This is a genomic window from Citrobacter amalonaticus (assembly GCF_018252635.1).
Lineage (GTDB): Bacteria > Pseudomonadota > Gammaproteobacteria > Enterobacterales > Enterobacteriaceae > Citrobacter_A > Citrobacter_A amalonaticus_E.
Window position 1 is genome coordinate 115,343 of sequence record NZ_JAGTXM010000006.1, and the last position, 230,127, is coordinate 345,469.

General features: G+C 54.4%; 218 protein-coding genes, 6 tRNA genes, 1 other RNA gene and 1 pseudogene (2 of these 226 only partly in view). 142 read left to right on the forward strand and 84 right to left on the reverse strand.

Annotated features, from left to right (window positions below):
- Window positions 1–299, forward strand: partial view of an AI-2E family transporter gene (locus KE671_RS18155; protein ID WP_206164431.1) — the 3' end only. The gene continues 766 nt to the left of window position 1, outside the view; the window shows 299 of its 1,065 coding nt (coding positions 767–1,065); its start codon lies off the left edge, out of view; its stop codon occupies window positions 297–299.
- A 181-nt stretch (window positions 300–480) separates the two neighbouring features.
- Here KE671_RS18155 and bcp read toward each other — a convergent pair whose 3' ends face one another.
- A complete protein-coding gene (gene bcp / locus KE671_RS18160) occupies window positions 481–951 on the reverse strand; it encodes a thioredoxin-dependent thiol peroxidase (protein ID WP_206164430.1) in 471 nt (156 codons plus the stop codon).
- A complete protein-coding gene (locus KE671_RS18165) occupies window positions 951–1,523 on the reverse strand; it encodes a glycine cleavage system transcriptional repressor (RefSeq protein ID WP_206164503.1) in 573 nt (190 codons plus the stop codon). The genes bcp and KE671_RS18165 overlap by 1 nt, the downstream gene beginning before the upstream one ends.
- A gap of 145 nt (window positions 1,524–1,668) precedes the next feature.
- Between KE671_RS18165 and dapA the strand changes: the two genes are divergently transcribed.
- The 6 genes from dapA to ypfH all read left to right on the forward strand — a co-directional run bounded on the left by dapA (window position 1,669) and on the right by ypfH (window position 8,210).
- Window positions 1,669–2,547: a 4-hydroxy-tetrahydrodipicolinate synthase gene (gene dapA / locus KE671_RS18170; RefSeq protein ID WP_042999861.1), complete on the forward strand. Its 879-nt coding sequence runs from the start codon at window positions 1,669–1,671 to the stop codon at window positions 2,545–2,547.
- Window positions 2,548–2,563: 16 nt separating this feature from the next.
- Entirely contained in the window at window positions 2,564–3,598 is a 1,035-nt protein-coding gene (gene bamC / locus KE671_RS18175; protein WP_042999862.1) for an outer membrane protein assembly factor BamC, read from the forward strand.
- Window positions 3,599–3,710: 112 nt separating this feature from the next.
- Window positions 3,711–4,424 (forward strand): phosphoribosylaminoimidazolesuccinocarboxamide synthase, encoded by a 714-nt coding sequence (purC, locus tag KE671_RS18180; protein ID WP_042290911.1) that lies wholly within the window; start codon window positions 3,711–3,713, stop codon window positions 4,422–4,424.
- Between the two features lie 124 nt (window positions 4,425–4,548).
- Window positions 4,549–5,421 (forward strand): KPN_02809 family neutral zinc metallopeptidase, encoded by an 873-nt coding sequence (gene ypfJ, locus KE671_RS18185; protein WP_206164429.1) that lies wholly within the window; start codon window positions 4,549–4,551, stop codon window positions 5,419–5,421.
- Between the two features lie 7 nt (window positions 5,422–5,428).
- Window positions 5,429–7,438, forward strand: coding sequence for a tRNA(Met) cytidine acetyltransferase TmcA (locus tag KE671_RS18190; RefSeq protein ID WP_206164428.1), 2,010 nt, complete (start codon window positions 5,429–5,431; stop codon window positions 7,436–7,438).
- A 73-nt stretch (window positions 7,439–7,511) separates the two neighbouring features.
- Complete coding sequence (gene ypfH, locus KE671_RS18195; protein ID WP_206164427.1) at window positions 7,512–8,210, forward strand: esterase; 699 nt, start codon at window positions 7,512–7,514, stop codon at window positions 8,208–8,210.
- 39 nt (window positions 8,211–8,249) lie between these two features.
- Here ypfH and KE671_RS18200 read toward each other — a convergent pair whose 3' ends face one another.
- Genes KE671_RS18200 through KE671_RS18210 form a run of 3 tightly spaced genes read right to left on the reverse strand, consistent with a single transcriptional unit; the run spans window position 8,250 to window position 9,964 of the window.
- Window positions 8,250–8,450: a YpfN family protein gene (locus KE671_RS18200; protein ID WP_012906607.1), complete on the reverse strand. Its 201-nt coding sequence runs from the start codon at window positions 8,448–8,450 to the stop codon at window positions 8,250–8,252.
- Between the two features lie 26 nt (window positions 8,451–8,476).
- Window positions 8,477–9,604: a succinyl-diaminopimelate desuccinylase gene (gene dapE / locus KE671_RS18205; RefSeq protein ID WP_206164426.1), complete on the reverse strand. Its 1,128-nt coding sequence runs from the start codon at window positions 9,602–9,604 to the stop codon at window positions 8,477–8,479.
- Window positions 9,605–9,607: 3 nt separating this feature from the next.
- Window positions 9,608–9,964, reverse strand: coding sequence for an ArsC family reductase (locus tag KE671_RS18210; RefSeq protein ID WP_206164425.1), 357 nt, complete (start codon window positions 9,962–9,964; stop codon window positions 9,608–9,610).
- A gap of 389 nt (window positions 9,965–10,353) precedes the next feature.
- Between KE671_RS18210 and ypfM the strand changes: the two genes are divergently transcribed.
- Window positions 10,354–10,413, forward strand: coding sequence for a protein YpfM (ypfM, locus tag KE671_RS18215; protein WP_001386977.1), 60 nt, complete (start codon window positions 10,354–10,356; stop codon window positions 10,411–10,413).
- Between the two features lie 93 nt (window positions 10,414–10,506).
- Here the strand turns inward: ypfM and acrD are convergent, their stop codons facing one another.
- Both acrD and narQ read right to left on the reverse strand, forming a co-directional pair.
- Window positions 10,507–13,620, reverse strand: a complete 3,114-nt coding sequence (gene acrD, locus KE671_RS18220) for a multidrug efflux RND transporter permease AcrD (RefSeq protein WP_206164424.1) — start codon at window positions 13,618–13,620, stop codon at window positions 10,507–10,509.
- Window positions 13,621–13,788: 168 nt separating this feature from the next.
- Window positions 13,789–15,495 carry a nitrate/nitrite two-component system sensor histidine kinase NarQ gene (gene narQ / locus KE671_RS18225; protein ID WP_206164423.1) on the reverse strand — a complete coding sequence of 569 codons (1,707 nt, stop codon included), beginning with the start codon at window positions 15,493–15,495 and terminating at the stop codon, window positions 13,789–13,791.
- 212 nt (window positions 15,496–15,707) lie between these two features.
- On the opposite strand from narQ, the gene aegA reads away from it, so the two are divergent.
- The 3 genes from aegA to KE671_RS18240 all read left to right on the forward strand — a co-directional run bounded on the left by aegA (window position 15,708) and on the right by KE671_RS18240 (window position 19,484).
- Window positions 15,708–17,687, forward strand: a complete 1,980-nt coding sequence (aegA, locus tag KE671_RS18230) for a formate-dependent uric acid utilization protein AegA (RefSeq protein ID WP_206164422.1) — start codon at window positions 15,708–15,710, stop codon at window positions 17,685–17,687.
- A 55-nt stretch (window positions 17,688–17,742) separates the two neighbouring features.
- On the forward strand, window positions 17,743–18,318 hold the full coding sequence (gene nudK, locus KE671_RS18235) for a GDP-mannose pyrophosphatase NudK (protein WP_206164421.1): 576 nt from the start codon (window positions 17,743–17,745) through the stop codon (window positions 18,316–18,318).
- Between the two features lie 125 nt (window positions 18,319–18,443).
- On the forward strand, window positions 18,444–19,484 hold the full coding sequence (locus tag KE671_RS18240; protein ID WP_206164420.1) for a DUF1176 domain-containing protein: 1,041 nt from the start codon (window positions 18,444–18,446) through the stop codon (window positions 19,482–19,484).
- Window positions 19,485–19,581: 97 nt separating this feature from the next.
- On the opposite strand, the gene tkt is transcribed toward KE671_RS18240, so the two are convergent.
- Window positions 19,582–21,576, reverse strand: coding sequence for a transketolase (gene tkt, locus KE671_RS18245; RefSeq protein ID WP_206164419.1), 1,995 nt, complete (start codon window positions 21,574–21,576; stop codon window positions 19,582–19,584).
- 20 nt (window positions 21,577–21,596) lie between these two features.
- A complete protein-coding gene (tal, locus tag KE671_RS18250; protein WP_206164418.1) occupies window positions 21,597–22,547 on the reverse strand; it encodes a transaldolase in 951 nt (316 codons plus the stop codon).
- A gap of 274 nt (window positions 22,548–22,821) precedes the next feature.
- Here tal and maeB point away from each other — a divergent pair, with 274 nt between their 5' ends.
- The 18 genes from maeB (at window position 22,822) to eutR (ending at window position 40,048) form a co-directional block, all read left to right on the forward strand.
- Window positions 22,822–25,101 (forward strand): NADP-dependent malic enzyme, encoded by a 2,280-nt coding sequence (gene maeB / locus KE671_RS18255; protein ID WP_206164417.1) that lies wholly within the window; start codon window positions 22,822–22,824, stop codon window positions 25,099–25,101.
- A gap of 159 nt (window positions 25,102–25,260) precedes the next feature.
- Window positions 25,261–25,596 (forward strand): ethanolamine utilization microcompartment protein EutS, encoded by a 336-nt coding sequence (gene eutS / locus KE671_RS18260; RefSeq protein WP_042999878.1) that lies wholly within the window; start codon window positions 25,261–25,263, stop codon window positions 25,594–25,596.
- Between the two features lie 12 nt (window positions 25,597–25,608).
- Window positions 25,609–26,088 carry an ethanolamine utilization acetate kinase EutP gene (gene eutP, locus KE671_RS18265; protein WP_206164416.1) on the forward strand — a complete coding sequence of 160 codons (480 nt, stop codon included), beginning with the start codon at window positions 25,609–25,611 and terminating at the stop codon, window positions 26,086–26,088.
- A complete protein-coding gene (gene eutQ, locus KE671_RS18270; RefSeq protein WP_206164415.1) occupies window positions 26,066–26,758 on the forward strand; it encodes an ethanolamine utilization acetate kinase EutQ in 693 nt (230 codons plus the stop codon). Before eutP ends, eutQ begins: the two co-directional genes overlap by 23 nt.
- Window positions 26,755–27,558, forward strand: a complete 804-nt coding sequence (eutT, locus tag KE671_RS18275; protein ID WP_206164414.1) for an ethanolamine utilization cob(I)yrinic acid a,c-diamide adenosyltransferase EutT — start codon at window positions 26,755–26,757, stop codon at window positions 27,556–27,558. Before eutQ ends, eutT begins: the two co-directional genes overlap by 4 nt.
- The gene (gene pta, locus KE671_RS18280; RefSeq protein ID WP_206164413.1) at window positions 27,555–28,571 is read left to right on the forward strand and encodes a phosphate acetyltransferase; all 1,017 of its coding nucleotides are present in this window, start codon (window positions 27,555–27,557) and stop codon (window positions 28,569–28,571) included. The genes eutT and pta (KE671_RS18280) overlap by 4 nt, the downstream gene beginning before the upstream one ends.
- Window positions 28,572–28,607: 36 nt before the next feature.
- The gene (gene eutM, locus KE671_RS18285; protein ID WP_000387720.1) at window positions 28,608–28,898 is read left to right on the forward strand and encodes an ethanolamine utilization microcompartment protein EutM; all 291 of its coding nucleotides are present in this window, start codon (window positions 28,608–28,610) and stop codon (window positions 28,896–28,898) included.
- 77 nt (window positions 28,899–28,975) lie between these two features.
- Window positions 28,976–29,263 carry an ethanolamine utilization microcompartment protein EutN gene (gene eutN / locus KE671_RS18290; protein ID WP_206164412.1) on the forward strand — a complete coding sequence of 96 codons (288 nt, stop codon included), beginning with the start codon at window positions 28,976–28,978 and terminating at the stop codon, window positions 29,261–29,263.
- A gap of 11 nt (window positions 29,264–29,274) precedes the next feature.
- The gene (locus KE671_RS18295) at window positions 29,275–30,678 is read left to right on the forward strand and encodes an aldehyde dehydrogenase family protein (protein ID WP_206164411.1); all 1,404 of its coding nucleotides are present in this window, start codon (window positions 29,275–29,277) and stop codon (window positions 30,676–30,678) included.
- 25 nt (window positions 30,679–30,703) lie between these two features.
- A complete protein-coding gene (eutJ, locus tag KE671_RS18300) occupies window positions 30,704–31,543 on the forward strand; it encodes an ethanolamine utilization protein EutJ (protein WP_206164410.1) in 840 nt (279 codons plus the stop codon).
- The gene (eutG, locus tag KE671_RS18305; protein ID WP_206164409.1) at window positions 31,533–32,720 is read left to right on the forward strand and encodes an ethanolamine utilization ethanol dehydrogenase EutG; all 1,188 of its coding nucleotides are present in this window, start codon (window positions 31,533–31,535) and stop codon (window positions 32,718–32,720) included. Before eutJ ends, eutG begins: the two co-directional genes overlap by 11 nt.
- 123 nt (window positions 32,721–32,843) lie before the next feature.
- A complete protein-coding gene (eutH, locus tag KE671_RS18310; RefSeq protein ID WP_206164408.1) occupies window positions 32,844–34,070 on the forward strand; it encodes an ethanolamine utilization protein EutH in 1,227 nt (408 codons plus the stop codon).
- Entirely contained in the window at window positions 34,067–35,470 is a 1,404-nt protein-coding gene (gene eutA, locus KE671_RS18315; protein WP_206164407.1) for an ethanolamine ammonia-lyase reactivating factor EutA, read from the forward strand. Before eutH ends, eutA begins: the two co-directional genes overlap by 4 nt.
- An 11-nt stretch (window positions 35,471–35,481) precedes the next feature.
- The gene (gene eutB / locus KE671_RS18320; protein ID WP_206164406.1) at window positions 35,482–36,843 is read left to right on the forward strand and encodes an ethanolamine ammonia-lyase subunit EutB; all 1,362 of its coding nucleotides are present in this window, start codon (window positions 35,482–35,484) and stop codon (window positions 36,841–36,843) included.
- A 20-nt stretch (window positions 36,844–36,863) separates the two neighbouring features.
- The gene (eutC, locus tag KE671_RS18325; RefSeq protein ID WP_206164405.1) at window positions 36,864–37,760 is read left to right on the forward strand and encodes an ethanolamine ammonia-lyase subunit EutC; all 897 of its coding nucleotides are present in this window, start codon (window positions 36,864–36,866) and stop codon (window positions 37,758–37,760) included.
- A gap of 9 nt (window positions 37,761–37,769) precedes the next feature.
- Window positions 37,770–38,429 (forward strand): ethanolamine utilization microcompartment protein EutL, encoded by a 660-nt coding sequence (gene eutL, locus KE671_RS18330; protein ID WP_046484833.1) that lies wholly within the window; start codon window positions 37,770–37,772, stop codon window positions 38,427–38,429.
- Between the two features lie 12 nt (window positions 38,430–38,441).
- The gene (gene eutK, locus KE671_RS18335; protein WP_206164404.1) at window positions 38,442–38,948 is read left to right on the forward strand and encodes an ethanolamine utilization microcompartment protein EutK; all 507 of its coding nucleotides are present in this window, start codon (window positions 38,442–38,444) and stop codon (window positions 38,946–38,948) included.
- 47 nt (window positions 38,949–38,995) lie between these two features.
- Window positions 38,996–40,048, forward strand: a complete 1,053-nt coding sequence (eutR, locus tag KE671_RS18340) for an HTH-type transcriptional regulator EutR (protein WP_206164403.1) — start codon at window positions 38,996–38,998, stop codon at window positions 40,046–40,048.
- Between the two features lie 111 nt (window positions 40,049–40,159).
- Here eutR and hemF read toward each other — a convergent pair whose 3' ends face one another.
- Complete coding sequence (hemF, locus tag KE671_RS18345) at window positions 40,160–41,059, reverse strand: oxygen-dependent coproporphyrinogen oxidase (RefSeq protein WP_206164402.1); 900 nt, start codon at window positions 41,057–41,059, stop codon at window positions 40,160–40,162.
- A gap of 2 nt (window positions 41,060–41,061) precedes the next feature.
- Window positions 41,062–41,931, reverse strand: coding sequence for an N-acetylmuramoyl-L-alanine amidase AmiA (amiA, locus tag KE671_RS18350; RefSeq protein WP_206164401.1), 870 nt, complete (start codon window positions 41,929–41,931; stop codon window positions 41,062–41,064).
- Window positions 41,932–42,142: 211 nt separating this feature from the next.
- Between amiA and KE671_RS18355 the strand changes: the two genes are divergently transcribed.
- From KE671_RS18355 to cysM, 10 genes are all read left to right on the forward strand, one after another.
- Entirely contained in the window at window positions 42,143–42,568 is a 426-nt protein-coding gene (locus KE671_RS18355) for a GNAT family acetyltransferase (protein WP_042317665.1), read from the forward strand.
- Complete coding sequence (locus KE671_RS18360; protein ID WP_206164400.1) at window positions 42,555–43,004, forward strand: DUF2919 domain-containing protein; 450 nt, start codon at window positions 42,555–42,557, stop codon at window positions 43,002–43,004. The genes KE671_RS18355 and KE671_RS18360 overlap by 14 nt, the downstream gene beginning before the upstream one ends.
- 60 nt (window positions 43,005–43,064) lie before the next feature.
- Complete coding sequence (locus KE671_RS18365) at window positions 43,065–43,640, forward strand: RpoE-regulated lipoprotein (RefSeq protein WP_206164399.1); 576 nt, start codon at window positions 43,065–43,067, stop codon at window positions 43,638–43,640.
- Between the two features lie 95 nt (window positions 43,641–43,735).
- Entirely contained in the window at window positions 43,736–44,635 is a 900-nt protein-coding gene (gene yfeX, locus KE671_RS18370) for a porphyrinogen peroxidase (protein WP_061074913.1), read from the forward strand.
- 471 nt (window positions 44,636–45,106) lie between these two features.
- A complete protein-coding gene (gene ucpA, locus KE671_RS18375) occupies window positions 45,107–45,898 on the forward strand; it encodes an SDR family oxidoreductase UcpA (RefSeq protein ID WP_206164050.1) in 792 nt (263 codons plus the stop codon).
- A gap of 154 nt (window positions 45,899–46,052) precedes the next feature.
- Window positions 46,053–47,069 carry a sulfate ABC transporter substrate-binding protein gene (cysP, locus tag KE671_RS18380; RefSeq protein ID WP_206164051.1) on the forward strand — a complete coding sequence of 339 codons (1,017 nt, stop codon included), beginning with the start codon at window positions 46,053–46,055 and terminating at the stop codon, window positions 47,067–47,069.
- Entirely contained in the window at window positions 47,069–47,902 is an 834-nt protein-coding gene (cysT, locus tag KE671_RS18385) for a sulfate/thiosulfate ABC transporter permease CysT (RefSeq protein ID WP_061074910.1), read from the forward strand. The genes cysP and cysT overlap by 1 nt, the downstream gene beginning before the upstream one ends.
- On the forward strand, window positions 47,902–48,777 hold the full coding sequence (gene cysW / locus KE671_RS18390; protein WP_206164052.1) for a sulfate/thiosulfate ABC transporter permease CysW: 876 nt from the start codon (window positions 47,902–47,904) through the stop codon (window positions 48,775–48,777). The genes cysT and cysW overlap by 1 nt, the downstream gene beginning before the upstream one ends.
- Window positions 48,767–49,864, forward strand: coding sequence for a sulfate/thiosulfate ABC transporter ATP-binding protein CysA (cysA, locus tag KE671_RS18395; protein ID WP_206164053.1), 1,098 nt, complete (start codon window positions 48,767–48,769; stop codon window positions 49,862–49,864). The genes cysW and cysA overlap by 11 nt, the downstream gene beginning before the upstream one ends.
- Before the next feature lie 66 nt (window positions 49,865–49,930).
- Window positions 49,931–50,842: a cysteine synthase CysM gene (gene cysM / locus KE671_RS18400; RefSeq protein WP_206164054.1), complete on the forward strand. Its 912-nt coding sequence runs from the start codon at window positions 49,931–49,933 to the stop codon at window positions 50,840–50,842.
- A gap of 33 nt (window positions 50,843–50,875) precedes the next feature.
- On the opposite strand, the gene KE671_RS18405 is transcribed toward cysM, so the two are convergent.
- Complete coding sequence (locus tag KE671_RS18405) at window positions 50,876–51,592, reverse strand: type 1 glutamine amidotransferase (protein ID WP_206164055.1); 717 nt, start codon at window positions 51,590–51,592, stop codon at window positions 50,876–50,878.
- Between the two features lie 13 nt (window positions 51,593–51,605).
- Window positions 51,606–52,901: a transcriptional regulator PtsJ gene (gene ptsJ, locus KE671_RS18410; RefSeq protein WP_206164056.1), complete on the reverse strand. Its 1,296-nt coding sequence runs from the start codon at window positions 52,899–52,901 to the stop codon at window positions 51,606–51,608.
- Window positions 52,902–52,983: 82 nt separating this feature from the next.
- On the opposite strand from ptsJ, the gene pdxK reads away from it, so the two are divergent.
- Both pdxK and KE671_RS18420 read left to right on the forward strand, forming a co-directional pair.
- Window positions 52,984–53,850: a pyridoxine/pyridoxal/pyridoxamine kinase gene (gene pdxK / locus KE671_RS18415; RefSeq protein WP_206164057.1), complete on the forward strand. Its 867-nt coding sequence runs from the start codon at window positions 52,984–52,986 to the stop codon at window positions 53,848–53,850.
- Window positions 53,847–54,086 (forward strand): cytoplasmic protein, encoded by a 240-nt coding sequence (locus KE671_RS18420; RefSeq protein WP_206164058.1) that lies wholly within the window; start codon window positions 53,847–53,849, stop codon window positions 54,084–54,086. The genes pdxK and KE671_RS18420 overlap by 4 nt, the downstream gene beginning before the upstream one ends.
- Window positions 54,087–54,256: 170 nt before the next feature.
- Here KE671_RS18420 and crr read toward each other — a convergent pair whose 3' ends face one another.
- The 5 genes from crr to cysZ all read right to left on the reverse strand — a co-directional run bounded on the left by crr (window position 54,257) and on the right by cysZ (window position 59,117).
- Window positions 54,257–54,766 (reverse strand): PTS glucose transporter subunit IIA, encoded by a 510-nt coding sequence (crr, locus tag KE671_RS18425; RefSeq protein ID WP_000522253.1) that lies wholly within the window; start codon window positions 54,764–54,766, stop codon window positions 54,257–54,259.
- 40 nt (window positions 54,767–54,806) lie between these two features.
- Window positions 54,807–56,534, reverse strand: coding sequence for a phosphoenolpyruvate-protein phosphotransferase PtsI (gene ptsI, locus KE671_RS18430; RefSeq protein ID WP_206164059.1), 1,728 nt, complete (start codon window positions 56,532–56,534; stop codon window positions 54,807–54,809).
- 46 nt (window positions 56,535–56,580) lie between these two features.
- Window positions 56,581–56,838: a phosphocarrier protein Hpr gene (gene ptsH / locus KE671_RS18435; RefSeq protein ID WP_000487600.1), complete on the reverse strand. Its 258-nt coding sequence runs from the start codon at window positions 56,836–56,838 to the stop codon at window positions 56,581–56,583.
- Between the two features lie 382 nt (window positions 56,839–57,220).
- Window positions 57,221–58,192, reverse strand: coding sequence for a cysteine synthase A (gene cysK, locus KE671_RS18440; protein ID WP_206164060.1), 972 nt, complete (start codon window positions 58,190–58,192; stop codon window positions 57,221–57,223).
- Window positions 58,193–58,355: 163 nt separating this feature from the next.
- Window positions 58,356–59,117 (reverse strand): sulfate transporter CysZ, encoded by a 762-nt coding sequence (gene cysZ, locus KE671_RS18445; RefSeq protein WP_206164061.1) that lies wholly within the window; start codon window positions 59,115–59,117, stop codon window positions 58,356–58,358.
- 230 nt (window positions 59,118–59,347) lie between these two features.
- Between cysZ and zipA the strand changes: the two genes are divergently transcribed.
- The 3 genes from zipA to KE671_RS18460 all read left to right on the forward strand — a co-directional run bounded on the left by zipA (window position 59,348) and on the right by KE671_RS18460 (window position 62,693).
- Complete coding sequence (gene zipA / locus KE671_RS18450; RefSeq protein WP_206164062.1) at window positions 59,348–60,385, forward strand: cell division protein ZipA; 1,038 nt, start codon at window positions 59,348–59,350, stop codon at window positions 60,383–60,385.
- 72 nt (window positions 60,386–60,457) lie between these two features.
- Window positions 60,458–62,473 (forward strand): NAD-dependent DNA ligase LigA, encoded by a 2,016-nt coding sequence (ligA, locus tag KE671_RS18455; RefSeq protein ID WP_206164063.1) that lies wholly within the window; start codon window positions 60,458–60,460, stop codon window positions 62,471–62,473.
- 1 nt (window position 62,474) lies between these two features.
- Window positions 62,475–62,693: a DUF3820 family protein gene (locus KE671_RS18460; protein WP_042317684.1), complete on the forward strand. Its 219-nt coding sequence runs from the start codon at window positions 62,475–62,477 to the stop codon at window positions 62,691–62,693.
- On the opposite strand, the gene KE671_RS18465 is transcribed toward KE671_RS18460, so the two are convergent.
- Window positions 62,690–63,688, reverse strand: a complete 999-nt coding sequence (locus KE671_RS18465; protein ID WP_206164064.1) for a bile acid:sodium symporter family protein — start codon at window positions 63,686–63,688, stop codon at window positions 62,690–62,692. The genes KE671_RS18460 and KE671_RS18465 overlap by 4 nt on opposite strands.
- Window positions 63,689–63,777: 89 nt before the next feature.
- On the opposite strand from KE671_RS18465, the gene KE671_RS18470 reads away from it, so the two are divergent.
- On the forward strand, window positions 63,778–64,704 hold the full coding sequence (locus tag KE671_RS18470; RefSeq protein WP_206164065.1) for a LysR family transcriptional regulator: 927 nt from the start codon (window positions 63,778–63,780) through the stop codon (window positions 64,702–64,704).
- Here the strand turns inward: KE671_RS18470 and KE671_RS18475 are convergent.
- The gene (locus KE671_RS18475) at window positions 64,695–65,033 is read right to left on the reverse strand and encodes a FlxA-like family protein (RefSeq protein ID WP_206164066.1); all 339 of its coding nucleotides are present in this window, start codon (window positions 65,031–65,033) and stop codon (window positions 64,695–64,697) included. The genes KE671_RS18470 and KE671_RS18475 overlap by 10 nt on opposite strands.
- A gap of 237 nt (window positions 65,034–65,270) precedes the next feature.
- Between KE671_RS18475 and xapA the strand changes: the two genes are divergently transcribed.
- The 3 genes from xapA (at window position 65,271) to KE671_RS18490 (ending at window position 68,404) form a co-directional block, all read left to right on the forward strand.
- A complete protein-coding gene (gene xapA, locus KE671_RS18480; protein ID WP_206164067.1) occupies window positions 65,271–66,104 on the forward strand; it encodes a xanthosine phosphorylase in 834 nt (277 codons plus the stop codon).
- A 61-nt stretch (window positions 66,105–66,165) separates the two neighbouring features.
- Window positions 66,166–67,422, forward strand: coding sequence for a nucleoside permease (locus KE671_RS18485; RefSeq protein ID WP_206164068.1), 1,257 nt, complete (start codon window positions 66,166–66,168; stop codon window positions 67,420–67,422).
- Between the two features lie 97 nt (window positions 67,423–67,519).
- Window positions 67,520–68,404: a LysR family transcriptional regulator gene (locus tag KE671_RS18490; protein WP_206164069.1), complete on the forward strand. Its 885-nt coding sequence runs from the start codon at window positions 67,520–67,522 to the stop codon at window positions 68,402–68,404.
- Between the two features lie 51 nt (window positions 68,405–68,455).
- On the opposite strand, the gene KE671_RS18495 is transcribed toward KE671_RS18490, so the two are convergent.
- The 4 genes from KE671_RS18495 to KE671_RS18510 form a co-directional block, all read right to left on the reverse strand.
- Window positions 68,456–68,589: non-coding RNA, RtT sRNA (locus KE671_RS18495), on the reverse strand.
- Window positions 68,590–68,626: 37 nt separating this feature from the next.
- Window positions 68,627–68,702, reverse strand: a tRNA-Val gene (locus KE671_RS18500).
- 41 nt (window positions 68,703–68,743) lie between these two features.
- A tRNA-Val gene (locus KE671_RS18505) sits at window positions 68,744–68,819 on the reverse strand.
- Between the two features lie 44 nt (window positions 68,820–68,863).
- A tRNA-Val gene (locus KE671_RS18510) sits at window positions 68,864–68,939 on the reverse strand.
- Between the two features lie 258 nt (window positions 68,940–69,197).
- Between KE671_RS18510 and gltX the strand changes: the two genes are divergently transcribed.
- Window positions 69,198–70,613, forward strand: coding sequence for a glutamate--tRNA ligase (gene gltX, locus KE671_RS18515; protein ID WP_206164070.1), 1,416 nt, complete (start codon window positions 69,198–69,200; stop codon window positions 70,611–70,613).
- A 53-nt stretch (window positions 70,614–70,666) separates the two neighbouring features.
- Here the strand turns inward: gltX and KE671_RS18520 are convergent, their stop codons facing one another.
- A complete protein-coding gene (locus KE671_RS18520) occupies window positions 70,667–71,059 on the reverse strand; it encodes a MerR family transcriptional regulator (RefSeq protein ID WP_206164071.1) in 393 nt (130 codons plus the stop codon).
- 1 nt (window position 71,060) lies between these two features.
- Window positions 71,061–71,423: a MerR family transcriptional regulator gene (locus KE671_RS18525; RefSeq protein WP_042999923.1), complete on the reverse strand. Its 363-nt coding sequence runs from the start codon at window positions 71,421–71,423 to the stop codon at window positions 71,061–71,063.
- A 221-nt stretch (window positions 71,424–71,644) separates the two neighbouring features.
- On the opposite strand from KE671_RS18525, the gene KE671_RS18530 reads away from it, so the two are divergent.
- The 3 genes from KE671_RS18530 (at window position 71,645) to KE671_RS18540 (ending at window position 74,232) form a co-directional block, all read left to right on the forward strand.
- Window positions 71,645–71,720, forward strand: a tRNA-Ala gene (locus KE671_RS18530).
- Between the two features lie 39 nt (window positions 71,721–71,759).
- Window positions 71,760–71,835: transfer RNA gene (locus KE671_RS18535), tRNA-Ala, on the forward strand.
- A 198-nt stretch (window positions 71,836–72,033) separates the two neighbouring features.
- Complete coding sequence (locus KE671_RS18540; RefSeq protein ID WP_206164072.1) at window positions 72,034–74,232, forward strand: bifunctional diguanylate cyclase/phosphodiesterase; 2,199 nt, start codon at window positions 72,034–72,036, stop codon at window positions 74,230–74,232.
- A gap of 42 nt (window positions 74,233–74,274) precedes the next feature.
- On the opposite strand, the gene nupC is transcribed toward KE671_RS18540, so the two are convergent.
- Window positions 74,275–75,477, reverse strand: coding sequence for a nucleoside permease NupC (gene nupC / locus KE671_RS18545; protein WP_061074888.1), 1,203 nt, complete (start codon window positions 75,475–75,477; stop codon window positions 74,275–74,277).
- A gap of 273 nt (window positions 75,478–75,750) precedes the next feature.
- On the opposite strand from nupC, the gene KE671_RS23115 reads away from it, so the two are divergent.
- Complete coding sequence (locus KE671_RS23115) at window positions 75,751–75,840, forward strand: hypothetical protein (protein WP_432759340.1); 90 nt, start codon at window positions 75,751–75,753, stop codon at window positions 75,838–75,840.
- The gene (locus KE671_RS18550; protein WP_206164073.1) at window positions 75,821–77,059 is read left to right on the forward strand and encodes an Nramp family divalent metal transporter; all 1,239 of its coding nucleotides are present in this window, start codon (window positions 75,821–75,823) and stop codon (window positions 77,057–77,059) included. Before KE671_RS23115 ends, KE671_RS18550 begins: the two co-directional genes overlap by 20 nt.
- Window positions 77,060–77,105: 46 nt before the next feature.
- Here the strand turns inward: KE671_RS18550 and ypeC are convergent, their stop codons facing one another.
- On the reverse strand, window positions 77,106–77,432 hold the full coding sequence (ypeC, locus tag KE671_RS18555; RefSeq protein WP_206164074.1) for a DUF2502 domain-containing protein YpeC: 327 nt from the start codon (window positions 77,430–77,432) through the stop codon (window positions 77,106–77,108).
- Between the two features lie 126 nt (window positions 77,433–77,558).
- The gene (gene mgrA, locus KE671_RS18560; RefSeq protein ID WP_206164075.1) at window positions 77,559–78,557 is read right to left on the reverse strand and encodes an L-glyceraldehyde 3-phosphate reductase; all 999 of its coding nucleotides are present in this window, start codon (window positions 78,555–78,557) and stop codon (window positions 77,559–77,561) included.
- Window positions 78,558–78,739: 182 nt separating this feature from the next.
- On the opposite strand from mgrA, the gene KE671_RS18565 reads away from it, so the two are divergent.
- Window positions 78,740–80,395 carry an alpha-keto acid decarboxylase family protein gene (locus tag KE671_RS18565; protein ID WP_206164076.1) on the forward strand — a complete coding sequence of 552 codons (1,656 nt, stop codon included), beginning with the start codon at window positions 78,740–78,742 and terminating at the stop codon, window positions 80,393–80,395.
- Here KE671_RS18565 and KE671_RS18570 read toward each other — a convergent pair whose 3' ends face one another.
- Window positions 80,396–81,631: an ion channel protein gene (locus KE671_RS18570; RefSeq protein ID WP_206164077.1), complete on the reverse strand. Its 1,236-nt coding sequence runs from the start codon at window positions 81,629–81,631 to the stop codon at window positions 80,396–80,398.
- Between the two features lie 204 nt (window positions 81,632–81,835).
- Here KE671_RS18570 and glk point away from each other — a divergent pair, with 204 nt between their 5' ends.
- Window positions 81,836–82,801 carry a glucokinase gene (glk, locus tag KE671_RS18575; protein ID WP_206164078.1) on the forward strand — a complete coding sequence of 322 codons (966 nt, stop codon included), beginning with the start codon at window positions 81,836–81,838 and terminating at the stop codon, window positions 82,799–82,801.
- A 204-nt stretch (window positions 82,802–83,005) separates the two neighbouring features.
- Window positions 83,006–83,545, forward strand: a complete 540-nt coding sequence (locus tag KE671_RS18580) for a DUF2058 domain-containing protein (RefSeq protein ID WP_206164079.1) — start codon at window positions 83,006–83,008, stop codon at window positions 83,543–83,545.
- Between the two features lie 7 nt (window positions 83,546–83,552).
- Here KE671_RS18580 and KE671_RS18585 read toward each other — a convergent pair whose 3' ends face one another.
- Window positions 83,553–84,251, reverse strand: coding sequence for an RluA family pseudouridine synthase (locus tag KE671_RS18585; protein ID WP_206164080.1), 699 nt, complete (start codon window positions 84,249–84,251; stop codon window positions 83,553–83,555).
- Between the two features lie 189 nt (window positions 84,252–84,440).
- Here KE671_RS18585 and KE671_RS18590 point away from each other — a divergent pair, with 189 nt between their 5' ends.
- Window positions 84,441–84,923, forward strand: a complete 483-nt coding sequence (locus KE671_RS18590; RefSeq protein WP_206164081.1) for a cold-shock protein — start codon at window positions 84,441–84,443, stop codon at window positions 84,921–84,923.
- A 36-nt stretch (window positions 84,924–84,959) separates the two neighbouring features.
- Here the strand turns inward: KE671_RS18590 and KE671_RS18595 are convergent, their stop codons facing one another.
- Window positions 84,960–85,694, reverse strand: a complete 735-nt coding sequence (locus tag KE671_RS18595) for a LytR/AlgR family response regulator transcription factor (protein ID WP_206164082.1) — start codon at window positions 85,692–85,694, stop codon at window positions 84,960–84,962.
- Between the two features lie 14 nt (window positions 85,695–85,708).
- Window positions 85,709–87,406 carry a sensor histidine kinase gene (locus tag KE671_RS18600; RefSeq protein WP_206164083.1) on the reverse strand — a complete coding sequence of 566 codons (1,698 nt, stop codon included), beginning with the start codon at window positions 87,404–87,406 and terminating at the stop codon, window positions 85,709–85,711.
- 387 nt (window positions 87,407–87,793) lie between these two features.
- Here KE671_RS18600 and alaC point away from each other — a divergent pair, with 387 nt between their 5' ends.
- Window positions 87,794–89,032, forward strand: coding sequence for an alanine transaminase (alaC, locus tag KE671_RS18605; RefSeq protein WP_206164084.1), 1,239 nt, complete (start codon window positions 87,794–87,796; stop codon window positions 89,030–89,032).
- Window positions 89,033–89,096: 64 nt separating this feature from the next.
- On the opposite strand, the gene ypdK is transcribed toward alaC, so the two are convergent.
- Both ypdK and lpxP read right to left on the reverse strand, forming a co-directional pair.
- Window positions 89,097–89,168 carry a membrane protein YpdK gene (gene ypdK, locus KE671_RS18610; RefSeq protein ID WP_010723117.1) on the reverse strand — a complete coding sequence of 24 codons (72 nt, stop codon included), beginning with the start codon at window positions 89,166–89,168 and terminating at the stop codon, window positions 89,097–89,099.
- A 368-nt stretch (window positions 89,169–89,536) separates the two neighbouring features.
- Window positions 89,537–90,457 (reverse strand): kdo(2)-lipid IV(A) palmitoleoyltransferase, encoded by a 921-nt coding sequence (gene lpxP, locus KE671_RS18615; RefSeq protein ID WP_206164085.1) that lies wholly within the window; start codon window positions 90,455–90,457, stop codon window positions 89,537–89,539.
- A 422-nt stretch (window positions 90,458–90,879) separates the two neighbouring features.
- On the opposite strand from lpxP, the gene KE671_RS18620 reads away from it, so the two are divergent.
- The gene (locus KE671_RS18620; RefSeq protein ID WP_206164086.1) at window positions 90,880–91,122 is read left to right on the forward strand and encodes a DUF2545 family protein; all 243 of its coding nucleotides are present in this window, start codon (window positions 90,880–90,882) and stop codon (window positions 91,120–91,122) included.
- A 152-nt stretch (window positions 91,123–91,274) separates the two neighbouring features.
- Here KE671_RS18620 and KE671_RS18625 read toward each other — a convergent pair whose 3' ends face one another.
- The 4 genes from KE671_RS18625 to KE671_RS18640 form a co-directional block, all read right to left on the reverse strand.
- Window positions 91,275–92,429: a cyanate transporter gene (locus tag KE671_RS18625; protein ID WP_206164381.1), complete on the reverse strand. Its 1,155-nt coding sequence runs from the start codon at window positions 92,427–92,429 to the stop codon at window positions 91,275–91,277.
- A 23-nt stretch (window positions 92,430–92,452) separates the two neighbouring features.
- Entirely contained in the window at window positions 92,453–92,911 is a 459-nt protein-coding gene (locus KE671_RS18630; RefSeq protein ID WP_206164087.1) for a nucleoside deaminase, read from the reverse strand.
- Between the two features lie 61 nt (window positions 92,912–92,972).
- The gene (gene cynS / locus KE671_RS18635; protein ID WP_206164088.1) at window positions 92,973–93,443 is read right to left on the reverse strand and encodes a cyanase; all 471 of its coding nucleotides are present in this window, start codon (window positions 93,441–93,443) and stop codon (window positions 92,973–92,975) included.
- 31 nt (window positions 93,444–93,474) lie between these two features.
- Window positions 93,475–94,134, reverse strand: a complete 660-nt coding sequence (locus KE671_RS18640; protein ID WP_206164089.1) for a carbonic anhydrase — start codon at window positions 94,132–94,134, stop codon at window positions 93,475–93,477.
- A gap of 110 nt (window positions 94,135–94,244) precedes the next feature.
- Here KE671_RS18640 and cynR point away from each other — a divergent pair, with 110 nt between their 5' ends.
- The 4 genes from cynR to KE671_RS18660 all read left to right on the forward strand — a co-directional run bounded on the left by cynR (window position 94,245) and on the right by KE671_RS18660 (window position 97,551).
- Window positions 94,245–95,138 carry a transcriptional regulator CynR gene (gene cynR / locus KE671_RS18645; RefSeq protein ID WP_206164090.1) on the forward strand — a complete coding sequence of 298 codons (894 nt, stop codon included), beginning with the start codon at window positions 94,245–94,247 and terminating at the stop codon, window positions 95,136–95,138.
- A gap of 105 nt (window positions 95,139–95,243) precedes the next feature.
- On the forward strand, window positions 95,244–96,011 hold the full coding sequence (locus KE671_RS18650; RefSeq protein WP_042317722.1) for a basic amino acid ABC transporter substrate-binding protein: 768 nt from the start codon (window positions 95,244–95,246) through the stop codon (window positions 96,009–96,011).
- A 66-nt stretch (window positions 96,012–96,077) separates the two neighbouring features.
- Window positions 96,078–96,842 carry an amino acid ABC transporter permease gene (locus tag KE671_RS18655; RefSeq protein ID WP_206164091.1) on the forward strand — a complete coding sequence of 255 codons (765 nt, stop codon included), beginning with the start codon at window positions 96,078–96,080 and terminating at the stop codon, window positions 96,840–96,842.
- Window positions 96,829–97,551, forward strand: a complete 723-nt coding sequence (locus tag KE671_RS18660) for an amino acid ABC transporter ATP-binding protein (protein WP_206164092.1) — start codon at window positions 96,829–96,831, stop codon at window positions 97,549–97,551. The genes KE671_RS18655 and KE671_RS18660 overlap by 14 nt, the downstream gene beginning before the upstream one ends.
- A gap of 48 nt (window positions 97,552–97,599) precedes the next feature.
- On the opposite strand, the gene KE671_RS18665 is transcribed toward KE671_RS18660, so the two are convergent.
- The gene (locus tag KE671_RS18665) at window positions 97,600–97,932 is read right to left on the reverse strand and encodes a YegP family protein (protein WP_206164093.1); all 333 of its coding nucleotides are present in this window, start codon (window positions 97,930–97,932) and stop codon (window positions 97,600–97,602) included.
- 127 nt (window positions 97,933–98,059) lie between these two features.
- Between KE671_RS18665 and KE671_RS18670 the strand changes: the two genes are divergently transcribed.
- A complete protein-coding gene (locus KE671_RS18670; RefSeq protein ID WP_241029939.1) occupies window positions 98,060–98,533 on the forward strand; it encodes a methyltransferase family protein in 474 nt (157 codons plus the stop codon).
- A gap of 15 nt (window positions 98,534–98,548) precedes the next feature.
- Here KE671_RS18670 and KE671_RS18675 read toward each other — a convergent pair whose 3' ends face one another.
- On the reverse strand, window positions 98,549–99,136 hold the full coding sequence (locus KE671_RS18675; protein ID WP_206164094.1) for a dienelactone hydrolase family protein: 588 nt from the start codon (window positions 99,134–99,136) through the stop codon (window positions 98,549–98,551).
- 7 nt (window positions 99,137–99,143) lie between these two features.
- Window positions 99,144–99,395 (reverse strand): zinc ribbon domain-containing protein, encoded by a 252-nt coding sequence (locus KE671_RS18680; RefSeq protein ID WP_206164095.1) that lies wholly within the window; start codon window positions 99,393–99,395, stop codon window positions 99,144–99,146.
- A gap of 290 nt (window positions 99,396–99,685) precedes the next feature.
- Between KE671_RS18680 and KE671_RS18685 the strand changes: the two genes are divergently transcribed.
- The gene (locus KE671_RS18685) at window positions 99,686–100,297 is read left to right on the forward strand and encodes a DUF1062 domain-containing protein (RefSeq protein WP_206164096.1); all 612 of its coding nucleotides are present in this window, start codon (window positions 99,686–99,688) and stop codon (window positions 100,295–100,297) included.
- A 938-nt stretch (window positions 100,298–101,235) separates the two neighbouring features.
- A complete protein-coding gene (locus KE671_RS18690; RefSeq protein ID WP_206164097.1) occupies window positions 101,236–109,158 on the forward strand; it encodes an autotransporter outer membrane beta-barrel domain-containing protein in 7,923 nt (2,640 codons plus the stop codon).
- Between the two features lie 209 nt (window positions 109,159–109,367).
- Here the strand turns inward: KE671_RS18690 and KE671_RS18695 are convergent.
- Together KE671_RS18695 and KE671_RS18700 are read right to left on the reverse strand one after the other, a co-directional pair.
- Window positions 109,368–109,442, reverse strand: a tRNA-Arg gene (locus tag KE671_RS18695).
- A 76-nt stretch (window positions 109,443–109,518) separates the two neighbouring features.
- Window positions 109,519–110,460: a formate/nitrite transporter family protein gene (locus KE671_RS18700; protein ID WP_206164383.1), complete on the reverse strand. Its 942-nt coding sequence runs from the start codon at window positions 110,458–110,460 to the stop codon at window positions 109,519–109,521.
- Between the two features lie 291 nt (window positions 110,461–110,751).
- Between KE671_RS18700 and mlaA the strand changes: the two genes are divergently transcribed.
- The gene (gene mlaA / locus KE671_RS18705) at window positions 110,752–111,507 is read left to right on the forward strand and encodes a phospholipid-binding lipoprotein MlaA (protein WP_206164098.1); all 756 of its coding nucleotides are present in this window, start codon (window positions 110,752–110,754) and stop codon (window positions 111,505–111,507) included.
- A gap of 61 nt (window positions 111,508–111,568) precedes the next feature.
- On the opposite strand, the gene fadL is transcribed toward mlaA, so the two are convergent.
- Window positions 111,569–112,909: a long-chain fatty acid transporter FadL gene (gene fadL, locus KE671_RS18710; RefSeq protein ID WP_206164099.1), complete on the reverse strand. Its 1,341-nt coding sequence runs from the start codon at window positions 112,907–112,909 to the stop codon at window positions 111,569–111,571.
- Between the two features lie 373 nt (window positions 112,910–113,282).
- Between fadL and KE671_RS18715 the strand changes: the two genes are divergently transcribed.
- From KE671_RS18715 to sixA, 4 genes are all read left to right on the forward strand, one after another.
- Window positions 113,283–113,567: a YfcZ/YiiS family protein gene (locus KE671_RS18715; RefSeq protein ID WP_200049941.1), complete on the forward strand. Its 285-nt coding sequence runs from the start codon at window positions 113,283–113,285 to the stop codon at window positions 113,565–113,567.
- A gap of 179 nt (window positions 113,568–113,746) precedes the next feature.
- Window positions 113,747–115,057 carry an acetyl-CoA C-acyltransferase FadI gene (fadI, locus tag KE671_RS18720; RefSeq protein WP_206164100.1) on the forward strand — a complete coding sequence of 437 codons (1,311 nt, stop codon included), beginning with the start codon at window positions 113,747–113,749 and terminating at the stop codon, window positions 115,055–115,057.
- Window positions 115,057–117,216, forward strand: a complete 2,160-nt coding sequence (gene fadJ / locus KE671_RS18725) for a fatty acid oxidation complex subunit alpha FadJ (RefSeq protein ID WP_206164101.1) — start codon at window positions 115,057–115,059, stop codon at window positions 117,214–117,216. The genes fadI and fadJ overlap by 1 nt, the downstream gene beginning before the upstream one ends.
- Before the next feature lie 192 nt (window positions 117,217–117,408).
- Complete coding sequence (gene sixA / locus KE671_RS18730; protein WP_206164102.1) at window positions 117,409–117,894, forward strand: phosphohistidine phosphatase SixA; 486 nt, start codon at window positions 117,409–117,411, stop codon at window positions 117,892–117,894.
- A gap of 211 nt (window positions 117,895–118,105) precedes the next feature.
- On the opposite strand, the gene smrB is transcribed toward sixA, so the two are convergent.
- Window positions 118,106–118,657: an endonuclease SmrB gene (smrB, locus tag KE671_RS18735; RefSeq protein ID WP_206164103.1), complete on the reverse strand. Its 552-nt coding sequence runs from the start codon at window positions 118,655–118,657 to the stop codon at window positions 118,106–118,108.
- Window positions 118,658–118,825: 168 nt separating this feature from the next.
- On the opposite strand from smrB, the gene prmB reads away from it, so the two are divergent.
- The 6 genes from prmB to KE671_RS18765 are packed head-to-tail and all read left to right on the forward strand — an operon-like array spanning window position 118,826 to window position 123,362.
- Complete coding sequence (gene prmB, locus KE671_RS18740) at window positions 118,826–119,758, forward strand: 50S ribosomal protein L3 N(5)-glutamine methyltransferase (protein ID WP_206164104.1); 933 nt, start codon at window positions 118,826–118,828, stop codon at window positions 119,756–119,758.
- 26 nt (window positions 119,759–119,784) lie between these two features.
- Window positions 119,785–120,870: a chorismate synthase gene (aroC, locus tag KE671_RS18745; protein ID WP_206164105.1), complete on the forward strand. Its 1,086-nt coding sequence runs from the start codon at window positions 119,785–119,787 to the stop codon at window positions 120,868–120,870.
- 3 nt (window positions 120,871–120,873) lie between these two features.
- On the forward strand, window positions 120,874–121,698 hold the full coding sequence (gene mepA, locus KE671_RS18750; protein ID WP_206164106.1) for a penicillin-insensitive murein endopeptidase: 825 nt from the start codon (window positions 120,874–120,876) through the stop codon (window positions 121,696–121,698).
- Window positions 121,698–122,507, forward strand: a complete 810-nt coding sequence (locus KE671_RS18755) for a sulfite exporter TauE/SafE family protein (protein ID WP_206164107.1) — start codon at window positions 121,698–121,700, stop codon at window positions 122,505–122,507. The genes mepA and KE671_RS18755 overlap by 1 nt, the downstream gene beginning before the upstream one ends.
- Window positions 122,507–123,055, forward strand: coding sequence for an elongation factor P hydroxylase (locus KE671_RS18760; protein ID WP_206164108.1), 549 nt, complete (start codon window positions 122,507–122,509; stop codon window positions 123,053–123,055). Before KE671_RS18755 ends, KE671_RS18760 begins: the two co-directional genes overlap by 1 nt.
- A gap of 31 nt (window positions 123,056–123,086) precedes the next feature.
- Window positions 123,087–123,362, forward strand: a complete 276-nt coding sequence (locus KE671_RS18765) for a YfcL family protein (protein ID WP_206164109.1) — start codon at window positions 123,087–123,089, stop codon at window positions 123,360–123,362.
- 49 nt (window positions 123,363–123,411) lie between these two features.
- On the opposite strand, the gene mnmC is transcribed toward KE671_RS18765, so the two are convergent.
- A complete protein-coding gene (mnmC, locus tag KE671_RS18770) occupies window positions 123,412–125,424 on the reverse strand; it encodes a bifunctional tRNA (5-methylaminomethyl-2-thiouridine)(34)-methyltransferase MnmD/FAD-dependent 5-carboxymethylaminomethyl-2-thiouridine(34) oxidoreductase MnmC (protein ID WP_206164110.1) in 2,013 nt (670 codons plus the stop codon).
- A 157-nt stretch (window positions 125,425–125,581) separates the two neighbouring features.
- On the opposite strand from mnmC, the gene fabB reads away from it, so the two are divergent.
- Window positions 125,582–126,799: a beta-ketoacyl-ACP synthase I gene (fabB, locus tag KE671_RS18775; RefSeq protein WP_042317749.1), complete on the forward strand. Its 1,218-nt coding sequence runs from the start codon at window positions 125,582–125,584 to the stop codon at window positions 126,797–126,799.
- Between the two features lie 39 nt (window positions 126,800–126,838).
- Here the strand turns inward: fabB and KE671_RS18780 are convergent, their stop codons facing one another.
- The 3 genes from KE671_RS18780 to KE671_RS18790 form a co-directional block, all read right to left on the reverse strand.
- Window positions 126,839–127,375, reverse strand: coding sequence for a YbjP/YqhG family protein (locus tag KE671_RS18780; protein ID WP_432759341.1), 537 nt, complete (start codon window positions 127,373–127,375; stop codon window positions 126,839–126,841).
- Window positions 127,372–127,740: a CHAP domain-containing protein gene (locus KE671_RS18785; RefSeq protein ID WP_206164112.1), complete on the reverse strand. Its 369-nt coding sequence runs from the start codon at window positions 127,738–127,740 to the stop codon at window positions 127,372–127,374. Before KE671_RS18785 ends, KE671_RS18780 begins: the two co-directional genes overlap by 4 nt.
- A gap of 162 nt (window positions 127,741–127,902) precedes the next feature.
- Entirely contained in the window at window positions 127,903–128,151 is a 249-nt protein-coding gene (locus tag KE671_RS18790) for a helix-turn-helix domain-containing protein (RefSeq protein WP_206164113.1), read from the reverse strand.
- A gap of 171 nt (window positions 128,152–128,322) precedes the next feature.
- Here KE671_RS18790 and KE671_RS18795 point away from each other — a divergent pair, with 171 nt between their 5' ends.
- Both KE671_RS18795 and KE671_RS18800 read left to right on the forward strand, forming a co-directional pair.
- The gene (locus KE671_RS18795; RefSeq protein ID WP_206164384.1) at window positions 128,323–128,697 is read left to right on the forward strand and encodes a DNA-binding protein; all 375 of its coding nucleotides are present in this window, start codon (window positions 128,323–128,325) and stop codon (window positions 128,695–128,697) included.
- A gap of 176 nt (window positions 128,698–128,873) precedes the next feature.
- Window positions 128,874–130,052 carry an MFS transporter gene (locus KE671_RS18800; protein ID WP_206164114.1) on the forward strand — a complete coding sequence of 393 codons (1,179 nt, stop codon included), beginning with the start codon at window positions 128,874–128,876 and terminating at the stop codon, window positions 130,050–130,052.
- Here KE671_RS18800 and flk read toward each other — a convergent pair.
- A complete protein-coding gene (gene flk, locus KE671_RS18805) occupies window positions 130,049–131,050 on the reverse strand; it encodes a flagella biosynthesis regulator Flk (RefSeq protein WP_206164385.1) in 1,002 nt (333 codons plus the stop codon). The two genes, KE671_RS18800 and flk, sit on opposite strands and share 4 nt — an antisense overlap.
- A 103-nt stretch (window positions 131,051–131,153) precedes the next feature.
- On the opposite strand from flk, the gene pdxB reads away from it, so the two are divergent.
- The 15 genes from pdxB to hisP all read left to right on the forward strand — a co-directional run bounded on the left by pdxB (window position 131,154) and on the right by hisP (window position 145,318).
- On the forward strand, window positions 131,154–132,290 hold the full coding sequence (pdxB, locus tag KE671_RS18810) for a 4-phosphoerythronate dehydrogenase PdxB (RefSeq protein ID WP_206164115.1): 1,137 nt from the start codon (window positions 131,154–131,156) through the stop codon (window positions 132,288–132,290).
- Between the two features lie 66 nt (window positions 132,291–132,356).
- Window positions 132,357–133,370 (forward strand): aspartate-semialdehyde dehydrogenase, encoded by a 1,014-nt coding sequence (locus KE671_RS18815; protein ID WP_206164116.1) that lies wholly within the window; start codon window positions 132,357–132,359, stop codon window positions 133,368–133,370.
- Entirely contained in the window at window positions 133,370–134,182 is an 813-nt protein-coding gene (truA, locus tag KE671_RS18820) for a tRNA pseudouridine(38-40) synthase TruA (RefSeq protein WP_206164117.1), read from the forward strand. The genes KE671_RS18815 and truA overlap by 1 nt, the downstream gene beginning before the upstream one ends.
- Before the next feature lie 28 nt (window positions 134,183–134,210).
- A complete protein-coding gene (locus tag KE671_RS18825; protein ID WP_102601249.1) occupies window positions 134,211–134,870 on the forward strand; it encodes a DedA family protein in 660 nt (219 codons plus the stop codon).
- 153 nt (window positions 134,871–135,023) lie between these two features.
- The gene (gene accD, locus KE671_RS18830) at window positions 135,024–135,938 is read left to right on the forward strand and encodes an acetyl-CoA carboxylase, carboxyltransferase subunit beta (protein ID WP_061074837.1); all 915 of its coding nucleotides are present in this window, start codon (window positions 135,024–135,026) and stop codon (window positions 135,936–135,938) included.
- Window positions 135,939–136,007: 69 nt separating this feature from the next.
- The gene (folC, locus tag KE671_RS18835) at window positions 136,008–137,276 is read left to right on the forward strand and encodes a bifunctional tetrahydrofolate synthase/dihydrofolate synthase (protein WP_206164118.1); all 1,269 of its coding nucleotides are present in this window, start codon (window positions 136,008–136,010) and stop codon (window positions 137,274–137,276) included.
- Window positions 137,266–137,949, forward strand: coding sequence for a cell division protein DedD (gene dedD / locus KE671_RS18840; RefSeq protein WP_206164119.1), 684 nt, complete (start codon window positions 137,266–137,268; stop codon window positions 137,947–137,949). Before folC ends, dedD begins: the two co-directional genes overlap by 11 nt.
- Before the next feature lie 246 nt (window positions 137,950–138,195).
- Window positions 138,196–138,684, forward strand: coding sequence for a colicin V production protein (cvpA, locus tag KE671_RS18845; protein ID WP_046483084.1), 489 nt, complete (start codon window positions 138,196–138,198; stop codon window positions 138,682–138,684).
- A gap of 34 nt (window positions 138,685–138,718) precedes the next feature.
- Window positions 138,719–140,236 carry an amidophosphoribosyltransferase gene (purF, locus tag KE671_RS18850; RefSeq protein WP_206164120.1) on the forward strand — a complete coding sequence of 506 codons (1,518 nt, stop codon included), beginning with the start codon at window positions 138,719–138,721 and terminating at the stop codon, window positions 140,234–140,236.
- A gap of 95 nt (window positions 140,237–140,331) precedes the next feature.
- Window positions 140,332–140,901: a UbiX family flavin prenyltransferase gene (locus KE671_RS18855; RefSeq protein ID WP_206164121.1), complete on the forward strand. Its 570-nt coding sequence runs from the start codon at window positions 140,332–140,334 to the stop codon at window positions 140,899–140,901.
- A 288-nt stretch (window positions 140,902–141,189) separates the two neighbouring features.
- The gene (gene argT / locus KE671_RS18860; RefSeq protein ID WP_206164122.1) at window positions 141,190–141,972 is read left to right on the forward strand and encodes a lysine/arginine/ornithine ABC transporter substrate-binding protein ArgT; all 783 of its coding nucleotides are present in this window, start codon (window positions 141,190–141,192) and stop codon (window positions 141,970–141,972) included.
- A gap of 247 nt (window positions 141,973–142,219) precedes the next feature.
- Window positions 142,220–143,002 (forward strand): histidine ABC transporter substrate-binding protein HisJ, encoded by a 783-nt coding sequence (hisJ, locus tag KE671_RS18865; protein ID WP_206164123.1) that lies wholly within the window; start codon window positions 142,220–142,222, stop codon window positions 143,000–143,002.
- Window positions 143,003–143,140: 138 nt separating this feature from the next.
- On the forward strand, window positions 143,141–143,827 hold the full coding sequence (locus tag KE671_RS18870; protein ID WP_206164124.1) for a histidine ABC transporter permease HisQ: 687 nt from the start codon (window positions 143,141–143,143) through the stop codon (window positions 143,825–143,827).
- On the forward strand, window positions 143,824–144,531 hold the full coding sequence (hisM, locus tag KE671_RS18875) for a histidine ABC transporter permease HisM (protein WP_061074826.1): 708 nt from the start codon (window positions 143,824–143,826) through the stop codon (window positions 144,529–144,531). The genes KE671_RS18870 and hisM overlap by 4 nt, the downstream gene beginning before the upstream one ends.
- 13 nt (window positions 144,532–144,544) lie before the next feature.
- Window positions 144,545–145,318 carry a histidine ABC transporter ATP-binding protein HisP gene (gene hisP, locus KE671_RS18880; protein WP_206164125.1) on the forward strand — a complete coding sequence of 258 codons (774 nt, stop codon included), beginning with the start codon at window positions 144,545–144,547 and terminating at the stop codon, window positions 145,316–145,318.
- A 94-nt stretch (window positions 145,319–145,412) separates the two neighbouring features.
- On the opposite strand, the gene KE671_RS18885 is transcribed toward hisP, so the two are convergent.
- From KE671_RS18885 to yfcG, 4 genes are all read right to left on the reverse strand, one after another.
- On the reverse strand, window positions 145,413–145,940 hold the full coding sequence (locus KE671_RS18885) for a GNAT family N-acetyltransferase (protein WP_206164126.1): 528 nt from the start codon (window positions 145,938–145,940) through the stop codon (window positions 145,413–145,415).
- A gap of 69 nt (window positions 145,941–146,009) precedes the next feature.
- Window positions 146,010–146,903 carry a TIGR01777 family oxidoreductase gene (locus KE671_RS18890; protein ID WP_206164127.1) on the reverse strand — a complete coding sequence of 298 codons (894 nt, stop codon included), beginning with the start codon at window positions 146,901–146,903 and terminating at the stop codon, window positions 146,010–146,012.
- A gap of 20 nt (window positions 146,904–146,923) precedes the next feature.
- Window positions 146,924–147,286 (reverse strand): dihydroneopterin triphosphate 2'-epimerase, encoded by a 363-nt coding sequence (folX, locus tag KE671_RS18895; RefSeq protein WP_043000007.1) that lies wholly within the window; start codon window positions 147,284–147,286, stop codon window positions 146,924–146,926.
- 54 nt (window positions 147,287–147,340) lie between these two features.
- Window positions 147,341–147,988: a GSH-dependent disulfide bond oxidoreductase gene (yfcG, locus tag KE671_RS18900; protein WP_206164128.1), complete on the reverse strand. Its 648-nt coding sequence runs from the start codon at window positions 147,986–147,988 to the stop codon at window positions 147,341–147,343.
- 138 nt (window positions 147,989–148,126) lie between these two features.
- Here yfcG and yfcF point away from each other — a divergent pair, with 138 nt between their 5' ends.
- From yfcF to yfcD, 3 genes are read left to right on the forward strand one after another with little or no spacing between them, the layout of a single operon-like run.
- Entirely contained in the window at window positions 148,127–148,771 is a 645-nt protein-coding gene (gene yfcF / locus KE671_RS18905; RefSeq protein WP_206164129.1) for a glutathione transferase, read from the forward strand.
- 55 nt (window positions 148,772–148,826) lie between these two features.
- Window positions 148,827–149,378, forward strand: coding sequence for a phosphodiesterase (yfcE, locus tag KE671_RS18910; RefSeq protein WP_206164130.1), 552 nt, complete (start codon window positions 148,827–148,829; stop codon window positions 149,376–149,378).
- 56 nt (window positions 149,379–149,434) lie between these two features.
- Complete coding sequence (gene yfcD / locus KE671_RS18915; protein WP_042317782.1) at window positions 149,435–150,001, forward strand: NUDIX hydrolase YfcD; 567 nt, start codon at window positions 149,435–149,437, stop codon at window positions 149,999–150,001.
- A 54-nt stretch (window positions 150,002–150,055) separates the two neighbouring features.
- Here the strand turns inward: yfcD and yfcC are convergent, their stop codons facing one another.
- The 3 genes from yfcC to ackA all read right to left on the reverse strand — a co-directional run bounded on the left by yfcC (window position 150,056) and on the right by ackA (window position 155,308).
- Complete coding sequence (gene yfcC, locus KE671_RS18920) at window positions 150,056–151,576, reverse strand: putative basic amino acid antiporter YfcC (RefSeq protein ID WP_206164131.1); 1,521 nt, start codon at window positions 151,574–151,576, stop codon at window positions 150,056–150,058.
- A 192-nt stretch (window positions 151,577–151,768) separates the two neighbouring features.
- A complete protein-coding gene (gene pta, locus KE671_RS18925) occupies window positions 151,769–153,910 on the reverse strand; it encodes a phosphate acetyltransferase (protein ID WP_206164132.1) in 2,142 nt (713 codons plus the stop codon).
- Between the two features lie 195 nt (window positions 153,911–154,105).
- Entirely contained in the window at window positions 154,106–155,308 is a 1,203-nt protein-coding gene (ackA, locus tag KE671_RS18930) for an acetate kinase (protein WP_042317795.1), read from the reverse strand.
- Between the two features lie 338 nt (window positions 155,309–155,646).
- On the opposite strand from ackA, the gene yfbV reads away from it, so the two are divergent.
- The 4 genes from yfbV (at window position 155,647) to KE671_RS18950 (ending at window position 159,268) form a co-directional block, all read left to right on the forward strand.
- Window positions 155,647–156,102 (forward strand): terminus macrodomain insulation protein YfbV, encoded by a 456-nt coding sequence (yfbV, locus tag KE671_RS18935; protein ID WP_042317796.1) that lies wholly within the window; start codon window positions 155,647–155,649, stop codon window positions 156,100–156,102.
- A 92-nt stretch (window positions 156,103–156,194) separates the two neighbouring features.
- The gene (locus KE671_RS18940; protein WP_042290698.1) at window positions 156,195–156,689 is read left to right on the forward strand and encodes a YfbU family protein; all 495 of its coding nucleotides are present in this window, start codon (window positions 156,195–156,197) and stop codon (window positions 156,687–156,689) included.
- Window positions 156,682–157,359, forward strand: a complete 678-nt coding sequence (locus KE671_RS18945) for a sugar phosphatase (RefSeq protein WP_206164133.1) — start codon at window positions 156,682–156,684, stop codon at window positions 157,357–157,359. The genes KE671_RS18940 and KE671_RS18945 overlap by 8 nt, the downstream gene beginning before the upstream one ends.
- A 76-nt stretch (window positions 157,360–157,435) precedes the next feature.
- Entirely contained in the window at window positions 157,436–159,268 is a 1,833-nt protein-coding gene (locus KE671_RS18950; protein ID WP_206164134.1) for an SLC13 family permease, read from the forward strand.
- A gap of 41 nt (window positions 159,269–159,309) precedes the next feature.
- Here the strand turns inward: KE671_RS18950 and yfbR are convergent, their stop codons facing one another.
- Window positions 159,310–159,909: a 5'-deoxynucleotidase gene (gene yfbR / locus KE671_RS18955; protein WP_206164135.1), complete on the reverse strand. Its 600-nt coding sequence runs from the start codon at window positions 159,907–159,909 to the stop codon at window positions 159,310–159,312.
- A gap of 83 nt (window positions 159,910–159,992) precedes the next feature.
- Window positions 159,993–161,210 (reverse strand): pyridoxal phosphate-dependent aminotransferase, encoded by a 1,218-nt coding sequence (gene alaA / locus KE671_RS18960; protein ID WP_206164136.1) that lies wholly within the window; start codon window positions 161,208–161,210, stop codon window positions 159,993–159,995.
- 927 nt (window positions 161,211–162,137) lie between these two features.
- On the opposite strand from alaA, the gene lrhA reads away from it, so the two are divergent.
- From lrhA to nuoN, 14 genes are all read left to right on the forward strand, one after another.
- Window positions 162,138–163,076 carry a transcriptional regulator LrhA gene (gene lrhA, locus KE671_RS18965; RefSeq protein WP_206164137.1) on the forward strand — a complete coding sequence of 313 codons (939 nt, stop codon included), beginning with the start codon at window positions 162,138–162,140 and terminating at the stop codon, window positions 163,074–163,076.
- Window positions 163,077–163,705: 629 nt separating this feature from the next.
- On the forward strand, window positions 163,706–164,149 hold the full coding sequence (gene nuoA / locus KE671_RS18970; RefSeq protein ID WP_042317806.1) for an NADH-quinone oxidoreductase subunit NuoA: 444 nt from the start codon (window positions 163,706–163,708) through the stop codon (window positions 164,147–164,149).
- A gap of 15 nt (window positions 164,150–164,164) precedes the next feature.
- The gene (nuoB, locus tag KE671_RS18975; RefSeq protein ID WP_003028075.1) at window positions 164,165–164,827 is read left to right on the forward strand and encodes an NADH-quinone oxidoreductase subunit NuoB; all 663 of its coding nucleotides are present in this window, start codon (window positions 164,165–164,167) and stop codon (window positions 164,825–164,827) included.
- Between the two features lie 89 nt (window positions 164,828–164,916).
- Window positions 164,917–166,719: an NADH-quinone oxidoreductase subunit C/D gene (gene nuoC / locus KE671_RS18980; protein ID WP_206164138.1), complete on the forward strand. Its 1,803-nt coding sequence runs from the start codon at window positions 164,917–164,919 to the stop codon at window positions 166,717–166,719.
- A gap of 2 nt (window positions 166,720–166,721) precedes the next feature.
- Window positions 166,722–167,222: an NADH-quinone oxidoreductase subunit NuoE gene (gene nuoE / locus KE671_RS18985; protein WP_206164139.1), complete on the forward strand. Its 501-nt coding sequence runs from the start codon at window positions 166,722–166,724 to the stop codon at window positions 167,220–167,222.
- On the forward strand, window positions 167,219–168,556 hold the full coding sequence (nuoF, locus tag KE671_RS18990) for an NADH-quinone oxidoreductase subunit NuoF (RefSeq protein ID WP_042317808.1): 1,338 nt from the start codon (window positions 167,219–167,221) through the stop codon (window positions 168,554–168,556). The genes nuoE and nuoF overlap by 4 nt, the downstream gene beginning before the upstream one ends.
- 83 nt (window positions 168,557–168,639) lie before the next feature.
- On the forward strand, window positions 168,640–171,366 hold the full coding sequence (gene nuoG / locus KE671_RS18995) for an NADH-quinone oxidoreductase subunit NuoG (RefSeq protein ID WP_206164140.1): 2,727 nt from the start codon (window positions 168,640–168,642) through the stop codon (window positions 171,364–171,366).
- On the forward strand, window positions 171,363–172,340 hold the full coding sequence (nuoH, locus tag KE671_RS19000; RefSeq protein ID WP_195504359.1) for an NADH-quinone oxidoreductase subunit NuoH: 978 nt from the start codon (window positions 171,363–171,365) through the stop codon (window positions 172,338–172,340). Before nuoG ends, nuoH begins: the two co-directional genes overlap by 4 nt.
- Before the next feature lie 14 nt (window positions 172,341–172,354).
- Window positions 172,355–172,897: an NADH-quinone oxidoreductase subunit NuoI gene (gene nuoI / locus KE671_RS19005; RefSeq protein ID WP_005129470.1), complete on the forward strand. Its 543-nt coding sequence runs from the start codon at window positions 172,355–172,357 to the stop codon at window positions 172,895–172,897.
- 11 nt (window positions 172,898–172,908) lie between these two features.
- A complete protein-coding gene (gene nuoJ, locus KE671_RS19010) occupies window positions 172,909–173,463 on the forward strand; it encodes an NADH-quinone oxidoreductase subunit J (RefSeq protein WP_043000019.1) in 555 nt (184 codons plus the stop codon).
- A complete protein-coding gene (gene nuoK / locus KE671_RS19015; protein ID WP_000612644.1) occupies window positions 173,460–173,762 on the forward strand; it encodes an NADH-quinone oxidoreductase subunit NuoK in 303 nt (100 codons plus the stop codon). The genes nuoJ and nuoK overlap by 4 nt, the downstream gene beginning before the upstream one ends.
- Entirely contained in the window at window positions 173,759–175,600 is a 1,842-nt protein-coding gene (gene nuoL, locus KE671_RS19020) for an NADH-quinone oxidoreductase subunit L (protein WP_206164141.1), read from the forward strand. Before nuoK ends, nuoL begins: the two co-directional genes overlap by 4 nt.
- 252 nt (window positions 175,601–175,852) lie before the next feature.
- Window positions 175,853–177,382 carry an NADH-quinone oxidoreductase subunit M gene (gene nuoM / locus KE671_RS19025; RefSeq protein ID WP_206164142.1) on the forward strand — a complete coding sequence of 510 codons (1,530 nt, stop codon included), beginning with the start codon at window positions 175,853–175,855 and terminating at the stop codon, window positions 177,380–177,382.
- 6 nt (window positions 177,383–177,388) lie between these two features.
- Window positions 177,389–178,846, forward strand: coding sequence for an NADH-quinone oxidoreductase subunit NuoN (nuoN, locus tag KE671_RS19030; protein WP_042317815.1), 1,458 nt, complete (start codon window positions 177,389–177,391; stop codon window positions 178,844–178,846).
- A gap of 57 nt (window positions 178,847–178,903) precedes the next feature.
- Here the strand turns inward: nuoN and KE671_RS19035 are convergent, their stop codons facing one another.
- Both KE671_RS19035 and rbn read right to left on the reverse strand, forming a co-directional pair.
- Window positions 178,904–179,908, reverse strand: a complete 1,005-nt coding sequence (locus KE671_RS19035; RefSeq protein WP_044258510.1) for a chemotaxis protein — start codon at window positions 179,906–179,908, stop codon at window positions 178,904–178,906.
- A 63-nt stretch (window positions 179,909–179,971) separates the two neighbouring features.
- Window positions 179,972–180,889, reverse strand: coding sequence for a ribonuclease BN (gene rbn, locus KE671_RS19040; RefSeq protein WP_206164143.1), 918 nt, complete (start codon window positions 180,887–180,889; stop codon window positions 179,972–179,974).
- 66 nt (window positions 180,890–180,955) lie between these two features.
- On the opposite strand from rbn, the gene KE671_RS19045 reads away from it, so the two are divergent.
- The 9 genes from KE671_RS19045 to pmrD all read left to right on the forward strand — a co-directional run bounded on the left by KE671_RS19045 (window position 180,956) and on the right by pmrD (window position 189,245).
- Window positions 180,956–181,417 carry a GNAT family N-acetyltransferase gene (locus KE671_RS19045; RefSeq protein ID WP_206164144.1) on the forward strand — a complete coding sequence of 154 codons (462 nt, stop codon included), beginning with the start codon at window positions 180,956–180,958 and terminating at the stop codon, window positions 181,415–181,417.
- A 53-nt stretch (window positions 181,418–181,470) separates the two neighbouring features.
- Window positions 181,471–181,776 carry a stress response protein ElaB gene (elaB, locus tag KE671_RS19050; RefSeq protein WP_206164145.1) on the forward strand — a complete coding sequence of 102 codons (306 nt, stop codon included), beginning with the start codon at window positions 181,471–181,473 and terminating at the stop codon, window positions 181,774–181,776.
- A gap of 97 nt (window positions 181,777–181,873) precedes the next feature.
- A complete protein-coding gene (menF, locus tag KE671_RS19055) occupies window positions 181,874–183,172 on the forward strand; it encodes an isochorismate synthase MenF (RefSeq protein WP_206164146.1) in 1,299 nt (432 codons plus the stop codon).
- Window positions 183,173–183,256: 84 nt separating this feature from the next.
- A complete protein-coding gene (gene menD, locus KE671_RS19060; RefSeq protein WP_206164147.1) occupies window positions 183,257–184,927 on the forward strand; it encodes a 2-succinyl-5-enolpyruvyl-6-hydroxy-3-cyclohexene-1-carboxylic-acid synthase in 1,671 nt (556 codons plus the stop codon).
- Entirely contained in the window at window positions 184,924–185,682 is a 759-nt protein-coding gene (gene menH, locus KE671_RS19065; RefSeq protein ID WP_206164148.1) for a 2-succinyl-6-hydroxy-2,4-cyclohexadiene-1-carboxylate synthase, read from the forward strand. The genes menD and menH overlap by 4 nt, the downstream gene beginning before the upstream one ends.
- Before the next feature lie 14 nt (window positions 185,683–185,696).
- Window positions 185,697–186,554, forward strand: coding sequence for a 1,4-dihydroxy-2-naphthoyl-CoA synthase (gene menB / locus KE671_RS19070; RefSeq protein WP_042317824.1), 858 nt, complete (start codon window positions 185,697–185,699; stop codon window positions 186,552–186,554).
- A complete protein-coding gene (menC, locus tag KE671_RS19075; protein WP_206164149.1) occupies window positions 186,554–187,516 on the forward strand; it encodes an o-succinylbenzoate synthase in 963 nt (320 codons plus the stop codon). The genes menB and menC overlap by 1 nt, the downstream gene beginning before the upstream one ends.
- Window positions 187,513–188,883, forward strand: a complete 1,371-nt coding sequence (gene menE, locus KE671_RS19080; RefSeq protein ID WP_206164150.1) for an o-succinylbenzoate--CoA ligase — start codon at window positions 187,513–187,515, stop codon at window positions 188,881–188,883. Before menC ends, menE begins: the two co-directional genes overlap by 4 nt.
- A gap of 98 nt (window positions 188,884–188,981) precedes the next feature.
- Entirely contained in the window at window positions 188,982–189,245 is a 264-nt protein-coding gene (pmrD, locus tag KE671_RS19085; RefSeq protein WP_206164151.1) for a signal transduction protein PmrD, read from the forward strand.
- A gap of 3 nt (window positions 189,246–189,248) precedes the next feature.
- On the opposite strand, the gene arnF is transcribed toward pmrD, so the two are convergent.
- Genes arnF through arnB form a run of 7 tightly spaced genes read right to left on the reverse strand, consistent with a single transcriptional unit; the run spans window position 189,249 to window position 196,622 of the window.
- Complete coding sequence (gene arnF, locus KE671_RS19090) at window positions 189,249–189,635, reverse strand: 4-amino-4-deoxy-L-arabinose-phosphoundecaprenol flippase subunit ArnF (protein WP_206164152.1); 387 nt, start codon at window positions 189,633–189,635, stop codon at window positions 189,249–189,251.
- Window positions 189,635–189,970 carry a 4-amino-4-deoxy-L-arabinose-phosphoundecaprenol flippase subunit ArnE gene (gene arnE / locus KE671_RS19095; protein ID WP_206164153.1) on the reverse strand — a complete coding sequence of 112 codons (336 nt, stop codon included), beginning with the start codon at window positions 189,968–189,970 and terminating at the stop codon, window positions 189,635–189,637. The genes arnF and arnE overlap by 1 nt, the downstream gene beginning before the upstream one ends.
- Entirely contained in the window at window positions 189,967–191,622 is a 1,656-nt protein-coding gene (gene arnT, locus KE671_RS19100) for a lipid IV(A) 4-amino-4-deoxy-L-arabinosyltransferase (protein ID WP_206164154.1), read from the reverse strand. Before arnT ends, arnE begins: the two co-directional genes overlap by 4 nt.
- A complete protein-coding gene (gene arnD / locus KE671_RS19105; RefSeq protein ID WP_206164155.1) occupies window positions 191,619–192,521 on the reverse strand; it encodes a 4-deoxy-4-formamido-L-arabinose-phosphoundecaprenol deformylase in 903 nt (300 codons plus the stop codon). The genes arnT and arnD overlap by 4 nt, the downstream gene beginning before the upstream one ends.
- Window positions 192,518–194,500: a bifunctional UDP-4-amino-4-deoxy-L-arabinose formyltransferase/UDP-glucuronic acid oxidase ArnA gene (arnA, locus tag KE671_RS19110; protein WP_206164156.1), complete on the reverse strand. Its 1,983-nt coding sequence runs from the start codon at window positions 194,498–194,500 to the stop codon at window positions 192,518–192,520. The genes arnD and arnA overlap by 4 nt, the downstream gene beginning before the upstream one ends.
- Complete coding sequence (gene arnC, locus KE671_RS19115) at window positions 194,497–195,480, reverse strand: undecaprenyl-phosphate 4-deoxy-4-formamido-L-arabinose transferase (protein ID WP_206164157.1); 984 nt, start codon at window positions 195,478–195,480, stop codon at window positions 194,497–194,499. The genes arnA and arnC overlap by 4 nt, the downstream gene beginning before the upstream one ends.
- A gap of 2 nt (window positions 195,481–195,482) precedes the next feature.
- Window positions 195,483–196,622, reverse strand: a complete 1,140-nt coding sequence (gene arnB / locus KE671_RS19120; protein WP_206164158.1) for a UDP-4-amino-4-deoxy-L-arabinose aminotransferase — start codon at window positions 196,620–196,622, stop codon at window positions 195,483–195,485.
- Between the two features lie 289 nt (window positions 196,623–196,911).
- Between arnB and KE671_RS19125 the strand changes: the two genes are divergently transcribed.
- Window positions 196,912–197,508, forward strand: coding sequence for a histidine phosphatase family protein (locus tag KE671_RS19125; protein ID WP_206164159.1), 597 nt, complete (start codon window positions 196,912–196,914; stop codon window positions 197,506–197,508).
- A gap of 48 nt (window positions 197,509–197,556) precedes the next feature.
- On the opposite strand, the gene nudI is transcribed toward KE671_RS19125, so the two are convergent.
- Complete coding sequence (nudI, locus tag KE671_RS19130) at window positions 197,557–197,982, reverse strand: nucleoside triphosphatase NudI (RefSeq protein WP_206164160.1); 426 nt, start codon at window positions 197,980–197,982, stop codon at window positions 197,557–197,559.
- Window positions 197,983–198,293: 311 nt separating this feature from the next.
- Between nudI and KE671_RS19135 the strand changes: the two genes are divergently transcribed.
- The 6 genes from KE671_RS19135 to yfaU all read left to right on the forward strand — a co-directional run bounded on the left by KE671_RS19135 (window position 198,294) and on the right by yfaU (window position 204,538).
- A complete protein-coding gene (locus KE671_RS19135) occupies window positions 198,294–198,836 on the forward strand; it encodes a YfaZ family outer membrane protein (protein ID WP_206164161.1) in 543 nt (180 codons plus the stop codon).
- A 114-nt stretch (window positions 198,837–198,950) separates the two neighbouring features.
- Entirely contained in the window at window positions 198,951–200,147 is a 1,197-nt protein-coding gene (locus KE671_RS19140) for a nicotinamide mononucleotide deamidase-related protein YfaY (protein WP_206164162.1), read from the forward strand.
- A 212-nt stretch (window positions 200,148–200,359) separates the two neighbouring features.
- Window positions 200,360–201,142, forward strand: coding sequence for an IclR family transcriptional regulator (locus KE671_RS19145; protein ID WP_206164163.1), 783 nt, complete (start codon window positions 200,360–200,362; stop codon window positions 201,140–201,142).
- Window positions 201,143–201,156: 14 nt separating this feature from the next.
- Window positions 201,157–202,362, forward strand: a complete 1,206-nt coding sequence (gene rhmD / locus KE671_RS19150) for an L-rhamnonate dehydratase (RefSeq protein WP_206164164.1) — start codon at window positions 201,157–201,159, stop codon at window positions 202,360–202,362.
- A 57-nt stretch (window positions 202,363–202,419) separates the two neighbouring features.
- Window positions 202,420–203,709, forward strand: coding sequence for an MFS transporter (locus KE671_RS19155; protein ID WP_206164165.1), 1,290 nt, complete (start codon window positions 202,420–202,422; stop codon window positions 203,707–203,709).
- Between the two features lie 25 nt (window positions 203,710–203,734).
- A complete protein-coding gene (gene yfaU, locus KE671_RS19160) occupies window positions 203,735–204,538 on the forward strand; it encodes a 2-keto-3-deoxy-L-rhamnonate aldolase (RefSeq protein WP_206164166.1) in 804 nt (267 codons plus the stop codon).
- Between the two features lie 38 nt (window positions 204,539–204,576).
- Here the strand turns inward: yfaU and glpC are convergent, their stop codons facing one another.
- From glpC to glpA, 3 genes are read right to left on the reverse strand one after another with little or no spacing between them, the layout of a single operon-like run.
- On the reverse strand, window positions 204,577–205,767 hold the full coding sequence (gene glpC, locus KE671_RS19165; RefSeq protein ID WP_206164167.1) for an anaerobic glycerol-3-phosphate dehydrogenase subunit GlpC: 1,191 nt from the start codon (window positions 205,765–205,767) through the stop codon (window positions 204,577–204,579).
- The gene (glpB, locus tag KE671_RS19170; protein ID WP_206164168.1) at window positions 205,764–207,023 is read right to left on the reverse strand and encodes a glycerol-3-phosphate dehydrogenase subunit GlpB; all 1,260 of its coding nucleotides are present in this window, start codon (window positions 207,021–207,023) and stop codon (window positions 205,764–205,766) included. The genes glpC and glpB overlap by 4 nt, the downstream gene beginning before the upstream one ends.
- The gene (glpA, locus tag KE671_RS19175; protein WP_206164169.1) at window positions 207,013–208,641 is read right to left on the reverse strand and encodes an anaerobic glycerol-3-phosphate dehydrogenase subunit A; all 1,629 of its coding nucleotides are present in this window, start codon (window positions 208,639–208,641) and stop codon (window positions 207,013–207,015) included. The genes glpB and glpA overlap by 11 nt, the downstream gene beginning before the upstream one ends.
- Before the next feature lie 271 nt (window positions 208,642–208,912).
- Between glpA and glpT the strand changes: the two genes are divergently transcribed.
- The 3 genes from glpT to inaA all read left to right on the forward strand — a co-directional run bounded on the left by glpT (window position 208,913) and on the right by inaA (window position 212,207).
- Window positions 208,913–210,271 (forward strand): glycerol-3-phosphate transporter, encoded by a 1,359-nt coding sequence (gene glpT, locus KE671_RS19180; RefSeq protein ID WP_206164170.1) that lies wholly within the window; start codon window positions 208,913–208,915, stop codon window positions 210,269–210,271.
- 4 nt (window positions 210,272–210,275) lie between these two features.
- Window positions 210,276–211,352 carry a glycerophosphodiester phosphodiesterase gene (gene glpQ / locus KE671_RS19185; RefSeq protein ID WP_206164171.1) on the forward strand — a complete coding sequence of 359 codons (1,077 nt, stop codon included), beginning with the start codon at window positions 210,276–210,278 and terminating at the stop codon, window positions 211,350–211,352.
- A gap of 216 nt (window positions 211,353–211,568) precedes the next feature.
- Entirely contained in the window at window positions 211,569–212,207 is a 639-nt protein-coding gene (inaA, locus tag KE671_RS19190; protein WP_206164172.1) for a lipopolysaccharide kinase InaA, read from the forward strand.
- Window positions 212,208–212,213: 6 nt separating this feature from the next.
- On the opposite strand, the gene yfaE is transcribed toward inaA, so the two are convergent.
- Window positions 212,214–212,468, reverse strand: a complete 255-nt coding sequence (gene yfaE, locus KE671_RS19195) for a ferredoxin-like diferric-tyrosyl radical cofactor maintenance protein YfaE (RefSeq protein ID WP_199997794.1) — start codon at window positions 212,466–212,468, stop codon at window positions 212,214–212,216.
- Entirely contained in the window at window positions 212,468–213,598 is a 1,131-nt protein-coding gene (nrdB, locus tag KE671_RS19200; protein ID WP_206164173.1) for a class Ia ribonucleoside-diphosphate reductase subunit beta, read from the reverse strand. Before nrdB ends, yfaE begins: the two co-directional genes overlap by 1 nt.
- 20 nt (window positions 213,599–213,618) lie before the next feature.
- Here nrdB and KE671_RS23120 point away from each other — a divergent pair.
- Window positions 213,619–213,711, forward strand: a pseudogene (locus KE671_RS23120) (hypothetical protein); the annotation flags it as partial.
- On the opposite strand, the gene nrdA reads toward KE671_RS23120, so the two are convergent.
- Both nrdA and ubiG read right to left on the reverse strand, forming a co-directional pair.
- Window positions 213,712–215,997 carry a class 1a ribonucleoside-diphosphate reductase subunit alpha gene (nrdA, locus tag KE671_RS19205; protein ID WP_206164174.1) on the reverse strand — a complete coding sequence of 762 codons (2,286 nt, stop codon included), beginning with the start codon at window positions 215,995–215,997 and terminating at the stop codon, window positions 213,712–213,714.
- 436 nt (window positions 215,998–216,433) lie between these two features.
- Complete coding sequence (ubiG, locus tag KE671_RS19210; RefSeq protein WP_206164175.1) at window positions 216,434–217,162, reverse strand: bifunctional 2-polyprenyl-6-hydroxyphenol methylase/3-demethylubiquinol 3-O-methyltransferase UbiG; 729 nt, start codon at window positions 217,160–217,162, stop codon at window positions 216,434–216,436.
- Window positions 217,163–217,308: 146 nt separating this feature from the next.
- On the opposite strand from ubiG, the gene gyrA reads away from it, so the two are divergent.
- From gyrA to KE671_RS19235, 5 genes are all read left to right on the forward strand, one after another.
- A complete protein-coding gene (gene gyrA / locus KE671_RS19215) occupies window positions 217,309–219,945 on the forward strand; it encodes a DNA topoisomerase (ATP-hydrolyzing) subunit A (protein WP_206164176.1) in 2,637 nt (878 codons plus the stop codon).
- A gap of 356 nt (window positions 219,946–220,301) precedes the next feature.
- The gene (gene srlA, locus KE671_RS19220; RefSeq protein ID WP_042317872.1) at window positions 220,302–220,823 is read left to right on the forward strand and encodes a PTS glucitol/sorbitol transporter subunit IIC; all 522 of its coding nucleotides are present in this window, start codon (window positions 220,302–220,304) and stop codon (window positions 220,821–220,823) included.
- 9 nt (window positions 220,824–220,832) lie between these two features.
- Complete coding sequence (locus KE671_RS19225; RefSeq protein WP_206164177.1) at window positions 220,833–221,231, forward strand: PTS glucitol/sorbitol transporter subunit IIA; 399 nt, start codon at window positions 220,833–220,835, stop codon at window positions 221,229–221,231.
- Window positions 221,212–222,228, forward strand: coding sequence for a PTS glucitol/sorbitol transporter subunit IIB (gene srlE / locus KE671_RS19230; protein ID WP_206164178.1), 1,017 nt, complete (start codon window positions 221,212–221,214; stop codon window positions 222,226–222,228). The genes KE671_RS19225 and srlE overlap by 20 nt, the downstream gene beginning before the upstream one ends.
- An 11-nt stretch (window positions 222,229–222,239) precedes the next feature.
- Window positions 222,240–223,256 carry a Gfo/Idh/MocA family protein gene (locus KE671_RS19235; protein WP_206164179.1) on the forward strand — a complete coding sequence of 339 codons (1,017 nt, stop codon included), beginning with the start codon at window positions 222,240–222,242 and terminating at the stop codon, window positions 223,254–223,256.
- A gap of 93 nt (window positions 223,257–223,349) precedes the next feature.
- On the opposite strand, the gene KE671_RS19240 is transcribed toward KE671_RS19235, so the two are convergent.
- The 7 genes from KE671_RS19240 to atoS form a co-directional block, all read right to left on the reverse strand.
- On the reverse strand, window positions 223,350–224,105 hold the full coding sequence (locus KE671_RS19240; protein ID WP_206164180.1) for a MurR/RpiR family transcriptional regulator: 756 nt from the start codon (window positions 224,103–224,105) through the stop codon (window positions 223,350–223,352).
- A 249-nt stretch (window positions 224,106–224,354) separates the two neighbouring features.
- The gene (locus KE671_RS19245) at window positions 224,355–225,539 is read right to left on the reverse strand and encodes an acetyl-CoA C-acetyltransferase (protein ID WP_206164181.1); all 1,185 of its coding nucleotides are present in this window, start codon (window positions 225,537–225,539) and stop codon (window positions 224,355–224,357) included.
- Between the two features lie 30 nt (window positions 225,540–225,569).
- Window positions 225,570–226,892, reverse strand: coding sequence for a TIGR00366 family protein (locus KE671_RS19250; protein ID WP_042317883.1), 1,323 nt, complete (start codon window positions 226,890–226,892; stop codon window positions 225,570–225,572).
- Window positions 226,889–227,539 carry a 3-oxoacid CoA-transferase subunit B gene (locus KE671_RS19255; RefSeq protein WP_206164182.1) on the reverse strand — a complete coding sequence of 217 codons (651 nt, stop codon included), beginning with the start codon at window positions 227,537–227,539 and terminating at the stop codon, window positions 226,889–226,891. The genes KE671_RS19250 and KE671_RS19255 overlap by 4 nt, the downstream gene beginning before the upstream one ends.
- Complete coding sequence (gene atoD, locus KE671_RS19260) at window positions 227,539–228,201, reverse strand: acetate CoA-transferase subunit alpha (RefSeq protein WP_206164183.1); 663 nt, start codon at window positions 228,199–228,201, stop codon at window positions 227,539–227,541. Before atoD ends, KE671_RS19255 begins: the two co-directional genes overlap by 1 nt.
- 197 nt (window positions 228,202–228,398) lie before the next feature.
- Window positions 228,399–229,784: an acetoacetate metabolism transcriptional regulator AtoC gene (gene atoC, locus KE671_RS19265; protein WP_206164184.1), complete on the reverse strand. Its 1,386-nt coding sequence runs from the start codon at window positions 229,782–229,784 to the stop codon at window positions 228,399–228,401.
- On the reverse strand, window positions 229,781–230,127 hold the final stretch of the coding sequence (gene atoS / locus KE671_RS19270; protein WP_206164185.1) for a two-component system sensor histidine kinase AtoS. 1,480 nt of this gene lie beyond the right edge of the window; 347 of the gene's 1,827 nt are visible here — the last part of the coding sequence; the start codon falls outside the window, past its right edge; its stop codon occupies window positions 229,781–229,783. The genes atoC and atoS overlap by 4 nt, the downstream gene beginning before the upstream one ends.

The following is a 230,127-nucleotide window of genomic DNA, read 5'->3' on the forward strand; positions in this document are numbered from 1 at the left end:
GCGCTTTTGTGGTCACCATTCCTGTGGTGTGCGTGGCGCTGTTTCAGTTTGGTCTGGGGACCGAATTCTGGAGTTGTTTCGCCGTTTATTTGATTATCCAGGGCCTGGACGGCAACCTGCTGGTGCCCGTGCTGTTTTCTGAAGCGGTGAATTTGCATCCGCTGGTGATCATCCTGTCAGTAGTGATTTTTGGCGGTCTGTGGGGATTCTGGGGCGTTTTCTTCGCCATTCCACTGGCGACGTTAATCAAGGCCGTTGTTCATGCCTGGCCGGATGCGCAGGTCGTTGACGAGTCCTGATACGCTTATGTAACGAAGAAGGTTATACGCTGTCTGTAAGTCGACGCACGCTGGGCGAAAGCTAAAAGGTGTCGCGAGATAAAAAAGCATATGTGAAAGGGATGTTTGAACAGACAGCCGATTACCCGGCCTACACACGGTAGGCCGGACAGAATATTAGCCGTCATCCGACAGCGCGAAATCAGGCGTTGTCTTTCAGCCAGTTCAGCACCACATCGTGGTGATTGCTGGTTTTGAAATCATCGAAAACGTGTTCGACCTTTCCGTCAGCGTCAATCAGGAAGCTGATGCGATGGATCCCATCATAGGTTTTTCCCATAAAAGATTTCTCGCCCCAGACGCCAAACTGCTCACAGACCTGATGATCCTCGTCGGACAGCAGGGTAAAGTTAAGCAGCTCTTTTTCGGCAAAACGGGAAAGCTTTTCAGGCTTGTCAGTACTGATGCCCAGCACGTCTACGCCTGCTTTTTTCAGCTCATCCATGTTATCTCGCAAGCCACAGGCCTGAACGGTACAGCCTGGCGTCATGGCTTTCGGATAGAAATAGACCAGCACACGCTGTCCCTGGAAGTCGGTCAAATTTACTTGTTCTCCGTCTTGATCCGGCAAGCTAAATTTCGGTGCGATGTCACCGGCTTTCAGTGGATTCATTACTTAACTCCATCCTGTTCATCATGTTGTGAATAATTAACAACGTTAATACTGCCTTGTGCATTGAGTTCTGTACATAGGGCTTTAAAGGCCTGTTCAATATTTGCGGCATCATCCGACGCCGGACTGTGGGCGGTAATCTGGATGTATAACTGCGCCGCCTTATCATTTTCAGCAGGTTGCGTGCGCGAAACCAGTTCCGCAATATTCATTCGATGGCTATCAAACAGGGCCGTAAATCGTTCAATTAAATGTGGCGAATCCGGTACATCAACCTGAACCCATACCGTGGCCGGCATTGGCGGGCGGGGATGCGCCGTCGTACGCTTCATCACAATCAATAAATCCAGCTCTGCACCTTTCAACGGCAGGGTTGATTCGATCAGGGTGATAGCATTCCAGGTCCCTGACAGTAGCATGATAAATGTAAACTCATCGCCCAACATGGCCAGGCGACTGTCTTCGATATTACAGCCGCAACTGCTGACATGACGGGTGATCGTGTTCACAATTCCCGGGCGATCGGCACCCAGCGCAGTAATAACCAGGTAATGTTGCGATGAAGGTGTCAAACCTGTTCTTCCTTTGAGAGGTGGGGTAATCATAAGGAAAGCATAAAAAAAACCTGCATACAACAATCAGAAGGGCTCTCGTCGCTTGCTTTTATTGTCGTACCAAACGTAACATTGAGACACTTGTTTGCACAGAGGATGGCCCATGTTCACGGGAAGTATTGTCGCGCTTGTTACACCGATGGATGAAAAAGGTAATGTCTGCCGGTCAAGCCTGAAAAAACTGATTGATTATCATGTCGCCAGCGGCACCTCGGCGATCGTTTCTGTTGGCACTACCGGTGAGTCCGCCACGCTGAGTCATGACGAACATGGCGACGTGGTGATGATGACGCTGGAGCTGGCTGATGGGCGTATCCCGGTGATTGCCGGTACGGGCGCGAACGCGACCGCAGAAGCCATTAGTCTGACGCAGCGTTTCAATGACAGCGGGATTGTCGGCTGTCTGACGGTAACGCCTTACTACAACCGTCCGACTCAGGAAGGCCTGTTCCAGCATTTCAAAGCCATCGCGGAACATACTGACCTGCCACAAATTCTGTATAATGTGCCATCCCGCACCGGTTGCGATATGCTGCCGGAAACCGTTGGCCGTCTGGCGGAATTAAAAAATATTGTCGCAATTAAAGAGGCGACAGGGAACTTAAGTCGGGTTCACCAGATCAAAGAGCTGGTTTCAGATGATTTTCTGCTGCTCAGCGGCGATGACGCGACCGCGATGGACTTCATGCAGTTAGGCGGTCATGGCGTGATCTCCGTGACGTCTAACGTTGCGGCGCGTGATATGGCGGAAATGTGCAAACTGGCGGCGGAAGGGCGTTTTGCCGAGGCGCGTACCATTAACCAGCGCCTGATGCCGTTACATAACAAACTGTTTGTCGAACCCAACCCTATCCCGGTGAAATGGGCATGTAAGGCGTTGGGCCTTGTGGCGACCGATACGCTGCGCCTGCCGATGACACCGATCACGGACAATGGTCGTGAAATTGTCAAAGCGGCGCTCAAGCATGCCGGTTTGCTGTAAAGTTTAGGGAGATTTGATGGCTTACTCAGTACAAAAGTCGCGCCTGGCCAGGGTTGCGGGTGTTTCGCTTGTTTTGCTGCTCGCGGCCTGTAGTTCTGACTCGCGCTACAAGCGCCAGGTGAGTGGTGATGAATCCTATCTGGAAGCCGCACCGCTTGCTGAACTTCATGCGCCTGCCGGTATGATTCTGCCGGTGACCACGAGCGACTACAACATTCCGGTCACCAACGGCAGTGGTGCCGTAGGGAAAGCGCTGGATATCCGTCCACCGGCACAGCCGCTGGCGCTGGTTTCCGGGGCCCGAACCCAGTTCGCGGGTGATACCGCCACGCTGCTGGTGGAAAACGGGCGTGGAAATACGCTGTGGCCGCAGGTGGTCAGCGTGATTCAGTCTAAAAACTACACGATTGAAAAACGTGATGATGCCAGCCAGACGCTGACAACCGGTTGGGTTGACTGGAACCGTCTGGACGAAGACGAGCAGTACCGTGGCCGTTATCAAATCTCGGTTAAACCGCAGGGCTATCAGCAGGCGGTGATGGTGAAACTGGTCAACCTGGAACAGGCCGGTAAGCCTGTGGCGGATGCCGCTTCACTGCAGCGTTATAGCACTGAGATGATGAACGTGATTTCTGCTGGCCTCGATAAGACCGCGACTGACGCCGCGAATGCTGCGCAGAACCGTTCTGCTGCCACGATGGATGTGCAGAGCGCCGCCGATGACACCGGGTTACCGATGCTGGTGGTGCGTGGTCCATTCAACGTTGTCTGGCAGCGACTCCCGGCTGCGCTGGAGAAAGTCGGCATGAAAGTAACTGACAGCACCCGTTCGCAGGGGAGTATGGCCGTTACCTACAAACCGCTGTCCGATAGCGGCTGGCAGGAGCTGGGCGCTCGCGATCCAGGGCTCTCTTCCGGTGACTACAAACTGCAGGTCGGTGATTTAGACAACCGCAGCAGCTTGCAGTTTATCGATCCGAAGGGGCATACCCTGACGCAGAGCCAGAACGACGCGCTGGTTGCCATCTTCCAGGCAGCGTTTAGCAAGTAAAAAAACAGGGCTGGAGAAATCCGGCCCTTTTTATTTCCGTGCTACGCAAACGTGTGCGTGGCATAATATTCCCCGTTTTGAATACAAATGATCACACCCAGGAGTAATGAAGATGCAAAAGCAAGCTGAGTTGTATCGTGGTAAAGCGAAGACCGTATACAGCACGGAAAACCCGGACCTGTTGGTGCTCGAATTCCGCAATGATACGTCAGCAGGGGATGGTGCGCGCATTGAGCAGTTTGATCGTAAAGGCATGGTGAATAACAAGTTCAACCATTTCATCATGACCAAACTGGCCGAAGCGGGTATCCCGACGCAGATGGAGCGACTGCTCTCTGATACCGAATGCCTGGTGAAAAAGCTGGATATGGTGCCGGTCGAATGCGTGGTGCGTAACCGTGCGGCAGGCTCTCTGGTAAAACGCTTAGGGATTGAAGAGGGCATCGAACTGAATCCGCCGTTATTCGACCTGTTCCTGAAAAACGATGCAATGCATGACCCGATGGTCAACGATTCCTACTGCGAAACCTTTGGCTGGGTGAGCAAAGAGAATCTGGCACGAATGAAAGAGCTGACCTATAAAGCCAATGACGTGCTGAAAAAACTGTTCGATGACGCGGGGCTGATCCTTGTCGACTTCAAACTGGAGTTCGGTCTGTACAAAGGAGAAGTGGTCCTCGGTGATGAATTCTCTCCGGATGGCAGCCGTCTGTGGGATAAAGAGACGCTCGATAAAATGGACAAAGACCGTTTCCGTCAGAGTCTGGGTGGCCTGATTGAAGCCTATGAAACGGTGGCGCGTCGTCTGGGTGTGAATCTCGACTAACTTGCCTTTCGGGTCGGGGACGCTCTCCGGCCCGCTCTTCGCATTTCAATCGCGCTTTCCTGTGGTAATCTTCCGCTGAACCGCCTACGATCATCATCATAACGAATAGAGTGTTGAGGTGAGTATGCGCTGGCAAGGGCGTCGTGAAAGTGACAATGTGGAAGACAGGCGCAGTAACTCGGGCGGTGGCCCTTCTCTGGGCGGGCCAGGGTTTCGTCTGCCGAGTGGCAAAGGCGGGATTATTCTGCTCATCGTCGTGCTGGTTGCCGGGTATTACGGCGTCGATTTAACCGGACTGATGACGGGACAACCGGTCTCTCAGCAGCAGTCTCAGCGTTCCATCAGCCCAAATGAAGACGAAGCGGCAAAATTTACGTCGGTGATTCTGGCTACGACTGAAGACTCCTGGGGACAGCAGTTCGAAAAAATGGGACGCACCTACCAACCGCCTAAACTCGTGATGTACCGCGGGGCAACGCGTACCGGCTGCGGTACCGGGCAATCCATCATGGGGCCGTTTTATTGCCCGGCAGATAGCACGGTCTATATCGATCTCTCCTTCTACGATGACATGAAAGACAAACTGGGCGCAGACGGTGACTTCGCTCAGGGGTATGTGATTGCTCACGAAGTCGGTCATCACGTTCAGAAACTGCTGGGCATCGAGCCGAAAGTGCGTCAGATGCAGCAAAACGCTTCGCAGGCAGAAATCAACCAACTCTCTGTGCGTATGGAACTGCAGGCGGACTGCTTTGCCGGCGTCTGGGGAAACAGCATGCAGCAGCAGGGCGTACTGGAATCCGGCGATCTGGAAGAGGCGCTGAATGCCGCCGAAGCGATTGGCGACGATCGTCTCCAGCAGCAAAGTCAGGGGCGAGTCGTTCCGGACAGCTTCACTCACGGGACGTCAGAGCAGCGCTATCGTTGGTTTAAGCGTGGTTTCGATAGTGGCAACCCGGCGCAATGTAATACTTTTGGTAAAGGTTTTAACTTCTGAGGCAGGGATGTCTGGTCATACCGCGCTGAATGCGTTAACCGCGCAAATGACCCGGGAGGGGATTCGCCGTCTGCTGGTGCTGAGCGGCGAGGCGTCCTGGTGTCATGAACAAGTGCAACACCTGCGTGACGCATTGCCAGGGGACTGGTTGTGGGTTTCCCCTGATGCGCCAGCCGAACCAGCCTGCACGCCGCAGGCGCTGCAAACCTTACTGGGACGTGAATTCCGCCATGCCGTCTTCGACGCGCTGACCGGGTTTGATGCGGCGGCCTTTGCTGCCTTAAGCGGAACGCTACGTGCGGGCAGTTGGCTGGTATTACTCACACCGGCACTGACGCACTGGCATCACTGTCCTGATAATGATTCGCTGCGCTGGAGCGACTGCACACAACCTATTGCGACCCCTCATTTTATTCACCACATTCGTCGCCTCATCGCGGCGGATGAGCAGGTGTTGTGCTGGCAACAGTCGCAGCCGCCTGGCGTGCCGCATTTTCCAGAACGTCCCCACTGGCAGCCCGCAACCGGTGCGCCGCTACCGGAACAGGAAGCCATTCTGACGCAACTGCTGCAGATGGACGAAGGGATCGCCACGGTGACCGCCGCACGTGGTCGCGGGAAATCGGCACTGGCCGGTCAGTTGATTTCGCGTATTGTGGGCAACGCCATTGTGACCGCGCCGGCGAAGGCGGCAACAGACGTGCTGGCGCAGTTTGCTGGCGTCAACTTCCGCTTTATGGCGCCCGATACGCTGCTGAATACGGAGGTAGACGCCGACTGGCTGGTAGTGGATGAGGCGGCCGCGATCCCCGCACCGCTCCTCCAGCGTCTTGTTTCCCGCTTCCCGCGTACTTTACTGACAACGACGGTTCAGGGCTACGAAGGTACCGGACGCGGCTTTCTGTTGAAGTTTTGCGCCCGTTTTCCACATTTGCAGCGTTATGAACTGCAGCAACCCATCCGCTGGGCTCAGGGATGTCCGCTGGAGAAATGGGTCAGCGACGCGCTGGTTTTTGATGATGACCGTTTCGCGTCCACCCCGCAGGGCAGCATTGCGATGACACCTTTCGAACAGGATGCCTGGCGAACGCAACCGGAAATGCCGTTGGCGGTCTATCGGCTGCTTTCCGGGGCGCATTACCGCACCTCTCCGCTGGATCTCCGTCGAATGATGGATGCGCCAGGCCAGCATTTTTTCCGCGCCTCCTGTGATGGAGCGATCGTCGGGGCGCTCTGGCTGGTTGAGGAAGGCGGACTTGCTCCAGAACTCAGCCAGGCCGTCTGGGCGGGATTTCGGCGACCAAGAGGGAATCTTGTCGCGCAGTCGCTGGCAGCACATGGTGGCGATCCGCTGGCAGCCACCCTGACCGGTCGGCGAATCAGTCGTATTGCCGTTCATCCGGGGCGTCAGCGCGAGGGAATAGGGCAGAAATTGATCGCACAGGCCCAGGCAGCACACTGTGACTATCTTTCCGTAAGCTTTGGCTATACGCCTGAACTGTGGCGCTTCTGGCAGCGCTGTGGCTTTATCCTGGTGCGCGTCGGCAATCACAAGGAAGCCAGCAGCGGTTGCTATACCGCAATGGCGCTCTTACCGCTAAACGCGGCGGGCAGACGTCTGGCCGAATATGAGCATCACCGTTTACGTCGCGATGCCGACATTCTCGCGCAGTGGAATGGGGAGGCGATCCCGGTTGAGTCGCTGAAAGCGACTACGCTTAATGAAGATGACTGGCAGACGCTGGCGGGATTTGCTTTCGCACACCGCCCCTTGCTGACTTCTCTCGGTGCACTGAGCCGTCTGCTGGCAACCAGCGCGTTGCCGCTACCGGCGTTGCGGGGTAGCCTGCAAGCGCGTCCTGGCGATGCAGAGCTCTGTCTGAGGTTGCGCCTTTCAGGGCGCAAAGCGCTGTTGAAGCGTCAGCGGGAAGAGGCGGCGCAGGCGTTGGCCGCGTGGGATCCCGCGCGGACTGAGCATGACCGTGATCGCATTCTGCAATGGCAATTTTTTCACTAACTCCTTCAATTTTCTGGCATGGTCATTGCGATTGAGCAGCGTAGAATTAACGACATCAGTTAAGGAGATCGCCATGAAACATGACCATTTTGTTGTTCAAAGTCCGTCCCAACCTGCTCAACAGTTGTTGCTGCTGTTTCATGGCGTGGGCGATAACCCCGTCGCGATGGGCGAGATTGGTTCGTGGTTTGCCCCTCTTTTCCCGGACGCGCTGGTGGTCAGTATCGGCGGCGTTGAACCTAGTGGGCCGGCACCGGGTCGTCAGTGGTTTTCCGTGCAGGGCGTGACGGAAGAAAATCGTCAGGCACGGGTTGATGCGATCATGCCGGTGTTTATTGAAACCGTCCGCTACTGGCAAAAACAGAGCGGTGTCGGGGCAAATGCCACGGCGCTGATTGGCTTCTCTCAGGGGGCGATTATGGCGCTCGAGAGCATCAAAGCCGAGTCGGGTCTGGCGTCGCGGGTAATTGCCTTTAACGGACGCTACGCCAGCCTGCCGGAAACCGCATCGACTGCCACTACGATCCATTTGATCCACGGTGGTGAAGATCGGGTCATTGAGCTGTCGCATGCGGTAGCCGCCCAGGACGCGCTGTTAAGCGCGGGCGGGGATGTCACGCTGGATATTGTGGATGACCTCGGCCACGCGATTGACGACCGCAGCATGCAGTTTGCCCTCGATCATTTACGTTATACCGTGCCAAAGCACTACTTTGATGAAGCGCTTAGCGGCAGTACGCCAAACGATGATGACGTGATTGAGATGATCTAAAAGACAAGGCCGGAATGGGATAACCCCTCCGGCCTTTGGTTATTTCTTCGGTTGGTCTTTCTTCGGCCAATCGTCGTCGTCGTCCCACTTATCGTTGAAATCACGATGCGGCGGAAGTTCCGGTTTATTCGCGAGGAATTTTTTGTGGTCGACGCGTTTGAGATCTTTAATCACATTCAGCAGCACACCTACCAAAAACACCAGCACTAAAATCCACCAATATTTGGCCAGCCAGTCCATGCGCGTTACCTCTTGCAGGAATCTCGTCAGGCGACGAGTTGTTCCATAATACGTTGATACATACGGGCAAGCAGTTGCAGGTCGGCGGCGTTCACGCATTCATTGATTTTATGAATCGTGGCATTTACCGGACCGAGCTCTACGACTTGCGCCCCCATACGAGCGATAAACCGGCCATCAGACGTACCGCCCGTGGTCAGTAACTGCGGTTTAATTTCATTATAGTGCTCGATGGCGTTCACCACCGCATCCACAAGCTTCCCGCGATCGGTCAGGAACGGCTGTCCAGAGAGCCACCAGTCAACGGTATAGCGCAACTGATGTTTTTCGAGCAGTGCGTGCACCCGCGCTTTGATCATCTCGTCGGTCAGTTCAGTACTGAAACGGAAGTTGAACTGCACAAACAGTTCACCGGGGATGACGTTATTGCTACCGGTACCCGCCTGAACATTGGCAATCTGCATGCTGGTGGCCGGGAAAAATTCATTGCCCTGATCCCACTCAATATTCACCAGTTCATTGAGCATCTGCGCGGCGCGGTGTACCGGGTTATCCGCCAGATGCGGATAGGCGACATGCCCCTGCACACCATGAATGGTCAGGTTGCAGGTCAGCGAGCCGCGACGACCATTCTTCACCACGTCACCTACCACTTCGGTGCTTGAGGGTTCGCCGACCAGACAGTAATCCAGGCGCTCATTTCGCGCCATCAACGCCTCGACCACTTTCACCGTCCCGTTTTTCGCGCTGGCCTCTTCATCTGAGGTTACCAGAAACGCAAGTCGACCCTTATGGTTCGGGTGCTGAGCGACAAAGCGCTCCGCCGCCACCACCATGGCTGCCAGCGAACCTTTCATATCCGCCGCGCCGCGGCCAAACAGCATCCCGTCGCGAATGGTTGGCTCGAAAGGTGGGTTGATCCAGCGATCGGCATCGCCCGCCGGCACGACGTCGGTGTGACCGGCAAACGCCAGCGTTTCCCCCTGTCCGCGCCATGCCCAAAAATTCTGTGTATCCGCAAAATCCATGCGCTCAACGGTAAAACCGATCGCGCGCAGGCGTTCAATCATCAACGCCTGACATCCCGCATCATCCGGGCTCAGGGAAGGGCGGCGAATAAGCTGCTGTGTCAGCTCAATAACCGGGCACGACATAGACTACACCTCGTCAAAAAACTGCTGATAACTGGATTCACTAAAACCCAGCAGCATAGGCTTCCCGGGCGCACAGAGCAATGGGCGTTTGATGATCGCAGGCATTTCAGTCATTAATGCGGCGGCAGAGGCGGCATCCGTGATGTGATTGCGTGTGGTTTCATCCAGTTTTCGCCACGTCGTTCCACGGGTGTTGAGAAGTGATTCCCAACCTAATTCATTGATAAATGAAGTGAGAAGGGCGTTGTCCAGACCATCGACACGGTAATCGTGAAAACGATAATCTATGCCACGCGCTTCCAGCCAGCGGCGGGCCTTTTTAATGGTGTCGCAATTTTTAATGCCGTAGAGGGTAATCATCTGCATCCTTATTAACGTAAACTGATTATATAATCATCAATATCGTTACGTCCGATAATACATCTTGTCATTTAATCGTGATCGGTAAATATAACATTGTTGAAGTAATGTGAATAATAATTCCTGAATACATCAGATTTTTCTACTTAATCAAAATTCAGAATTTCACCCTTGCAGCCATCTGTTTTTTAATCGAAATTGAAGAAGTACCAGATAAGGTATGATTGTTTCGAATTATTGCTGTATGTCACATAAAATTTATGGGTACCGCGCCATAGTGATGACATCAACCCACACCCCGGAGGATGTAATCACAGCAATTGGTTAATTTGTCTTCACCAGGAGATAATGTTTTTGTAGAATACTCATAATAAAAAGTAGAGGTTGTTATGATTGAACGCGAACTGGGGAACTGGAAAGATTTTATCGAAGTAATGCTTCGCAAATAAATTTCTGGAAGGATGACCAAATAACAGAACATACCGTGTGAGATTCATCACACAGAAAGGGCGACCCGTTGGCAGGTCGCCTTTTTTTGTCTCTTACTCTGGACGCGGCTTAAGCGGGAAGCGGCGACGGACCAGTACGAAGAACAGCGGCACGAAGTAGATAGCCAACACTGTCGCTGAAATCATTCCCCCCATGACGCCCGTCCCGACGGCGTGTTGACCGCCGGAACCTGCACCGCTACTGATAGCCATCGGCAACACGCCGAAGATAAACGCTAACGACGTCATCAGAATCGGACGTAAACGCTGCCGACAGGCGTGCAACGTCGCATCCAGCAGATCGTGTCCTTTCTCGTTCATCTCATTGGCAAATTCAACGATCAGAATAGCGTTTTTCGCCGAAAGCCCAATGACCGTCAGCAGTCCGACCTGGAAATAGACATCGTTTTCCAGGCCGCGCATCCAGGTGGCGAGTAGCGCACCGATAACCCCGAGCGGCACCACCAGCATGACCGAGAACGGCACCGACCAACTTTCATACAGCGCGGCCAGGCACAGGAAGACCACTAACAGTGAGATGGCATACAGGGCTGGCGCTTGCGCTCCTGAGAGTCGTTCCTGATATGACATGGCGGTCCATTCCAGACCAAACCCGGTCGGCAACTGACGCACCAGCGACTCCATCACATCCATTGCCGTACCGGTACTCACGCCAGGCGCGGCTTCACCGACAATCTCAACGGCAGAATAGCCATTGTAGCGCTCCAGACGCGGAGAACCGGTCTCCCAGCGAGAAGTGGCGAAGGCGGAGAAAGGCACCATGCCGCCGCTGTTATTGCGTACGTACCACAGGTTGATATCGTCTGGCAGCATGCGGTATTTTGCTGCCGCCTGGACGTAAACCTTTTTCACGCGGCCACGGTCCATAAAGTCGTTGACGTAGCTCGACCCCCAGGCGGTCTGCAACGTATCGTTGATGTCGTCAATGGAAACGCCTAGCGCCTGTGCTTTACGTTGGTCGACATCAATTTGCAACTGAGGGCTGTCGTCCAGACCGTTGTGACGCACGCGGGTCAGGGCGCTATCCTGCGATGCCAGACGAATCAACTGGTCGCGTGCGGCCATTAAGGCGTCATGACCGGCACCGCCGTGATCCTGCAGTTCCATATCAAAGCCTGCGGAACTACCGAGACCGCTGATGGCTGGCGGACTGCTGGCAAACACACGCGCCTCTTTGATTTTGTTAAAGGCCTTCGTCGCACGTTCGATAATGGCAAACGAAGTTCCGGTGGTGGCGTCGCGTTCGCTCCAGTCTTTCAGACGTACAAACATACGCGCCACGTTCTGACCATTGCCTCCCGGGCCGGAACCGACCGTTGCAAAGACGGACTGGACGGTATCTTTTTCGTGAGTGGCGTAATATTTCTCAACTTCCTGCACTACTTTTAAGGTTTGCTGCTGCGTGGAGCCGCTCGGCAATTGAATCGACGTGGTAAACATGCCGCGGTCTTCCAGCGGCAGGAACGAGGTCGGCAGACGCAGGAACAGAACGACCATCGCGCCAAGCAGCAGCACATAAATCAGGATCCAGCGCAGGCTGCGATGCAGAATTTTGGCAACGCCTTTTTCGTAGCGTTCGGCATTACGGTTAAAGGTACGGTTAAACCAGCCGAAGAAACCGGTTTGCCCGTGTTGCTCGCCTTTGTGTAGCGGTTTCAGTAAGGTGGCGCACAGGGCAGGGGTGAGGATCATCGCCACCAGAACGGAAAGCACCATCGCCGCCACAATGGTGATGGAGAACTGACGGTAAATTGCTCCGGTGGTTCCGCCAAAGAAAGCCATCGGCACAAAGACAGCTGACAGCACCATCGCGATACCGACCAGCGCGCCCTGAATTTGCCCCATCGATTTTCGCGTCGCCTCGCGCGGCGTGAGACCCTCCTCACTCATAATACGCTCGACGTTTTCCACGACCACGATGGCGTCATCCACCAGCAGACCGATCGCCAGTACCATCGCGAACATGGTCAGGGTGTTGATGCTATAGCCGAAGGCATAGAGCACCGAAAACGTCCCCATCAGCACCACCGGTACCGCAATGGTGGGGATCAGCGTGGCGCGGAAATTTTGCAGGAACAGGTACATCACCAGGAACACCAGCGCGATGGCTTCCAGCAGCGTTTTCACCACGTCTTCAATAGAGGCTTTTACGAAGGAGGTGGTTTCATAGGCCACCTTGTATTCCAGACCGTGCGGGAAGTATTGCGCCAGCTCATCCAGGCGCTTAATCACCTGGGTTGCGGTGGCCATTTCGTTGGCCCCTGATGCCAGTTTTACCCCAAGGCCGGAAGCCGCATTGCCATTGAAGCGGCTGAGATAGTCATACTTCTCAGCCCCCATCTCGACGGTGGCGACATCGCCCAAGGTCACTTCTGAACCATCCTGATTGACGCGTAGCGTGATGTCACGAAACTGTTCCGGCGTTTGCAACAGCGACTGGGCGTTAATGGTGGCGTTCAGCGCCTGGGTATCAATAGAAGGGGTTCCACCAAGCTGTCCGACGGCGATCTGCGCGTTCTGTGACTCAATGGCGTTGGTGACATCTTTCGCGGTCATCTGGAAACTGTTGAGCTTCGCCGGATCCAGCCAGATGCGCATCGAGTATTGCGAGCCGTAGGCATCGATATCGCCGACGCCGTTCACGCGGCTAAGGGGATCCTGAATATTACTGGCAACGTAGTCCGCAATATCCTGCTTATCCATCGAACCGTCCGTGGAGACAAAGGCAATCGTCAGGATGTTGGTATCCCCGGTCTTACGGACCGTTACGCCCTGATTCTGTACCGCCTGCGGCAGCTTACGCATCGCTGACTGCAACTGATTCTGGACCTGCTGTACGGCTTCATCTGGGTCGGTGCCGGCAACGAAGCTCAGCGTCACCGACGCTTGTCCGGTACCGCTGCTTTGCGATGACATGTACATCAGATTATCGAGGCCGGTCATGTTCTGCTCAATGACCTGGGTGACGGTATTTTCCAGCGTTTGGGCGGAGGCCCCGGGATAGTTTGCCGTAATGCGCACGTTTGGCGGCGCCAGATCCGGATATTGTTCCACTGGCAAAGAGAAAATAGCCAGGGTACCTGTCAGACACAACAGGATAGCCAGCACCCAGGCAAAGATGGGGCGATCGATAAAGAAATTCGCCATCAGAAAGAGGACCTCATTATTCTACATATCTTTATAGGTATGACTTGCTTCACTGTAGCGGGAAGGTACGAGTCAAACGTGGAGAAAAAAAGGAGATAATGTAAATTATCATGCCTGATTACAGCGTTTGTCAGCTTCCCGCATGCTCACGTCCGGTTTTGTGCGAATTTATGTCAGATGACTCGCATCCTCTTCTGATTCTGTCGAGCGAAAGCTAATGCTCACTAACGTCCCGCCGCCGGAAGGCTGCGAGAAACTTAACGTGCCGCCAAGACGTTCCGCGCGCTCGCGCATAATGTTCAGGCCGTAATGCCCCGCCGGTTCGTTAGGTTCGCCGATGCCCACGCCGTTATCGCGAATATACACCGTGTGATTGCCATCCGGCGCCGTCACACAGCTGACGGCAATCTCGCTGGCATTGGCGTGCTTCATCGCGTTGAGCACCGCTTCCCGGATTATCTGTAACAAATGGACCTGCATTTGCGCATCGAGCGCCAGCGTCGGCAAACGGCAGTCCAGTGTGAGTTTAGCAGTGGTCTGCCCCTGTAGCGCTTCGAGCATTTCATGCAGCGCGGAGGGTAAATCAGCCTGCTGTAGCGTCAGGCGGAAGGTGGTTAGTAGCTCACGTAGTTGACGGTAGGCATCGTTCAGCGCCCGCGAAAAGTCATCCATAATGGCCTGCGCCGGGGCGTTATCCTCCGGGATGGCGCGTTTGAGCAGCGTCAACTGAATGCGCAGATAGGAGAGCACCTGCGCCAGCGAATCATGCAGTTCACGGGCAATGGTGGCACGCTCTTCCATCAGCAACAACTGCTGGAAATGCTTCTGCGCATGGTTGAAATACAGCCCGCGCCCGAGCATTGTCGATACGCTGTTTAACAGTGGGATCGCGCTGGCAACATGCTGGCTTTGCCAGTGCAGCTCGCCGTAGACCGTCTCCTGCATGGTCACCGGCAGGATTTGCATCGGCAGGTTGGCCTGCTTTTCCCCCTCACTGATGCGCCAGTTTTCCCCGACGGTAAGCTCAAGGAACTGTGCCGCTTCGTTATCACGAACAATCTGCAAGATATGGCGGAAGCAGTGCACATCAATCTGGCTGGTATTCAGCGCCTGCGAACACTGGTACAGCACTTCCAGACGCCGTTTGGCTTCATGAAGGTCATGGGTTTTTTCTTCGACCTTCGCTTCCAGCGAGCGGTACAGCTTATGGAGTTCGCTCGACATCTGATTAAAGGTCTTCGCCAGTAACCCCAGTTCGTTGGGAAGGCGCGTGTCCAGCGGCGGCGAGTCAAACTGACCGTGTTCAATGCGCTGACTGGCCATTACTAATTGATTCAGTGGGCGCACAACCTGGTGACGAATACGGCGCAGGGTGAAAAAGACGAGGGTAAAGATCCCGATACCACCCGCCAGCGAGATCCCCACCACCAGCATCACTTTGCGTTCGGCATAGTGCTGCAAGGCCAGCACGAAGAGATCGATCTTATCGACGTAGGCATTAATGTTGTCCTGATACCACTGCAGGTCGCCATCAATCAGGCGGCGGTTCATTTCCAGCCAGTTGGCATGTAACTGCGCGTAGCGACCTTTCACCGTTTGGGGCACATACCAGGCATTCAGATTGCTTAACGCCGATGAGTTAAGGGCCTGCTGAAAGAGCTGACGATGGGCATTGAGTTGCGGGCTGTGGCTTTGCAGATCGAACCCCAGACGATAGCTTTGCATACGCAATGAACCCGCCACGTTAATGGCTTCGGCATCCCGCAAACTACTTGCCAGCGTCAGTAACGCAACGCCGGTGGAGAGAATCGAGAGCAGGACAATGTAAAAAAAGGCCCGGGCCAGACTGGCCGAGACGGGGCGTTTGACGATCACACGCGTAATTTCCTTTAAAAGTGCTTACGGTAAAAATCTCTCGCAGATCTGAAACGTAATTTCACTCTGGCTGAAATAAATTGATCTGCCACAGGTTCTGTAGAAATAGTTGTGCTTCCTGGGCAAATGAACATTGCCGACGTGTGGTCAGTCGGTTAATAACAACACTTATATAAAGAATAAGGTTTTTACAACCAAAAAAGAAGGTCGCCATGAACCGTTTTATTATGGCCAACAGCCAACAGTGCCTGGGATGCCATGCCTGTGAAGTCGCTTGCGTTTTGGCCCACAATGAAGAGCAACATGTCCTTAGCCAACGTCACTACCAGCCCAGGATCACGGTTATTAAGCATCAGCATCAGCGAAGTGCAGTGACCTGCCACCATTGCGAAGATGCACCCTGCGCCCGCAGTTGTCCGAATGGAGCGATAAGCCACATCAACGACAGCGTGCAGGTCAATCAGCAAAAGTGTATTGGCTGTAAATCCTGCGTGGTGGCCTGCCCGTTTGGCACCATGCAGATAGTTCTTACGCCTGTCGCCAAAGATCAGGTCAAAGCGACGGCGCATAAATGTGACCTCTGCCAGGGGCGCGAAAATGGCCCCGCCTGCGTGGAAAACTGCCCGGCTGATGCCCTGCAACTGGTGACGGAAGAGTCGTTAACCCGGCAGGCGAAAGCGCGACGTTTACGTACCGCCCGGCAGGAGAATCAGCCGTGGCATGCGGATGCGGCGGCGACCGCTTTCGCCACAATGAGCAAAATTGAGCAAATGCACGCGACGCCTGCGCGTGGTGAACCGGATAAACTGGCTATCGACGCGCGAAAAGTCAGCTTTGACGAAATTTATCTGCCGTTTCGCAAGGCTCAGGCGGAGCAGGAGGCCTCACGCTGTCTTAAGTGTGGTGAGCACAGCATTTGTGAATGGACCTGTCCGCTGCATAACCACATTCCGCAATGGATTGAACTGGTGAAAGCCGGAAACATTGATGCGGCGGTGGAGTTGTCTCACCAGACGAACTGTTTACCGGAAATTACCGGGCGCGTCTGTCCACAGGATCGTCTGTGCGAAGGCGCCTGTACGGTGCGTGACGAGCATGGCGCGGTGACGATCGGTAACATTGAGCGCTACATTTCCGACCGCGCGCTGGGTCAAGGCTGGCGGCCTGATCTGAGCCACGTGCAGAAGGTTGATAAGCGCGTGGCGATTATTGGCGCCGGCCCGGCAGGGCTTGCCTGCGCCGACGTGCTGGCGCGTCATGGCGTCAGCGCCACGGTGTTTGATCGTCATCCTGAAATAGGCGGACTGCTGACCTTTGGCATCCCGGCTTTCAAACTGGATAAATCGCTGCTGGCGCGCCGTCGGGAAATTTTCAGCGCGATGGGGATCCATTTTGAGCTGAACTGCGAAGTGGGCAGGGATGTGAAAATGGAGGCGCTGCTGGAGGATTACGACGCCGTTTTTGTCGGCGTGGGGACCTACCGTTCGATGAAGGCCGACCTGCCAAATGAGGATGCGCCAGGTGTCTACGATGCGTTGCCGTTCCTGATCGCCAATACCAAACAGGTGATGGGGCTGGAAGAATGTCCTGAAGAGCCGTACATCGACACCGCCGGACTCAACGTGGTGGTGCTAGGCGGTGGTGACACGGCGATGGACTGTGTCCGTACCGCGCTGCGTCATGGCGCAAGTCAGGTCACCTGCGCCTATCGCCGCGACGAAGCCAATATGCCGGGCTCGAAGAAAGAGGTGAAAAACGCGCGCGAGGAAGGGGCTAACTTCGAGTTCAACGTGCAGCCGGTCGATCTGGAACTGAGCGCGGAAGGGCGCGTTTGTGGCATTCGCTTCCTGCGTACGCAGTTGGGTGAGCCGGATGCCCAGGGACGTCGCCGTCCGGTGCCGATTGCTGGCAGTGAGTTTGTGATGCCGGCGGATGCCGTAATCATGGCATTTGGTTTCCATCCGCACGGGATGCCATGGCTGGAGAGCCACGGTGTACAAGTGGATAGCTGGGGTCGTATCGCGGCAAACGTTGAGAGTGCATATCGTTACCAGACCACTAACCCGAAGATCTTTGCCGGTGGCGATGCCGTTCGCGGTGCCGATCTGGTGGTCACCGCGATGGCGGAAGGACGCCATGCTGCGCAGGGGATCATCGACTGGCTGGGAATAAATTCAGTTCAATCCCACTAACCAAAACCGGCTTCACGGCGTAGTATGATTTCTCTTCTTACGCTGTGGAGCCGGTATGTCGCAAAAAATCACGCTCGTTAAAGACAAAGTCCTTTCTGATAACTATTTCATCCTGCGCAATATCACTTACGATTTGACCCGCTCGAACGGCGACGTCATCCGCCACAAACGTGAAGTGTACGATCGCGGCAATGGGGCCACTATCCTGTTGTACAACGCAGAGAAAAAGACCGTCGTGCTGATTCGTCAGTTCCGCGTAGCGACGTGGGTGAACGGTAACGAAAGCGGGCAGTTGATTGAAACCTGTGCCGGATTACTGGACAACGACGAGCCGGAAGCCTGCATTCGCAAAGAGGCCATTGAAGAGACGGGCTATGAAGTGGGTGAGGTGCGTAAGCTCTTTGAGCTGTATATGTCTCCAGGCGGTGTGACGGAGCTGATTCACTTTTTTATCGCCGAATACAGCGAAAACCAGCGCGCTAATGCTGGCGGTGGCGTCGAAGATGAAGATATTACTGTGCTGGAATTGCCGTTTACTCAGGCGCTGGACATGATTAAAACCGGTGAGATACGAGACGGTAAGACCGTGTTATTGCTCAACTATTTGCAATCTTCTCATTTAATGGATTGATAAATAAGGTTTATATTTCTTTACGAATTATTGAATCTATCCGACAAATCCGATTGAGCATGGTTAACAGCACAACGAAGATACGACCTGTGTTGTTCGTTTGACTTCTGGGGTTATTACCGTCCATGCGCTATCGCGTTATTTTCCTTTTCCTGCTCGGCCTGATTCCGGCCCGCTTGCTGTGGGCCGCGCCCGCGCAACAGGCTTTTTCTGACTGGCAGGTCACCTGTAATAACCAGAATTTTTGTGTCGCGCGTAACACCGGTGAACATGGCGGACTGGTGATGACCCTGAGCCGCAGCGCCGGGGCGCATACCGATGCCGTCCTGCGCCTTGATCTTGGTGGATTGACCGTGCGTACCAACGAGGCGGACATTGCGACACGCCTGTTGCTGGACGGCAAACCATTGGCGCTGAGCCCAGAGCACTGGCGAATGACGCCGTGGCACCTGATGACGGACGACACGGTCACCATCGCGGAATTTCTGGCGACGGTTCAGGACGGGAAGGCGATCACCCTGCAAAAAGGTCATCAGTCGATTTCGCTGGCCGGGTTGAAAGCGGCGCTGTTGTTCATCGACGCGCAGCAAAAGCGGGTGGGCAGCGAAACGGCGTGGATTGAAAAAGGGGATGATCCTCCACTCAGCGTGCCACCAGCGCCGGCGCTGAAAGGCGTAGCCGTCGTTAACCCAACGCCCACACCGCTCTCCCTCGACGAACGCAACGACCTTCTTGATTACGGCAACTGGCGAATGAACGGCATTAAGTGTTCACTCGACCCTTCACGCCGTGAGGTGCGGGTGACCGCCCTTACCGATGACAAAGCCCTGTTGATGATCGCCTGCGAAGCCGGAGCATACAATACAATCGATCTGGCGTGGATCGTGTCGCGTAAAAAACCGCTGGCCTCACATGCCGTGCGGCTACGTTTACCGTTTAACAGCGGCGCGGAAAGTAACGACATGGAGTTGATGAACGCCGTATTTGATGAGAAGTCGCGAGAGTTGATCACCCTTGCAAAGGGGAGAGGATTAACCGACTGCGGGATCCAGACGCGCTGGCGTTTTGATGGCCAGCGTTTTCGCCTGGTGCGTTATGCCGAAGAGCCAAGCTGTGACGGCTGGCATGGGCCAGATGCCTGGCCCACGCTGTGGATCACGCGTTAATTTTCTGTCGGGTGGCGACGGCGTCTTATCCGACCTGTGAAAGGCTATCTGTAGGCCGGATAAGACGTGTTAGCGTCGTCATCCGGCGTTGCATACATCAGGCGTTCAAAACCTTATGCGCTTTCTCCACAATGTTCTCAACCGTAAAGCCGAAGTAAGGGAACAGCTTCTCTGCTGGCGCAGATTCACCGTAACCGGTCATGCCGACAATGGCCCCTTTTAACCCCACATATTTGTACCAGTAATCAGCGATACCCGCTTCCACAGCCACACGGGCACTAACATTCGACGGCAGTACCGACTCGCGGTAAGTCTCGTCCTGGGCATCGAAAATATCCGTTGAGGGCAGCGACACCACGCGGACGTTACGCCCTTCGCCAGTGAGTTTCTCCGCTGCGAGCAGGGTAATCTCCATTTCCGAACCGGTGGCGATCAGGATGATATCCGGTTTGCCGCCGCTGTCTTTTAGCACGTAGCCACCGCGGGCGATCGCTTTCACCTGTTCCGGCGTGCGCTCAACCTGCGCCAGATTCTGACGCGACAGGATCAGTGCCGTGGGGCCGTCATGGCGCTCGACCGCCAGCTTCCAGCCCACCGCGGCTTCAACCTGATCGCACGGACGCCAGGTGCTGAAATTGGGCGTCAGGCGCAGGCTGGCCAGTTGCTCCACCGCCTGGTGGGTCGGACCATCTTCTCCCAGGCCGATGGAGTCATGGGTATACACCATGATTTGCCGCGCTTTCATCAGTGCCGCCATGCGCGCGGCGTTGCGTGCATACTCAACGAACATCAGGAAGGTGGCGGTATAGGGCACAAATCCGCCGTGATGGGCGATGCCGTTGGCGATGGCGGTCATGCCGAATTCACGCACGCCATAGTGAATGTAATTGCCCGCCAGATCCTCTTTCAGGGAGGTGGAACCTTTCCAGATCGTCAGGTTACTCGGCGCCAGATCCGCCGAACCGCCTAACAGCTCCGGCAGAAGTGGACCGTAGACGTTGAGGGTATTTTGCGATGCCTTACGGGTGGCGATTTTGGCGGGATTCGCCTGGAGTTCGTTGATGTATTTCTGCGTGGTTTTTTCCCACGCTTCTGGCAGGCCGCCGCTCATACGACGCGTGAATTCAGCCGCCAGTTCTGGATATGATTTCTGGTAGGCGGCGAATTTTTCATTCCAGCGCTGCTGCGCTTTCTCGCCTTTTTCCCGGGCGTCCCAGGCGCGATAAATCTCTTTCGGGATCTCAAATGCCGGGTGGTGCCAGCCCAGTTTCTGCCGCGTCAGCGCCACTTCTTCTTCGCCCAGCGCCGCGCCGTGGGATTCCTCTTTACCTGCTTTGTTTGGTGAACCAAAACCGATCACCGTGCGGCAGATAATCAGCGACGGTTTGTCCTTCACGCGCTGCGCTTCCTGAATCGCTCTCTTCACCGCTTCCGGGTCGTGGCCATCGATTTCGTGGATGACATGCCAGTGGTAGGCTTCAAAGCGTTTGGCGGTATCATCGGTAAACCAGCCGTCGGTTTCACCATCAATGGAGATACCGTTGTGATCGTAAAAACCGATCAGCTTGCCCAGTCCCAGCGTGCCCGCCAGCGAACAGACCTCATGCGAAATACCTTCCATCAGGCAGCCGTCGCCCATAAACACATACGTGAAGTGATCGACAATCTCGTGGTCCGGCTGGTTAAACTGCGCCGCCAGCGTGCGTTCGGCAATGGCTAAACCAACAGCGTTCGCCAGCCCCTGGCCCAGCGGGCCGGTGGTGGTTTCAACGCCTGGGGTGTAGCCGATTTCCGGGTGGCCTGGCGTTCTGGAATGCAACTGGCGGAAGTTTTTCAGCTCTTCTATCGGCAGGTCGTAACCTGTCAGGTGCAGCAGGCTGTAAAGCAGCATCGAGGCATGGCCGTTAGAGAGAATAAAACGGTCACGATCGTACCAGCTCGGATCGGTCGGATTGTGTTTCAGGAAATCGTTCCACAGCACTTCGGCGATATCCGCCATTCCCATCGGCGCACCGGGGTGGCCGGAATTCGCTTTCTGAACAGCGTCCATACTGAGCGCACGAATGGCATTGGCAAGGTCTTTACGGGACATAGAACACTCCGTGGCAAGATTTAGAGTTTAGCAGCTAGCAGGTCTTCCAGTTTGCGTTGGTCAACGGCGAACAGACGGATCCCGTCAGCGAGTTTTTCTACGGCCATCGCATCCTGATTGTGTTCCCAGCGGAATTCCGCTTCCGTCATCGGGGTCGGGCGTGGGAAGGTTTGCGACGATGGCACAAGTTTGCGAATAACCGGTTCTTCTTTTTCCTGCAGCTCTTTCAGCAGGTTAGGCGCAATAGTCAGACGATCGCAGCCCGTCAGAGCGAGGATTTGCTCTGTGCGGCGGAAACTGGCGCCCATAACGATAGTGTCATAGCGATGCTGTTTGAAGTAATCGTAGATATTGCGCACCGACTTCACGCCGGGATCTTCATCGACGACATACGGATCCATCGGGCTGCGGGCCTGATACCAGTCATAGATGCGCCCGACAAACGGAGAGATCAAAAAGACGCCTGCTTCAGCGCAGGCGCGGGCCTGAGCAAAGGAAAACAGCAGCGTCAGGTTGCAGTTAATTCCCTCTTTCTCTAACGCTTCTGCTGCGCGAATACCTTCCCATGTGGAGGCCAGTTTAATCAGGATGCGGGATTTCTCGACGCCCTGCTGTTGGTACAACTCGACCAGATGGCGCGCTTTTTCGATGCTCTTTTCTTTATTGAATGAGAGGCGGGCGTCCACTTCAGTAGACACGCGACCCGGAATACTTTTAAGAATTTCCGCACCAAAATTGACCGCCAGTTTGTCACAGGCCTCGGCAACCTGCTGTTTCTGGGTTTTACCCTGCTTCTTCCCCCACTGGAGAGCATCGTCAATCAGGTGCGCGTAGTGCGCCAGCCCGGCGGCCTTCAGCAGCAGGGAAGGGTTGGTGGTGGCATCCTGGGGTTGGTAATGACGAATAGACTCAATATCGCCGCTGTCGGCCACGACAGTGGTGAATTGTTTGATGCCGTCTAACTGGTTCATAGGAAATACTCCTTGAAAAGTAATGTGTTAGGTGAGTGCTTAAAATCACACTTCTGAGAAATTCATGATATGCACCACAAAAAAGCATAGCAGACAGGCATGGTATTGCTGGCTTAAGCAGGTAACATGGTTGTTATGAGTTGATTACGAAATCTTTATTTAAGTCGTGATAGTTTGGGGACCTTCAAAGTTTGCGTCCCGCAGTGCGGTGATAATGTGCGACGCACCTGGCTGCGCGTGACTTTTTTGAACGATACGTGAAAGGAACAACAAGATGGATGACCAGTTAAAGCAAAGCGCCCTTGATTTCCACGAATTCCCGGTACCTGGTAAAATCCAGGTTTCCCCGACCAAGCCCCTTGCCACGCAGCGCGATCTGGCGCTCGCGTACTCGCCGGGCGTCGCGGCACCCTGTCTTGAAATCGAAAAAGACCCGCTGGCTGCGTATAAATACACCGCGCGTGGCAACCTGGTTGCCGTTATCTCTAACGGGACGGCGGTGCTGGGCTTAGGCAATATCGGTGCGCTGGCCGGTAAACCGGTCATGGAAGGCAAAGGCGTTCTGTTTAAGAAATTCGCCGGCATTGATGTGTTCGATATTGAAGTCGATGAACTCGATCCGGACAAATTTATTAATGTCGTTGCCGCGCTGGAGCCGACGTTCGGCGGGATCAACCTGGAAGATATCAAAGCGCCGGAGTGTTTCTATATCGAACAGAAACTCCGTGAACGCATGAATATTCCTGTGTTCCATGACGATCAGCACGGCACCGCGATCATCAGCACCGCCGCCATTCTTAACGGGCTGCGGGTGGTGGAGAAAAATATTTCCGACGTGCGGATGGTGGTATCCGGCGCGGGCGCAGCGGCGATCGCCTGTATGAACCTGCTGGTGGCGTTGGGAATGCAGAAACACAACATCGTGGTCTGTGACTCCAAAGGCGTCATCTACAAAGGCCGTGAGCCGAATATGGCCGAAACCAAAGCGGCCTACGCGGTAGACGATGACGGTAAACGGACGCTGGATGATGTCATTGACGGCGCGGATATTTTCCTCGGTTGTTCAGGCCCGAAAGTGCTGACCCAGGAGATGGTCAAGAAGATGGCCCGCGCGCCAATGATTCTGGCGCTGGCTAACCCGGAACCGGAAATTCTGCCGCCGCTGGCAAAAGAGGTGCGCCCGGACGCCATTATCTGTACTGGCCGTTCCGACTACCCGAACCAGGTCAACAACGTCCTGTGCTTCCCGTTCATTTTCCGTGGTGCACTGGACGTCGGCGCGACGGCAATCAACGAAGAGATGAAGCTGGCTGCGGTCCATGCGATTGCTGAACTGGCGCATGCCGAGCAGAGCGAAGTAGTGGCCTCAGCCTATGGCGATCAGGATCTGAGCTTCGGTCCGGAATACATCATTCCAAAACCGTTCGACCCGCGCCTGATTGTTAAAATCGCCCCGGCCGTTGCCAAAGCGGCGATGGATTCCGGCGTGGCGAAACGCCCGATTGCCGACTTTGACGCTTACATCGATAAGCTGACCGAATTTGTCTACAAAACCAACCTGTTCATGAAGCCGATTTTCTCGCAGGCGCGTAAGGCACCGAAGCGTGTCGTGTTGCCGGAAGGGGAAGAGGCTCGCGTGCTGCACGCCACACAGGAACTGATCACGCTGGGTCTGGCGAAGCCTATCCTGATTGGTCGTCCAGGCGTGATCGAGATGCGCATTCAAAAACTGGGGCTGCAGATCAAAGCGGGCGTTGATTTTGAGATCGTTAACAACGAATCCGATCCGCGTTTTAAAGAGTACTGGAACGAGTATTACCAGATCATGAAGCGTCGTGGCATTACCCAGGAGCAGGCGCAGCGTGCGGTGATCGCCAACACCACGGTAATTGGCGCGATCATGGTTCAGCGCGGCGAAGCGGATGCGATGATCTGCGGCACTATCGGTGATTACCATGAGCACTTCAGCGTGGTGAAAGCGGTGTTTGGCTACCGGGAAGGCGTGCATACCGCCGGGGCGATGAACGCGTTGCTGCTGCCGAGCGGCAACACCTTTATTGCCGATACCTACGTCAATGACGATCCTGAGCCGGAAGATCTGGCGGAAATCGCCGTGATGGCGGCAGAAACCGTGCGTCGCTTTGGTATCGAACCGAAAGTGGCGTTGCTGTCACACTCTAACTTTGGTTCGTCCAACTGTCCGTCAGCCGGCAAAATGCGCGCCGCGCTGGAGATTATCAAAGCACGTGCGCCTGATCTGATGATTGACGGCGAAATGCATGGCGATGCCGCGCTGGTGGAAAGCATTCGTCATGATCGGATGCCGGATAGCCCGCTGAAAGGTTCGGCCAATATTCTGGTGATGCCAAATATGGAAGCCGCACGTATTAGTTATAATTTACTGCGCGTCTCCAGTTCAGAAGGTGTCACGGTTGGCCCGGTTCTGATGGGTGTGGCAAAACCGGTTCACGTATTAACGCCGATCGCCTCTGTGCGTCGTATTGTTAATATGGTGGCGCTGGCGGTGGTTGAGGCACAAACACAGCCGCTGTAATTTCACTTTAATTAATTCCGGCGCGGGTTTCTCCCGCGCCTTTTTATTTTCTGCGTATTAGTGATCCACTTCACCTTTTAAATCACCTTGCCGAATTTTGTTATTTACCCTGACAAAAAATTGCCACGATAAGCCCAGTCTTAACACAGGCGGTGAGCAATGGATAAAGAACGCATCATTCAGGAATTTGTGCCGGGCAAACAGGTCACGCTGGCGCATCTCATTGCGCATCCGGGAGAAGAACTGGCGAAAAAGATCGGCGTTCCCGAAGCCGGCGCCATTGGCATTATGACCCTTACACCGGGAGAAACCGCGATGATTGCCGGCGATTTGGCGATGAAGGCCGCCGACGTACACATCGGTTTTCTCGACCGGTTCAGCGGCGCGCTGGTGATTTACGGCTCCGTGGGGGCGGTTGAAGAAGCCTTATTGCAAACGGTCAGTGGTCTGGGGCGATTATTACATTTCACCCTGTGCGACCTGACGAAAAGCTAAATTGAGGCGCTTATGAAACGTATTGCGTTTGTGGGCACGGTCGGCGCAGGAAAAACAACGCTTTTTAATGCGCTACAGGGAAATTATTCCCTCGCCAGAAAAACGCAGGCCGTGGAATTTAATGAAAATGGCGATATCGATACGCCAGGGGAATATTTTAGTCATCCCCGTTGGTATCACGCCTTAATTACCACGCTGCAGGATGTGGATACGTTGATTTATGTTCATGCGGCCAATGACAAAGAAAGTCGCTTACCTGCCGGGCTGTTAGATATCGGTGCCAGTAAACGACACATCGCCGTGATCAGCAAAACGGATATGCCGGATGCCGACGTAGCCGCGACGCGGGAATTATTGCGCGCAATTGGGTTTCAGGAACCGATTTTCGAACTCAACAGCCATGACCCGCAAAGCGTACAGCGCCTGGTGGACTATCTGACTGAGCTCAGCCAAAAGGAGGAAGGGGCAGGTGAAAAAACTTATCACAGCTAACGATATACGTGCGGCGCACGCACGAGGCGAACAGGAGATGTCGGTGGTGCTGCGCGCCAGCATCATCACCCCGGAAGCCCGTGAAGTCGCGGAGTTACTGGGCATCACGATTGTGGAGCGCGATGGCTCCGCGCCAACGGCAGCGTGCAGCGCGGACGAGGCCAAATCGGAAACGCAGCGCATTCGTGAAACCATCATCGCGCAACTGCCGGAAGGACAGTTTACCGAAAGTCTGGTTTCGCAGTTGATGGACAAAGTGCTGAAAGAAAAACAGTCGCTGGAGCAGGGCGGGATGCAACCGGGTTTTCACTCGGTGACCGGCAAAGGCGGTATCAAAGTGGTTGACGGCAGCAGTGTTAAGTTCGGCCGTTTCGACGGCGCGCAGCCTCACTGTGTAGGTTTGACCGATCTCGTCACCGAGCAGGACGGCAGCAGTATGGCCGCCGGTTTTATGCAGTGGGATAACGCGTTCTTCCCGTGGACGCTGAACTACGACGAAATCGACATGGTGCTCGACGGGGAACTGCATGTGCGCCATGAAGGTGAAACGATGATCGCCAAAGCCGGGGACGTCATGTTTATCCCGAAAGGCTCAAGCATTGAATTTGGCACGCCGACGACCGTGCGCTTCCTGTACGTTGCGTGGCCTGCGAACTGGCAATCGGTATGAACGATTTCATCACCGAAGCATGGCTCAGAGCGAACCATACGCTCAGCGAAGGGGCGGAAATTCATCTCCCCGTTGACGCTCGCCTGACGCCCTCTGCCCGCGAACTGTTGGAAAGCCGTCATCTGCGCATCAAGTTTCTCGATGAGCAGGGCAGTCTGTTTGTCGACGACGAGCAACAGCAGCCGCAGCCGGTGCACGGGTTAACCAGTAGCGATACACATCCGCAGGCCTGCTGTGAACTGTGTCGACAGCCGGTGGCGAAAAAGCCAGATACATTGACCCACCTGACGGCGGACAAAATGGTTGCCAAAAGCTCCCCGCGGCTGGGCTTTCGCGCCGCGCTGGACAGCACCATCGCGTTGGCGGTATGGCTGCAAATCGAACTGGCGGAGCCGTGGCAGCCGTGGCTGGCGGATATTCGTTCGCGGCTGGGCAACATTATGCGCGCCGATGCGATGGATGAACCCTTAGCGGCGCAATCCATTGTCGGGTTGAACGAGGACGATCTGCATCGTCTTTCCCATCAACCGTTGCGCTATCTGGAGCACGATCATCTGGTACCCGAAGCCAGTCATGGTCGCGAGTCCGCACTGCTGAATCTGCTGCGTACCAAAGTTCGCGAGACGGAAACGATCGCCGCCCAGGTCTTTATCACCCGCGGTTTTGACGTCCTGCGCCCGGACATTTTGCAGGCGCTGAACCGTCTCTCCAGCGCGGTCTACGTGATGATGATTCTGAGTGTCACCAAACACCCACTCACCGTCAGCCAGATCCAACAGCGACTGGGAGGTGAACAATGATCATTGAACGCGCCCGTGAACGGGCCTTGCGCGCCCCGGCCCGGGTAGTCTTTCCGGATGCGTTAGACGAACGCGTGCTAAAAGCGGCGCACTACCTGCAACAGCACGGTCTGGCGCACCCGATTCTGGTGGCCAGCCCGTTCGCGCTGCGCCAGTTCGCCCTCACTCATCGGGTGGCGCTGGACGGTATTCAGGTTATCGATCCGTACAGCAATCTGGCGATGCGTGAAACGTTCGCCCAGCGCTGGCTCGCCCGTTCCGGAGAAAAAACGCCGCCGGATGCCCTTGAGAAACTCAATGACCCGCTGATGTTTGCTGCGGCGATGGTCAGCGCAGGCAAGGCAGATGTCTGTATCGCCGGAAACCTTTCTTCCACGGCTAACGTGCTGCGCGCGGGCTTACGCATTATTGGCCTGCAGCCGGGGTGTAAAACGTTGTCGTCTCTCTTCCTGATGCTGCCGCAGTACGTCGGACCGGCGTTAGGGTTTGCTGATTGCAGCGTGGTGCCGCAACCAACGGCGGCGCAACTGGCGGATATCGCGATCGCCAGTGCCGACACCTGGCGCGGTATCACTGGTGAAGAACCGCGCGTGGCGATGCTGTCATTCTCCAGTCAGGGTAGCGCCCGTCATCCCTGTGTGGCGAACGTACAGCAGGCGACGGAGATCGTTCGCGAACGCGCACCCACGCTGTTGGTGGATGGTGAACTGCAGTTTGACGCCGCCTTTGTGCCGGAAGTCGCCGCGCAAAAAGCCCCGTCGAGTCCGCTACGAGGTAACGCCAATGTGATGGTTTTTCCGTCACTGGAGGCCGGCAATATTGGCTACAAAATCGCCCAGCGTCTGGGCGGATATCGTGCTGTCGGGCCGCTGATTCAGGGGCTTGCCGCACCGCTTCATGACCTCTCGCGAGGCTGTAGCGTACAGGAAATTATCGAACTGGCGTTGGTGGCAGCGGTGCCGCGCCCGACTGACGTGAGTCGCGAACGTGACTCGCAAACCCTGGTTGTATAAATGGTCCCGTTCTGGACCCCATGAGAGGAAAACACAATGGAAGCTTTAGGAATGATTGAAACCCGGGGCCTGGTTGCACTGATTGAGGCCTCTGATGCGATGGTAAAAGCCGCACGTGTGAAGCTGGTTGGTGTGAAACAGATTGGCGGTGGTCTGGTGACTGCGATGGTTCGTGGCGATGTTGCGGCCTGCAAAGCGGCAACGGATGCCGGTGCTGCTGCCGCGCAGCGTATCGGCGAACTGGTCTCCGTTCACGTGATCCCGCGTCCGCATGGCGATCTGGAAGAAGTGTTCCCGATCAGCTTCAAAGGCGACAGCAACATCTAAGCAGGACTGGTGGCCGGATGGCGCTGCGCTTATCCGGCCTACAGGATCGCAGCACAACTTAACCCACGGAGGCGGGTATGAAACTGGCAGTCGTCACAGGACAAATCGTTTGTACCGTACGCCATCAGGGACTGGCACACGACAAATTGCTGATGGTGGAGATGATTGATGCCCAGGGAAATCCCGACGGGCAGTGCGCCGTCGCCATTGACAGCATCGGGGCGGGGACCGGGGAGTGGGTGCTGCTGGTCAGCGGCAGTTCAGCTCGTCAGGCGCATCGCAGCGAAACGTCCCCTGTCGATCTGTGCGTGATTGGTATTGTCGATGAAGCGGTGGCTGGCGGTCAGGTGATATTCCACAAATAGGACTGAACATCATGAATCAACAGGATATTGAACAGGTAGTGAAAGCGGTACTGCTGAAAATGAAAGACAGCAGTCAGCCTGCGACCGCCGTTCATGAAATGGGCGTCTTAGCCTCCCTGGATGATGCGGTGGCGGCAGCAAAAGTCGCTCAGCAGGGGCTGAAGAGCGTGGCGATGCGCCAGCTTGCCATCACGGCTCTACGTGAAGCGGGCGAAAAGCATGCTAAAGAATTAGCGGAACTTGCCGTCACAGAGACCGGCATGGGACGCGTCGACGATAAATTTGCCAAAAACGTGGCGCAGGCGCGCGGGACACCGGGCGTAGAGTGTTTATCGCCGCAGGTACTCACCGGCGATAACGGCCTGACGCTGATCGAAAATGCGCCGTGGGGCGTCGTCGCCTCAGTGACGCCATCCACTAACCCGGCGGCGACGGTGATTAATAACGCCATCAGCCTGATTGCCGCGGGTAACAGCGTCGTGTTCGCCCCCCATCCGGCGGCGAAAGGCGTTTCACAACGCGCTATCACACTGCTTAACCAGGCGGTGGTCGCTGCGGGTGGCCCGGAAAACCTGCTGGTGACCGTGGCGAACCCGGATATCGAAACCGCTCAGCGGTTGTTTAAGTACCCGGGTATTGGCCTGCTGGTCGTCACCGGCGGTGAAGCGGTGGTCGACGCTGCCCGCAAACACACCAATAAACGCCTGATCGCGGCCGGTGCCGGTAACCCGCCGGTGGTCGTCGATGAGACGGCGGATCTGGCGCGGGCGGCGCAATCCATCGTCAAAGGTGCCTCCTTTGACAACAACATCATTTGCGCTGATGAGAAGGTGCTGATTGTCGTCGACAGCGTGGCGGATGAGTTGATGCGCCTGATGGAAGGCCAGCACGCGGTCAAACTGACCGCCGCGCAGGCAGAACAGCTACAGCCCGTGTTGCTGAAAAACATTGATGAGCGCGGCAAAGGCACGGTCAGTCGTGACTGGGTTGGACGTGATGCGGCAAAAATCGCGGCGGCAATTGGCCTTAATGTACCCGAGCAAACCCGACTGCTGTTTGTTGAAACGCCTGCCACGCATCCCTTTGCCGTCACTGAACTGATGATGCCGGTTCTGCCGGTGGTGCGGGTGGCAAACGTCGATGAGGCTATTGCGCTGGCGGTGCAACTGGAAGGTGGCTGTCACCATACCGCTGCGATGCACTCGCGCAATATCGACAACATGAACCAGATGGCGAACGCCATTGATACCAGCATTTTCGTCAAGAACGGCCCGTGTATAGCCGGGCTGGGGCTGGGCGGTGAAGGCTGGACCACCATGACTATTACCACGCCAACCGGAGAAGGGGTGACCAGCGCGCGCACGTTTGTCCGTCTGCGTCGCTGTGTATTGGTGGATGCGTTCCGCATCGTTTAAGTGCCTCAGGCCAACGGAGAGAGAGATGGCGCACGACGAAGAAAGCTGGCTCACGCCAAGACTGCAAAAAGCCGCTGACCTGTGTAATCAGGCGCCCGCCTCGAGCGATTCTGCGCTGTGGCTGGGCGTTGACCTGGGAACCTGCGACGTGGTGTCGATGGTGGTCGACGGCGACGGACAGCCGGTGGCGGTATGCCTTGACTGGGCTGACGTCGTGCGCGACGGCATCGTCTGGGATTTCTTCGGCGCGGTCACTATTGTGCGCCGCCATCTCGATATGCTCGAACGACAGCTCGGCTGCCGGTTTACCCATGCGGCGACCTCGTTCCCGCCGGGCACCGACCCGCGCATTTCCATCAACGTGCTGGAATCTGCCGGGTTGGAGGTGAGCCATGTCCTGGATGAGCCGACGGCGGTCGCCGACCTGCTGCAACTGGATAACGCCGGCGTTGTGGATATCGGTGGCGGCACGACCGGGATTGCCATCGTCAGGCAGGGCAAGGTGACTTACTCCGCCGATGAGGCGACCGGAGGACATCACATCTCCCTGACGCTGGCAGGCAACCGCCGCATCCCGCTGGAAGAGGCAGAGCAGTATAAGCGCAGCAATGCGCAGGAGATTTGGCCAGTGGTGAAGCCGGTCTACGAAAAAATGGCGGAGATCGTCGCCCATCATATTGCAGGGCAAGGGATAGCGGATTTATGGCTGGCGGGCGGTTCCTGCATGCAGCCGGGCGTGGATGACTTGTTCCGTAAACGCTTTCCGGCATTACAGGTGCATCTCCCGCAACACAGCCTGTTCATGACCCCGCTGGCGATTGCCAACAGCGGGAAAGAGAAAGCGGAGGGAATCTATGCAAGCTGAATTGCAGACGGCACTCTTTCAGGCATTCGATACCCTGAATCTGCAACGCGTAAAAACGTTCAGCGTACCACCGGTGACGCTGTGCGGGCTCGGGGCGCTCAGTTCCTGCGGACAGGAAGCGCAAACGCGGGGCTTAAGCCATCTTTTCGTGATGGTTGACAGTTTCCTGCATCAGGCGGGAATGACTGCCGGTCTTGAACGCAGCCTGGCGATGAAAGGCGTGGCGATGACGGTCTGGCCGTGTCCGATGGGCGAGCCGTGCATCACCGATGTCTGCGCGGCGGTAGCGCAATTGCGCGAGTCAAAATGCGATGGTGTCGTCGCCTTTGGCGGCGGTTCGGTACTGGATGCGGCAAAAGCGGTCGCCCTGCTGGTGACCAATCCGACGCAGACGCTGGCTGAGATGACGGAATACAGCACGTTACGTCCGCGCCTGCCGCTGATTGCCGTTCCTACCACCGCCGGGACCGGGTCGGAAACCACCAACGTGACGGTGATTATCGACGCAGCGACGGGACGCAAGCAGGTGCTGGCACATGCGACGCTGATGCCGGACGTGGCTATCCTCGATGCGGCGCTGACCGAAGGCGTTCCGCCTCATGTGACGGCCATGACCGGAGTCGACGCATTGACACACGCGGTTGAGGCCTGGTGCGCGCTGAATGCCTCACCGTTCACCGACAGTCTGGCGATTGGCGCCATCGCCATGATCGGTAAATCGCTGCCGAAAGCGGTGGGCTACGGCCACGACCTGGCGGCTCGGGAGAGTATGTTGCTCGCCTCGTGTATGGCAGGGATGGCGTTTTCCAGCGCAGGTCTTGGGTTATGTCACGCAATGGCGCATCAGCCGGGGGCGACATTACATATTCCGCACGGCCAGGCGAACGCCATGTTGTTGCCGACGGTGATGGGCTTTAACCGCCTGGTGTGTCGTGAACGTTTCAGCCATATCGGGCGCGCATTAACCAATAAGAAATCCGACGATCGCGACGCTATCGCCGCAGTCAGTGAACTGATTGCGGAGGTGGGCCTGAGCAAACGCCTCACCGACGTCGGCGCAAAACCCGAACACTACAGCGTCTGGGCGCAAGCCGCGCTGGAGGATATCTGTATACGCAGCAACCCACGCACCGCCACGCAGAGCGAAATTATCGATTTGTACGCGGCGGCACAATAAAAACATACCAGGACGTAGGCCGGATAAGGCGTTCGCGCCGCCATCCGGCAAAACGCGGCATCATTGCCTGATGGCGCTGCGCTTATCAGGCCTACGAACCCCCTGGCAAATGGAGATAAGGGTATGGGAATTAACGAAATCATCATGTACATCATGATGTTCTTTATGCTGATTGCCGCCGTGGACAGGATCCTGTCGCAGTTCGGCGGGTCGGCGCGCTTCCTCGGTAAGTTTGGTAAGAGTATCGAGGGATCCGGCGGTCAGTTCGAAGAAGGGTTTATGGCGATGGGCGCACTGGGGTTGGCGATGGTCGGTATGACCGCGCTGGCGCCGGTGTTGGCCAAACTGCTCGGGCCGGTGATTATTCCGCTGTATGAAATGCTTGGCGCGAACCCATCTATGTTCGCCGGCACGCTGCTGGCATGCGATATGGGCGGCTTCTTCCTCGCCAAAGAACTGGCGGGTGGCGATGTGGCGGCATGGCTCTACTCCGGGCTGATTCTGGGGGCCATGATGGGGCCAACCATCGTGTTTTCTATCCCCGTTGCGCTGGGCATTATCGAACCGTCCGACCGCCGTTATCTGGCGCTTGGCGTGCTGGCAGGCATTGTTACCATCCCTATCGGCTGTATTGCCGGTGGTCTGGTCGCGATGTATTCAGGCGTTGAGATCAATGGACAGCCTGTCGAGTTCACCTTCGCGCTGATCCTGATGAACATGATCCCGGTGATCATCGTCGCTGTGCTGGTGGCGCTGGGGCTGAAATTCATCCCGGAAAAAATGATCAATGGCTTCCAGATCTTCGCCAAATTCCTCGTCGCGCTGATCACCATTGGCCTTGCCGCGGCAGTCATCAAATTCCTGTTGGGCTGGGAGATGATCCCGGGTCTCGACCCGATCTTCATGGCGCCTGGCGACACCCCCGGTGAAGTGATGCGCGCCATTGAAGTGATCGGTTCTATCTCCTGCGTGCTGCTCGGGGCGTATCCGATGGTGTTGTTGCTGACCCGCTGGTTTGAGAAACCGCTGATGCGCGTCGGTAGCCTGTTGAAAATCAACAATATGGCGGCAGGTGGCATGGTGGCGACGCTGGCAAACAATATCCCGATGTTCGGCATGATGAAACAGATGGATACCCGCGGCAAAGTGATCAACTGTGCTTTTGCTGTCTCTGCCGCCTTTGCGCTGGGCGATCACTTAGGCTTCGCAGCGGCCAATATGAACGCCATGATCTTCCCGATGATTGTCGGCAAATTGATTGGCGGTGTGACGGCGATTGGCGTGGCGATGATGCTGGTGCCAAAAGATGAAAACGTGCCGGCAGAAACAGAAGCGGAGGCGCAATCGTGAACACGCGCCAGCTACTGAGCGTCGGTATCGATATCGGCACCACCACTACTCAGGTGATCTTCTCGCGCCTGGAACTGGTTAACCGTGCGGCTGTGTCGCAGGTGCCCCGTTACGAATTCATCAAACGCGACATTAGCTGGCAAAGCCCGGTCTTCTTTACGCCCGTCGATAAGCAGGGCGGGTTACGGGAGGACGAACTCAAAGCGCTAATCCTGGCGCAATATCAGGCGGCGGGTATCGCCCCGGAATCGGTGGATTCGGGGGCTATCATCATCACCGGCGAGAGTGCGAAAACCCGCAACGCGCGCCCGGCGGTGATGGCGCTCTCCCAGTCGCTCGGCGACTTTGTGGTCGCCAGTGCCGGGCCGCATCTGGAATCGGTGATTGCCGGTCACGGCGCCGGGGCGCAGACCCTCTCTGAGCAGCGGATGTGCCGGGTGCTGAACATCGACATTGGCGGCGGCACCTCGAACTATGCGCTGTTTGATGCCGGAAAGGTGAGCGGCACCGCTTGTCTTAACGTCGGCGGGCGTCTGCTGGAGACCGACGGTCAGGGGCGCGTCGTGCATGCCCATCAGCCCGGACAGCAGATTGTTGACGAGGTGTTCGGTGCCGGTACCGACGCCCGTTCACTGACCGTCTCGCAGTTAGGACAAGTCGCGCAACGGATGGCGAGTCTGATCGTAGAAGTGATCGACGGCGCGTTGTCGCCGCTGGCGCAAACGCTGATGCAAACCGGGTTACTGCCAGCGGGCGCGAAGCCGGAGGTGATCACTCTGTCCGGCGGTGTCGGGGAGTGCTATCGCAACCTGCCTGCCGACCCGTTCTGTTTTTCTGATATTGGGCCGCTGCTGGCTACGGCGCTGCATGAGCATCCGCGTCTGCGTGCGATGAACGTGCAGTTTCCGGCGCAGACCGTGCGCGCCACGGTGATTGGCGCAGGGGCGCACACGTTGTCGCTCTCTGGCAGCACTATCTGGCTGGAAGGGGTTTCGTTGCCGCTGCGCAATCTGCCGGTGGCGATCCCGATGGATGACGCCGATCTGGTTGGCGCGTGGCAACAGGCGCTGATGCAGCTCGATCTGGATCCACAGACTGACGCATATGTACTGGCACTTCCCGCCTCGTTGCCGGTGCGTTATGCCGCATTACTCACGGTCATCGACGCGCTGCTGGCGTTCGTCGCGCGTTATCCGAATCCGCATCCCCTGCTGGTGGTGGCCGAGCAGGACTTTGGTAAAGCGCTGGGCATGCTGTTGCGCCCACAGTTACAGCAACTCCCGCTGGCGGTCATTGACGAAGTGATTGTCCGGGCGGGCGACTATATCGACATTGGTACGCCTTTGTTTGGCGGATCGGTTGTGCCGGTGACGGTGAAATCACTCGCATTTCCTTCCTGAGGGAACGACTTATGAAACTAAAGACCACATTGTTCGGCAATGTTTATCAGTTTAAGGATGTAAAAGAGGTGCTGGCCAAAGCCAACGAACTGCGTTCGGGGGATGTGCTGGCCGGCGTCGCGGCGCAAAGCTCGCAGGAGCGCGTCGCGGCGAAACAGGTGTTGTCGGAAATGACGGTGGCGGATATTCGCAACAACCCGGTGATTTCCTATGAAGAAGACTGCGTTACGCGTCTGATTCAGGACGACGTCAACGAAACGGCCTACAACCGCATTAAGCACTGGAGCATCAGCGAGCTGCGTGAGCACGTGCTGAGCGATGACACCTCGGTGGATGATATTGCCTTTACGCGAAAAGGACTGACTTCGGAAGTGGTGGCGGCGGTGGCGAAGATCTGCTCTAACGCGGATCTGATCTACGGCGGCAAGAAAATGCCGGTGATCAAAAAGGCCAATACCACGATCGGGATCCCGGGCACCTTCAGCTGTCGTCTACAGCCGAACGATACCCGTGACGATGTGCAGAGTATTGCCGCGCAAATCTACGAAGGGCTCTCTTTCGGTGCTGGCGATGCGGTGATTGGCGTCAACCCGGTGACCGACGACGTGGAGAACTTAAGCCGCGTACTGGACACGGTTTATGGGGTGATCGACAAGTTTAACATCCCGACTCAGGGCTGCGTGCTGGCGCACGTCACCACCCAGATTGAAGCGATCCGTCGCGGCGCTCCCGGCGGGCTGATCTTCCAGAGTATCTGCGGCAGCGAAAAGGGCTTAAAAGAGTTCGGCGTGGAGCTGGCAATGCTGGACGAAGCGCGTGCGGTGGGGGCGGAGTTTAACCGCATCGCCGGGGAAAACTGCCTGTACTTTGAAACCGGGCAGGGCTCAGCGCTCTCCGCCGGGGCGAACTTCGGGGCGGACCAGGTGACGATGGAAGCGCGTAACTACGGTCTGGCGCGTCACTACGATCCCTTCCTCGTTAACACCGTGGTCGGCTTTATCGGGCCGGAGTATCTCTACAATGACCGCCAGATCATTCGTGCCGGTCTGGAAGACCACTTTATGGGCAAGCTGAGCGGCATCTCAATGGGCTGTGACTGCTGCTACACCAACCATGCCGATGCCGATCAGAACCTCAACGAAAACCTGATGATTCTGCTCGCCACCGCGGGCTGCAACTACATCATGGGGATGCCGCTTGGCGACGACATCATGCTCAACTACCAGACCACCGCTTTCCACGATACCGCGACCGTACGCCAGTTGCTGAATTTGCGCCCGTCGCCGGAATTTGAACGCTGGCTGGAAACGATGGGCATTATGGCAAATGGTCGCCTGACCAAACGGGCGGGCGATCCGTCACTGTTCTTCTGATGACGCGGGGATGACAAACCATGGATCAAAAACAGATTGAAGAAATTGTACGCAGCGTGATGGCGTCAATGGGACAGACACAGCCGCAGACCGCCGCCCCGTCGCCGCAGTCCTGCAACCAGGCACAGTGCGCGGCGCCGTCCACCGCAGAAAGCTGCGCGCTGGATCTGGGCTCCGCCGAAGCGAAGGCCTGGATTGGCGTGGAGAATCCGCACCGCGCTGAGGTGCTGACCGAACTGCGGCGCAGTACCGCTGCACGGGTCTGCACCGGACGCGCCGGTCCGCGTCCACGCACCCAGGCGCTGCTGCGTTTTCTCGCGGACCACTCGCGCTCAAAAGACACCGTACTGAAAGAGGTGCCGGAAGAGTGGGTGAAAGCGCAGGGACTGCTGGAAGTGCGCTCGGAAATTAGCGACAAGAATCTCTACCTGACGCGCCCGGATATGGGCCGCCGTCTGAGCCAGGAAGCCATAGACGCGCTGAAATCGCAGTGCGTCGCAAACCCGGATGTTCAGGTGGTGGTGTCTGACGGCCTGTCAACGGATGCGATCACCGCGAACTACGAAGAGATCCTGCCGCCGCTGCTGTCCGGTCTGAAGCAGGCCGGGCTGAAGGTCGGGACACCGTTCTTTGTCCGCTATGGCCGCGTGAAGATTGAAGATCAGATCGGCGAGATCCTCGGCGCGAAAGTGGTGATTCTGCTGGTCGGTGAGCGTCCGGGACTGGGGCAGTCGGAAAGTCTCTCCTGCTATGCGGTCTATTCACCGCGCGTGGCAACGACGGTGGAGGCCGACCGCACCTGTATTTCCAACATCCACCAGGGCGGCACGCCGCCGGTAGAAGCGGCCGCCGTCATCGTAGATTTGGCCAAACGCATGCTGGAGCAGAAAGCGTCCGGCATCAACATGACCCGTTAAGGAGGCATCATGCCAGCATTAGATTTGATTCGACCCTCGGTCAGCGCAATGCGCGTGATTGCTTCGGTGAACGACGGGTTTGCGCGTGAACTTAAATTACCGCCGCATATACGTAGCCTCGGTCTCATCACGGCAGACTCTGATGACGTGACGTATATTGCCGCAGACGAAGCGACAAAACAGGCGATGGTTGAAGTGGTGTATGGCCGTTCGCTGTATGCCGGGGCCGCTCACGGGCCGTCACCGACGGCCGGTGAAGTGTTGATTATGTTGGGGGGACCGAACCCGGCGGAAGTGCGCGCCGGTCTGGATGCGATGGTCGCGCATATTGAAGGCGGCGCGGCGTTTCAGTGGGCGAACGATGCAGAAAACACGGCGTTTCTGGCGCATGTGGTATCGCGTACCGGTTCTTATCTCTCGTCAACGGCAGGCATTGCATTGGGCGATCCGCTGGCCTATCTGGTGGCACCGCCGCTGGAAGCAACCTATGGCATTGATGCGGCGATGAAATCTGCTGATGTCCAACTGGTGACCTACGTGCCGCCGCCATCGGAAACCAACTACTCGGCGGCGTTTTTGACCGGCAGCCAGGCTGCCTGTAAAGCCGCCTGCAATGCCTTTGCCGATGCGGTTCTGGACATCGCCCGTAACCCTGTTCAGCGCGCGTAACGGAGGTCATCAATGATCAATGCACTGGGGTTGCTGGAAGTGGAAGGCATGGTCGCCGCCGTTGATGCGGCGGATGCGATGCTGAAAGCCGCCAACGTCAACCTGCTGAGCCATGAAGTGCTTGACCCGGGCAAAGTAACGCTGGTGGTGGAAGGCGATTTGGCGGCGTGCCGCGCGGCGCTGGATGCCGGGAGCGCCGCGGCGCAGCGGACAGGTCGCGTCATCAGCCGCAAAGAAATTGGTCGGCCAGAAGATGACACCCAGTGGCTGATCGGCGGATTCAAGCGTGCGTCGAAACCCCCTGAGCAGAAGAACGTGCCACAGCCGAAAGCGCCTGCACGGTCTGAATACGCCGACGCGCTGCTGGCGCAGCTCGCCACCGTGCGTCAGGGGATGACGGCTGGAGAGGTCGCCGCGCACTTTGGCTGGCCGCTTGAAGAGGCCAGAAACGCGCTGGAACAGCTCTTTACTGACGGGGCGTTGCGTAAACGCAGTAGTCGCTATCGCTTAAAAAATTAACCTTTCGGAGGGCCGGGCGTCTTACCAGGCGTCCGGCATAAAAGATCATGAAAAAGACCCGTTCAGCCAGTTTGCACCATCTTTATCATGAAGCGTTACCCGAAGACGTTAAACTCACGCCAAAGGTTGAAGTGGACAACGTTCACCAGCGGCGGACCACGGATGTTTATGAGCATGCCCTGACAATCACCGCCTGGCAGCAGATTTACGATCAACTGCATCCGGGCAAGTTTCATGGCGAATTCACGGAAATCCTGCTCGATGATATTCAGGTTTTTCGCGAATACACTGGACTGGCGCTGCGTCAGTCATGCCTGGTATGGCCGAATTCGTTCTGGTTTGGCATTCCGGCCACGCGCGGCGAGCAGGGATTTATTGGCGCGCAGTGCCTCGGCAGCGCCGAGATTGCAACTCGCCCTGGCGGTACCGAGTTCGAGCTGAGCACGCCGGATGATTACACGATCCTTGGGGTGGTGATCTCAGAGGATGTGATTACCCGCCAGGCACAGTTTTTACATAATCCGGAAAGGGTGCTGCATATGCTGCGCAACCAGTCGGCGCTGGAAGTCAAAGAGCAGCACAAGGCGGCGCTGTGGGGCTTTGTCCAGCAGGCGCTGGCGACTTTTAGCGAGAACCCGGAGAATCTACATCAAGGCGCAGTACGTAAGGTGCTGGGGGATAATCTGCTGCTGGCGATGGGGGCGATGCTGGAAGACGCGCATCCCATCAACTCGGCGGAGAGTATTAGCCACCAGGGCTATCGCAGACTGCTCTCCCGGGCACGGGACTATGTGCTGGACAATATGTCGGAGCCGCTAACGGTGCTCGATCTCTGCAATCAGCTCCATGTCAGCCGTCGTACGTTGCAGAATGCATTTCACGCCATTCTGGGGATTGGGCCAAATGCATGGCTGAAGCGCATTCGCCTGAATGCGGTGCGACGGGAATTAATCAGCCCGTGGTCGCAGAGTACCACGGTCAAGGATGCGGCAATGCAATGGGGATTCTGGCATTTAGGGCAGTTTGCCACCGACTACCAGCAGTTGTTCGCGGAGAAGCCATCGCTGACGTTGCACCAGCGCATGCGGCAATGGATGTAGTTGCTGCCTGATGGCGCTTCGCTTATCAGGCCTACAAAGCCAGACCCCGTAGGCCGGATAAGGCGAAGCCGCCATCCGGCATCAATAACGCTTTCAGGCCTGGGGAGTGCGTTACACCCACTCACGCACCTGAATAAAATCGCTCAGTGCGGCCTCCGGGCTGCCGGCATCTGGCTGCCAGTCGTATTCCCAACGCACCAGGGGCGGCATTGACATCAGAATCGATTCGGTGCGCCCGCCGGTCTGTAGCCCAAACAGGGTGCCACGATCCCACACCAGATTAAACTCCACGTAACGACCACGACGATAGAGCTGGAAGTTACGCTCACGTTCACCCCAGCTCATCGCCTTACGCCGCTCAACGATTGGCAGATACGCCTCGGTATAGCCCTGGCCGACGGCCTGCATAAAGGCGAAACAGTGGTCAAAATCCGGCGTGTTCAGATCGTCGAAAAACAGCCCGCCGATCCCACGCTGCTCGTTGCGATGCCTGAGGAAGAAATAGTCATCGCACCACTTTTTGTAACGTGGATAGACATCGTCGCCAAACGGCTGGCACAAATCGCGTGCGGTGCGATGCCAGTGAACGGCGTCTTCTTCAAAACCGTAGTAGGGGGTTAAGTCGAAGCCACCGCCAAACCACCAGACCGGGTCAGCGCCCGGTTTTTCGGCAATGAAGAAACGTACGTTGGCATGGCTGGTGGGAATATAAGGATTGAGCGGATGCACGACCAGCGATACGCCCATCGCTTCAAAACAGCGTCCCGCCAGTTCCGGGCGATGGGCCGTGGCCGACGCTGGCATCGCGTCACCGTGTACGTGAGAAAAATTAACGCCAGCCTGTTCGAAGATGCCGCCGTTACGCAGTACCCGGCTGCGTCCGCCGCCGCCCGCGTCACGCTGCCAGCTATCTTCAACAAACTCCACGCCGTCAAGGGCCGTGAGTCGCTGGCAAATGACATCCTGCAAATTCAGCAGGAACTGTTTTACGCGTAGAGCATCGGGTTTCATGATTACCGTTTCTTCGAGTGGGCTTTCTGATTATCAAACCAGTGGAAATAGCTGATCACACCGTTGGCGATGGCGGTGGCAATCTTCTGGCGAAAGGCCGTAGTGCCCAGCAGTCGCTCTTCTTCCGGGTTGGTGATGAACGAGGTTTCCACCAACACCGAGGGGATTGATGGTGATTTTAGCACCACAAACGCGGCCTGTTCCGTACTGCGACTGTGCAGTTTGTGTACCGGCTTGATCTTCCTGAGAATATGTGAACCCAGCGTCAGGCTGTTTTTAATCGTATCCGTCTGTACCAGATCGAACAGCACCTGCTGTAACAGGTGATCTTTGTCGGTCGTTTTCTTGCCGGCGACTTCATCGGCGCGGTTTTCGCGATCGGAAAGGTATTTCGCCATGGCGCTACTGGCCCCGCGATTGGAGAGGGCAAATACCGACGCGCCCGCGGCGCTGGGATTGGTAAAGCCGTCAGCGTGAATCGACATAAACAGATCTGCGCCGTGCTTGTGGGCGATTTCGACACGATCGTACAGGGGAATAAAGGTGTCGCCAGAACGCGTCAGACGGCAGTCGATCCCCTGGTTGCGTAAAATGGAACGCACATTTTTCGCAATCGCCAGCACAACGTGTTTTTCTTTGGAGCCGTTGCGGCCAATGGCTCCGGTGTCGATACCCCCGTGACCCGGGTCCAACACGACAATGCGCCTGCTGCCCGCTTTTTTCATGGCAGGCTGGCTGTGACCATTACTGGTTTTCAGTGGGGCTTCTTTGGCTGTGGCGTTCGCCATCCCTGTTAATGTCAGCGCCGCCAGTCCGGCTTTCAGCACCTGACGGCGCGATGTAAGAGTTTTTAGCGGTTTAAAAGTGCTCATACGGCCTGAGTTGTAAAAAAAAGAATCCCGATGTTATATCGTATCGCGTAATCCGTTACGACGCTTGCTGTTGAGAATTGTTTTACTTTTCATTTCAATACGTGACAATCCGCTATTATGCCATTTTTTCCACCGTTTCGCGTCAGATATTGGCTAAATGGGGCGTTCGCGCCATAATCGGAGTTTTAACCTTGAAAAGGGCCTCAGTACCATGGAGATACGCGTTTTTCGCCAGGAAGATTTCGAAGAGGTGATCACCCTCTGGGAGCGCTGCGATTTGTTGCGTCCGTGGAATGACCCGGAAATGGATATCGAGCGGAAGGTAAACCACGACGTCAGTCTGTTTCTCGTTGCGGAAGTGAACGGGGAAGTGGTGGGGACGGTGATGGGCGGCTACGACGGTCATCGCGGGTCGGCCTATTATCTTGGCGTGCACCCGGAGTTTCGCGGTCGCGGCATCGCCAATGCGCTGCTTAACCGACTCGAGAAGAAACTCATCGCGCGCGGTTGCCCGAAGATTCAGATCATGGTGCGTGAAGATAACGACGTGGTGCTGGGAATGTATGAACGGCTCGGCTATGAGCATTCTGACGTGCTGTGCCTGGGAAAACGCCTGATCGAAGATGAAGAATACTGAGTTTCATCCTGCAGATTATGACGGCCACGGTCATTTACGTCTGCCCTTTCTGTTCTGGTTTGTGCTGCTGCTTCAGGCGCGGACCTGGGTACTGTTTGTGATTGCCGGTACTTCTCGCGAGCAGGGCACTGCGCTACTGAATCTGTTTTATCCCGATCACGACAGCTTTTGGCTGGGGCTGCTGCCCGGCATTCCGGCCGTGCTCGCGTTTTTGCTGAGCGGGCGACGTTACACTTTCCCGCGCTTATGGCAGGCATTGCGACTGCTGTTGGTTATTGCACAGGTGGTGCTGCTCTGCTGGCAGCCCCTGCTGTGGTTCAATGGCACTCCTGTGAACGGCGCAGGACTGGCGCTGGTGGTGGCGGATATCGTGGCGCTTTTGTGGTTATTGACCAATCGACGAATGCGTGCCTGTTTTGCCCTGGAAAAAGAATGACGGAACTTTTTGGGGAAGCCGGACTCCAGGTAACGTTGATTATTGAAGAAAGGAATTGAGATGAAATCGCTGCGTATCTTGTTATGTGTGATGCCGCTGGCGCTGACCGGCTGTTCGACGCTGTCGTCGGTAAACTGGTCTGCCGCCAATCCGTGGAACTGGTTTGGTTCATCGACAGAAGTTACCGAGCAGGGGGTTGGCGCACTCACGGCATCAACGCCGCTAAATGAACAGGCCATTGCCGATGCGCTTGACGGCGACTATCGCCTGCGCAGCGGCATGAAGACTGAGAATGGCAACGTGGTGCGCTTTTTCGAAGCCATGAACGGCGACAAGGTGGCTATGGTCATTCACGGCGAGCAGGGTAATATCAGCCGTATTGATGTGCTGGATAGCGGGATTCCTTCTGACGCAGGCGTTGAAATTGGCACACCGTTTAGCGACCTCTACAGCAAAGCGTTCGGCAATTGTCAGCCTGCCAGTCACGATGAGCAGAGCGCAGTAGAATGTAAAGCTGAAGGCAGTCAACATATCAGCTATCTCTTTACCGGCGAATGGAAGGGGCCGGAAGGGTTAATGCCGCCGGACGATACGCTGAAAGCGTGGAAAGTGAGCAAAATTATCTGGCGTCGTTAATTTGCGTCTGAACAAACCCTCGAACGTAAAAACAGGGTAAAATAACGCTCATCAATGCCACGATTGCGTGGCATTCTCATTTTTCAGGAGGAATGATGTCTCAGGTTCAGAGTGGTATTTTGCCAGAGCATTGCCGTGCGGCGATTTGGATTGAAGCGAATGTGAAAGGCGATGTTGATGCCCTGCGGGGTGCCAGCAAAGCATTCGCCGATAAACTGGCGACCTTCGAAGCGAAATTCCCGGACGCCCATCTGGGGGCGGTCGTGGCTTTTGGCAACAACACCTGGCGCGCTCTGAGCGGCGGGGTGGGGGCTGAAGAGCTGAAAGATTTTATCCCTTATGGTAAAGGCTTGGCCCCGGCGACGCAGTACGATGTGCTGATCCACATTCTTTCTCTGCGTCACGATGTGAACTTTTCTGTCGCTCAGGCGGCGATGGAAGCCTTCGGCGATTGCATTGAGGTCCAGGAAGAGATCCACGGTTTCCGTTGGGTGGAAGAGCGCGATCTCAGCGGCTTTGTCGACGGTACGGAAAACCCGGCAGGGGAAGAGACGCGCCGTGAAGTGGCGGTCATCAAAGACGGTGTGGATGCCGGCGGCAGCTACGTCTTTGTTCAGCGCTGGGAGCATAACCTGAAACAGCTCAACCGAATGAGTATTCACGATCAGGAGATGATGATCGGGCGTACCAAAGAAGCCAACGAAGAGATTGATGGTGACGATCGCCCGGTAACGTCGCACCTGAGCCGTGTGGATCTGAAAGAAGACGGCAAAGGGCTGAAAATTGTTCGCCAGAGCTTGCCATACGGCACCGCCAGCGGCACTCACGGTCTCTATTTCTGCGCCTACTGCGCACGTCTGCACAACATTGAACAGCAATTACTGAGCATGTTTGGCGATACTGACGGAAAACGCGACGCCATGCTGCGCTTCACCAAACCGGTGACCGGCGGATATTACTTTGCGCCGTCGCTGGACCGTTTACTCGCGCTGTAATGTTTGTTCCTGTCACTCCACCGTAGGCCTGATAAGCGTAGCGCCATCAGGCACGAATGCGTTGTTGATGCCGGATGGCGGCTTTGCCTTATCCGGCCTACGGCTACAATGTTTGTTCCTGTCACTCCACCGTAGGCCTGATAAGCGTAGCGCCATCAGGCGCGAATACGTTGTTGATGCCGGATGGCGGCTTTGCCTTATCCGGCCTACGGCTACAATGTTTGTTCCTGTCACCCCACCGTAGGCCTGATAAGCGTAGCGCCATCAGGCGCGAATGCGTTGTTGATGCCGGATGGCGGCTTTGCCTGATCCGGCACAGCAGTGAAAAATACCAATCCCCGCCCCGGCGGGGATTATTTTTATCTAAGATTTACCTTAATTAGTGAGCTGTTCCTCAGCACGTATCCTTTTTTGCTGTATTTTCAATGCTAATGGAGTGTGAGACTTCATATTCACAAGGAGAGCATTGAAATGGGTAAACTCACGGGCAAAACAGCATTGATTACGGGCGCATCACAGGGCATTGGCGAAGGCATCGCCAAAGTGTTTGCCCGGCATGGGGCGAACTTAATCTTGCTGGATATCTCCGATGAGATTGAAAAGCTGGCGGACGAACTGGGTGGCCGCGGGCATCGCTGTACGGCTGTGACTGCGGATGTGACCAATCCCGCGTCCGTGGCGGCGGCGTTGAAGAAAGCGAAAGAGGTAGAAGGCCGCATTGACATTCTGGTCAACAATGCGGGCGTCTGCCGTCTGGGAAGCTTCCTCGACATGAGCGACGAGGACCGCGACTTCCACATTGATGTGAACATCAAAGGCGTCTGGAACGTGACTAAAGCCGTTCTGCCGGAGATGATTAAACGTAAAGACGGTCGCATCGTGATGATGTCCTCGGTCACCGGCGATATGGTCGCCGATCCGGGTGAAACCGCCTATGCGTTATCGAAGGCGGCGATTGTCGGGTTGACCAAATCGCTGGCGGTGGAGTATGCCCAGTCAGGGATTCGCGTGAATGCGATTTGCCCGGGCTACGTGCGTACCCCGATGGCGGAAAGCATCGCGCAGCAGTCCAATCCGGCCGATCCGGAATCTGTGTTGACCGAGATGGCGAAGGCGATCCCGCTGCGTCGACTGGCTTGCCCGCTGGAAGTGGGGGAGCTGGCTGCCTTCCTCGCCTCTGATGAATCCAGCTATCTCACGGGGACGCAGAACGTGATTGACGGCGGCAGCACGTTGCCGGAGACCGTCAGCGTCGGAATCTGACGACCGCACAACCCCTTCTGACCATCAGGAGGGGTTTCTCTTATTCCCTTTTCAACTTTCAAATCAGTAAACGGTATATAAAACCGTTACTCCTTTCACACTCGTTATAAATATTATGGATATTAGAAAGTCATCAAATTTATAAGGGTGCGCAATGGCCGTTAACTTACTGAAAAAAAGATATCTGACGCTGATGGCGTCGCTGTTACTGGTCGGTCAGGCGCAGGCGACGGAGTTGTTAAACAGCTCATATGACGTCTCCCGTGAACTGTTTGCCGCCCTCAATCCGCCGTTTGAACAGCAGTGGGCGAAAGATAACGGTGGCGATAAGCTGACAATTAAGCAGTCGCACGCAGGTTCCTCAAAGCAGGCGCTGGCGATTTTGCAGGGACTGAAAGCCGACGTCGTGACCTACAACCAGGTGACCGATGTGCAGATCCTGCATGACAAAGGTAAGTTGATCCCGGCCGACTGGCAAAGCCGTTTGCCGAACAACAGCTCACCGTTTTACTCCACGATGGGATTCCTGGTACGTAAAGGCAACCCGAAGAACATTCGCGACTGGAACGACCTTGTCCGAACTGACGTGAAGCTGATCTTCCCGAACCCGAAAACCTCCGGTAACGCCCGTTACACGTATCTGGCCGCCTGGGGTGCCGCTGATAATGCGGACGGTGGCGATAAAGCCAAAACCGAACAGTTCATGACCCAGTTTCTGAAAAACGTTGAAGTGTTTGATACCGGCGGTCGCGGTGCGACCACCACGTTTGCTGAGCGCGGACTGGGCGATGTGCTGATTAGCTTTGAATCCGAAGTGAACAACATTCGCAAACAGTATGAAGCGCAGGGTTTTGAAGTCGTTATCCCGAAAACCAATATTCTGGCTGAGTTCCCGGTTGCCTGGGTGGATAAAAACGTGCAGGCCAACGGTACCGAGAAAGTGGCGAAAGCCTATCTGAACTGGCTATACAGCCCGCAGGCGCAAACCATCATCACTGACTACTACTACCGCGTGAACAACCCGGAGGTGATGGACAAGCTGAAAGACAAATTCCCGCAGACCGAACTGTTCCGCGTGGAAGATAAATTTGGCTCCTGGCCTGAAGTGATGAAAACCCATTTCGCCAGCGGTGGTGAACTGGACAAACTGCTGGCGGCGGGGCGTAAGTAATGTTTGCTGTCTCCTCCCGACGCGTGCTGCCCGGCTTTACCTTAAGCCTGGGCACCAGCCTGCTGTTCGTTTGCCTGATTTTGCTACTGCCGCTCAGCGCGCTGGTGATGCAACTGGCGCAGATGAGCTGGGCGCAATACTGGGATGTGATTACTAATCCGCAGGTGGTTGCTGCTTATAAGGTGACGCTGCTGTCGGCGTTTGTGGCGTCAATTTTTAACGGCGTGTTTGGCCTGCTGATGGCGTGGATTTTAACCCGTTATCGTTTCCCGGGGCGCACGCTGCTGGATGCGCTGATGGACCTGCCGTTTGCGCTGCCGACGGCAGTTGCCGGTCTGACGCTGGCCTCGCTGTTTTCCGTTAATGGTTTCTACGGCGAATGGCTGGCAAAGTTTGATATCAAGGTGACGTACACCTGGCTTGGCATTGCGGTGGCGATGGCGTTCACCAGCATTCCGTTTGTGGTGCGCACCGTGCAACCGGTGCTGGAAGAGTTAGGCCCGGAGTATGAAGAAGCGGCGGAAACCCTGGGCGCTACGCGGCTGCAAAGTTTTCGCAAGGTGGTTTTGCCGGAACTGTCGCCAGCGCTGGTTGCCGGCGTGGCGCTGTCGTTTACCCGTAGTCTCGGCGAGTTCGGCGCGGTGATTTTCATCGCTGGCAATATCGCCTGGAAAACGGAAGTCACCTCGCTGATGATTTTTGTTCGCTTGCAGGAGTTTGACTACCCTGCCGCCAGCGCGATTGCCTCGGTGATCCTCGCGGCATCGTTGTTGCTGCTGTTTTCAATTAATACCCTGCAAAGTCGCTTTGGCCGACGTGTGGTAGGTCACTAATGGCGGAAGTTACTCAATTGAAGCGTTATGACGCCCCCCGCATCAACTGGGGTAAATGGTTTTTGATTGGCACTGGCATGCTGGTGTCGGCGTTTATTCTGCTGGTGCCGATGATCTACATTTTCGCCAAAGCGTTTAGCCTTGGGGTGATGCCCGTGCTGCAGAATCTCGCCGATCCGGATATGCTGCATGCCATCTGGCTGACGGTGCTTATTGCCCTGATTGCGGTGCCGGTGAACCTGGTGTTTGGCGTTCTGCTGGCCTGGCTGGTAACCCGTTTTAACTTTCCGGGTCGCCAGCTGCTACTGACGCTGCTGGACATTCCTTTTGCGGTCTCGCCGGTGGTGGCGGGTCTGGTCTATCTGCTGTTTTACGGTTCTAACGGTCCGCTGGGCGGCTGGCTGGACGAGCATAATCTACAAATTATGTTCTCCTGGCCGGGAATGGTACTGGTCACCATCTTCGTGACCTGTCCGTTTGTGGTGCGTGAACTGGTGCCGGTGATGCTCAGTCAGGGCAGTCAGGAAGATGAAGCGGCGATTCTGCTGGGCGCATCTGGCTGGCAGATGTTTCGTCGTGTGACGCTGCCAAACATTCGCTGGGCGCTGCTGTATGGCGTGGTGCTGACTAACGCCCGCGCGATTGGCGAGTTTGGCGCGGTGTCGGTAGTTTCCGGCTCGATTCGCGGCGAAACCCTGTCGCTGCCGTTACAGATTGAATTACTGGAGCAGGACTACAACACCGTCGGCTCCTTTACCGCTGCGGCACTATTGACGCTGATGGCGATTATTACCCTGTTTTTGAAGAGCATGTTGCAATGGCGCCTGGAGAATCAGGAAAAACGCGCGCAACAGGAGGAAAATCATGAGCATTGAGATTGCCAATATTAAGAAGTCTTTTGGTCGCACCCAGGTGCTGAACGATATCTCACTGGATATTCCTTCAGGTCAGATGGTTGCCTTGCTGGGGCCGTCCGGTTCCGGTAAAACCACGCTGTTGCGCATTATTGCCGGGCTGGAACATCAGTCCAGCGGACATATTCGCTTCCACGGTACCGACGTCAGCCGCCTGCATGCGCGCGATCGTAAGGTGGGATTTGTCTTTCAACACTATGCGCTGTTTCGCCATATGACGGTGTTCGACAACATCGCCTTTGGCCTGAGCGTCCTGCCGCGCCGTGAGCGGCCTAATGCGGCGGCGATTAAAGCCAAAGTGACGACACTGCTGGAGATGGTGCAACTGGCACACCTGGCCGATCGCTTCCCGGCACAGCTTTCAGGTGGACAAAAACAGCGTGTCGCGCTGGCCCGTGCCTTAGCTGTTGAACCGCAAATTCTGCTGCTGGATGAGCCGTTCGGCGCCCTTGATGCGCAGGTGCGTAAAGAGCTGCGCCGCTGGCTGCGTCAACTGCATGAAGAGCTGAAATTCACCAGCGTCTTTGTCACACACGATCAGGAAGAGGCTACCGAAGTGGCAGACCGCGTGGTGGTGATGAGCCAGGGCAATATTGAACAGGCCGATGCGCCGGACCAGGTCTGGCGTGAACCGGCGACCCGCTTTGTGCTGGAATTTATGGGTGAAGTGAACCGCCTGCAAGGCACAATTCGCGGTGGGCAGTTCCACGTTGGCGCACACCGTTGGCCGCTGGGCTATACGCCAGGATATCAGGGGCCGGTCGATCTGTTCCTGCGTCCGTGGGAAGTCGATATCAGTCGCCGTACCAGCCTGGATTCACCGTTGCCGGTACAGGTCATTGAAGCCAGCCCGAAAGGCCACTACACCCAATTAGTCGTGCAGCCGCTCGGGTGGTATCACGATCCGCTGACCGTGGTCATGCAGGGGGATGATGCTCCGGTACGCGGCGAGCGCCTGTTTGTGGGCCTGCAAAACGCACGTTTGTATAACGGCAATCAGCGTATTGAGACCCGTGAAGAGGAACTTGCTCTGGCACAAAGTGCCTGATAGGTTATCACTATGTTTTTCGCCCGGAAGCACACCGTGATCCGGGCTTTTTTATGGACAGCGTGCGTGAACACATTAGAACAAACCATTGGCAATACGCCTCTGGTGAAACTGCAACGGCTGACGCCGGATAACGGCAGTGAAATCTGGGTCAAACTGGAAGGTAATAACCCGGCAGGATCGGTGAAAGATCGTGCCGCGTTATCCATGATTGTGGAGGCGGAAAAACGCGGTGAGATTAAACCTGGTGATGTGTTAATTGAGGCCACCAGTGGGAATACTGGCATTGCGCTGGCGATGATTGCGGCACTGAAAGGCTATCGCATGAAGCTGCTAATGCCGGACAACATGAGCCAGGAACGTCGTGCGGCGATGCGCGCCTACGGTGCCGAACTGATTCTGGTGACGAAAGAGCAGGGAATGGAAGGGGCGCGCGATTTAGCGCTGGAGATGGCTCAGCGCGGCGAAGGCAAGCTGTTGGACCAGTTCAACAACCCTGATAACCCGTACGCACACTACACCTCCACGGGGCCGGAAATCTGGCGGCAAACGTCGGGACGTCTCACCCATTTTGTTTCCAGCATGGGCACGACGGGTACCATCACTGGCGTATCACGCTTTTTGCGTGAGCAGGCCCGCGCGGTCACTATTGTGGGCTTGCAACCGGAAGAGGGCAGCAGCATTCCGGGGATTCGCCGCTGGCCTGCGGAATACATGCCGGGCATTTTTAACGCCCAGCTTGTCGATCAGGTCGTGGATATTCACCAGCGAGACGCAGAGAACACCATGCGTGAACTGGCGGTACGTGAAGGGATCTTCTGTGGCGTCAGCTCAGGCGGCGCAGTCGCTGGTGCGATACGGATTGCGAAAGCAAATCCGGGCGCGGTGGTGGTGGCGATTATTTGCGATCGCGGCGATCGTTATCTGTCTACCGGTGTGTTTGGCGAAGAGCATTTCAGCCAGGGGGCGGGGATTTAATCACATTGCCCGGCGATAGCCGGGCAATGTGGGTTAACCCTGGCGTTTTTGTACCAGTAGATCGAGGAATTGCCAGAGCTTTTCATTCATCTCACGGTAATCCCATTCGCGCATTTCCGCATTCGAACGAATAAAGCGCTTCCCTTTGGCTTCCGCCAGCTCCTGCTCAGAATGTTTAATCAGCCCGTCCACCGCCTCGGGAGTAAATTCCATGTGGCACTGGAAGCCATAGACAAAATTGCCATACTGCACGATCTGCCGCGGGCAGCCGACGCTTGCGGCAAGTACCGTGGCCTGATCGGTAAGTCCAGGCATATCGTTGTGCCAGTGACCGACAGTCAGCGGAGAGCCGAAGTGGGCAAGCAATGGATGCTGTTTTCCGGCTTCGGTCAGCGTAATGGGATAGTGACCAATCTCTTTTTCCGGGCTCTGGCAAACCCTTGCCCCCAGCGCTTCGCCAATCAACTGCGAACCCAGACAGATCCCGACCACAATTCGACCCGCTGAGATGGCCTGGTTGATCAGGTGTTGCTCGGCCTTTGAGTCAAAATAAGGGCATTCTGCGAGCGTGGTGCGTGGTGACTGTGGTCCCCCAAAAACAACCAGCATATCAAAACCATCGGCGTTAGCCGGAACAGGTTCGTTATCGTAGACGCGGGTCCAGGTGATGTGGTGACCGCGCGTTTCAGCCCACGGCAAATAGGCGCCAGCCGATTCAAATGATTCGTGAATAACAAAATGAACGTGCACGGATGATCTCCTGTTATTGGCTCAGCGCCTGAGAAAGATGGGCGGCCAGGCGGTTGATATCATTGTCATTGAGTGTGGAAAGGGTAATACGCAGACCTTGTGCGGGCGTGTTGACACCGAAAGCGTCGCCTTCACGCACCAGCCAACCGGCTTTCGCCAGCGTGAATGCAACGCTCTGGCTGGCTTCGGCAAGCGGTAGCCACAGGTTCAGACCATCGCCGGGGAAAACGCTGTTGATGCCTTGTGCTTGCAGCGCCTGCGTCAGTTTACGCTGCTGCTCGGCGTAAAACAGGCGGGATTCGGTGAGCGTTTGCTGCCAGGCAGGGTCTGCCAGACAGGTGTAAACCAGATCCTGCAAAATGTGGCTGACCCACTGACTGCCGGCGTTAAGACGCAGGCGTAATTTTGCCGACGTCGCGGGATCGCTGGCGACAATGGCAAGACGCAGGTCTGGCCCCAGCGTTTTCGACATTGAGCGAACAACCGACCAGTGGCGCGTTTCTGCTGCAATCACCGGATACCACGCACAGGCGGAAAGCAGGGCAAAGTGGTCATCAACAATCACCAACACCTGTGGGTAACGCGCAAGGATTGCCCGTAATGCGCCAGCGCGTGCGGCGCTTAAACTGCATCCCGTCGGGTTGTGCGCCCGGGGCGTAACGATCACTGCCCTGGCGCCTTTACTCAGCGCCTGTTCGAGCCCCTCCGGTTGCATCCCTTCGCTATCGACGCTCACCGGGCTGGCACTGAATCCGGCATATCGCAACATATTGATACTGCTTAAAAAGCAAGGGTCTTCAACCACCACGCTGTCGCCGGGTAGCAGATGGGCGCTTAGCAGGCGTTCAATGGCGTCAATCGCGCCGCTGGTGATATCAATTTCACCCGCTGCGGGAACGGCATCCTGCATCCACTGTGTAGCCCAGCGCTTAAGCTGCGGAGAAACGGGTGTATCGCCATACAGGCGGTGGGCATGATGACATTTTGCAAAGTAACGGCTCAGGTCGGGCAGGCGAGCCGGGTCAGGATTGCCGCTGGAGAGATCGCGAAGCGGCGTGTGTGGGTCGCCGCCTTCGTGCGCAATGGGGGACGAGGCGCTTTTAATGACGGTGCCATTGCGGCCACGGCTTTGCGCCAGTCCGGATGTCACCAGGCGTTTGTAGGCCGCTGCGACAGTATTGCGATTCACGTTGAGCTGCGCTGCAAGTTCCCGTACCGGCGGCAATGTTTCACCCGCCGGCAACACGCCGCTGGTTACGTGCTGACGTATACTGTCAAAGATTTCACTGGCGGTTTTTCCGTCGATCATTATTGACCTATGACAAAATGAATTTTAGCATATGACGATAATAGTGAGGCACCCGCCCGCTGTCCAGTGAGAGGAAAAGTTTATGGGGAAGGAGAGTGATATTCAGTCAGTACTCTTCGACGATAAGCATCGGGCGTTGCAGACCGATATTGTCGCCGTTCAGTCACAGGTGGTGTATGGCAGCGTTGGCAACAGCATCGCTGTGCCAGCCATCAAAGCAAAGGGCTTGCGGGTGACGGCGGTGCCTACCGTCCTGTTCAGTAATACGCCGCACTATGACACGTTCTATGGTGGCGTCATTCCGGCTGACTGGTTCCGTGGTTATTTGCAGGCGTTAAGCGAGCGTGATGCGCTGCGCGAGTTAAAGGCCGTAACCACGGGTTATATGGGCAGCGCAGAGCAAATCGCTCTGCTGGCGCAATGGTTGCAAAACGTTCGTAAAACGCATCCTGATATTCCTGTTCTGGTCGATCCGGTGATTGGCGATACCGATAGCGGGATGTATGTGAAAGCCGAGATACCGGATGCCTATCGACATCACCTGTTGCCGTTGGCGCAGGGGCTGACGCCAAATGTCTTCGAACTGGAGATGCTCAGCGGTATGCCGTGTCGCACAGTCGAGGAGGCTGCCATCGCGGCGAGATCGCTGCTGAACGACACGCTGAAGTGGGTTGTGATCACCAGTGCGCCAGGACAGGACAGTGAAACTATCAATGTGGCGGTGGTGACGGCGCAAACGCTGGATGTGATTGAGCATTCACGGGTCGAAACCGATCTGAAAGGAACCGGCGATCTCTTCTGTGCCGAGTTGATTAGCGGCATTGTGCTGGGGAAATCGCTGACGCAGGCAACGCAACAGGCAGCGGAACGCGTGCTGGAGGTGATGACCTGGACGCAGCAATGCGGATGTGACGAACTGATACTGCCTCCGGCAGGGGAGGCGAGATGAAGAGCTATCGGTTGGTGGTTCGCCAGCAGGGACGTATCGTGGGGCATTTTGAAACCAGCGGGCAGAACGCACTGGAAGATATCTGCGTGGCGCGCGCGATGTTTGGCATCACGGGCGGCTATCAGTGTGAGTTACTGGTTTCTGATGCAGAAAAACGGATGCTGGAGAGCGGGCCGGAAGGGATGAAAATCCTGATGCGTGAAAAGTGTTATCGCCCGGTGACCTCACCATTATGACCGCATCACCGATGCCGGATAGCGGCGTAAGCGCCTTATCCGGCCTATGGGCCCAACTCCCTGGTGAGATATCACGTAGGGCTGATAAGCGCGGCGCCATCAGGCGGGTTTTGCCATCCGGGAGATAAAAAAATGGCGCCAGGAGGCGCCATTTTTTCCTGCGGCAAGAATTATTTCTTGATGCGGATAACCGGGGTTTCACCTACAGTCACGCTACCGGACAGTTTGATCAGTTCTTTGATTTCGTCCATGTTGGAGATAACAACCGGAGTCAGAGTCGACTTGGCTTTTTCTTCCAGCAGCGGCAGATCGAATTCAATTACCGGGTCACCCACTTTCACACGCTGGCCTTCTTCAGCGATACGCTTGAAGCCTTCGCCTTTCAGCTCAACGGTGTCGATACCGAAGTGAACAAACAGTTCGATACCGCTATCGGATTCGATAGAGAACGCATGGTTGGTCTCAAAGATTTTGCCGATGGTACCGTCAACCGGTGCAACCATCTTGTTACCGGTTGGTTTGATAGCAATGCCATCACCCACGATTTTTTCAGCAAAAACGACATCCGGTACGTCTTCGATGTTGACGATCTCGCCAGAGAGCGGTGCAACAATCTCAATAGTTCCGGTGTCTTTCTTATCATCAGAAACCAGAGACTTCAGTTTATCGAACAAACCCATGATCTTCTCCTAAGCAGTAAATTGGGCCGCATCTCGTGGATTAGCAGATTGTTTTTTCTTCAATGAACTTGTTAACCAGCGTCATTAACTCGTCCGTTGTCGGTTGAGCAAGAGCCTGCTCTGCTAACACCTTCGCATCTTCGAAGTTCGTGTTACGGATAATCTTCTTAATGCGCGGGATAGAAATGGCGCTCATAGAGAATTCGTCCAGACCCATCCCCAGCAACAGAAGTGTAGCACGTTCGTCGCCTGCAAGCTCACCACACATGCCAGTCCATTTACCTTCAGCATGAGAAGCATCAATAACTTGCTTGATCAAGTTCAGCACGGACGGTGACATTGGCTGGTAGAGATGTGAAATCATATCATTACCACGGTCAACTGCCAGAGTGTACTGCGTTAAATCATTGGTACCAATACTAAAGAAATCAACTTCTTTGGCTAAATGACGAGCAATCGTTGCCGCAGCCGGTGTTTCCACCATCACGCCAATCTCAATGGCTTCGTCAAATGCTTTACCTTCGTCACGCAGTTCCTGTTTGTAGATTTCGATCTCTTTGCGCAGTGCGCGGACTTCTTCAACAGAGATGATCATCGGGAACATAATGCGCAGTTTACCGAAAGCAGACGCGCGCAGGATGGCTCGAACCTGATCGCGCAGGATCTCTTTACGATCCATCGCGATACGCACGGCACGCCAGCCCAGGAACGGGTTTTCTTCTTTCGGGAAATTCATGTACGGCAGTTCTTTGTCGCCACCGATGTCCATGGTACGCACAATCACCGCCTGAGAGCCACAGGCTTCAGCTACGGCTTTGTACGCGGCAAACTGTTCTTCTTCTGTCGGCAGCGCGTCACGGTCCATAAACAGGAATTCAGTACGGTACAGACCAACGCCTTCCGCACCGTTGCGCTCTGCACCTTCGACGTCACGCACGGTACCGATGTTGGCGCACACTTCAACCTGATGGCCATCCAGCGTGATGGCCGGCAGGTCTTTCAGTTTAGCCAGTTCCGCTTTTTCAGTGGCAACTTGCTCCTGAACGGCGCGCAGTTTTTCAATTTCTTCGTTGGTTGGGTTGACGTAAACCTGGTTGTTTACGGCATCCAGAATCAGATAGTCGTCGTTTTTCACCTGAGAGGTGACGCTACCGGTACCCACGATGGCTGGCAGTTCCAGAGAACGCGCCATGATAGAGGTGTGGGAGGTGCGGCCGCCCGCGTCAGTAATGAAACCCAGCACCTTTTGCAGGTTCAGCTGTGCGGTTTCAGACGGGGTCAGGTCAGCGGCAACCAGGATCACTTCGTCCTGAATAGCGCTCAGGTCGATAATTGCCAGCCCGAGGATGTTGCGCAGCAGGCGCTTACCGATGTCACGTACGTCAGCCGCACGTTCTTTCAGGTATTCATCATCCAGTTCTTCCAGGGCAGTGGCCTGACCTTCAATAATCTCATGCGCGGCTGCGTCAGCCGTCATGTGTTTATCTTTAATCAGGGCTATGATTTCCTGCTCCAGCTCCTCATCTTCGAGTAGCATGATATGCCCTTCGAAAATGGCTTCTTTTTCTTCACCGAACGTTTCACCAGCTTTCGTTTTGATCGCTTCTAACTGTGCAGATGCCTTGGCACGACCGCTCAGAAAACGTTCAACTTCCTGATCAACCTTGTCGGCAGAAATTTTTTTCCGGTCAATGACGATTTCGTCTTCTTTCAGCAATAGTGCTTTGCCGAAAGCGATACCCGGGGATGCTAAAATGCCTGAAATCATAACCCTACCTTACTTGTGACTGATTTTTAAAAGAACCCGGAAAAACTTATTCCAGTTCCGCCATCAGCTTGACCAGATGTTCTACGGCTTTCTGCTCGTCTTCACCTTCTGCGGAGATGGTAACGACAGTACCCTGAGTCAGACCCAGAGTTTGCAGTTTAAACAGGCTTTTCGCGCTGGCGCTTTTGCCGTTGGAAGTCACAGTAATCTCAGAAGTGAAGCCTTTCGCTTCTTTAACAAACTGAGCAGCAGGGCGGGTGTGCAGACCGTTCGGAGCGGTAATGGTAACTTCTTGCTGGAACATTGTATTTCCCCAACTTATAGGTTTAGTGTTGTGGAACTAAAGTCTAGCCTGGCGGTTTGACTTTAGCCTGTATTGTTAGCGCCGGCGTAAACGGGCGCGACATACCAGGTGTTTTACGCCATCCGTTGCTGTCAACCTCTGGCCGCTGACGTTTCGCTCGTCATTAAACATTATGCCGCTAAATCAATACTTGAACCAAATCATAAAATCGATTCAGCCAGCAGTTTTCCTGTAATGATTAATTTCGCGCTTCAAAATAATTAATCAGGTTAAATACCAGACCTGGCGGGGTGAAGCAATGGCAGGTGGGGTGAAAATTTGAAGCAGGCCACAAAAAAGCACCTGAAAAGGTGCTTTTTTACGCGTTTTTAACATGCTGGCATTACTGTTGCAGTTCTTTCTCTGTGAAGAGATCGGCAAACAGTGCAGTGCTCAGATAACGCTCACCCGATGACGGTAGGATAACCACAATATTCTTGTTGGTAAAGGTTTCATCTTCCTGAAGCTTAAGGGCAGCAGCCACTGCGGCTCCGGAGGAGATACCGGCAAGGATGCCTTCCTCTTCCATCAGTCGGCGGGCGGTGGAGATCGCCTCTTCGTTGGTGATGGCGACCACTTTGTCGATCAGTTTCAGATCCAGGTTACCCGGAATGAAACCGGCGCCGATACCCTGAATCTTGTGCGGGCCTGGCTTCAGCTCTTCGCCTGCCAGCGCCTGCGCGATAACCGGGGAATCCGTTGGCTCAACGGCAACGGTAATCAGGTCGCTTTTGCCTTTGGTACCTTTAATGTAGCGGGTGACGCCGGTCAGCGTACCGCCAGTCCCTACGCCGGAGATGAAAACATCAACCTGGCCGTCGGTATCTTCCCAGATTTCCGGACCCGTGGTTTTCTCGTGAATTTCCGGGTTCGCCGGGTTGCTGAACTGCTGAAGCAGCAGATATTTCTCCGGATCGCTGGCAACAATCTCTTCGGCTTTCTGAATCGCCCCTTTCATGCCTTTTGCACCTTCGGTCAGCACCAGATTGGCGCCCAGCGCTTTCAGCAGTTTGCGACGTTCGATACTCATGGTTTCCGGCATGGTCAGTGTCAGCTTGTAACCACGTGCTGCAGCGACATAGGCCAGCGCGATGCCTGTGTTGCCGCTGGTGGGCTCAACCAGCTCGACGCCTGGTTTCAGCACGCCGCGTTTTTCAGCATCCCAAATCATATTGGCACCGATACGGCATTTCACGCTAAAGCTCGGGTTACGTGATTCCACCTTCGCCAGAATGCGTCCGTTACCGATACGGTTCAGTCGAACCAGCGGCGTATGACCGATAGTCAGCGAGTTGTCTTCAAAAATCTTACTCATGGCCTGTCCTTAACTGTATGAAATTGGGATACCTTCCCAGCATACCCTTCAGGGGGAGATGGGGAAGTAAAGATTTCGCATATCTATATGCTATGGAGAAATAATGGGGATCAGTATGGAATAAGAGGTGGCATAAGCAACCTCTCGTTTACACATTTTTGCATTACTTCCATAACGCGTGCTTAGCACGATAGCAATCGACCCACATCGCCGTGGCGCCACAGACTGCCACCGGCATGATGAAGAGATTGAGTACCGGAATCAGCGTAAACAGGCTGGTGAGCGCACCAAACTGCATATTGATGATCTTGCGGCTGCGTAGGGCGGTGCGCATTTCTTTAAACGGCACTTTATGGTTGTCAAAAGGGTAATCGCAATACTGAATAGCCAGCATCCAGGCGCTGAACAGGAACCACAGCACGGGGGCGACGGTTTGCCCGATGCCGGGAATAAAGTAAAGGATCAGCAGCACGATGGCGCGTGGCAAATACCAGGCCAGCTTTTGCCATTCGCGTTTCATAATGCGCGGCACATCTTTCATGATCCCCAGAACGCCTGTATCCGGTGGTGTGGCGCCCGTCAGACGCGCTTCCAGTTGTTCTGCCAGCAATCCATTAAACGGCGCGGCGATCCAGTTGGCGAGCGTTGAGAAAAAGTAGCCGAATACCAGCAGTACAGAGAGGACGGCGACAGGCCATAGCAGATAGCTCAGCCATTGCAGCCAGTCCGGGACGTGACTCATGAGTGACGGGATCCAGACATCCAACTGTGTGAACAGCCACCAGAACGCACTGCCCATTAGCAGAATGTTAACCAGTAGCGGTAAAATGACATAGCGACGGATCCCCGGTTGCGAAACCAGTTTCCACCCCTGAGCAAAGTAGTAAACACCGCTGCGTGGTGCAGTGACAGATGATGACACCATAGTCAGGACATGCTCCTTTTCGTATAAGTCCTAAGCGAACACGGGTATCTTACCGGGTTATCGCACACAGAACAGTTCGGAAATGTTCGAAAAAACAGCAAAAAGCACGATTTCGTTCATCTTTATGCTGTGAAAGCTAAGAGTACACTTGCACTTGACGTAATCGGCAAATACTCTTAGTGAGTAAATGTTTGCCGTGGTGGCAAGGTGTTAGAACAACAGAGAATATAATGATGCAGGATTTGCGTCTGATATTAATCATTGTTGGCGCGATCGCCATAATCGCTTTACTGGTACATGGTTTCTGGACCAGCCGTAAAGAACGATCTTCTATGTTCCGCGATCGTCCACTAAAACGCATGAAATCAAAACGCGACGACGACTCGTATGACGATGATGTTGAAGCAGACGAAGGCGTTGGTGAAGTTCGTGTTCACCGTGTGAATCATGCCCCTGGCAACCCGCAGGAGCATGAAGCTCCTCGCCAGTCGCCGCAACACCAGTACCAGCCGCCTTATGCGTCGGCACAGCCGCGTCAGCCGGTTCAGCCATCGCCTGAAGCGCCGGTACAGCCGCAGCATGCCCAGCGTCCGCCGCAGCAACCGGTCCAGCAGCCACAGCCTGCACCGCAGCAATCCGCTCAGCCGCAGCCGGTGCACCAGCCTGCGCCGCAACAACCTGTGCATCAGCCGCAGCCGGTTCAACAACAACCCGTTGCGCCGCAGGTTCAGCCCGTTCAGCCGACTGTACCGCAACCGTCGCAACAGGCTTTCCAGCCCGCAGAACCCGTGGTCGAGCCGCAGCCTGAGCCCGTCGTTGAAGAAGCGCCAGCTCCGGAAAAACCGCAGCGTAAAGAAGCGGTAATCATCATGAACGTCGCCGCCCATCATGGCAGCGAACTTAACGGTGAAGTGCTGCTCAACAGCATTCAGCAGGCCGGATTCAAATTTGGTGACATGAATATTTTCCATCGCCATTTGAGCCCGGATGGCAGCGGCCCGGCGTTATTCAGCCTGGCGAATATGGTTAACCCGGGTACGTTTGATCCAGAAATGGTCGACTTCACCACGCCGGGCGTGACCATCTTTATGCAGGTGCCGTCTTACGGCGATGAACTGCAAAACTTTAAACTGATGCTGCAATCCGCACAGCACATTGCCGATGAAGTCGGTGGCGTAGTGCTCGACGATCAGCGTCGGATGATGACGCCACAAAAATTGCGCGAGTATCAGGACCGAATCCGCGAAGTGAAAGACGCGAACGCCTGATAAACTCAAGGCACGACAACTTCCTTTCTGAACCCCCGCCTGTCGGGGGTTTTTTATCATTGATGGTGCGATATGGAATCAATTGAACAACAACTGACCGAACTGCGAACCACGCTTCGCCATCATGAGTATCTTTACCATGTGATGGATGCGCCAGAAATCCCGGATGCGGAATATGACCGTCTGATGCGCGAACTGCGTGAGCTGGAAGCACTGCACCCGGATCTGATCACCCCGGACTCTCCGACTCAGCGCGTGGGCGCTGCGCCGCTGGCTTCTTTCAGCCAGATTCGTCATGAAGTGCCGATGTTGTCACTGGACAACGTCTTTGATGAAGAGAGTTTCCTGGCCTTTAACAAGCGCGTGCAGGACCGCCTTAATAGCAGCGATAAGTTGACCTGGTGCTGTGAGATGAAGCTGGACGGCCTGGCGGTCAGCCTTCTTTACGAAAATGGCGTACTCGTCAGCGCCGCCACTCGTGGTGATGGCACGACCGGTGAGGATATTACCTCAAACGTGCGGACTATCCGCGCTATCCCGCTGAAACTCCACGGCGATAACATTCCGACGCGTCTGGAAGTGCGTGGTGAAGTTTTCCTGCCACAGGCTGGTTTTGAAAAGATCAATGAAGATGCTCGCCGTACGGGGGGAAAGCTGTTTGCTAACCCGCGCAACGCGGCGGCAGGATCGCTGCGCCAGCTCGATCCGCGCATCACCGCGAAGCGACCGCTCACTTTCTTTTGCTACGGTGTTGGCGTGCTGGAAGGGGGCGAACTGCCTGATACGCATCTCGGCCGTCTGCTGCAATTCAAAGCGTGGGGGCTGCCGGTTAGCGATCGCGTGACGCTGTGTGACTCGCCGGAAGCGGTGCTGGCTTTTTACCACAAGGTGGAAGAAGACCGCCCGACTCTGGGCTTCGACATCGATGGCGTGGTGATTAAGGTCAACTCGATGGCGCTACAGGAACAACTGGGGTTCGTCGCCCGTGCGCCGCGCTGGGCGGTGGCCTTTAAATTCCCGGCGCAAGAGCAGATGACCTTTGTTCGTGACGTGGAATTTCAGGTTGGCCGCACCGGGGCGATTACTCCCGTTGCGCGTCTTGAACCTGTTCAGGTTGCGGGTGTACTGGTGAGTAACGCCACGCTGCATAATGCCGATGAAATCGAGCGTCTTGGGTTGCGTATTGGCGATAAGGTGGTAATTCGCCGTGCTGGCGATGTCATCCCGCAGGTGGTCAACGTGGTGCTTTCCGAGCGTCCGGACGACACGCGACCCGTAGAGTTTCCGACGCATTGCCCGGTGTGCAATTCCGATGTCGAACGCGTGGAAGGTGAAGCGGTTGCTCGCTGTACTGGTGGCCTGATTTGCGGCGCGCAACGTAAAGAGTCCCTCAAGCATTTCGTGTCTCGGCGGGCGATGGACGTGGACGGGATGGGAGACAAGATTATCGACCAACTGGTCGAGAAAGAGTATGTCCACACGCCGGCGGATCTGTTCAGGTTGACTGCCGGTAAACTGACCGGTCTCGACCGGATGGGGCCGAAGTCGGCGCAAAACGTGGTGGATGCGCTGGAAAAATCGAAAGAGACGACCTTTGCGCGCTTTCTGTACGCGCTCGGTATCCGGGAAGTTGGTGAGGCCACGGCGGCAGGTCTGGCGGCCTTTTTTGGTACGCTGGAGGCGCTGGAGGCGGCGTCCATCGACGAGCTGCAAAAAGTCCCCGATGTGGGCATTGTCGTCGCCACCCATGTATTTAACTTCTTTGCCGAAGAGAGCAACCGCGATGTGATCGCGCAGCTACTGGCGGAAGGTATTCGCTGGCCTGCGCCGGTGGCGATCAACGTGGAAGAGATCGACAGTCCTTTTGCCGGGAAAACGGTGGTGTTGACTGGGAGCCTGAGTCAGATGTCTCGTGATGACGCGAAAGCGCGTCTGGTGGAACTCGGCGCGAAAGTGGCGGGTAGCGTCTCGAAGAAGACCGATCTGGTCATTGCTGGCGAAGCGGCAGGTTCCAAGCTGGCAAAAGCGCAAGAGTTGGGGATCGCGGTGATTGATGAAGCGGAAATGCTCCGCATGCTGGGCGTCTGAGATGGAGAAAGAGCAGCTCGTTGAGATTGCCAACACGGTGATGCCGTTTGGTAAATACAAAGGGCGTCGGCTGATCGATGTACCGGAAGAGTATCTGTTGTGGTTTGCCCGTAAGGATGAGTTCCCGGCGGGCAAACTGGGCGAGCTGATGCAAATTACGCTGTTGATCAAAACCGAAGGGCTGAGCCAATTGGTTCAGCCCCTGAAACGTCCGCTTTAAGCTTTTGCGGCGCGGCTGTCCTGCTGCGCCTGTAATTGTTCAGTCTGGCGCTTGTAGCGACGCGCCAGTACCGCGCAGACCATCAACTGGATCTGGTGGAAAATCATCAGCGGCAACACCATCATCCCAATGACGGACGTTGGAAAGAGGATATTGGCCATTGGTACGCCGTTCGCCAGACTCTTTTTCGACCCGCAGAAGACAATCGTGATTTCGTCGGCCTTGTTGAAGCCGCATTTGCGCGCAACAAAGATGTTTACGGCAATCACGATGGCGAGCAGCACAATGCTGACCACGACGATAAACAGCAGAGAACCCCAGCCCACTTTGTGCCAGATCCCGTTAACCACGGCTTCACTGAAGGCCGAATAGACCACCAGCAGAATTGACGTCTGATCCGTCTTCGCAATCCATTTTTTATTTCGCGCAACCCATTTGCCGATCCACGGACGGGAAAGGTGCCCCAGCACAAACGGCAACAGCAGTTGCAGCATGATTTTTCCAACCTGTTCCAGACTGCCTTCTGCGCCGTGAATGTTCATCACCACACCGACCAGCAGTGGCGAGAGGAAAATCCCCAGCAGGCTGGAGGCCGACGCCGAGCAGACGGCTGCCGCAACGTTCCCTCCCGCCAGCGACGTAAAGGCAATCGCCGACTGCACGGTGGCGGGCAAGATGCAAAGATACAGGAAGCCGGTGTACAGCATCGGATCAACGTTGACAGGCGCCCACCAGGCAAACAGCACACCAAGCACCGGGAACAGAATAAAGGTGCTGCACATCACCCACAGGTGCAAACGCCAGTGGCTGCCGCCAGCGATAATGGCTTCGCGCGAGAGCTTTGCCCCGTGCATAAAGAACAAGAGCGCAATGGCGGCGGTGGTAATACCTTCAACAACAGGAACAAAATTTCCCTCAGCGGGGAAAAATGAGGCCAGCAGAACGACCGTAACCAGGGTCAGGGTAAACGGATCAAGGATACGAAAAATATTCATAAATACTCCAGGAATTCGGTGTCCTCATTTTGCGTTTTTCATTTTGAGAAATAAAATTGATTTATTGCATCTATATATGAATTGAGTTGATGAATTATTCACTGCGTCAATTACGTGTGTTTGTCACTGTTGCTCAGGAGCGAAGTTTCAGCCGGGCCGGTGAGTGTATTGGTCTGAGTCAATCGGCAGTCAGTCACAGTATCAAAGAACTGGAGCGTCAGACAGGGGTGAAACTACTGGACCGCACGACGCGTGAAGTTGTGCTGACGGATGCCGGGCAACAGTTGGCGGGCCGCCTGGAGCGACTGCTGGATGAACTGCACATCACGTTGCGGGAAGCGGGTAGGGTGGGCACGCAACTCGCCGGTACTGTCCGCGTGGCGGCAAGCCAGACTATCTCCGCCCACCTCATTCCGCAGTGCATTGCGCAAAGCAATCAGCGTTATCCGGCGATTGACTTTGTTCTGCACGATCGACCACAGCAGTGGGTACTGGAGAGTATCCGCCAGGGGGAAGTGGATTTTGGTATTGTGATTGATCCCGGAGCGGTGAGCGATTTGCAGTGCGAAGCGATACTCTCCGAACCCTTTCTTCTGCTCTGCCATCAGGCGCATCTGCTGGCGCAACAGGAGTGGGTGAGCTGGCAGGATCTCCGGCAGGAACGACTGGTGTTGCAGGATTACGCTTCGGGGAGCCGGCCTCTCATTGATGCGGCGCTCGCGCACTTTGCGATAGAAGCCAATATTGTGCAGGAAATTGGTCATCCGGCAACGCTGTTTCCGATGGTAGAAGCGGGGATAGGCATTAGCATTCTGCCTGCGCTGGCCTTACCGTTGCCGCAGGGGAGTCATTTACAGGTAAAACGACTGACGCCAGTGGTGGAACGACAGCTGATGCTGGCGCGGCGCAAAAACCGCTCGTTGTCGACAGCAGCCCAGGCGCTGTGGGAGGTCGTCCGCACCCAGGCAAATGTATTAACGAATTTACGTGAACAGGATCCGCTCTATCAGATATAGACGTCAACCTGATGGTCATCGGAAGGATAATTAACGCCTTCCGCTTTGAGCTGTGTTTGTTCTTGCTTTTGCTGGGCCTCTTCCACCTGCTGGCGCTGTAACTGCGCCAGTTGTGCCTGCAACACTTTGATCTGAGTTTGTATCAATTCCTGCTGCTTCTGCTTCTCTTCGGCACTGCCGCTGCCGTTTGGGACGTCTTTGAGCTTCTGCGTCAGTTGGGTGATTTTCTCTGCAATCTGCGCGATTTGTGCAGAGATGCTGTTACCGGAGGCGGCTTTTGTTCCACCACCGTTTTGCACTGAAGGGGTTGAAACGTTAATTGTGGTCATTGTGGTTTTCCTTTTGCCATTAAAACTACGATATCGGCATAGCTTCGCAGACCTTCAGTACCCCCTGCCATTTCTGGCAGCGACACTTTTTTTCTTCCAACGGTTTTGATTCGCTATATCAATACATATTTACTATCGATCGGCAGGGAAAACTGTATTGGTAATCGATTGCGTACTCTCGCTATAACCATAACTTCCCTCACTCAATGAGTGATTAGCCGATTATAAGGACATCTCATGACCGACTCCCACTTTTCCCAGAATCCCTGGAACAGCGCTGATATTATTCGCGGTTACAAACCTGACTTCACGCCGCGCGTGGCCTTTATTCTTGGATCGGGTTTAGGCGCGCTCGCTGAGCAGATAGAAGATGCGGTGGCGATTTCCTACGAGAAGCTGCCGGGTTTCCCGGTCAGTACCGTTCACGGGCATGCCGGTGAGTTAGTGCTCGGTCATCTGGCCGGGGTTCCGGTCGCCTGTATGAAAGGGCGCGGGCACTTCTACGAAGGACGCGGCATGACCGTGATGACCGACGCCATTCGCACGATGAAGCTGCTGGGCTGCGAACTGCTGTTCTGCACCAACGCGGCGGGTTCTCTGCGTCCGGAAGTGGGGCCGGGCAGCCTGGTTGCCCTGAGCGACCATATTAACACCATGCCGGGAACGCCAATGGTTGGCCCGAACGACGAACGCTTTGGCGAACGTTTCTTCTCGCTGGCTAATGCCTATGATGCCGATTATCGTGCGGTTTTACAGATCGTTGCCGACGACGAGGGCTTCACGCTGAGCGAAGGCGTCTTTGTTTCTTATCCTGGACCCAACTTTGAAACGGCCGCGGAGATCCGCATGATGCAAATTATCGGCGGCGATGTGGTGGGGATGTCGGTGGTGCCTGAAGTCATTACCGCCCGTCATTGCGGACTGAAAGTGGTTGCCGTGTCGGCAATCACCAATCTGGCGGAAGGACTGGGCGATGTAAAACTCTCTCATGCGCAGACTCTGGCTGCCGCTGAACTTTCCCGGCAGAACTTTATCAACTTGATTTGCGGGTTCCTGCGCAAACTGGCCTGAGACAAATAATGATGACCCCGCTTGCCAGCGGGGTTCGTACTCTACGGCAAGGAAGAGAAAAATGGGTATTGCGTCCCGATTAAAGATCATGTCGTTTATGCAATATTTTATCTGGGGAAGCTGGCTGGTGACCCTGGGCTCATACATGATTAACACCCTTCATTTTACCGGCGCCAACGTGGGGATGATATACAGCTCAAAAGGGCTGGCGGCGATTGTTATGCCCGGAATTATGGGGATTATTGCTGACAAATGGCTGCGGGCAGAACGCGCTTATATGCTCTGTCATCTGATCTGCGCGGGCGTATTGCTGTATGCGACCACGGTGACCGACCCGGACACGATGTTCTGGGTGATGTTGATCAACGCGATGGCTTTCATGCCGACCATTTCGCTCTCGAACAGCGTCTCCTACTCCTGCCTGGCGCAGACGGGACAAGATCCGGTAAGCGCATTTCCTCCAATCCGCGTTTTTGGCACGATTGGTTTTATCGTTGCGATGTGGACCGTCAGTCTGATGGGACTGGAGCTGAGCAGCGCGCAGCTGTACATTGCGTCCGGCGCGTCGCTGCTGTTGGCGCTCTATGCGCTCACGCTGCCGAAAATTCCGGTGGCCGAGAAGAAAGCGAGTGCATCGTTCGCCAGTAAGCTGGGGCTGGACGCGTTCGTGCTGTTTAAAAATGCGCGGATGGCGATTTTCTTTCTGTTTGCCATGATGCTGGGAGCGGTGCTGCAAATTACCAACGTTTTCGGCAATCCCTTCCTGCACGACTTTGCCCGCGATCCGCAATTTGCCGACAGCTTTGTGGTGAAATACCCGTCCATCTTACTGTCCGTCTCGCAGATGGCTGAAGTGGGCTTTATTCTGACCATCCCGTTCTTCCTCAAACGTTTTGGTATCAAAACGGTCATGCTGATGAGCATGCTGGCGTGGACATTGCGCTTTGGTTTCTTTGCCTTTGGCGATCCGTCGCCGTTCGGTTTTGTCCTGCTACTGCTGTCGATGATTGTCTACGGCTGCGCATTCGACTTCTTCAATATCTCCGGCTCTGTCTTCGTTGAGCAAGAGGTGGAATCACGGATCCGTGCCAGCGCGCAGGGGCTGTTTATGACGATGGTCAACGGCGTCGGGGCGTGGGTGGGTTCTATCCTGAGCGGTATGGCGGTGGATTACTTCTCTGTGGATGGAGTGAAGGACTGGCAAACCATCTGGCTGGTCTTTGCGGCCTATGCCCTGGCGCTGGCGGTGATTTTCGCGCTGTTCTTTAAGTACAAACATGAGCCTGAAAAACTGGCACAGCGCTCGCTGGCTCGTTAAGCTCTGTTTGTGGCGGGCGTTTGTTGCCCGCCGTTCCTGTTCTGTGATGCATTGTGGTAATTTGGCGCATTCTTTTCCCCTCTGGAGCGCCTTACCCATGGAACGCACGCATCGTATCGATCTCAAGCTACTGCGTTATTTTCTTGCTGTTGCAGAAGAGTTGCATTTTGGACGCGCCGCCGCTCGTCTGAATATGTCGCAGCCTCCATTGAGTACTCATATTAAGGAGCTGGAGCAGGAGCTCGGCACGCTGTTGTTCATCCGTCATTCACGCAGCGTCGCGTTGACCCACGCGGGGAAAATCCTGATGGAGGAGTCACGACGTCTGCTCTCCAGCGCCAATCAGGTGTTGGCGCGGGTCGAACAGATCGGGCGCGGTGAGGCAGGGCGGATCGAACTGGGGGTGATCGGCACCGCGATGTGGGGAAAAATGCGTCCGGTGATGCGTCGATTCCTGAAGATGAACCCTAATGTTGAGGTGATGTTTCGCGAGAATATGCCCGCGATGCAAATGGCCATGCTGGAGCGACGTGAACTGGATGCCGGCGTCTGGCGAATGGCGATTGAGCCTGCGCCTGGATTTACCAGCCTGCGACTACATGAATCCTCATTTCTGGTGGCGATGCCGGAAGAGCATCCGCTGACTGCCCGTGAGGCCGTGCCGTTAGAAGCATTGCGTAACGAATACTTCGTCACCATGCCTTCCATTCACACCGACTGGGCTTTCCTGCAACGTGTTTGCCAGAGCGCGGGGTTCTCTCCGATGATCATTCGCGAAGTGATGGAGCCACAAACGGTACTGGCGATGATCAGTATGGGGATTGGCATTACGCTGATTGCCGATAGCTATGCGCAGATGAACTGGCCGGGAGTGGTATTTCGCCCGTTAGAAGAGCGTATTCCGGCAGATTTGTACATTGTCTATGACCAGCAGCAGGCGACACCCGCACTGGAGACGTTGATCTCGTCATTGATAGCATGACGAGAGATGAATTGCCGGATGGCGACTGACGTCTTATCCGGCCTACGCGACTGGTGGGTCGTGCAGGATGACTCGCTTCGCTCGCCCTTCGGGCCGTCGCCGCAGGCGGCTCCGTTGTCTCACTTCGTTCGACCCGAACCTGCTGCAGGTTCGAATCGTCACATTCAGCGCATAGCAAAAAGGAAAGTCAACTGCTCTACCAACTGAGCTAACGACCCGAAGTGGTGGGTGATGACGGGATCGAACCGCCGACCCCCTCCTTGTAAGGGAGGTGCTCTCCCAGCTGAGCTAATCACCCACTTCGGTACTTCACAATAAGAAATTTAGCTGGTGAGAAAGTGGTGGGTGATGACGGGATCGAACCGCCGACCCCCTCCTTGTAAGGGAGGTGCTCTCCCAGCTGAGCTAATCACCCACTTCTCAATTTCTTATCACACGGCGGAGACTACATAAAGTAGTTGGTGGGTGATGACGGGATCGAACCGCCGACCCCCTCCTTGTAAGGGAGGTGCTCTCCCAGCTGAGCTAATCACCCCCGCTGTGTGGAGTCGCATTATAGGGAGAGTTGAAAATGAGTCAACGCCTTTTCTAAAGAAATTGTTTGTTCGTCGTAATTTTAAGCAAAACGATCGCGAAACGGTCTCTGGCGCATGATTTCTAAACAAAAACGGTTCTGCACGGCGTTTACCCGGTAACAACATTGAGGATTTACCTCACAGTGATAGAATATCGGCCATTCTATTTTTCCCGGATTTGCCGGTTGTCGGCATCTTTATAAACGTAAGGCCATTTCATGAAAATCAAAACTCGCTTCGCGCCAAGCCCGACAGGCTATCTGCATGTCGGTGGTGCGCGTACTGCTCTCTATTCCTGGCTTTTTGCACGTAATCACGGCGGTGAGTTTGTGCTGCGTATTGAAGACACCGATCTCGAACGCTCTACGCCAGAAGCTATCGAAGCCATTATGGACGGTATGAACTGGCTGAGCCTGGAGTGGGACGAAGGTCCGTATTTCCAGACTAAACGTTTTGATCGTTACAATGCCGTGATTGATGAGATGCTGGAAGCGGGTACGGCCTATAAGTGCTACTGCTCCAAAGAGCGCCTGGACGCCCTGCGTGAAGAGCAGATGGCGAAGGGTGAAAAACCGCGCTATGACGGTCGTTGCCGTCATGGTCATGAACATCACGCTGATGATGAGCCTTGCGTTGTCCGTTTTGCCAACCCGCAGGACGGCTCTGTCATTTTTGACGATCAGATCCGTGGCCCGATCGAATTCAGCAATCAGGAGCTGGACGATCTGATCATCCGCCGCACCGACGGTTCTCCAACCTATAACTTTTGTGTGGTGGTGGATGACTGGGATATGGCGATCACTCACGTCATTCGTGGTGAAGACCATATCAACAATACCCCGCGCCAGATCAACATCCTGAAAGCGCTGAACGCGCCGGTGCCGGTGTATGCTCACGTCTCCATGATCAACGGCGACGACGGTAAAAAGCTGTCCAAACGTCACGGCGCGGTGAGTGTGATGCAGTATCGTGATGACGGCTATCTGCCGGAAGCGCTGCTGAACTACCTGGTGCGTCTGGGCTGGTCCAGCGGCGATCAGGAGATCTTCACTCGTGAAGAGATGATTAAGCTGTTCTCCCTTGGTGCGGTCAGCAAATCCGCCAGTGCGTTCAACACGGAAAAACTGCAGTGGTTGAACCATCACTACATTAACTCGCTGGCACCGGAGTATGTGGCAACGCATCTGCAGTGGCACATCGAGCAGGAAAACATCGACACCCGTAACGGCCCGGCGCTGGCTGAGCTGGTGAAACTGCTGGGCGAGCGCTGTAAAACTCTGAAAGAAATGGCGCAGAGCTGCCGTTACTTCTACGAAGACTTTGCCGAGTTTGATGCTGATGCCGCGAAGAAACACCTGCGTCCGGTTGCGCGTCAGCCGCTGGAAGTGGTGCGTGACAAACTGGCCGCCATTACCGAGTGGACGGCTGAAAACGTGCATCATGCTATTCAGGCAACCGCTGATGAGCTGGAAGTGGGGATGGGTAAAGTCGGTATGCCGCTGCGTGTTGCGGTAACCGGTGCGGGTCAATCTCCTGGCTTAGACGTGACGGTACACGCGATTGGGAAAACTCGCAGCATTGAGCGCATCAATAAAGCGCTCGCTTTTATTGCAGATCGTGAAGCGCAGCAGTAAGCGATTGTTGCATTAACGAAACGGCAGAGGAGACTCTGCCGTTTTTCGTTGTGTTAGTCGGAATCGTTCAGACCCAGACGCGTAAGGAAACCGCGGATACCTTCACGTGACAGGAACAGGGCTAACTTTTCCTGTTCCACAGCAGACATATTTTCTACAGCATCAATAATTTGCCGATAAGCATGGCTGCGTACGACCGGGTTATACTCGGCCAGCGACTCTTCTGCCTGATAAAATGCAGAATGGTTACGAAACGCCGGGATGTTCAGAATAAACTCGCGCACGCGTGTATCGATATGAACGAGTCTTGCCCGACCTCCTTTAACGCCTGGAAATTTTTCCGTTTCCCATTTTTGTTCACGGATCCAGCGATTCACGGTTTGCTTAGCGACACCGAGGCAGTCCGCCAGTTCTTCGGTGGTCATCTTGCTGCGTAATCTTTTCATATTATTTGCTATCGCGGATCCCTAAGCGTTGTAATAAACCGGTAATTCCTTCCCGCAGAAGCAAAGAGGTAAAGTGTTTTTGTTCGGCTGGCGTCATCTCTTTCACCAGCTTGATCAGCAGTGCTTCCAGCGAGGCATCGCCAGGAGGCGAGAAGGTGTCAGACAGTCCTTCCGCCGAGCGTTCTGCGCTGCGGATATATTCACGAACCTGTTCGTTAACATGCACCAGTCGGGCTTTACCGCCCTGGACGCCTGGTTTTGGTGATGTCGCCCAACCCTCTTTTCGCACCCATTTATTGATGGTCTGTCGGCTGTAACCTGTCAGATTCGCGAGTTCTTCTGGCGTCATCCGCTCCTTGAACATAAAGATTCCCTGAATAGTCGTGTGGTTAATTAGTGGCTCATTTTATAGCACCATTTTAGTAGAAACCGTGACGTGTTTAACTACTGAATGCGAGTTGCCACGTAATGTTCTTCATTTGTCTGCTTTTTCAACGATCAGAATCGGCGTCTTCAATTTGCCGTTGACACATGCGAAGGGAATTCATATGATGCCGCCCGTCAACTCGACAAGCTTTACGTAATGGGGCTATAGCTCAGCTGGGAGAGCGCTTGCATGGCATGCAAGAGGTCAGCGGTTCGATCCCGCTTAGCTCCACCAAAAATTGAACCCAACAATTTTGGTACGTAAATGCATCGTGGGGCTATAGCTCAGCTGGGAGAGCGCTTGCATGGCATGCAAGAGGTCAGCGGTTCGATCCCGCTTAGCTCCACCAAATTCAGAACCCTCGCTGCGAAGCGGGGGTTTTTTTTATCTCTGCATACCTTCCATTTTTGTAATACAGTTGCTGATAAGCCAGAGTTTATTCGGCGAAAGCTGGGAACGGTTTCTGGTGGGTATAGGTTTGCTTCGCGATGCGAATAAACTTATCATTTATGTGACAAATAGTTCGTTCCGTGAGAGCAGTCAATTCATGCCAGCCAAGCGCAACCTGATAAATAATATAAGAATATTCGTTCTTGCGATCCTGCTCTCCATTGCAGCCATTCAGTTTTCGCGTTTGATATCCCCTCTGGCCATTGTGGATTCCAGCTATATTTATCTTTCATGGTTGCCGCTGTGCGTACTGCTGTCGGTAATGTTTCTTTTTGGCAGACGAGGTGTTCTGCCTGTGATATCAGCGTTGTATATCACTAACCACTGGAATCTTCATCTGCCGTTTGCCCAGGGAGCAGTCCTTCTCTTTTGCCAGATGTTTGCTGTGGTGGGTATTTGCGCCATTGCTCGCTGGCAATTGGGTTCGCGCTGGCGCTATGGACTACCCAATCGCAATATCTGGCGACGTGTCATTTTGTTCGGTTTTATCACGCCTGTGGGGATTAAAATCAGCATGTATCTGGCGGGTCATTATCTCGACTTTCCGGTGGCCGTCTCGACGTTTTTTGGTACAGCAGCCGCTATTTTCACGATTGTCGATATTCTAAGCCTGATCTCTGCGGTGCTAATCTTCACCATGCTTTTTTATTACCCGATGCGGATGATCGTGAGTCCACACTATGCCCGGACATTCTGGCGTAGAGATATCGCCCCCTGTTTCAAAAAGGAATTTCGTTTATTTACCTTGTGCTGGCTCGCTGTCATCGCCGTTATGCTCATCCTGATGTGCTCCCCGTATGACAACGATTATATTGCCGGGTATCTGGTTCCCGTTTTCTTTATTATTTTCACCTCCGGTGTGGGCAAGCTGACCTATCCTTTTTTGAACCTGAGCTGGGCGATTTCTACGCTGTTCTTGCTGACCTATAATCGCAACTTTTTACAGGGCGTCGGCTCGGAGTATTCGTTGGCATTCGTCCTGTCAGTGCTGGTTTCGTTTAGTATTTGCCTGCTCTATATGATGCGTATCTATCAGCGTAGTGAATGGCTTAATCGCCGCTGGCACATGCAGGCGCTTACCGATCCTTTAACGCGTTTACCGAATCTGCGCGCGCTGGAACAGTTTCTGCATAAAGAGTCGGGGCAGAGCGTCTGTTGCTTGCGCATGGAGAACATGGAGTTTCTGAGCCGTCACTATGGCATGTTAATGCGGGTGCACAGTAAACGCACGGTGTACCGTATGCTGCAACCGTTAATGCTTGAGAATGAAAAAATCTTCCAGTTGCCCGGTAGTGAATTATTGCTGGTGCTTAACGGGCCGGAGGTGGACGCTCGTCTGCAACATATGCTCGACCTGTTGAACAGCCGTAAAATTTACTGGAATAACACCGGGCTGGACATGGGCTATGGCGCATCCTGGGGCCAATGGGACGGTAAGGCGGAGACATTGCAACCGTTGTTGGGACAGTTAAGCTGGCTGGCGGAGCAATCCTGTGTGAATCACCGGGTACTGGCGCTGACTCACAGCCAGGAGGTCGCAACGGGCCAGACGACCGAGCGCGTGCTGTTGCTCAATAAAATTCGTAAAGCGCTCGATAACGGCGATCTCCTGCTTTACGCGCAGCCTATCCGTGATGCTGAGGGCAAAGGGTATGATGAGATTCTCGCACGACTGAAAAGCGATGATGGCATCATGACTCCAAACCAATTTATTCCGCTGATTGCGCAGTTTAACCTCAGCGCTCGCTTTGATTTACAAGTCGTCGAAGCCTTACTGAACTGGTTAGCCTCGCATCCTTCTGCAGAGTCTGGTCCGCTTTTCTCGGTCAATTTAATGCCATTGACCTTGCTGCAAAAAGAGACCGCGCCGCGCATTATTCGTTTGTTCACCCGTTATGGTATCGCTCCGGAGACGGTCATTATTGAGATCACAGAAGAGCAGGCATTTTCTCATTCGGAAACCAGCATGCAAAACATCGAACAGTTGCATAAATTTGGCTTCAGGATTGCGATTGATGATTTTGGTACCGGGTATGCCAATTACGAGCGCCTGAAGCGCCTGCAGGCTGACATCATCAAAATCGACGGGGTGTTTGTAAAAGATATTCTGACCGATTCGCTGGATGCGATGATCGTGAAGTCGATAACCGATCTGGCAAAAGCAAAGTCGTTAAGCGTGGTGGCGGAATATGTAGAAACGCCTGCGCAGCGGGAGCTGCTGTTAAGTCTGGGCGTGAACTACCTGCAGGGGTATTTAATTGGACAACCGAAGCCGCTAGGGGAATTACAGGCATAAAAAAACGGGGATATGTTCCCCGTTTTTTATGTCAGTGCTGTCTTACAGAACCAGTGCAGCGATAGAGGCAGACAGAACGCTCACCAGCGTAGAGCCGTAAACCAGCTTCAGACCAAAGCGAGACACAACGTTACCTTGCTCTTCATTCAGGCCTTTAATTGCGCCCGCGATGATACCAATAGAAGAGAAGTTGGCGAAGGAGACCAGGAACACAGAAAGGATACCTTCCGCGCGCGGAGAGAGCGTTGAGGCGATTTTCTGCAGGTCCATCATTGCAACAAATTCGTTGGACACCAGTTTGGTCGCCATGATACTACCCACCTGCAGCGCTTCACTGGACGGCACACCCATCACCCAGGCAATCGGGTAGAAGATGTAGCCCAGGATGCCCTGGAAGGAGATGCTGTAACCGAACCAGCCGGTCACGGTGGCGAACAGGGCGTTCAGTGCGGCGATCAGGGCGATGAAGCCGATCAGCATGGCTGCAACGATAATCGCAACTTTGAAACCCGCCAGAATGTATTCACCCAGCATTTCGAAGAAGCTCTGACCTTCGTGCAGGTTGGACATCTGGATGTTTTCTTCGCTTGCGTCAACGCGGTACGGGTTGATTAGCGACAGCACGATGAAGGTGCTGAACATGTTCAGAACCAGCGCCGCAACCACGTATTTAGGCTCCAGCATGGTCATGTATGCACCGACGATAGACATGGACACGGTGGACATTGCCGTCGCTGCCATGGTGTACATGCGGTTGCGGGACATTTTGCCGAGAATGTCTTTATACGCGATAAAGTTCTCAGACTGGCCGAGGATCAGCGAGCTGACGGCGTTGAAGGATTCCAGTTTGCCCATGCCGTTGACTTTGGATAACAGGAAGCCAATGGCGCGAATGATAATCGGCAGCACGCGAATATGCTGCAGAATACCGATCAACGCTGAAATGAAGACGATAGGGCAGAGAACTTTCAGGAAGAAGAAAGCCAACCCTTTATCGTTCATGCTGCCAAAGACGAAGTTCGTCCCTTCATTGGCGAATCCGAGTAGTTTTTCAAACATTTCGGAGAAGCCTCTCACGAAGCCGAGGCCGACGTCGGAGTTCAGGAAGAACCACGCCAGTAACACTTCGATAACAAGCAGTTGAACGACATAACGAATGCGAATTTTTTTACGGTCACTGCTTACCAGCAATGCGAGGATCGCAACAACGGCAAGTGCCAGGACAAAATGAAGGACGCGGTCCATATTTGCTCCAAATATGAGGCAGGTTAAATTTCCGTGCACATTCTATGCAACGCGTGCAAAGAAAACGAGATCTAACACACACTATAATCAGGACCTGTGACGAGATTCAAAAATAGTGATCCGGCATACACTTCTGTTATGTCTAATACGAAAGTGAATAGTTAACGTACTGTGCTAATATAATAACAATTATTAAACATGCTGCGCGCATTTCCTGTACCCGCACTTTTCATCGTTCCTGCCTATAAGAGAAATCAAGGTTACCGCTTTTACATGCACTTGATAACCATTCTCATTAGGCATAATATAAAACATAGCAAAGGCTATGTTTCCGAGGCAATAAATGACAAACGATCGCGTTGAGAGTAGCAGTGGAAGAGCAGCGCGCAAGTTGAGGCTCGCATTAATGGGACCTGCGTTTGTCGCGGCGATCGGGTATATCGATCCGGGCAACTTTGCGACCAACATTCAGGCCGGTGCCAGCTTTGGTTATAAACTGCTGTGGGTAGTGGTCTGGGCAAATCTGATGGCGATGCTTATCCAGGTCCTTTCTGCCAAACTGGGAATTGCCACGGGTAGGAATCTGGCTGAACAAATTCGCGATCATTATCCGCGCCCGGTGGTCTGGTTCTATTGGGTGCAGGCGGAGATCATTGCGATGGCAACCGATCTCGCGGAATTTATTGGGGCGGCGATAGGATTCAAACTGATCCTCGGCGTTTCGCTATTGCAGGGGGCGGTACTGACCGGGATCGCCACCTTCCTGATCCTGATGCTCCAGCGTCGTGGACAAAAACCGCTGGAAAAGGTGATCGGCGGCCTGCTGCTGTTTGTCGCCATGGCCTATATTGTTGAACTGATCTTTTCTCAACCCAACTTTGCGCAACTGAGTAAAGGCATGATGATCCCCAGCTTGCCCAACTCTGAAGCGGTATTTCTGGCCGCCGGGGTGCTGGGCGCAACCATCATGCCACACGTTATCTATCTGCACTCTTCGTTAACGCAGCACCTGCATGGCGGCACTCGTCTGCAGCGCTATGCGGCGACAAAATGGGATGTGGCTATCGCGATGACCATTGCGGGGTTCGTCAATCTGGCGATGATGGCGACTGCCGCCGCCGCATTTCACTTCAGTGGCCACACCGGCGTTGCCGATCTGGATCAGGCTTATCTGACGCTGGAACCGTTATTAAGCCACGCGGCGGCAACGGTCTTCGGACTAAGCCTGGTAGCGGCGGGGCTGTCGTCAACGGTGGTGGGAACGCTGGCGGGGCAGGTGGTGATGCAAGGATTTGTCCGCTTTCATATCCCTTTGTGGGTGCGGCGAACGGTTACCATGATGCCGTCCTTTATCGTGATTTTGCTTGGTCTTGATCCGACGCGGATTCTGGTGATGAGCCAGGTGCTGTTAAGCTTTGGTATCGCACTGGCGCTGGTGCCACTGCTGATATTTACCAGCGACAGTAAACTGATGGGCGATCTGGTGAACACCCGCAGGGTTAAACAGATTGGCTGGATGATTGTGGTGCTGGTGGTGGCGTTGAACCTGTGGCTGCTGGTCGGTACGGCGTTGGGACTCTGAAACTGAAAAGCCCGATATTTCGTATCGGGCTTTCTCTGCAACTGAATTAATGATGATGTCTATGGCCTTTGCCGCGCCCGCGATGGTCGTCGCGATCGCGCCAGCCTTCCCGGTATCCGCGCTCGTAAGCTTTACGCTTATCCCAGCCACGGTGATAGCCATTGTCATGTCGCCACCAGCGATTTTTACGCCATTCATAATTGCGATGCCAGTAGTCTCGGTCACGCCAGTGTCCGCCGTCCCAGTAGTTACCGTAATTATCGCGATCGCCAATTTGTAATTTTATCGATGGCAACAGGGTGATTTCGCCCGCGTTTGCGGCAAGCGGTGTAAAAGCCAGTAAGGCTGCCGCGAGAATCAGTGACCTGAACATTCTTTATCTCCTTCACGATCGAAGCCGTAGTCGGCCTGTTAACGTAATATTACGGGGCCGTAAAGCCCCATTTCATCGCCTTAACTCTTAAATCATGAATGAGAGCACGAATTGCTAAAAATTCTGTTAACGCGTGCGGTTCAGAATGGTATCGATATTGGCGCACTCCTGCTCGGTGAAATGACGATTAGCCAGCATGCCGACCGCATCTTCAATCTGCGCCGTTTTACTGGCGCCAATCAGCACCGACGTGACGTTGTCGTTACGCAGCACCCACGCGAGCGCCATTTGCGACAGTTTTTGTCCGCGCTTTTCGGCCAATGCATTGAGTTCACGAACGATTTCCAGCTTCCCGGCGGTCAGTTGATCCGGATTCAGAAAGCGGCTTCCGCTTGCAGCTCTGGAGTCTGCCGGGATGCCGTTCAGGTAGCGATCGGTGAGTTGCCCTCCCGCCAGCGGTGAAAAGGCAATACAGCCTACCCCTTTTTCCTGCAACATCGTCAGCAGTCCATCTTCCACCCCGCGTTCAAACATCGAGTATTTGGGCTGATGGATCAGACACGGCGTGCCCAAATCATTGAGGATTTCAATAGCTTCACGGGCACGATCGGTAGGGTAATTAGAAATCCCAACGTACAGCGCTTTTCCCTGGCGCACGATGTGATCCAGCGCTTTCATTGTTTCCCGCAGGGGCGTTTCAGGATCGGGGCGGTGATGGTAGAAAATATCTACGTACTCCAGCCCCATCCGCTTCAGACTTTGATCAAGGCTGGCAATCAGATACTTGCGGGATCCCCAGTCGCCGTAAGGGCCATCCCACATGGTATACCCCGCTTTGGTGGAGATGATCAGCTCATCGCGCCACGGTAAAAAATCTTCCTGCAGGATACGGCCAAAGTTACGTTCTGCCGATCCCGGCGGCGGGCCGTAGTTATTGGCGAGGTCAAAGTGGGTGATCCCCAGATCAAACGCACGCTGCAGCAGAGCCCGGCTGTTTTCCACCTGGGTGGTATCGCCGAAGTTATGCCACAGGCCAAGCGAGATGGCAGGGAGTTTCAGGCCGCTCTGACCGCAGCGGCGATATGCCATTCTCTGATAGCGATTTTCATCAGGCTGGTAAACCATTATCTTCCCTCGCAGTGAATTCAGCTCTCAAGTGTATACGTTTACACTGGCCATTTTTCAATGACATTTTGACTCTGAACGCCTGTAAATTCTGCTTTCCACCGTCATCGCCGCCTCTTTCTGGACAGCCCCGTCGCTTCTTCAATACTCAACATGAGGTTACCGTCAGAAGGAAAGCTGTCATGCAAACCCCTTACACCGTTGCGGATTATCTGCTCGACAGAATTGCCGGGTGCGGCATTGGGCATCTGTTTGGCGTGCCGGGCGATTACAATTTGCAGTTTCTTGATCATGTGATCGGCCATCAGCATGTGTGCTGGGTCGGGTGCGCCAACGAACTTAACGCCGCCTATGCGGCGGATGGTTACGCTCGGGTCGCCGGGGCGGGCGCGTTGCTGACGACCTTCGGCGTGGGGGAGCTCAGTGCGATGAATGGCCTGGCGGGCAGCTATGCGGAATATGTCCCTGTTCTGCATATTGTTGGCGCCCCGTGTCGCGGTGCGCAGCGTCGGGGCGAACTGATGCACCACACGCTGGGGGACGGCGACTTCCAGCACTTCTACCGGATGAGTCAATCCCTGTGTACGGCCAGCGCGTTGTTAGATGCGCAGAACGCCTGTTATGAGATAGACCGTGTATTGAGCGCAATGTTGACCGCCCATCGTCCGGGTTACCTGATGTTGCCTGCTGATGTGGCGAAATGTCCCGCATTCCCTCCAACAGCGGAACTGACTCTCTCCACAGCGGAATCGCAGGGGAGTGTAGTGACGGCCTTTCGCTACCATGCCCGACAAAAGCTGATCAACAGTCCCCGCGTGGCGCTGCTGGCTGATTTTCTCGCTCACCGTTTTGGTTTACAACCGGTTCTGCAACGCTGGATGGCTGAAACGCCTATGGCCCATGCCACACTGTTAATGGGAAAAGGGCTTTTCGACGAACAGCAGCCAGGTTTTGTCGGTACCTATAGCGCGGGGGCCAGCAGTGACGGCGTCCGTCAGGCGATAGAAGAGGCGGATACCACGATTTGTGTGGGTACCCAATTCGTCGATACGCTAACGGCCGGTTTCACCCAGCAGCTGGCGCTGGAACGTACGATTGAGGTTCAGCCTCAGGCGTCACGGGTAGGAAGCACCTGGTTCAGCGGTCTGCCTATGGAGCAGGCAGTCACCACGTTACGTGAGCTGTGTCTGGAGCTCTCCATTACTCCGCCGCCCGCTAAACCTGTGACCGTACGGCCGCATATCGAACGAGGTCCACTAACCCAGGAGAATTTCTGGCATACCGTGCAGCAGGCGCTGGCACCCGGCGATCTAATCCTGGCCGATCAGGGAACGGCGGCATTTGGGGCCGCGTCCCTGTCGCTGCCTGGCGGGGCGGAACTGATTGTCCAACCGCTCTGGGGATCGATTGGCTATTCACTGCCCGCCGCGTTTGGCGCACAAACGGCGGCACCTGAGCGTCGGGTTATCCTGATCACCGGCGACGGCGCGGCGCAACTGACTATCCAGGAAATCGGCTCCATGCTGCGCGACGGACAAACGCCGGTGATCCTGGTGCTTAATAATGACGGGTATACCGTCGAGCGAGCAATCCATGGGGAGAAACAACGGTACAACGATATCGCTTCCTGGAACTGGACGCAGATCCCGCGGGCATTCAGCCTTGCCGATCGGGCCGAATGCTGGCGGGTGACTCAGGCCATCCAGCTCGAGGAAGTTCTGGCCCGGCTGGCGCGTCCGCAACGGCTCTCGCTAATTGAGGTCGTGCTTCCAAAAGCCGACTTACCCGTGCTGTTACGTAAGGTCACCCAGGCGCTGGAGTCGCGTAACAGCGGATGACTATCTGTCCTCCCGGTTAGCGACCATCATGGGTTTACCTGCCAGCAACAGCCAGGCCGGAAGCATCACAATACACAGCAATGGCAGCAGAGTGGTATCCGGCACCACCACTGCGGCCATAAACAGGCTAAGCCAGCCGTCACGAGTGACGACCAGGACCAGGCCCAGAATAGCGCAGGAGACGGTAATGGCAGCCGGGACGGCTTCAACGTGGGCATGCAGCATCAAACCTAACGCCACGCCGATAAATACCGCAGGGAAGATCCGCCCTCCGCGAAAGCCGCTGGCCGCCGCTATAACCAGCGCGGCGAGTTTAATCACCGCCAGCATAAAGAAATCCGTTGCGCCGAGCGTCTGGCTGAACGCCATTTGCTGCATTTCGTCCAGACCTTTAAACAGGGTCAGTGGTCCACCCACCACGCCGAGTATCCCTAACAGGAAGCCGCCAATGCCGAGGATCAGCACCGGATTCTTCAAACGATGCAGTAAAGCGTGCAGCCGGGGTAAGCACCAGACCGCGACCATTCCAGCGGCAATGGCAATCGCGGCTACTACGGCCCCGGAGAAAATGTCTGCGACACGCATTTGGTTGTAGTGGGCGATTGGAAGCGAGAAATGCGGATGAAAGAACAGGCTGGTGGTCAGCGAACCTGCCGCCGCCGCCATCAACGGCGCAAAGAGGCGATCCCACAAAGGGGTATCGTTCGAGCCGCTCAGGGTTTGCGAGAAAATCAGCGCGGCGGCCACCGGCGTGCCAAACAGGGCGCCGATGGTGCCTGCGGAGGCCAGAATGGTCCAGTCGAGTGCGCCAATCTGTGGGAACAACCGACGGCCCAACGCAACGGCTAACGCTATGTTAACAGCCATAATGGGATGTTCAGGACCGAGGCTAACGCCACCCGCCAGACCCAGCACCAGCGCGATGATCAGGCCTGGCAACGCAGTCGGAGGAATTGGTGCGCCGATGAGCGGTTCGGTCGCCGGATCAGGACCCGCATGTCCGGTGCTGTAGCGAATCACCAGACCCACCAGTACCCCGGTTAGCGTCAGGGTGAGCATAATCCAGAGAGGGGAATCGGCGGCGATCCCCAGACTTCCCGGCAGACGTTGCCAAAGTACGCTCTGCAAGATGGTGGCAAACTTCATAACCACAATCAGGACTAAACTGGATGCGACCCCCAGAATCAGCGCGGGGAGCGACAATAACAACATGGTTCTGGCTCGCGGATGGAGCATGTTTTTTTCCTTTATGCCGTGTCTTGCGTTCAGTTTGCCGCGTCAGCCGGATGGCATAGCTGCAAATGGTGCTGAAACGATAAAGTTATTGTGTGACCTGGATCGATATTTTCAGGGGACTCGCTTTTCTGACGTTGTTGTTATGCCCCCGTATATTTACAGTGTGGCAAAGACTTATTTTGACTTTAGCGGAGCAGTAGAAGAATGACAAAGTATGCTTTAGTAGGTGATGTCGGCGGCACCAACGCCCGTCTTGCTCTGTGTGATATCGACAGCGGTGACATCTCGCAGGCCAAAACCTATTCCGGTCTGGACTATCCCAGTCTGGAAGCCGTCGTGCGCGTTTACCTCGATGAGCACAAAGTGAAAGTGGACGCTGGCTGTATCGCGATCGCCTGCCCGATTACGGGTGACTGGGTTGCGATGACCAACCATACCTGGGCGTTTTCTATTGCGGAAATGAAAAAAAACCTCGGTTTCAGCCATCTGGAAATCATCAATGATTTCACCGCTGTGTCGATGGCGATCCCGATGCTGAAAAAAGAGCATCTGATCCAGTTTGGCGGCGCGGAACCGGTTGAGGGGAAACCTATCGCGGTTTATGGTGCGGGCACCGGTCTGGGAGTATCGCATCTGGTTCATATTGATAAACGCTGGGTCAGTCTGCCGGGCGAGGGGGGGCATGTCGATTTCGCGCCGAACAGCGAAGAAGAGGCAATCATCCTCGAGGTCCTGCGCGCTGAGATTGGTCACGTCTCTGCGGAGCGCGTACTGTCGGGGCCGGGGCTGGTGAATTTGTACCGCGCGATCGTTAAATCCGATGGACGTCTGCCGGAGAATCTGCAGCCAAAGGATATTACCGAACGCGCGCTGGCCGACAGTTGCACGGACTGCCGTCGCGCACTGTCGCTGTTCTGCGTGATCATGGGACGCTTTGGCGGCGATCTGGCGTTAACGCTGGGCACCTTTGGCGGCGTCTACATTGCCGGTGGCATCGTGCCGCGCTTCCTGGAGTTCTTCAAAGCCTCGGGATTCCGTGGGGGGTTTGAAGATAAAGGTCGCTTTAAGGCCTACGTTCAGGATATTCCGGTATATCTGATAGTTCACGACAACCCTGGCCTGCTCGGTTCCGGTGCGCACTTGCGCCAGACCTTAGGCCAGATTCTATAAGCCTCGTTCAACAGGAAACCGCGTGTCTCACGCGGTTTTTTTGTCTCTGTTTTCTGCGTCACACGGATCCATTGTTAATTACCGGGCAGCATGCGTCACCCTGTCCGATCACAACGAGCCCCGTAAAGCGCGTCTGCCAACTGGTATCGCCGCAAAAATTGCAGGTATAATCTCAGACATCATTCCACAGGTTTATAAGCAAAGATGACGAAACTTACCTTACAAGAGCAGATGCTCAAAGCGGGTTTAGTAACCAGCAAAAAGATGGCGAAAGTCCAGAGAACGGCTAAGAAATCACGCGTGCAGGCTCGTGAGGCAAGAGAGGCGGTCCAAGAAAATAAAAAGGCGCAGCTTGAGCGTGACAAACAGCTCAGTGAGCAGCAAAAACAGGCGACGCTGGCGAAAGAGTTTAAAGCCCAGGTGAAGCAACTGATTGAAATGAATCGGATCACTGTCGCAAAAGGTGACATTGGCTTTAACTTCACCGATAACAATCTCATCAAGAAAATCTACGTCGATAAGCCGACCCAGACGCAGTTGATCAACGGACGTCTGGCCATTGCGCGTTTGTCTACCGATAACAGCGGCGAGAGCGAATACGCGATTATCCCGGCCAGCGTCGCCGATAAAATTGCGCAGCGTGATGCAAACAGCATCGTATTGCACAGCGCGCTGAGTAAGGAAGAGCAGGATGAAGACGATCCGTATGCTGATTTTAAAGTACCTGATGATCTGATGTGGTAAGTCGCGTTCAGAACGGCGCGGCGTGATGCGCGTTGATGCGTTCCCCGCTAATGGGGTGAGTAAAGCGTAATTCGCTGGCGTGTAGCATCAGTCGCGTGGTTTGTTCTGTACCGGGCAGCAGGCGACCGCCGTACAGGTCGCAGCCCAGAATGGGGTGCCCCAATAACTGGCAGTGAATGCGTAGCTGATGCGTGCGTCCGGTCTCCGGTGTAAGCTGGACCCGTGTCAACGGCAGTATAGATCCATCGGCCAGTTGCCGGATAACACGCTCAACGACCTGATAGCGAGATCGTGCGGGTTTGCCCTTGAGCGGGCAAATCGACATCAGCGGAAACCGTGCCGGATCTTTGGCTATCGGTGCATCAATCACCCCCTCGTCAGCGTTCAGATGTCCGCAGAGCAACGCACTGTAGACTTTATTGACGGTGCGTTGGCTGAACTGGTGGCAGAGGGCGGCATTGATCGCCTTATTACGCGCCACCACCATCAGCCCGGACGTGCCAAAATCCAGACGGTGGACCAGCGAGCAGCCAGGAAATTGCTGAACCAGCCGATAGTGTACCGAATCGAGATTCTGCGGATTCTTCCCTGACAGACTGAGCAGTCCGCTGGGTTTATTGATTAACAGCAGGTGCTCGTCCTGATAGAGCATCTCTATCCCGGCGTCGCACAGTGGGGCAATAAAGGTATCAATAATCGTAGACATCAGACTGCCCGACGAGAAAGTGGGGGCGGATGATAACCCATTTTCAGCCAGTCGGCGAATGACGGCGACTCCACTTTCCTTCGCGTCGCTGAAATTTATCATCCAGACTTAACCCAAAGACGTGGTTTGCGCAGGCATTGTGCTTTACACTGCGCGCTGCAAAAAATTGAGTAGATTAACCAGACGGTAATGGCGATGAACGGAACAATCACAACGTGGTTTAAAGATAAAGGTTTTGGATTTATCAAAGATGAGAACGGCGATAATCGCTATTTTCATGTGATTAAGGTTGCCAACCCAGAGCTTCTCAAGAAAGATGCGGCGGTAACCTTTGAACCGACCACCAACAGCAAAGGTCTTTCCGCGTATGCGGTGAAGGTTGTGCCGGACAGCAAATATATCTATATCGCGGGCGAGCGCCTGAAGCTCACCTCGATTAAGTCATTCGTGGTGTTCAGCGAAGAGATCCCGGCCGATACGCCGATCGATAAAGAAAATGCGGTACTTTCTGTCGGGCTGCTGATGAACAGTATCAGACCGAAAACCACGGCGAAACCCGGTGAAATGCGCACGGTAAAAAAACTGGCGATCACGACTTTCCAGGGCACAACGTTAATTTTTTCGGAAGATGAGATTGATATTGAGTCCACAGTCAAAATGCTCAAAGTCTGATTTCTGCGCTGCCTGTCGACAGCACAATTCAGACGACTACAGATGCATTAGCTGCCGGAATTCTTTCACCTTACTGCGGCTTACGGGTATTTCAAATTCCAGATCCTTGAGCCGCAGAATATAAGTATTGTTAAACCACGGTTCGATCTCGCGAATCTTGTTCAGGTTGACGCAGAACGAGCGGTGGCAGCGGAAAAAATGCGAGGGCGGCAGTTTATTGCAGAACTCGGTGATATTGATGGGCATCACGTACGACTCCCGCCGCGTATAAACAAACGTCATTTTCTCATGCGCTTCAGCGTAATAAATGTCGTTGATCGGGGTAACGATGATCCGTTCATCTTTGATCAGGTTAATGGTGTCGTTTTCACGTGTGACGGGGCCAACCGCAGCGGCGCCGGATTGTTGTTGATGCCAGGCCGCCTCCAGTTTTTGCAGCATTCCGACAATCCGCGATTCCTGATATGGTTTAAGAATGTAGTCAAAGGCTTCCAGCTCGAACGCTTCAACGGCATGTTCCTTCCACGCGGTAATAAACACAATAAACGGTTTATGGGCGAACTGACTGATATTTTGCGCCAGCAAAACGCCGTCCAGAGACGGAATATTAATATCGAGAAAAATGGCGTCGACGCGATGATGCTGCAGAAACTTGAGTACATCCAGACCGTCGTCAAACGTCCCGATAATCTCCATCTGGCTATGTTCTTTAATCAGCCAACTGAGTTCCTGTTGGGCAAGGAATTCATCTTCAACGATGATGACTTTCACTGTGTTACTCCGGCTTAAAGCAATAACGTGGCGGGCGTCGCGGTCGCCGCGTGATGGTTGGGTACGTAGAAGGCGATCTCAGTGCCAGGTTCCAGTCGGCGAATATGCAGGCCTTCACCATATAACAGCTTAACGCGATGATGGACATTAAGCAGGCCTATTTTATTGCCCGGCATTTCGTCGGATTCCACGCGCTCGATCACTTTCGGATCGATACCGTGGCCAGTATCCCTTACGGCAATGCGCACCCGGTTGCCACATTCGGCAACGCTAATCGTTACGACGCCTTTCCCCTTACAGGGCTGAATGCCGTGGACGATGGCGTTCTCCACTAACGGTTGTATCAGCAGGCTGGGGATGGAGCAGTTGACCTCTTCATCAATATCATAAATCACGGTGAGTTTGTCGCCAAAACGGGCCTGTTCAATGGCAATGTAGTCCTTGATTTGATACAGCTCTTTTTTGATATCGATCTGCTCGTCATCCTTTAACTCAATGTTATAGCGCAGATAACGCGACAAATTAAAAATGAGCTGACGGGCGGTGTCCGGATTAAGTCGAATCGATGACGAAATCGCGTTCAGCGCATTAAACAAGAAATGAGGATTAATTTTACTTTGCAGCGCACGTAGCTCTGCCTTATTTGCCATCTCCCGTAATTGCTCGGTGCGGGATACTTCGAGCTGGGTCGAGATAATCTGCGACAGACCCACCGCCATCTCCTGTAATGATGAGGTGATCTGATGGGCGTGGCAGTAGTAAATTTTTAGCGTGCCGGTCACCACCCCTTTTTCCCACAATGGAATGACCAGCATGGAGTGGATCTCCGGCGTTCGGTGCGCTTCATCATTGTTTTTAATAATGATTTTTCCATAATTGATCGACTGCTGGGTCGTTGGACTAATGAAGTCATCATGGTGGCGGTAGTTCGTTTCCCCGACGCCGACGTAGGCCAGCACATGCTGGGTATTGGTAATAGCGACTGCATCGGCGTGAATGTCGTGACGAATGATTTCGCAGATCTGACGCAATGATTCGCTGTTGACATGGCGAAACAGAGGCAGGGTTTTATTGGCGATGTCCAGCGCCAGCTTGGCCTGTCGTGCGGCACTCGCTTCTTTCTCCCCCTCAACGCTCTGAACCAGCAGCACGATAAACCCGATACAGACGCTGCCGAGGATCATTGGAATACCGATTTTCGAGACGATATCCAGCCCCAGTTCAGTGGTAGGTGCCCAGAGGACCACCAGGATCATCGTCAGCGTTTCACAAAGCATGCCGCCTAAAATCCCGGCGCGCCAGTGCTGGGTCTTGGGGATCTTACGGTTAATCCAGCCGGCGAGGCAGCCTGCCAGAATACTGGTGATGAAGCAGGGGATTGCCGTCACGCCGCCAATATCGATCAGGTAACGGTGCGTCCCGGCGATCGCCCCCGTAATAATACCCACCCACGGACCAAACAAAATGCCGCCGGACATCACGGCAATGATCCGCACGTTCACCAGCGATCCCTCTACCGGTACGCCGGACCAGGTGCTGAACAACGCGAACATCGAAAAAATCGCGGTGACGGCGAGCAGTTCCTTTGGTGTATGGGCAGATTTATGCAGCAGCTCGCGAAACAGGCGGATGCGGATGAGAAAGAACAGGCAGAATAGCATCAGCGCTGCGCGGTCAAATACGGCCAGCAGCATGGTAAATATTTCGTGCACGAGGGACTCTTACCAAAGGATTAAAGCATTATGATAGGTAACCGCAGGACGGATGACCAGCCTGCTGAGATCTTGTGGCTAATGAGGAAAAACCATAGTTTTAAAAGGGGATTGAGGAAGGATTGGTGTATTTACAATACATCTCATAAAATGCCCGCTCGCATGGTTACTGCCATGCCAACAAAATGTTATTGAAAGGTAATAATAAAAGGCGTCAAAAATCCATTTCTTCCCCTTTTAAAATTGTTGTTCCTCTTTTTTTGGCCGAATAAATATTTTCCTTTTCCTCTCGACAGAAGGATTTTAATCAGGCTATTTTCTAGACATGCCACCATCGTGGCAGCGTCGCTCGGACGGTCCGGGCGCTAACGTGAATATGAGGAAATTATGGCTGACTCTCGCCCTGAACGTCGTTTTACGCGAATTGATCGTCTTCCCCCCTACGTTTTTAACATCACGGCTGAACTGAAGATGGCTGCGCGTCGACGCGGTGAAGATATTATCGACTTCAGCATGGGGAATCCGGACGGCGCGACGCCGCCTCACATCGTCGAAAAACTGTGCACCGTAGCGCAGCGCCCGGATACGCACGGTTACTCCACCTCTCGCGGTATTCCGCGGTTGCGTCGGGCTATCTCCCGGTGGTATCAGGAACGCTATGATGTCGATATCGATCCGGAATCTGAAGCGATAGTCACCATTGGCTCAAAAGAGGGGCTGGCGCATCTGATGCTGGCTACGCTCGATCACGGTGATACAGTGCTGGTGCCGAACCCCAGCTACCCCATCCATATTTACGGCGCGGTGATTGCCGGCGCGCAGGTGCGCTCTGTTCCGCTGGTGGAAGGTATCGATTTCTTCAACGAACTGGAACGTGCGATTCGCGAAAGTTATCCGAAGCCGAAGATGATGATCCTTGGTTTCCCGTCCAACCCGACGGCGCAGTGCGTTGAGTTAGAATTTTTTGAGAAAGTGGTCGCGCTGGCGAAGCGCTACGATGTGCTGGTGGTGCACGATCTGGCTTACGCCGATATCGTTTACGACGGCTGGAAAGCGCCGTCCATCATGCAGGTTCCGGGCGCACGTGACGTGGCGGTAGAGTTTTTCACTTTGTCTAAAAGCTACAACATGGCCGGCTGGCGCATCGGCTTCATGGTCGGTAACAAAACGCTGGTTAACGCGCTGGCGCGGATTAAAAGCTATCACGACTACGGTACATTTACTCCGCTGCAGGTGGCTGCGATTGCTGCGCTGGAAGGCGATCAGCAGTGCGTAAGGGATATCGCCGAGCAGTATAAGCGTCGTCGCGATGTGCTGGTGAAAGGATTGCATGAGGCCGGGTGGATGGTCGACATGCCGAAGGCTTCAATGTACGTGTGGGCGAAAATCCCGGAACAGTATGCCGGGATGGGGTCTTTGGACTTTGCTAAGAAGCTACTGAATGACGCTAAAGTGTGTGTGTCGCCAGGCATTGGTTTTGGGGATTACGGTGATACCCATGTTCGCTTTGCGCTGATTGAGAACCGCGATCGTATTCGTCAGGCGATCAGAGGGATTAAATCCATGTTCCGCGCCGATGGCTTGCTGCCGGCCGGGACGAAATCAACCTCTGAGACACTTGAGTAAAATCCCTGTCCTTCCAGACGCAAACAGGAGCCATCGGCTCCTGTTTTTTGCTGCATTGTTGTCTTTAGATCATCAGAGCAAACGTACCGGCCCAAACGATGACCATAAAAGAAATGCCCATAAAGAAATATTTCACTTTCATCTCTCCGCGCAATAACTGATACGCCTGAATGAATTTCATCTCATCTGATTATAGAGAGCTGAGACCGGTAAAAACGAAACCCGGAATATTCCCTGTTTCGTCTGCGGTATCACCTCAGAATTCTGTGCGTTGACTGCTCCAGACGGCGCTAATGTACGCCTAAAAATGAGGCGAGACAAGAGGCATTTTTTTATTTACTTTTAGTAACTTACCACTGTCGGGATTCGGCGACAGTATAATTGCAGAGGGTAATAAATCACTATTGAGCGACGCGATTTACTGTTCGAAATACGACGATAAAAACCCTAAATTAATCAAGGTTATTAGTGGATAACAGGCAAAGAAAAGGCCTTGCGGCCTTTTTAAAGATAGAGCGAGGCTTCACCCATTGGACGGGTTTTAAAACGGCGGTGGATCCAGAGATACTGCTCGGGTGCGCGCATGATCTCATTCTCAATAATCTTGTTCATATAGGCGGCGGCCTGGCTTTCATCCGCCGGATAGCCTTGCATCTCTGGGGTGATATACAAACGGTAGCCGCAGTTACCGGCTTTTCTGACCATCGTCACGGTGAGCATCGCGGAACCGGACAGACGCGACAATACATAGGTACCGTTAGTGGTCGCCACGTTTTTAACGGCAAAGAACGGAGCAAAAGAACTGCCTTTCGGGCCGTAATCCTGGTCAGGTGCAAACCAGACCGCTTCACCTTTTTTCAGGGCGCTCACGATACCGCGAAGATTGTTTCTGCCGATCATGGCTTTATTCGAACGCATCCGTCCACGTGTCTGCACCCATTCCATAAGCGGATTGTTGTGCGGACGATAGGTAGCCATCATCGGCTGGCAAAGCCCCATCACACGACCACCCAGCTCCAGTGACATAAAGTGAACGCCAACGACCATTACGCCGCGGTTTTGCGCCTGTGCGCGTTGCAGGTTATCCAGTCCCTCAACATCAAACCATTTACGCACGCGACGATCCGGCCAGAACCAGGCCATACCGGTTTCAAGCAGTGCCATCCCGAGAGAACGGAAATTCTCTTCGATCATCTTTTCTCGTTGTTCAGAAGAATAAGACGGGAAGCAAAGCTCAAGGTTTTTACGTGCAATGGACTCGCGACGTTTCAGGAAGGGGCGTGCCAGCGTACCCGTCCGGGTGCCGAGAAAGCACAGAACCGGGTAGGGCAGTTGCACCAATAACCAGAGCACACCGAGACCAAACCAGGTGAGCCAGTAACGCGGATGCAGAAACTCGCGGGAAAATTTGCATGTTGGGAACATAATTACCTTCTATAGATACTCATTTTTGTATCGCAGAAGACGTATTCTCCAACGCGGTACACTCAATGTCTTAGGCCATCATGTACGACAATGGTTCCTGCAAAGAGTGTAAAACTGCGTCAGGATAAAACCACGAGGGGCATGAATGCTGGACACATAATGTACCATCAGGAGATTAATGTCAGCCAGAAATAATTAATCAAGAAGCGTAAATATTTGCAATGCGCATAGAAAATAATGGCGTGGTGATTAATTGGTTGTTTTTAATAAGGTTAGAAAATCACAATGCGGAATATTCGCATAATTGTATTTGTTATAAAAAAGTTGTGATATTTGCCTGAGGGGCTGCGTTAGCATATGATTGAAAATATAAGGAGAGTAAGGATTTACATTCGAAGTTCATGCAAAAAGGAGGGACGGCGATGATCTTTTTTTTAGCCTTTCTGCTCGCGAGTATCCTGGCTGTCAGTGGTTATATCGCGCAGGTTTTAGGCTGGAAATCAGCCATTAGCGCGTTTATCGGCATGATCATCCTGGCGGTGCTGATATACTACGCCACCATGTGGTTGACTGCTGGTGATGAAATGGTCACTGGATTGTTTCTTTTTCTTTCACCTGCCTGCGGTCTGATCATTCGTTTTATGGTGGGATACGGTAAACGTTAATTGGCCTGGCAATAAATCATTAATATTGAGCCGCGCCATTTTTAATACCAGGTAACGCGTCGTATGAAAAAGTGCCAGTCAACTGGCACTTTCGTTGTCAGGCTTTACAGGAACGACCTGGTAAATTCATCTTCCCTCTGTCTTTCCACGTCTTACTCGGCGGCTGACCATTCCTGTGGATAGCGTGCGGGCACGAAACGCAGCGTGAGCGCCATCAGCCCGGCCACACAGAGGGCGTGGAACGTCCAGTCAAGCCAATAATTGCCGCTCAGGCTACGCAAAAGACCGGAGAGCCAGGGAGAGAGGCCGGCGATAATAAAACCAATTCCCTGCATGAAAGCGACTAATTTACCCGATACTACCGGATGTTTGGCATGGTCGAGCGCCAGTACCAGACATAAAGGGAAGGCGCCGCCCAGGCCGATACCGCAAACCACGGCCCAGAGTATCGGCAGTTGCGTTGGCCAGAGGATAAAACCACAAAAACCAAGCATTTGTAGTGCCAGCGTGCAAAGCAGAAGATTACGGCGATCCTGATGATGGGCGAGCATTGGCAATATTAGCGCTCCGGCCGTCTGACCGACGGTCATCAGCGCCAACAGCGTGCCGCTGAACTGCGCACTTTCGCCCAACTGAATATAGTACGGCGGCAGCCAGGCAATCAGGCTGCCGTAACCGCCATTAATCACGCCAAAATAGAGTCCCAGCGTCCAGGCGCGCGGATTGAGTACGACGCGTGTGACAGCATTGTTCGCATGAGGCGGCGGCATTTCTGCCGTGCGACGCTGCGCCAGCCAGCCAACCAGGGCAATCAGCGCGGGCAGGGCCCACCATGCCAGCGAGCGGTGCCAGAGTTCGCTGTGTTGCGCGATCCAGGGAGTCAGCGCCGCGCCCAGCCCCCCACCACCCATCAATGCGGCCGACCAGAGTCCCATCACCTGCGGCATGCGACGATGAAAAAGTCGCTTAATCACCGTGGGCATTACAACCTGGATGACCCCAATACCAATACCGCCCAGCAGAGCGCTGCTGAGCAGCACAACGCTGTTCGGCGCCAGTTCGCGAAGCAACGCGCCGATCATCACCATCAACAAACTTATGGCGACGCTGACACGCTCGCTGAGATGGCGATTGATCCCCCCTCCGGCCAGCGCCAGAGCGCCCATGGCGATCATCGGTAGTGCTGTAAGCAGCGACGCCACGGCAAAACTCATGCCGCTGGCGGTACGTAACTGTGGCAGAAGCGGGCCGACAGAGGTCAGCAGCGGACGCATGTTCAGGCCAATCAGCACCAGAACCAGCAGCATCAGGCCAACGCGCGGAGTTTTGTTCATGACTGTTTTTCAGCGAAGCGTTGATACACCGCCAGACCATCAGGTTGTGGAAGATGATGAACGGGCAAAGTTTGTTGAGCGAGAGGCTGCTGTAGCTGCTGATAGATGGCTGCTGTGGAGAGACGGAACGTTTCGCCATCGTCATTGCTGTTAGCGAACCAGACTTCCTTTACGCCGGTGAGATACATCGCGCTAAGACACATTGGGCACGGTTGTCCACTGGCGTATACCACGCATTCGCGTAGCGCCGCGCTGCCTGAATGGGCTGCAATCGCCCGAATGGCGTTGAGTTCCGCATGCCCGGTGGGATCATCATCCAGATGCAGCGTATTAACGGCTTCGGCGATTGCTTTGCCGTTACGGACGATGACCGCGCCAAACGGGCGTCCACCCTGTTCAACGTTGCGGGCCGCCAGGGCCAGCGCCTGTTGCAAGTAATTGTCATGTGCAGACATGCTTTACTCCTGTGAGCAGAGAAAAGAAAAACGATACGCCCGTGCGTATCGCTCTGTTGGGTTAAAATGGCTTCGTTGGCAAATACTTACCATCCAGTGTGATCACGGCGCGCTCGCCGCCTTCCGGATCGGCCACTTTTTTAACATCCAGCTTGAAATTAATGGCGCTAATAATGCCGTCGCCAAATTTTTCGTGAACCAGCGCTTTCAGCGTGGTGCCGTAAACCTGCAACATCTCATAGAAACGGTACATCGTCGGGTCCGTCGGTACGCGATCGTCAATACTGCCGCGCAGTGGAATGGTCTGTAGCAGCAGTACCGCATCGCTGTCGAGGGCCAGTTTTTCACCGACAAGACGCGCAGCATCGGCAGGTAGGGCGTGCTGGCCGAGCAGTGCGGCGGTGACAAAGGCTTCGGATAAGCCGGTGCCGTCCGCAAGTTGGGCAAACGTGAGATCTTGTTTGGCTTTACTCAGCAGGATCTGGTCAGCCAGGGCCAGGCGAATATCACGGTTAATTTGCGACTGAATCATGATGAAACCTCTTTGATAGATTAAAAAAAGATCAGGCTGCGGATGACTGGCGATACGGCATCGCGCAGGTGTCAGGGTTTTCCGCCAGAGAGACAAACCGTCCGCTGGTGCCCTCGTAAGCGGCAATTTCTGCACTCTCGATGTCATAAACCCAACCGTGGAGCGCAATGCGCCCTTCTTCAAGCGCGAGACGCACTGAAGGATGGGTCTGAATGTTGGCGAGTTGTGCGATGACGTTTTCACGTACCATCGAGGCCGTTTTCTCAGCCAGAGAGGCGTGTGTTCGTGACTCGTTAACCACGCGAGCGGAGTCTGCATAGCGCAGCCAGTGATCGACGGCAGGCATGTGGTCCAGGCAGTGACAACCGGCAATTGCCGTCATCGCGCCACAGTCGGAGTGCCCACAGATAACGATGTCGGTGACACGAAGTGCAGAGACGGCGTATTCCACCGAGGCGGTCACCCCACCGGGTTCCGGGCCATATGACGGCACAATATTGCCGGCGTTGCGGATCACGAACAGATCGCCAGGCTCGCGCTGGGTGACCAGTTCGGGAACCAGACGGCTGTCCGAACAGGAGATGAATAACGCACGGGGGTTTTGCTGAGTGGCAAGGCGTCTGAACAATTCTGCGCGTTCAGGAAATACCTTGCGCTGAAATTTCAGAAAGCCATCAATAATCTCTTTCACGAATAATCCTCTGTCTCGCTATGCGATGAACACAGGCTACGCGCTTCGTATCATAAGATAAAAGACTCATTTATAATGCAGAGCATTGGAAAATCTTATAGGTAAGAGCCATGCTGGATCGACATACCCACTATTTTCTTGCCGTGGCGGAGCATCACGGATTCACGCGTGCTGCGGCGGCGCTACACGTTTCGCAACCGGCGCTTTCGCAGCAAATCAGGCAACTGGAGGAGACGCTGGGTGTTCAATTGTTCGATCGCAGCGGGCGAATGACCCGGTTAACCGACGCAGGTGAGGTTTATCTGCGCTATGCGCGCAGTGCGTTACAGGCACTGGAAGAGGGCAAACGCGCCATTCATGATGTGGAGGATCTGAGCCGGGGGTCTCTGCGCGTGGCGGTGACGCCCACTTTTACCGCCTGGTTTATCGGCCCATTGCTGGCTGAATTTTATGCCCGCTATCCCAATGTGACCTTACAGCTACAGGAAATATCACAGGACAGAATCGAAGAGAGGCTGGTTAATGACGAACTGGATGTCGGTATTGCCTTCGATGAGGTCCACTCTGCGGACATTGATGCACAGCCGCTGCTGAGCGAAAACCTGGCTCTGGTCGTGGCGAATCATCATCCGCTGTCAGCGCAGGCGTCAGTGGATTTGTGCGTGCTCAATAACGAAAAGTTGATTTTATTGAACGCTGAGTTTGCGACCCGGGAACAGATTGACCGTTACTGCCGTCAGGCAGGACTGCGGCCGCAGATCCTCATGGAAGTCAACTCTATCAGCGCGGTGCTGGAACTGGTGCGGCGCACGGGATTATCCACGCTGCTGCCAGCACCTGTTGCTGCGCAAAGTCACGATCTACACGCGATTTCACTGACCCCGCAACTTCTTGAACGCAAAGCCGTATTAATGCAGCGCAAAGGTGCCTGGCGAACCGCCGCCGCCAGGGCATTTGTCGCGATGGCGCTGGAAGGCGCAAAGGCAATATCAACGGCGAGCTAAGCGGGGATCTGATGAAGCAAATCGCGGAACAGATAGTGATTGCATAAGGAAATCAGTTTGGGTATTTTTATGCAGTAAATGTGCATAAAAATAAAGGAGAAGGGAATGTTCAGTCAGTGGATAAAAGCAGGATGTTTGATGATGGCGTTGACCGGGGCCGCTTTTGCAGCACAAGAAACTTACGTGGTCGGCGCGGGTGGCACCTATCGCCCATTTGAATTTGAAAACAGCCAGAAACAGCTGGAAGGCTTTGATATCGATATTATTAAAGCTATCGCTAAAGCGGAAAATTTTGATGTCAAACTGGTCAACACGCCGTGGGAAGGTATCTTCGCGACGCTGGGGTCCGGGGATCGCGATATCATTATCTCAGGGATCACCATTACGGATAAACGTAAGCAGATGGTCGATTTTTCTCTTCCTTACTTCCCGGCGGAGCAGTCAATTGTTGTCCCGGCTGATTCAAAAGTGAGCTCCCTGGACTCGCTGAAGACAGAAAAGGTTGGTGTCGTTAACTCCAGCACCGGCGACATTGTGGTGTCTGGTGTTCTCGGGAAAAACAGCACCGCGATTAAGCGTTTCGATAATACCCCGTTAATGTTGCAGGAATTGTTTGAAGATGGCGTCAGCGCGGCGGTTGGCGATGTTGGCGTAGTGAAATACTACATCAAGCAGCATCCAGAAAAGCAGTTTAAGCTGGTCCCGGACGCCAAGTTTGAGCGCCAGTATTTTGGTATCGCGGTCGCCAAAGGGAATACCGAATTACAGCAAAAGATTAACGCGGGATTGAAGAAAATCATCGCTGACGGTACCTACGATAAAATTTATAAAACCTGGTTTGACAGTGAAGTCCCGACGCTTCCATCAGAGTAATTTGCATTAATCATTTATTTTTAGGCTGACACGCGGTCTGTGTCAGCTTTTTTGCAGGGGAAAACCATGACGGGATTTCGTTGGGAAATCATCCAGGAGTATGCGCCATTATTTATGGAAGGCGCGTGGATGACCATAAAATGTACCATCATCTGTGTCTGTCTTGGCACACTCTGGGGGCTGACGCTGGGGCTGGGCCGTATGGCAAAAGCCGAGCATGGCTTCTGGAAATATGCGCTCCGCTATCTTGTGCAATATCCCGTTCGTTTCTACGTCAGCGCCTTTCGCGGAACACCACTGTTTGTCCAGATTATGGTTGTCCATTTTGCGCTGGTGCCGTTGTTCATCAATCCCCGTGACGGAATACTGGTCACCGGCGGGCTGATGAGCGCCGATTTTGCCCGCGAATTGCGCTCGGGCTACGGCGCTTTCTTATCCTGTATTGTGGCGATTACGCTGAATGCCGGGGCCTATGTTTCCGAGATTTTCCGTGCGGGGATCCAGTCGATTGACCCCGGCCAGATGGAAGCTTCGCGAGCGCTGGGGATGCCGTGGTGGAAAACCATGCGCAAAGTTATTCTGCCTCAGGCTTTTCGCCGTATTCTTCCACCGCTGGGCAATAACGCCATTGCGATTGTTAAAGATTCCTCACTCGCCTCGGCGATCGGGCTTGCCGATTTGGCCTACGCGGCGCGTACGGTTTCAGGTGCTTACGCAACCTACTGGGAACCCTACCTGACTATTTCACTGGTGTACTGGGTACTCACCTTCCTGCTGGCGCAGCTGGTTAACCGTCTGGAAAAAAGGTTTGGTAAAAGTGATCCACATTAAAAATTTACATAAACATTTTGGTGACAACCACGTTCTGCGCGGGATTGACTGTGATATCAAACCGCAGGAAGTGGTGTGTATCATCGGTCCGTCAGGGTCCGGGAAAAGCACCTTCTTACGCTGCATGAACGCGCTTGAGACGGTCACCGAAGGCGAAGTGGTGGTAAATGGTTTTGCCGTTCACGATCGCAAAACCGATCTCAATAAAATGCGTGAAAGCGTGGGGATGGTGTTCCAGCGTTTTAATCTTTTTCCGCACATGACGGTGCTGGATAATCTGATGATGGCGCCGCAAATGCTGCTGGGACTCTCCCGCAGTGACGCTATCAGCCGGGCGGAAATGCTGCTGGAAAAGGTCGGATTAAGTGATAAACGTGATGCCTGGCCTTCGCGCCTGTCGGGCGGTCAGCAGCAACGCGTGGCAATTGCCCGCGCGCTGGCAATGAACCCCTCGATCATGCTGTTCGACGAGCCAACGTCGGCGCTGGACCCGGAGTTAGTCGGGGATGTACTGGAAGTCATGAAAAACCTGGCTAATGAAGGGATGACCATGGCGATTGTCACCCACGAAATGGGGTTCGCGCGTGAAGTGGCCGATCGGGTCATCTTTATCGATCACGGTATTATCCAGGAAGAGGGATCGCCTGACGTGCTTTTTACGTCACCAGCAAATCCGCGGACGGCAGAATTTTTAAGTAAAGTTCTCTGAGATAAACTGCCAGATCGGGATAATCCGATCTGGCCAATGACATCAAAATCAGAGCTGTTCTTTTATCGTTTTGCTGCTGCCATTTGTTTTTACTGACGCGATGCCCACATCTCGTGATTGCGTAGAGGAATACATCTGGCTGGTGCCAATGATCTGATGATTGCCTGCTTTTAAATTGAAGAAGAACTTACCGTTCGACGCCGTCTTCATGTCGTAGCGCTCGTCCAGCGGACTGTTCGACTGAACAGAGGCAATGCCGTTTTCTGCCGCCGCCTTCGTGGTATACAGTTCACTCGTAAGGATCGCCTCACCATTACCTGCTTTCAGTACAAAACGGAACTGATCGTTTGTACTCTTACTTAATTCAAACCAACCGGCCATAATTATCACCTTTTTGAAAAGACAGGAATTACCGCACCGTATTGAGCATAGTTTATTAATAATTTTTCAGGCAATATTCGAAGCGATCTGAAAAGTCTCAAAATAGTCGTGGTGCAAAAGGAGAGAAATGAAACAGATCAACATGCGTCTCGCAAATATCAGAAGTCGGTTTCCGCCGCCGGTTATTTTGTTAATCTTTGTTGTGGGGGATTGTCTGACCGCAAATCCGCATTTTACCTTTGGCCTGGTCACCCAGGTGCCGAGTCTGGCGATTGCCGCAGTGAGCCTTGGCGTCATCCTGACGACCGCATGGCATATGCATGTGAATGGCACCACGCTCAATCCGCTTCAGGCGGATAAAACGACGACCCTGATTACGCATGGCTGTTATGCCTGGAGCCGAAATCCGATTTACCTTGGGCTGACGGGGATGCAACTTGCCGTTGCGCTCTGGATGGGCAGTCTGCCAGGCGTGATTGCCGTACCGCTCTTTATGCTGGCGGTGGCCCGCTTGCATATCGATTTTGAAGAGTTCCAGTTACATAAGCGCTTTGGCACGCAGTGGGAACACTACGCTAAACAGGTTCGCCGCTGGCTATAAAGGCAACCCTGTCGACTATCCACAGACAGCGTCAACAAATGCGATAGCATCAGCGATAGCATGACGCGCCTGCCATGCGAGGTATCCGGGGCTGTCCGCGTCACAAAAGCCGTGCTGCGCATCGAACATATGGCATTGGACCAGGGGCAATGTTTCCAGCTTCTGTTGTAGCACCGTAGGGTCGAATGACGGCTCGTGGCGGGCCATGATCATCAGCGCAGGGCAGTGCGGTAACTCATCGCTGTACTGACGAATGCGAGAACCATAATGACAGATAACCCCGTCGCACAAGCCGCTTCCTGCGACTCGCCAGGCGAGCGTTGCCCCGGTGCTGTAGCCGATGACAATCAGTTTGCGATGTTGCGCACGTAGTGTGGTAAGCAACGTTAAGATGGGTTGCGGATCAAAACCAACGTGGTTTGAAAAATGGCGATAAGCTTCATCCTGTTGTGCATAACTGTAGGGACTGTCATGGGAGAAAAGCGCGGGAGTATAAACCTCGAACCCACGCGCTCGCCACATATCGCCGGTACGTTGTATATGCGCATTGATGCCGTAAATTTCATGCAGAATGACGACGGCATCTGACCGTTGGCTGGACATCTGCGGTTTAGTCGTCCGCTTTGTGTGCCCAGGCAGGCATGGACGTCAGATACCGGATTGCGCGTTTACGTGACTCCTCGGGGCCAACTTTTTGCCATGAATCAAGAAATCCCGCCAGACCGGAAACGGCCTCATCCCACGGCTTCAGATTGCCTTCGGCATCACTGCAATACGCGCAGTATTTATCGCTTGCTCCTTTGGCATCAGGTGCGGAAAGCGGCATTCCGCAGGCGTGACAAAACGATTCTTGCTGTGACATTTAACGCTCCTTGTGTCCAGGGGGGATGAATAAATATACGGTTATTTTTCGAGAAGAATCCGATACCAGATCAATAACCCTGATAGTTGTGTCACAAATATTGATTTGGTTTATGTATTGAGAGAATGGGGGTCTGTTAGTCTGACTACCTCATTGATGACTCAAGGGATTGTTGTGCTGGAAATCTTTTCTTAACCCACTGAAAAATATCTTCAAATATTTTTCGCATAGCAAAATTCATGGTTCGTCCAGGACGAATCCGTTTTTGTATGGGTTAAAAAAGGGTCAACATGCACGTCATATGGACCGTCAGTCCCGTGGGCTATCAGCGCATCGCGAAGCGCTGTCCTGCCTGCAATATCAAACGCGATTTCATCCCCTCCGGGGCATTCAGAATGAATTCGCAAAAGAAGCTGCTGGATATCTGGAGCATCTATAAGTGTCTTCACTGTGATTATACCTGGAATATCAGCCTGTTCTCGCGACTCCCTGTCAGTCGTATTGACCGCGATCTCTATGCGCGGATCGTTGCCAATGACGCAAAGGCGATCTTGCTTTTCGCTCACGATCGCCACATTTTGAAGCGAAATAATGCCGAACTCTCCGGGAGCCCGGACTTTGCTGTTCGCGAGCAGTGGCGGATGACGTTTGTCCGGCATCAGCAACTGAAGGTGAGTATCAGATTATCGATCGCCTTTCAGGTCAGTTTGTTGTCGGTGATGAAAAAGCAGTTGCGGCTCAGTACAGGGGAGATAGCGCGGTGGGTTGCCGAGGGTAAGATCCGCGGCATTACGCTGCGTGAACTTAAAAATCGCAAAAATCATGATACGACGCATGAGTTTTGGATGAGTCCGGACGCGTTTTACGCGATCAGAAAAATTCACATAGAAGTGGAACACTAAACCAGACGACGCCCGACCAGCAAGGCGGGCGTCAAAATTGGTGGAAAACGCAACGCCGAATCAGGTTCTTGTCTGGTGCTTTTCAAGGTAAATCATCGTCAGATCCGCGTGAATGGGGGCGCGGCGGTATTCCTGATAACCCTGACGGCGATACAGCTTAGCTTTCTTGTTCATGAAACCATCTGCTGTGCTCTTACACAAGTGCCAGGAAAACGATGCCTGTCCTGTCACGCTCTATACGGAAAATATGTGTTCGATAACTCACTGATAAGACAGTTTAATAATTTTTAATGTTCTTAAATATCGGGAATCACTTCTTAAACTGAGAGCAGATGAATAACGTAAGTCACGATAAAATAGGAATAAAGATCAGGTGCGACTGAGAATTTGCTCATATAAGCAGTTAAGAACCGCCGTAGATACCCGATCTGCCCATTTCTCCTGTATTGACTCATTTTTTGCGCAATGTAAAACTGCACTCAGGATACATAAAGGGTGCTAATCGAATAGCACTGAATCAGTGCAGGGATGCAGATAAACTTTGGTAACAGCATAGAAATATCACCCAGCCTTATTCTGCCCTCTGCCCTGTTAGAGTATTTGAAGCAAGGAATTATCAAACAATATGAAGTATTACCAGGGTAAGTGTATTCCTGTGTAAGTCTGAATAACTTCCCAGTATCATTATTTCCCTTGTGCTGTTTTCAGAGAAATAACATCAACACAACAATCCCTCCATGGTGAAAATACATAGAGGGATCAAATGGGACACTTAACTTAACAGGAATTAACATTCTGTTAAAGAAGCTTTTCAGATATTTCTTTCTGAAGGGGCGGGTGTTGCCTGAATTTCAATAAAATAAGCCTGCTACATTTTTTTATTTTAATAAAAACAATGAACCAGACAGGTGAGTTTAAATATTTAACGAGTGTGTAATATGAATAAAATCTATCGCGTTATCTGGAACAGCACCTTGATGCAATGGGTTGTCACTTCGGAATTTGGTCGCGCCAGAATCAAAAGAGCCGTCAGCAATGCGGTGAAGGCGACCGGTCTGATGGCGGTAATGAGCGCAGGGGCGTATGCAGCCACCTGTGATCTTGCCACCCTGAATTGTCAGCTTGATGCCACCTGGAGTGCGGCAACAAACAGCAATGAGACTGGCGCTGCAGCTATTACTGACGGCAATACCTGGTCGGTTTCAGGGCTGGACACATGGCAGGCAGGAGATATGACCTATAAGTATTATACTCATCTCCAGCAAGTCATTGATGCCGGCTACACCGTAATGCAAGGCGGTAGTGCTGTGACGTCTTTGCCTGCCGCCGGGAATACGATTATTTACCCTGGCCTGACCACCGCGGTAACTGTATTTGATCCGATCACCTCGAGTAACAAAACGGTTATGGTCTATAGCTCTGGTGCGTTTACCGAGCTTGATGCCTATTATTTCAACCCTGCTGAATCATTTGTCTTAGCTGATGCTGAACCTTATATTGATACCCGACTGGCAACGGTAACGAATGGTGTTGCTAATATATCTCTGAATAAAAGCCAATATAATCTTGGGGAATTAAGAGAAAGCGCTCTGGTTTATGTGGATGGCACCACTGCAAATAACGCCACGGCTAACTGGACGTCACAACAACTCATTTATGCAAATATTCCGAGTGACCTGGATACGCTGGCTTCCCCCATAAACCGGAGCATTAAGACTGACAGTTATACGGGAACTTTCACCGCGTTTGACGGTTCATCCCATACCGTCAATTCCCTGGCTGATTTTAAAACCTGGAATAACTGGCTTATCAGTAAATTGTCTTCCGGCGATTTGGCTTACACCAGCTATCAGTCTGAACTGAAAAAAGCGTATACCTCAACCTCTCAGACTTATCAGATCTCTCACACTCCGGATGGGTTTGACGTTTCTGTTTATGGTGAGCGTGATGTCGCAGTTCTTCAGGCGAATGGGCAAAATGCTACTATCAACATCGCCCCGGGTGGTTCAATTGATTTGAGAGCAAGCAGCAGCGCGTCATTTCTGCTTGTCAAACTGAATAATAATGCCACGTTTATTAATAACGGTACGGCAATGACCACTAACAGGATCGCCCATATTAACAGTGGCTCATCCTTTATCAATAATGGGTTCCTGAGCCTGGGGGGGAATATCCCGGATAGCGCCTATCAAAATATCGCAATTGTCGTTGATGGCAACGGCAGTCGTTTTTTTAATAGCGCTCAGGGGACCTACACCCTTTCACCCCGTTACAATTACACCAATAAAAACCAGAATGGGATTGTTGAAGGGGTTCAGACACATATCGGAACTCTTGCTGAAAACGCCGGGACAATTAATACCGGTTACTGGAGCAACTCTGTCGATAAGTTTCAGACAGGTAGCGTCTGGATTGCCAAGGTGTATAACGCCTCTTCTTTCGTTAACACGCCGACGGGGCATATCAATTTAGGTTACACCCAGGACGGCAGTAGCGAAGCTTATCTGAACACCGAAAGTGTCGCGATTCACACGGAAACCGGTGGCCGTGGCGATAACCAGGGAACCATTACGCTGAGTTCGATGGCCAACGGCGCCTATGGTCTGCATGCCCTTGATGGCACCGCCTCCCTGGTAAACAGCGGCACTATCAACGTCAACAGTGACGGGGATGATGGGGCGTTTGTTCCCTCTGAAAGCATCGGTATTTATTCGTTCAGCAAAACGGCGGGGACTGTTGGCAGTTCCGGCACTATCAACCTTAACGGCGTGAATAACACCGGGATCAAAGCGGTTTCCGGCGGAAAAGCGTCATTATCCGGCGACATCAATATTACCGGTGGCGCAGAGCTGTCAACCGGGCTGCGTAACTACGGTGTCTGGTCTGAAGGCACAGGCTCACAGGTCGATATTTCCGGCCAGATCAACATGGACGGAGACGGGGCGATAGGCGTTCATGCCCGTTATGGCGGCAATGTGACCATCTCCGGTACCGGTGAAGTGAACTTTACTGACGGTAGCAACCAGATCGGCTACTACGTCTACGGGCAGACGGCTTCCATCACCAACAATGGTACTGGCGCGCAGGATGTCAGCACCGAAGATTCTGTGCTGTTCCGCGTCGATGACGGTGCCGACTTTACCGGCGGCGCCGGTGCGGCGTCCGTCCTGACCGCGTCCGGTCAGGGGGCAACTGCCGTGGTCGCCAACGGTAAAGACGCCACCAGCGGTAATGTTTCCGCCTTTAACTCCGGTGGTATGACCCTTAATCTCTCCGGCCAGGACGCTACTGGTGTGATTATCCAGGGCGGTGCGCAGGGTAAAATCTCGTCTAACGCCACCATCAACATGACCGCTACCGGCGCAGTCGCGGGGATTGCCGACGGTCAGGGCTACGACATCAACGGTAATGCACTGGGCAGCCCGATTGCGGGTGTGCTGTCGAACGCGGCACTGGCCGCAGGGGCGGCAGGTTTTGGGTCCGGTACTTTACTGGTCACTGAGGCGGCGCTGAATTCCGCGCTGGATGCCGTTACCGGCTTCATTGCCCGCAACGGGGCGGAAGTCAGCAACGCCGGGAACATCGTATTTACCGGGAGTAACACCACCGGTCTGCTGGTGGAAGCGGGTGCCCGCGGTAATAACACGGGCAGCATCACCGTAGGTGCTGGCGGTACCGGGATCGTGGCGCAGGATGCGACCGGTACCCACACCACGGTGGTCAACACCTCGGGTAACCTGGTGCTGAACGGCGGCAATACCGCCAACCGCACTACCGGGATCGTTGCCAGCGGTGCCAGTACCACGGTCAATATGACCGCCGGGACGGTGACCCTGAACGGCAACGGCGCCACTGGCGTGCGGGCCTCAGAAGGAGCAACCGTGAACCTCTCCGGTACTGCGACGCCGGCGTTTTCTTCCTCTGCGACGGACCAGATCCTGTTTGCCATCTCCGGCGCGGGTTCCACCATCAACACCAGTGTCCCGACCGGGACGGTACTGGACGCCTCCGGTGAGCGTTCCACCCTGTTCCGTCTGGAAGATGGGGCGGCGATGGACGGCGATATCCAGGTGGCGGCCAGCGGGAAGGATGCAACTGCGCTTTACGCCACCGGTGAAAATACGACGGCGGTTATCGGCAGCGGCAGTCAGTTGGATATCAGCGGTAACGGCGCCACCGGGGTGATATCTTCGGGCAGGGCGACCGCTACCATTGAAAGCGGTGCGACGCTGGCGCTGACCGGTAGCGGCGCCACTGCCGGACTGGTTGACGGGAACACCTATGCCTCTGACGGCGCGCTCTCGCAGGAAAATACCGGTGCGGAACTGATTAACGCTGCAACTATCAGTTCGACGGTTTCCGGTGCCACCGCCTTTACGGCGCAAAACAGCGGGACACTGACCAACAGCGGTAATGTCCTGCTGACCGGCACGAATTCCACCGCCATTAAAGTAATGGGCGGAAAAGTTAACAACACCGGCAATATCGAAGCGAGCGGGACTGCCCTGTATATCGGAGCCGGTGACCAGGGACAGGCGTCCACCGTCACCAATAGCGGCACGGTTCTGGCAACCGACGGCAGGGCGGCCATCGAACTGGCGGCCGGCAGCCTGAACCTCGTCGGCAGCGGCGTGGGCACCGTTGAAGCCCGCGGTACGGCAGACGGCGTGCTGATCAGCAGCGGCGCCAGCGGACTCGACGTGACGAATGCCCATATTATTGTCAGCGCGGCGGGCGCGTCCGGTAATGGTATCGAGAACGCCGGTAATCTGACCGACCTGCAACTAACGGGCACCACCATTGATGTAGCGAATGGTGCCGGGGTCCGTACCTCGGTGACCATTGACGACACCAACAGTGGCACCATTAATGTGGGCGGCGCGGGTACCGGTATTGCCTTTGCAAACGCGAACGGCAGTGCGACCAGCGGCAATCTGGACCTCTCCGGCTCTTCGGCCCTGACCATTAACGTCAGCGGTGCCGGCGGCACCGGGATTCTGGCGAACACCGTTGGCACCGTCGACTCGGCAGTGAGCGTGAACGTCAGCAACGCCGCGGGCGGCGCGGCTCTGAAACTCGGTAATGGCGTCACCTCCGCTACCAACCGCGGTACGCTGACCTCAGCCAGCACCACGGCGGCAACGGTCGATACGGCGAATGCAACCGCTTTCACCAACACGGCCAGCGGGGTGATTACCGCGTCGGCTTCCGGCAGTCCGGCACTGGCCATGAATGCGGCGGGCGCCACGGCAGTCAACGCCGGGACCATCAACGGCGACATGGTGATGAACGGGGCAAACGGCACGGTGTATAACAGCGGTACGGTCAGTAACAATATCACCACCACCAGTGGCAACAACGCGGTCACGGTGAATGCCGGTACTGTCGGCGGCAATATCGCGCTTAGCGGCAGCGGCACCAACATCGTGCTGCTGACAAACGGCGCTGACGTGAACACCATCAGTGGCTCCGCAGGCAACGACACTGTCACCGTGCAGGGCAACGGCAACACCTTTAACGCCCTGAACGGCGGCAGCGGCATGGCTACTGCGGTGTTTGACGGCGTGACGGCGGGCTTCCATATGGACGGCACCGGCGCACAAATCAACAGCTACAACCAGGTGAATCTGCGTAACGGCTCGCTGTTCAGTCTGGATAACAACTATGCTCTCGGCGGTAAACCGGTCGGTGGTGCGGGCTTTGACATCGATTCCGGTTCGGTTCTGGCGGTGAACGGTACTGCTGACCGGACGCTGACCAATGCCCTGACCGGCACCGGCACCGTGGCGGTAGCGAACACCGGACAGGCGTTTAACTTCGCCACCACCACCGGCAGCGCGTTTGCCGGGACCGTGGACCTGAGCAATGCGACCCTGGCACTGGGCGGGGTGAACACTACCGCTCTGACGAATGCTACCCTGAAAGCCGGCACCGGCAGCGTCACCACCGTGGCGGATGGCGAACAGGTTATCGGCGGTCTGGCTTTCGCCAGCGGTAAAGTGGCGTTTAACGCCACCGCGCCAGCGCAAAAAGTGGCGACCAGTCATATGACGGTCAACAGGCTGGATGCGTCCGGCAACGGTACGGTACAGATTAACGTTCCGGCACCGTATGTGCCGGGTCATGAAACGGCCACTACCGCGTCACTGATGACTCAGGATGATGCCAACATTGGCCTGGAGCTGGTTGGCGCCGCACTGGTTAACGGTGCCGGTGGTAACCTGGTGTTGCAGGACCAGAGTGGCAATGTCATCACGGATGCGACTCAGGTGAACATCGCCCAGGGCGGCAACGCGGTGGCGAAAGGTACTTACGATTACCGTCTGACCACAGCAGGGACGTCCGGCAACCAGGACGGTCTGTATGTCAACTACGGCCTGACAGAGCTGGAGCTGCTGGCGAACCAGACCCTGACGCTTGATGGTACACCGGGGGCCACCGGCGCGGCAGCGGACCAATCCGCCCGCATCACCGGCAGCGGCAGCCTGGCCGTCAGTACTGCAGGCAGTGACGTACTGTCCCTGTCCAACAGCAGCAACGATTACACCGGTGACACCACGATCCTGAGCGGGACCCTGCGTACCGATGTCGACGGCGCGCTGGGGGATACCGCTAAACTGGCGATTAATAGCGGAGCGAAAGCTGACCTTAACGGCACACTGCAGACTGCCGGTATTCTGGCCGGTGATGGCGGCTCACAGCTTGACTTCAACGCTGGCACCCTGACACTGACGGGGGGCGGGGACAGTAACGGCATCCTGAACGGAGGTGGGAAACTGAACGTTGAAGGCGGGGTGCTGACCATTGACGGAGCCAACAGCGGTCTGAGTGTGACCACTAACATCAGCAGCGGTGCGGAAGTGGTCCTCAGTAATGCACAGGGCGCAGGCAGCGGTGATATCACCGACGAAGGCACCCTGACGCTGAACAATGTCACCGGGATGCTGGCAAACGACATCAGCGGTACCGGTAATGTGGACGCCACAAACACCACGGACGCCACCCTCTCCGGTGACAACAGCAGCTTTAGTGGTTTGTTTAATATCAACAGCAGCAGCAACCTGACCGTCAGTGAACAGAACCATCTCGGTATGGCGACAGTTAACGATAACGGTCAACTGACCGTCGACACCGTCAGTGACTGGACACTGGTGAACAGCATCAGCGGTAGCGGTGGGCTGAACAAACAGGGCGTAGGTACGCTGACCCTGACAGCCGATTCCGCCGCGTATACCGGCACAACCGACATCACCGCCGGTGAACTGGCGCTCGGCAGTGACGTTGACTCTGCGGTGGCTATGGCAAGTGGACTTGTTAACGTGCGTAATGGCGGCTTGTTCACGGGTTACGGTAGCACCGCCGGGAATGTGGATGTCATGCAGGGTGGGACAATGCAGGTGATGGACTTCCTGGTTGACGGCAACCTGACCAACAGCGGTTCCGTCCTGCTGACTCGTGCAGATGGTCAGCCGGGCAACACCCTGACCGTCAACGGCAACTACACCGGTAGCAACGGACTGTTGGCGTTCAACACCGAATTGGGTGGCGACAGCTCTCCGACCGACAAACTGACGGTGAACGGCAACACGGCGGGTAGCACCCGAGTCAGTGTCACCAACACCGGCGGTAGCGGGGCGCAGACGGTGAACGGTATTGAGGTGATTCAGGTGAACGGCAGTTCTGCCGGCAACTTCGCACTGACCACCGGCACCGTGGAAGCCGGGGCTTATGTCTATGCGCTGGCGAAAGGCACAGGCAGCGCGGCGAAAAACTGGTATCTGACCAGTAAATGGAAAAACAGTGTGCCGCCGACAGATGACCCGCTGGAATCTGTAGACCCGGTGAAACCGCCGGTAGTCGACCCGAGCGCCCCGGACGCACTGCGCCCGGAAGCAGGCAGTTATATCGGCAATATTGCGGCTGCCAACACGCTGTTCAACACCCGTCTGCACGACCGTCTCGGCGAGCCGCAGTACACCGATGCGCTGAAAGGCGAGGGGGTGGCAGCCAGTATGTGGATGCGTCATGTCGGCGGGCACGAACGGTCTTCTGCCGGTGACGGTCAGTTGAAAACACAGAGCAACCGTTATGTGCTGCAACTGGGCGGCGACATCGCGCAGTGGAGCACAGACGGTCTTGACCGATGGCATCTGGGCGTGATGGGGGGCTATGCGAATGCGCACAGCAACACCCGCAGCGACCGCGCCGGTTACGGTTCAGACGGGCGCATCAGTGGCTACAGTGCCGGTCTGTACGGCACCTGGTACCAGAACGAGGCGGACAAAACTGGGGCATATGTTGACAGCTGGATGCTGTACAACTGGTTCGACAGCAGCGTGGAAGCGGATAACCGCGACGGCGACAGCTACAACTCGAAAGGGCTGACCGCCTCGCTGGAAGCGGGTTACACCCTGAAAGCCGGAGAGTTTGCCGGCAGCCAGGGCACGCTGAACACCTGGTATGTACAGCCACAGGCGCAGGTCACGTGGATGGGCGTGAAGGACAGCGCGCACACCCGAAACGACGGCACCCGTATCGAAACGCAGGGTGACGGTAACATTCAGACGCGTCTGGGCGTGAGAACCTACCTGAACAGTCACCACAAAATGGATGACGGTAAACAGCGTGAGTTCCAGCCGTTTGTGGAAGTGAACTGGATCCACAACACCGAAACCTTCGGCGTGAAGATGGACGGCACGAAAGTCAGCCGTGACGGGGCACGTAATCTGGGCGAAATCCGTACCGGGGTGGAAGGAAAAGTGAATAACCGTCTGAGCGTCTGGGGTAATGTGGGTGTGCAGATGGGGGATAAAGGCTACAGCGATACCCAGGGCATGCTGGGGGTGAAATACAGTTGGTAACTGACATGCTGTACTGAAATCGCTGCACTGTAATGAAACAGGAGCCGGAAGAACCGGCTCCTGTTTTACTTATTCTTGCGTTATTCAGGGCACCAAACGATTATTGATCTACGTTTTATTGGCCTGACGTCTTGTAGGCAGGATGAAGAGATTGTCTATGATAATAAAACGATTTTATTGAATTCAGCAGATATCAGGAGAGGCGCATATGGTGTCCCCTGCAGGAATCGAACCTGCAACTAGCCCTTAGGAGGGGCTCGTTATATCCATTTAACTAAGGGGACGAAGCGGCACCGAGTATACCGGTTTTTGTTTGTCTCGGTAAGTGAGGGGCCGCCTGACTGTTCAAACCGTCGCCATTCAGGACTGTTTTTCCTCCTTTTTCTGCGCGTTGTCTCTTTTTTGCGCAGCGATTCTGGCTTCTTCCTTGCGTGCATTACTCATATCGTTGCGGATCTGCGCGTGGCTCATCAGGGCGAAGATAAAGGTGCCACCGCAAATGTTTCCGGCTAGCGTCGGTAGGGCAAACGGCCAGAGGAAGTCACTCCAGTGCAGCGTGCCGTTAAATACCAGATAGAGAATTTCAACCGAACCCACCACGATGTGAGTGGTATCACCCAGCGCAATCAGCCACGTCATCAGGATAATCACCACGATCTTCGCGGCGCCTGCCGCCGGGAACATCCAGACCATGGTCGCAATCAGCCAGCCGGAAATAATGGCGTTGGCAAACATTTCCGTAGGGCTGTTTTTCATCACCTCCATGCCGATCTTCACGAACGCATCGCGGGTTTCTTCGTTGAAGATTGGCATGTATTCAAAGGCCCACGCCGCAATCGCAGTACCCAGTATATTCCCCAGCAGCACGATGCCCCACAGTCGCATTAACAGGCCCGCGTTACTGAGCGTCGGATTCTGCATGACAGGTAGCACGGCGGTGACGGTGTTTTCAGTGAACAACTGCTGGCGAGCCATAATGACGATGATAAATCCAAAGGTATAGCCGAGATTCTCCAACAAGAAACTGCCTGGTACCCCCTCCAGTTCGACGTGGAAGATGCCTTTTGCCAACAGCGAAGCTCCCATCGAAAGCCCGGCGGCAATGGCTGACCACAACAGCGCCATCGCATCTCGCTCCAGCTCTTTCTCGCCGTCCTGACGAATATGCTCATGAATCGCCATTGCCCGCGAGGGGAGGCGATCTTCATCCAGCTCTATCTTTTTCCCGCTCTGTTTTTCTTCACTTTCGACGGCAAGCTCATCGCTGTGTTTATCTATCTTGTCGTTTTCATGATCGACCATCATTCGTCTCCGGTATGCGCACTAACAAGATAAAGCGTAGCGGTTTTTAACCTGATCCTCGTCCGGACATGTTCTGAAAACGCAAAAATGGTAACGTTTGTTTTTCTTCATCCCGCTAGAATAGAGGCGCGACGATTCTGGTGTGACCAGGCTATGATCAAATCAACAAGTTCGGTGATATAGACATCGTTTGACGTACTGTTACAATCGCTCACACCTTTACAGGCGGATACGGTAGCGTTCCGTCATGGATGGCAATCAGCGATAGCCATAATTAACAGGGAGACATTTATGAAGCTTCGCCTGTCGGCGCTTGCGCTGGGAACCACACTGCTGGTGGGGTGTGCGAGTTCCGGCACAGAACAGCAGGGGCGTTCGGACCCGTTTGAAGGGTTCAACCGCACCATGTACAACTTCAACTTTAATGTGTTGGATCCGTATATCGTTCGACCGGTGGCCGTCGCCTGGCGTGATTATGTTCCGCAGCCTGCCCGTAATGGTTTGAGCAATTTCACCGGCAACCTGGAAGAGCCCGCAGTGATGGTGAACTATTTCCTGCAGGGCGATCCGTATCAGGGGATGGTGCATTTCACCCGTTTCTTCCTCAACACAATTCTGGGGATGGGCGGCTTTATTGACGTCGCCGGTATGGCGAACACGAAACTGCAGCGCGTGGAACCACATCGCTTCGGCAGTACATTAGGTCACTATGGCGTAGGCTACGGTCCTTATGTGCAGCTACCGTTCTACGGCAGTTGGACAATCCGTGAGGACGGCGGCGATATGGCGGATACGTTATATCCGGTGCTCTCCTGGCTGACCTGGCCGATGTCGATTGGTAAGTGGACGATTGAAGGGATTGAAACCCGCGCTCAGTTGCTGGATTCTGATGGTCTGCTGCGTCAGTCCTCCGATCCCTACATTATGGTTCGTGAAGCTTACTTCCAGCGCCATGATTTTATCGCGGATGGTGGGAAGCTCAAGCCGCAGGAAAACCCGAACGCGCAGGCGATTCAGGACGAACTGAAAGAGATCGATTCCGAGTAAGCCTGAGTGGGCAAATAAAAAGGTGAGCTAGAAAGCTCACCTTTTTTATATCTGCAAGAAATCAGAAGGCGTAGTTGAAGTTGGTACCGAACAGCCAGGCTTTACCTTCAGACTCGAACTGGTACGGACCTTCGTTGATTTTAACGCTCTGACCGTGCATGTAAGAGACGCCAACGTCCACAGACGCATCTTTATTAAAGGCGTAGGTGGTACCGGCGCTCAGCCAGAAGCGGTCCTGATCCGGAATCGAGATAGAACGGTTTTGTGAGGGAACCGGGCTATCATCGAAGGCGATACCAGTACGGAACGTCCAGTTATCATCGTAGTAGTAGGTGGTACCCAGTGCGATGCGGTAGGCGTCTTTAAAGCCTTCATGTTTCTGGAACAGCGTCTGACCACCAGTGGATTTGGCTTTCAGCTCCTGGAACTGACTCCAGCTGGTATAGGCCAGGCTGTAGTGGATAGCCCACTGCGGCGCTACGCGGTTATAACCGGACACTTCCCACATTTCTGGCAGGTTCAGCGTCAGGTATCCCGACTGAGTTGCGCCGCCGGTAGCGGTCGGGATACCCAGGTTGTAGTTGTTGATCGCTGGCGGCAGATCGCTGCTGTAGTTACCTTTAAAGTCAATTTTGACTTCAGAACGATAGGTCAACGCGTAGCGGTTGTTTTTATCCAGCTCATACAGGATCCCGGCGTTCCAGCCGAAGCCCCATTGGTTACCGTTCAGATGGGCAATTTTGGTATCGCTTGGGATGCCATTTGCGGTGGCAGCCAGTTGCTGACCCTGCGGCGTTTGTCCGGCAGGAGAGTTCATCACCTGACCGGCGACCAGTTGACCCAGGTCACCGGCGAAGCGTTCGATTTTCGCACGCGCATAAACGGCGTTCAGACCGAGACCGAAGCTCCAGGCGTCGTCTAAGCGATAGGCACCGCTTAAGTTGAGGTTCATGGTTTCGAGGTCGGTCGTACCGCCGACAGAACCGCCCGCGTAAGTATCGTTAAACTCTGTAGCCAGACCGTAGTTAGAGGTGATTGATGCCCCCCAACCGAACTGATCGTTAATTGGCGCAACAAAGTGCGCGTTTGGCACCCATGCCGTCGGCGCGATGTTGTCGGCATCAAGGCTACGGCCAGACGGTGAGCGTCCGCTGATGTTGACATCCGGATCGATATAGACCGCACCCGCAGAGAACGTCGGGCGATCGAACATGGTGATCAGCGCTGGGTTACGGCTGACGTTACCTGCATCGTCTGCGATAGCGCCTTCACCCGAATAGGCCCGGCCGAGGCCAGAGGAAGAAAATTCGTTTAACTGAAAGCCTGCAGACCAGGCCTGGGTGGAGATAATTGCCACTGCAACTGCGAGAGCAGACTTTGTTAACAGGGTTTTCTGGCTCATGACCATAACCTCAATTGATTTATTTTTATACAAACTATGTTACATGGTGTAACAGGAGCGCGAAGTGTAGGGTCTGTGGTACGACTTAGAAATCAGACCAGTGGCGTGAGTATAGGTCTGACCAGCTGAAATGTTGCAAGTATGTTTATAACTTTTTTCAATTGTGATCTTAAAAACGCGATCCAGCTGGCAAAATTGGTTGTTTGCGCACTCATCCTTTTGGGTGAAATTTGTTTTAGATCATTTTTAAGTGTGATTTCGGTCACTTATCTCATTTCGCACAATTAACAACTGGAGAGGCGGATGGGGGGAGCGTAAAATATTCCCATCGTTTATCTGGCACCCTGGGTGCGAAATACAGAGGAAATCTACAATGAGTAAATGCAGTGCTGATGAAACCCCGGTTTGCTGCTGTATGGATGTTGGTACCATCATGGACAACTCCGATTGCACCGCATCATACAGCCGTGTGTTCGCTAACCGCGCAGAGGCTGAAGAGACGCTGGCGGCGCTGACCGAAAAAGCGCGTAGCGTGGAATCTGAACCGTGCAAAATCACCTCGACCTTCACCGAAGCGTCTGATGGTGTGCGCCTGGATATCGATTTTGTCTTCGCCTGCGAAGCCGAAACCCTGATTTTCCAGTTGGGTCTGCGTTAATCCCACCTCGTTGTTTCTGATGCCCCGGTGAGTTTTCCCGGGGCATTTTCATTTCAGGCAGTGATTATTCACTGTGTCGTAGCTCTCACTTTCTTTGCGCTTCGCTTGGCTAAATGTAAAAAATTGGTTAAGACTATGATCAGGTCAGACCACTTATTTATTTTTTACAGGGGAGTGTTATGAGTCAGGCATTACCGCTGGTCACCCGTCAGGGCGATCGCATCGCCATTGTGAGCGGATTACGTACGCCTTTTGCCCGTCAGGCGACCGCCTATCATGGCATTCCCGCCGTCGATCTCGGCAAAATGGTGGTTGGCGAACTGCTGGCGCGCAGTGAAATCCCTGCTGATGTGATTGAACAACTGGTTTTTGGCCAGGTTGTACAGATGCCGGAAGCGCCAAACATCGCGCGTGAAATTGTGCTCGGGACCGGGATGAATGTGCATACCGATGCCTACAGCGTCAGTCGCGCCTGTGCGACCAGTTTTCAGGCTGTCGCCAACGTCGCGGAGAGCCTGATGGCTGGCACCATTCGTGCGGGTATCGCCGGTGGGGCGGACTCTTCTTCGGTGTTGCCCATTGGCGTCAGCAAAAAACTGGCGCGGGTGCTGGTCGACGTCAACAAAGCCCGCACGATGGGGCAGCGCCTGAAACTCTTTTCCCGTCTGCGCTTACGCGATTTGATGCCCGTCCCGCCTGCCGTGGCGGAATATTCTACCGGCCTGCGCATGGGGGATACCGCCGAACAGATGGCGAAAACCTACGGCATCACCCGTGAACAACAGGATGCCCTGGCGCATCGTTCTCACCAGCGAGCCGCCGAGGCGTGGGCCGAAGGAAAGCTGGCCGATGAGGTGATGACCACTTACACGCCGCCTTTTAAAGATCCTCTGTCTGAAGATAACAATATTCGCGGCAACTCTACGCTGGCAGATTACGCCAGACTGCGTCCGGCATTTGACCGTAAACATGGCAGCGTTACGGCGGCAAACAGCACCCCACTGACCGACGGCGCAGCGGCCGTCATCCTGATGACGGAATCTCGTGCCAAAGAGTTGGGGCTGGTCCCGCTTGGCTATCTGCGCAGTTATGCGTTTACCGCAATCGATGTCTGGCAGGACATGTTGCTGGGACCGGCATGGTCCACGCCGCTGGCGCTGGAGCGTGCGGGCATCACGATGGCCGATCTGACGCTTTTCGATATGCACGAAGCCTTTGCCGCGCAGACGCTGGCCAATCTCCAGTTGCTCGGCAGTGAGCGTTTTGCCCGCGACGTGCTTGGCCGAAGCCATGCCACTGGCGAAGTGGATGACAGCAAATTTAACGTACTTGGCGGTTCGATTGCCTTTGGACATCCATTTGCCGCGACCGGCGCGAGGATGATCACACAAACTCTGCACGAATTACGCCGGCGTGGCGGCGGCTTTGGTCTGGTCACCGCCTGTGCGGCGGGTGGACTGGGCGCGGCAATGGTTCTGGAGGCGGAATAATGGAAATGACATCTGCTTTTACGCTTAACGTGCGTCTGGATAACGTCGCCATCATCACTGTTGATGTGCCCGGAGAAAAGATGAATACCCTCAAGGCCGAGTTTGCCTCACAGGTACGCATCATTCTTAAACAGATCCGCGAGAACAAGGCGATTCGCGGCGTCGTCATTATTTCCGCAAAAGCGGACAATTTCATTGCCGGGGCGGATATCAATATGATTAGTCGCTGCAAAAGCGCGCAGGAAGCGGAAACGCTGGCGCGGCAGGGGCAGCAACTGATGGCCGAGATCAACGCGCTGCCGATCCCGGTGGTGGCCGCCATTCACGGTCCCTGTCTGGGTGGCGGGCTTGAACTGGCGCTGGCCTGTCATACTCGCGTCTGTACGGACGACGCTAAAACGGTGCTTGGTTTGCCGGAAGTTCAACTCGGACTGCTGCCAGGTTCAGGCGGCACTCAACGGCTACCGCGACGGGTGGGCATCAGTACGGCACTGGAGATGATCCTCACCGGTAAGCAGCTTCGTGCGAAGCAGGCCCTGAAAACGGGGCTGGTGGATGAGGTGGTCCCGCAGACCATCCTGCTGGACGCCGCTGTGGAATGGGCGAAAAAAGATCGCCCCGTACATCGCTCTTTACCGGTTCGCGAACGTATTCTGGCGGGCCCGCTCGGGCGAGCGTTGCTGTTCCGGATGGTCAGCAAGAAAACCGAACAGAAAACCCAGGGAAATTACCCGGCGACAGAGCGTATTTTGCAGGTGATTGAAACCGGACTGGCGCAAGGGAGCAGCAGCGGTTATGACGCAGAAGCGCGCGCGTTTGGCGAACTGGCAATGACGCCGCAATCGCAGGCGTTACGCAATATCTTTTTTGCCAGTACGGACGTGAAAAAAGATCCGGGCAGTGAGGTTTCGCCGGGGCCGCTTAACAGCGTCGGCATTTTAGGCGGTGGGCTGATGGGCGGCGGTATTGCGTACGTCACGGCCTGTAAAGGTGGCTTGCCAGTTCGCATCAAAGACATTAATACCAAAGGAATCAATCACGCGCTGAGATACAGCTGGGATCAGCTTGAAACGAAGGTGCGTCGTCGGCATATCAAAGCCAGTGAACGTGACAAGCAGCTGGCGCTGCTTTCGGGTTCGGTCGATTATCGCGGCTTTTCCCATCGCGACCTGGTAATTGAAGCGGTGTTTGAAGATCTGTCGTTAAAACAACAGATGGTGGCAGAAGTTGAACAGAATTGTGCATCTCACACTATTTTTGCATCCAACACGTCATCTTTACCCATTGGCGATATTGCGGCAAAAGCGGCCAGACCTGAGCAGGTGATTGGTCTGCACTTCTTTAGCCCGGTAGAAAAAATGCCGCTGGTGGAGGTGATTCCGCATGCTACGACGTCGGGGCAAACCATTGCCACCACGGTTAAGCTGGCGAAAAAACAGGGCAAAACACCGATTGTGGTGCGTGATAAGGCCGGATTCTACGTAAACCGTATTCTCGCGCCGTATATCAATGAAGCGATTCGCCTGCTGACAGAAGGTGAGCGGGTCGAACAGATCGACAGCGCACTGGTAAAATTTGGTTTTCCGGTCGGGCCAATCCAACTTTTGGATGAGGTCGGAATCGACACCGGTACTAAAATTATACCGATACTGGAAGCCGCTTATGGCGAGCGTTTTAGCGCCCCTGCAAATGTTGTTTCATCAATTTTGAATGACGATCGCAAAGGTAGAAAAAATGGTCGGGGTTTCTATCTTTATGGGGCGAAAGGGCGTAAAAGCAAAAAACAGGTCGACCCTGCAATTTATGCGCTTATTGGTGCTCAAGGGCAGAGCCGGCTCTCTGACAAGCAGATTGCAGAACGCTGTGTCATGTTAATGCTCAACGAGGCAGCGCGCTGCTTCGGTGAACAGGTGATTCGTAGCGCGCGCGATGGTGACATCGGCGCGGTGTTTGGTATTGGTTTTCCTCCGTTTCTCGGTGGCCCGTTCCGTTATATGGATTCTCTCGGCGCGGGTGAAGTGGTTGCGGTATTGCAACGTCTGGCTTCGCTGTATGGTCCGCGGTTTACGCCGTGCGATACGTTGTTACAGATGGCGGAGCGGGGTGAAAGTTTCTGGAAAGCAGATGCAACTGACCTGAATTTACAAGGTCAAATGTAAGGTATATCCACACTGAATGGCTGTGGTCTGGTTAAATTGTAAACACAGATTGACTATACTTACGCCATTGAGGTAAAACACAGCGTTTCATTCAGTGAACGGATAAGGCACAATGCCGGCCACTGCATTACCGCAATCCTGAGAGGGGTTGGCTGGGGTGCGTGTGATTCTGGTTAACAAAAGCGGTGCAATATGCAAGTTTTTATCATGCGTCACGGCGACGCGGCCCTCGATGCCGCCAGTGATTCGGTTCGTCCCTTAACCCCCTGTGGTTGTGATGAATCCCGCCTTATGGCGAACTGGCTGAAAGGTCAAAAAGTGGATATCGAACGTGTTCTGGTGAGCCCGTTCCTGCGAGCCGAACAAACGTTGGATGTGGTAGGGGAATGTATGAACCTGCCTGGCGACGTGGATGTTTTGCCGGAGTTGACTCCTTGCGGCGATGTCGGTCTGGTCAGCGCCTGGCTGCAGGCCCTGGCCAACGAAGGTGTCGCAACCGCACTGGTGATTTCCCACCTTCCCTTAGTGGGTTACCTGGTGGCCGAGCTGTGCCCCGGCGAAACGCCGCCGATGTTTACCACCTCAGCGATTGCCAGTGTGACGCTGGATGAAAGTGGAAAAGGGGTATTCAACTGGCAGATGAGCCCGTGTAACCTCAAAATGGCGAAAGCGATTTAACCTGCCGTCTGACTTTTAAAGAGCCGCTGATGCGGCTGACAAACGATGAAATGCCCGATGGCGCAAGCTTATCGGGCCTACAAAGATTATATAACACATTGATATTGCGATCTTATGTAGGCCGGATAAGACATCAGTCGCCATCTGGCAAAACCTCCACAGGAGTTGTCAACAATCTGAGCCGCTGATGCGGCTCAGATTGTTTCTGTGCTCAGGGCAGTTCCGGCGGCGCCCACTCTTCCACTTCGATTAACACCAGCAGCGCGGCATCGCCGCCATATTCTTTCGGCGCCTGATGGAAGGCCATGATGTGCGGATGCTGCGCCAGCCACAGCGGCGTCTGTTGTTTCAGCACATGTTTGCCGTGACCGTGCATCACGCAGGCGCAAAATACATGTTCGCGGCGACAGGCGGCAATCAGCGCGCCCAGTTCCTGCTTCGCCTGAAGCTGCGTCAGGCCGTGTAAATCGAGAAACAACTCCGGGGAATAATCACCACGGCGCATTTTCTTCAGCTCGAAATGGCTGACGTCAGGACGGACATATTTCACCGGACCTTCCGTATTCAGCAGCGGTTGAAACTCATCAGAGAAATAGTGGCTGGCATCGGCCTGCTCCGAAAGCAGCCGTTTAACCGGCACTTCGGTGATTTTTTTACGCTGCGGGCGATGAACAATGGTGTCCTGTTTAATCTGACGGGTGCCTGTCATCAACTGCCGGAATAGCGCCTGGTCCTCCTCGCTAAGCGATGTTTTCTTTTTCATTCTGCGGTCTCATCTTTTTTTATTGTCCGTTAGTTTACCCGACTCGATGCGGATGCGAATGCTCAAAACGCAATTTTCACCCGCAACCCCTGCGTGATTGCTGATTTATCGCCGTCTTCATGGCAAACTAGCCGCCGAAATTAATGCGAGCATGCCCTGGAGGAACAGGTGGATAAAATTTTCGTTGATGAAGCAGTGAGTGATCTGCATACCATTCAGGACATGTTGCGCTGGGCGGTCAGCCGTTTTAGTGCGGCGAATATCTGGTACGGTCACGGTACTGATAACCCGTGGGATGAGGCTGTGCAACTGGTGCTGCCATCGCTGTATCTGCCGCTGGATATTCCGGAAGATATGCGTACCGCGCGACTGACCTCCAGCGAACGCCACCGTATTGTTGAGCGCGTGATCCGCCGCGTGAACGAACGTATTCCGGTAGCCTATCTGACCAACAAAGCCTGGTTCTGCGGTCATGAGTTCTATGTTGATGAACGCGTGCTGGTGCCGCGCTCTCCGATTGGTGAGTTGATCAACAACCGCTTTGCGGGGCTGGTCAATGAGCCGCCTCAGCTGATTCTCGATATGTGTACCGGGAGCGGTTGTATCGCTATCGCCTGTGCTTATGCCTTCCCGGAAGCGGAAGTGGATGCGGTAGATATTTCTGCCGACGCGCTGGCCGTGACCGAGCATAACATTGAAGAACACGGTCTGATCCATCATGTGACGCCGATTCGTTCCGATCTGTTCCGCGATCTGCCTAAAGTGCAGTACGACCTGATTGTCACCAATCCTCCATACGTTGACGCGGAGGATATGTCCGATCTGCCTAATGAATATCGTCACGAGCCGGAACTGGGGCTGGCGTCCGGTACGGACGGTCTGAAACTCACTCGTCGCATTCTGGGCAACGCGCCGGATTACCTGTCTGATGATGGTATTCTGATTTGTGAAGTCGGTAACAGCATGGTACATCTGATGGAACAATATCCGGATGTGCCGTTCACCTGGCTGGAGTTCGACAATGGCGGCGATGGCGTCTTTATGCTGACCAAAGCCGAGTTGATTGCTGCCCGCGAGCATTTCAGCCTCTATAAAGATTAAACCACAACGACAACAACGAGACCGCAATGGCAGGAAATACAATTGGACAACTCTTTCGTGTAACCACCTTCGGCGAATCGCACGGGCTGGCGCTCGGTTGTATCGTCGACGGTGTGCCGCCGGGCATTCCGCTGACGGAAGCTGACCTGCAGCACGATCTCGACAGACGTCGCCCCGGTACGTCGCGTTACACGACGCAGCGTCGCGAACCGGATCAGGTGAAAATTCTCTCCGGCGTGTTTGAAGGCGTAACGACGGGGACCAGCATTGGTCTGCTGATTGAAAACACCGATCAGCGTTCGCAGGACTACAGCGCCATCAAGGACGTGTTTCGTCCGGGACACGCGGATTACACCTACGAGCAGAAATATGGCCTGCGCGATTATCGTGGCGGCGGACGTTCTTCTGCGCGGGAAACCGCGATGCGCGTGGCGGCTGGCGCAATTGCAAAAAAATACCTCGCCGAAAAGTTTGGCGTAACCATTCAGGGTTGTCTGACCCAGATGGGCGACATTCCGCTGGCGATCAAAGACTGGTCCCAGGTTGAGCAGAATCCTTTCTTCTGTCCGGACCCGGATAAGATTGATGCGCTGGATGAACTGATGCGTGCGCTGAAAAAAGCAGGCGACTCTATTGGTGCGAAAGTGACCGTGGTCGCCAGTGGTGTACCGGCAGGGCTGGGCGAACCCGTGTTTGACAGACTTGATGCCGATATCGCCCATGCGCTGATGAGTATCAATGCGGTGAAAGGCGTCGAAATTGGTGATGGGTTTGACGTCGTGGCACTACGCGGCAGTCAGAACCGTGATGAAATTACCAAAGATGGGTTCCAGAGCAACCATGCCGGCGGTATTCTGGGCGGGATCAGCAGCGGCCAGCAAATCGTGGCCCACATGGCGCTGAAACCGACGTCCAGCATTACCGTTCCGGGTCGTACCATTAATCGCTTTGGCGAAGAAGTGGAGATGATCACCAAAGGTCGTCACGATCCGTGTGTGGGGATCCGTGCGGTACCGATCGCCGAAGCGATGCTGGCGATCGTGCTGATGGATCACCTGCTACGTCAACGGGCGCAAAATGCGGATGTCAAAACGGATATTCCACGCTGGTAAGAGATGAATAAAACCGCGATAGCACTGCTGGCTCTGCTTGCCAGCACGGCCAGCCTGGCGGCGACGCCGTGGCAGAAAATTACCCAGCCCGTGCCGGGCAGCGCGCAGTCCATTGGTGGTTTCTCGAACGGCTGCATTGTGGGGGCAGATACGCTTCCGGTGCAGTCGGATCACTACCAGGTGATGCGCACCGACCAGCGTCGCTATTTCGGTCATCCCGATCTGGTGATGTTTATTCAGCGACTGAGTACGCAGGTCAGTAATCTGGGACTGGGAACAGTACTGATTGGCGATATGGGAATGCCTGCCGGTGGGCGATTTAACGGCGGACATGCCAGCCACCAGACGGGTCTGGATGTGGATATTTTCCTGCAGTTGCCAAAAACACGCTGGACTCAGGAGCAGCTGTTGCGCCCCCAGGCGCTGGATTTGGTCGCCCGTGACGGTAAACATGTGGTGCCATCGTTGTGGAAACCGGAAATCTCCAGCCTGATTAAGCTGGCCGCGGAAGATAATGACGTCACCCGTATTTTTGTTAATCCTGCCATAAAACAGCAGCTTTGCCTGGATGCCGGAACCGATCGCGACTGGTTGCGTAAAGTGCGGCCCTGGTTCCAGCATCGTGCGCATATGCATGTACGATTGCGTTGCCCTGCCGACAGCCTTGAGTGTGAAGATCAACCTTTGCCTCCTCCGGGCGACGGGTGTGGTGCTGAGCTACAAAGTTGGTTTGAACCACCAAAACCTGGAACAACAAAGCCTGAGAAGAAGACACCGCCACCGCTGCCGCCTTCCTGCCAGGCGCTACTGGATGAGCATGTACTCTGATGGACAATTTCGTAGACCTGTTTATGGTCTCTCCGCTGCTGTTGCTGGTCCTGTTTTTTGTGGCGATGCTGGCGGGATTTATCGATTCACTGGCGGGGGGCGGCGGTCTGTTAACCATCCCCGCGCTGATGGCGGCAGGGATGTCTCCCGCGCAGGCGCTGGCGACCAATAAGCTGCAGGCCTGCGGCGGTTCGATTTCTTCCTCAATTTATTTTATTCGCCGTAAGGTGGTGAACCTCGCCGATCAGAAACTCAATATCGCGATGACGTTTATGGGTTCGATGAGCGGCGCACTGCTGGTGCAACACGTGCAGTCAAACGTGTTACGTCAGATCCTGCCTGTTCTGGTGATCTGCATTGGTCTTTACTTTTTGCTAATGCCGAAAGTGGGTGAGGAAGACAGGCAGCGTCGACTGTACGGTTTGCCATTTGCCCTGGTGGCGGGTGGGTGTGTAGGCTTTTATGATGGTTTCTTTGGCCCGGCGGCAGGTTCATTTTATGCGTTGTCGTTTGTCATGCTATGCGGCTACAACCTCGCTAAATCGACCGCTCACGCCAAGGTGCTGAATGCCACCTCTAATATTGGCGGCCTGCTGCTGTTTATCATCGGCGGGAAAGTGATTTGGGCGACTGGCTTTGTCATGCTGATCGGGCAATTTCTCGGGGCGCGAATGGGCTCCCGACTGGTACTGAGCAAAGGACAAAAGCTGATTCGGCCTATGATCGTCATTGTCTCGGCGGTGATGAGTGCCAAACTTCTTTATGATAACCATGGACAGGAGATTCTCCACTGGCTGGGGATGAATTAATGAACAGTACGCACCACTACGAACAGTTAATCGACATTTTCAACGGCTGCTTTGCCGATGATTTTAATACCCGTCTGATTAAAGGCGACGACGAACCGATCTATCTTCCTGCTGATGCAGAGACCCCGTATCACCGGATTGTCTTTGCGCACGGCTTTTATGCCAGCGCGTTGCATGAGATTTCTCACTGGTGTATCGCCGGGAAAGCGCGCCGGGAGTTGGTGGATTTCGGATACTGGTATTGTCCGGACGGACGCGATGCGGCGACGCAGGGACAGTTTGAAGATGTGGAAGTGAAACCGCAGGCGTTTGACTGGTTGTTTTGCGTGGCGGCAGGGTATCCGTTTAACGTCAGTTGCGACAACCTGGAAGGCGATTTTGAACCGGACCGCGTGATGTTTCAGCGTCGGGTCCATGCACAGGTGATGGCATATCTGGAGGCGGGTATTCCCGAACGTCCGGCGCGCTTCATCAAGGCATTACAGAATTATTATCACACGCCTGAACTTACGGCGGAACAGTTCCCGTGGCCAGAAGCGCTTAACTGAAGCCAGCGCCACGTTACAATGAGGAAAGAAGATGATCGCGGAGTTTGAATCACGCATTCTGGCACTAATCGACGACATGGTAGAGCATGCAAGCGATGATGAGCTGTTTGCCAGTGGGTATTTGCGTGGCCACCTGACGTTAGCCGTCGCAGAACTGGAAGGTACTGATGACCATTCTGCTCAGGCCGTCTATGCCAACGTCACCCGCAGCCTGGAAAACGCCATCGGTGCCGGTGAGTTGTCGCCGCGCGATCAGGCGTTAGTCAAAGAGATGTGGGACGCATTGTTCCAGAAAGCAACGCGCTAAACGTACTGTCGCCATCCGGTTGGCCCAATTTGCCGGATGGCGCACATTCTCACGCAATCTGCGTTTTTACGGCTTTTCCCTTCAGTAACTTCCGCACCCATAACCGATTGGGATTCAACGCCGCCAGCGTTGCAGCATCCAGGGGAATGGGTTCGCCACTCATCTGTGAAGCCAGAATTTCTGCGCACAGCGGTGCAGAGCACAATCCACGCGAACCCAGCGCACCCAGCATAAACAAATCGTCGTACACCGGCGCACTTGCGGCATTCGTTTTGTTGTCAGCTACGTCGGCATATTGCGCCAGTGTGGCCTCATAGTCCGGTACATTCCCCACCATCGGCAAATGGTCGCGGGTGGCGCAGCGCACGCCGCAGCGTGCCGCGTTGGCACTCACATCAACCTCTTTAGCCCATTTCGCGGCCGGGAAACAGTCAATCAGGCGCTGTCGGTTTTGTTGCTGATCGTCTTCCCGATACTGCGTTTCTTCGCTGCCGCGATGGTAGCTGGCACCGATACAGTGCTGCTGATTGGTCGGATTTTGTGGCGTCAGGTAGCCGTCATAACACAGTACCTGACGGATCCCGGCAAGCGCTGGTGTCGTCGGAATATGGCTGACCTGGCCGGCGACAGCGTAGACGGGCAGCGGCTGCGTTTGCGTAAACCGGGGGATCTGGTGACCGTTGGCCAGCACCACTACGGCATGTTCCGCACGTTCGCCGTGAGTAAACTGCAGATCCCAACCGGATGCAGAACGCGTCAGCGTCGCCAGTGAATGCTGGTAGTGGCAGCGTAGTCCCTGTCTTTCAGCAAGCAGAAGCACGGCGGCAGTCAATTGCGCCGGGCATAACCAGCCGCCCAGAGGATACGTCACGCCGCCACAGCCGGTGTCGACACCGGTAAGGTGTCGCGCCTGTTCGGCATCGACTGCGCTCGCCAGCGCTGAAGGGAGATCCAATGACAACATCTGCGTGATTTTCTGCTGGCTTTTGTCGTCCCAGCCCAGCTGCGTGACCCCGCACCAGTCGTGATCGAAGCTAACGGGCAGGGCATCGTAAAGACGACGCGCGAACGTAAATGCGGCAGGGAAAAAGAGATTTATCGCCGTATCGTGTTTGCTGAGCAGCGGATAGAGCGCCCCCTGACGGTTGCCGGACGCGCCCTGAGCGGGTTTGTCATCCGCGCAATAGAGCGTCACCTGCCAGCCGCGGCGTAACAGCGCCAGCGCCAGCAGCGCGCTGGCAATCCCACCTCCGATGAGGGCGACCTCGCGTTTTTCACTCTTTTGTCGCGCAAACCAGGGTGTGGAGGCTGGAATGGCAAGGGGTTGCTCCATTACACCGCGCAGCATTTCGCGCTTGCGGCCAAAGCCTTTGCATTTTTGCATGGTAAAACCGGCTTCCTGCAGTCCGCGACGGACAAATCCAGCAGACGTAAAGGTCGCCAGCGTACCGCCCGGGCGGGCGAGCCGCGCCATGGCGTTAAACAGCGTTGGCGTCCACATGTCCGGGTTTTTGGCCGGGGCGAAGCCGTCGAGAAACCAGGCGTCGACTTGTTGATTCAGGCTGTCGTCAAGCCGATCGGTGAGTTCATTGATATCGCCAAACCAGAGATCAAGCGTGACGCGTCCTTCATCCAGCAGCAGACGGTGACAACCTGCCAGCGGCAACGGCCACTGTGCCTGAAGTTGACCGGCAAATTCGGCTAACTCCGGCCAGCGCTGATGTGAAGCCGTGAGATCGTCACGGCTCAGGGGAAATTTTTCAAAACTAATGAAATGTAATCTTTGTAGCGTAGCCTCAGGCTGAGTGGCGCGAAATGCAGCGAACGCCTGCCAGAGCGTGAGAAAGTTCAGACCGGTGCCAAAGCCGCTCTCCGCCACAACAAATAACGGGCGAGAATGATCCACAAAGCGTTCTGTGATTCGGTTGCCACCGAGAAAGACATAGCGGGTCTCTTCCAGGCCGTTGTCGTTGGAAAAGTAGACGTCGTCAAAATCTCGGGAAACAGGTGTACCCTCAGCGTTGAATTCGAGGTTGGCGGGTTGTATAGCGTATTGTTTCACGTAAGTTACTCGTCTGACAGGCAGTGTCACGATCTTAGCGATGTGTGCCTGGCGGCGCAAATTTCAGTACAAATTGGCTGATCGGACTTGTTCGGCGTACAAGTGTACGCTATTGTGCCAATCGAAACTTACTATAGTGCGATTACAGAGGTATTGAATGAAACGTGCAGTGATTACTGGCTTGGGCATCGTTTCCAGCATCGGTAATAACCAGCAGGAAGTCCTGGCATCTCTGCGTGAAGGACGTTCAGGGATCACTTTTTCTGACGAGTTTAAAGATGCAGGAATGCGCAGCCACGTATGGGGCAACGTCAAACTGGATACCACTGGTTTAATCGACCGTAAGGTGGTTCGTTTCATGAACGATGCCTCTATTTATGCCTATCTCTCCATGCGTGAAGCGATTGCAGATGCAGGTCTGAGTGAAGAAGCGTATCAGAACAACCCGCGCGTTGGTCTGATTGCCGGTTCCGGCGGCTCTTCCAAAGCGCAGGTATTCGGTGCTGACGCCATGCGTAGTCCGCGTGGCCTGAAAGCGGTTGGCCCGTATGTGGTCACCAAAGCGATGGGCTCCGCAGTTTCCGCTTGCCTCGCGACACCGTTCAAAATTCATGGCGTAAACTACTCCATCAGCTCCGCCTGTGCGACCTCCGCACACTGTATCGGTAATGCGGTCGAGCAGATCCAACTGGGCAAACAGGACATCGTATTTGCGGGCGGCGGTGAAGAGCTGGGCTGGGAAATGGCCTGTGAGTTCGACGCGATGGGCGCACTGTCCACCAAATATAACGACCAGCCTTCTAAAGCTTCTCGTACCTATGACGCGCACCGCGACGGTTTTGTTATCGCTGGCGGCGGCGGTATGGTCGTGGTTGAAGAACTGGAACACGCGCTGGCACGTGGCGCCCATATCTACGCTGAAATCGTGGGCTACGGCGCGACCTCTGACGGTGCTGACATGGTGGCTCCGTCTGGCGAAGGCGCGGTGCGCTGCATGCAGATGGCAATGCACGGCGTTGATACTCCAATCGACTACCTGAATTCCCACGGTACCTCTACGCCGGTGGGTGACGTGAAAGAACTGGGTGCGATTCGCGAAGTGTTTGGCGATAACAGCCCGGCGATCTCCGCCACTAAAGCGATGACCGGCCACTCACTGGGCGCCGCTGGCGTACAGGAAGCGATCTACTCTCTGCTGATGCTGGAACACGGCTTTGTTGCGCCAAGCATCAACATCGAAGAGATGGACGAGCAGGCTGCCGGTCTGAACATCGTGACCGAAACCCTCGATCGTGAACTGACTACCGTGATGTCGAACAGCTTCGGTTTCGGCGGTACCAACGCTACGCTGGTGATGCGTAAGCTGAAAGCGTAAGACTGCTGTTGATGAAAAGGGAGCCAAACGGCTCCCTTTTTACTTTTTAAGCGGTTTGTATTCTGCTGCGATTTCCGCAGACCACGCCCGGGCCTGAGCAATAGCGCCGGCATCGTAGATCGGATGTTCAAACTGGTTCGTAAGATCGCGTACTCGATAAATTTTCCATTGGCCATCTTCGCGACGGGTGTACACCAGTAAATGGATAAGGCGAGTACTAGAATCGCCAAGCCATACTTCCACTTTTTCGCCGCCCAGAAAAGCGCTGGCCGTTCCAGTGTGAAATTTAGAGATCCACTCCGGTGCGTAATCCTGCACGTACATAAAGTAGTCCGAATTCACGATCTCCTGCTCATAATAATTATCAATTTGCTTCAGCCTTTGAATAATCTCAGTGGAAACATATTTTCCATAAATAGGGTTGGTGTAATTGATGAGACTCTCATTGTTGTCGCTGGTGTATATCGTCATGTACTGAAGGTAGAATTGATTCACCATGCTACGACTACCTGTATCATTGTGAACAGAACATCCCGATAATAGTAAAAGAAGTAATGGGAGAATAAGACGCATCAGTTCCTCCTGTATATCGTATATTGTGGTTTTGCTGTTCTGTAACCCGGTCCCGCCCACATATCACGTTGTCTGAAATCGGAATACCATTCTTGTCCATCAAAAATAGCCATATGACCGCTGGCATTTCCTCCCACATAGGGTTGCAATATGACAACATCGCCTGCTCGCGGAGGTTCATAAGGAGAGACGGGTTTGAAACCTGCGTTAATTAAAAGAGAACCGTAATCTTTGGCATGCCCTGTGTGTCCTATATCTATGCCCCCGGCATAGATTGCCTTTCGCGTGTATTCAGCACATTGCCTGATTGAATGCGCATGCGCGTGTCGTTTTGCATAGTTTGTTGCTGCTTTTATATTCCATGTCATATTATATTCTCCCGATGTTATTACGTGATTCGTTAATTAATTATCACTGTAGCTATGGGGGAAATAGGTAATATGTGCTATAGGGAGAAGTTATAAATAACTCGCGCGTATTTTATATATCAATGATATTGATTTTAAAAATCATCGAGAATGATTACACTTTTATTCTTTTGAATGCGGATGTGGATCTTCATCGTTGGAAAGGTAGCGCGACGGCCAAATCACGTCCGGCGTTGTTTCCAGCGCATTGGCAATAATCCATTCTGCGCGAGGCCAGCTACGAACGAAGACGTTGCGCAGGGAGTCTGGTGATAATCCTGCTATACGAGAAAGTTCTCTGAGCGTAATGCCTTTTTTTTCAAGTGCACTTTTAATATCTGCACGATGCCAGTCTTGGCTTTTTTCTCTCATTCTGTAATCCTACAAAGATGTGTTATCGGCACCGATATTTTTCAGGAGATAATATTACAGCGATAAAAGAAGGTGATTTTCTTTTGTCGAATGAATATTGCCAGAATAACCCTGAAATTGCGCGAAAAAAAGAAAGATTATTTTTATGTCATTGGTGAAAGGAACGAAATGATGTCTAAAGAATGGCTCACAGTACAGGAATGTATTGGTCTACCGGGTTTTCCCGGTAGCATCCCTGCTGTTCGCAATCGGCTCAATATCCTGAGTGCAGGTAAAGAAGGCATTAAACGCAAGCGGAGTAAATCAAAGGCGTGGGAATACCACATTTCGATTCTCCCCGTTTATGTTCATCCCTATGTTGTGGACGATGACATGGTAGCGGTGCGCAATGAATCATCTGCCTGGGAAGCCGCACCGAAAGAGATTTGGGATATGATGTTCAGACTTCTGACGCCAGAACAGCAGCAACAGGTGACTTATCTTTTTGGAACCAAAGGTATCGGTGCCGTCTTGCCTTCGCTTTTTGACGATGAAAACCTGTATTGATACGCGCTGACGGTTTGCGGTTGACAACTTTAGCCACTCACAGGCAGACTTCAGGCCCATCATTATCTTCCGGATAATGCGTAAGCGTTTGACGTTATCCAACGCACCTTAATCCTGACGGTCAGGTGGAGGGGGCGTGGCATTTCCTCGCCTTACTCTGCATTCTGGAGTAACGCATGACAGCAGTAACCCATAAAGAAAAAACATCTGCAGCGAACACATCGCTTTTTCGTATCGCGTTTGCGGTCTTTTTGACCTACATGACGGTCGGCCTGCCGCTACCCGTCATTCCACTGTTTGTTCACCATGAACTGGGCTACGGCAATACGATGGTCGGTATTGCCGTGGGGATTCAGTTTCTGGCCACCGTCCTGACGCGGGGCTATGCCGGGCGACTCGCCGATCAGTACGGCGCCAAGCGTTCTGCGCTGCAGGGAATGTTTGCCTGCGCGCTGGCGGGCGGCGCGTGGCTACTGGCAGCACTGTTGCCCGTTTCTGTACCGATCAAATTCGCGTTATTAATCATCGGACGGCTGATCCTCGGCTTTGGTGAAAGCCAGTTACTGACCGGAACCCTGACCTGGGGGCTCGGGCTGGTGGGGCCGGCACGTTCCGGAAAGGTGATGTCGTGGAACGGGATGGCGATTTATGGTGCGTTAGCAGCGGGTGCGCCGCTCGGGTTGTTGATCCATAGCCATTTTGGTTTTGCGGGTCTTGCGGGTACAACAATGGTATTACCGCTGCTGGCATGGGCATTTAACGGCACGGTGCGTAAAGTACCGGCGCATTCCGGCGAGCGTCCCTCACTGTGGAGTGTCGTGGGACTTATCTGGAAACCGGGGCTGGGGCTCGCGCTGCAAGGTGTAGGATTTGCGGTGATCGGCACCTTTATCTCTCTCTATTTTGCCAGCAATGGTTGGGCGATGGCCGGTTTTACGCTGACCGCGTTTGGCGGAGCATTTGTTCTGATGCGCGTGCTGTTCGGCTGGATGCCAGACCGCTTTGGTGGGGTCAGGGTGGCTATCGCTTCCCTGCTGATCGAGACCGTTGGACTGGTATTGCTCTGGCTGGCGCCGACGGCCTGGTTTGCGCTGCTCGGTGCGGCATTAACCGGGGCAGGGTGTTCGCTGATCTTCCCGGCGCTTGGCGTTGAAGTGGTGAAACGCGTACCGTCGCAGGTTCGTGGAACGGCACTGGGAGGCTACGCCGCATTTCAGGATATTTCTTATGCGGCCACTGGCCCGCTGGCAGGGTTGCTTGCCACGTCCTGTGGCTATCCATCCGTGTTTCTTGCTGGTGCGATTTCGGCAGTGCTGGGAATAGCGGTAACGCTGCTGTCATTTCGTCGGGGCTAGACGACCAGCCAGAAAATCACTAACGCGACCAACAGGGCGATAAACAGCAGTCCGGGACGTGCGGTGAATGCGCGTAGCGTGTCGATAACCGGCGCAAACGGACTGTAAATCGGCTGAATGTGGCGCGGCTCGGTTAATTCCCGATCGCGTTCGACGCGACGCAGAAAGATTTGATTCAGTAGATCCTGCACTTGCGCAGTCGTCAGCACCGTTTGTGCCTGGATCTGGTATGTCTGCTGGGCGTAATCTTTCAGACCAGCCAGTTCATCTGGTTCCAGTGGCTGCTTTAGCGCCACCTGTAGCGATTGCAGGGTAGGGGCATGCTGTAGACTCAAGGTCTGACGCGCCTGTAGCCAGGTTACCAGATGGGTGAAATGCTTTGCCGGAATCAGCTCACCGCTTTTCACGCCGGAGAGCTCCAGCATCGATTGCCAGATAAGCTTGCTGGATTCCCCCGTTGCGGCGGTCAGTTTAGTCACCAGATGATTTAACGTATTGTGTTCTGCTGGCAGCAGTGGACGATCGGTTGCCGGGCGCTGCAGCGGCTGCGGGATCGACAATTGCCCCTGCTGTAAAAGCATCAGTACATTCTTAAGCTGTTCTGGTTTGAGTTGACTGAGCGCCGTTTGTCCGTACTGCTGGCGAATAAAATCGCTTACTGCCTGGCGATTGTTTCCCTGACTCAACAAGTCCGTCAACTGTGAAAGCACCTGGCGGTTGGCATGGTTTTGCTGGGCAACACCCAGACGCTGATTGAGATTTTGTTCTGCCGCAGGGAAATGGCGCGACAGCAATGGGGTATCGCTTTTCACGCCGAGATCATGCTTCATGCCGGCCCACACTTCCGCACTTTGCTGTTGCGTCAGTGAAATCAGGCGAGTAATCAGGCGTTCCAGTACGGTCCGCTGTTGCGTGGAGAGCGGTTGTTCGCCCGCCGTGGAAACCGCGGATTGCCCTTCATCGGGAGGGCGCGCGGGAGTACCGGAAATAGGTTGCATCATCACTTATCCTTAAACCATCAATCTTAGCAAAGTATGCCTGGCGGCCAGATTATGGCACACTTGCCCGGTTAACTCTCGTTCTCAAACAGGTACGACAGACGTGAAAATTCTCGTTGATGAAAATATGCCTTATGCCCGCGAATTGTTTAGTCGTCTGGGTGAGGTAAAAGCGGTTCCCGGACGCCCCATCCCCGTCGCTGAGCTGGATGACGCTGAAGCGCTAATGGTACGGTCGGTCACCAAAGTGAACGCGTCGCTGCTGGAGGGGAAAGCCGTCAAGTTTGTGGGTACCGCAACCGCGGGCACCGATCATGTGGATGAGAACTGGCTCAAGCAGGCAGGCATCGGATTTTCAGCGGCGCCCGGATGTAACGCCATCGCGGTGGTGGAATATGTTTTCTCCGCGCTGTTGATGCTGGCAGAACGTGACGGATTCGCGTTACGCGATCGTACTGTCGGGATTGTTGGCGTGGGTAACGTCGGTGGACGCCTGCAGGCGCGGCTGGAAGCGCTTGGGATCCGAACGCTGTTATGTGACCCGCCGCGTGCGGATCGCGGGGACGAGGGCGATTTCCGTTCGCTTGATGAGCTGGTACAAGACGCCGATATCCTGACCTTCCACACGCCGCTGTTTAAAGAAGGGCCTTATAAAACGCAGCATCTGGCCGATGACGCGCTGATTTCCCGTCTGAAACCGGGCTCTATTCTGATTAATGCCTGTCGTGGCGCCGTGGTGGATAACGCCGCGCTGCTTGCGCGTCTTAACGCCGGGCAGGATCTGAGTGTGGTTCTGGATGTCTGGGAAGGCGAACCGGATCTGAATGTCGAGCTGTTGAACGCCGTTGATATTGGCACTGCGCACATTGCAGGCTACACGCTGGAAGGCAAGGCGCGTGGAACGACACAGGTCTTTGAAGCCTTGAGCGCGTTTATCGGCCGCGAGCAGCATGTCGCGCTGGATACCCTGCTGCCTGCGCCGGAATTTGGCCGTATTACGCTGCATGGCCCGTTGGATCAACCGACGCTGAAAAGACTGGTGCATTTGGTGTATGATGTGCGCCGCGACGATGCGCCGCTGCGCAACGTCGCCGGAATACCGGGTGAATTTGATAAACTGCGCAAAAATTACCTCGAGCGTCGTGAATGGTCCTCACTGTATGTGATGTGCGACGACGCCGATGCGGCGGCGTTACTGTGTAAACTGGGTTTTAACGCGGTGCATCACCCGACACGTTAATGTCTTCTTAATGCCCCCTGACGAATAATCGGCAGGGAGGCTTATGCTTTTCTGGAGTAAACCACCATGTCTGAAGGCTGGAATATTGCCGTCCTCGGCGCGACGGGCGCTGTTGGCGAAGCGTTGCTTGAAACCCTGGCAGAACGTCAGTTCCCGGTTGGGGAAATTTTTGCGCTGGCACGTAATGAAAGCGCAGGCGAACATCTGCGCTTTGGTGGTAAGTCTGTGATTGTGCAGGATGCGGCCGAATTCGACTGGACGCAGGCGCAACTGGCCTTTTTCGTCGCCGGCGTTGAGGCCACGGCGGCCTGGGTTGAAGAGGCGACAAATGCCGGCTGTCTGGTCATCGATTCCAGCGGTCTGTTCGCGCTTGAGCCTGACGTTCCGCTGGTGGTGCCGGAAGTGAACCCGTTCGTGCTGGCGGACTACCGTAATCGCAACGTGATCGCCGTGCCGAACAGCCTGACCAGCCAACTGCTTGCCGCGCTGAAACCGCTCATCGATCAGGGAGGGCTCTCTCGCATCACCGTAACCAGTCTGCTTTCTGCATCCGCGCAAGGTAAAAAAGCGGTCGATGCGCTGGCCGGACAGAGTGCGAAACTGCTGAACGGGATCCCCATTGATGAAGATGATTTCTTTGGCCGCCAGTTGGCATTCAATATGTTGCCGCTGTTGCCTGATCGCGAGGGCAGCGTGCGTGAAGAGCGACGGATCGTCGATGAAGTACGCAAAATCATGCAGGATGACGGGTTGTTGATTTCGGCAAACTGTGTACAGTCACCGGTGTTTTACGGTCACGCGCAGATGGTGGCATTTGAAGCGCTGCGTCCGCTGGCAGCTGAAGAGGCACGCGATGCCTTTGCCCGTGGTGAAGACATTGTGCTGTCAGAAGAGAGTGATTTTCCAACTCAGGTTGGTGATGCCTCTGGCAGTGCGCATTTGTCTGTGGGCTGCGTGCGCAACGATTACGGCATGCCAGAACAGGTACAGTTCTGGTCTGTGGCGGATAACGTCCGCTTTGGCGGCGCGCTGATGGCGGTGAAAATTGCGGAAAAACTGGTGCAGGAGTACCTGTACTGATGTCTGACCAGCAACAATTGCCGGTGTATAAAATTGCGCTGGGCATTGAGTATGACGGCAGCAAATATTATGGCTGGCAGCGTCAGAATGAAGTCCGCAGTGTGCAGGAAAAGCTGGAAAAGGCGCTTTCACAGGTCGCCAATGAACCAATTAACGTCTTTTGCGCCGGACGCACCGATGCCGGTGTGCACGGCACCGGGCAGGTTGTGCATTTTGAAACCACCGCGCTGCGTAAAGATGCGGCATGGACATTGGGTGTAAATGCGAATTTGCCTGGTGACATCGCGGTGCGATGGGTGAAAGCTGTACCGGAAGATTTTCATGCGCGATTCAGCGCCACGGCTCGCCGATATCGTTACATCATCTACAATCATCGGTTACGTCCGGCGGTGTTAGGTAAAGGTGTGACACATTATTACGAGCCGCTGGACGCCGAACGTATGCATCGTGCGGCGCAGTGCCTGATTGGCGAGAATGACTTTACGTCATTTCGTGCGGTCCAGTGCCAGTCGCGCACGCCGTGGCGTAACGTGATGCACATTACGGTGTCGCGTCATGGGGCGTATGTGGTGGTCGATATCAAAGCGAATGCCTTTGTACATCATATGGTCAGGAATATTGTTGGCAGCCTGATGGAAGTTGGTGCCCACAACCAGCCGGAGAGCTGGATAGCAGAGTTGTTAGCGGCAAAGGACAGAACGCTCGCAGCGGCAACGGCGAAGGCCGAAGGACTATATCTGGTTGCGGTGGACTACCCTGACCGGTTTGACCTTCCTAAACCGCCCATGGGCCCGCTTTTTCTGGCGGACTAATTTGTGTCGTACAAAGGTATAGGCAACTATGGACCTGATTTACTTTCTCATCGATTTTATCCTGCACATTGATGTGCACCTGGCGGAGCTGGTCGCCGAGTACGGCGTCTGGGTTTATGCGATATTGTTCCTGATTCTGTTTTGTGAAACGGGGCTGGTGGTGACACCGTTCCTGCCAGGGGACTCTCTGCTGTTTGTGGCGGGGGCGCTGGCGTCGCTGGGTACCAACGATCTCAATGTGCACCTGATGGTGGTGTTGATGCTGATTGCCGCGATTGTCGGTGATGCGGTCAACTATACAATTGGTCGATTGTTCGGCGAGAAGTTATTCAGTAACCCGGACTCGAAGATTTTCCGTCGCAGCTATCTGGATAAAACGCATCAGTTTTACGAAAAACACGGTGGAAAAACCATCATTCTCGCCCGTTTTGTGCCGATCGTCAGAACCTTTGCACCGTTTGTGGCGGGAATGGGACATATGTCGTATCGTCATTTTGCGGCGTATAACGTGATAGGCGCGCTGCTGTGGGTTCTGCTCTTTACCTATGCCGGTTACTTCTTCGGCACCATCCCGATGATTCAGAATAACCTTAAGTTGCTGATAGTCGGTATTATTGTGGTATCGATCCTGCCGGGTGTGGTGGAAATTATTCGCCACAAACGCGCTGCGTCACGTGTAACAAAATAGAAACTAACTCGGCGGTTCGACCACTTTTTTGTCCAAAGTTTCGGGCTGTTATGTTTTAATGTGCAACATTCATGGTCTGTTGGGGGCAAAAATGGCATTATGCGCCCCCACGGCAAAACTGGAACACACCAGGTTCAGGCAGAAAGGTCATAAATGAGCTGGATTGAACGAATTAAAAGCAACATTACTCCCACCCGCAAGGCAAGCATTCCTGAAGGGGTGTGGACTAAGTGTGATAGCTGCGGTCAGGTTTTATACCGTGCTGAGCTGGAACGTAATCTTGAGGTCTGTCCGAAGTGTGACCATCACATGCGTATGTCGGCGCGTAACCGCCTGCATAGCCTGTTAGATGAAGGAACGCTGGTGGAGCTGGGTAGCGAACTTGAGCCGAAAGACGTACTGAAGTTCCGTGACTCCAAGAAATACAAAGACCGTCTGGCGTCTGCGCAAAAGGAAACTGGCGAGAAAGATGCGCTGGTAGTGATGAAAGGTACGCTTCACGGCATGCCGGTCGTTGCAGCGGCGTTTGAGTTTGCTTTCATGGGTGGCTCGATGGGGTCTGTTGTCGGCGCACGTTTTGTACGTGCCGTTGAACAGGCGCTGGAAGATAACTGCCCGCTGATTTGCTTCTCCGCCTCCGGCGGCGCGCGTATGCAGGAAGCGCTGATGTCGCTGATGCAGATGGCGAAAACCTCCGCAGCGTTGGCAAAAATGCAGGAGCGCGGTCTGCCGTACATCTCCGTGCTGACCGACCCAACAATGGGCGGCGTTTCTGCAAGCTTCGCGATGCTGGGCGATCTCAACATTGCTGAACCGAAAGCGTTGATCGGCTTCGCGGGCCCGCGCGTTATCGAGCAAACCGTACGTGAGAAACTGCCGCCGGGATTCCAGCGCAGTGAGTTTCTGATCGAAAAAGGCGCTATCGATATGATTGTCCGCCGTCCGGAGATGCGCCTGAAACTGGCGAGCATCCTGGCGAAGCTGATGAATCTGCCGGCGCCAAATCCGGATACCCCGCGTGAAGGCGTGGTGGTGCCGCCGGTGCCGGATCAGGAACCCGAGGCCTGATAACTGAAAAGGGCAGGGCCACAGGCGCTGCCCTTTTGCTTTTCTCAACGTAACGATTCTACGGGCATCATGAATAACAAACGTATTCCTAAAGCCACGTCGCCCCTGGCCTCGTGGCTTTCTTATCTGGAAAACCTCCACGCAAAAACGATCGATCTGGGCCTTGAACGTGTAAGCCAGGTGGCGTCACGACTGGGCATACTGAAGCCTGCGCCGTTTGTCTTCACCGTGGCGGGTACGAATGGTAAAGGCACGACCTGTCGGACGCTGGAGTACGTATTGACGGCGGCGGGATATAAAGTCGGGGTATACAGTTCGCCGCATCTGGTGCGCTACACCGAACGCGTCCGCGTGCAGGGCAATGAATTGCCTGAGTCGGCCCACACCAAATCCTTTGCTGAGATTGAAGCCGCGCGAGGGGAAATCTCGCTAACCTATTTTGAATACGGCACGCTGTCCGCATTGTGGTTGTTTAAGCAGGCGCAACTGGATGTGGTGATTCTGGAAGTTGGGCTGGGCGGACGACTCGATGCGACGAATATCGTCGATGCCGATGTTGGCGTAGTCACCAGCATCGCGCTGGATCATACCGACTGGCTGGGGCCGGACCGTGAAAGCATTGGCCGTGAAAAGGCCGGGATTTTCCGTGCGGAAAAACCGGCGATTGTCGGCGAACCCGAAATGCCTTATACCATCGCCGATGTCGCGCAGGAGAAAGGCGCACTGCTACAGCGTCGCGGCGAAGACTGGCAGTACTCGGTGACGGCGACGGGCTGGTCATTTAGTGACCGTCACGGCACCCTGACAGATTTACCGCTGCCGCAGGTCCCTCAACCCAATGCGGCGACCGCGCTGGCGGCACTACGCGCCAGCGGCCTGAACGTCAGCGAGCAGGCGATCCGCGACGGGATTGCCCGGGCGATTCTACCCGGACGTTTTCAGATTGTGAGCGAGTCGCCGCGCATCATCCTCGATGTCGCACATAATCCCCATGCGGCGGAATATCTGACCGGACGGCTGAAAATGTTGCCGAAAAAGGGGCGCGTTCTTGCCGTTATCGGTATGCTACATGATAAGGATATTGCGGGAACGTTGGCCTGGTTGAAAAGCGTGGTCGACGACTGGTATTGTGCTCCGCTGGAAGGCCCCCGGGGCGCGACGGCAGAGCAACTGCTGGAACATCTCGGTAAAGGCAGTGTCTATGACAGTGTCGCGCTGGCATGGCATGCCGCTTTGGCAGACGCGAGACCAGAAGATACCGTACTGGTGTGTGGTTCATTTCACACGGTTGCACATGTCATGGAAGTGATGGACGCGGGGAGAATCGGTGGCGAGTAAGTTTCAGAATCGTTTAGTCGGCACGATTGTGCTGGTCGCGCTGGGCGTCATTGTGCTGCCCGGGCTGCTCGATGGGCAGAAAAAACATTATCAGGATGAATTCGCGGCGATCCCGCTGGTGCCGAAACCCGGCGATCGCGACGAGCCGGATATGATGCCCGCTGCAACACAGGCATTACCGACTCAACCGCCAGAAGGAGCGGCGGAAGAAGTGCGGGCAGGCGATGCTGCGGCGCCGTCGCTGGATCCGTCACGCTATGCGTCGGCGAATAATCCTGAGCTTGATACGACGCCAGCGCCGGTAGAACAGCCTAAACCCAAACCGGTTGAAAAACCGAAGCCGCAACCGAAGCCACAACCGCCAGTGACGGCAACGCCAGCTCCTGCTCCTGCGGCAAAACCGGCGGCAGAAGAGAAACCGGCACCGACGGGTAAAGCCTACGTTGTGCAGTTAGGGGCGCTGAAAAATGCCGATAAGGTCAATGAGATTGTGGGTAAACTTCGTGGCGCAGGTTTCCGGGTATATACTTCACCGTCAACGCCAGTGCAGGGTAAAATAACCCGTATTCTCGTTGGGCCGGATGCATCACGCGACAAGCTGAAAGGTTCGCTCGGCGAGTTACAGCAAATCTCCGGGTTAAGCGGAGTCGTGATGGGGTATAGCCCGAACTAAGTTAGTCTTGCCTGACGACGATGCCCGACGTCTTATCAGGCTTACCATCTTGTTGTTTGTCGGCCGGATAAGGTGTTTACATCGCTTCTGGCAATGCCCGAAGAGGCATAAAACGGTATGGCGTTGAAGTTTTTTTCAGCGCCATTTTTATTTACGCGGGGGAAGGAAATCCCTACGCAAACGTTTTCTTTTTCTGTTAGAATGCGCCCCGAACAGGACGACAGGGCGTAAAATCGTGGGACACATATGGTCTGGATTGATTACGCCATTATCGCGGTGATTGGTTTTTCCTGTCTGGTTAGCCTGATCCGTGGCTTTGTTCGTGAAGCGTTATCGTTGGTGACATGGGGTTGTGCTTTCTTTGTCGCCAGCCATTACTACACTTACCTGTCTGTCTGGTTTTCGGGCTTTGAAGACGAACTGGTTCGAAACGGGATTGCCATCGCGGTGTTGTTTATCGCGACGCTGATCGTCGGCGCCATTGTGAACTACGTGGTAGGGCAACTGGTTGAGAAAACCGGTCTGTCAGGTACCGACCGGGTTCTGGGGGTCTGTTTCGGGGCTCTGCGTGGTGTGTTGATTGTGGCTGCCATTCTGTTCTTTCTCGACACCTTTACCGGCCTGTCGAAAGGTGAAGACTGGAGTAAGTCACAGCTGATCCCGGAGTTCAGTTTCATCATCAGATGGTTCTTTGACTATCTGCAAAGCTCGTCAAGTTTCTTGCCCAGAGCATAAGCGTTGGGTTGTAGCTTAACGAGGAAAAAGACGTATGTGCGGTATTGTCGGTATCGCCGGTGTTATGCCGGTTAACCAGTCGATTTATGACGCCTTAACAGTGCTTCAGCATCGTGGTCAGGATGCCGCTGGCATTATCACCATCGATGCAAATAACTGCTTCCGTTTGCGTAAGGCAAACGGCCTGGTGAGCGATGTGTTTGAAGCTCGCCACATGCAGCGTATGCAGGGCAACATGGGCATCGGTCATGTGCGTTACCCAACGGCTGGCAGCTCCAGCGCCTCTGAAGCTCAACCTTTCTACGTCAACTCTCCGTATGGCATCACGCTTGCCCATAATGGCAACCTGACCAATGCCCACGAACTGCGTAAAAAGCTGTTTGAAGAGAAGCGTCGCCACATCAATACCACCTCAGATTCTGAGATTCTGCTCAATATCTTCGCCAGTGAACTGGATAACTTCCGTCATTACCCGCTGGAAGCCGACAACATTTTTGCTGCGATTGCCGCGACCAACCGCCAGATCCGCGGCGCGTATGCCTGCGTGGCGATGATTATCGGTCATGGTATGGTCGCCTTCCGTGACCCGAACGGTATCCGTCCGCTGGTGCTGGGCAAACGCGATATCGGCGACGGTCGCACCGAGTATATGGTGGCGTCTGAGAGCGTCGCACTGGATACCCTGGGCTTTGAATTCCTGCGTGATGTCGCCTCAGGCGAAGCGGTCTATATCACTGAAAAAGGGCAGTTGTTTACCCGCCAGTGTGCCGAAAACCCGGTCAGCAATCCGTGCTTGTTCGAGTACGTTTACTTCGCGCGTCCGGATTCCTTTATCGACAAGATTTCCGTCTACAGCGCCCGTGTAAACATGGGGACTAAGCTCGGTGAAAAAATTGCCCGCGAATGGGAAGATCTGGATATCGACGTGGTCATTCCTATTCCGGAAACCTCCTGCGATATCGCGCTGGAAATTGCACGTATTCTTGGCAAGCCGTACCGTCAGGGGTTTGTGAAAAACCGCTATGTCGGTCGTACCTTTATCATGCCGGGACAGCAGCTGCGCCGTAAGTCCGTACGCCGCAAACTGAACGCCAACCGCGCGGAGTTCCGTGATAAAAATGTCCTGCTGGTGGATGACTCCATCGTGCGCGGCACCACCTCTGAGCAGATTATTGAGATGGCACGTGAAGCCGGGGCGAAAAAGGTCTATCTGGCCTCTGCGGCACCGGAGATTCGCTTCCCGAACGTGTACGGCATCGACATGCCTACGGCGAACGAACTGATTGCACATGGTCGCGAAGTGGATGAGATTCGCCAGATCATTGGCGCAGACGGTCTTATCTTCCAGGATCTTAACGATCTGATCGAGGCTGTCCGTGCCGAGAACCCGGATATTCAGCAGTTTGAATGTTCCGTGTTTAACGGCGTATACGTCACGAAAGATGTCGATCAGCAGTATCTCGATTTCCTCGATTCCCTGCGTAATGACGATGCCAAAGCGGTCCAGTTGCAGAACGAAGTCGAAAACCTCGAGATGCACAACGAAGGGTAATCCCTGTTCTGTCAGGGGGCCAATCCGCCCCCTGACTTGCAACTCCCCGTAAAATCCTGCAAAGTCAGCCCAGAAGTCAGCCAGGGCGATAAATCATGAAACGACTCATCATAGGGATCAGCGGCGCCAGCGGCGCCATTTACGGCGTACGACTGTTACAGGTTTTGCGCGATGTACCGGATGTTGAAACGCATCTGATCATGAGCCAGGCTGCCCGTCAGACGCTTTCTCTCGAGACCGATTTATCGCTGCGTGACGTTCAGGCGCTCGCCAACGTGACGCACGATGCGCGTGATATCGCCGCCAGTATCTCCTCCGGCTCTTTTCAGACAGCCGGAATGGTTATCCTGCCATGTTCAATTAAAACGCTTTCTGGCATCGTCCACAGTTACACCGATGGCTTGTTAACCCGCGCGGCAGATGTGGTGTTAAAAGAGCGCCGCCCGCTGGTGCTGTGCGTTCGGGAAACGCCGCTCCATTTGGGGCATTTGCGCTTAATGACCCTGGCGGCGGAAATTGGTGCGCTCATTATGCCGCCGGTTCCGGCATTTTATCATCGTCCGCAGACGCTGGATGATGTGATAAATCAGACAGTTAATCGTGTTCTCGATCAGTTTGCTATCACCCTCCCACAGGACCTTTTTACCCGTTGGCAGGGGGCATAACATTGCCCCGTCGGCGTGCCTTTTTGCATCAGTTGCCCTGTTTCAGGGCAATTTTGTAACCGCGATCATATCCTCAACATTTAATTCGCTAAATCCATTCGAAACGCTGCGGTTCATCCGTCAGACCTGCTATCTTCAACATCAGGACAATATTGCAACGTTTTATTAACATATTTAACGTCGAATATCCCGAGCGGCGCGAAAATGGCATAAGACCTGCATGAAAAAGCCTGCAAACACACAACACAACGTAAAACATAATAAAGTCATTCCACTTGAGGGTTATGTATGAAGAAGTCAATTCTCGCTCTGTCATTGCTGATTGGTCTTTCTGCTACAGCATCCAGCTATGCCGCGCTGCCGCAAACGGTGCGCATTGGTACGGATACAACCTACGCACCGTTCTCTTCGAAAGATGCCAAAGGCGATTTCATCGGCTTTGATATCGATCTGGGCAATGAGATGTGTAAGCGGATGCAGGTCAAATGTACCTGGGTCGCCAGTGATTTTGATGCGCTGATCCCATCGCTCAAAGCGAAGAAAATTGATGCCATTATCTCTTCGCTTTCCATTACCGATAAGCGTCAGCAGGAAATTGCCTTCTCTGACAAGCTGTACGCGGCGGATTCGCGTCTGATCGCAGCGAAAGGCTCCCCGATTCAGCCAACGCTTGACGCGCTGAAAGGTAAGCACGTTGGCGTGTTACAAGGCTCCACTCAGGAAGCCTATGCCAATGACACCTGGCGCAGTAAGGGTGTGGATGTGGTGGCCTATGCGAACCAGGATCTGATTTACTCCGACCTGACGGCGGGGCGTCTTGATGCGGCATTGCAGGATGAAGTAGCCGCCAGTGAAGGTTTCCTCAAACAGCCTGCGGGCAAAGACTATGCTTTTGCCGGTCCTTCCGTGAAGGATAAAAAGTACTTTGGCGACGGTACGGGCGTCGGTTTACGTAAAGACGATGCGGAACTGAAAGCCGCCTTTGATAAGGCGCTGGCCGATCTGCGTCAGGATGGCACTTACGACAAGATGGCGAAAAAGTACTTTGACTTTAACGTCTACGGTGACTGATTCCTCAATACGGGGACCTGTTTGCACCGTGCGGGGTAGCTATTGCGATGCACAACAGGCGAAACGCACCGTTATGGTGCAATAATTGCGGGTGACCAGGGCAGAAGTGCATACTTAAGCGCTTTTCATGCAAAATAAACCGGGTGACAGGGCAGAATGTTTTGCCTTGTCGACCCGATTAATGGCACGATAACTGCACCTGGTCCTGTAAACATCCCCTAGAAAAGACAGTCTGTTGAGGATAGTTATGAAAAAACTGGTGTTATCTCTTTCTCTGGTCCTGGCTTTCTCCAGTGCTACCGAAGCCTTTGCCGCTATTCCGCAAAAAGTTCGTATCGGTACCGATCCGACCTACGCCCCGTTTGAATCAAAGAATGCGCAGGGTGAATTGGTGGGTTTTGATATCGATCTGGCGAAAGAGCTGTGCAAACGTATTAATACCCAATGTACCTTCGTTGAGAACCCGCTTGATGCGCTGATCCCGTCGTTAAAAGCGAAGAAAATTGACGCGATCATGTCTTCACTGTCGATTACTGAAAAGCGTCAACAGGAAATCGCCTTCACCGACAAGCTTTATGCAGCTGACTCTCGTCTGGTCGTGGCCAAAGCATCTGACATTCAGCCGACCGTTGAGTCTCTGAAAGGCAAGCGTGTCGGTGTGTTGCAGGGCACCACCCAGGAGACGTTTGGTAATGAGCACTGGGCGCCAAAAGGTATTGAGATCGTGTCGTATCAGGGTCAGGACAATATTTACTCCGACCTGACAGCCGGACGTATTGATGCTGCATTCCAGGATGAAGTTGCCGCGAGCGAAGGCTTCCTGAAACAACCCGTTGGCAAAGATTACAAATTCGGCGGCCCGTCTGTGAAAGACGAGAAACTGTTTGGTGTAGGGACCGGCATGGGTCTGCGCAAAGAGGATAACGAACTGCGTGAAGCCCTGAACAAAGCGTTTGCAGAAATGCGCGCTGACGGAACTTACGAAAAACTGGCGAAGAAATACTTTGATTTTGATGTTTATGGCGGTTAATCCCCGCAGGTGCAGATAAAGCCCGAAGAGGTTTGACAGACTTTATGCCGGATAAGCGTAGCGCCATCCGGCATCAATGAAGTGTGTCATCACGTCAAAAGAGGCTTCTAACTCGCCACTCACGACAGGACAGGCAGCATGTTGTACGGGTTTTCAGGTGTTATTTTACAGGGCGCAATTGTCACGCTGGAACTGGCCCTCAGTTCCGTGGTGCTGGCCGTTCTGATCGGCCTCGTCGGGGCGGGGGCTAAACTCTCGCAAAACCGGGTGACGGGGCTTATTTTCGAAGGTTATACCACCCTCATTCGCGGGGTGCCGGATCTGGTGCTGATGCTGCTGATTTTTTATGGTTTGCAGATAGCACTCAACACGTTAACCGATGCGATAGGCATCAGTCAGATTGATATCGACCCGATGGTCGCCGGTATTATTACACTCGGCTTTATCTACGGCGCCTATTTTACAGAAACCTTTCGTGGTGCCTTCATGGCGGTACCCAAAGGGCATATTGAAGCGGCAACAGCCTTCGGTTTCAACTCTTCACAAACCTTTCGCCGTATTATGTTTCCGGCGATGATGCGTTATGCGCTGCCGGGGATTGGTAACAACTGGCAGGTGATCCTCAAAGCGACGGCGCTGGTCTCGCTGCTCGGTCTGGAAGATGTGGTCAAAGCCACGCAACTGGCCGGGAAGAGCACCTGGGAACCGTTCTATTTCGCCATCGTCTGCGGGCTTATCTATCTGGTATTTACTACGGTTTCCAATGGTGTGCTGCTGTTCCTTGAGCGCCGTTACTCCGTCGGTGTGAAGAGGGCTGACCTGTGATTGAGATTATTCAGGAGTACTGGAAATCCCTGTTGTGGACGGATGGCTACCGCTTTACGGGCGTGGCAATTACGCTGTGGCTGCTGATCTCCTCCGTGGTGATGGGCGGCATTCTGGCGGTTATCCTGGCGATTGGTCGCGTCTCCAGTAACAAATTCATCCAGTTTCCCATCTGGCTGTTTACCTATATTTTCCGCGGGACGCCATTGTACGTTCAGCTACTGGTGTTCTATTCAGGGATGTATACGCTGGAAATTGTAAAAGGCACGGATTTTCTGAATGCCTTCTTTCGTAGCGGTCTGAACTGTACCGTTCTGGCGCTGACGCTGAACACCTGCGCCTATACCACAGAGATTTTCGCCGGGGCGATCCGCTCGGTTCCACACGGCGAAATTGAAGCAGCGCGCGCGTATGGCTTCTCCTCATTCAAAATGTATCGCTGCATTATTCTGCCTTCGGCGCTGCGTATCGCGTTACCTGCATACAGTAACGAGGTCATTTTAATGCTGCACTCCACGGCGCTGGCTTTCACCGCGACGGTTCCGGATCTGCTGAAAATCGCCCGTGATATTAACTCGGCAACCTATCAGCCCTTTACCGCTTTCGGTATTGCCGCCGTGCTGTACTTAATCATATCGTATGTCCTGATAAGTCTGTTCCGCCGCGCGGAAAGGCGCTGGTTGCAGCATGTTTCCTCTAAATAATTCGAGTAACACGATGTCTGAGAATAAATTAAACGTTATCGATTTGCACAAACGCTACGGCGAACACGAAGTGCTGAAAGGGGTTTCACTGCAGGCTAACGCCGGAGATGTGATCAGTATTATTGGCTCATCCGGATCGGGGAAAAGTACGTTTTTGCGCTGCATAAACTTCCTTGAAAAACCGAGTGAAGGGTCGATTGTGGTCAACGGCCAGAATATCAACCTGGTGCGTGACAAAGACGGTCAACTGAAGGTGGCGGATAAAAATCAGCTTCGTTTATTGCGTACCCGCCTGACAATGGTGTTTCAGCACTTTAACTTGTGGAGCCACATGACGGTGCTGGAGAACGTCATGGAAGCGCCAATTCAGGTGTTAGGTCTGAGCAAACAGGACGCTCGTGAACGGGCGATCAAATACCTGGCGAAAGTCGGCATTGATGAGCGTGCTCAGGGGAAATATCCGGTGCATTTATCCGGTGGTCAGCAGCAGCGTGTGTCGATTGCGCGTGCCCTGGCGATGGAGCCGGAGGTGTTGCTTTTTGATGAACCGACCTCGGCGCTGGATCCTGAACTGGTCGGCGAAGTGCTGCGTATCATGCAGCAACTGGCAGAAGAGGGAAAAACGATGGTGGTGGTGACGCATGAGATGGGCTTTGCCCGTCATGTTTCCAGCCACGTCATTTTCCTGCATCAGGGGAAAATCGAAGAAGAAGGCAATCCAGAGCAGCTTTTCGGTAACCCGCAAAGCCCACGCTTGCAACAGTTCCTGAAAGGGTCGCTGAAGTAACTATTCTCTGCTGGCGTAGCGTTTTCAGCGCGTGGTCCTGATAAGCGCAGCGCCATCAGACTAAAATTCAATGCCGGATGGCGGCGTAAATGCCTTATCCGGCCTGCAGATCAAAAAATGCTGCGGCCTCCAGACGGTATCCCCAGTCGTCATAATGGATACCGTTGACCTCAAACGCTTTCTCCAGCACCTGTGTACGCATAAATCCCAGCTTTTCCAGCAGGCGGACCGATCTCTGATTCCCGGCAAGCACCCAGGCGTTGATGGCTTTCACGCCGGCTTCGCGGAATGCATAGTCGCAGACGGCGCGAACGGCCTCGCTGGCGATACCGCGTCCCTGAGCTGCCGGGATGACGCAATAACCGATATCCGCTTCCTGCGGAAAATGATGGCTGATTTGTAAGCCAATGTCGCCCAACGGCGTGGCATCGTGATGCTGGCGGATCACAAAGGTGTGTTTTGAGGTAAGGCGACGCGCAAACAGCAAACGCGTGTCGCGTTCCGGGCAGAGATTGCCCATAAAGCGCATGATGTCCGGATTTTCACGAAGCGCGAGGAAAAAGGACCAGTCTGTGGGTTGAAACGGGGAAAGCGTCAATCGTGCGGTTGTAAGTCGTGCCATAAAATCGCCATTCCGGGAGCCAGTGAGACTACCTTACCACCGGAATGGCGAAGGTGAACAGGGAAGACGTCAGCGCACGATATCCGCCAACGCTTCTTCAAGGTCATACCAACGAAAGGAAAATCCGGCGGCTTCCAGTCGTTTTGGCAGGGCGCGCTGCCCACCCAGTACCAGCACTGATGATTCACCCATCAGCAGGCGAATCACGGTTGCGGGTACGCGAAGAATAGCTGGCCGTTGCAGGGCATGTCCCAGCGCATGAGCAAACTGCTCATTATGTACCGGGTAGGGCGAGACCATGTTGAACGGCCCGCGCAGATCGTTATCCAGCAGCCAGAGGATCGCATTGACCATATCATCAATGTGGATCCAGGCCAGATACTGGCGACCGTTGCCAATGGGGCCCCCGAGGCCCAGGCGAAACGGTGGGATCATTTTGCCGAGAATACCGCCCTTTGGCGCCAGCACAACGCCGGTTCGCAGCAGGCAAACCCGCGTTTTGTCGCTTTGCGCCTCGCAGGCAATTTGCTCCCAGCGGGCGCAAAGCTTATGGGTAAACTCGTTATGTGGTGGTTCTTCCTCGGTGACCACCACTTCGCCCAGATCGCCGTAGTAACCAACGGCAGAGCCTGAAATCAGGACTGATGGCGGCATTTCACTGGCGTTGATGAGGTCCGCCAGTTTCTGGGTAACGCGCCAACGACTCTGACACAGGCGATCTTTCTGTTCTGTCGTCCAGCGCTTGTCAGCAATGGGCTCGCCGGCCAGGTTAATCACCGCATCAATACCGTCGAGATTCTGCTTATCTTCCAGCGTGTCCCACAGTGTCACCCGGTCATTGAGTTTTTCCCGGGCGTTATCGGGGCGGCGGGTCAGCACGGTCACCTGATGACCCAGTTCCTGTAGGCGCGGGACCAGGTGTCCTCCGATAAGACCAGTCCCTCCGGTTACCAGTATCTTCATGCAGCCTCCCGTGGTGGCGGTTAGCGCTGCCAGCTCAACGTCATGGAGACGGAATCGGCATAACGCAACGCGTGTAGTTTGTCGACTTCCACTTCAGCATAAGTGACCCAGTGATGTTCGCGTGCGATATCGAGCACATCCTGGGTTAATTTTTCTAACAACGAGAAGCGGTTGTTCTCAACGTGCAGGATGATGTTTTTGGTGATCGTGCGGTAATTCAACGCATCATTGATATCTTCGCTGACCCGAGCCTTGTCCGCCGGATAGTGAATCGCAACGTTGATGACAATATCTTGTCGATTATTGATCTCTTCTTCTTTGATGCCGATGAAAGTACGTAAGCGAAGGTTTTTTATACGAATTATAGCGTCATGATGTGACATTGCAGGTCTCCTCCATGTATGAACTCTCGCATGATACACGAGAACCCGGCCGCATTATCCTTTTGCACTCGCAGGATCCTGTTGCGCCAGCATCATTGCGCGCTCCGTGGCGGGCCGACTGCGAATACGTGCAAACCAATTCTTCACGGCGGGAAACATGTCGAGGTCGACGCGCTGACGCGGCCAGGCGTTCACCCATGGCCAGCAGGCGATATCGGCAATGCTGTAATGCTCGCCGCCCAGCCACGGCGACGTTTCCAGCCGTTTATTGAGAACGTTATACAGCCGTTGTGTTTCTACCTGATAGCGCTCGATAGCATAGGGGATGGCCTGCGGGGCGAAGTGGTTGAAATGGTGATTCTGACCGAGCATCGGCCCCAGTCCACCTACCTGCCAGAACAGCCATTGCAGCGTGGTGTGGCGCTCGCGCAATTCGCCGCTAAGCAACAGGCCGCTCTTTTCTGCCAGATAGAGCAAAATGGCGCCGGACTCAAACAGGCTGAGCGGAGCGCCGCCATCGACCGGAGCATGATCGACGATGGCGGGGATTTTGTTGTTAGGTGAAATGGCGAGAAAATCGGGGCGAAACTGATTACCCTTACTGATATCCACTTTAATGAATCGGTAGTCCAGCGCAGCTTCCTCAAGGAAGATCGTAATTTTGTGCCCATTGGGGGTCGGGGCATAATAGAGGTCGATCATTTCAGCTCCACAACGTGTTTATCGGATAAGCCAACCACAAGTATAGAAAGCCTGTCGTGCTGTGTGAGTTTTCATCAGGTGACAGCGAGCGAAAGACCCTCTATGTTGGGAGAAACGCTTAATAACGACGAGGACGCTATGAGTAAGCCCAACATCACGCTTTGGTCCGATGCCAATTATTTCTCCCCCTATGTGCTATCCGCGTATGTCGCCTTGCAGGAAAAGGGACTGCCTTTTAGCCTGAAAACCGTTGACCTCAACAACGGCGAACATCTCCAACCGGGCTGGCAGGGCTATGCACTGACTCGTCGGGTGCCGCTGCTGGAAATTGATGGCTTTGAGCTGAGCGAGTCCTCCGCGATTGCCGAATATCTGGAGGACAGCTTTGCACCGCCCACCTGGGAGCGAATCTATCCTCACGACCTACAAAAGCGTGCGCGTGCGCGGCAGATACAGGCATGGTTGCGTAGTGATTTAATGCCTATTCGAGAAGAGCGTCCGACGGAGGTTGTTTTCGGTGGGGTTAAGAAGGGGCCGCTGAGTGATGCGGGGAAAGTCAGCGCGGAAAAACTCTTCGCCACGGCGGGGAATCTGCTGGCACACGACATGCCAAATCTATTCGGAGAATGGTGTCTGGCTGATACCGATTTAGCCCTGATGCTCAACCGTCTGGTACTCAATGGCGACGATGTCCCGGAGCGACTGGCGGAATATGCAGCATTTCAGTGGCAACGCGCCTCTGTCCAGCTTTATATTGCGCTTTCCGCGAAGCGTTCAGGCTGATAAAACGTCTGCAATCCAGTATCATAATACGGTTTTTGATGACACGGAGTATGTGATGAAACTGATGTTTGCATCCGACATTCACGGGTCCTTACCTGCCACAGAGCGCGTGCTGACGTTGTTTTCCCAGAGCGGCGCGCAGTGGCTAGTGATACTGGGCGATGTGCTTAACCACGGGCCGCGAAACGCCTTACCTGAAGGCTACGCGCCCGCTCAGGTGGCCGAGAGGCTGAATGAACAAGCTGCGCAGATTATTGCGGTGCGGGGAAACTGTGATAGCGAAGTGGATCAGATGTTGCTGCAGTTTCCCATAACCGCGCCCTGGCAGCAGGTGCTGCTGGGCAATCAGCGACTGTTTCTGACTCACGGTCATCTCTTTGGGCCGGATAATCTGCCGACCCTGCGGGCCAGTGATGTCCTGGTATACGGGCATACGCATCTACCGGTGGCAGAAAAAAGAGGCGATATTTATCACTTCAACCCGGGGTCAGTGAGCATTCCGAAAGGTGGCTATCCGGCAAGCTATGGTTTGCTGGACGATAATGTCCTGAGCGTTATCGCACTCAATGATCAAAGTATGATTGCGCAGGTCGCGATTAATTCGTAATTTACCCCCACATATGTAAATGCGCCGTAAGAGCGCCAGAAAAAGAAGGTTTCCTGATGGTGGAACAGCGTCGTTTGGCAAGTACGGAATGGGTGGATATTGTGAATGAAGACAATGAAGTCATTGCACAATCCAGCCGGGAACAGATGCGAGCACAGGGCCTGCGTCATCGTGCGACCTATATTGTCGTACACGATGGGATGGGCAAAATACTGGTGCAGCGTCGTACCGAGACAAAAGACTTTTTACCCGGCATGTTAGATGCTACTGCCGGTGGCGTTGTGCAGGCTGACGAACAACTGCTGGACTCTGCCCGCCGTGAAGCAGAAGAAGAGCTAGGCATCGCCGGTGTGCCGTTCGCTGAACACGGTCAGTTCTACTTTGAAGATAAGAACTGTCGCGTCTGGGGCGCACTATTCAGTTGTGTGTCACACGGCCCGTTCGCCTTGCAGGAAGAAGAGGTGAGTGAAGTATGCTGGCTGACGCCGGAAGAAATTACCGCCCGCTGTGATGAATTCACGCCCGACTCTTTGAAGGCGCTTGCGCTGTGGATGACCCGTAACGCTAAAAACGAAGCCGCCAGATCAGAGTCACAACAGGAGAAGCAGGAAGAGGCGGAGTAGCGTTCTTTCTGAACTCAACAGTAGAAAGGAGCCATAAGTGGCTCCTTTTGTGTTTTAGTGATAACCCATGATCTGCGCGCCAATCACTACGACGCTGGACATAATAAATAGCAGCCCCAGTAACGTCGCGCCCACTTTCAACCAGTTACGGAAATCCACCCGACAGACGCCTAACGTCGCCATCAGTGATGCTGAGGTTGGATAGATGATATGGCTAAAGCCATCACCAAACTGGAACGCCAGTACGGTCACCTGACGGTTAACGCCCACCAGATCGCCAAGCGGCGCTAACAGCGGCATGGTCAGCGCTGCCTGGCCCGAACCGGAGGTCACAAAGAAATTAAACACTGCCTGGAAGAGCAGCATAAACCACGCGGCAACGGCGTTGTCTAGTCCGCTGATACCGTTGGCAATGCTGTGCAGCAGCGTATTGAGCACGCTGGCGTCACCCGCTTCGCCGTTGCCTACCAGCAGTAAAATGCCTTTGGCAAAACCGACCAGCAGGGCGGGGGCAATCATCATGCGTGCGCCTTCGGTGAAAGAAGAGGCCATAATGTTGACCGTCATGCCGTTAAGACGGAAGACCACGGCGATAATGCCAATGACCAGGCCCATGGTGAAGAACTGGCTGGCAATTTCTGGAATAAACCACGCGTTGACGATAACGCCCCAGACCACCCAGACCATCACCCCGGTTAAAACCAGCAGCACCAGCCAGTCGCCGATCGTGAAGCGCCGCTCGACAACGTCATCCTGCTGTTCGCGAAAGAAACGGTCAGATTCATGCACGCGTGACAGAAGCGGGTTCTTTTTCACCCGCGAGGCATAGACCAGCGTAAACGTCAGGCCGATCAGCGTCGAAATAACCCAGACCACGATGCGCAGACCGGAACCGGAGAGGACCGGCACACCCGCAATGCCCTGTGCGACCACCACGCAAAATGGGTTCATCCACGAACTGGCAAAACCAATTTGCGTCGCAATATAGGTCACTAACACCGTGGTGATACTGTCATAACCCAGTCGCACCATCAGCGGCGCGATGATGATCGCAAAGGCAACCGCCTCTTCCCCCATGCCGAATACCGCGCCACCCAGCGAGAAGAGAATAAACAGCACCGGGATAAACAGAACCTCGTTGCCTTTAGTATGACGGATTAGCGCAAGGATGCCGTTATCAATGGTTCCCGTGCGCATAACGATGCCAAATGCGCCGCCAATCACCAGCATAAACATGATAATACCGACGGCGGTACCGAATTTAGAGCCAGAGGTCAGCCCTTCGAACGGGAAGTTCATCAGGCCTGGGCTTTCATCGCCGGTGGTGAAGAATTTAACCGGGTGATACTGCGCTTCACCGGCCTCGTTGGTCAGAATACGGAAAGAGTGTGGGTCGACCACTTTACGGGTTTTTGTCTGACCATCTACCTGGTATTGCACCTCCTGGCTGTCGAACATCCCGACGGGGACCACCCAGGTTGCCAGGCTGGTTAATATGGCGACAAAGAAAATAATAACCAACGTATCGGGCATAGCCCATTTTTTGGCTGGCTGTGTTTCGGTTACTGCAGACATGAAAGACTATCCCTGTTGCAAAGCAAAGAGGCTAAGTATGCAAACAGGCGAATGGTTATTCATTGATACAGCGCAGTTAAGCCAAAAAATCAGATTTTACAAGCCTGAAAAGGAAGGAATAAAACATCCGGAAACCATGGCGATTTCCGGATGTTGGCTGGGCCTGTCTGAGCCCAGGCGAGGCAAGGCAGCTTACTGCTGTTGGGAAGACTGAATCGCGGTCAGGGCGATGGTGTAGACGATATCGTCAACCAGCGCGCCACGGGACAGGTCGTTCACCGGTTTGCGCATACCTTGCAGCATCGGCCCGATGGAGATCAGGTCGGCAGAACGCTGTACCGCTTTGTAGGTTGTGTTACCGGTGTTCAGATCCGGGAAGATGAACACGGTAGCGCGACCGGCAACCGGAGAGTTCGGCGCTTTGGATTTCGCGACATCAGCCATCACGGCGGCATCGTACTGCAGTGGACCGTCGATCATCAGATCAGGACGTTTTTCCTGCGCCAGACGGGTCGCTTCACGCACTTTCTCTACGTCGCTACCCGCACCTGAGGTACCGGTAGAGTAGGAGAGCATCGCAACGCGTGGTTCGATACCAAAGGCAATTGCAGAGTCAGCAGACTGGATAGCAATCTCAGCCAGTTGTTCAGCGGTCGGATCCGGGTTGATCGCGCAGTCACCGTAAACGTAAACCTGTTCCGGCAGCAGCATGAAGAATACGGAGGAAACCAGTGAACTGCCTGGCGCCGTTTTGATGAGCTGCAGCGGCGGACGAATGGTGTTCGCCGTGGTGTGAACGGCGCCTGATACCAGACCGTCAACTTCGTCTTGCTCCAGCATCAGCGTACCGAGAACCACGTTGTCTTCCAGTTGCTCGCGGGCAACGGTTTCGGTCATGCCTTTGCTCTTACGCAGTTCAACCAGACGTGCGACATAGCTTTCGCGAACCACTTCCGGGTCAACGATTTCGATGCCTGCGCCGAGTTCAACGCCCTGAGACGCCGCCACGCGGTTGATCTCTTCCGGATTGCCCAGCAGCACGCAGGTCGCGATACCACGTTCAGCACAGATGGCTGCCGCTTTCACGGTACGCGGTTCGTCGCCTTCTGGCAGCACAACACGTTTGCCGGCTTTACGCGCCAGTTCGGTCAGTTGATAACGGAAGGCTGGCGGAGACAGACGACGGCTACGCTCAGAGGTCGCGGTCAGAGACTCGATCCAGTCAGCGTTGATGTAGTTCGCCACGTATTCCTGAACTTTCTCGATGCGTGCGTGATCGTCAACCGGCACTTCCAGGTTAAAGCTCTGCAGGCTCAGAGAGGTCTGCCAGGTATTGGTGTTCACCATGAATACCGGCAGGCCAGTGGCGAAAGCGCGTTCACACAGTTTAGAGATGCGCGCATCCATTTCGTAGCCGCCGGTCAGCAGCAGGGCGCCGATTTCTACGCCGTTCATCGCAGCCAGACACGCGGCAACCAGTACGTCCGGACGGTCAGCGGAGGTAACCAGCAGGGAACCTGCGCGGAAGTGTTCCAGCATGTGCGGAATGCTGCGTGCGCAGAAGGTGACGGATTTCACGCGACGCGTGTTGATGTCGCCTTCGTTGACGATGGTGGCATTCAGGTGACGCGCCATGTCGATCGCACGGGTCGCGATCAGATCAAAGCTCCACGGCACTGCGCCGAGAACCGGCAGCGGGCTGCTTGCGCTGAGCTGAGCCGGATCGACTTTTACGACCTGCGCTTTGGAAGAGTCGTCGAAAATCTCGGACAGATCCGGGCGGGTACGGCCTTGTTCATCAACCGGAGCGTTCAGTTTGTTCACGATAACGCCGGTGATGTTGGTATTTTTTGCGCCGCCGAAGCTGCTGCGAGTCAGTTCAATCCGCTCGTTCAGTTGTTCCGGCGTATCGGTGCCCTGAGACATGACGAAGACGATTTCCGCATTCAGCGTTTTCGCAATTTCGTAGTTCAGAGACTGCGCGAACTGGTGTTTACGGGTTGGAACCAGGCCTTCAACCAGTACCACTTCTGCGTCTTTGGTGTTCGCATGGTAGTTTGCGATGATCTCTTCCATCAGCACATCTTTCTGATTGCTGGACAGCAGAGATTCGACTTGGCTCATCTTCAGCGGTTCAGCCGCAGTGACAGAAGAATTTGCACGAACGATAGCGGTGGTCTGGTCTGGCGCATCGCCACCGGCACGTGGCTGGGCGATTGGCTTAAAGACACTCAGGCGAACGCCTTTGCGTTCCATAGCGCGGATAACGCCAAGGCTGACGCTGGTCAGGCCGACGCTGGTTCCGGTAGGGATCAGCATAATAATACGGGACACGGTTTATCCTCTTTCGTTACCGCCCGTTGGGCGGGTTACAAAACGGCACCACCAGCTCCCGTCATACTTCAAGTTGCATGTGCGTTAGCTTTCTTCGCTCACCCCAGTCACGTACTGGTGTACGCTCCTGGGGATTCGCTACGTCGCCGCCTTCCTGCAACTCGAATTATTTAGGGTGTAGCTGGCGGTGTGAAATCAGGCAGTCAGACGGCTCGCGTCTTGCGCGATAACCAGTTCTTCGTTGGTTGGGATCACCACCGCAGGACGGGTACCTTCTTTGTTGATGAAACCGGATTTGCCGAAACGGGCAGCCAGGTTACGTTCATGATCAACTTCAAAGCCCAGCACGCCCAGTTTACCCAGGGACAGTTCGCGAACCATGGCCGCGTTCTCACCGATACCGCCGGTGAAGACAACCGCGTCCAGACGACCGTCCATCAGCGCCGTGTAGGAACCGATGTACTTCGCCAGACGGTGGCAGTAAACGTCCATAGCACGTTTCGCGTCTTCTTTGGTGGTGTAGTTGTCTTCAACATAACGGCAGTCGCTGGTCACTTCGGTCAGACCCAGCAGGCCGGATTCTTTGGTCAGCATCTTGTTGATCTGATCAACGCTCATGCCCAGCGTGTCGTGCAGATGGAAAATGATTGCCGGGTCGATGTCACCCGAGCGGGTACCCATCACCAGACCTTCCAGCGGGGTCAGCCCCATAGAAGTATCAACACATTTACCATTGCGGATAGCAGAAACGGAACCCCCGTTGCCCAGGTGGCACGTGATGATGTTCAGCTCTTCTACCGGTTTGTTCAGCATTTTTGCCGCTTCCTGAGTCACGAAGAAGTGGCTGGTACCGTGCGCGCCATAACGACGAACGCCGTGTTCTTTGTACAGGCTGTACGGCAGGGCATAGAGGTAAGACTCTTCCGGCATGGTCTGATGGAACGCGGTGTCAAACACAGCTACGTTTTTATCTTTCAACTGCGGGAAGGATTTCAGCGCTTCTGCAATCCCGATCAGATGAGCCGGGTTATGCAGCGGTGCGAAAGAGGCAGAATCTTTGATGCCCTGAATAACAGAGTCATCAATAACCACGGAGCTGGTATACTTCTCGCCGCCGTGTACGATACGGTGACCGATTGCAGTCAACTGCGCAGACAGTTCTGGTTTTTGTGCCAGAATAGTATTAACGATAAAGTTCAGCGCTTCACTGTGAGCGGCGCCTGCACCTAAAGCCGCTTCTTGTTTACCGCCGTCCATTTTCCATTTGATACGTGCTTCTGGGAGATGGAAACATTCGGCTAAACCAGAAAGGTACTCTTCACCGTTAACTGCATCGATGATTGCAAATTTCAGTGAGGAGCTACCGCAGTTCAGAACCAGTACTAACTTACTCGACATGGAAGTACCTATTATTGATACGTGGCTAAAAAAACGTCAGGGAGCCATAGAGCGTAGCGCAGTGTGACGCTGACATTTATGATTAACATCATGCCAGTTGTTTTTTTTGGCATGATGGAAGAAATACCTTTGAGTCTATGCCATTTTGCGTATTTTTCAGCCAATGGCATACTATATGAAAATTTGACGACTCAATGATTTTGGACTACAGGCCTTTTACAGGCCGCTACAGGATACCCGATAGTGGGTATCAATGACAAAATGTTTTGAACGTTGTCCCGTATAGTTGTTGTTTTGCACAAATATTTGAAATTTTATATGTGAAGTTGAGGTAAGCCATGTCGACGCCGGATCATCGCTCCGTAAATTTTTTTAGCCTTTTTCGTCGGGGGCAGCATTATTCAAAGACGTGGCCAATGGAAAAGCGCCTTGCCCCTGTCTTTGTTGAGAACCGCGTGATACGAATGACGCGTTACGCGATCCGCTTTATGCCGCCGATCGCCATCTTTACCCTGTGCTGGCAGATAGCACTGGGTGGTCAACTTGGGCCTGCCGTCGCGACCGCATTGTTCGCGCTTAGCCTGCCGATGCAGGGGCTATGGTGGTTAGGGAAACGTTCCGTCACGCCGCTGCCGCCCTCCATCCTGAACTGGTTCTATGAAGTCAGAGGCAAATTACAGGAGGCGGGGCAAGCGCTCTCCCCGGTTGAAGGGAAGCCGGATTATCAGGCGTTAGCTGACACGCTTAAGCGTGCCTTCAAACAACTGGATAAAACTTTCCTTGATGATTTGTAATTGACCCCGGATTACGCATATAAAAGAAGGCATATTGATGCCTTCTTTTTTTTCACTTTTTTCACCGTAGTAGAGTGATACAGGAGTCCAAAATGGAAATGACCAACGCTCAACGTCTTATTTTGTCTAATCAATACAAAATGATGACGATGCTCGATCCCACTAATGCTGAGCGCTATCGCCGTCTGCAGACGATCATAGAACGCGGTTACGGTCTGCAAATGCGCGAACTGGATCGGGAATTTGGCGAGCTGAAAGAGGAAACCTGTCGTACGGTTATCGACATCATGGAGATGTATCACGCCCTGCATGTCTCCTGGGCTAATCTGAAAGATGCGCAAAGCATTGATGAGCGTCGCGTGACCTTCCTGGGCTTTGATGCCGCAACGGAAGCGCGCTACCTCGGGTATGTTCGCTTTATGGTGAATGTGGAAGGACGTTACACCCATTTTGATGCCGGTACGCACGGTTTCAACGCCCAGACCCCAATGTGGGAAAAATATCAGCGGATGCTAAGTGCCTGGCATGCCTGTCCGCGTCAGTATCATTTGAGCGCCAACGAAATCAACCAAATCATCAATGCCTGAGGAGGTGAACGTGCAGTGCAAGGGCTTTCTGTTTGACCTGGATGGAACGCTGGTAGACTCATTACCTGCAGTGGAACGCGCATGGTGTAACTGGGCCGATCGTTTTGGGCTAACGCATGACGAAGTGCTGAGTTTTGTTCATGGCAAGCAGGCGATTACCTCTTTGCGTCATTTTATGGCGGGCAGGCCTGAGGCGGAAATCGTCGCAGAGTTTACACGTCTGGAGCAAATTGAAGCGACAGAAACGGCGGGCATCACTGCGCTGCCCGGTGCGGTTGCGCTGCTTAACCATCTGAACAAGGCCGGGATCCCGTGGGCGATTGTGACATCCGGGTCGATGCCGGTTGCGCGTGCGCGTCATCAGGTGGCTAACCTGCCGGCGCCGGAGGTTTTCGTGACTGCTGAGCGGGTCAAACGCGGCAAGCCTGAGCCAGATGCCTACCTGTTGGGCGCGCAACTGCTCGGGTTAGCGCCGCACGAATGTGCGGTAGTGGAAGATGCTCCTGCGGGCGTGCTCTCGGGACTGGCCGCTGGCTGCCATGTCATCGCGGTGAATGCCCCGGCGGAGACGCCGCGTCTGGACGAGGTCGATTTCGCTTTGACCAGTCTGGAGCAGCTTTCGGTGACCAAACAACCGAATGGTGATGTGGTTGTCGTAAGAAATACCTGATCATGATTTAGCCCCGGCTTGTCGGGGCTTTTTTATGGCAGAATCACTCCATCTTCTCATCTGACAAGGATAGGTTGTGAACGGTGAATTGATCTGGGTTCTCTCGCTGTTGGCGGTTGCCGTTATTTTGTTTGCGACGGGCAGAGTGCGTATGGACGCGGTAGCTCTGTTGGTCATCGTAGCCTTTGTTCTGAGTGGAACATTGAGCATCACCGAAGCCTTCTCTGGTTTCAGCGACCCTAACGTGGTGTTGATTGCCGCGCTGTTTATCATTGGCGACGGACTGGTGCGCACCGGCGTGGCGACCGTTATGGGCACCTGGCTGGTGAAAATGGCGGGCAGCAGTGAAATCAAAATGCTGGTCCTGCTGATGTTGACCGTTGCCGGGTTGGGCGCGTTTATGAGTTCAACCGGCGTCGTTGCGATTTTTATCCCCGTGGTACTCAGCGTCTCGATGCGTATGCAAACGTCGCCATCGCGCCTGATGATGCCGCTCAGTTTCGCCGGGCTTATCAGCGGCATGATGACGCTGGTAGCAACGCCGCCAAACCTGGTGGTTAACAGTGAATTGTTGCGCGAAGGCCATGCTGGATTCAGTTTCTTCAGCGTCACGCCTATTGGCCTGGTGGTGCTGGTGCTGGGCATTATCTATATGATGCTGATGCGTTTTATGCTCAAAGGCGACAATCCGCAACAGCAGCGTGATGGCTGGAAACGCCGCACCTTTCGCGATCTGATCAAAGAATATCGCCTGACAGGTCGCGCGCGCCGACTGGCGATTCGTCCGGGGTCACCGATGATCGGTCAGCGCCTCGACGATCTCAAACTGCGTGAGCGTTATGGCGCCAACGTGATTGGTGTCGAACGCTGGCGCCGCTTTCGGCGGGTGATTGTCAACGTCAATGGGGTTTCGGAGTTTCGCGCTCGCGACGTCTTACTGATTGATATGTCTGCCGCTGATGTCGATCTCCGTGAATTTTGTAGTGAGCAACTGCTGGAGCCAATGGTGCTGCGCGGAGAGTATTTCTCTGACCAGGCGCTGGATGTGGGGATGGCGGAAATCTCGCTGATCCCTGAATCGGAATTGATTGGCAAGTCGGTGCGGGAAATTGGTTTTCGTACCCGCTACGGGCTGAACGTGGTTGGCCTGAAACGCGATGGCGTGGCGATCGAAGGTTCGCTTGCCGATGAGCCGCTGCTGATGGGCGATATCATCCTGGTCGTCGGTAACTGGAAACTGATCGGTATGCTGGCGAAGCAGGGACGAGATTTTGTTGCGCTGAACCTGCCAGAAGAGGTGAGCGAGGCTTCTCCGGCGCACAGCCAGGCTCCGCACGCGATATTCTGTCTGGTTCTGATGGTCGCGCTGATGCTGACCGACGAAATTCCCAATCCCGTCGCGGCGATTATTGCCTGTCTGCTGATGGGGAAATTTCGCTGCATTGACGCGGAAAGCGCCTACAAAGCCATTCACTGGCCAAGCATCATTTTGATCGTCGGCATGATGCCCTTTGCGCTGGCGCTACAAAAAACCGGCGGCGTGGATCTGGTGGTGAAAGGCCTGATGGACGTGGGGGGCGGTTATGGTCCGTACATGATGCTGGGCTGTCTGTTTGTGCTGTGCGCATCCATTGGCCTGTTTATCTCAAATACCGCAACGGCGGTATTAATGGCGCCGATTGCGCTGGCGGCGGCGAAGTCGATGGGCGTCTCCCCCTATCCGTTTGCGATGGTGATCGCGATGGCGGCCTCGGCGGCCTTTATGACGCCGGTTTCATCACCGGTCAACACGCTGGTGTTAGGGCCAGGGAATTACAGCTTTAGCGATTTTATTAAGCTGGGCGTGCCGTTCACCATCATCGTTATGGTGGTATGCGTGGTGATGATCCCGATGTTGTTTCCGTTTTAATGTTGTGTCGCATTGCCGGATGGCGCTCATCCGGCACATGCTTACAGCGGAGAGTCCTGACTAATTTCATCGAGAGACAGATGAAAACTGGGGACGAAGACTTCCATGAAAAAATCCATCTCCGGGCTGCGGCGTGACTCCAGCGTTTTTTCCAGTCGCGTCTTCGCCAGCAGAAATTCATTATTCCCCGCTGACAACTCTTCCAGACACTTCAGATACGCGCACAGCGCATCGGCCTGTTTCACAATAGATTTTTCTTCTTCGCTATACGCATGCTCATCAATCAGCGGCGCAAAAATATCCCGCAGCTCAACGGGCACCATATCGACCAGTTTCTGCTGAGCGATTTTCTCAATCGCTTTATATTCCTGGGCGATTTGTGAATTGAAATATTTCACCGGCGTGGGGAGATCCCCGGTCAGCACTTCTGACGCATCGTGATACATCGCCAGTAGCGCAATGCGTTCAGCATTAACCTGACCGGCAAACTTACGGTTTTTGATCGCCGCCAGCGCATGGGCCACCATCGCGACCTGGAGACTGTGCTCAGAGACGTTTTCTGTGCGCACATTGCGCATTAAAGGCCAGCGGTTAATGAGTTTGAGGCGGGAGAGGTGGGCAAAAAAATGGCTCTGCTTCATAGTGACCTTTTCATGATGACAACCTGGAGGTCATTGTGCGCAGAGAAGGCCGCCGGATGCAAATACCGACGGCCAGTTTACTGTTATAACTGGTGATATCCCGACAGGAACCGACCAAATTTGCTCAGCGACATCTCAATGTCATCGATGCGGGGCAGGGTGACGATGCGCACATGATCCGGCCATGGCCAGTTAAATGCGGTCCCCTGAACCAGCAGGACTTTTTCCTGTAACAGGAAATCGAGCACCATTTTCTGGTCGTCATGAATATTGAAGCGTTTTGCGTCAATTTTCGGGAACATATACAGCGCGCCGCGTGGCTTCACGCAGGAGACGCCCGGAATATCGTTGATCAATTCCCACGCGCGATTGCGCTGCTCGTACAGACGACCGCCTGGCATGATGAATTCACTGATACTCTGGTAACCACCCAGCGCCGTCTGAATGGCGTGCTGCGCCGGCACGTTGGCGCAAAGACGCATCGATGCCAGCATTTCCAGCCCTTCTATATAACCTTTCGCATGCTTCTTCGGCCCGTTGAGAACCATCCAGCCCTGACGGAATCCGGCCACGCGATAGGTTTTGGACAGGCCGTTAAAGGTAATGGTCAGCAGATCCGGTGCCATCGCCGCGATAGAATGGTGCTCGGCGTCGTCATACAAGATCTTATCGTAGATCTCATCGGCAAAAATGATGAGGTTATTCTGCCGGGCGATCTCGACGATCTCCATCAATAGCTCTTTAGAATAAACCGCGCCGGTTGGGTTATTCGGGTTAATAATGACGATCCCACGGGTGCGCGGCGTGATTTTTGCGCGGATGTCATCGAGGTCCGGGAACCAGTCGGACGACTCATCGCACAGGTAGTGCACCGCATTGCCGCCGGAGAGTGCGACCGCCGCCGTCCACAGCGGATAATCCGGCGCGGGTACCAGCATTTCGTCCCCACTGTTCAGCAATGCCTGCATCGCCTGCACAATCAGCTCAGAAACGCCATTGCCGATGTAGATATCTTCGACGGTGACGTCACGCATGCCACGCGCCTGATAGTGTTGCATGATAGCTTTACGTGCGGAATAGAGACCTTTCGAATCGGAATAACCCTGCGCAGTCGGTAGGTTACGGATGACGTCCACCAGAATTTCATCGGGGGCATCAAAGCCAAAAGGGGCGGGGTTACCTATGTTCAGTTTCAGAACTTTATTGCCTTCTTCTTCAAGGCGTTTCGCTTCCTTCAATACAGGACCGCGGATGTCATAACAGACGTTATCTAATTTGCTGGATTTTTCAATGGGGGACATGAACCTTGACCTTTATGCTGTTATCACCACTTCCTGCCGTGGAAGTCAGTTTGGAACAATGTACTCCCCCGGACGGGCGTTTTGAAGGCTTTGCAGAAGAAGATTTTGCGGAATGGCAATGTGCTGTTTTGATATTATTAACTGGTTTTTGTTTGATTTTTAGGGGAAATATCATGTATTTATTTATTTTATGGTATTAAGTTTTGATTCTATTGCTCCATAATGGCCGATTCTCTTCCTGGAAAAAGGTTCTTCGCTCGTGAAATTCCAGTGAAAATTCTTACGTCATTTAATAATTCGTAAATACTGAAAGATTAATCGCTGACTGTGTTATCGGGATGTACGGGAACCCTGACGGTGTAAATCTAATGTTAAGCAGGATTTATGAATGACCTCGAATCTCATTAATTATTATTTAATAATTAAAAAGGCTTTACGCAAGGCCTGAATAATAGCGAGTTGATTTGAGAAACATAACAAAACTTTGCATCAGATTATTCGCATTAAAGCTTATAAATAAAAAGGTTTTAGGTTAAGATACGCGTAAGGAAATGACATGCGGCCGCATGATTTGTTAATATCCCGGATGGGGTTTTGTGGCTAACATACTGCTATGTATGCTTATTTCCTGTTGATGTATGCCCGGTTCCATTCTTACATTTACACTGTTTACATCCTGACAATGGCAGAAATCTGCAGATACTTTAATAGGTCAGCCCGCTCTTAACGAAATAACCTGAGAGATCACATAAGGTATTATTACGTAAGAAAGAGGGTAGCATTTTGCCAGTCACATGATATACCTATTTACTTTCACCTGCTGCCAGCGGGTGATTCTGCCAGGGAAGCGCATTACAAACGGAATTGCTTGATTTTGTATGCACAGCATTAACAAGCTCAGTATGAGCCGCCAGTAAGTGAAAAATTATGATAAATGCAAATCGTCCGATAATTAACCTCGACCTCGATCTGCTGAGAACATTTGTTGCTGTTGCCGATCTGAACACCTTTGCAGCAGCGGCTGCAGCGGTGTGTCGTACTCAGTCTGCGGTGAGCCAACAGATGCAGCGCCTCGAGCAACTCGTGGGGAAAGAACTCTTCGCTCGTCACGGTCGTAACAAACTGTTGACTGAACACGGCATTCAACTGCTGGGTTATGCCAGAAAAATTTTACGTTTCAATGATGAGGCGTGCTCATCATTGATGTTCAGCAATCTTCAGGGAGTATTAACTATTGGGGCTTCTGATGAATCCGCCGATACGATACTGCCTTTTCTTCTCAATCGCATTAGTTCGGTTTATCCGAAACTTGCGCTGGATGTCAGGGTAAAGCGAAATGCTTTCATGCTCGACATGCTGAAATCGCAAGAGGTGGATCTGATCGTCACCACTAACCGCCCTGGAACGTTTGAGAGCCTGACACTGCGTACTTCGCCGACACACTGGTACTGCGCTGCTGAGTATGTGCTGCAAAAAGGCGAACCGGTTCCGTTGGTATTGTTGGATGATCCCAGTCCATTCCGCGATGTGGTCCTTGCCACTCTGAACGCGGCGAATATCCCCTGGCGACTGGCTTATGTGGCATCGACACTGCCGGCAGTGCGCGCGGCGGTGAAGGCCGGTCTCGGCGTGACGGCGCGCCCGGTAGAAATGATGAGTCCGGATTTGCGCGTACTGGGAGCGGTTGATGGATTACCGCCGTTGCCGGATACCGAGTACCTGCTATGCCGTGACCCGGCATCAAAGAACGATCTGGCGCAGGTTATCTATCAGGCGATGGATACCTGGCAGAATCCGTGGCAGTACAGCCCGATTACCCCGGAAGGGGGAAATGATTCCGTGCTGGTCGAAGGAGACTATGAGTAACGGATCTCGAAAAAATCATTAAAAAAGGTATGTGTAAAAAAGAACCACTGGAGATTAAAAAACATCCAGTGGTTCTTTTTTTGTACTAATATCCTTAACGGACAGAAGGATGAAGGTAAAAAACCTCATAAATCAGCGAGTAGACGTTACGATTAAAAAACGCGTAAAAAATAAGCGATAGTGGGTGGTCAACGCTCTCATGTTAAAAAACGAGAGAAATTGTTGCTGTTTTTTGAGATGGATTAACAAAAGCGTGTCACAGATCAAGAAAATACTCCCTTTTAGGGGAAGGCTTTTGGATCAATTCCTGTCAAAATAGGCGCGTTTTTTTCTACTTACTTCACAACGGACACGATTCAACACCACCCCCATTTAGCCTGTGGATCGATCGATACGGTGCTAAAGCGCATTAAATGTTAAGGGTGTTGTTATCATGTAAATTAATGTGAGGAAACTTTTGTTAAAGTTGACAAAAGGTTATAGAAAGGAGTAAAAAACCCCATCAATTGGCTGTCTAAAACATTTTTTACAGCGATTGTAAGGTTTTTTTTATTCCTCCCCATGAATCGATGTGGCGTTCATCTGCCGAAAAGAGCAGAGAATTTGGCGCTACTTTTGATGAGTAAGCAATGAGTATGTCAACATCCACTGAAGTCATCGCTCATCACTGGGCATTCGCTATCTTTCTTATTGTCGCTATTGGCCTGTGCTGCCTGATGCTCATCGGCGGTTGGTTTTTAGGCGGTCGCGCACGCGCGAGGTCAAAAAACACCCCGTTTGAATCAGGTATCGACTCGGTCGGCACCGCCCGCTTACGCCTGTCTGCCAAGTTTTACCTGGTAGCCATGTTCTTCGTTATCTTCGACGTTGAAGCGCTGTATCTGTTCGCATGGTCGACCTCTATCCGTGAAAGCGGTTGGGTAGGCTTTGTGGAAGCTGCAATTTTTATTTTTGTGTTACTGGCAGGTCTGGTTTATCTGGTGCGTATTGGCGCGCTGGACTGGACGCCCGCGCGTTCACGCCGCGAGCGTATGAACCCGGAAACGAACAGTATCGCTAATCGTCAACGCTAACCGCGAGGCATTAAGATGGATTATACGCTCACCCGCATAGATCCTAACGGTGAGAACGACCGTTACCCCCTGCAAAAACAGGAGATCGTAACCGACCCCCTGGAACAGGAAGTTAACAAAAACGTGTTCATGGGCAAACTGCATGACATGGTTAACTGGGGTCGCAAAAACTCAATCTGGCCTTATAACTTCGGCCTTTCCTGCTGCTACGTTGAGATGGTGACCTCCTTCACCGCCGTGCATGACGTGGCGCGCTTTGGCGCGGAAGTCCTGCGTGCTTCACCGCGTCAGGCTGACCTGATGGTGGTAGCGGGGACCTGCTTTACCAAAATGGCGCCGGTCATTCAGCGCCTCTACGATCAGATGCTGGAGCCGAAATGGGTGATTTCCATGGGCGCATGTGCCAACTCCGGCGGTATGTACGATATTTATTCGGTAGTGCAGGGTGTTGATAAGTTTATCCCTGTGGATGTTTACATCCCGGGTTGCCCGCCGCGTCCGGAAGCGTACATGCAGGCGTTAATGCTGTTGCAGGATTCCATTGGCAAAGAACGTCGCCCGCTCTCCTGGGTGGTTGGCGATCAGGGCGTTTATCGCGCCAACATGCAGTCAGAGCGCGAACGTAAACGCGGCGAACGCATTGCAGTCACGAATCTGCGTACACCAGACGAGATTTAATTTGCGCCTGTCGGCAGCAGCATTTTACTTCGCCTAACACTACATAAATCGCGCGAAGCTCTGTCGACAGTCACCACGGACCATTTGCAATGGTGAACAATATGACCGACTTAACCGCGCAAGAAGCCGCATGGCAAACCCGGGATCACCTTGATGACCCGGTCATCGGCGAACTGCGCAACCGTTTTGGGCCGGATGCCTTTACCGTTCAGGCGACTCGCACCGGGGTACCCGTTGTTTGGGTCAAGCGTGAACAATTACTGATCGTAGCCGACTTCTTAAAGAGCTTGCCGAAACCTTACGTCATGCTGTTTGACTTACACGGCATGGACGAACGTCTGCGCACACACCGCGAAGGGTTACCCGCCGCGGATTTTTCCGTTTTCTACCACCTGATTTCCATTGAACGCAATCGCGATATCATGCTCAAGGTGGCATTGTCTGAAAACGATCTTCACGTGCCGACCTTCACCAAAGTGTTCCCGAATGCTAACTGGTATGAACGTGAAACCTGGGACATGTTTGGTATTGAATTCGACGGACACCCGCACCTGACGCGTCTGCTGATGCCGCCAACCTGGAAAGGCCATCCGCTGCGTAAAGATTATCCGGCACGCGCCACTGAATTCGATCCGTTTGAGCTGACCAAAGCGAAGCAGGATCTGGAGATGGAAGCGCTGACGTTCAAACCGGAAGAGTGGGGGATGTCACGCGGTACCGAAAACGAGGACTTCATGTTCCTCAACCTTGGTCCGAACCACCCGTCATCTCACGGTGCTTTCCGTATTGTTCTCCAGCTTGATGGTGAAGAGATTGTCGACTGTGTGCCTGACATCGGTTACCACCACCGTGGTGCTGAAAAGATGGGCGAACGTCAGTCCTGGCACAGCTACATTCCGTATACCGACCGTATTGAATATCTTGGCGGCTGCGTCAACGAAATGCCTTATGTGCTGGCGGTTGAGAAACTGGCGGGTATCACTACCCCGGATCGCGTTAACGTTATCCGCGTAATGCTCTCTGAGCTGTTCCGTATTAACAGCCACCTGCTGTACATTTCGACCTTTATCCAGGACGTTGGCGCCATGACGCCGGTCTTCTTTGCGTTTACCGACCGTCAGAAAATCTATGACGTTGTTGAAGCGATCACCGGTTACCGTATGCACCCGGCCTGGTTCCGTATCGGTGGCGTGGCGCACGACCTGCCGCGCGGCTGGGATAAACTGCTGCGCGAGTTCCTCGACTGGATGCCGAAGCGTCTGGCGTCTTATGAGAAAGCTGCGCTGCAAAACACCATCCTGAAAGGGCGTTCGCAGGGCGTGGCCGCTTACGGCAAGAAAGAAGCGCTGGACTGGGGTTGCACCGGCGCGGCGCTGCGTGCAACCGGGATTGATTTCGACGTGCGTAAAGCACGCCCTTACTCTGGATATGAAAACTTTGACTTTGACGTGCCGGTTGGCGGCGGGGTTTCCGACTGCTACACCCGCGTCATGCTGAAAGTAGAAGAGTTGCGCCAGAGTCTGCGCATCCTTGAGCAGTGCCTCAACAACATGCCGGAAGGCCCGTTCAAAGCGGATCACCCGCTGACGACGCCGCCGCCGAAAGAGCGCACGCTGCAACATATCGAAACCCTGATTACCCACTTCCTGCAAGTGTCGTGGGGGCCGGTGATGCCGGCGAACGAGTCCTTCCAGATGGTGGAGGCGACCAAGGGTATCAACAGTTACTACCTGACCAGCGATGGCAGCACCATGAGTTATCGTACCCGTATTCGTACCCCGAGCTACGCGCATTTGCAGCAGATCCCGGTGGCGGTACGCGGCAGCCTGGTGTCCGACCTGATCGTCCATCTGGGTAGTATCGATTTTGTTATGTCAGATGTGGACCGCTAATTATGCACGAGAATCAACAACCACAAACCGAGGCTTTTGAGCTGAGTGCGGCAGAGCGTGAAGCCATTGAGCACGAGAAGCACCACTACGAAGACCCGCGTGCGGCGTCCATTGAAGCGCTGAAAATTGTTCAGAAGCAGCGTGGCTGGGTGCCGGACGGTGCGATCCATGCGATCGCCGAGGTGCTGGGGATCCCGGCCAGCGATGTTGAAGGTGTTGCGACATTCTACAGCCAGATCTTCCGCCAGCCGGTGGGCCGCCACGTGATCCGTTATTGCGACAGCGTGGTGTGCCATATCAATGGCTATCAGGGGATTCAGGCAGCGCTGGAGAAAAAGCTCAACATCAAGCCGGGGCAGACGACGTTTGATGGCCGCTTTACGCTGCTGCCGACCTGTTGCCTGGGGAACTGCGATAAAGGGCCTAACATGATGATCGATGACGATACTCACGCTCACCTGACCCCGGAAGGCATTCCTGAACTGTTGGAGCGGTATAAATGAAAGACATTATCCGTACTCCCGAAACGCATCCGCTGACCTGGCGTCTGCGTGATGACAAACAGCCCGTATGGCTGGATGAATACCGTAGCAAGAACGGCTACGAAGGTGCGCGTAAGGCGCTGACCGGTCTGTCTCCGGACGAGATCGTCAACCAGGTTAAAGACGCTGGGCTGAAAGGGCGCGGCGGCGCAGGTTTTTCCACCGGTCTGAAGTGGAGCCTGATGCCAAAAGACGAATCCATGAACATCCGTTACCTGCTGTGTAACGCAGATGAAATGGAGCCGGGCACCTATAAAGACCGTTTGCTGATGGAACAACTGCCGCATTTGCTGGTGGAAGGTATGTTGATTTCCGCGTTTGCGCTGAAAGCGTACCGGGGTTACATCTTCCTGCGCGGTGAATACATTGAAGCGGCTGTGCATCTGCGCCGTGCGATAGCGGAAGCGACCGAAGCCGGTCTGCTTGGCAAAAACATTATGGGCACCGGTTTTGACTTCGAGCTGTTTGTTCACACCGGGGCAGGGCGCTACATCTGCGGTGAAGAAACGGCGCTGATCAACTCCCTTGAAGGCCGTCGCGCTAACCCACGCTCGAAGCCGCCGTTCCCGGCGACTTCTGGCGCATGGGGGAAACCGACCTGCGTCAACAACGTGGAAACGCTGTGTAACGTTCCGGCGATCCTCGCCAACGGCGTGGAGTGGTATCAGAACATTTCGAAGAGCAAAGATGCCGGTACCAAGCTGATGGGCTTCTCGGGTCGCGTGAAGAATCCGGGACTGTGGGAGCTGCCGTTCGGCACCACCGCACGTGAAATCCTCGAAGATTACGCAGGCGGCATGCGCGATGGACTGAAGTTCAAAGCCTGGCAGCCCGGCGGCGCGGGAACCGACTTCCTGACCGAAGCGCACCTCGATCTACCAATGGAGTTTGAGAGCATTGGTAAAGCCGGAAGCCGTCTGGGCACCGCGCTGGCGATGGCGGTTGACCACGAGATTGGCATGGTGCCGCTGGTGCGTAACCTGGAAGAGTTCTTTGCCCGTGAATCCTGCGGATGGTGTACGCCATGTCGTGATGGCCTGCCGTGGAGCGTAAAAATTCTGCGTGCGCTGGAGCGTGGTGAAGGTCAGCCTGGGGATATCGAGACACTAGAGCAACTGTGTCGTTTCCTCGGCCCGGGTAAAACCTTCTGTGCACACGCGCCGGGCGCGGTTGAACCGCTACAGAGCGCCATTAAATATTTCCGCGAAGAATTCGAAGCTGGCATCAAGCAGTCGTTCAGTAATACTCACGCGATTGGTGGTATTCAGCCGAACCTGCTGAAAGAGCGCTGGTGATGACAGGCCTCTGAGCCTGTATCGCGATACGAAATTCGATTAACGCTTAGTCACTGACTAAGCCAACTGGAAGCATGCTGACTATGGCTACGATTCATGTAGACGGCAAAGAATATGAGGTCAACGGAGCGGACAACCTGCTGGAAGCTTGTCTGTCTCTCGGCCTTGATATTCCGTACTTTTGCTGGCATCCGGCGCTGGGAAGCGTTGGTGCTTGCCGCCAGTGTGCGGTGAAGCAATACCAAAACGCGGAAGACACGCGTGGTCGCCTGGTGATGTCTTGTATGACACCGGCCACCGAAGGCACGTTTATTTCGATTGACGATGAAGAAGCGAAACAGTTCCGCGAAAGCGTGGTGGAGTGGCTGATGACCAACCACCCGCACGACTGTCCGGTCTGTGAAGAGGGCGGTAACTGCCATCTTCAGGATATGACCGTGATGACCGGGCACAGTTTCCGTCGTTATCGTTTCACCAAGCGTACTCACCGCAATCAGGACCTGGGGCCGTTCATCTCTCACGAAATGAACCGCTGCATCGCCTGCTACCGCTGCGTGCGTTACTACAAAGATTACGCAGACGGCCAGGATCTGGGCGTGTACGGTGCGCACGATAACGTCTACTTCGGACGTCCGGAAGACGGCACGCTTGAAAGCGAGTTCTCCGGTAACCTGGTGGAAATCTGCCCAACCGGCGTATTCACCGATAAAACGCACTCCGAACGCTATAACCGTAAGTGGGACATGCAGTTCGCGCCAAGCATCTGCCAGCAGTGTTCCATCGGCTGTAACACCAGCCCCGGTGAGCGCTACGGCGAACTGCGTCGTATCGAAAACCGTTATAACGGGACCGTTAACCACTATTTCCTCTGCGACCGTGGTCGTTTTGGCTATGGTTACGTAAACCTGAAAGACCGTCCGCGTCAGCCGGTACAGCGTCGTGGCGATGACCTGATCACCCTCAACGCCGAACAGGCAATGCAGGGCGCAGCAGATATTCTGCGTCAATCGAAGAAAGTGATTGGCATCGGTTCTCCGCGCGCCAGCGTTGAGAGCAACTTCGCACTGCGTGAACTGGTCGGGGCGGAAAACTTCTATACCGGGATTGCGCAATCTGAGCAGGAACGTCTGCAACTGGCACTGAAAGTGCTGCGTGAAGGCGGGGTGCATACCCCTGCGCTGCGTGATATTGAATCTTACGATGCGGTGCTGGTGTTGGGCGAAGATATTACCCAGACCGGAGCACGCGTTGCGCTGGCGGTGCGTCAGGCGGTAAAAGGCAAAGCACGCGAAATGGCGGCAGCCCAGAAAGTGGCTGACTGGCAGATTGCGGCGATCCTCAATATCGGCCAACGTGCGAAGCATCCATTGTTCGTGACCAATGTAGATAACACTCGTCTGGATGATATTGCCGCATGGACCTACCGTGCGCCGGTTGAAGATCAGGCGCGTTTAGGCTTCGCCATCGCCCACGCGCTGGATAACACGGCGCCAGCCGTTGACGGCATCAGCAGCGACCTGCAAAACAAAATCGACGTGATCGTTCAGGCGCTGGCCGGGGCGAAAAAACCGTTGATCATTTCCGGCACTAACGCCGGTAGCGCTGAAGTGATTCAGGCGGCTGCCAACGTGGCGAAAGCATTGAAAGGTCGTGGTGCAGACGTGGGTATTACGATGATTGCCCGTTCGGTTAACAGTATGGGTCTGGGCATTATGGGCGGCGGTTCGCTTGATGATGCGTTGACGGAACTGGAAACCGGTCGTGCGGACGCCGTTGTGGTGCTGGAAAACGATCTGCATCGCCACGCTTCCGCCACGCGCGTGAATGCCGCGCTGGCAAAAGCGCCGCTGGTCATGGTGGTTGATCATCAGCGCACTGCCATCATGGAAAGCGCCCATCTGGTGCTTTCCGCGGCAAGCTTTGCCGAAAGCGACGGTACGGTCATCAACAATGAAGGCCGCGCTCAGCGTTTCTTCCAGGTTTACGATCCGGCGTACTACGACAAAAACACCCTTATGCTGGAAAGCTGGCGCTGGCTGCATTCGCTGCACAGCACCGTGCAGAACCGTGAAGTGGACTGGACGCAGCTTGACCACGTCATCGACGCCGTCGTTACCGCGATGCCTGAACTGGCCGGTATTAAAGACGCCGCGCCGGATGCCACCTTCCGCATTCGTGGACAGAAACTGGCGCGTGAGCCGCACCGTTACAGCGGTCGCACCGCGATGCGCGCGAACATCAGCGTTCACGAACCGCGTCAGCCGCAGGACAAAGACACGATGTTTGCCTTCTCGATGGAAGGGAACAACCAGCCGTCCGCGCCGCGTTCACAGATTCCGTTTGCCTGGGCTCCGGGCTGGAACTCCCCACAGGCGTGGAACAAGTTCCAGGATGAAGTGGGCGGAAAACTGCGTCATGGCGATCCGGGCGTGCGTCTGATTGAAGCGACAGAAGGCGGTCTGGATTACTTCACGACGGTCCCGGCACGTTTCCAGGCTCAGGAAGGGCAGTGGCGTATCGCGCCGTACTACCATCTGTTTGGTAGCGATGAACTGTCACAGCGTGCGCCGGTCTTCCAGAGCCGCATGCCGCAACCGTATATCAAACTCAACCCGGCCGATGCCGCGAAGTTGGGCGTGAATGCCGGTACCCGCGTCTCCTTTAGCTACGATGGCAACACGGTCACGCTGCCGGTTGAAATCGCCGAAGGGCTGACGGCAGGGCAGGTAGGTCTGCCAATGGGCATGCCGGGCATTGCGCCGGTTCTGGCGGGTGCGCGTCTTGAGGATCTGCAGGAGGCACAACAATGAGTTGGATTACACCGGATCTGATTGAAATCCTGCTGACCATCCTTAAAGCGGTGGTGATCCTGCTGGTGGTGGTCACCTGCGGGGCGTTCATGAGCTTTGGCGAACGTCGTCTGCTGGGGCTGTTCCAGAACCGCTACGGACCGAACCGTGTAGGCTGGGGCGGTTCGCTCCAGCTGGTCGCGGACATGATCAAGATGTTCTTTAAAGAGGACTGGATCCCGAAATTCTCGGATCGTGTCATCTTTACGCTTGCGCCAATGATCGCCTTTACCTCGCTGCTGCTGGCGTTTGCCATCGTGCCAGTGAGTCCGGGCTGGGTGGTGGCGGATCTGAATATTGGGATCTTGTTCTTCCTGATGATGGCGGGTCTGGCGGTGTACGCGGTGCTGTTTGCCGGTTGGTCGAGCAACAACAAATACTCGCTGTTGGGTGCAATGCGTGCGTCTGCGCAAACGCTCAGCTACGAAGTGTTCCTCGGGCTCTCCCTGATGGGCGTGGTGGCGCAGGCCGGTTCATTTAACATGACCGACATCGTCAACAACCAGGCTGATATCTGGAACGTTATTCCGCAGTTCTTTGGTTTTGTCACCTTCGCTATCGCGGGCGTGGCGGTATGTCACCGTCATCCGTTTGACCAGCCGGAAGCCGAGCAGGAACTGGCAGATGGTTACCACATTGAATACTCCGGGATGAAATTCGGTCTGTTCTTTGTGGGGGAATACATCGGTATCGTCACCATTTCTGCGCTGATGGTTACCCTGTTCTTCGGTGGCTGGCATGGCCCGTTCTTACCACCATTCATCTGGTTCGCGCTGAAAACCGCGTTCTTCATGATGATGTTCATTTTGATTCGTGCGTCGTTACCGCGTCCTCGCTATGACCAGGTAATGTCCTTCGGCTGGAAGATCTGCCTGCCGCTGACGCTCATCAACTTGCTGGTAACGGCGGCTGTCATTCTCTGGCAGGCGCAATAAGGGGCACAAAGACCATGACCTTAAAAGAATTGTTAGTAGGCTTCGGCACCCAGGTACGCAGTATCTGGATGATCGGCCTGCATGCGTTCGCGAAACGCGAAACGCAGATGTACCCGGAAGAGCCGGTCTATCTACCGCCCCGTTTTCGTGGCCGCATCGTGTTGACGCGCGATCCGGACGGCGAGGAGCGCTGCGTTGCCTGTAACCTGTGCGCGGTAGCGTGTCCGGTAGGCTGTATTTCTCTGCAAAAAGCGGAGACCAAAGACGGCCGCTGGTATCCGGAGTTTTTCCGCATTAACTTCTCACGCTGCATTTTCTGCGGTCTGTGCGAAGAAGCCTGTCCGACAACCGCGATTCAGCTTACGCCAGATTTCGAACTGGGTGAGTACAAGCGCCAGGATCTGGTTTACGAGAAAGAGGATCTGCTGATCTCCGGTCCGGGTAAATATCCGGAATATAACTTCTACCGGATGGCAGGTATGGCAATCGACGGCAAAGATAAGGGCGAAGCAGAGAACGAAGCCAAGCCTATCGACGTCAAGAGCCTGTTACCGTAAGGAGAGGGGCAATGGAGTTCGCTTTTTATATCTGTGGCCTGGTAGCCATTCTCGCAACCTTGCGGGTGATCACCCATACCAATCCGGTCCACGCGCTGCTGTACCTGATTATTTCGCTGCTGGCGATTTCCGGGGTGTTCTTCTCGCTGGGCGCATACTTCGCAGGTGCGCTGGAAATTATCGTTTACGCGGGCGCCATTATGGTGCTGTTCGTGTTTGTGGTGATGATGCTCAACCTGGGCGGTTCGGAAATCGAACAGGAACGTCAGTGGCTGAAGCCGCAGGTGTGGATTGGTCCGGCAATTCTGTCGGCCATCATGCTGGTGGTGATTGTTTACGCCATTCTGGGTGTGAACGATCAGGGTATCGACGGCACGCCAATCAGCGCGAAAGCGGTAGGGATTACCCTGTTCGGGCCTTACGTACTGGCGGTTGAACTGGCATCCATGCTGCTGCTGGCAGGTCTGGTTGTTGCCTTCCACGTCGGACGCGAAGAGCGTTCGGGCGAAGTGCTGAGCAATCGTAAAGACGACAGCGCGAAAAGAAAAACGGAGGAGCACGCATGATCCCCTTACAACATGGACTGATCCTCGCTGCGATTTTATTCGTTCTGGGCTTAACCGGTCTGGTTATCCGCCGCAATCTACTGTTTATGCTGATTGGCCTGGAAATCATGATCAACGCTTCCGCGCTGGCCTTCGTGGTCGCCGGTAGCTACTGGGGCCAGACCGATGGTCAGGTGATGTATATTCTCGCCATCAGCCTTGCGGCGGCTGAAGCGAGTATTGGACTTGCGCTGCTGCTGCAACTTCATCGCCGTCGCCAGAACCTGAACATCGATTCAGTAAGTGAGATGCGTGGATGAACATGCTTGCCTTAACCATCATTCTGCCATTGATTGGCTTTGTCCTGCTGGCGTTCTCTCGCGGACGCTGGTCAGAAAATCTCTCCGCCACCGTGGGCGTAGGCTCCATTGGTCTGGCAGCGCTGGTCACTGCTTTTGTCGGTATGGACTTCTTCGCCAACGGCAAGCAGGCATTCAGCGTCCCGCTGTGGACGTGGATGTCCGTCGGTGATTTCAACATTGGTTTCAACCTGGTACTGGACGGCCTGTCGCTGACCATGCTGTCGGTCGTAACCGGTGTCGGCTTCCTGATCCACATGTTTGCGTCCTGGTACATGCGTGGTGAAGAGGGATATTCCCGCTTCTTCGCCTACACCAACCTGTTTATCGCCAGCATGGTTGTTCTGGTGCTGTCCGATAACCTGCTGTTGATGTACCTCGGCTGGGAAGGTGTGGGCCTGTGCTCTTATCTGCTGATCGGCTTCTACTACACCGATCCGAAGAATGGCGCTGCAGCGATGAAAGCGTTCGTCGTGACCCGTGTGGGTGACGTGTTCCTCGCTTTCGCACTGTTCATTCTGTACAACGAACTGGGCACCCTGAACTTCCGCGAAATGGTGGAACTGGCGCCGGCGCACTTTGAGGCGGGCAACAATATGCTCACCTGGGCGACGCTGATGCTGCTCGGCGGCGCGGTCGGTAAATCAGCACAGCTGCCGTTGCAGACCTGGCTGGCCGACGCGATGGCAGGCCCGACGCCTGTCTCCGCGCTGATCCATGCGGCAACGATGGTGACCGCCGGTGTCTATCTGATTGCGCGCACTCATGGCCTGTTCCTGATGACCCCGGAAATTCTGCATCTGGTGGGTATCGTTGGTGCGGTAACGCTGGTGATGGCAGGTTTTGCCGCGCTGGTGCAGACCGACATCAAACGCGTACTCGCCTATTCCACCATGAGCCAGATTGGCTATATGTTCCTGGCGCTGGGCGTTCAGGCATGGGATGCGGCGATTTTCCACCTGATGACGCACGCCTTCTTTAAAGCGCTGCTGTTCCTGGCGTCCGGCTCCGTCATTCTGGCCTGCCATCACGAACAAAACATCTTCAAGATGGGCGGTCTGCGTAAGTCCATTCCGCTGGTTTATCTCTGCTTCCTGGTGGGCGGTGCGGCACTGTCGGCATTGCCGCTGATTACCGCAGGCTTCTTCAGTAAGGATGAGATTCTGGCAGGCGCGATGGCAAATGGTCATATCAATCTGATGGTGGCAGGTCTGGTCGGTGCGTTCATGACCTCCCTGTATACCTTCCGTATGATTTTCATCGTGTTCCACGGTAAAGAACAAATTCATGCTCATGCAGGGAAGGGGATTACTCACCACCTGCCGTTGATTGTCCTGATGATCCTGTCCACCTTCGTTGGCGCGCTGATTGTGCCGCCGCTGCAGGGTGTACTGCCGCAGACAACCGAACTTGAGCATGGTCGCGTGATGACCCTGGAAATTACCTCTGGCGTGGTAGCGATTGCGGGCATCCTGATTGCCGCATGGCTGTGGCTGGGTAAACGTACCCTGGTAACGTCGATTGCCAACAGTGCGCCTGGCCGCCTGCTGGGGACCTGGTGGTATAACGCCTGGGGCTTCGACTGGCTGTACGATAAAGTGTTCGTGAAGCCATTCCTTGGCGTTGCCTGGCTGCTTAAACGCGATCCGCTCAATGCCCTGATGAACGTACCGGCAATCCTTTCCCGCTTCGCAGGTAAAGGCCTGCTGTTCAGCGAGAACGGTTATCTGCGTTGGTATGTGGCATCAATGAGCATTGGCGCCGTCGTGGTGCTGGCACTGCTGATGGTACTGCGTTGAGTTTGTTAACTGGATGAACGACTGCCGGATGGCGCTGCGCTTATCCGGCCTACAAACTCAAAGAGAATTTTTAGAAAATTCGTTGAAAATCAGGTCCAACTGGACAGGCGTTATCGGCGAAGTCAGAGTGAGCACCGCCTGCGCACAGCAACCGGAGCGTACTGAGGTACGTGATGATTGCGAGCACAGCCGGGGTTCGCTATGACGAGTGAGATAGCCTGAACCGGACTTAAACAAGGAACAAAGATCACCATGTTATTACCCTGGTTGATACTAATCCCCTTTATCGGTGGCTTCCTGTGCTGGCAGACCGAACGCTTTGGCGTGAAGGTGCCGCGCTGGATAGCGCTGGTAACCATGGGACTGACGCTCGCGCTTGGCCTGCAACTGTGGCTACAGGGCGGTTATTCGCTGACGCAGTCTGCTGGCATTCCGCAGTGGCAGTCTGAATTTGTCCTGCCGTGGATCCCGCGCTTTGGCATCTCGATTCACCTGGCAATCGACGGCTTGTCGTTGCTGATGGTAGTGCTGACCGGTCTGCTTGGTGTTCTGGCGGTGTTGTGTTCCTGGCGAGAAATCGAAAAATACCAGGGCTTCTTCCACCTGAACCTGATGTGGATTCTGGGCGGCGTGATCGGCGTGTTCCTTGCCATCGACATGTTCCTGTTCTTCTTCTTCTGGGAAATGATGCTGGTGCCGATGTACTTCCTGATCGCGCTGTGGGGCCACAAGGCATCCGACGGTAAAACGCGTATCACGGCGGCCACCAAGTTCTTTATCTACACCCAGGCGAGCGGACTGGTGATGTTGATTGCCATCCTGGCGCTGGTGTTTGTTCACCACAATGCGACCGGCGTATGGACTTTCAACTATGAAGATCTGCTGAAAACCCCGATGTCTCATGGCGTCGAATATCTGCTGATGCTGGGCTTCTTCATCGCGTTTGCGGTGAAAATGCCGGTGGTTCCGCTGCATGGCTGGTTGCCGGATGCGCACTCTCAGGCGCCGACTGCGGGTTCCGTTGACCTCGCCGGTATTTTGCTGAAAACCGCCGCTTACGGTCTGCTGCGTTTCTCCCTGCCGCTGTTCCCGAACGCGTCAGCGGAGTTCGCGCCTATCGCAATGTGGTTGGGCGTCATTGGTATCTTCTACGGTGCATGGATGGCGTTCACGCAGTACGACATCAAACGTCTGATCGCTTATACCTCTGTTTCACACATGGGCTTCGTGCTGATTGCCATCTACACCGGTAGCCAACTGGCCTATCAGGGCGCGGTGATTCAGATGATCGCGCACGGTCTGTCGGCGGCGGGTCTGTTCATTCTGTGTGGTCAGCTATACGAGCGTCTGCATACCCGCGACATGCGTATGATGGGCGGCCTGTGGGGCAAAATGAAATGGTTGCCTGCGCTGTCGATGTTCTTCGCGGTGGCGACGCTGGGTATGCCGGGCACCGGTAACTTCGTTGGCGAATTTATGATCCTGTTCGGCAGCTACCAGGTGGTTCCGGTAATCACCGTGATTTCGACCTTTGGTCTGGTGTTCGCTTCCGTTTACTCGCTGGCGATGCTGCATCGCGCTTACTTTGGTAAAGCGAAGAGTCAGATTGCAAAACAAGAACTGCCAGGGATGTCGCTGCGTGAGCTGTTTATCATCCTGTTGCTGGTCGTGCTTCTGGTACTGCTTGGCTTCTATCCGCAGCCGATTCTGGATACCTCGCATTCTGCGATGAGCAACATCCAGCAGTGGTTTGTTAATTCCGTTACTACTACAAGGCCGTAAATCGCCATGACAATAACTCCACAACACCTGATTGCGCTGCTACCGCTGCTGATCGTCGGCTTGACGGTGGTGGTTGTGATGCTCTCCATTGCGTGGCGACGCAATCACTTCCTCAATGCCACGCTGTCGGTCATTGGGCTTAACGCTGCGCTGGTTTCGCTCTGGTTTGTTGGCCAGGCTGGCGCGATGGATGTCACTCCGCTGATGCGGGTTGACGGCTTCGCAATGCTTTACACCGGCCTGGTTCTGCTGGCGAGTCTGGCGACCTGTACCTTTGCTTACCCGTGGCTGGAAGGCTATGACGATAACAGGGAAGAGTTCTACCTGCTGGTGCTGATTGCCGCGCTGGGTGGCATTCTGCTGGCAAACGCCAATCATCTGGCGGCGTTGTTCCTCGGTATCGAACTGATCTCCCTACCGCTGTTTGGCCTGGTGGGCTATGCGTTCCGTCAGAAACGATCGCTTGAAGCCAGTATCAAATACACCATCCTGTCTGCTGCCGCGTCCTCATTCCTGCTGTTCGGTATGGCGCTGGTTTACGCGCAGTCTGGCAACCTGTCGTTTGTGGCGCTTGGTAAGAGTCTCGGCGATGGGATGCTGAACGAGCCGCTGCTGCTGGCAGGCTTCGGGATGATGATTGTTGGTCTGGGCTTCAAACTTTCACTGGTGCCGTTCCACCTCTGGACGCCAGACGTGTACCAGGGCGCACCGGCTCCGGTTTCCACCTTCCTTGCGACGGCGAGCAAAATCGCTATCTTCGGTGTGGTGATGCGCCTGTTCCTGTACGCGCCGGTAGGCGACAGTGAAGCGGTTCGCGTGGTGCTGGGGGTGATTGCCTTTGCCTCCATCATCTTCGGTAACCTGATGGCGCTGAGCCAGACCAACATCAAGCGTCTGCTGGGTTATTCGTCTATCTCTCACCTCGGTTACCTGCTGGTGGCACTGATTGCTTTGCAAAGCGGCGAGATGTCGATGGAAGCGGTCGGCGTTTACCTGGCCGGTTACCTGTTCAGCAGCCTCGGCGCGTTCGGTGTGGTCAGCCTGATGTCCAGCCCGTACCGGGGGCCGGATGCCGATTCTCTGTTCTCCTACCGTGGGTTGTTCTGGCATCGTCCGATCCTCGCGGCGGTGATGACAGTGATGATGCTGTCTCTGGCGGGTATCCCGATGACGCTGGGCTTTATCGGTAAGTTCTACGTACTGGCAGTCGGTGTGCAGGCGCATCTGTGGTGGCTGGTTGCCGCCGTGGTGGTCGGATCCGCGATTGGTTTGTACTACTACCTGCGCGTTGCTGTGAGTTTGTACCTGAGCGCGCCGCAACAGCTTAACCGCGATGCGCCGTCCAACTGGCAGTACAGCGCAGGCGGTATTGTGGTCCTGATTTCTGCACTGCTGGTGCTGGTGCTGGGGATCTACCCGCAACCATTGATCAGTATCGTGCAGTTAGCTGCACCGCTGATGTAAGCGAAATGCAAAAACGAAAAACCCGCCGAGGCGGGTTTTTTTATGGGCGATGAATCTTCAGGCAATCAACTGACGGCTGACCAGCGGGCCGCTGATGTTTTGCGCCGCACGATCCATCACTTCCTGAATAACGGATGATAGTTCATTCACTTCAAACTTCGCCACGTAGCCATCAGCTTTCACTTTGCGGACGTGATCTTCGTTGGCGCTACCGGAAAGGGAGGAGTGGATCACCACCGGAATTTTCTTCAGCCGCTCGTCGGTTTTGATTTTCCGGGTCAGGGTAAAACCATCCATCTCTGGCATTTCAAGATCGGTCAGCACCAGCGCGATCTTCTCACTAATCGCTTTGCCTTCCGCTTCCGCTTCCTGCGCCAGTTGCTGTATTTTGTCCCACGCATCTTTACCGGTAACGTGCATTTGATGGGGAATGTCCATGGCCGTCAGACCTTTCTCCAGCATCGCGCGGGCTACGCGGGAGTCTTCCGCGACAATGGCGACGGCTCCGGGAGTGATGTTGAACTTATTGGTTTTCAGTTCCGTTGCGCGCAGGTCGTGATTTGACGGTACGATGTCATACAGGATCTGTTCCACGTCGAGCACCAGCGCCAGGTTGTTGGTCTCTTTGTCTTCATCAAGACAAGCGATACTGGTGATATAGCGACCATTCACCGCCTTTTCTGCGGTGTGTACCTGTTTCCAGTCCAGACGCATGATGTTTTCTACTGATTCGACGGCGAAGGCTTGTACGCTACGGGCATATTCGGTGATTAACAGAATGTTGAGCCCATTTTCCGGCTTGCAGCCGGCAACGGCAGGAAGGTCAATGACCGGAATAACCTGGTCGCGAATGTTGACCATTCCCAGCAGAGGGGCTTTCATCCCGGCCGGACGGGTAAAGGCAGGCATGGGTACAATTTCGCGCAATTTGAACACGTTAATGCCAAATAGCTCAGACTTCTGTTCGTGCAGAGAGTTTCCCAGACGAAACAGCAGCAGTTCAAAGCGGTTGGACAGGGTCAGATTCGCCCTGTCATCGATATCTTTCTGGAAATTATCCATTCTGTCCTCAGTGTGAATACTGCGTTTTTACTGTTATCGGCACTGAGAGCAAAAAATGGAGCACTAAACCGTGAAAACGGCGAAATCGTCGGCAAGTTCCGTGGCTGGAAAGATTGCCTGACACTCTGCCAGCAGTCGCTGGCAGCCCGCGACGTCATAGCGTGAACTGACGTGCGTTATGATGAGCTTCCCGACCGCAGCTTCACGAGCCAGCAGCGCGGCCTGGCGGGTAGAGCTGTGTCCGCGGCTATTAGCCTTTTCTTCCATCGACGTATCCAGCGTCGTCTCGTGAATCATCACGTCGACTCCTTTCGCCAGCTCAAGCGCGCAGGCGCAGGGGGCGGTATCGCCAAAAATGGCGATCGTTTTACCGGGCGTCGCCGGTGCAAGAAAATCGGCTCCGTGTATCATACTGCCGTCTTCCAGGATGACCGTTTTTCCCGCTTTCAGATCCTGAAACCAGGGTCCGGGTTTGATCCCGGCGGCTTTTAATGCGCTGGCGTTCAGCGCGCCGGGTTTGGCATGCTCTTCAACGCGGTAACCGTAACATTCCAGTGGGTGTTTGAGCGGGTAAGCCGTCACTTTTCGCAGCCCGTCATCGAGAATGTCCCCGGCGGTGATTTCCACGATTTCCAGCGGATAGTCGGTCCAGGAGCCGCTCAGACGCAGTGTGGTTTCAGTAAACTCGCGTAACCCCTTCGGGCCGTAGATCGTCAACGGATGGGCATTGCCTGCCATCGAACGACTGCACAGTAAACCCGGTAAACCGAACAGGTGATCGCCATGCAGATGGCTGATGAAAATCCGTTCGATTTTGCCAGGATGATATGCCGTGCTCAGCATCTGGTGTTGTGTACCTTCACCACAGTCAAACAGCCACAGAGCGGGCTGCGTTGGGTGCTGATGATGCAGCAAAATGGCCGTCACGTTACGTGTACGCGTGGGAACGCCAGCCGAGGTGCCTAAAAAGAGAAATTCCATTATTTCATTACACTTTTGAAAAATAATCTGGCTAGTATAAATCGTTTACGGAAAAAGGAGCGCACGATGATTACCTGGCAAGACCTGCATCATTCGGCATTAACCGTCCCCCAGCTCTATGCGCTGTTAAAACTGCGTTGCGCGGTGTTTGTTGTGGAACAGAACTGTCCCTATCTCGATGTCGACGGTGACGATCTGGTAGGCGAAAACCGCCATATCCTCGGCTGGCATGACGGCGAACTGGTAGCGTATGCGAGGATTCTGAAAAGCGCTGAAGATCTGGAGCCCGTAGTGATTGGACGGGTGATCGTCAGTGAGGCGTTACGCGGTGAAAAACTGGGACAACACTTAATGGCACAGACGCTGGCATCCTGTCAGCAACACTGGCCGGAGAAGGCGCTGTATCTGGGCGCCCAGGCGCATTTGCAGGCATTCTATGCACGATTTGGTTTTGCACCGGTCACCGAAGTTTATGATGAAGATGGCATTCCTCATGTGGGGATGGCGCGCGAAGCGACTCAGGCATGATCCGGCGTCGTTGTCTATAGTTAGGAGCAGGTTTACTAACATGGAGAACGAGAATGTCCTATCAATTTGGTGATTCACGTATTGATGATGACCTGACGTTGCTGAGTGAAACGCTGGAAGAAGTACTGCGTTCCTCAGGGGATCCTGCCGATCAAAAGTACATCGAGCTGAAGGCGCGGGCGGAGCAGGCGCTGGAAGAGGTGAAAAATCGCGTCAGCCACGCGTCGGACAGCTACTATTACCGTGCCAAACAGGCGGTATACCGTGCTGATGATTACGTACACGAAAAACCCTGGCAGGGGATTGGCGTCGGCGCGGCGGTCGGACTGGTGCTCGGCTTATTGTTGGCACGACGCTAACCTGTAAGCGAGAAAACATTGACTCCCTAAACTGGGGTACTGCTTTTTTTTCGCAGTACCCCGTATAATGTGAGGTTTTTAACAGGGAGAGGTCCGCGTGCATTCACTCACTACTGCGCTGGAAGGTCTGACGCGTCTTTTGTCGCAGGCGATCCCGGCGGCACCAGGCATTCGGGTTCTCGATGTACCTTTTCCCCTTAATGACGCTTTCGATGCGTTAGGCTGGCTGGCAAGTCAGTCCATTTATCCGCAGTTTTACTGGCAGCAACGCAACGGTGATGAAGAGGCCGCTGTATTGGGCGTCGTTGCATCTTTTTCTTCCCTCGATGAAGCACAACGTTTTCTTCGTCAATATCCGCAGCAAACCGACCTGCGTATCTGGGGACTGAACGCCTTCGATCCGCAGCGGGGCAACCTGGTGTTACCGCGTCTTGAATGGCGACGCTGTGCGGGCATGGCGGTGCTGCGTCTACATCTGTGGAGTAACGTTTCTCTGCGCGAAGAGGCTGACCGGGCGCTGACTTTTCTCGCTTCGCTGGCGAGTGTAAAACCGCTGCCAACATTGCGTCTGAACAAAACCGGTGAACAGCACTGGCCTGAAAAAACGGGCTGGATCAGCCTGATTGAGCAGGCCACCCAGACGATTGCCGAAGGCGAACTGGATAAAGTGGTGCTGGCGCGCGCCAGCGATCTGCACTTTTCTCGTCCGGTAAATGCCGCAGCGGTGATGGCTTCAAGCCGCCGTTTGAACCTGAACTGCTACCATTTTTACATGGCTTTTTCTGCGCAGAGCGCGTTTCTGGGCTCGTCTCCGGAACGGCTCTGGCGACGCCGCGATACTGCGCTCCGAACCGAGGCGCTCGCCGGGACGGTAGCGAATCACCCGGATGATTATAAGGCCTGGCAACTGGGCGAATGGCTGATGAAGGACGATAAAAACCAGCGCGAAAATATGCTGGTGGTGGAGGATATCTGTCAACGCCTGCAGGACTACACGCATTCGCTGGACGTTTTGCCGCCGCAGGTGCTGCGGTTGCGAAAAGTGCAGCATCTGCGGCGTTGCATCTGGACGGCGCTGAATCAGGCAGATGATACGCTGTGTTTACTGCAACTGCAGCCAACGGCAGCGGTCGCCGGGATCCCACGCGAACAGGCACGGGCATTTATTCAGCAGCATGAACCTTTTGCCAGGGAGTGGTACGCCGGATCGGCGGGCTATCTGTCATTACAGCAAAGCGAATTCTGCGTTTCGCTACGCTCGGCGAAAATCAGTGATAACGTGGTTAGACTGTATGCCGGCGCGGGGATTGTTCGTGGGTCAGATCCTGAGCAGGAGTGGCAGGAAATCGACAATAAAGCCGCCGGCCTGCGATCTTTGTTACAGATGGATGGATAATGAGTTACATATTCCCGACTCATATCAATAATCCCTTTTTTCCGTTCTTTATACTGAGTCGCAATATTGATACCGGACAATCTCATGTCAGTAAGCGCATTTAACCGACGCTGGGCGGCGGTCATTCTGGAAGCATTAACTCGTCACGGCGTCAGGCATGTTTGCATTGCCCCTGGCTCTCGTTCAACGCCGCTCACTCTGGCGGCGGCGGAAAATTCGGCCTTTATTCACCACACGCATTTTGACGAGCGTGGTCTGGGGCATCTGGCGCTGGGACTGGCGAAGGTAAGTAAACAGCCTGTAGCCGTGATCGTGACCTCCGGTACGGCGGTCGCTAACCTCTATCCGGCGCTGATTGAAGCGGGATTGACCGGTGAGAAACTGATCCTGCTGACGGCCGATCGTCCCCCTGAACTGATTGACTGCGGCGCGAACCAGGCAATTCGCCAGGCGGGCATGTTTGCGTCACATCCGTCACAAACGCTTTCCCTTCCACGCCCAACGCAGGATATTCCGGCCCGTTGGCTGGTATCGACCATCGATAATGCGCTGGCCTCACTGCATGCTGGCGCGGTTCATATTAACTGCCCGTTTGCTGAGCCGCTGTATGGTGAGATGGACGAAACCGGACTGGCCTGGCAACAGCGCCTCGGTGACTGGTGGCAGGATGATAAGCCCTGGCTGCGCGAAGCGCGTAGGCTGGAAAGTGACAAACAGCGCGACTGGTTCTTCTGGCGGCAAAAACGAGGTGTCGTCGTCGCCGGGAGAATGAGCGCGGAAGAGGGTAAACACGTCGCGCAGTGGGCACAGACGCTGGGTTGGCCGCTGATTGGCGATGTGCTGTCACAAACCGGACAGCCGCTCCCCTGTGCCGATCTCTGGCTCGGCAATGCGAAGGCAGTAACAGAACTGCAGCAGGCGCAGATTGTGGTGCAACTGGGCAGTAGCCTGACCGGGAAGCGCCTGCTGCAATGGCAGGCAAGCTGTGAGCCGCAAGAATACTGGATTGTCGATAACATCGAAGGGCGCCTGGATCCGGCGCACCATCGCGGTCGCCGTCTGGTGGCAAAAATCGCCAACTGGCTGGAACTGCATCCGGCAGAAAAACGTCAGCCGTGGTGTGTAGACATCCCGCGTCTGGCGGAGCAGGCCTGGCAGGCCGTGGTGGCGCGTCGGGATACCTTTGGTGAAGCGCAGCTGGCTCATCGTATTTGCGACTATCTTCCTGAGCAGGGGCAGCTCTTTGTTGGCAACAGCCTGGTGGTGCGCCTGATTGATGCGCTGACAAAACTCCCGGCGGGTTACCCGGTTTACAGCAATCGTGGAGCCAGCGGTATTGATGGCTTAATATCGACGGCCGCAGGCGTGCAGCGCGCCAGCGCAAAATCGACGCTGGCGATTGTGGGCGATTTATCGGCGCTGTACGATCTCAACGCATTAGCCCTGCTGCGCCAGGTTTCCGCGCCGTTCGTACTCATTGTGGTGAACAATAATGGCGGGCAGATTTTCTCGCTGCTGCCCACGCCGCAGAGCGAGCGTGAACGCTTCTATCTGATGCCGCAAAACGTTCATTTTGAACACGCAGCCGCCATGTTTAACCTCAAGTATCATCGTCCGGAAAGCTGGGATGAACTGGAGACGGCGCTGGCTGGTGCATGGCGTACTCCTGCGACCACGGTGATTGAACTGGTGGTCAACGACACCGACGGCGCGCAAACCCTGCAACAGCTCCTGGCGCAGGTAAGCCATTTATGATCCTGCACGCGCAGGCAAAAGACGCGCAGCCAGGTTCACCCTGGCTGGTTTTTCTGCACGGTTTTTCAGGTGACGCCCAGGAGTGGCAGCCGGTTGGCGAGCAGCTTACGAGCTTTTCCCGTCTGTATGTCGACTTGCCCGGTCACGGCGGATCGGCGGAGATTCGCGTCAGCGGATTCGCCGATGTGCTTGCCTTACTGCGCAATACCCTTCTTAGTTACAACATCCTGAACTACTGGCTGGTGGGATATTCCCTCGGTGGCAGAGTGGCGATGATGGCGGCCTGTCAGGCGATGCCCGGACTATGCGGTCTGGTGGTTGAAGGCGGGCATCCGGGATTGCAAAACGATGCTGAACGCGACGCTCGGCGAAATTCAGACCATCACTGGGCAGAGCGTTTTCGCCGTGACACGCTGGCTGACGTGTTTGCGGACTGGTATCAGCAGCCGGTTTTTGCTTCGCTTAACGCGCAGCAACGAGAAACGCTGGTTGCATTGCGTAGCCAGAATAACGGTGAAACGCTGGCAGCCATGCTGGAAGCCACCTCGCTGGCGGTCCAGCCTGATTTACGCGCAGCGCTGAACGCGCGCGCATTTCCGTTTTATTATTTATGTGGTGAACGTGACAGCAAATTCTGCGCACTCGCGACGGAGCTAGCGGCGACCCGCCATGTGATTCGTAACGCCGGACACAACGCGCATCGGGAAAACCCCGCGGGCGTGGTGGACTGTCTGGCTCAGATTCTGCGTCTCTGACTTAAGGACACACTATGATCTATCCTGATGAAACAATGCTTTACGCACCGGTAGAATGGCAAGATTGCTCTGAAGGCTACACTGACATTCGCTATGAGAAATCGACCGACGGTATCGCAAAAATCACCATTAATCGTCCGCAGGTGCGCAACGCATTCCGTCCTCTGACCGTCAAAGAGATGATCCAGGCGCTGGCAGATGCCCGTTATGACGATAACGTGGGCGTGATTATTTTGACTGGCGCAGGCGACAAGGCTTTTTGTGCCGGCGGCGACCAGAAGGTTCGCGGCGACTACGGCGGCTATCAGGATGACTCCGGCGTTCATCACCTGAACGTGCTGGACTTCCAGCGCCAGATCCGTACCTGTCCGAAGCCGGTCGTGGCGATGGTGGCAGGTTATTCCATCGGCGGCGGCCACGTGCTGCACATGATGTGTGACCTGACGATTGCGGCAGAAAATGCCATCTTCGGCCAGACCGGCCCGAAAGTCGGTTCCTTTGATGGCGGCTGGGGCGCGTCTTACATGGCGCGGATCGTTGGGCAGAAGAAAGCGCGAGAAATCTGGTTCCTGTGCCGTCAGTACGACGCCAAACAGGCGCTGGATATGGGGCTGGTTAACACCGTTGTTCCGCTGGCCGAACTCGAAAAAGAGACCGTGCGCTGGTGTCGTGAAATGCTGCAAAACAGTCCAATGGCGCTGCGTTGCCTGAAGGCGGCGCTGAACGCGGACTGTGATGGTCAGGCCGGTTTGCAGGAGCTGGCGGGTAACGCCACCATGCTGTTCTACATGACGGAAGAAGGTCAGGAAGGCCGTAATGCCTTTAACCAGAAACGTCAGCCTGATTTCAGCAAATTCAAACGGAATCCGTAATGCGTAGCGCGCAGGTATACCGCTGGCAGATCCCCATGGACGCGGGGGTGGTTCTGCGCGACAGGCGGTTAAAAACGCGTGACGGGCTGTATGTCCGACTTCACGACGGTGAGCGTCAGGGTTGGGGAGAGATTTCCCCGCTGCCGGGCTTCAGTCAGGAAACCCAGGAAGAAGCGCAGACTACGCTGCTGGCCTGGGTTGACGGCTGGCTGCAGGGAGACGACGCATTGCCGACGATGCCTTCCGTGGCTTTTGGCGTCAGCTGTGCGCTGGCGGAAATCGCCGGAACGTTGCCTGAAGCCGCGGATTATCGGGCAGCACCGCTGTGTACCGGCGATCCGGACGATCTGGTCCTGCAACTGGCGGACATGCCCGGCGAAAAAGTGGCGAAGGTGAAAGTTGGACTGTACGAAGCCGTGCGGGACGGCATGGTTGTCAACCTGCTGCTGGAGGCGATCCCGGAATTACGATTGCGTCTGGATGCCAACCGGGCATGGACGCCGTTGAAGGCGCAGCAGTTCGCGAAGTACGTGAACCCGGACTACCGCAACCGCATTGCTTTTCTCGAAGAGCCATGTAAAACGCGCGACGACTCGCGTGCCTTCGCCCGGGAAACCGGGATTGCCATCGCCTGGGACGAGAGTCTGCGTGACGCTGATTTTGTTTTTGAGGCCGAAGAGGGCGTTCGTGCGGTGGTGATCAAACCGACGCTGACCGGTTCGCTGGAAAAAGTACGCGAACAGGTACAGGCGGCGCATGCGCTTGGGCTGACGGCGGTGATCAGTTCGTCCATCGAGTCGAGCCTGGGCCTGACGCAACTGGCACGCATTGCCGCGTGGCTGACGCCAGATACCATTCCGGGACTGGATACGCTGAGTCTGATGCAGGCGCAGCAGATCCGCTGCTGGCCGGGTAGTCCGTTGCCATTGATTGACGACGCATCCCTGGAAAAACTGCGATGACCTTTCCAGACTGGCCGTGGCGTTACTGGCGGCAGGTTCAGGGAGATGCGCCGGCCTTACGCCTGAATGATGAGGGACTAAGCTGGCGCACGCTCTGTACCCGTATTGATGCCCTGGCAAGCGGTTTTGCCGCGCAGGGCGTTACCGAAGGCTGCGGCGTTATGCTGCGCGCCTGGAATCATCCACAGACACTGCTGGCATGGCTGGCGCTGTTACAGTGTGGGGCCAGGATCCTGCCGGTCAACCCGCAGCTTCCTCATTCCCTGCTGACGACCCTGTTGCCCGATCTTACGCTGCAGTTTGCGCTGGATCTGGAGGGGGATAATCCCTTTCCCTTTCTGGTCTCGCTGGATTGCCTGAACGCAGATGGCCAGCATGCCGTCGACTGGCAACCGCAGCGTTTGAGCTCCATGACGCTGACCTCCGGTTCGACCGGTCAACCGAAAGCGGCGGTCCACACCTGCCAGGCGCATCTTGCCAGTGCTGAAGGCGTGCTGTCGCTAATGCCGCTGGCAAAAGAGGATGACTGGCTGCTCTCTCTGCCGTTGTTCCATGTCTCTGGACAGGGGATTCTGTGGCGATGGCTAGTGGCCGGTGCGCGGATGACCGTGCGGGAAAAACAGCCGCTGGAACAGATGCTGGCCGGATGTACGCATGCTTCGTTGGTGCCCACGCAACTCTGGCGACTGCTGGTGAACCAGACGCCGGTGGCGCTGAAAGCGGTTTTGCTGGGAGGAGCCGCGATTCCGGTGGCGTTAACCGAGCAGGCACGCACACGTGGAATTCGCTGCTGGTGTGGTTACGGTCTGACGGAGTTTGCCTCGACGGTGTGTGCGAAAGAGGCGGATGGTCTGGCTGATGTCGGTATGCCCTTACCGGGACGAGAAGTCAGAATTGTGAATGATGAAGTCTGGCTGCGAGCGGCCAGTATGGCGGAAGGCTACTGGCGAAACGGTAAGCTGATTCCGCTGACCAACGATGAAGGCTGGTTTGCCACACGCGATCGCGGCGTTCTTAATGGCGGAAAGCTGACCATCGCCGGACGTCTGGATAACCTCTTTTTTAGCGGTGGTGAGGGGATTCAGCCGGAAGAGGTGGAACGGGTTATCGTGACACATCCGCATGTGCTACAGGCGTTTATCGTCCCGGTTGAAGATGCTGAATTTGGTCATCGTCCGGTGGCGGTGGTTGAATATGACGCCGATGTTGCCCAGATCGATCTCAGCGACTGGGTGAAAGACAAACTGGCACGCTTCCAGCAGCCGGTTCGCTGGTTTTCTTTGCCTGCGGAACTGAAAAATGGCGGGATCAAGATATCCCGGCGGGCCATTATTGATTGGGTAAACGGAACATTAAAAAATCATTAATGCCACTTCTCAGCTTTATCAATTGATGCTCATTGCCACTTTGTTTATTTGCTACTGTGTAACGTAATGTAAACGTTCCTGATAAGTAAAGGTATGCAATGGAGTGGCAGGTGAAGAAGTCATGCTATGACAAAACGTCAGGGAAGCAGGCATTAGTGTTGAGTGATGCTGGTGGTTCACTCAAAATGATTGCTGAAGTTCAGTCTGACATTATTGTGAATGCCGGTGATATTCTTTCCCCGTTGAAGGATGCTCTGTATTCCGTCAACCGTGACACCAGGAGAACGGTAAAGGTTCTGGATGCCCGGAGCTATACCTGCGACGAGTGGGCGCGCCTGAAGACGCTGCTGGGGAATCCATAATCGTCAGCACCTTTTCCGCTGTGCGGGCAGAAATATGAGCATCAGTCCGGTCATAATGCACAATACGCCCAACAGCGCTTTCAGGGAAAACGTGCCCTGCCAGCCGGGTAAGATCATCGACGCCATCCACACCAGCACATAACTCAGGCTGAGCAGCGCATACGCCTTACTCAGTGCGAGATGATGCAGCGCGTTATGCCAGCAGAAAACCGACAGCAAATAGCCCACTAAGCCTGCCAAAAGTGCGGGGGTACCCGTCTGGAAGGAGAACAGCGCAGGAATAAACGTTTGCCATTGCACCATCGGCGGCAGGTTCGTCATTGCAAAGCCCAGGCACAGTTGCGCGACGGAGGTGATGATCACACTGCATAATCCCCACAGTAATCCCATTACGCCGCACTCCCCAGAATAAAAATACCGCTGATGATCAGGACGATGCCCAGCCAGTGACGAAGCGCCACCGGTTCATGCCAGATTTTCCATGCCAGCAGGGTGACCCAGACAAAGTTCAGGCTGAGCATTGGGTAAGCGATACCCACGGGTATGTTCTGCAATACCCGCAGCCACAGGATCATCGCCAGGGCGAGACAGGCCAGCGCCAGTCCCAGCCACAGAAAAATATGGCGTCTGCGCACGCTTGTCGGCACACGGAGCGTAGCCTGCTTCTGGCATAACTGCCCTGCGACGCTGAGCAGGCTGGCCAGCACTAACGCCAGCCAGATCATTTGGGACGATACTGAATCAGTACCAGACGCCCCTGATTATCAATCTTATCGGCAGGCGGAATGGCAAGGCGGTTGATGTCTTCATCCTTCGCGATGGTGAGCACGAGCGTAATAATTCCCTCCTGACGGTGCTGGCTGAGCCAGTCCGCAAAATCGGCATAGCGGATGAACCGGCCTTTGGCATCGGGATAGTTAAGGCCATATTTCAGCTCGCCGGTTTGTCCATACATAAGGATGTCGTCCCGCTTCAGGCTCCAGGCCAGACCGGTGGCGACGCCTACGCTGTCGGTAAGAATGTAGCGGCTTGGCGCCAGGTTTTCCCGGGTCATTTCGACAAAAAACTGGGGCTGTTTGGATTCCATTACCCGATCGGGGACGGAATAACCAAACAACAGCGCCAGTGCTGCGGGACACAACGCGGCGTAAATCCAGCTTTTTTCGGTATTCGTCAGCGTATACCAGCCGAAAAGGGCCCACAGGAAAAAAATGCCCAGCGAACAGAAGACCTTGTACACCTCAATGTGCATCCAGACCGGCGATTTCAGCGGTCCCCACGGCGAGACAATCAGCGTGGCGATAATCCCGATGACGCCGAAAAGAATATTGATCCAGCCGTTGATGCGCAGCGCGGCAACGCCCTTATCCGCCGCGTTCAATCCGTATCTCGCCATCAGTATGGCGAGCGGGGCAAAACAGGACAGAATATAGGTCGGTAATTTGCCTTTCGCGATGCTGAAAAACAGCAGCGGCATCACTACCCAACCGAGCAGATAGAGCGCGCTGCGTGATTCATCGCGCGCCTGCCAGCCGGTCTTTAAGGCCCCGGGAAGCAGCGCAAGCCACGGCAGGCTTCCGGCGATCAGCACCGGCAGATAGTACCAGAACGGCGCTTTGTGCTGGGCGTCATCCATCGCGAAACGCTGGATATGTTCGACCCAGAAAAAGTAGTGCCAGAAATCAGGTTCCCGTTGGGCGATCGCCAGCCCCCACGGCAGAATGACGGCGATACAGCTGATGATCGCTAATCCGCCGTAGAGGAACAGATCTTTCCAGCGTTTCTGCACGGCGACCCACGGCAGCACGCTGAGTACCGGTACCGCAAGCGCCAGGAAGCCCTTCGTCATGACGCCCATCCCGCAGGTGACCCCCAGCAGCAGGAATCCGACGCTTTTTCCTTGCCTGGTGGTGGCCTGCATCGCCTGCCAGAAGCAGCACAGTCCCGCCATCAACCAGAGCGCAATCAGCGGATCGAGTACCGCGTAGGTGCCGATCCCGTAGACGATAAATAACGACAAGAAGATGATGGTCGACAGCAGGGCGGTACGTGTATCGCGCCATATGCGCATGGCGAGCCATCCCACCAGCGCGGCGGTGGCCAGCGTCGCGAATATCGCGCCAGCGCGAACGCCGAAGTTGTTCACCCCAAACAGCCACTGCCCGATGCTGTTGATCCAGTACCCGGCAATCGGTTTTTCAAAGTAACGCACGCCCAACAGATGGGGGACGATCCAGTCGCCAGAGGCCAGCATTTCACGACCGATCTCGGCGTAGCGCGTTTCATCCGGTTGCCATAACAGGCGCAGGTTGATGGGGATGATGTACCAGAGCGCGATCAGCGCGGCCAGGATCGGATAATAGCGGGTGTTTTTCATCGAATGAGACTCATCGCTTGCTGGCAGCCTAACCATCCTTCTCTTCCCGCGATGTTACCGCGAATAATTTCTCCCGGCGGCAAGGTACTGCGATCGTCAGGTAGCAGTTCGCCAAGCGGGCAGAAAGTGATGCCCGCATCGGCCGCACGCTGGAGCAGTTCCTCAAACTGGCTGTGCCAGGCACCGCCTTCGACTTCGGCATGAATGGTGTACACCGGCGTACCGGTATCCCGCTGCATTCGGGAGAGGATCCAGTCGTTGTAATCTTCCGCCTGAACCTCGCGACCCACCGCTTCATCCCATGTGGGCAGCGTAACCGGAATTTGTGGCGTAGCAAACGCATCAGCCCCGAGAACCGGACGGAACGGTGCCCGGCCGCGACAGTCGCTGTTATAACGCAGAGGAAATGTCTCTTTGGCGAGAACCACGCGCTGGTCGGCGCGCCAGCCCGCGACGGCTGAACAGGTCACGGGCTTGCCGGTGATCGCCTCCAGGGCGGTTATCCCTTGTGAAATATCAGCGATCAGCTGCTGTTCGCTCCACTGAGGGCTACGAGCCTGCCAGGCATGGTGATCCCAGGCGTGCAGCCCCGTTTCATGCTGGCGCGCCGCTTCACGGATAATCTCTGCGTTTGCGCGGCCGATTTCTTTTCCCGGCCAGGCGGTGCCGGCCAGCAGAATATCCCAGCCGTAAAGAGACGCGGCGTTTGAGCGCAGCATCTTCCACAGAAACTGCGGTTTAATCAGGCGCCAGAGATGGCGTCCCATGTTGTCAGGTCCAACGCTAAAGAAAAAACTTGCCCGAATGCGGTATCGGCTCAACGACGCTAACAGGCGTGGTACGCCGTCGCGGGTGCCACGGAAGGTATCGACATCAATACGCAAGCCAACTTTTGTCATGATGAATGTTCCCTGAGATCCACACTGCGCAGGAAGAAATCCAGCGTCTCGTCGACCGTTTCGCGCATATCGATGCCAGGCTCCCAGTCCAGGCAACGTTTTGCATTACGGATGTTGGGCTTACGGTGCTCCACATCCTGATAGCCTTTGCCATAATAGCTGCTGCTCTCAACCACCCGTAAGCCGGCAAACGGAGGGAAATGATTGCGCAGTGGATGTTTGTCGAAACTTTCCAGCAGCATTTCCGCCAGCTCTTTGATACTGGCTTCGTTTTCCGGGTTACCGATGTTGATGATTTCACCGTCACAGCGGCCGCCCGCGTTTTCAATGATCCGGTACAGCGCTTCGATACCGTCGCGGATATCCGTAAAGCAGCGTTTCTGTTTTCCGCCTTCAATCAGCTTAATCGGTGAACCTTCCACCAGGTTAAGGATCAACTGCGTAATGGCGCGTGAGCTGCCAATTCGTGCGGAATGCAGACTGTCCAGCCGCGGCCCCATCCAGTTGAACGGACGGAAGAGGGTAAAGCGCAGCCCTTCTTTTTCGCCATAGGCCCAAATGACGCGGTCGAGAAGCTGTTTGGACACTGAGTAAATCCAGCGGGGTTTATTGACCGGTCCGACAATCAGATTCGAGCTGTCCTCATCGAAAACCTTGTCGGTGCACATCCCGTACACTTCGGAAGTCGATGGGAAAATGATGCGCTTACGGTATTTCACGCAGTAGCGGATGATTTTCAGGTTCTCTTCAAAATCCAGTTCAAAGACGCGCAGCGGGTTGCGGGTATATTCAATAGGCGTGGCAATGGCCACCAGCGGCAGCACAACATCACATTTCTTAACGTGATATTCGATCCATTCAGAGTGAATGCTGATGTCGCCTTCCACAAAATGAAAACGCGGATGGTTGAGGAAACGACCAATCGCATCGCTGCCGATATCCAGACCATAAATTTCATAGTGGTCTTCGCGCAGCAGTCGTTCAGTAAGATGGTTGCCGATAAAGCCATTCACGCCGAGGATCAGCACGCGGGTACGGCGTTTACTGGCAGCCAGCGATGGGGTGTTTAAACGAGAACCTGCAACCAGTCCGAGGATTTGTGCTAACTGCGCGCCTTGCACCGTGATACCGTTGCCTGTTTCTCCGGTCACAACTTCCAGCGCGCCTTCGGAACAGGCGATCAGCAGAGGGGAGACGGAGATGACAGTACCCGGTTGCGCGGTATGGGTTTGCGGGTGGACGCGGGATGACCAGAGAGTGAATTTTTGCGTACCGGAATAGCTGAACGCGCCCGGCCAGGGGGCCGCGACCGCCCGCACCATGTTGTGCAGCGTCGTTGCCGGTAGGTTCCACGTCAGGAAACTGTCTTCAGGTGTGCGGCGACCAAAATACGTTGCCTCGCTCTCGTTCTGCGCAACGTCGCGCGTCTCTTTGCGTTTGATAGCGGGCAATGCCTGTTCCAGCACCCGTCGAGCGGTCTGGCAAAGCTTATGGTGTAACGTAAGAGCCGTATCGTCAGACGAAATAGCGACACGCTGTTGTTCGATAATGGCGCCTGCATCGGCGCGTTTGACCATGCGGTGCAGCGTCACGCCGGTTTCACTTTCGCCATTCACCAACACCCAGTTCAGCGGGGCGCGACCGCGATACTTCGGCAGGAGGGAACCGTGCAGGTTGAATGCGCCGGCCGGAGCCAGTTCCAGAATCGTCTCGCTGAGCAGATGACGGTAATAGAATGAGAAAATAACGTCGGGAGCGAGTTGACTGATACGCTCAGCCCAGATGGGGTGGTTGACGTCATCAGGGGCGTAGACCGTGATCCCCGCATCAGCGGCCAGGCGAGAAACGGAGCCAAAAAAAGCGTTTTCTCCCGGATTATCCGCATGCGTAAAAATAGCGGCAATCTCATAACCGGCGTCGAGCACGGCCTGAACGCCCAGACATCCCATATCGTGATACGCGAAGACAACGGCTTTCATTGTTGATTTTCCTTTGCAGAGTACGGGCTTTCCGGGCGAATAACTTGCTGGACGAAATAGCGGGGGCGGGCGCGAACATCGTTGTAAATTCGACCGATATATTCGCCGAGTAATCCCATCCCAATGAACTGCGCGCCGATGAAGGTAAACAGAACGGCAAACAGCATAAACACCCCTTCTGCCGCCCATTGTGGTCCCAGCGTCAGGCGGAGAATGACGAGGAGTATCGACAGGGTAAATCCCGTAACGGCAATGACGCTGCCAAGCAGGCTTAGCATGCGCAGAGGCGTTGTCGTCAGGCAGGTTACCAGGTCGTACATCAGGTTAATCAGGCGCATAAAGCTGTATTTGGAGTCACCAAATTCACGTTCAGCGTGGTGAACAGGGATCTCCGTGGCGCGTCGGGCGAAAATATTCGCCAGAATCGGGATGAACGTGCTGCGCTCATGACAATGCAACATGGCATCGATAATGTGACGGCGATAGGCGCGCAGCATACAGCCGTAGTCACCCATCGCTTTACCCGTCGTTCGTTGAATCAGATGGTTGATCATCTTCGAAGCGGTCTTGCGAAACAGACTGTCCTGACGATTCTGGCGCACGGTGCCAACCACGTCATACCCCTCAGCGGCTTTTGCCACCAGACGTGGGATCTCTTCCGGAGGGTTTTGCAAATCGGCATCGAGCGTAATGATCAGGTCGCCGGTGACGTGGCTGAACCCTGCCATGATGGCGGAATGCTGCCCGTAGTTGCGATTCAGTAAAATCGAAACAACATGACTGCCTTCGGCTTCTGATGCGTCGATCAATAATTGCGCGGAGTGGTCGCTGCTGCCGTCATCAATCAACAGGATCTCATAGTCTTTTCCCAGACTCTCGCAGGCCGTAGTGGTTCGCCTGAGCAGTTCCGGCAGGCTTTCCTGTTCGTTGTAGACAGGGATCACCACCGATACTTTCGTAATCGGAAGAGAGTCAAACATGGTTATTTTCCTGCAATCTGGCGAAGTGCGGTGATGACACGAGCAGTATCCGCCGGGGTCATATCAGGAAACAGCGGTAGCGAGCAGATACGTGCGCTGTTCCATTCCGTATTGGGGAGCGACGGGGTGTTAAAGCGCTCGCGGTAATATTTCTGCGTGTGTGCTGCACGAAAATGTAAACCGGTCCCGATCCCCTGAGCTTTGAGCGCCTCCATCAGCGCGTCACGGTTGATACCGCACTGAGTTTCGTCGGCACGAATAATAAACAGGTGCCAGGCATGGACATGGGGCCAGAGCGGCAGGCTCAGCGGTTGAAACGGTAGATCGGCCAGCGCCTGTTGATACGCGTGGGCGATGGATGCCCGACGACGGTTGAATGTCTCAAGTTTCTCTAACTGAACCAGCGCCATCGCTGCGTTAATGTCGGTCAGATTGTATTTGTAGCCTGGCGTCAGCACCTCCGCCTGCGGCGCGCGACCCCAGGTCTGGCGATCGTAGGCATCGACGCCCAGTCCGTGGAATTTCAGCTTACGTAACTCCCGGGCGAGTTGCTCGTCATCGGTGACAATGAGTCCTCCCTCTGCGCAGGTGACATTCTTGATGGCGTGAAAGGAGAAAATCGCGGTGCCCCGAGCGCCGACATGACGGCCCTTATAATAAGTCCCGACCGCGTGGGCAGCATCTTCGATAACCGTAATGCCGTGACGTTCCGCAAGGGCATAAATGGCATCCAGATCGGCCGGTGCGCCAGCGTAGTGGACGGGAATAATGGCTTTCGTGCGCGGAGTAATGGCGGCTTCAATGTGTTCAGCGGTGACCATCAGCGTGTCGCGATCGACATCCACCATCACCGGGGTTGCTCCCTGCAGCACAATCATGTTCAGGGTGGAGACCCAGGTCATTGACGGGGTGATGACTTCATCGCCGGCACCGATTCCCAGCGCCATGAGAGCGATATGCATACCTGCCGTGGCGGAACTGACGGCAATGGCGTGGTGGTTTCCGGTCAACTGGCAGAAGGCCTCTTCCAGTTGTTGATTTTTCGGGCCGGTTGTTATCCATCCGGAATCAAGGACCGCTTTGATTGCGGCAAGTTCTTCCGTACCTACTGCCGGGCGAGAGAAAGGCAGAAAATCAGACATTATATTTCCTTTAGCCATTTGGATACTGCGATCCTCTTATTTATTAAGTCATAAACAGGAGGCTAAACGAGAATTATCCAGTTAGCGCTAAATAGTAATGGCTGAATATTAATTTAACCTTAAGAATTTAACGTTATGGAAATATATCCTTTTTTCCTCATATTGCATTTGCGTTGGCCGCAGTTTTCGGGCATTTTGCCCACCTAAACGATCATGCCTTTGATTAAGCGGTACGCCGCAAGGTTATATTTCTGTTCGCCGTTAACGGGTGGAGTTTAATGTGTTTATCATGTCCCCATATTTTATCAAATACAAAAAATATACGATTATTCTGTTCTCGGCGCTGGTGATGATGGTAGGGCTGGGCAGCCATTTCGCCTGGAGCAGTAACGGATTGCCGGCAATCGATACCCGTACTCTGGCGGTACTGGCAAAACAGCATCCGGTGGTGGTGCTGTTTCGTCATGCGGAGCGCTGCGATCGGTCAGACAATACCTGTCTGTCGGATATAACAGGCATTACCGAACGGGGCGCGAAGCAAGCCCGCGCGTTGGGTGTCGCGTTTGGTAAAGAAATAAAAGACTACGATCTGTATGCCAGCGATACGGTGCGTACCATTCAGTCAGCGACCTGGTTTTCTGCGGATAAAAAGCTAACGGTGGATAAAGGTATGCATGCCTGTGGCCGGGGAACATATCAGGCTATTGAGCGCTTAGCTAATAAGTCGGAAAATAAAGACGTGGTGATTTTTACTCATAATCATTGTCTGACATATCTGGCAAAAAATATGCGTGGCGTTAAATTGACCCCGGATTATCTGGACGGACTGGTGATGCACATTGACAAGGGGAAATTATTCCTTGACGGTAAACTGGTGTCACGCTAATCCATATTATAAATAAAGAATGACAGCCGTGATGGCTGTCATCAGATATTACAATAACCCTTTCAGCGTTAAGGTTTTCACTGTCGCAACGTTCAGATCATATTTCGCTAAATCTTCCGGCCTGACCCAGGTAAACGCCTGAAACTCATCGTTGATATGCACCTCACGATTGGCGGCGGTGCAGTCGAAAATCAGGTAAATCATATAGATCTCTTCCTGACGGCCATCGGGGTAGGTTTTGGTACGAATATCATCGCTGAAGGTCCAGGGTTTGATATCCGTCAGAACCAGCTCAGTGCCCAGCTCTTCGCGAATCTCACGGCGCAGGGCCTCTTCAATACGTTCCCCTGGCTCAACGCCACCACCAGACAGCGCCCATTGACCCGGGAAAACGCCCCGGTCGTCGGCCATCTGGCACAGGAGATAACTTCCGGCATTCTGTATTAAGGGGCAAACAATAGTCCTTTGACGCACGGTAATGTTCCTTGAAGAAGAGGAGGGATTAGCAGGGAAAAGTTTATCCCCTGGGAACAGCAGAGAAAATGTTTATTTTCTATTCGCGCCGTGAATGTGCAGCAAGGGATAGTTATAAATAATAAATAGCATCCGAGTGTCTTCCTGAACGGTAATGCGGGTTAATGAGACTCTTCTTTCTCCTGTACGGTATTATTTAGTTACAAAATGTCGCACGATCGCTTTTTTAGCTCATTGATTCCTTAAGCCCTGACAGTACAATCCTGCGGTTTTGTGGAACTTTACGCATTTGCTTGCTGGAAAGGGTAAAAATGAAAAAAAGTGTCTTATTTGGAATAGCTGGAATGCTGTTCATTTCCGCCTCTGCGAGTGCAATGAGCATCAGCGGTCAGGCGGGTAAAGAATATACCAATATTGGCGTCGGCTTTGGCACAGAGTCCACGGGACTGGCGCTGAGCGGTAACTGGATGCACAGCGATGACGACGGTGACGTCGCGGGTCTGGGACTGGGGCTGAATCTTCCGCTCGGTCCATTGATGGCTACGGTGGGCGGCAAAGGAGTCTATACCAACCCGAACGACAGTGATGAAGGTTATGCTGCTGCGGTTGGCGGCGGATTACAATGGCCAATTGGCGACAGTTTCCGCCTGTTCGGCGAGTACTACTACTCTCCCGACTCGTTATCCAGCGGGATCCAGAGCTATGAAGAGGCGAATGCCGGAGCGCGTCTGACGATCATGCGTCCGCTTAGCATCGAAGCAGGCTATCGCTACCTGAATCTGGCGGGTAAAGATGGCAATCGCGATAATGCCATTGCCGACGGCCCGTATGTTGGGGTCAACGCCAGCTTCTAATTTTGGCGGCGCGGCCTTCTGCCGCGCCACTTTTATTCCCTTCCTGATATTTCTCTACCACGCCGCTTCCCCCTTTGCGTTATAGTATTTTCATCATAAAAGCAGGAGAACACGATGTTAAACGTGGAGATGTTATCCACCGGGGATGAAGTGTTGCACGGGCAAATCGTCGACACGAATGCTGCCTGGCTGGCCGATTTTTTCTTTAATCAGGGATTACCCTTGACCCGCCGTAATACGGTGGGCGATAACCTCGACGATCTGGTCGCCATTTTGCGCGAGCGCAGCCAGCATGCTGACGTACTGATCGTCAACGGTGGGCTGGGGCCGACCAGTGACGATCTCAGCGCGCTTGCGGCGGCGACGGCGAAAGGGGAAGGGCTGGTTCTGCACGAAGCCTGGCTTGCCGAGATGGAACGATTCTTCCGCGAACGCGGCAGAGTGATGGCGCCCAGCAATCGCAAACAGGCTGAACTGCCTGCCAGCGCTGAATTCATCAATAATCCCGTCGGTACCGCCTGTGGCTTTGCCGTGCAGCTCAATCGTTGTCTGATGTTCTTTACGCCGGGCGTACCGTCAGAATTTAAAGTGATGGTGGAACATGAGATCTTGCCGCGCCTGCGTGAGCGTTTCTCTCTCTCCGAGCCGCCGCTGTGCCTGCGTCTGACCACCTTTGGTCGTTCGGAAAGCGATCTGGCGCAAAGCCTCGACTCGCTTTCATTACCGGAGGGGGTGACGCTGGGTTACCGTTCCTCGATGCCGATTATCGAGCTGAAATTGACCGGACCGTATGTCCAGCGCGAAGCGATGCGTAGTCTGTGGCAGGAGGTCAAACGCGTTGCCGGTCAAAGCCTGATTTTTGAAGGTACCGAGGGACTTCCGTTGCAAATCGCCCGCGAGTTGCAGAAAAGGCAGCTCAGCCTGACGCTGAGCGAACAGTTCACCGGCGGGCTGGTGGCATTGCAGCTCTCCCGCGTAGGCGCGCCGCTGCTGGCCAGTGAAGTGGTGCCTTCACAGGAAGAGACGCTGGCGCAGACCGCGCACTGGACGACAGAACGGCGCGGTAACCACTACGCCGGGCTGGCGCTGGCGATCTCCGGGCTGGAAAACGATCACCTGAACTTTGCGCTGGCAACCCCGGACGGGACGTTTGCCCTGCGCGTACATTTTAGCGTCACCCGTCACAGCCTGCTGGTCCGTCAGGAGGTCTGTGCGATGATGGCGCTTAACATGCTGCGTCGCTGGTTCAACGAACAGGATATTGCCAGCGAGCATGGCTGGATTGACGTGGTTGAATCTCTGACGCTGTAGTCTTCAATCGCCCGATAGCGCTTCTGCTTTTCGGGCTGATTTTCTTTTTGTCCAACCCATTGTACTCCCCGCGAAAAAATCCGTGATTCACCTCGCATTTTTGCACGTAATTTCTCCATTCTGCTGGAAGAAAGACGCGACATGACGTGCTTCACAAATTTACCTGGCACGACCGACCACACTAATTCCAGTATCTCAGACTGGAGTCCAGTATGTTGGAATCAAGCAAAGTCCCGGCGCTCACCCGCGCCATTGATATTCTCAATCTGATTGCGCGAATTGGCCCCTGTAGCGCCGCCACGATTATCGAAACGCTGGGTATTCCTAAAAGTACGGCATACCTGTTGTTGAGTGAACTGAAACGCCAGCGTTTTATCAGCGTCGATCATCAGGAGAACTTTTGTCTGTGGACGAAGCTGGTGGAACTCTCCGGCCATGCGCTCAGCAAAATGGATCTGCGTGAACTGGCGCGCCCACGCCTGACGCAACTGATGGATGAAACGGGGTTGCTCTGCCATCTGGGGATCATCGACCATGAAAGCGCGTATTACATCCTGAAGGTGGAATCGTCTTCAACCATCAGCGTGCGTTCCCATGAAGGGAAAAGCCTTTCGCTGTATCGCTCTGGCATTGGTAAATGTCTGCTGGCGTGGCAACCCCCCGCCGCGCGCAACGCCATTATTGATCAACTGGTATGGGAACAGGCGACTCCCACCACGATCACCCAACCGCAGCAACTCCGTGATGAACTGGAACGCATCCGCCAGCGCGGCTGGAGCTTCGATAACGGAGAAGATTATCCGGATGTACGCTGCGTTGCTGCACCCATTTTTAATGCAAATAACGAACCCGCCGCTGCCATTTCGGTGGTCGGCACCCGCTTAGAAATCAACGAAGAGAATCGTGATTATCTTGCCGGCAAAGCCATTGCCTGCGCGAAGGATATTTCACGTCTGTTGGGATGGAAAAGTCCCTTCGATTCACTCGCATCATAATAATGGAGAACATCATGACCCTACCCAAAATTAAACATGTTCGCGCCTGGTTTACCGGTGGCGCTACGGCAGAAAAAGGTGCCGGCGGCGGCGATTATCACGACCAGGGGGCGAACCACTGGATTGACGATCACATCGCCACGCCGATGAGTAAATATCGTGAGTACGAACAGTCGCGCCAGTCGTTTGGCATTAACGTGCTGGGGACGCTGATTGTCGAAGTCGAGGCCGAAAACGGACAAACGGGGTTTGCGGTCTCCACCGCAGGGGAGATGGGCTGTTTTATCGTTGAAAAGCATCTCAATCGTTTTATTGAAGGGAAATGCGTTAGCGATATCAAACTCATTCACGATCAGATGCTCGGTGCGACCATGTATTACTCGGGCTCTGGCGGTCTGGTGATGAACACCATCTCTTGCGTCGATCTGGCGCTGTGGGATCTGTTTGGCAAAGTGGTCGGCCTGCCGGTCTACAAACTGTTGGGCGGCGCGGTACGCGATGAAATTCAGTTCTATGCCACCGGGGCCCGGCCGGATCTGGCAAAAGAGATGGGCTTCATTGGCGGCAAAATGCCGACGCATTGGGGACCACACGATGGCGATGCGGGGATCCGCAAAGATGCTGCGATGGTGGCGGAGATGCGTGAGAAGTGCGGCCCGGATTTCTGGCTGATGCTGGACTGCTGGATGAGTCAGGACGTGAATTACGCCACGAAGCTGGCACACGCCTGCGCGCCATCTAACCTGAAGTGGATCGAAGAGTGTTTACCGCCGCAGCAATATGAAGGTTATCGCGAACTGAAACGCAATGCGCCGGCAGGAATGATGGTCACCAGCGGTGAGCACCACGGTACGCTGCAATCCTTCCGCACACTGGCGGAAACCGGTATCGATATTATGCAGCCGGATGTCGGCTGGTGCGGCGGTCTGACCACGCTGGTCGAGATTGCGGCGATTGCGAAATCGCGCGGACAACTGGTTGTGCCGCACGGCTCGTCGGTCTATTCGCATCATGCGGTCATTACTTTCACCAACACACCGTTCAGTGAGTTCCTGATGACCAGTCCGGACTGCTCAACGATGCGGCCGCAGTTTGACCCGATTCTGCTGGATGAGCCGGTGCCGGTGAAGGGCCGCATCCATAAGTCCGTGCTGGATAAACCGGGATTTGGCGTCGAGCTTAACCGCGACTGCAATCTGAAACGCCCTTATAGCCACTAATGACCTGTGCGTTGCCGCAGCGGCGGCAACGCCCTCATTTCTTTGAGAGATCTTGCTATGAGTACTACTCTTCTTGACGGCGTGGTGAAGAAAAACCGCGCACGTTTGATCCCGTTTATGCTGGCACTGTATGTACTGGCGTTTCTGGACCGATCAAACATTGGCTTTGCCAAAGAGACCTATCAGATTGATACCGGGCTGAGCAATGAGGCCTACGCGCTTGGTGCAGGGATCTTCTTTGTGGTTTATGCCTTTCTCGGCGTGCCCGCTAACCTGCTGATGCGCAAACTGGGGGCCAGAACCTGGATTGGCACCACCACGCTGCTGTGGGGATTCCTGTCTGCCGCGATGGCGTGGGCGGATACCGAGGCGAAATTCCTGATTATCCGTACCCTGCTGGGGGCGGCGGAAGCCGGTTTCTTCCCAGGTATGATCTATCTCACCTCACAATGGTTCCCGCAGCGTAACCGCGCCAGCATCATGGGACTGTTTTACATGGGGGCGCCGCTGGCGTTGACGCTGGGATCGCCGCTGTCCGGCGCGCTACTGGAGATGCATGGTTTTATGGGCCATCCCGGCTGGTTCTGGATGTTCGTTATCGAAGGTTTGCTGGCGGTAGGCGCCGGGGTCTTCACCTTCTTCTGGCTGGATGACACCCCGCAACAGGCGCGTTTCCTCAGCGCTGATGAGAAAGCGGCGCTCATTAGCCAACTGGCGAGCGAAGAAGAGAAGAAAACCACGTCAAAACTCTCGGATGCTCTGCGTAACGGACGCGTCTGGCAACTGGCGATTATCTATCTGACGATTCAGGTGGCGGTGTACGGGTTGATTTTCTTCCTGCCGACCCAGGTTGCGGCGCTGCTGGGAACCAAAGTGGGCTTCACGGCGTCGGTGGTTACCGCCATTCCGTGGGTTGCCGCCCTGTTCGGGACCTGGCTTATCCCTCGTTATTCCGACCGTACAGGTGAACGCCGTAATGTCGCTGCGCTGACGCTGCTGGCGGCGGGGATTGGTATTGGTGTATCCGGTCTGGCGTCTCCGATGGTGGCGATTCTGGCGCTTTGCGTGGCGGCTATCGGTTTTATCGCCGTACAACCGGTGTTCTGGACCATGCCGACCCAACTGCTTTCCGGCACAGCGCTGGCTGCGGGCATCGGTTTCGTGAACCTGTTTGGCGCGGTGGGTGGGTTTATTGCGCCCATCCTGCGCGTGAAGGCGGAGACGATGTTTGCCAGCGATGCCGCAGGGCTGCTGACGCTGGCAGGCGTCGCCATTATCGGTTCGTTGATTATCTTCACGCTGAGCGTGAACCGTCCCGCGTCGCAACCGGGTGCTGCGCATCAATAATTTTATCCATGTTGTAAGGATCATTATGAACGCATTGTTAGTAAACCCTTTTAAGGACGCGCTCCGCAAAGGGGAAGTACAAATCGGACTGTGGCTGAGTTCGACAACCTCTTACATGGCGGAAATTGCCGCGACGTCGGGTTATGACTGGCTGCTGATTGACGGTGAACATGCGCCGAATACGGTGCAGGATCTCTATCATCAGTTACAGGCGATAGCCCCTTACAACAGTCAGCCGGTGATCCGCCCGGTGGAAGGTGCTAAGGCGCTGATTAAGCAGGTGCTGGATATCGGCGCTCAAACGCTGTTAATTCCGATGGTGGATAGCGCAGAACAGGCACGGCAGGTGGTGGCCGCCACCCGTTATCCGCCCGTGGGGGAGCGCGGCGTCGGGGCAAGCGTAGCGCGCGCGGCGCGTTGGGGACGTATTGATAACTATATGGCTCAGGCCAATGAGTCACTCTGTCTGCTGGTGCAGGTCGAAAGTAAAGCCGCACTGGATAATCTGGATGCGATCCTCGACGTGGACGGGATTGACGGTGTATTTATTGGTCCTGCCGATCTTTCTGCGTCGTTGGGTTATCCGGATAACAGCGGACATCCGGAGGTGCAGCGAATGATCAAAGAGAGCATCCAGCGCATTCGCGCAGCCGGAAAAGCGGCGGGCTTTCTCGCCGTCGATCCACTCATGGCGCAGAAATGTCTGGAGTGGGGGGCGAACTTTGTTGCCGTCGGCGTCGATACCATGCTGTATACCGACGCGCTGGACCAACGGCTGGCGATGTTTAAGTCTGTCCCGACAGGAAAAACGGTGAAAAGTAGCTATTAAGAAAACGCCCGGTGGCCTTGCGCCACCGGGCCACACACTTAACCTAATGCTTTCGCCAGCAGGGTAATCGGATGTTCGCAGCGTTTACTGGTGGACATCTCGATTTGCCATTTGCAGGTCTCGCAGTCGGTCACCACGATATCCGCACCGCTCTCTTCAATCTGTTTAAACAGTGGCGTGCCGATAGCTTGCGAAGTGGGGTAGTTCTCTTTTTTAAAGCCGTAGGTGCCGGCAATTCCGCAGCACTGAGAGTCGAGTACCGTGAGTTCCAGCCCCGGAATGCGGCGCAATAGCTCAAGGGTATACAGCGTCCAGCCCATTTTTTCCATATGGCATGGCGTGTGGTAGACCACTTTCAGCGGCAGCGTTTTCAGCGGCAGCGTTTTTCCTTCGTCCAGTTTCCGCCACAGCCAGCGGGTGGCCAGTTCGATATGTTCCCGCAGACCGCTGTTGTCGACGTCCAGCACTTCCGGATACTCGTCACGCAGTGCGAAGGTACAGGTCGAGGAGGTGGCAATCACCGGGATCCCCTTCACGTCGATCGCTTCACGCAATGATTCGACGTTGGTTACCGCCTGTTTCCGCGCTTTATCGGTAAAACCGTTGGCAATCAGCGGCACGCCGCAGCACTTCTCTTTGCTCAGCAGCTGGACGCCTGTGCCCATCGCGTTCAGCACCTTGATCAGGTCTTTTCCGAGCTGCGGATGGTTATAGTTCACAAAACAACCATGAAAGAAGGCAACCTGATCCTTGTACTGCGCCTGCTGGGCCGCCACGCTGCGATACCAGCGACGGAAGGTGCCGAAAGAGTATTTTGGCAACGTGCGACGATGATCGATTTTCAGCGCGTAATCAAGCAGCTGGCGCACCGGTTTCAGCGCGGTTGCCGTGTTGACTACCGGCGCGAACGGAGTAGAAACACTCCCCATCAGGTCGGTGTGGCTTAAGATAAAGTTACGCAGCGACGGGCGGGAGGTGTCGTATTTTGCCCGTGCGCGCTGAATAATATCGCCAATTTTGACATCTGAAGGACAGGCCACTTCGCAGCGTTTGCAGTTAATACAATATTTCAGCGCGTCGTCGTACAGGGCGCCATCTTTCAGGCGCAGACGCTCGCCGTCAGGACCGGCCTGTTTAGGTCCAGGGTAGCCTGGGTTAACACGGCTGACCGGACATGCGGTAGTGCATACCGTGCATTTGATGCAACTTTCAAAACTGGTATCACTCATTGCTCACCTCCTGCACGTGCTGCAATGTGATGGGCGGCATGTAACGCGGTGACTGCACAGACGCCGCCTCCGCATCCCTGGGCAATCGGATCGAATCCGCCGAGAACAGAGCCAATCGCATACAGATTATCGATGGTTTTCCCCGCCAGTGACGGGCGCAGCGTCTCATCGGTGGTGACGCCAAACTGCTGCCAGGGTTGTGCATCAAAGAAATCGCGTTGATACCATTCGGCACGGGTCGCCGCTTGCTGAACATCCAGCCCCAGAATCGGTTCGCGGATACCTTCGCGTTCGGCAATCAGACCACTGCTAAAGAAACTTCCGCTGGCAAGCACCGCGAAACGCGGGCGCAGGGGGATGTCCGCATGATTGCGCGTCCAGATTTCGCTCACCACGCCATTTTTACAGGTGACTTTCTTCACCTCATCGCCAGGCATCCAGATCCCGCCCTGGCGGACGAACTGACGCTGCAACTGGTTATGCAGTCGGATCCCCAGCACCGATGGCGGCAGCGTAGGCAGTAGCGTGAGCGAACAGGGCAGGCGCTCGTTGAGCCAGTGCCAGAGGCTGTCATCCGCCAGACCAAAGCAGGCGGGCATGATGATCATTTCGCAGGTTTGCGCTATCGGCAACAGCGCGTCATACAACAAGGGCCATTTGTCTTCGTTATCCAGAAAACGCGCAATGTTCACGGCGCGAAATTCGGTGGCGTTATCGCGCAACACATCCAGCTCCGGCAGGTCGATTTCGGCGGTCTCAACCTCCAGATCGTGTTGACGTAAAGAGGCGGCAGCCAGGTGCGCCTGAAAATCGAGTAACCCGCTGATCCCCACCACACAAATGCGTTTTGCCGCCAACGGCCAGACGGGAACTTCTGGTGAACTGAGCCAGGTTGAACGCAGCGTACCTAACGGGGTGACCCGCTGATGTGACTGCTGTACTTCACCGTGTAAGTGCGCGCCAGAGGCCGCCAGCAACGCCTGCGCTTGCCCGGCGAGTGTCAGTACGCGATGTGTTCCGAGTGTGGTGTAGGGATGTACAGGAGCCTGTTCGCGCAGCGCGTCCAGACCAATGGTTATGTCATTTACCGGTTGCCCATCCGGCAGCGCGCTGAGCAGATCCAGCGAGCCGGAAGAGAAGTGCAGGGCGCTCTGACCACGTGTTACCACCGCGCAGCGTAAGCCGCTCTTTTGCAACTGTAAACCGCATAGCAGTCCGGCAAGACCGCCACCCATAATGACCGTATCAAATCTCATCGCGCGGCTCCTTTTCCAGACCACATAATCCCTGGTACACCCAACGGGTAAATTCGCTTTCGCGCAGCGCATCACCCCAGGCGATAGGTTGTACGCCTTTCCAGCGCTCGTTGAGGAAGTCCGACAACTGGGTAATAGACTGCGCGGCGGTGGTGATGTTAAAGCGTTGCAGCAATCCGGCAGCGCGACAGGCGCAGAGTTCACCCTGACAGGTGCCCATCCCCACGCGGGTGCGACGACGGAGATCCAACAGGCTGTTGACGTTTAAATTTTCGACGGCGTACTGCACTTCACCGGCAGTGACGGCTTCACATTCACAGACCAGACTGCGGTGTTGACGGCCATGGCTCAACCAGGCCGGTGTACGGTCGCCGTGGCGATACACCGCAGAACCGCGCAGTGGAGCAGGCAGGGAGATCACGCGCTTTAGTGTGTTTTCCGTAGGCTCCTGCGAGCCAGGCAGTGGTGTGTCTGCGGTGATGCATGGGCGGGTATTGCCAAGTTTACGGCAGACCGCGTCAGTGGCCCATTCTGCCATCAGACGGTAGGTCATCAGTTTACCGCCGGTGATAGTGATAAACCCGTCCAGACCGTCGCGTTTCACGTGATCGAACAGCACAATGCCGCGACTGACATTACGACCGCTGGGATCATCATCGCTTGCCACCAGCGGGCGTACCCCGGAATAGGCGCGCAAAATGCGGGTTTTCGCCATAATCGGCGCCAGTTTTTCACCTTCACGCAGCAGAATATCGACCTCATCAGCGGTGACGCGGTTGCTGTCGATATCGTTGTAATCAATGTGGGTTGAGGTGGTACCAATCAGCGAAATCGTGTCGCCGGGCACCAGAATATCGGCATCGGACGGTTTGCGGCAACGGTTAATGACGTGCTGGTTGATGCGGTGATCCATGATCAGCAGCGAGCCTTTCGCCGGGAACATGCGGATGCTCAAATCGGCATACTCCGCGATCCGCTGTCCCCAGATGCCTGCAGCGTTAACCACCACCGGCGCATACAGCGTTTGCGTTTCGCCATTGAGATGGTTACGCACATGCACACCGCTAACGGTCGCGCCTTCACGGATCAATCCAGTCACCTCGTGGGCTGTCAGGATAATGGCACCGTGCTCTTTCGCATCGAGCATGTTGGCGGCAGTCAGGCGGAACGGATCGACCGTTCCATCCGGCACTTTGACCGCGCCGATCAGTTGTGGATTCACCGACGGCTCGATGATCCGCGCCTGCTGTGGGTCGATCGCTTCGGCGCGAATGCCAGCTTCTTCGCAGGCGCGAATAAAGGTGGCCTGAAAGGAAAGCTCATCCTCAGGCAGGGTAATGAACAGACCGTCCGTCGGCTCAACGCAGTGGCGGGCGATACGTTTCAGAATCTGGTTTTCGCTGATGCATTCACGGGCGGATTCCGCGTCGGTCACGGCATAACGCGCGCCGCTGTGCAGCAGCCCGTGGTTACGGCCGGTTGCACCGGTCGCAATATCATGACGTTCGACTAAAATGACACGCAGACCGCGCAGCGCGCAGTCACGGGCAATTCCTGCACCTGTGGCACCGCCCCCAATGATAATCACGTCACTTGTTTGCGAGTCGCGAGTTTTCATTGTTTTCCCTCACAGTTCGTTTTTTATCATTTAGCCACATAAAAAGCATGGTTTGTTTGATTTCGCGCATATTCGCTCATAATTCGAAAATGAAACGTGATTTCGTGCGCCTTTCTGAACATTTGTCATAAATCTGTAACAATATGTGCTGTAATTCACATTCTCGGCATGTATCTTTGCATAACATCGCGACCACACTGGAAGCAGCGGGGTTGCTTGTACCACCTGCGGTGTTTACCACTTATAAAAGACGGGCCACGGAGGCTACATTATGTTGAGTATTTTTAAACCAGCGGCGCACAAAGCTCGCTTGCCAGCAGCGGAGATCGATCCGACTTATCGTCGGCTTCGCTGGCAGATTTTCCTGGGGATATTCTTTGGCTATGCCGCGTACTATCTGGTGCGCAAGAACTTTGCACTGGCGATGCCGTACCTGGTCGAGCAGGGCTTTTCACGAGGTGATTTAGGGTTCGCACTGTCGGGGATCTCTATCGCTTACGGATTTTCGAAATTCATCATGGGGTCGGTCTCGGATCGCTCGAATCCGCGCGTCTTCCTGCCGGCCGGTCTGATTCTGGCCGCCGCAGTCATGCTGTTTATGGGCTTTGTGCCATGGGCGACATCGAGCATTGCTGTTATGTTTGTGCTGCTGTTCCTCTGCGGCTGGTTCCAGGGCATGGGATGGCCGCCGTGCGGACGCACCATGGTGCACTGGTGGTCGCAGAAAGAGCGTGGCGGAATTGTCTCCGTCTGGAACTGCGCGCATAACGTCGGCGGCGGGATCCCTCCGTTACTGTTCCTGCTCGGGATGGCCTGGTTTAACGACTGGAAAGCCGCGCTGTATATGCCTGCTTTCGGGGCGATCCTCGTGGCGATTTTCGCGTTCGCACTGATGCGTGATACCCCGCAGTCCTGTGGTTTGCCGCCTATCGAAGAGTACAAAAACGATTATCCGGACGACTACAACGAAAAAGCGGAAGAAGAACTGACCGCGAAGCAGATTTTCATGCAGTACGTCTTGCCGAACAAACTGCTGTGGTACATCGCTATCGCTAACGTCTTCGTTTATCTGCTGCGTTACGGCATCCTCGACTGGTCTCCGACCTATCTGAAGGAAGTGAAACACTTCGCGCTGGATAAATCCTCCTGGGCCTACTTCTTCTATGAGTACGCCGGTATTCCTGGCACCCTGCTGTGTGGCTGGATGTCGGATAAAGTGTTCCGTGGCAACCGTGGCGCAACCGGTGTGTTCTTTATGACGCTGGTAACTATCGCTACCATCGTTTACTGGATGAACCCGGCCGGTAACCCGACTGTCGATATGATTTGTATGATTGTCATCGGCTTCCTGATTTACGGTCCGGTCATGCTGATTGGTCTGCACGCGCTGGAACTGGCGCCGAAGAAAGCGGCGGGGACCGCAGCAGGCTTTACCGGCCTGTTTGGTTACCTCGGCGGCTCCGTGGCGGCGAGCGCTATCGTTGGCTATACCGTTGACTTCTTCGGCTGGGACGGCGGTTTCATGGTAATGATCGGCGGCAGTATTCTGGCGGTGATCCTGCTGGTTATTGTCATGATCGGTGAAAAACGCCATCACGAAGAACTGCAACAGAAACGCAACGGGGGCTAAGTGAATGAAAACAGCACTGAAAAACCTGAGTCTGACGCTGATGATGGCGGGCGCGGTAATGGGAAGCCATGCCCTGGCCGCCAGCAGCACCGATAAAGTCGTCATTGCCCACCGCGGTGCGAGCGGCTATCTGCCGGAACATACGCTGCCCGCGAAAGCGATGGCCTATGCGCAGGGGGCGGATTATCTGGAACAGGATCTGGTGATGACCAAAGACGACCACCTGGTCGTCCTGCATGACCATTACCTGGATCGCGTCACGGACGTTGCTGAGCGTTTCCCCGAACGGGCGCGCAATGACGGTCGCTACTACGCCATCGATTTTACGCTGGACGAAATCAAATCCCTGAAGTTTACCGAAGGGTTTGATCTGGAGAATGGTAAGAAGGTACAGACCTATCCAGGCCGTTTCCCGATGGGTAAATCGGACTTCCGCGTGCATACCTTTGCCGAAGAGATCGAGTTTATTCAGGGGCTGAACCATTCTACCGGCAAGAATATCGGTATCTATCCGGAGATCAAAGCACCGTGGTTCCATCATCAGGAAGGGAAAGACATCGCGGCAAAGACGCTGGAAGTGCTGAAAAAATATGGTTACAGCGATAAACAGGACAAAGTATATCTGCAAAGTTTTGACGTGGCGGAACTCAAGCGCATCAAAAACGAGCTAGAACCCAAAATGGGGATGGACCTGAACCTGGTACAGTTGATTGCGTATACCGACTGGAATGAAACTCAGGAGAAAAAGCCAGACGGCAGTTGGGTCAATTACAACTACGACTGGATGTTCAAACCCGGGGCGATGAAACAGGTGGCGGAATATGCGGACGGTATCGGTCCGGACTACCACATGCTGATTGATGAGAAGTCGACGAAAGGCAATATCGTGTTGACTGGCATGGTTCAGGACGCCCATCAGAATAAGATGACGGTTCATCCTTATACGGTGCGCGCCGATCAGTTGCCGGATTATACGACGGACGTGAATCAGCTGTACGACATTCTGTATAACAAAGCGGGTGTGGACGGGCTGTTCACCGACTTTCCCGATAAAGCGGTGATGTTCTTACGTAAAGAGTAAAACTGCGTTAACTCTCTCCACTGCACCCCAAAAGCGGGCAACCGCTCAGTAAGGTGCAGTTTTTTTTATCTCATTTTCATAAAAAAAGACCTGAAAAACGCACACCAGATCAAGAAATCCACGCCGGAACATAAATAACTTAAGAAATTCTTAAGCAGGCGATTTATATTAATCATCTGAATAGTTTATGTCGTTATTGTAACGGATGAGGCAGAAATGGTGCAGGAAGAGTTTAATCACTGGTGGGCAACGGAAGGCGATTGGGTCGAAGAACCGAATTATCGACGCAAAGGGATGAGCGGTGTGCAATGCATCGAACGTGACGGGAAGAAACTGTATGTGAAGCGGATGACTCAGCACCTGTTTCACTCGATACGCTATCCCTTCGGACGTCCGACGATTGTGCGCGAGATCGAGGTGATCAACGAACTGGCCCGTGCGGGTGTTATCGTGCCGAAAATTGTCTATGGCAAAGCGACAAAAATTGACGGTGAGTGGCGTGCGCTGCTGATCACTGAAGATATGAAAGGCTTTGTGAGCATTGAGGAGTGGTATAAACAGCATGCGGTGACGCCATATCCTGATGAGGTGCGCGATGCAATGTTAAAAGCGGTCGCGTTGGCCTTTAAAAAGATGCACAGCGTCAATCGTCAGCACGGCTGCTGCTATGTACGCCATATCTATGTGAAAACGGAAGGGACGGTTGAAGCAGGGTTTTTAGATCTGGAAAAAAGCCGCCGTCGTTTGCGTCGTCATAAAGCGGCACAACATGACTTTTCCCAGCTTGAGAAGTACCTGAGTCCCATCCCGAAAGCGGACTGGGAACAGGTGAAAGCGTATTACTACGCGCTGTAACGCGCGTTACATCTCAATTTCAATATCGCCTTTTGCCCTGCAGCAGCAGGGCAAAATTTCGCCTGGCTGAATGAACGCTAACGGTTCCGCGATCCAGTCGACCTGGCCTGTAATCAGCCGGGTACGGCATGAGCCGCAATAGCCTTCGCGGCACTGATATTCCACTTCAACGTTGTGCGACTCAAGTGCGGCGAGCAGGGAAGGGTGTTCATCCTGGCACAGCAGCTGTGTGCCAGTGATGCGCAGCGTGACGCGTCCCATCAGAGCTGGAAGTTACTCAGATCGTCGGTATCGACTTCAGAGTCAATCTGCCCGACCAGATAAGAACTCACTTCCACTTCCTGCGGGGCCACCTGAACGTTATCGGACACCAGCCAGGTGTTGATCCACGGAATCGGATTTGAACGGGTCTGGAACGGCAGATCCAGACCGACTGCCTGCATACGAATGTTGGTGATGTATTCGACATACTGGCAAAGAATGTCTTTGTTCAGGCCGATCATCGAGCCGTCGCGGAACAGATAGTCTGCCCACTCTTTTTCCTGCAGGGCGGCCTGCACAAACAGGTCATAGCACTCCTGCTTACACTCTTCAGCAATTTCTGCCATTTCCGGATCGTCAACGCCGCTGCGCAACAGGTTCAGCATATGCTGAGTGCCGGTCAGGTGCAGCGCTTCGTCACGGGCAATCAGACGAATGATTTTAGCGTTGCCTTCCATCAGTTCGCGCTCGGCGAAAGCGAATGAGCAGGCGAAGCTGACGTAGAAGCGGATGGCTTCCAGCGCGTTGACGCTCATCAGGCACAGATAGAGTTTTTTCTTCAGTTCACGCAGGTTCACGGTGACGGTTTTGCCGTTCACGGTGTGCGTCCCTTCGCCCAGCAGATGCCAGTAGCTGGTCATCTCAATCAGCTCATCGTAATAGCTGGAAATGCCTTCCGCACGTTTCTGGATCTGCTCGTTGGTGACGATGTCATCAAACACGATGGCTGGATCGTTAACGATATTACGGATGATATGAGTGTAAGAGCGTGAGTGAATGGTCTCGGAGAAGGCCCAGGTTTCGACCCAGGTTTCCAGTTCCGGGATGGAGATCAGCGGCAGCAACGCCACGTTCGGGCTACGTCCCTGAATAGAGTCCAGCAGCGTCTGGTATTTCAGGTTACTGATAAAGATGTGTTTCTCATGCTCCGGTAACGCCTGGTAGTCGATGCGGTCGCGGGAAACGTCAACCTCTTCCGGGCGCCAGAAGAACGAGAGCTGCTTTTCGATCAGCTTTTCGAAGATGTCATATTTTTGCTGATCGTAACGGGCCACGTTAACCGGCTGACCAAAAAACATCGGTTCCAGAAGCTGGTCATTTTTCGTCTGTGAAAAAGTGGTGTATGCCATGAATATGTCCTGTTTGGAGTTTAATCCCGGATGGCGCGACGCTTATCCGGCCTACAACACGATGCATTTGTAGGCCGGATAAGGCGTTTACGCCGCCATCCGGCATCACAATATCAGATCTTACATGCGCCGCTTTCGCAGCCATCATCCTGAATGGATGGCACCAGATCGTCCTGGGCATCTTCCGCACCGTCACGGGTGTTCTGATAATACAGCGTTTTGACCCCGAACTTATAGGCGGTGAGCAGGTCTTTAAGCAACTGCTGCATCGGCACTTTTCCTGACGGGAAGCGGGTCGGATCGTAGTTGGTGTTCGCCGAAATCGACTGATCGATAAATTTCTGCATCACGCCAACCAGTTGCAGGTAACCGTCGTTACCCGGCATTTCCCACAGCAGCTCATAGGCGTTGCCCAGGTGCTCATAATCCGGCACCACCTGGCGCAGGATACCGTCTTTCGACGCTTTAATGCTGACGTAACCGCGCGGCGGCTCAATACCGTTAGTGGCGTTCGAGATCTGCGAAGAGGTCTCGGATGGCATCAGAGCGGAGAGCGTTGAGTTACGCAGACCGTGGGTCTTGATGGACTCACGAAGCGCTTCCCAGTCATGATGCAGCGGCTCGTTGGTGATGGCATCCAGATCTTTCTTGTAGGTATCGATCGGCAGAATGCCCTGTGCGTAGGTGGTTTCGTTAAACCACGGGCAGGCGCCTTGTTCAATCGCCAGTTCGTTAGAGGCTTTCAGCAGATAGTACTGAATGGCTTCAAACGTTTTGTGCGTCAGGTTGTTGGCGCTGCCGTCGGAGTAACGCACGCCGTGCTTCGCCAGATAGTATGCGTAGTTAATCACGCCAATACCCAGCGTACGACGCCCCATCGCACCACGTTTAGCGGCCGGGATCGGGTAGTCCTGATAATCTAGCAGCGCATCGAGAGCGCGAACGGCCAGTACCGCCAGCTCTTCGAGTTCCTCGAGGCTGTTAATCGCTCCCAGGTTGAACGCGGAAAGCGTACACAGGGCGATTTCACCGTTTTCGTCGTTTACATCCATCAGCGGTTTGGTGGGCAGCGCGATTTCCAGACACAGGTTAGACTGGCGTACCGGTGCGACCTGCGGATCGAACGGGCTGTGGGTGTTGCAGTGGTCGACGTTCTGAATGTAGATACGACCGGTAGAGGCGCGTTCCTGCATCATCAGCGAGAACAGTTCAACGGCTTTAACACGCTGTTTGCGAATGCTGTCGTCTTTTTCGTATTTGGTGTACAGACGCTCGAACTCGTCCTGATCGGCGAAGAACGCGTCATACAGGCCCGGGACGTCGGACGGGCTGAACAGGGTAATGTCTTCACCTTTCAGCAGACGGGTGTACATCAGTTTGTTGATCTGTACGCCGTAGTCCATGTGACGTACGCGGTTGCCTTCCACGCCACGGTTGTTTTTCAGTACCAGCAGGCTTTCCACTTCCAGATGCCACATCGGGTAGAACAGCGTGGCCGCACCGCCGCGCACGCCGCCCTGAGAGCAGGATTTTACCGCCGTCTGGAAGTGTTTATAGAACGGAATGCAGCCGGTGTGGAACGCTTCGCCGCCGCGAATCGGACTGCCCAGCGCACGGATACGACCCGCGTTGATACCGATACCGGCACGCTGGGAGACGTATTTGACAATCGCGCTGGAGGTGGCGTTGATCGAGTCCAGGCTGTCGCCACATTCGATCAGCACGCAGGAGCTGAACTGACGCGTTGGGGTACGCACACCGGACATGATTGGCGTCGGCAGAGAAATTTTGAACGTCGACACCGCGTCATAAAAACGTTTCACGTATTCCAGACGAGTTTCGCGCGGGTAATTCGAGAACAGGCAGGCTGCCACCAGAATGTAGAGGAACTGGGCGCTTTCGTAGATCTCACCGGTCACACGGTTCTGTACCAGATATTTTCCTTCCAGCTGTTTAACGGCAGCGTAAGAGAAGGTCATATCACGGTCGTGTACGATGAACGAGTCCATCTGCTTGAACTCTTCTTCCGTGTAGTCTTCCAGCAGATGATTGTCGTATTTGCCCATTTCAACCATTTTCACCACATGGTCAAACAGTTTCGGCGGTTCGAACTCGCCGTAGGCTTTTTTACGCAGATGGAAAATCGCCAGGCGCGCCGCCAGATATTGATAATCCGGGGCATCGCGGGAGATCAGGTCTGCCGCCGCTTTAATGATCGTTTCATGGATATCGGAGGTCTTGATACCGTCATAAAACTGGATGTGGGAACGCAGTTCGACCTGAGAGATCGATACGTTATTCAGTCCTTCTGCCGCCCAATCCAGAACCCGATGGATTTTGTCGAGATTGATGCGCTCTGTACTACCATCACGCTTTGTCACCAGCAGACTCTGATTCATGTGGTTTTTACCTGTCCGTGAAAGAAAAAATATCCCCTACATTATCCACAATGCCACCTTGTGACTAACTCTGTGGATAAATACTATATGTAGGGGTTGAGTGTTAAAGTAAACGCTATATGGTGAGTATTCTAGTTGGGATTCTTTTCAGCACAAGAGTTGATTTTGAGGTTAAATTGAGGTTGCAAAAGGGTAAGAAAGGCTAAGTGCACGTCGTATAAGGCCTGGCGGGGATGTCAACAATCCATAAAAAAAATAGATAATTTGATCGAGTGCTGATTTCTTCAACGAAGGTGAAGAAAGTTCTTATGACCTGGCGCAAATTTTGTGTCATCTGGATACAGACGGGAGATGCCGGATGGCGACGTAAACGTCTTATCCGGCCTGAGGGCATATTTCCGTAGGCCTGATAAGCGAAGCGCCATCAGGCAGGGGGTTATTCCGCTTTGGCCGTGGTGTGAACCATATAATTCACATCGACACCGGGTCCCAGCTTGAAGGTGTTGGTGATAGGGTTGAAATGCAGCCCGGTCATATGGCGTTCCTGCAATACCGTCTGATCCACCCAACCTAACAGCTCCGCAGGTTTAATAAATTTTTTCACATCATGTGTCCCTTTCGGCACCATGCGTAAAATATATTCCGCACCGACAACCGCCATCAGCCACGATTTGCCGTTACGGTTGAGCGTTGAGAAGAACACGTCGCCGCCGGGTTTCACCAGTTGTGCACAGGCTCTGACCACCGATTGCGGATCGGGCACATGCTCCAGCATTTCCATACAGGTCACGACATCGTACTGATGCGCGTGTTTCGCCGCGTGTTCTTCCACGGTTTCTTGCACGTAATCGACCTGAATCCCGCTCTCCAGCGCATGCAGTTTTGCGACCTGCAACGGCTCAAAGCCCATGTCCAGGCCAGTTACGGTGGCACCTTCACGCGCCATACTCTCGGCCAGAATGCCGCCGCCGCAGCCGACGTCGAGCACCTTTTTACCAAACAGACCACCAGAACGCCCGGCAATATAACCCAATCGCAGTGGGTTAATGCGATGCAACGGCTTAAATTCGCCTTCCAGATCCCACCAGCGTGACGCAACTGCTTCAAACTTCGCAATTTCTTCGTGATCGACGTTGTGGTTTACCGGGGGTTTTTCGGCATTCATCGGGGCTTTTACTCCTTATTTGGCAAGACGAATGAGTATATCAGGCATTCACTCTGAATAAAGTGCGAAGGTTTACCTCAATCTGCGCGGTTGTGTTATAATTTGCGACCTTTGAATCCGGGATACAGTAGAGGGATAGCGGTTAGATGAGCGACCTTGCGAGAGAAATTACACCGGTCAACATTGAGGAAGAGCTGAAGAACTCTTATCTGGATTATGCGATGTCGGTCATTGTTGGCCGTGCGCTGCCGGATGTCCGAGATGGCCTGAAGCCGGTACACCGTCGCGTACTTTACGCCATGAACGTATTGGGCAATGACTGGAACAAAGCCTATAAGAAATCAGCCCGTGTCGTTGGTGACGTAATCGGTAAATACCACCCGCATGGCGACTCTGCGGTATACGACACCATTGTCCGTATGGCACAGCCGTTCTCGCTGCGATATATGCTGGTGGATGGCCAGGGGAACTTCGGTTCCATCGATGGCGATTCCGCAGCGGCGATGCGTTATACGGAAATCCGTCTGGCGAAGATTGCCCATGAGTTAATGGCCGATCTGGAGAAAGAGACGGTTGATTTTGTCGACAACTATGACGGCACGGAGAAAATCCCTGACGTTATGCCGACCAAAATCCCTAACCTGTTGGTGAACGGTTCTTCCGGTATTGCGGTAGGGATGGCGACGAACATTCCGCCGCACAACCTGACTGAAGTGATTAATGGCTGTCTGGCCTATATTGATGACGAAGAGATCAGCGTTGAAGGCCTGATGGAACACATTCCTGGCCCGGATTTCCCAACGGCGGCGATCATCAACGGTCGTCGTGGTATTGAAGAAGCTTACCGTACCGGTCGCGGCAAAGTGTACATTCGCGCTCGCGCGGAAGTCGAAGCTGACGCAAAAACCGGTCGTGAAACCATTATCGTGCATGAAATTCCATATCAGGTGAACAAAGCGCGCCTGATCGAGAAAATCGCGGAACTGGTAAAAGACAAACGCGTTGAAGGCATCAGCGCATTGCGTGACGAGTCTGACAAAGACGGCATGCGTATCGTGATTGAAGTGAAACGCGACGCGGTCGGGGAAGTGGTACTGAACAACCTCTACTCCCAGACTCAACTGCAGGTCTCTTTCGGTATCAACATGGTGGCACTGCACCATGGTCAGCCGAAGATCATGAACCTGAAAGATATCATTTCAGCGTTTGTGCGCCACCGCCGTGAAGTGGTGACCCGCCGTACCATTTTCGAACTGCGTAAAGCCCGCGATCGTGCGCATATCCTTGAAGCACTGGCGATTGCGCTGGCGAACATCGACCCGATCATTGAGCTGATTCGTCGCGCGCCGACCCCGGCAGAAGCGAAAGCGGCATTGATCGCGCGTCCGTGGGATCTGGGCAATGTGGCTGCGATGCTGGAACGTGCCGGTGACGACGCTGCGCGTCCGGAATGGCTGGAGCCAGAATTCGGCGTGCGTGACGGTCAGTACTATCTGACAGAACAGCAGGCCCAGGCGATTCTGGATCTGCGTCTGCAGAAACTGACCGGTCTTGAGCACGAAAAATTGCTCGACGAATACAAAGAGCTGCTGGAACAGATCGCGGAACTGCTGCACATTCTGGGCAGCGCCGATCGCCTGATGGAAGTGATTCGCGAAGAGCTGGAACTGATCCGCGATCAGTTTGGTGATGAGCGTCGTACCGAAATCACCGCCAACAGCGCCGATATCAATATCGAAGATCTGATCAACCAGGAAGATGTGGTTGTGACCCTGTCTCACCAGGGCTACGTGAAGTATCAGCCGCTGACCGACTACGAAGCACAACGCCGTGGTGGGAAAGGCAAGTCGGCTGCACGTATTAAAGAAGAAGACTTTATTGACCGTCTGCTGGTGGCCAACACCCATGACACGATCCTCTGCTTCTCCAGCCGGGGTCGTCTGTACTGGATGAAGGTTTATCAGTTGCCTGAAGCGAGTCGTGGTGCGCGTGGTCGTCCGATCGTTAACCTGTTGCCGCTGGAAGCCGACGAACGTATTACCGCCATCCTGCCGGTTCGCGAATACGAAGAGGGCGTGAACGTCTTTATGGCGACCGCCAGCGGCACGGTGAAGAAGACAGCGCTGACTGAATTCAGCCGCCCACGTTCCGCCGGGATTATCGCGGTGAACCTGAACGACGGCGACGAACTGATTGGCGTGGATCTGACCTCTGGCTCCGACGAAGTCATGCTGTTCTCGGCGGCAGGCAAAGTGGTGCGCTTTAAAGAAGACGCTGTCCGTGCAATGGGTCGTACTGCGACCGGCGTACGCGGCATCAAGCTGGCAGGCGAAGATAAAGTTGTCTCCCTGATTATTCCACGTGGCGAAGGTGCGATCCTGACCGTGACGCAAAATGGTTACGGTAAGCGTACGGCGGCGGAAGAGTATCCGACCAAGTCCCGTGCGACGCAGGGCGTTATCTCTATCAAAGTAACCGAACGCAACGGTTCTGTTGTTGGCGCGGTGCAGGTCGATGACTGCGATCAGATCATGATGATTACCGATGCCGGTACGCTGGTGCGTACTCGCGTGTCGGAAATCAGCGTGGTAGGGCGTAATACTCAGGGCGTGATCCTCATCCGTACTGCGGAAGATGAAAACGTGGTGGGTCTGCAGCGTGTGGCTGAGCCGGTGGATGACGAAGACCTCGACTCTATCGACGGTAGCGCGGCGGAAGGGGATGATGATATCGCCCCGGAAGCGGAAACCGACGATGATGCAGCAGATGACGCTGACGAGTAATTCGCGGGTTTAACGACCGCACAAAAGGGAGGCGCTGCCTCCCTTTTTTACATCCTGAATTCACCATTTCCCCTTATCAAAAGTTATGTGCGGGGAGTTTTTCTTTCAATGTATAAAAATACAAAAATAAATGAATAATTATAACTCTGTGAAGGTGCTCACTGTTTGTTCATCCATTTACCGTTAACTTTCCTGTTACCAAACCGCGATATTTGCGATCCCTTACTGGCAGGAGAGCTGAAAAATTATTAAATAAAATCATCTGAAGTTTTTAAGACAAAAGCGTTGGCTGCCTTCATCTGTCAGTTCACTTCTGACGGATGAATATACTTATACCTACACGTTGGGAGTTAACTATGATAGTTGAAATTGCAGAAGGCTTTATCCATCTTTTCCAGAGCGCAGGTAAGATATTTTCCGGAATGATCGTCAGTACCATTCCGATGCTGATAACCTTAATTTTGACCGTTAATTTTATTATGAAATTAATTGGCCAACAGCGAATGGAAAAAGTCGCCACCCTGATGGGGAAATCAAAAATATTAACCTACGGAATTTTACCAAGTTTTGCCTGGTTCTTCCTTAGTAGTCCTGGTGCGCTGACGATGGGGAAATTTCTACCTGAACGCTGTAAACCTGCTTATCAGGATGCGCTGGGCAGCACCGTACATCCATTGACCTCTCTGTTCCCACACATTGTGCCATCTGAACTCTTTATCTGGCTGGGGGTAGCCGCAGGCCTGACGCGACTCGATCTGCCCGTCGCCGACCTGGCATTACGTTATATCGCTGCGGGTATTCTACTCGGCTTTATCCGTGGTTTTCTTACGGAATATATCTTCACCCGGCTGGAGAAACGCGAACTTAATCAGGAATAAGGGAAAACAATGAAAGTACTATTTTCGGCTGACGTCGTAAAGGCTGGAAGAAAAGTGGAAGAGGGACTGCTTAATGGCATGTTGATTACGTTTAATGACCGCGCTCCGGAAGATTATCTTGATTATGTACTGGTCATTAAGAATATTGTTTGTGATGTTTCCCCATTACAAAAAACAATGGATTATGTTCTGCAGATTAATCATCAGACCTGGAATATAACCTGCTGGGGAGAGGCGGCCTGGCAAAATTTATGTGAGTTAGGTCATGTGACGGTGGTATTTGACGGGGCTGAAAAGCCAATAGCCTATGGTTCATTACACGTAAACAGTCATTGTTCTCCATCCGTAAATGAATTGAATGGCCCATTGACAATAATGAGGAAAACCAATGAAAACCGTACTGATTAAAAAAGGTCATTCAGGGATTGGCGATGACATGTATTTATATCGCGATACCCGCATGGTAATACTGTCGCTAACCGGGAAAACCATTGATCCGGTCGCGAAAAAACTGGGTGAAATGCTGGACATGACCGTGGTTAACGGTTTTGACGCCATGCCCGATGATAAGAAAATCCTTTGTGTGGTCATCAACTGTGGCGGTTCACTGCGCTGTGGCATTTATCCGCAGAAAAGAATCAAGACAATCAACGTGCTACCTACTGGTGCGATGGGGCCGCTGGCGAAATATATCACCGAAGATATCTATGTCTCTGATGTCAGTCTTGAATCGCTTTCGCTGATTGAAACCATTAATCAACCGGTAACCGGGGGGGAAAATGTTGAACTCAGCGAGCCTCTTCCGGCAGGCAATGCCTGTGCCGTAGCTCACGATCGGGTGGAGGCAAAATCACGCGGTTCCGCGACCAACACTGCGCTGGAGTTGATGACGCGTTTTGCGACGGGGATCGGTAACTTTGTCAGCCTGCTTTACTCCTCGGCGCGTGAATCGGTCGAGCTGTGTATTAAAAACGTGATCCCCTTTATGGCCTTCATCTCGGTTCTGATCGCTCTGGTTCAGGAGACCGCGATTGGTCAGTGGACCGGGAATGCGCTGTCGCCGCTTGCCGGATCGTTAACCGGCCTGTTTGTGATTGCGATTATCTGTGGTCTGCCCTTCATCTCTCCCATTCTGGCTCCCGGCGCGGCGATTGCGCAGGTCGTTGGCGTGCTGGTAGGAACGCTAATCGGTAGTGGGGTGGTTTCACCGCTGATGGCGTTGCCGGCGCTATTCGCGATTAACGTCCAGGTCGGTGCCGACTTCATTCCCGTTGGGCTTTCCATGCAGGAGGCGAAAGAGAAAACCATTCGTCTTGGTGTCCCCTCTTTCTTGCTGTCACGGATGATTACCGCGCCTCTGGCGGTGGCCATCGGTTATCTGTTTTCGTTTGGCTTATTTAATTGAGGAAATGTGTAATGAACAAAATCAATGCCGCGGTGGTGGGGGCCGGTATTTATGGCAAACATCATATCAATGCGTATCACTATAATCCGTGGGTGAACCTGGTGGGATTTTGCGAGATCAATCCGGATATTCGCGCCAACGTTGCGGCGGAGTTTCAGGTGCCTGGTTATGCCTCACTTAAAGAGTTGTTTGCCGCGACGGACGTTGATCTGGTGTCAATCGCTACGCCAGATCCGTTCCACTTTGATGCCACGATTGAGGCCATCAGGGCGGGTAAACATGTGCTCATTGAAAAACCGATGGCGACGACGTCTGCGGAATGCCGGGAAATCATCCGCTGCGCGCAGCAGGAGGGAGTGAAGATTGGCGTCGATTACCATAAGCGTTGGGACGGGATGGCACAGCATATTCATCATGAGCTGTTGAAACCCGAAACCGGCCAGGTCCTGCGTGGCTATATGAGCATGGACGATATTATTGACGTGCCGAAAAACTGGCTGTCATGGGCGAATGAGAGTTCTCCCGTTCATTTCCTTGGAACGCATTGTTTTGATTTAATTCGATATTATATGAACGGCGCTAATGCTGTGAGCGTCTATGCGATAGGACAGAAGAAGAAGCTGGTGGCGGAAGGCATTGATTCCTGGGACACCATTCAGTCCTTCGTTACCTTTGATAATGGTGCGCAATGGACCGTTGAAGTGGGGTGGTGCTTACCACCTTCATTCCCCAAAGCAAATGATGGTCGTAGTTTTGTTATTACCGAGAATAACTATTATCGTGCCGACGCGCAGTTGCGGGGATATGAAATGTTCACCCCTCAGCGCAGTGCAACACCCAATTATAATTTTATTAATTACGTTAATAATAAAGCCAGTGGCTATGGGATTCAGCCAATACATGATTTTGTTGAGCACATATTATTTGATGCCCCTTATTTGGCAACCGCAGATGATGGGCTGCAGGCAACGTTAATTTGCGAAGCCGTGCATCACTCGTTATCGACAGGAAGTATTGTGCAGTTATAATTAACCGACAGCTTACGCCTCATAAACAGTTTTCTGGCTTTAATTCCTCTGATTAAGGCAGGGTTCTTTATTCCCCCACAACCCGGTCAATGATCATCGTTTATGAGGCGCTTTTTCTTTATTCATATTAAGATAGCAATATTGCAGTGCGTGGAAAAAAAGCGTGTGTAATGACATTTTCAGCGCGGCGAAACTGAGGGGGCTGACGCTGGACTGAGGCGTATATAAGGTGACATCGGCAAGCGTCGCGCCGCTCTGATGGCAGGCGACAGCCAGTGAGGCGGCTTCATGCTCACGAATCAAGGTAATCAATTGATTATCCGGCTCATCTTTTAGTCCAGGAAGCAGGATAACGGAATCACAATCCGTCAGGGTGTTTGTCAGCAATGAATGGGCATTCTGGTACTCCACGGGAATGCAGACTTTGCCAATATCACTATAATCCTGAATGATATTGCTGAGTAATGAGCTCAGTTCTCGCGGATGACAGAAATAGAGGTTACGGCTGGAATTAATAATTTCAAAGAAAGTATTAAGGGCCGCAGGGTTATTATTATTAATAAACTCGCCAAGAATAACATTGTTTTTCGTTGCCTGGGACGGAAGCAGTGCTTCAGGTTCGCTACGCAGACACTTAATTAAATCATATTTAAATGAAGTAAAGCCGGTATAACCGAGAGATTGCGCAAAGCGAACGATGGAGGGTTGACTGGTTTGCGTCTTTTTTGAAATTGCCGTCGACGTCAGTTTTTCCGCGCCCGATAATGTAGCCAGAATGTAACGGCTAATTGTTTGTTCCGCGTGCGTACCTGTTTTTACCAGTAACTGAAGTTGTTCGATAATGTTCATTGAGGTCCCTCGGTTTTGTTTATTATGACAGATACACTTTATCCTTCAAGCAGCCTCTGTGTTGGCTGCGGAACGACTTGGTTCATCCGTGAGCTTCACCCAGACGGCCCGTCACTTTGCGACAAGCAAATCGGCACCTGACTGATTTGTCAGAATCCCCAGCCACATCGTTATCTCTGCGTCTGGGGATGACAGAAGAGGCGTCCATGCCATCTGAAGGATTTTGTGTACAACCACGAACCCGAGGGGTTAATTCATCCTTTCCACAATCATCGCAATACCCTGACCGCCACCGATGCACAGCGTCGCCAGGCCCAGCGTTTTGTCACGTGCGCGAAGCGCATGCAGCAACGTCACAAGAATCCGCGCGCCACTGGCACCGATCGGATGCCCAAGCGCAATCGCGCCGCCGTTCACGTTCACCTTTTGTGGGTCGAAGCCCAGCGTTTTACCGACGGCGAGGAACTGCGCGGCAAAGGCCTCATTGGCTTCAATCAGATCGATATCGGAAAGCTGCAATCCGCATTGTTGCAGTGCTTTTTGCGTGGCAGGTACCGGCCCCATCCCCATCAGCGCGGGTGCGACGCCGCCGCTGGCGTATGCCTTAATTCTGGCCAGCGGTTTCAGGCCCGCCGACAGTGCGGCGGATTCTTCCATGACCACCAGCGCCGCCGCGCCGTCGTTGATCCCTGAGGCGTTACCGGCGGTGACGGTACCGGCCTTATCAAAAGCCGGACGTAGTGCGGCAAGACCTTCTGCCGTTGAGTCAGCTTTGGGGAACTCGTCGCGATCAAAGACGATGGTTTTTTTACGCGACGTGACGCTGACCGGCACAATTTCTGCCTGGAAGGCGCCAGAATGAATGGCGGCTACCGCTTTTTGCTGGGAGAGCAGCGCCAGCTCATCTTGCATTTCGCGGCTGATACCGTATTCGCGGGCGACGTTTTCAGCGGTGATCCCCATATGATAGCCATGAGTGGCACAGAGCAGACCATCGCGCAGAATCACATCCGACAACTGGCCGTCGCCGAGGCGATAACCCCAGCGGGCTTTCGCATCCAGCAAATAGGGGGCCAGACTCATGTTTTCCATGCCGCCAGCGATCAGCGCCTGTGCTTGTCCCGCCTGGATCGCCTGGGCCGCCAGCGCGACGCTTTTAAGCCCAGAACCGCAAACTTTGTTAACAGTAAAACCGCAGACGGTTTCGCTAAGTCCGCTTTTTAGCAACGCCTGGCGCGCCGGGTTTTGTCCCAGACCGGCCTGTAGCACGTTGCCCATGATCACTTCATCTACGCGCTGCGGATCGAGTTGTGCGCGTTCCAGCGCGGCGTTAATCACGATCGCGCCAAGATCGATGGCGCTGGTTGTTGCCAGCGCACCGTTGAAGCTGCCGATGGCGGTACGTGCCGCGCTGACGATGACACAATTTTTCATCTTCTGTTCCTTAAAAGTGAGTGGCTGCCGTCAGAAAAAGGTCAGGCCGACAACAAAAATGACGCCGGAGAAAAGCAGGGCGGTGATGCAATACCCCATAATGTCGCGAACCCCCAGCCCGGCGATGGCCAGTGCGGGAAGCGCCCAGAAGGGTTGCGCCATGTTCATCCACTGCTCGCCGTAGGCGATTGCCATGACGGACTTACCGAGATCGGCCCCTAACGCCTGTGCGGCTGGCATCACGAACGGCCCCTGAATAACCCAGTGACCGCCGCCTGATGGCACGGCAAAGTTGATGAGCGCGGAGCTGAAGAAGGTCATGACCGGGAAGGTGTCTTTATTGGCGACGTTGATGAAGAATTCGGTGATCAAACCGCCGAGGCCGGAGTGTTCCATCATTAACTGGATCCCGGCATAGAACGGGAACTGCACCAGGATCCCGGCGGTGCTGCGTGCCGCGGCGCTAATGGCACGCATATAGGCCATTGGCGTTTTGTGCAGCAGCAGACCGGCAATCATGAACATCAGGTTGACGGTGTTGATGGTGATATTGAACCCTTTCTCGGCGAAGTAGATCCCGAGATAAGCGATGCCTAACGCCCCAATGATCAGCGCAAGGATACGACTCTCTTCCAGTTTCTCTGACGGAGGCGCATCTGCCGGCAAGGTCTTCTGGAAATCAGGTTCTTCCATCAGCAGTTTTGGATCAACGCTGACAACATCTGACGGTTTTGGCGTCATCATGCGGGTGATAAACGGCATGACCACAATCAATCCGACGGTGATGAAAATGTTGAAACCAGTGAACAGGGTATCGCTGACCGGAATCAAGCCCGCAATATGTTCAACCGGGTTGCCCGGCGTTGCCGCCAGCAAAGGCATTGAGCCTGAGAAGCCGCCACCCCAGGTCAGAAAACCGATATAGGCGCAGGCAATCAGTAGTGGATAATCGGATCCCGGCACGCGACGGGCAACTTCACGGGCAAACATCGCTCCAACCACCAGACCGAAGCCCCAGTTGATAACGCAGGCGACGGAGCCAAAGAAGGTCACCAGCATTACGCCCTGTGCGGGCGTTTTAGCGGCAGATGCGGCGGTGCGCAGCAGGTTTTTCACCGGGCCAGAACTGGCCAGCGCGTGGCCTGTCACGATGATCAACGCCATCTGCATCCCGAAGGCCAGCAGGTTCCAGAAGCCGTCCCCCCAGAAACGCACCATACTGATCGGCGTTTGCGGTGTTAACCATAGCGCGATGCCGAACGTCAGCAGCGTCAGCAGCATGGCGAAAATCAGGGGGTCGGGCAGCCAGCGGCTGACGAAGCGCGTCATGAAACGCGAGATACGGCCAATCATGCATCACCTCGCTGAACGACCAGATCGGCGGCAACGTCAAACTGTGCTTCAGTTTTCGCACGCAGGGTAGCAAGGTCGCATCCGTCGACGATTTCCGTCAGCCACATCTTGCCGTCGATAAAGCGGAATACTGCGAGTTCAGTGACCAGCACATGCACAGCGTGTTGGGCCGTCAGCGGCATGGTGCAGTGGCGGAGGATTTTCGCCGAGCCATCTTTCGCGCAGTGCTCCATCGCGATAATGACTTTGCGCGCGCCGGTTACCAGATCCATCGCGCCACCCATACCGGGTACCATTTTGCCGGGCACAACCCAGTTCGCCAGGTTAGCCTGTTCATCAACCTGTAATCCACCCAGCACGCAGGCGTCCACATGACCGCCACGGATCAACGCGAATGACATCGCGCTGTCGAACATCGCGGCACCCGGCAAAATCCCGCAGGGTTGGCCTCCGGCGTTCACCAGATCGGGATGTGCGGTCGTGACCGGACCCAGTCCGAGAAATCCGTTTTCTGATTGCAGGGTGATATGAATATCATCCGGAAGATAATTGGCGACCATCGTCGGCAGGCCAATACCTAAGTTCACGATGTCACCATCGTGAAGTTCTTGCGCCACGCGGCGCGCAATACGTTGTTTCGCGTCCATTATTTGCTCTCCTGTGGAATGACGATATGGTCGATAACAGCACCGGGTGTAACGATCTGATCGGGCAGCAGATCGCCTGTCTCAACGAGTTCGTCAGGTTCCACCAGGCTGATATCGGCGGCGAGGGCAATAAGTGGGTTAAAGTTGCGGGCGCTAAGTTGATAGGTCAGGTTACCGAGAGGGTCGGCACGGTGGGCGCGGATGAGCGCCAGATCGGCACGCAACGGGCGTTCCAGCAGCCAGGTTTTGCCATCAAGCGTCAGGGTTTGCTTGCCATCTTCCACGATGGTGCCGACGCCGGTAGGCGTGAGGAAACCGCCAAGTCCTGCGCCGCCGCAGCGGATTTGTTCAACCAGCGTACCTTGCGGCACCAGTTGAACTTCCATCTCTTTGGCAATCATTCGACGCCCGGTTTCCGGGTTGGTGCCGATATGTGACGCAATGACTTTGTTCACCCGGCCATTGACGATCAGTGGGCCGATACCGGTATCGACAAAAGCGGTATCGTTGGCGATCAGTGTCAGGTCTCTGACGCCGGATTCGAGTAAGGCTTCGACAAGGCGAGGCGGGGTCCCTACCCCCATAAAACCGCCAACCATGATGGTCATGCCGTCACGAAAGAACCCGGCAGCGTTTTGTAAGGTAATCAGTTTTGTTTTCATTATGTTTCCCTTTTGCATACTCCATTTTGGGTACGTAAAGGGAATAGCAAGCGGGATGCCAGAATGGCTAATAGGGGAAATAATTATTTAACTTATTGAATTACTTAAATTATTTATTTTCGTGTTGTGGGCGTAGTCAGCGGGTGTTATGCAGAATTTTGCGCACTGTGCAAAATTCTGCATAGCAGATTCTGGTTTTACAATCCTGCCGTGTCGATGCCGTATTCCTGCAGTTTGTACATCAGGGCGCGTCGACTGATACCTAACATCAGGGCGGCACGGGTGCGGTTTCCTTCATGCTGTTCAAGTACCTCGATAATGATCCGCTTCTCTTCGCGTTTAATCTCTTCTTTCAGATTACGTTCACCGGGCTGCGTGGCCTTTAACTCACTACCGCCACTCACCGGCTGGCGGAGCGGGGCGGGCAGATCTTCTGCAAAGATGACGGCGCCCGTATTCATCACCACCGCCCGCTCAATGACGTTCGACAACTCCCTGATGTTTCCGGGCCAGGGCCAGGTGGTAAGCATCGACATGGCCGCCGGATCGATCTCAATGATGTCACGCTGATTTTCCGAACTGAATTTCTGCAGGAAGTGGTTAGCCAGCAGCGCAATGTCTTCCCGTCGTTCGCGCAGCGGGGGAAGTTGCAGATGAATCACATTCAGACGGTAGAACAGGTCTTCACGGAAAGCGCCTTCCTTCACCATCGCATGGAGATCCCGGTTGGTGGCGGCGACGATGCGGATATCCACCTGAATGGTCTGGTGCCCGCCTACGCGTTCGAACTCTCTTTCCTGCAGGATGCGCAGCAGTTTTGCCTGGAGCACCAGCGGCATTTCGCCAATTTCATCGAGCAGCAGCGTACCCTGATGGGCACGTTCAAAGAGCCCCTGACGCTGAGTTTGTGCTCCGGTGAAAGCGCCTTTTTCATGACCGAACAACTCGCTTTCCAGCAGCGACTCCGGTAACGCGGCGCAGTTGATTTTGATAAACGGACCGTTTGCCCGGCGCGAGTTGTAGTGAATGGCACGCGCAATCAACTCTTTACCGGTGCCGCTTTCGCCACTGATCAAGACGTTGGCCTGCGACAGGGCAATTTTCGCCGTGTCTTTGCAGATATCCATCATCCGTGGGCTGTTGGTCAGGATATGTCCCCACTGCCAGCTGGTACTCAGTGCCTGATGCAGGCTGCGGATCTCCTGTTTCATCGCCTGCAGTTGCAGGGCGCGTTGGATCAGTAAATTCAGTTCATCGAGATCGAAAGGTTTGATCACATAATCAAACGCCCCGCTGCGTAACGCTTCGACGGCGGTTTCGACTTCAGCGTAAGCGGTCATCAGGATCACAGGGATGCGCGGCTGCTGCGTGCGCATGACTTTCAGGGCGTCTATCCCGTTCATTTCCGGCATGCGGATATCCATCAGCACCACATCCGGCGGGGCGTCGGCAAAGCACTGTAAGGCTTCCTCACCGTTACTGGCACAGTACGTTTCATGCCCCTGTAGCGAAAAGGCGGTGGTGAGCATACGACGAACGTTATCTTCGTCATCCACAATGAGGATACGGTAGCGGGTTTTCATTCTGACAAGTTTCCCTGCGGGTTAATCGGTAATATAAGGGTAAACGTCGCGCCACAGCCGGGGATGCTGGCGACGTGAATATCCCCCTGATGGGCATTGATAATGCGCTGGCTGAGCGCGAGTCCAAGTCCCGTTCCTGAGGCTTTGGTCGTGAAAAAGGGGTCAAAGATCTTTTTCTGCAGTGCGATATCGATCCCGCAGCCGTTATCTTCAATCATTACGGCTTGTTGCGTCGCGGAGTATTGCCAGGTGCGAATGCGAATTTCGCCGCGTGCGCTGATGGCCTGTACGGCATTTATCAAAATATTGAGGATCACCTGTTTTAACAGTTCGCGGTCGGCAA

Excerpts from the sequence above, each read along its gene's own strand:
- gyrA (WP_206164176.1), top strand. The coding sequence starts at position 217,309 with ATGAGCGACCTTGCGAGAGAAATTACACCGGTCAACATTGAGGAAGAG.
- nuoE (WP_206164139.1), top strand. The coding sequence starts at position 166,722 with ATGCACGAGAATCAACAACCACAAACCGAGGCTTTTGAGCTGAGTGCG.
- hisJ (WP_206164123.1), top strand. The coding sequence starts at position 142,220 with ATGAAAAAACTGGTGTTATCTCTTTCTCTGGTCCTGGCTTTCTCCAGT.
- KE671_RS19250 (WP_042317883.1), bottom strand. The coding sequence starts at position 226,892 with ATGATTGGCCGTATCTCGCGTTTCATGACGCGCTTCGTCAGCCGCTGG.
- hemF (WP_206164402.1), bottom strand. The coding sequence starts at position 41,059 with ATGAAACCCGATGCTCTACGCGTAAAACAGTTCCTGCTGAATTTGCAG.
- KE671_RS18580 (WP_206164079.1), top strand. The coding sequence starts at position 83,006 with ATGACGAAACTTACCTTACAAGAGCAGATGCTCAAAGCGGGTTTAGTA.
- yfcF (WP_206164129.1), top strand. The coding sequence starts at position 148,127 with ATGAGTAAGCCCAACATCACGCTTTGGTCCGATGCCAATTATTTCTCC.
- dapE (WP_206164426.1), bottom strand. The coding sequence starts at position 9,604 with ATGTCGTGCCCGGTTATTGAGCTGACACAGCAGCTTATTCGCCGCCCT.
- KE671_RS18625 (WP_206164381.1), bottom strand. The coding sequence starts at position 92,429 with ATGCTGCTGGTTCTGGTGCTGATTGGCCTGAACATGCGTCCGCTGCTG.
- elaB (WP_206164145.1), top strand. The coding sequence starts at position 181,471 with ATGTCCTATCAATTTGGTGATTCACGTATTGATGATGACCTGACGTTG.
- KE671_RS18190 (WP_206164428.1), top strand. The coding sequence starts at position 5,429 with ATGTCTGGTCATACCGCGCTGAATGCGTTAACCGCGCAAATGACCCGG.
- nuoH (WP_195504359.1), top strand. The coding sequence starts at position 171,363 with ATGAGTTGGATTACACCGGATCTGATTGAAATCCTGCTGACCATCCTT.
- arnF (WP_206164152.1), bottom strand. The coding sequence starts at position 189,635 with ATGGGATTACTGTGGGGATTATGCAGTGTGATCATCACCTCCGTCGCG.
- nuoB (WP_003028075.1), top strand. The coding sequence starts at position 164,165 with ATGGATTATACGCTCACCCGCATAGATCCTAACGGTGAGAACGACCGT.
- KE671_RS18760 (WP_206164108.1), top strand. The coding sequence starts at position 122,507 with ATGAACAGTACGCACCACTACGAACAGTTAATCGACATTTTCAACGGC.
- KE671_RS18540 (WP_206164072.1), top strand. The coding sequence starts at position 72,034 with ATGCCAGCCAAGCGCAACCTGATAAATAATATAAGAATATTCGTTCTT.
- yfeX (WP_061074913.1), top strand. The coding sequence starts at position 43,736 with ATGTCTCAGGTTCAGAGTGGTATTTTGCCAGAGCATTGCCGTGCGGCG.
- KE671_RS18885 (WP_206164126.1), bottom strand. The coding sequence starts at position 145,940 with ATGGCACGACTTACAACCGCACGATTGACGCTTTCCCCGTTTCAACCC.
- KE671_RS18200 (WP_012906607.1), bottom strand. The coding sequence starts at position 8,450 with ATGGACTGGCTGGCCAAATATTGGTGGATTTTAGTGCTGGTGTTTTTG.
- KE671_RS19140 (WP_206164162.1), top strand. The coding sequence starts at position 198,951 with ATGTTAAACGTGGAGATGTTATCCACCGGGGATGAAGTGTTGCACGGG.
- nrdA (WP_206164174.1), bottom strand. The coding sequence starts at position 215,997 with ATGAATCAGAGTCTGCTGGTGACAAAGCGTGATGGTAGTACAGAGCGC.
- cysA (WP_206164053.1), top strand. The coding sequence starts at position 48,767 with ATGAGCATTGAGATTGCCAATATTAAGAAGTCTTTTGGTCGCACCCAG.
- fadI (WP_206164100.1), top strand. The coding sequence starts at position 113,747 with ATGAGTCAGGCATTACCGCTGGTCACCCGTCAGGGCGATCGCATCGCC.
- eutC (WP_206164405.1), top strand. The coding sequence starts at position 36,864 with ATGGATCAAAAACAGATTGAAGAAATTGTACGCAGCGTGATGGCGTCA.
- eutT (WP_206164414.1), top strand. The coding sequence starts at position 26,755 with ATGAACGATTTCATCACCGAAGCATGGCTCAGAGCGAACCATACGCTC.
- bcp (WP_206164430.1), bottom strand. The coding sequence starts at position 951 with ATGAATCCACTGAAAGCCGGTGACATCGCACCGAAATTTAGCTTGCCG.
- KE671_RS19240 (WP_206164180.1), bottom strand. The coding sequence starts at position 224,105 with ATGAACATTATCGAACAACTTCAGTTACTGGTAAAAACAGGTACGCAC.
- ligA (WP_206164063.1), top strand. The coding sequence starts at position 60,458 with ATGGAATCAATTGAACAACAACTGACCGAACTGCGAACCACGCTTCGC.
- KE671_RS18650 (WP_042317722.1), top strand. The coding sequence starts at position 95,244 with ATGTTCAGTCAGTGGATAAAAGCAGGATGTTTGATGATGGCGTTGACC.
- eutR (WP_206164403.1), top strand. The coding sequence starts at position 38,996 with ATGAAAAAGACCCGTTCAGCCAGTTTGCACCATCTTTATCATGAAGCG.
- ptsI (WP_206164059.1), bottom strand. The coding sequence starts at position 56,534 with ATGATTTCAGGCATTTTAGCATCCCCGGGTATCGCTTTCGGCAAAGCA.
- ackA (WP_042317795.1), bottom strand. The coding sequence starts at position 155,308 with ATGTCGAGTAAGTTAGTACTGGTTCTGAACTGCGGTAGCTCCTCACTG.
- xapA (WP_206164067.1), top strand. The coding sequence starts at position 65,271 with ATGACCGACTCCCACTTTTCCCAGAATCCCTGGAACAGCGCTGATATT.
- fadL (WP_206164099.1), bottom strand. The coding sequence starts at position 112,909 with ATGAGCCAGAAAACCCTGTTAACAAAGTCTGCTCTCGCAGTTGCAGTG.
- KE671_RS18365 (WP_206164399.1), top strand. The coding sequence starts at position 43,065 with ATGAAATCGCTGCGTATCTTGTTATGTGTGATGCCGCTGGCGCTGACC.
- KE671_RS19135 (WP_206164161.1), top strand. The coding sequence starts at position 198,294 with ATGAAAAAAAGTGTCTTATTTGGAATAGCTGGAATGCTGTTCATTTCC.
- nuoK (WP_000612644.1), top strand. The coding sequence starts at position 173,460 with ATGATCCCCTTACAACATGGACTGATCCTCGCTGCGATTTTATTCGTT.
- KE671_RS19235 (WP_206164179.1), top strand. The coding sequence starts at position 222,240 with ATGAACAAAATCAATGCCGCGGTGGTGGGGGCCGGTATTTATGGCAAA.
- yfaU (WP_206164166.1), top strand. The coding sequence starts at position 203,735 with ATGAACGCATTGTTAGTAAACCCTTTTAAGGACGCGCTCCGCAAAGGG.
- KE671_RS19045 (WP_206164144.1), top strand. The coding sequence starts at position 180,956 with ATGATTACCTGGCAAGACCTGCATCATTCGGCATTAACCGTCCCCCAG.
- accD (WP_061074837.1), top strand. The coding sequence starts at position 135,024 with ATGAGCTGGATTGAACGAATTAAAAGCAACATTACTCCCACCCGCAAG.
- crr (WP_000522253.1), bottom strand. The coding sequence starts at position 54,766 with ATGGGTTTGTTCGATAAACTGAAGTCTCTGGTTTCTGATGATAAGAAA.
- KE671_RS19145 (WP_206164163.1), top strand. The coding sequence starts at position 200,360 with ATGTTGGAATCAAGCAAAGTCCCGGCGCTCACCCGCGCCATTGATATT.
- KE671_RS18210 (WP_206164425.1), bottom strand. The coding sequence starts at position 9,964 with ATGATTACCCTCTACGGCATTAAAAATTGCGACACCATTAAAAAGGCC.
- atoD (WP_206164183.1), bottom strand. The coding sequence starts at position 228,201 with ATGAAAACAAAACTGATTACCTTACAAAACGCTGCCGGGTTCTTTCGT.
- eutL (WP_046484833.1), top strand. The coding sequence starts at position 37,770 with ATGCCAGCATTAGATTTGATTCGACCCTCGGTCAGCGCAATGCGCGTG.
- KE671_RS23115 (WP_432759340.1), top strand. The coding sequence starts at position 75,751 with ATGCACTTGATAACCATTCTCATTAGGCATAATATAAAACATAGCAAA.
- KE671_RS18585 (WP_206164080.1), bottom strand. The coding sequence starts at position 84,251 with ATGTCTACGATTATTGATACCTTTATTGCCCCACTGTGCGACGCCGGG.
- KE671_RS18825 (WP_102601249.1), top strand. The coding sequence starts at position 134,211 with ATGGACCTGATTTACTTTCTCATCGATTTTATCCTGCACATTGATGTG.
- argT (WP_206164122.1), top strand. The coding sequence starts at position 141,190 with ATGAAGAAGTCAATTCTCGCTCTGTCATTGCTGATTGGTCTTTCTGCT.
- mgrA (WP_206164075.1), bottom strand. The coding sequence starts at position 78,557 with ATGGTTTACCAGCCTGATGAAAATCGCTATCAGAGAATGGCATATCGC.
- cysK (WP_206164060.1), bottom strand. The coding sequence starts at position 58,192 with ATGAGTAAGATTTTTGAAGACAACTCGCTGACTATCGGTCATACGCCG.
- nuoG (WP_206164140.1), top strand. The coding sequence starts at position 168,640 with ATGGCTACGATTCATGTAGACGGCAAAGAATATGAGGTCAACGGAGCG.
- folC (WP_206164118.1), top strand. The coding sequence starts at position 136,008 with ATGAATAACAAACGTATTCCTAAAGCCACGTCGCCCCTGGCCTCGTGG.
- pmrD (WP_206164151.1), top strand. The coding sequence starts at position 188,982 with ATGGAGTGGCAGGTGAAGAAGTCATGCTATGACAAAACGTCAGGGAAG.
- KE671_RS18680 (WP_206164095.1), bottom strand. The coding sequence starts at position 99,395 with ATGTCACAGCAAGAATCGTTTTGTCACGCCTGCGGAATGCCGCTTTCC.
- glpA (WP_206164169.1), bottom strand. The coding sequence starts at position 208,641 with ATGAAAACTCGCGACTCGCAAACAAGTGACGTGATTATCATTGGGGGC.
- nuoN (WP_042317815.1), top strand. The coding sequence starts at position 177,389 with ATGACAATAACTCCACAACACCTGATTGCGCTGCTACCGCTGCTGATC.
- KE671_RS18715 (WP_200049941.1), top strand. The coding sequence starts at position 113,283 with ATGAGTAAATGCAGTGCTGATGAAACCCCGGTTTGCTGCTGTATGGAT.
- flk (WP_206164385.1), bottom strand. The coding sequence starts at position 131,050 with ATGCAACCTATTTCCGGTACTCCCGCGCGCCCTCCCGATGAAGGGCAA.
- arnC (WP_206164157.1), bottom strand. The coding sequence starts at position 195,480 with ATGTTTGACTCTCTTCCGATTACGAAAGTATCGGTGGTGATCCCTGTC.
- glpC (WP_206164167.1), bottom strand. The coding sequence starts at position 205,767 with ATGAGTGATACCAGTTTTGAAAGTTGCATCAAATGCACGGTATGCACT.
- KE671_RS18675 (WP_206164094.1), bottom strand. The coding sequence starts at position 99,136 with ATGTCCAGCCAACGGTCAGATGCCGTCGTCATTCTGCATGAAATTTAC.
- eutB (WP_206164406.1), top strand. The coding sequence starts at position 35,482 with ATGAAACTAAAGACCACATTGTTCGGCAATGTTTATCAGTTTAAGGAT.
- ptsJ (WP_206164056.1), bottom strand. The coding sequence starts at position 52,901 with ATGATCGACGGAAAAACCGCCAGTGAAATCTTTGACAGTATACGTCAG.
- arnE (WP_206164153.1), bottom strand. The coding sequence starts at position 189,970 with ATGATCTGGCTGGCGTTAGTGCTGGCCAGCCTGCTCAGCGTCGCAGGG.
- yfcE (WP_206164130.1), top strand. The coding sequence starts at position 148,827 with ATGAAACTGATGTTTGCATCCGACATTCACGGGTCCTTACCTGCCACA.
- hisP (WP_206164125.1), top strand. The coding sequence starts at position 144,545 with ATGTCTGAGAATAAATTAAACGTTATCGATTTGCACAAACGCTACGGC.
- KE671_RS18855 (WP_206164121.1), top strand. The coding sequence starts at position 140,332 with ATGAAACGACTCATCATAGGGATCAGCGGCGCCAGCGGCGCCATTTAC.
- glpT (WP_206164170.1), top strand. The coding sequence starts at position 208,913 with ATGTTGAGTATTTTTAAACCAGCGGCGCACAAAGCTCGCTTGCCAGCA.
- KE671_RS18570 (WP_206164077.1), bottom strand. The coding sequence starts at position 81,631 with ATGCTCCATCCGCGAGCCAGAACCATGTTGTTATTGTCGCTCCCCGCG.
- eutJ (WP_206164410.1), top strand. The coding sequence starts at position 30,704 with ATGGCGCACGACGAAGAAAGCTGGCTCACGCCAAGACTGCAAAAAGCC.
- glpQ (WP_206164171.1), top strand. The coding sequence starts at position 210,276 with ATGAAAACAGCACTGAAAAACCTGAGTCTGACGCTGATGATGGCGGGC.
- ptsH (WP_000487600.1), bottom strand. The coding sequence starts at position 56,838 with ATGTTCCAGCAAGAAGTTACCATTACCGCTCCGAACGGTCTGCACACC.
- KE671_RS18890 (WP_206164127.1), bottom strand. The coding sequence starts at position 146,903 with ATGAAGATACTGGTAACCGGAGGGACTGGTCTTATCGGAGGACACCTG.
- KE671_RS18240 (WP_206164420.1), top strand. The coding sequence starts at position 18,444 with ATGCGCTATCGCGTTATTTTCCTTTTCCTGCTCGGCCTGATTCCGGCC.
- KE671_RS18590 (WP_206164081.1), top strand. The coding sequence starts at position 84,441 with ATGGCGATGAACGGAACAATCACAACGTGGTTTAAAGATAAAGGTTTT.
- fabB (WP_042317749.1), top strand. The coding sequence starts at position 125,582 with ATGAAACGTGCAGTGATTACTGGCTTGGGCATCGTTTCCAGCATCGGT.
- zipA (WP_206164062.1), top strand. The coding sequence starts at position 59,348 with ATGATGCAGGATTTGCGTCTGATATTAATCATTGTTGGCGCGATCGCC.
- KE671_RS18485 (WP_206164068.1), top strand. The coding sequence starts at position 66,166 with ATGGGTATTGCGTCCCGATTAAAGATCATGTCGTTTATGCAATATTTT.
- KE671_RS18755 (WP_206164107.1), top strand. The coding sequence starts at position 121,698 with ATGGACAATTTCGTAGACCTGTTTATGGTCTCTCCGCTGCTGTTGCTG.
- KE671_RS18520 (WP_206164071.1), bottom strand. The coding sequence starts at position 71,059 with ATGAAAAGATTACGCAGCAAGATGACCACCGAAGAACTGGCGGACTGC.
- eutN (WP_206164412.1), top strand. The coding sequence starts at position 28,976 with ATGAAACTGGCAGTCGTCACAGGACAAATCGTTTGTACCGTACGCCAT.
- nuoC (WP_206164138.1), top strand. The coding sequence starts at position 164,917 with ATGGTGAACAATATGACCGACTTAACCGCGCAAGAAGCCGCATGGCAA.
- pta (WP_206164413.1), top strand. The coding sequence starts at position 27,555 with ATGATCATTGAACGCGCCCGTGAACGGGCCTTGCGCGCCCCGGCCCGG.
- nuoM (WP_206164142.1), top strand. The coding sequence starts at position 175,853 with ATGTTATTACCCTGGTTGATACTAATCCCCTTTATCGGTGGCTTCCTG.
- maeB (WP_206164417.1), top strand. The coding sequence starts at position 22,822 with ATGGATGACCAGTTAAAGCAAAGCGCCCTTGATTTCCACGAATTCCCG.
- cysP (WP_206164051.1), top strand. The coding sequence starts at position 46,053 with ATGGCCGTTAACTTACTGAAAAAAAGATATCTGACGCTGATGGCGTCG.
- KE671_RS18620 (WP_206164086.1), top strand. The coding sequence starts at position 90,880 with ATGATCTTTTTTTTAGCCTTTCTGCTCGCGAGTATCCTGGCTGTCAGT.
- mepA (WP_206164106.1), top strand. The coding sequence starts at position 120,874 with ATGAATAAAACCGCGATAGCACTGCTGGCTCTGCTTGCCAGCACGGCC.
- eutH (WP_206164408.1), top strand. The coding sequence starts at position 32,844 with ATGGGAATTAACGAAATCATCATGTACATCATGATGTTCTTTATGCTG.
- rbn (WP_206164143.1), bottom strand. The coding sequence starts at position 180,889 with ATGGAATTTCTCTTTTTAGGCACCTCGGCTGGCGTTCCCACGCGTACA.
- yfaE (WP_199997794.1), bottom strand. The coding sequence starts at position 212,468 with ATGGGACGCGTCACGCTGCGCATCACTGGCACACAGCTGCTGTGCCAG.
- menC (WP_206164149.1), top strand. The coding sequence starts at position 186,554 with ATGCGTAGCGCGCAGGTATACCGCTGGCAGATCCCCATGGACGCGGGG.
- KE671_RS18460 (WP_042317684.1), top strand. The coding sequence starts at position 62,475 with ATGGAGAAAGAGCAGCTCGTTGAGATTGCCAACACGGTGATGCCGTTT.
- ypeC (WP_206164074.1), bottom strand. The coding sequence starts at position 77,432 with ATGTTCAGGTCACTGATTCTCGCGGCAGCCTTACTGGCTTTTACACCG.
- cynR (WP_206164090.1), top strand. The coding sequence starts at position 94,245 with ATGCTGGATCGACATACCCACTATTTTCTTGCCGTGGCGGAGCATCAC.
- KE671_RS18940 (WP_042290698.1), top strand. The coding sequence starts at position 156,195 with ATGGAAATGACCAACGCTCAACGTCTTATTTTGTCTAATCAATACAAA.
- aegA (WP_206164422.1), top strand. The coding sequence starts at position 15,708 with ATGAACCGTTTTATTATGGCCAACAGCCAACAGTGCCTGGGATGCCAT.
- gltX (WP_206164070.1), top strand. The coding sequence starts at position 69,198 with ATGAAAATCAAAACTCGCTTCGCGCCAAGCCCGACAGGCTATCTGCAT.
- dapA (WP_042999861.1), top strand. The coding sequence starts at position 1,669 with ATGTTCACGGGAAGTATTGTCGCGCTTGTTACACCGATGGATGAAAAA.
- ucpA (WP_206164050.1), top strand. The coding sequence starts at position 45,107 with ATGGGTAAACTCACGGGCAAAACAGCATTGATTACGGGCGCATCACAG.
- eutG (WP_206164409.1), top strand. The coding sequence starts at position 31,533 with ATGCAAGCTGAATTGCAGACGGCACTCTTTCAGGCATTCGATACCCTG.
- KE671_RS18655 (WP_206164091.1), top strand. The coding sequence starts at position 96,078 with ATGACGGGATTTCGTTGGGAAATCATCCAGGAGTATGCGCCATTATTT.
- acrD (WP_206164424.1), bottom strand. The coding sequence starts at position 13,620 with ATGGCGAATTTCTTTATCGATCGCCCCATCTTTGCCTGGGTGCTGGCT.
- pdxK (WP_206164057.1), top strand. The coding sequence starts at position 52,984 with ATGGGGAAGGAGAGTGATATTCAGTCAGTACTCTTCGACGATAAGCAT.
- purC (WP_042290911.1), top strand. The coding sequence starts at position 3,711 with ATGCAAAAGCAAGCTGAGTTGTATCGTGGTAAAGCGAAGACCGTATAC.
- fadJ (WP_206164101.1), top strand. The coding sequence starts at position 115,057 with ATGGAAATGACATCTGCTTTTACGCTTAACGTGCGTCTGGATAACGTC.
- cysT (WP_061074910.1), top strand. The coding sequence starts at position 47,069 with ATGTTTGCTGTCTCCTCCCGACGCGTGCTGCCCGGCTTTACCTTAAGC.
- sixA (WP_206164102.1), top strand. The coding sequence starts at position 117,409 with ATGCAAGTTTTTATCATGCGTCACGGCGACGCGGCCCTCGATGCCGCC.
- arnT (WP_206164154.1), bottom strand. The coding sequence starts at position 191,622 with ATGAAAAACACCCGCTATTATCCGATCCTGGCCGCGCTGATCGCGCTC.
- nuoJ (WP_043000019.1), top strand. The coding sequence starts at position 172,909 with ATGGAGTTCGCTTTTTATATCTGTGGCCTGGTAGCCATTCTCGCAACC.
- KE671_RS18685 (WP_206164096.1), top strand. The coding sequence starts at position 99,686 with ATGCACGTCATATGGACCGTCAGTCCCGTGGGCTATCAGCGCATCGCG.
- KE671_RS18475 (WP_206164066.1), bottom strand. The coding sequence starts at position 65,033 with ATGACCACAATTAACGTTTCAACCCCTTCAGTGCAAAACGGTGGTGGA.
- nudK (WP_206164421.1), top strand. The coding sequence starts at position 17,743 with ATGTCGCAAAAAATCACGCTCGTTAAAGACAAAGTCCTTTCTGATAAC.
- arnB (WP_206164158.1), bottom strand. The coding sequence starts at position 196,622 with ATGTCTGATTTTCTGCCTTTCTCTCGCCCGGCAGTAGGTACGGAAGAA.
- yfcC (WP_206164131.1), bottom strand. The coding sequence starts at position 151,576 with ATGTCTGCAGTAACCGAAACACAGCCAGCCAAAAAATGGGCTATGCCC.
- KE671_RS18785 (WP_206164112.1), bottom strand. The coding sequence starts at position 127,740 with ATGACATGGAATATAAAAGCAGCAACAAACTATGCAAAACGACACGCG.
- KE671_RS18420 (WP_206164058.1), top strand. The coding sequence starts at position 53,847 with ATGAAGAGCTATCGGTTGGTGGTTCGCCAGCAGGGACGTATCGTGGGG.
- KE671_RS18630 (WP_206164087.1), bottom strand. The coding sequence starts at position 92,911 with ATGTCTGCACATGACAATTACTTGCAACAGGCGCTGGCCCTGGCGGCC.
- tal (WP_206164418.1), bottom strand. The coding sequence starts at position 22,547 with ATGAACCAGTTAGACGGCATCAAACAATTCACCACTGTCGTGGCCGAC.
- glpB (WP_206164168.1), bottom strand. The coding sequence starts at position 207,023 with ATGAGATTTGATACGGTCATTATGGGTGGCGGTCTTGCCGGACTGCTA.
- lpxP (WP_206164085.1), bottom strand. The coding sequence starts at position 90,457 with ATGTTCCCAACATGCAAATTTTCCCGCGAGTTTCTGCATCCGCGTTAC.
- KE671_RS19125 (WP_206164159.1), top strand. The coding sequence starts at position 196,912 with ATGTCCCCATATTTTATCAAATACAAAAAATATACGATTATTCTGTTC.
- KE671_RS18525 (WP_042999923.1), bottom strand. The coding sequence starts at position 71,423 with ATGTTCAAGGAGCGGATGACGCCAGAAGAACTCGCGAATCTGACAGGT.
- nuoA (WP_042317806.1), top strand. The coding sequence starts at position 163,706 with ATGAGTATGTCAACATCCACTGAAGTCATCGCTCATCACTGGGCATTC.
- ypfJ (WP_206164429.1), top strand. The coding sequence starts at position 4,549 with ATGCGCTGGCAAGGGCGTCGTGAAAGTGACAATGTGGAAGACAGGCGC.
- cysZ (WP_206164061.1), bottom strand. The coding sequence starts at position 59,117 with ATGGTGTCATCATCTGTCACTGCACCACGCAGCGGTGTTTACTACTTT.
- KE671_RS19155 (WP_206164165.1), top strand. The coding sequence starts at position 202,420 with ATGAGTACTACTCTTCTTGACGGCGTGGTGAAGAAAAACCGCGCACGT.
- KE671_RS18795 (WP_206164384.1), top strand. The coding sequence starts at position 128,323 with ATGTCTAAAGAATGGCTCACAGTACAGGAATGTATTGGTCTACCGGGT.
- KE671_RS18690 (WP_206164097.1), top strand. The coding sequence starts at position 101,236 with ATGAATAAAATCTATCGCGTTATCTGGAACAGCACCTTGATGCAATGG.
- truA (WP_206164117.1), top strand. The coding sequence starts at position 133,370 with ATGTCTGACCAGCAACAATTGCCGGTGTATAAAATTGCGCTGGGCATT.
- nrdB (WP_206164173.1), bottom strand. The coding sequence starts at position 213,598 with ATGGCATACACCACTTTTTCACAGACGAAAAATGACCAGCTTCTGGAA.
- yfbV (WP_042317796.1), top strand. The coding sequence starts at position 155,647 with ATGTCGACGCCGGATCATCGCTCCGTAAATTTTTTTAGCCTTTTTCGT.
- KE671_RS18670 (WP_241029939.1), top strand. The coding sequence starts at position 98,060 with ATGAAACAGATCAACATGCGTCTCGCAAATATCAGAAGTCGGTTTCCG.
- ypfH (WP_206164427.1), top strand. The coding sequence starts at position 7,512 with ATGAAACATGACCATTTTGTTGTTCAAAGTCCGTCCCAACCTGCTCAA.
- KE671_RS18355 (WP_042317665.1), top strand. The coding sequence starts at position 42,143 with ATGGAGATACGCGTTTTTCGCCAGGAAGATTTCGAAGAGGTGATCACC.
- glk (WP_206164078.1), top strand. The coding sequence starts at position 81,836 with ATGACAAAGTATGCTTTAGTAGGTGATGTCGGCGGCACCAACGCCCGT.
- KE671_RS18700 (WP_206164383.1), bottom strand. The coding sequence starts at position 110,460 with ATGGTCGATCATGAAAACGACAAGATAGATAAACACAGCGATGAGCTT.
- yfcD (WP_042317782.1), top strand. The coding sequence starts at position 149,435 with ATGGTGGAACAGCGTCGTTTGGCAAGTACGGAATGGGTGGATATTGTG.
- KE671_RS18815 (WP_206164116.1), top strand. The coding sequence starts at position 132,357 with ATGTCTGAAGGCTGGAATATTGCCGTCCTCGGCGCGACGGGCGCTGTT.
- ubiG (WP_206164175.1), bottom strand. The coding sequence starts at position 217,162 with ATGAATGCCGAAAAACCCCCGGTAAACCACAACGTCGATCACGAAGAA.
- KE671_RS18945 (WP_206164133.1), top strand. The coding sequence starts at position 156,682 with ATGCCTGAGGAGGTGAACGTGCAGTGCAAGGGCTTTCTGTTTGACCTG.
- KE671_RS19035 (WP_044258510.1), bottom strand. The coding sequence starts at position 179,908 with ATGGATAATTTCCAGAAAGATATCGATGACAGGGCGAATCTGACCCTG.
- cynS (WP_206164088.1), bottom strand. The coding sequence starts at position 93,443 with ATGATTCAGTCGCAAATTAACCGTGATATTCGCCTGGCCCTGGCTGAC.
- KE671_RS18470 (WP_206164065.1), top strand. The coding sequence starts at position 63,778 with ATGAATTATTCACTGCGTCAATTACGTGTGTTTGTCACTGTTGCTCAG.
- srlE (WP_206164178.1), top strand. The coding sequence starts at position 221,212 with ATGAAAACCGTACTGATTAAAAAAGGTCATTCAGGGATTGGCGATGAC.
- KE671_RS18665 (WP_206164093.1), bottom strand. The coding sequence starts at position 97,932 with ATGGCCGGTTGGTTTGAATTAAGTAAGAGTACAAACGATCAGTTCCGT.
- nuoI (WP_005129470.1), top strand. The coding sequence starts at position 172,355 with ATGACCTTAAAAGAATTGTTAGTAGGCTTCGGCACCCAGGTACGCAGT.
- eutS (WP_042999878.1), top strand. The coding sequence starts at position 25,261 with ATGGATAAAGAACGCATCATTCAGGAATTTGTGCCGGGCAAACAGGTC.
- KE671_RS18790 (WP_206164113.1), bottom strand. The coding sequence starts at position 128,151 with ATGAGAGAAAAAAGCCAAGACTGGCATCGTGCAGATATTAAAAGTGCA.
- KE671_RS18465 (WP_206164064.1), bottom strand. The coding sequence starts at position 63,688 with ATGAATATTTTTCGTATCCTTGATCCGTTTACCCTGACCCTGGTTACG.
- amiA (WP_206164401.1), bottom strand. The coding sequence starts at position 41,931 with ATGAGCACTTTTAAACCGCTAAAAACTCTTACATCGCGCCGTCAGGTG.
- tkt (WP_206164419.1), bottom strand. The coding sequence starts at position 21,576 with ATGTCCCGTAAAGACCTTGCCAATGCCATTCGTGCGCTCAGTATGGAC.
- cysW (WP_206164052.1), top strand. The coding sequence starts at position 47,902 with ATGGCGGAAGTTACTCAATTGAAGCGTTATGACGCCCCCCGCATCAAC.
- folX (WP_043000007.1), bottom strand. The coding sequence starts at position 147,286 with ATGTCACATCATGACGCTATAATTCGTATAAAAAACCTTCGCTTACGT.
- menE (WP_206164150.1), top strand. The coding sequence starts at position 187,513 with ATGACCTTTCCAGACTGGCCGTGGCGTTACTGGCGGCAGGTTCAGGGA.
- arnD (WP_206164155.1), bottom strand. The coding sequence starts at position 192,521 with ATGACAAAAGTTGGCTTGCGTATTGATGTCGATACCTTCCGTGGCACC.
- KE671_RS18800 (WP_206164114.1), top strand. The coding sequence starts at position 128,874 with ATGACAGCAGTAACCCATAAAGAAAAAACATCTGCAGCGAACACATCG.
- yfcG (WP_206164128.1), bottom strand. The coding sequence starts at position 147,988 with ATGATCGACCTCTATTATGCCCCGACCCCCAATGGGCACAAAATTACG.
- srlA (WP_042317872.1), top strand. The coding sequence starts at position 220,302 with ATGATAGTTGAAATTGCAGAAGGCTTTATCCATCTTTTCCAGAGCGCA.
- KE671_RS18490 (WP_206164069.1), top strand. The coding sequence starts at position 67,520 with ATGGAACGCACGCATCGTATCGATCTCAAGCTACTGCGTTATTTTCTT.
- KE671_RS18565 (WP_206164076.1), top strand. The coding sequence starts at position 78,740 with ATGCAAACCCCTTACACCGTTGCGGATTATCTGCTCGACAGAATTGCC.
- bamC (WP_042999862.1), top strand. The coding sequence starts at position 2,564 with ATGGCTTACTCAGTACAAAAGTCGCGCCTGGCCAGGGTTGCGGGTGTT.
- aroC (WP_206164105.1), top strand. The coding sequence starts at position 119,785 with ATGGCAGGAAATACAATTGGACAACTCTTTCGTGTAACCACCTTCGGC.
- eutM (WP_000387720.1), top strand. The coding sequence starts at position 28,608 with ATGGAAGCTTTAGGAATGATTGAAACCCGGGGCCTGGTTGCACTGATT.
- KE671_RS18765 (WP_206164109.1), top strand. The coding sequence starts at position 123,087 with ATGATCGCGGAGTTTGAATCACGCATTCTGGCACTAATCGACGACATG.
- arnA (WP_206164156.1), bottom strand. The coding sequence starts at position 194,500 with ATGAAAGCCGTTGTCTTCGCGTATCACGATATGGGATGTCTGGGCGTT.
- rhmD (WP_206164164.1), top strand. The coding sequence starts at position 201,157 with ATGACCCTACCCAAAATTAAACATGTTCGCGCCTGGTTTACCGGTGGC.
- nuoL (WP_206164141.1), top strand. The coding sequence starts at position 173,759 with ATGAACATGCTTGCCTTAACCATCATTCTGCCATTGATTGGCTTTGTC.
- alaA (WP_206164136.1), bottom strand. The coding sequence starts at position 161,210 with ATGTCCCCCATTGAAAAATCCAGCAAATTAGATAACGTCTGTTATGAC.
- cvpA (WP_046483084.1), top strand. The coding sequence starts at position 138,196 with ATGGTCTGGATTGATTACGCCATTATCGCGGTGATTGGTTTTTCCTGT.
- smrB (WP_206164103.1), bottom strand. The coding sequence starts at position 118,657 with ATGAAAAAGAAAACATCGCTTAGCGAGGAGGACCAGGCGCTATTCCGG.
- alaC (WP_206164084.1), top strand. The coding sequence starts at position 87,794 with ATGGCTGACTCTCGCCCTGAACGTCGTTTTACGCGAATTGATCGTCTT.
- KE671_RS19245 (WP_206164181.1), bottom strand. The coding sequence starts at position 225,539 with ATGAAAAATTGTGTCATCGTCAGCGCGGCACGTACCGCCATCGGCAGC.
- purF (WP_206164120.1), top strand. The coding sequence starts at position 138,719 with ATGTGCGGTATTGTCGGTATCGCCGGTGTTATGCCGGTTAACCAGTCG.
- KE671_RS18360 (WP_206164400.1), top strand. The coding sequence starts at position 42,555 with ATGAAGAATACTGAGTTTCATCCTGCAGATTATGACGGCCACGGTCAT.
- lrhA (WP_206164137.1), top strand. The coding sequence starts at position 162,138 with ATGATAAATGCAAATCGTCCGATAATTAACCTCGACCTCGATCTGCTG.
- KE671_RS18295 (WP_206164411.1), top strand. The coding sequence starts at position 29,275 with ATGAATCAACAGGATATTGAACAGGTAGTGAAAGCGGTACTGCTGAAA.
- menB (WP_042317824.1), top strand. The coding sequence starts at position 185,697 with ATGATCTATCCTGATGAAACAATGCTTTACGCACCGGTAGAATGGCAA.
- KE671_RS18870 (WP_206164124.1), top strand. The coding sequence starts at position 143,141 with ATGTTGTACGGGTTTTCAGGTGTTATTTTACAGGGCGCAATTGTCACG.
- atoC (WP_206164184.1), bottom strand. The coding sequence starts at position 229,784 with ATGAAAACCCGCTACCGTATCCTCATTGTGGATGACGAAGATAACGTT.
- nupC (WP_061074888.1), bottom strand. The coding sequence starts at position 75,477 with ATGGACCGCGTCCTTCATTTTGTCCTGGCACTTGCCGTTGTTGCGATC.
- menH (WP_206164148.1), top strand. The coding sequence starts at position 184,924 with ATGATCCTGCACGCGCAGGCAAAAGACGCGCAGCCAGGTTCACCCTGG.
- nuoF (WP_042317808.1), top strand. The coding sequence starts at position 167,219 with ATGAAAGACATTATCCGTACTCCCGAAACGCATCCGCTGACCTGGCGT.
- KE671_RS19225 (WP_206164177.1), top strand. The coding sequence starts at position 220,833 with ATGAAAGTACTATTTTCGGCTGACGTCGTAAAGGCTGGAAGAAAAGTG.
- KE671_RS19255 (WP_206164182.1), bottom strand. The coding sequence starts at position 227,539 with ATGGACGCGAAACAACGTATTGCGCGCCGCGTGGCGCAAGAACTTCAC.
- mlaA (WP_206164098.1), top strand. The coding sequence starts at position 110,752 with ATGAAGCTTCGCCTGTCGGCGCTTGCGCTGGGAACCACACTGCTGGTG.
- menD (WP_206164147.1), top strand. The coding sequence starts at position 183,257 with ATGTCAGTAAGCGCATTTAACCGACGCTGGGCGGCGGTCATTCTGGAA.
- eutK (WP_206164404.1), top strand. The coding sequence starts at position 38,442 with ATGATCAATGCACTGGGGTTGCTGGAAGTGGAAGGCATGGTCGCCGCC.
- eutP (WP_206164416.1), top strand. The coding sequence starts at position 25,609 with ATGAAACGTATTGCGTTTGTGGGCACGGTCGGCGCAGGAAAAACAACG.
- yfbR (WP_206164135.1), bottom strand. The coding sequence starts at position 159,909 with ATGAAGCAGAGCCATTTTTTTGCCCACCTCTCCCGCCTCAAACTCATT.
- KE671_RS18550 (WP_206164073.1), top strand. The coding sequence starts at position 75,821 with ATGACAAACGATCGCGTTGAGAGTAGCAGTGGAAGAGCAGCGCGCAAG.
- inaA (WP_206164172.1), top strand. The coding sequence starts at position 211,569 with ATGGTGCAGGAAGAGTTTAATCACTGGTGGGCAACGGAAGGCGATTGG.